At 67.0% G+C, this 230686-nt stretch carries 198 protein-coding genes, 2 tRNA genes and 15 pseudogenes (1 of these 215 only partly in view); 115 read left to right on the top strand and 100 right to left on the bottom strand.

The genetic code is table 11. The features are described 5' to 3' along the window. Positions 1-56: 56 nt before the first annotated feature. Positions 57-281 carry a hypothetical protein gene (locus AC3IF1_RS06230; protein WP_243973333.1) on the bottom strand — a complete coding sequence of 75 codons (225 nt, stop codon included), beginning with the start codon at positions 279-281 and terminating at the stop codon, positions 57-59. Between the two features lie 218 nt (positions 282-499). Continuing rightward, positions 500-1210: a Sir2 family NAD-dependent protein deacetylase gene (locus AC3IF1_RS06225; protein ID WP_243973331.1), complete on the bottom strand. Its 711-nt coding sequence runs from the start codon at positions 1208-1210 to the stop codon at positions 500-502. A 364-nt stretch (positions 1211-1574) separates the two neighbouring features. On the opposite strand from AC3IF1_RS06225, the gene hydA reads away from it, so the two are divergent. From hydA to AC3IF1_RS06200, 5 genes are all read left to right on the top strand, one after another. After that, positions 1575-3002: a dihydropyrimidinase gene (gene hydA / locus AC3IF1_RS06220; RefSeq protein ID WP_489216582.1), complete on the top strand. Its 1428-nt coding sequence runs from the start codon at positions 1575-1577 to the stop codon at positions 3000-3002. A 319-nt stretch (positions 3003-3321) separates the two neighbouring features. After that, a complete protein-coding gene (locus tag AC3IF1_RS06215; protein ID WP_489216580.1) occupies positions 3322-4317 on the top strand; it encodes an ABC transporter ATP-binding protein in 996 nt (331 codons plus the stop codon). A gap of 16 nt (positions 4318-4333) precedes the next feature. After that, positions 4334-5596 (top strand): ABC transporter substrate-binding protein, encoded by a 1263-nt coding sequence (locus AC3IF1_RS06210; protein WP_489216578.1) that lies wholly within the window; start codon positions 4334-4336, stop codon positions 5594-5596. A gap of 247 nt (positions 5597-5843) precedes the next feature. Continuing rightward, positions 5844-6776 (top strand): ABC transporter permease, encoded by a 933-nt coding sequence (locus AC3IF1_RS06205; RefSeq protein ID WP_489216576.1) that lies wholly within the window; start codon positions 5844-5846, stop codon positions 6774-6776. 1 nt (position 6777) lies between these two features. Continuing rightward, positions 6778-7671, top strand: a complete 894-nt coding sequence (locus AC3IF1_RS06200; RefSeq protein WP_489216574.1) for an ABC transporter permease — start codon at positions 6778-6780, stop codon at positions 7669-7671. Between the two features lie 19 nt (positions 7672-7690). On the opposite strand, the pseudogene AC3IF1_RS06195 reads toward AC3IF1_RS06200, so the two are convergent. Both AC3IF1_RS06195 and AC3IF1_RS06190 read right to left on the bottom strand, forming a co-directional pair. Further along, positions 7691-7828, bottom strand: a pseudogene (locus tag AC3IF1_RS06195) (type II toxin-antitoxin system RelE/ParE family toxin); the annotation flags it as partial. Next, positions 7818-8093 carry a type II toxin-antitoxin system ParD family antitoxin gene (locus AC3IF1_RS06190; RefSeq protein WP_489216572.1) on the bottom strand — a complete coding sequence of 92 codons (276 nt, stop codon included), beginning with the start codon at positions 8091-8093 and terminating at the stop codon, positions 7818-7820. The gene AC3IF1_RS06190 and the pseudogene AC3IF1_RS06195, both read right to left, overlap by 11 nt. Positions 8094-8173: 80 nt before the next feature. On the opposite strand from AC3IF1_RS06190, the gene AC3IF1_RS06185 reads away from it, so the two are divergent. Beyond that, entirely contained in the window at positions 8174-8617 is a 444-nt protein-coding gene (locus tag AC3IF1_RS06185) for a hypothetical protein (protein WP_489216570.1), read from the top strand. 162 nt (positions 8618-8779) lie between these two features. Further along, entirely contained in the window at positions 8780-9472 is a 693-nt protein-coding gene (locus AC3IF1_RS06180) for a 50S ribosomal protein L25/general stress protein Ctc (RefSeq protein ID WP_243973314.1), read from the top strand. Between the two features lie 59 nt (positions 9473-9531). Here AC3IF1_RS06180 and pdxH read toward each other — a convergent pair whose 3' ends face one another. Continuing rightward, positions 9532-10155 (bottom strand): pyridoxamine 5'-phosphate oxidase, encoded by a 624-nt coding sequence (gene pdxH, locus AC3IF1_RS06175; protein ID WP_489216568.1) that lies wholly within the window; start codon positions 10153-10155, stop codon positions 9532-9534. 160 nt (positions 10156-10315) lie between these two features. Here pdxH and AC3IF1_RS06170 point away from each other — a divergent pair, with 160 nt between their 5' ends. Beyond that, positions 10316-10738 (top strand): RT0821/Lpp0805 family surface protein, encoded by a 423-nt coding sequence (locus AC3IF1_RS06170; protein WP_489216566.1) that lies wholly within the window; start codon positions 10316-10318, stop codon positions 10736-10738. Positions 10739-10785: 47 nt separating this feature from the next. On the opposite strand, the gene AC3IF1_RS06165 is transcribed toward AC3IF1_RS06170, so the two are convergent. Continuing rightward, the gene (locus AC3IF1_RS06165) at positions 10786-11079 is read right to left on the bottom strand and encodes a hypothetical protein (RefSeq protein ID WP_489216564.1); all 294 of its coding nucleotides are present in this window, start codon (positions 11077-11079) and stop codon (positions 10786-10788) included. Positions 11080-11420: 341 nt separating this feature from the next. Between AC3IF1_RS06165 and AC3IF1_RS06160 the strand changes: the two genes are divergently transcribed. From AC3IF1_RS06160 to AC3IF1_RS06120, 9 genes are all read left to right on the top strand, one after another. Next, the gene (locus tag AC3IF1_RS06160; protein ID WP_489216562.1) at positions 11421-13037 is read left to right on the top strand and encodes a glucosamine inositolphosphorylceramide transferase family protein; all 1617 of its coding nucleotides are present in this window, start codon (positions 11421-11423) and stop codon (positions 13035-13037) included. Positions 13038-13159: 122 nt separating this feature from the next. Beyond that, positions 13160-15136: a monovalent cation:proton antiporter-2 (CPA2) family protein gene (locus AC3IF1_RS06155; protein ID WP_489216560.1), complete on the top strand. Its 1977-nt coding sequence runs from the start codon at positions 13160-13162 to the stop codon at positions 15134-15136. A gap of 8 nt (positions 15137-15144) precedes the next feature. Next, positions 15145-16569, top strand: a complete 1425-nt coding sequence (locus AC3IF1_RS06150; RefSeq protein ID WP_489216558.1) for an MATE family efflux transporter — start codon at positions 15145-15147, stop codon at positions 16567-16569. 121 nt (positions 16570-16690) lie between these two features. Beyond that, the gene (locus AC3IF1_RS06145) at positions 16691-17491 is read left to right on the top strand and encodes a DUF937 domain-containing protein (RefSeq protein WP_489216556.1); all 801 of its coding nucleotides are present in this window, start codon (positions 16691-16693) and stop codon (positions 17489-17491) included. Positions 17492-17567: 76 nt separating this feature from the next. Then, a complete protein-coding gene (locus AC3IF1_RS06140; RefSeq protein WP_489216554.1) occupies positions 17568-17885 on the top strand; it encodes a cupin domain-containing protein in 318 nt (105 codons plus the stop codon). Positions 17886-18054: 169 nt separating this feature from the next. Next, positions 18055-19359, top strand: coding sequence for a serine hydroxymethyltransferase (gene glyA / locus AC3IF1_RS06135; RefSeq protein ID WP_243973299.1), 1305 nt, complete (start codon positions 18055-18057; stop codon positions 19357-19359). A 105-nt stretch (positions 19360-19464) separates the two neighbouring features. Next, on the top strand, positions 19465-20004 hold the full coding sequence (gene nrdR / locus AC3IF1_RS06130) for a transcriptional regulator NrdR (RefSeq protein WP_489216551.1): 540 nt from the start codon (positions 19465-19467) through the stop codon (positions 20002-20004). Beyond that, positions 20001-21110, top strand: coding sequence for a bifunctional diaminohydroxyphosphoribosylaminopyrimidine deaminase/5-amino-6-(5-phosphoribosylamino)uracil reductase RibD (ribD, locus tag AC3IF1_RS06125; RefSeq protein ID WP_489216549.1), 1110 nt, complete (start codon positions 20001-20003; stop codon positions 21108-21110). Before nrdR ends, ribD begins: the two co-directional genes overlap by 4 nt. A gap of 3 nt (positions 21111-21113) precedes the next feature. Continuing rightward, a complete protein-coding gene (locus AC3IF1_RS06120; RefSeq protein ID WP_489216548.1) occupies positions 21114-21734 on the top strand; it encodes a riboflavin synthase in 621 nt (206 codons plus the stop codon). Between the two features lie 7 nt (positions 21735-21741). On the opposite strand, the gene AC3IF1_RS06115 is transcribed toward AC3IF1_RS06120, so the two are convergent. The 3 genes from AC3IF1_RS06115 to AC3IF1_RS06105 form a co-directional block, all read right to left on the bottom strand. Next, positions 21742-22170, bottom strand: a complete 429-nt coding sequence (locus AC3IF1_RS06115; protein WP_489216546.1) for a PaaI family thioesterase — start codon at positions 22168-22170, stop codon at positions 21742-21744. Positions 22171-22464: 294 nt separating this feature from the next. After that, positions 22465-22896, bottom strand: a complete 432-nt coding sequence (locus AC3IF1_RS06110) for a CBS domain-containing protein (RefSeq protein ID WP_243973284.1) — start codon at positions 22894-22896, stop codon at positions 22465-22467. Positions 22897-23000: 104 nt separating this feature from the next. Beyond that, the gene (locus tag AC3IF1_RS06105; protein ID WP_243973282.1) at positions 23001-23822 is read right to left on the bottom strand and encodes a rhomboid family intramembrane serine protease; all 822 of its coding nucleotides are present in this window, start codon (positions 23820-23822) and stop codon (positions 23001-23003) included. A gap of 356 nt (positions 23823-24178) precedes the next feature. On the opposite strand from AC3IF1_RS06105, the gene AC3IF1_RS06100 reads away from it, so the two are divergent. Both AC3IF1_RS06100 and AC3IF1_RS06095 read left to right on the top strand, forming a co-directional pair. Next, complete coding sequence (locus AC3IF1_RS06100; protein WP_489216543.1) at positions 24179-24778, top strand: PAS domain-containing protein; 600 nt, start codon at positions 24179-24181, stop codon at positions 24776-24778. A 120-nt stretch (positions 24779-24898) separates the two neighbouring features. Further along, positions 24899-25537 carry a PilZ domain-containing protein gene (locus AC3IF1_RS06095; RefSeq protein WP_243973277.1) on the top strand — a complete coding sequence of 213 codons (639 nt, stop codon included), beginning with the start codon at positions 24899-24901 and terminating at the stop codon, positions 25535-25537. 10 nt (positions 25538-25547) lie between these two features. Here AC3IF1_RS06095 and AC3IF1_RS06090 read toward each other — a convergent pair whose 3' ends face one another. Further along, positions 25548-26129, bottom strand: coding sequence for an SCO family protein (locus tag AC3IF1_RS06090; RefSeq protein WP_489216541.1), 582 nt, complete (start codon positions 26127-26129; stop codon positions 25548-25550). 95 nt (positions 26130-26224) lie between these two features. Beyond that, entirely contained in the window at positions 26225-26722 is a 498-nt protein-coding gene (locus AC3IF1_RS06085) for a PRC-barrel domain-containing protein (RefSeq protein ID WP_489216539.1), read from the bottom strand. Positions 26723-26899: 177 nt separating this feature from the next. Here AC3IF1_RS06085 and AC3IF1_RS06080 point away from each other — a divergent pair, with 177 nt between their 5' ends. Continuing rightward, positions 26900-27412: a tRNA (cytidine(34)-2'-O)-methyltransferase gene (locus tag AC3IF1_RS06080; RefSeq protein ID WP_489216537.1), complete on the top strand. Its 513-nt coding sequence runs from the start codon at positions 26900-26902 to the stop codon at positions 27410-27412. A gap of 100 nt (positions 27413-27512) precedes the next feature. Here the strand turns inward: AC3IF1_RS06080 and AC3IF1_RS06075 are convergent, their stop codons facing one another. Beyond that, the gene (locus AC3IF1_RS06075) at positions 27513-27788 is read right to left on the bottom strand and encodes a hypothetical protein (protein ID WP_489216535.1); all 276 of its coding nucleotides are present in this window, start codon (positions 27786-27788) and stop codon (positions 27513-27515) included. Between the two features lie 165 nt (positions 27789-27953). Between AC3IF1_RS06075 and AC3IF1_RS06070 the strand changes: the two genes are divergently transcribed. Both AC3IF1_RS06070 and AC3IF1_RS06065 read left to right on the top strand, forming a co-directional pair. After that, complete coding sequence (locus tag AC3IF1_RS06070) at positions 27954-28181, top strand: hypothetical protein (protein ID WP_243973268.1); 228 nt, start codon at positions 27954-27956, stop codon at positions 28179-28181. Between the two features lie 18 nt (positions 28182-28199). Next, positions 28200-28556 carry a hypothetical protein gene (locus tag AC3IF1_RS06065; protein WP_489216533.1) on the top strand — a complete coding sequence of 119 codons (357 nt, stop codon included), beginning with the start codon at positions 28200-28202 and terminating at the stop codon, positions 28554-28556. Here the strand turns inward: AC3IF1_RS06065 and AC3IF1_RS06060 are convergent. The 3 genes from AC3IF1_RS06060 to gpmI all read right to left on the bottom strand — a co-directional run bounded on the left by AC3IF1_RS06060 (position 28492) and on the right by gpmI (position 32986). Then, a complete protein-coding gene (locus AC3IF1_RS06060) occupies positions 28492-29685 on the bottom strand; it encodes a GNAT family N-acetyltransferase (protein ID WP_489216531.1) in 1194 nt (397 codons plus the stop codon). The genes AC3IF1_RS06065 and AC3IF1_RS06060 overlap by 65 nt on opposite strands. Positions 29686-29695: 10 nt before the next feature. Further along, complete coding sequence (locus tag AC3IF1_RS06055) at positions 29696-31111, bottom strand: lipopolysaccharide biosynthesis protein (protein WP_489216529.1); 1416 nt, start codon at positions 31109-31111, stop codon at positions 29696-29698. Positions 31112-31480: 369 nt separating this feature from the next. After that, positions 31481-32986: a 2,3-bisphosphoglycerate-independent phosphoglycerate mutase gene (gene gpmI, locus AC3IF1_RS06050; RefSeq protein WP_489220330.1), complete on the bottom strand. Its 1506-nt coding sequence runs from the start codon at positions 32984-32986 to the stop codon at positions 31481-31483. Between the two features lie 492 nt (positions 32987-33478). Here gpmI and AC3IF1_RS06045 point away from each other — a divergent pair, with 492 nt between their 5' ends. From AC3IF1_RS06045 to AC3IF1_RS06030, 4 genes are all read left to right on the top strand, one after another. Beyond that, positions 33479-33796, top strand: a complete 318-nt coding sequence (locus tag AC3IF1_RS06045; protein WP_489216527.1) for a hypothetical protein — start codon at positions 33479-33481, stop codon at positions 33794-33796. 158 nt (positions 33797-33954) lie between these two features. After that, positions 33955-34242: a hypothetical protein gene (locus AC3IF1_RS06040; protein ID WP_489216525.1), complete on the top strand. Its 288-nt coding sequence runs from the start codon at positions 33955-33957 to the stop codon at positions 34240-34242. Between the two features lie 376 nt (positions 34243-34618). After that, entirely contained in the window at positions 34619-36082 is a 1464-nt protein-coding gene (locus AC3IF1_RS06035; RefSeq protein WP_489216523.1) for a hypothetical protein, read from the top strand. 618 nt (positions 36083-36700) lie between these two features. After that, positions 36701-38272 (top strand): alkaline phosphatase D family protein, encoded by a 1572-nt coding sequence (locus AC3IF1_RS06030; RefSeq protein WP_489216521.1) that lies wholly within the window; start codon positions 36701-36703, stop codon positions 38270-38272. Between the two features lie 22 nt (positions 38273-38294). On the opposite strand, the gene AC3IF1_RS06025 is transcribed toward AC3IF1_RS06030, so the two are convergent. From AC3IF1_RS06025 to plsX, 9 genes are all read right to left on the bottom strand, one after another. Beyond that, the gene (locus AC3IF1_RS06025; RefSeq protein WP_243971903.1) at positions 38295-39866 is read right to left on the bottom strand and encodes a SpoVR family protein; all 1572 of its coding nucleotides are present in this window, start codon (positions 39864-39866) and stop codon (positions 38295-38297) included. Positions 39867-40127: 261 nt separating this feature from the next. After that, positions 40128-41429 (bottom strand): YeaH/YhbH family protein, encoded by a 1302-nt coding sequence (locus AC3IF1_RS06020; protein ID WP_243964694.1) that lies wholly within the window; start codon positions 41427-41429, stop codon positions 40128-40130. Positions 41430-41685: 256 nt separating this feature from the next. Continuing rightward, on the bottom strand, positions 41686-43638 hold the full coding sequence (locus tag AC3IF1_RS06015) for a PrkA family serine protein kinase (RefSeq protein WP_243964696.1): 1953 nt from the start codon (positions 43636-43638) through the stop codon (positions 41686-41688). A gap of 219 nt (positions 43639-43857) precedes the next feature. Beyond that, the gene (locus tag AC3IF1_RS06010) at positions 43858-44301 is read right to left on the bottom strand and encodes an Ig-like domain-containing protein (protein ID WP_243964697.1); all 444 of its coding nucleotides are present in this window, start codon (positions 44299-44301) and stop codon (positions 43858-43860) included. Between the two features lie 214 nt (positions 44302-44515). Beyond that, positions 44516-44935: a hypothetical protein gene (locus tag AC3IF1_RS06005; RefSeq protein ID WP_489216518.1), complete on the bottom strand. Its 420-nt coding sequence runs from the start codon at positions 44933-44935 to the stop codon at positions 44516-44518. Positions 44936-45014: 79 nt separating this feature from the next. Further along, complete coding sequence (locus tag AC3IF1_RS06000) at positions 45015-45488, bottom strand: MerR family transcriptional regulator (protein WP_489216516.1); 474 nt, start codon at positions 45486-45488, stop codon at positions 45015-45017. Positions 45489-45775: 287 nt separating this feature from the next. Next, entirely contained in the window at positions 45776-46102 is a 327-nt protein-coding gene (locus AC3IF1_RS05995) for an integration host factor subunit alpha (RefSeq protein WP_243964700.1), read from the bottom strand. Positions 46103-46256: 154 nt separating this feature from the next. Continuing rightward, complete coding sequence (locus AC3IF1_RS05990) at positions 46257-47249, bottom strand: beta-ketoacyl-ACP synthase III (protein ID WP_489216514.1); 993 nt, start codon at positions 47247-47249, stop codon at positions 46257-46259. Between the two features lie 171 nt (positions 47250-47420). Continuing rightward, a complete protein-coding gene (gene plsX, locus AC3IF1_RS05985; RefSeq protein WP_243964704.1) occupies positions 47421-48455 on the bottom strand; it encodes a phosphate acyltransferase PlsX in 1035 nt (344 codons plus the stop codon). Positions 48456-48866: 411 nt separating this feature from the next. Between plsX and AC3IF1_RS05980 the strand changes: the two genes are divergently transcribed. From AC3IF1_RS05980 to AC3IF1_RS05955, 6 genes are all read left to right on the top strand, one after another. Further along, entirely contained in the window at positions 48867-50087 is a 1221-nt protein-coding gene (locus AC3IF1_RS05980) for an ABC transporter permease (RefSeq protein WP_489216512.1), read from the top strand. Between the two features lie 11 nt (positions 50088-50098). Next, positions 50099-51031 carry an ABC transporter ATP-binding protein gene (locus AC3IF1_RS05975; RefSeq protein ID WP_489220329.1) on the top strand — a complete coding sequence of 311 codons (933 nt, stop codon included), beginning with the start codon at positions 50099-50101 and terminating at the stop codon, positions 51029-51031. A gap of 59 nt (positions 51032-51090) precedes the next feature. After that, entirely contained in the window at positions 51091-51771 is a 681-nt protein-coding gene (locus AC3IF1_RS05970; RefSeq protein WP_489220328.1) for an ABC transporter permease, read from the top strand. 284 nt (positions 51772-52055) lie between these two features. Then, positions 52056-52235, top strand: a complete 180-nt coding sequence (locus tag AC3IF1_RS05965) for a hypothetical protein (RefSeq protein WP_489216510.1) — start codon at positions 52056-52058, stop codon at positions 52233-52235. 384 nt (positions 52236-52619) lie between these two features. Continuing rightward, positions 52620-53090 (top strand): hypothetical protein, encoded by a 471-nt coding sequence (locus tag AC3IF1_RS05960; RefSeq protein WP_489216508.1) that lies wholly within the window; start codon positions 52620-52622, stop codon positions 53088-53090. Positions 53091-53161: 71 nt separating this feature from the next. Beyond that, positions 53162-53605 carry a hypothetical protein gene (locus AC3IF1_RS05955; RefSeq protein WP_489216506.1) on the top strand — a complete coding sequence of 148 codons (444 nt, stop codon included), beginning with the start codon at positions 53162-53164 and terminating at the stop codon, positions 53603-53605. A 43-nt stretch (positions 53606-53648) separates the two neighbouring features. On the opposite strand, the pseudogene AC3IF1_RS05950 reads toward AC3IF1_RS05955, so the two are convergent. From AC3IF1_RS05950 to catC, 4 genes and pseudogenes are all read right to left on the bottom strand, one after another. Beyond that, positions 53649-54854 (bottom strand): annotated as a pseudogene (locus AC3IF1_RS05950) (ABC transporter substrate-binding protein). A 131-nt stretch (positions 54855-54985) separates the two neighbouring features. Beyond that, the gene (gene pcaD, locus AC3IF1_RS05945; protein WP_489216504.1) at positions 54986-55783 is read right to left on the bottom strand and encodes a 3-oxoadipate enol-lactonase; all 798 of its coding nucleotides are present in this window, start codon (positions 55781-55783) and stop codon (positions 54986-54988) included. A 16-nt stretch (positions 55784-55799) separates the two neighbouring features. Then, a complete protein-coding gene (locus tag AC3IF1_RS05940) occupies positions 55800-56096 on the bottom strand; it encodes a YciI family protein (protein ID WP_243964712.1) in 297 nt (98 codons plus the stop codon). A 13-nt stretch (positions 56097-56109) separates the two neighbouring features. Further along, positions 56110-56394: a muconolactone Delta-isomerase gene (gene catC / locus AC3IF1_RS05935; RefSeq protein ID WP_243964714.1), complete on the bottom strand. Its 285-nt coding sequence runs from the start codon at positions 56392-56394 to the stop codon at positions 56110-56112. Positions 56395-56671: 277 nt separating this feature from the next. Between catC and AC3IF1_RS05930 the strand changes: the two genes are divergently transcribed. Beyond that, positions 56672-57727, top strand: coding sequence for an enoyl-CoA hydratase/isomerase family protein (locus AC3IF1_RS05930; protein WP_489216502.1), 1056 nt, complete (start codon positions 56672-56674; stop codon positions 57725-57727). Between the two features lie 41 nt (positions 57728-57768). On the opposite strand, the gene AC3IF1_RS05925 is transcribed toward AC3IF1_RS05930, so the two are convergent. The 4 genes and pseudogenes from AC3IF1_RS05925 to AC3IF1_RS05910 all read right to left on the bottom strand — a co-directional run. After that, on the bottom strand, positions 57769-58497 hold the full coding sequence (locus tag AC3IF1_RS05925; protein ID WP_489216500.1) for an SDR family oxidoreductase: 729 nt from the start codon (positions 58495-58497) through the stop codon (positions 57769-57771). A gap of 193 nt (positions 58498-58690) precedes the next feature. Continuing rightward, a complete protein-coding gene (locus AC3IF1_RS05920) occupies positions 58691-58996 on the bottom strand; it encodes a hypothetical protein (RefSeq protein WP_489216498.1) in 306 nt (101 codons plus the stop codon). Between the two features lie 1139 nt (positions 58997-60135). Further along, a complete protein-coding gene (locus AC3IF1_RS05915) occupies positions 60136-60342 on the bottom strand; it encodes a restriction endonuclease (protein ID WP_489220327.1) in 207 nt (68 codons plus the stop codon). Positions 60343-60376: 34 nt separating this feature from the next. Beyond that, a pseudogene (locus AC3IF1_RS05910) lies at positions 60377-60712 on the bottom strand (integrase core domain-containing protein); the annotation flags it as partial. A gap of 146 nt (positions 60713-60858) precedes the next feature. Here AC3IF1_RS05910 and AC3IF1_RS05905 point away from each other — a divergent pair. Then, the gene (locus AC3IF1_RS05905; RefSeq protein WP_489216496.1) at positions 60859-62136 is read left to right on the top strand and encodes an IS110 family RNA-guided transposase; all 1278 of its coding nucleotides are present in this window, start codon (positions 60859-60861) and stop codon (positions 62134-62136) included. 238 nt (positions 62137-62374) lie between these two features. Here the strand turns inward: AC3IF1_RS05905 and AC3IF1_RS05900 are convergent. Together AC3IF1_RS05900 and AC3IF1_RS05895 are read right to left on the bottom strand one after the other, a co-directional pair. Beyond that, positions 62375-63207, bottom strand: a pseudogene (locus tag AC3IF1_RS05900) (IS3 family transposase); the annotation flags it as partial. Positions 63208-63473: 266 nt separating this feature from the next. Continuing rightward, positions 63474-63881: a hypothetical protein gene (locus tag AC3IF1_RS05895; RefSeq protein WP_489216494.1), complete on the bottom strand. Its 408-nt coding sequence runs from the start codon at positions 63879-63881 to the stop codon at positions 63474-63476. Between the two features lie 313 nt (positions 63882-64194). On the opposite strand from AC3IF1_RS05895, the gene AC3IF1_RS05890 reads away from it, so the two are divergent. Together AC3IF1_RS05890 and AC3IF1_RS05885 are read left to right on the top strand one after the other, a co-directional pair. After that, on the top strand, positions 64195-64479 hold the full coding sequence (locus tag AC3IF1_RS05890; RefSeq protein WP_489216492.1) for a hypothetical protein: 285 nt from the start codon (positions 64195-64197) through the stop codon (positions 64477-64479). Further along, positions 64476-64679: a hypothetical protein gene (locus tag AC3IF1_RS05885; protein WP_489216490.1), complete on the top strand. Its 204-nt coding sequence runs from the start codon at positions 64476-64478 to the stop codon at positions 64677-64679. Before AC3IF1_RS05890 ends, AC3IF1_RS05885 begins: the two co-directional genes overlap by 4 nt. Before the next feature lie 17 nt (positions 64680-64696). On the opposite strand, the gene AC3IF1_RS05880 is transcribed toward AC3IF1_RS05885, so the two are convergent. The 5 genes from AC3IF1_RS05880 to AC3IF1_RS05860 all read right to left on the bottom strand — a co-directional run bounded on the left by AC3IF1_RS05880 (position 64697) and on the right by AC3IF1_RS05860 (position 69065). After that, entirely contained in the window at positions 64697-65392 is a 696-nt protein-coding gene (locus AC3IF1_RS05880; protein WP_489216488.1) for a hypothetical protein, read from the bottom strand. Positions 65393-65691: 299 nt separating this feature from the next. After that, positions 65692-66075 (bottom strand): recombinase family protein, encoded by a 384-nt coding sequence (locus AC3IF1_RS05875; protein WP_489216486.1) that lies wholly within the window; start codon positions 66073-66075, stop codon positions 65692-65694. 1553 nt (positions 66076-67628) lie between these two features. Then, positions 67629-67952: a hypothetical protein gene (locus AC3IF1_RS05870; protein WP_489216484.1), complete on the bottom strand. Its 324-nt coding sequence runs from the start codon at positions 67950-67952 to the stop codon at positions 67629-67631. 282 nt (positions 67953-68234) lie between these two features. Further along, complete coding sequence (locus AC3IF1_RS05865) at positions 68235-68783, bottom strand: hypothetical protein (protein ID WP_489216482.1); 549 nt, start codon at positions 68781-68783, stop codon at positions 68235-68237. 159 nt (positions 68784-68942) lie between these two features. Then, positions 68943-69065 (bottom strand): hypothetical protein, encoded by a 123-nt coding sequence (locus tag AC3IF1_RS05860; protein ID WP_489216481.1) that lies wholly within the window; start codon positions 69063-69065, stop codon positions 68943-68945. Positions 69066-70565: 1500 nt separating this feature from the next. Here AC3IF1_RS05860 and AC3IF1_RS05855 point away from each other — a divergent pair. Continuing rightward, entirely contained in the window at positions 70566-70973 is a 408-nt protein-coding gene (locus AC3IF1_RS05855; protein ID WP_489216479.1) for a hypothetical protein, read from the top strand. Further along, complete coding sequence (locus tag AC3IF1_RS05850) at positions 70948-71358, top strand: hypothetical protein (protein WP_489216477.1); 411 nt, start codon at positions 70948-70950, stop codon at positions 71356-71358. The genes AC3IF1_RS05855 and AC3IF1_RS05850 overlap by 26 nt, the downstream gene beginning before the upstream one ends. 319 nt (positions 71359-71677) lie before the next feature. Here the strand turns inward: AC3IF1_RS05850 and AC3IF1_RS05845 are convergent, their stop codons facing one another. The 5 genes from AC3IF1_RS05845 to AC3IF1_RS05825 all read right to left on the bottom strand — a co-directional run bounded on the left by AC3IF1_RS05845 (position 71678) and on the right by AC3IF1_RS05825 (position 77455). Further along, positions 71678-71929, bottom strand: coding sequence for a hypothetical protein (locus tag AC3IF1_RS05845; protein WP_489216475.1), 252 nt, complete (start codon positions 71927-71929; stop codon positions 71678-71680). 130 nt (positions 71930-72059) lie between these two features. After that, positions 72060-72935, bottom strand: a complete 876-nt coding sequence (locus tag AC3IF1_RS05840; RefSeq protein ID WP_489216473.1) for an ImmA/IrrE family metallo-endopeptidase — start codon at positions 72933-72935, stop codon at positions 72060-72062. A gap of 271 nt (positions 72936-73206) precedes the next feature. Continuing rightward, complete coding sequence (locus AC3IF1_RS05835; protein WP_489216471.1) at positions 73207-74661, bottom strand: dipeptidase; 1455 nt, start codon at positions 74659-74661, stop codon at positions 73207-73209. A 3-nt stretch (positions 74662-74664) separates the two neighbouring features. After that, on the bottom strand, positions 74665-75876 hold the full coding sequence (locus AC3IF1_RS05830; RefSeq protein ID WP_489216469.1) for an acyltransferase family protein: 1212 nt from the start codon (positions 75874-75876) through the stop codon (positions 74665-74667). 295 nt (positions 75877-76171) lie between these two features. Beyond that, positions 76172-77455, bottom strand: a complete 1284-nt coding sequence (locus AC3IF1_RS05825) for an MFS transporter (RefSeq protein ID WP_489216467.1) — start codon at positions 77453-77455, stop codon at positions 76172-76174. A gap of 197 nt (positions 77456-77652) precedes the next feature. On the opposite strand from AC3IF1_RS05825, the gene AC3IF1_RS05820 reads away from it, so the two are divergent. Continuing rightward, the gene (locus tag AC3IF1_RS05820) at positions 77653-78762 is read left to right on the top strand and encodes an enolase C-terminal domain-like protein (RefSeq protein ID WP_489216465.1); all 1110 of its coding nucleotides are present in this window, start codon (positions 77653-77655) and stop codon (positions 78760-78762) included. 17 nt (positions 78763-78779) lie between these two features. Here AC3IF1_RS05820 and AC3IF1_RS05815 read toward each other — a convergent pair whose 3' ends face one another. Beyond that, positions 78780-79496 (bottom strand): GntR family transcriptional regulator, encoded by a 717-nt coding sequence (locus AC3IF1_RS05815; protein ID WP_279598630.1) that lies wholly within the window; start codon positions 79494-79496, stop codon positions 78780-78782. Positions 79497-79631: 135 nt separating this feature from the next. Between AC3IF1_RS05815 and AC3IF1_RS05810 the strand changes: the two genes are divergently transcribed. The 7 genes from AC3IF1_RS05810 to AC3IF1_RS05780 all read left to right on the top strand — a co-directional run bounded on the left by AC3IF1_RS05810 (position 79632) and on the right by AC3IF1_RS05780 (position 86910). Beyond that, positions 79632-80597, top strand: coding sequence for a Bug family tripartite tricarboxylate transporter substrate binding protein (locus AC3IF1_RS05810; protein WP_243972781.1), 966 nt, complete (start codon positions 79632-79634; stop codon positions 80595-80597). A gap of 56 nt (positions 80598-80653) precedes the next feature. Beyond that, on the top strand, positions 80654-81796 hold the full coding sequence (locus AC3IF1_RS05805; RefSeq protein WP_243972782.1) for a mandelate racemase/muconate lactonizing enzyme family protein: 1143 nt from the start codon (positions 80654-80656) through the stop codon (positions 81794-81796). Between the two features lie 11 nt (positions 81797-81807). After that, a complete protein-coding gene (locus AC3IF1_RS05800; RefSeq protein ID WP_489216462.1) occupies positions 81808-82704 on the top strand; it encodes a fumarylacetoacetate hydrolase family protein in 897 nt (298 codons plus the stop codon). Then, positions 82701-83675 (top strand): NAD(P)-dependent oxidoreductase, encoded by a 975-nt coding sequence (locus AC3IF1_RS05795; RefSeq protein ID WP_243972784.1) that lies wholly within the window; start codon positions 82701-82703, stop codon positions 83673-83675. Before AC3IF1_RS05800 ends, AC3IF1_RS05795 begins: the two co-directional genes overlap by 4 nt. Positions 83676-83683: 8 nt before the next feature. After that, positions 83684-84823, top strand: coding sequence for a mandelate racemase/muconate lactonizing enzyme family protein (locus AC3IF1_RS05790; protein ID WP_489216460.1), 1140 nt, complete (start codon positions 83684-83686; stop codon positions 84821-84823). Positions 84824-84910: 87 nt separating this feature from the next. Beyond that, positions 84911-85387: a tripartite tricarboxylate transporter TctB family protein gene (locus AC3IF1_RS05785; protein ID WP_243972786.1), complete on the top strand. Its 477-nt coding sequence runs from the start codon at positions 84911-84913 to the stop codon at positions 85385-85387. Beyond that, positions 85384-86910, top strand: coding sequence for a tripartite tricarboxylate transporter permease (locus AC3IF1_RS05780; protein WP_243972787.1), 1527 nt, complete (start codon positions 85384-85386; stop codon positions 86908-86910). Before AC3IF1_RS05785 ends, AC3IF1_RS05780 begins: the two co-directional genes overlap by 4 nt. Before the next feature lie 442 nt (positions 86911-87352). Here the strand turns inward: AC3IF1_RS05780 and AC3IF1_RS05775 are convergent. After that, positions 87353-88600: pseudogene (locus tag AC3IF1_RS05775) on the bottom strand (IS3 family transposase). Between the two features lie 287 nt (positions 88601-88887). Between AC3IF1_RS05775 and AC3IF1_RS05770 the strand changes: the two are divergent. The 8 genes from AC3IF1_RS05770 (at position 88888) to AC3IF1_RS05735 (ending at position 99041) form a co-directional block, all read left to right on the top strand. After that, a complete protein-coding gene (locus tag AC3IF1_RS05770; protein ID WP_489216457.1) occupies positions 88888-89649 on the top strand; it encodes a FadR/GntR family transcriptional regulator in 762 nt (253 codons plus the stop codon). 107 nt (positions 89650-89756) lie between these two features. Beyond that, positions 89757-91334: an ABC transporter substrate-binding protein gene (locus AC3IF1_RS05765; protein ID WP_489216456.1), complete on the top strand. Its 1578-nt coding sequence runs from the start codon at positions 89757-89759 to the stop codon at positions 91332-91334. Between the two features lie 113 nt (positions 91335-91447). Continuing rightward, positions 91448-92437, top strand: a complete 990-nt coding sequence (locus AC3IF1_RS05760; protein WP_489220326.1) for an ABC transporter permease — start codon at positions 91448-91450, stop codon at positions 92435-92437. Next, the gene (locus AC3IF1_RS05755; protein WP_489216454.1) at positions 92434-93276 is read left to right on the top strand and encodes an ABC transporter permease; all 843 of its coding nucleotides are present in this window, start codon (positions 92434-92436) and stop codon (positions 93274-93276) included. Before AC3IF1_RS05760 ends, AC3IF1_RS05755 begins: the two co-directional genes overlap by 4 nt. Further along, positions 93276-94937 carry an ABC transporter ATP-binding protein gene (locus tag AC3IF1_RS05750; RefSeq protein ID WP_489216452.1) on the top strand — a complete coding sequence of 554 codons (1662 nt, stop codon included), beginning with the start codon at positions 93276-93278 and terminating at the stop codon, positions 94935-94937. The genes AC3IF1_RS05755 and AC3IF1_RS05750 overlap by 1 nt, the downstream gene beginning before the upstream one ends. A 97-nt stretch (positions 94938-95034) precedes the next feature. Next, positions 95035-96675 (top strand): GMC family oxidoreductase, encoded by a 1641-nt coding sequence (locus AC3IF1_RS05745; protein WP_489216450.1) that lies wholly within the window; start codon positions 95035-95037, stop codon positions 96673-96675. Between the two features lie 531 nt (positions 96676-97206). Next, positions 97207-98337 carry an FAD-dependent oxidoreductase gene (locus tag AC3IF1_RS05740; RefSeq protein ID WP_489216448.1) on the top strand — a complete coding sequence of 377 codons (1131 nt, stop codon included), beginning with the start codon at positions 97207-97209 and terminating at the stop codon, positions 98335-98337. Between the two features lie 413 nt (positions 98338-98750). Beyond that, on the top strand, positions 98751-99041 hold the full coding sequence (locus AC3IF1_RS05735; protein WP_313900850.1) for a MucR family transcriptional regulator: 291 nt from the start codon (positions 98751-98753) through the stop codon (positions 99039-99041). A gap of 64 nt (positions 99042-99105) precedes the next feature. Here AC3IF1_RS05735 and AC3IF1_RS05730 read toward each other — a convergent pair whose 3' ends face one another. Beyond that, positions 99106-99336, bottom strand: coding sequence for a hypothetical protein (locus AC3IF1_RS05730; protein ID WP_489216446.1), 231 nt, complete (start codon positions 99334-99336; stop codon positions 99106-99108). Positions 99337-99712: 376 nt separating this feature from the next. Here AC3IF1_RS05730 and AC3IF1_RS05725 point away from each other — a divergent pair, with 376 nt between their 5' ends. Further along, entirely contained in the window at positions 99713-102313 is a 2601-nt protein-coding gene (locus tag AC3IF1_RS05725; protein WP_489216444.1) for a TonB-dependent receptor, read from the top strand. Between the two features lie 387 nt (positions 102314-102700). On the opposite strand, the gene AC3IF1_RS05720 is transcribed toward AC3IF1_RS05725, so the two are convergent. The 3 genes and pseudogenes from AC3IF1_RS05720 to AC3IF1_RS05710 all read right to left on the bottom strand — a co-directional run bounded on the left by AC3IF1_RS05720 (position 102701) and on the right by AC3IF1_RS05710 (position 106781). Beyond that, positions 102701-103662 (bottom strand): IS630 family transposase gene (locus tag AC3IF1_RS05720; RefSeq protein WP_243969804.1). Its coding sequence is split into 2 segments (ribosomal slippage): positions 102701-103311 and positions 103311-103662, totalling 963 coding nucleotides; the frame shifts between segments, so codons are not numbered across the junction. A 64-nt stretch (positions 103663-103726) separates the two neighbouring features. Continuing rightward, positions 103727-104643 (bottom strand): annotated as a pseudogene (locus AC3IF1_RS05715) (IS630 family transposase). A 467-nt stretch (positions 104644-105110) separates the two neighbouring features. Further along, complete coding sequence (locus AC3IF1_RS05710) at positions 105111-106781, bottom strand: nuclease/transposase family protein (RefSeq protein WP_489216442.1); 1671 nt, start codon at positions 106779-106781, stop codon at positions 105111-105113. A gap of 435 nt (positions 106782-107216) precedes the next feature. Here AC3IF1_RS05710 and AC3IF1_RS05705 point away from each other — a divergent pair, with 435 nt between their 5' ends. After that, entirely contained in the window at positions 107217-108881 is a 1665-nt protein-coding gene (locus AC3IF1_RS05705) for a porin (protein ID WP_489216440.1), read from the top strand. A gap of 773 nt (positions 108882-109654) precedes the next feature. Here the strand turns inward: AC3IF1_RS05705 and AC3IF1_RS05700 are convergent. Beyond that, positions 109655-110592, bottom strand: a pseudogene (locus tag AC3IF1_RS05700) (IS630 family transposase). A gap of 482 nt (positions 110593-111074) precedes the next feature. Here AC3IF1_RS05700 and AC3IF1_RS05695 point away from each other — a divergent pair. After that, positions 111075-112373 (top strand): aspartate aminotransferase family protein, encoded by a 1299-nt coding sequence (locus AC3IF1_RS05695; protein ID WP_243970051.1) that lies wholly within the window; start codon positions 111075-111077, stop codon positions 112371-112373. Positions 112374-112391: 18 nt separating this feature from the next. Here the strand turns inward: AC3IF1_RS05695 and AC3IF1_RS05690 are convergent, their stop codons facing one another. From AC3IF1_RS05690 to AC3IF1_RS05665, 6 genes are all read right to left on the bottom strand, one after another. After that, entirely contained in the window at positions 112392-114584 is a 2193-nt protein-coding gene (locus AC3IF1_RS05690) for a N,N-dimethylformamidase beta subunit family domain-containing protein (RefSeq protein ID WP_489216438.1), read from the bottom strand. 25 nt (positions 114585-114609) lie between these two features. Further along, a complete protein-coding gene (locus AC3IF1_RS05685) occupies positions 114610-116187 on the bottom strand; it encodes an ABC transporter substrate-binding protein (RefSeq protein ID WP_243970060.1) in 1578 nt (525 codons plus the stop codon). A 289-nt stretch (positions 116188-116476) separates the two neighbouring features. Then, positions 116477-117106 carry a class I SAM-dependent DNA methyltransferase gene (locus tag AC3IF1_RS05680; protein ID WP_243969359.1) on the bottom strand — a complete coding sequence of 210 codons (630 nt, stop codon included), beginning with the start codon at positions 117104-117106 and terminating at the stop codon, positions 116477-116479. Then, positions 117103-118245 (bottom strand): acyl-CoA dehydrogenase family protein, encoded by a 1143-nt coding sequence (locus tag AC3IF1_RS05675; RefSeq protein ID WP_243969357.1) that lies wholly within the window; start codon positions 118243-118245, stop codon positions 117103-117105. The genes AC3IF1_RS05680 and AC3IF1_RS05675 overlap by 4 nt, the downstream gene beginning before the upstream one ends. Positions 118246-118259: 14 nt before the next feature. Beyond that, the gene (locus AC3IF1_RS05670) at positions 118260-118763 is read right to left on the bottom strand and encodes a DNA polymerase ligase N-terminal domain-containing protein (protein WP_489216435.1); all 504 of its coding nucleotides are present in this window, start codon (positions 118761-118763) and stop codon (positions 118260-118262) included. Next, on the bottom strand, positions 118756-119964 hold the full coding sequence (locus tag AC3IF1_RS05665; protein ID WP_243969354.1) for a glycosyltransferase family 2 protein: 1209 nt from the start codon (positions 119962-119964) through the stop codon (positions 118756-118758). The genes AC3IF1_RS05670 and AC3IF1_RS05665 overlap by 8 nt, the downstream gene beginning before the upstream one ends. Positions 119965-119987: 23 nt before the next feature. Here AC3IF1_RS05665 and AC3IF1_RS05660 point away from each other — a divergent pair, with 23 nt between their 5' ends. From AC3IF1_RS05660 to AC3IF1_RS05635, 6 genes and pseudogenes are all read left to right on the top strand, one after another. After that, a complete protein-coding gene (locus AC3IF1_RS05660; protein ID WP_243969352.1) occupies positions 119988-121292 on the top strand; it encodes an MFS transporter in 1305 nt (434 codons plus the stop codon). Between the two features lie 18 nt (positions 121293-121310). After that, positions 121311-122555 carry an MFS transporter gene (locus AC3IF1_RS05655; protein WP_243969350.1) on the top strand — a complete coding sequence of 415 codons (1245 nt, stop codon included), beginning with the start codon at positions 121311-121313 and terminating at the stop codon, positions 122553-122555. 105 nt (positions 122556-122660) lie between these two features. Beyond that, entirely contained in the window at positions 122661-122948 is a 288-nt protein-coding gene (locus AC3IF1_RS05650; protein ID WP_243969348.1) for a hypothetical protein, read from the top strand. Between the two features lie 40 nt (positions 122949-122988). Continuing rightward, positions 122989-123486, top strand: coding sequence for a DUF892 family protein (locus tag AC3IF1_RS05645; protein ID WP_243969346.1), 498 nt, complete (start codon positions 122989-122991; stop codon positions 123484-123486). A gap of 624 nt (positions 123487-124110) precedes the next feature. Then, a complete protein-coding gene (locus tag AC3IF1_RS05640) occupies positions 124111-126528 on the top strand; it encodes a bifunctional diguanylate cyclase/phosphodiesterase (protein ID WP_489216431.1) in 2418 nt (805 codons plus the stop codon). Between the two features lie 79 nt (positions 126529-126607). After that, positions 126608-127551, top strand: a pseudogene (locus tag AC3IF1_RS05635) (transposase family protein). Here AC3IF1_RS05635 and AC3IF1_RS05630 read toward each other — a convergent pair. After that, positions 127548-128228, bottom strand: coding sequence for an OmpW/AlkL family protein (locus tag AC3IF1_RS05630; protein WP_489216429.1), 681 nt, complete (start codon positions 128226-128228; stop codon positions 127548-127550). The pseudogene AC3IF1_RS05635 and the gene AC3IF1_RS05630 sit on opposite strands and share 4 nt — an antisense overlap. A gap of 149 nt (positions 128229-128377) precedes the next feature. Then, complete coding sequence (locus AC3IF1_RS05625) at positions 128378-129445, bottom strand: class I SAM-dependent methyltransferase (protein ID WP_243969339.1); 1068 nt, start codon at positions 129443-129445, stop codon at positions 128378-128380. A gap of 355 nt (positions 129446-129800) precedes the next feature. Here AC3IF1_RS05625 and AC3IF1_RS05620 point away from each other — a divergent pair, with 355 nt between their 5' ends. Both AC3IF1_RS05620 and AC3IF1_RS05615 read left to right on the top strand, forming a co-directional pair. Beyond that, entirely contained in the window at positions 129801-131804 is a 2004-nt protein-coding gene (locus tag AC3IF1_RS05620; RefSeq protein ID WP_489216427.1) for a putative bifunctional diguanylate cyclase/phosphodiesterase, read from the top strand. A gap of 1881 nt (positions 131805-133685) precedes the next feature. Next, positions 133686-135263, top strand: coding sequence for an ABC transporter substrate-binding protein (locus tag AC3IF1_RS05615; protein WP_489216425.1), 1578 nt, complete (start codon positions 133686-133688; stop codon positions 135261-135263). Positions 135264-135468: 205 nt separating this feature from the next. Here AC3IF1_RS05615 and AC3IF1_RS05610 read toward each other — a convergent pair. The 3 genes and pseudogenes from AC3IF1_RS05610 to AC3IF1_RS05600 form a co-directional block, all read right to left on the bottom strand. Then, positions 135469-136363: pseudogene (locus AC3IF1_RS05610) on the bottom strand (fructose bisphosphate aldolase). Positions 136364-136944: 581 nt separating this feature from the next. Further along, positions 136945-138510, bottom strand: a complete 1566-nt coding sequence (locus AC3IF1_RS05605) for a GMC family oxidoreductase (protein ID WP_489220325.1) — start codon at positions 138508-138510, stop codon at positions 136945-136947. An 8-nt stretch (positions 138511-138518) separates the two neighbouring features. Next, a complete protein-coding gene (locus AC3IF1_RS05600) occupies positions 138519-140081 on the bottom strand; it encodes an ABC transporter substrate-binding protein (RefSeq protein ID WP_489216423.1) in 1563 nt (520 codons plus the stop codon). A gap of 342 nt (positions 140082-140423) precedes the next feature. Here AC3IF1_RS05600 and AC3IF1_RS05595 point away from each other — a divergent pair, with 342 nt between their 5' ends. The 8 genes from AC3IF1_RS05595 (at position 140424) to AC3IF1_RS05560 (ending at position 150437) form a co-directional block, all read left to right on the top strand. Next, the gene (locus AC3IF1_RS05595; RefSeq protein WP_489216421.1) at positions 140424-142007 is read left to right on the top strand and encodes an ABC transporter substrate-binding protein; all 1584 of its coding nucleotides are present in this window, start codon (positions 140424-140426) and stop codon (positions 142005-142007) included. Beyond that, the gene (locus tag AC3IF1_RS05590) at positions 142004-142990 is read left to right on the top strand and encodes an ABC transporter permease (RefSeq protein WP_489216419.1); all 987 of its coding nucleotides are present in this window, start codon (positions 142004-142006) and stop codon (positions 142988-142990) included. Before AC3IF1_RS05595 ends, AC3IF1_RS05590 begins: the two co-directional genes overlap by 4 nt. Continuing rightward, the gene (locus tag AC3IF1_RS05585) at positions 142990-143826 is read left to right on the top strand and encodes an ABC transporter permease (protein WP_489216417.1); all 837 of its coding nucleotides are present in this window, start codon (positions 142990-142992) and stop codon (positions 143824-143826) included. Before AC3IF1_RS05590 ends, AC3IF1_RS05585 begins: the two co-directional genes overlap by 1 nt. Continuing rightward, a complete protein-coding gene (locus tag AC3IF1_RS05580; RefSeq protein WP_489216415.1) occupies positions 143823-145472 on the top strand; it encodes an ABC transporter ATP-binding protein in 1650 nt (549 codons plus the stop codon). Before AC3IF1_RS05585 ends, AC3IF1_RS05580 begins: the two co-directional genes overlap by 4 nt. Positions 145473-145570: 98 nt before the next feature. Beyond that, positions 145571-146470: a fatty acid desaturase gene (locus AC3IF1_RS05575; RefSeq protein WP_243969400.1), complete on the top strand. Its 900-nt coding sequence runs from the start codon at positions 145571-145573 to the stop codon at positions 146468-146470. Beyond that, complete coding sequence (locus tag AC3IF1_RS05570; protein ID WP_489216413.1) at positions 146467-147498, top strand: alpha/beta fold hydrolase; 1032 nt, start codon at positions 146467-146469, stop codon at positions 147496-147498. Before AC3IF1_RS05575 ends, AC3IF1_RS05570 begins: the two co-directional genes overlap by 4 nt. 357 nt (positions 147499-147855) lie before the next feature. Further along, positions 147856-148266, top strand: coding sequence for a hypothetical protein (locus AC3IF1_RS05565; RefSeq protein WP_489216411.1), 411 nt, complete (start codon positions 147856-147858; stop codon positions 148264-148266). Positions 148267-148922: 656 nt separating this feature from the next. Continuing rightward, positions 148923-150437 (top strand): hypothetical protein, encoded by a 1515-nt coding sequence (locus AC3IF1_RS05560; RefSeq protein WP_489216409.1) that lies wholly within the window; start codon positions 148923-148925, stop codon positions 150435-150437. Positions 150438-150696: 259 nt separating this feature from the next. Here the strand turns inward: AC3IF1_RS05560 and AC3IF1_RS05555 are convergent, their stop codons facing one another. After that, a complete protein-coding gene (locus AC3IF1_RS05555) occupies positions 150697-152031 on the bottom strand; it encodes an IS1182 family transposase (RefSeq protein ID WP_489216407.1) in 1335 nt (444 codons plus the stop codon). A gap of 221 nt (positions 152032-152252) precedes the next feature. On the opposite strand from AC3IF1_RS05555, the gene AC3IF1_RS05550 reads away from it, so the two are divergent. Beyond that, positions 152253-152858, top strand: a complete 606-nt coding sequence (locus tag AC3IF1_RS05550) for a hypothetical protein (protein ID WP_489216405.1) — start codon at positions 152253-152255, stop codon at positions 152856-152858. Positions 152859-153105: 247 nt separating this feature from the next. Then, the gene (locus AC3IF1_RS05545; protein WP_489216403.1) at positions 153106-153747 is read left to right on the top strand and encodes an MFS transporter; all 642 of its coding nucleotides are present in this window, start codon (positions 153106-153108) and stop codon (positions 153745-153747) included. Positions 153748-154061: 314 nt separating this feature from the next. Here the strand turns inward: AC3IF1_RS05545 and AC3IF1_RS05540 are convergent, their stop codons facing one another. Together AC3IF1_RS05540 and AC3IF1_RS05535 are read right to left on the bottom strand one after the other, a co-directional pair. Beyond that, entirely contained in the window at positions 154062-155132 is a 1071-nt protein-coding gene (locus AC3IF1_RS05540) for an IS630 family transposase (protein ID WP_489220324.1), read from the bottom strand. A gap of 140 nt (positions 155133-155272) precedes the next feature. Next, a complete protein-coding gene (locus AC3IF1_RS05535; protein ID WP_489216401.1) occupies positions 155273-156739 on the bottom strand; it encodes a site-specific integrase in 1467 nt (488 codons plus the stop codon). A 130-nt stretch (positions 156740-156869) separates the two neighbouring features. On the opposite strand from AC3IF1_RS05535, the gene AC3IF1_RS05530 reads away from it, so the two are divergent. Further along, positions 156870-156959 (top strand) — tRNA-Ser (locus tag AC3IF1_RS05530). Between the two features lie 44 nt (positions 156960-157003). Here the strand turns inward: AC3IF1_RS05530 and AC3IF1_RS05525 are convergent. The 3 genes and pseudogenes from AC3IF1_RS05525 to AC3IF1_RS05515 all read right to left on the bottom strand — a co-directional run. Continuing rightward, positions 157004-157480 (bottom strand): annotated as a pseudogene (locus AC3IF1_RS05525) (transposase family protein); the annotation flags it as partial. A 42-nt stretch (positions 157481-157522) separates the two neighbouring features. Further along, complete coding sequence (locus AC3IF1_RS05520) at positions 157523-160153, bottom strand: AMP-binding protein (RefSeq protein ID WP_489220323.1); 2631 nt, start codon at positions 160151-160153, stop codon at positions 157523-157525. 490 nt (positions 160154-160643) lie between these two features. Next, on the bottom strand, positions 160644-160871 hold the full coding sequence (locus tag AC3IF1_RS05515; RefSeq protein WP_489216399.1) for a hypothetical protein: 228 nt from the start codon (positions 160869-160871) through the stop codon (positions 160644-160646). A gap of 172 nt (positions 160872-161043) precedes the next feature. On the opposite strand from AC3IF1_RS05515, the gene AC3IF1_RS05510 reads away from it, so the two are divergent. Next, positions 161044-161922, top strand: a complete 879-nt coding sequence (locus AC3IF1_RS05510) for a 3'(2'),5'-bisphosphate nucleotidase CysQ family protein (protein WP_489216397.1) — start codon at positions 161044-161046, stop codon at positions 161920-161922. On the opposite strand, the gene AC3IF1_RS05505 is transcribed toward AC3IF1_RS05510, so the two are convergent. Continuing rightward, entirely contained in the window at positions 161903-162394 is a 492-nt protein-coding gene (locus AC3IF1_RS05505; RefSeq protein WP_243967451.1) for a YHS domain-containing (seleno)protein, read from the bottom strand. The two genes, AC3IF1_RS05510 and AC3IF1_RS05505, sit on opposite strands and share 20 nt — an antisense overlap. Before the next feature lie 158 nt (positions 162395-162552). Between AC3IF1_RS05505 and AC3IF1_RS05500 the strand changes: the two genes are divergently transcribed. The 9 genes and pseudogenes from AC3IF1_RS05500 to AC3IF1_RS05460 all read left to right on the top strand — a co-directional run bounded on the left by AC3IF1_RS05500 (position 162553) and on the right by AC3IF1_RS05460 (position 169047). Continuing rightward, on the top strand, positions 162553-163185 hold the full coding sequence (locus tag AC3IF1_RS05500; protein WP_243967452.1) for a DUF1134 domain-containing protein: 633 nt from the start codon (positions 162553-162555) through the stop codon (positions 163183-163185). A gap of 109 nt (positions 163186-163294) precedes the next feature. Continuing rightward, a complete protein-coding gene (locus tag AC3IF1_RS05495) occupies positions 163295-164038 on the top strand; it encodes a hypothetical protein (RefSeq protein ID WP_489216394.1) in 744 nt (247 codons plus the stop codon). Positions 164039-164184: 146 nt separating this feature from the next. Next, positions 164185-164487, top strand: a complete 303-nt coding sequence (locus AC3IF1_RS05490) for a 3',5'-cyclic-nucleotide phosphodiesterase (RefSeq protein WP_243967454.1) — start codon at positions 164185-164187, stop codon at positions 164485-164487. A 149-nt stretch (positions 164488-164636) separates the two neighbouring features. Then, complete coding sequence (gene lptM, locus AC3IF1_RS05485; RefSeq protein ID WP_489216392.1) at positions 164637-164987, top strand: LPS translocon maturation chaperone LptM; 351 nt, start codon at positions 164637-164639, stop codon at positions 164985-164987. A gap of 127 nt (positions 164988-165114) precedes the next feature. Then, positions 165115-166383, top strand: a complete 1269-nt coding sequence (gene lysA, locus AC3IF1_RS05480) for a diaminopimelate decarboxylase (RefSeq protein ID WP_489216390.1) — start codon at positions 165115-165117, stop codon at positions 166381-166383. Next, the gene (locus AC3IF1_RS05475; RefSeq protein WP_489216388.1) at positions 166380-167228 is read left to right on the top strand and encodes a glycosyltransferase family 2 protein; all 849 of its coding nucleotides are present in this window, start codon (positions 166380-166382) and stop codon (positions 167226-167228) included. The genes lysA and AC3IF1_RS05475 overlap by 4 nt, the downstream gene beginning before the upstream one ends. 12 nt (positions 167229-167240) lie before the next feature. Next, positions 167241-167332 (top strand) — tRNA-Ser (locus tag AC3IF1_RS05470). Positions 167333-167619: 287 nt separating this feature from the next. Next, entirely contained in the window at positions 167620-167802 is a 183-nt protein-coding gene (locus AC3IF1_RS05465; RefSeq protein ID WP_003600567.1) for a DUF3606 domain-containing protein, read from the top strand. Between the two features lie 103 nt (positions 167803-167905). Then, positions 167906-169047, top strand: a pseudogene (locus AC3IF1_RS05460) (IS3 family transposase). A gap of 318 nt (positions 169048-169365) precedes the next feature. Here the strand turns inward: AC3IF1_RS05460 and AC3IF1_RS05455 are convergent. The 3 genes from AC3IF1_RS05455 to AC3IF1_RS05445 all read right to left on the bottom strand — a co-directional run bounded on the left by AC3IF1_RS05455 (position 169366) and on the right by AC3IF1_RS05445 (position 172458). Continuing rightward, positions 169366-170274 (bottom strand): LysR family transcriptional regulator, encoded by a 909-nt coding sequence (locus tag AC3IF1_RS05455; protein WP_489216385.1) that lies wholly within the window; start codon positions 170272-170274, stop codon positions 169366-169368. A gap of 98 nt (positions 170275-170372) precedes the next feature. Then, complete coding sequence (locus AC3IF1_RS05450) at positions 170373-171296, bottom strand: EthD domain-containing protein (protein ID WP_489216383.1); 924 nt, start codon at positions 171294-171296, stop codon at positions 170373-170375. 37 nt (positions 171297-171333) lie between these two features. Next, positions 171334-172458, bottom strand: coding sequence for an alkene reductase (locus tag AC3IF1_RS05445; protein WP_489216381.1), 1125 nt, complete (start codon positions 172456-172458; stop codon positions 171334-171336). Between the two features lie 197 nt (positions 172459-172655). Here AC3IF1_RS05445 and AC3IF1_RS05440 point away from each other — a divergent pair, with 197 nt between their 5' ends. The 4 genes from AC3IF1_RS05440 (at position 172656) to AC3IF1_RS05425 (ending at position 176461) form a co-directional block, all read left to right on the top strand. Then, positions 172656-173357, top strand: a complete 702-nt coding sequence (locus tag AC3IF1_RS05440; RefSeq protein WP_489216379.1) for a diguanylate cyclase domain-containing protein — start codon at positions 172656-172658, stop codon at positions 173355-173357. Between the two features lie 27 nt (positions 173358-173384). Beyond that, entirely contained in the window at positions 173385-174542 is a 1158-nt protein-coding gene (locus AC3IF1_RS05435) for a Gfo/Idh/MocA family protein (protein WP_489216377.1), read from the top strand. Between the two features lie 154 nt (positions 174543-174696). Further along, entirely contained in the window at positions 174697-175944 is a 1248-nt protein-coding gene (locus AC3IF1_RS05430; RefSeq protein WP_489216375.1) for an MFS transporter, read from the top strand. 274 nt (positions 175945-176218) lie between these two features. Further along, complete coding sequence (locus tag AC3IF1_RS05425; RefSeq protein WP_489216373.1) at positions 176219-176461, top strand: DUF6522 family protein; 243 nt, start codon at positions 176219-176221, stop codon at positions 176459-176461. A gap of 195 nt (positions 176462-176656) precedes the next feature. On the opposite strand, the gene AC3IF1_RS05420 is transcribed toward AC3IF1_RS05425, so the two are convergent. The 5 genes from AC3IF1_RS05420 to AC3IF1_RS05400 all read right to left on the bottom strand — a co-directional run bounded on the left by AC3IF1_RS05420 (position 176657) and on the right by AC3IF1_RS05400 (position 179267). Continuing rightward, entirely contained in the window at positions 176657-176782 is a 126-nt protein-coding gene (locus AC3IF1_RS05420) for a hypothetical protein (protein ID WP_489216371.1), read from the bottom strand. 187 nt (positions 176783-176969) lie between these two features. Then, entirely contained in the window at positions 176970-177323 is a 354-nt protein-coding gene (locus tag AC3IF1_RS05415; protein ID WP_489216369.1) for a hypothetical protein, read from the bottom strand. Positions 177324-177543: 220 nt separating this feature from the next. Further along, a complete protein-coding gene (locus AC3IF1_RS05410; RefSeq protein WP_489216367.1) occupies positions 177544-178575 on the bottom strand; it encodes an HWE histidine kinase domain-containing protein in 1032 nt (343 codons plus the stop codon). A 189-nt stretch (positions 178576-178764) separates the two neighbouring features. Further along, the gene (locus tag AC3IF1_RS05405) at positions 178765-179007 is read right to left on the bottom strand and encodes a hypothetical protein (protein ID WP_489216365.1); all 243 of its coding nucleotides are present in this window, start codon (positions 179005-179007) and stop codon (positions 178765-178767) included. Positions 179008-179009: 2 nt separating this feature from the next. Continuing rightward, complete coding sequence (locus AC3IF1_RS05400) at positions 179010-179267, bottom strand: hypothetical protein (RefSeq protein ID WP_489216363.1); 258 nt, start codon at positions 179265-179267, stop codon at positions 179010-179012. A gap of 292 nt (positions 179268-179559) precedes the next feature. Here AC3IF1_RS05400 and AC3IF1_RS05395 point away from each other — a divergent pair, with 292 nt between their 5' ends. Both AC3IF1_RS05395 and AC3IF1_RS05390 read left to right on the top strand, forming a co-directional pair. Further along, the gene (locus tag AC3IF1_RS05395; RefSeq protein WP_489216361.1) at positions 179560-179889 is read left to right on the top strand and encodes a YciI family protein; all 330 of its coding nucleotides are present in this window, start codon (positions 179560-179562) and stop codon (positions 179887-179889) included. 86 nt (positions 179890-179975) lie between these two features. Further along, positions 179976-180719, top strand: a complete 744-nt coding sequence (locus tag AC3IF1_RS05390) for an SDR family NAD(P)-dependent oxidoreductase (RefSeq protein ID WP_489216359.1) — start codon at positions 179976-179978, stop codon at positions 180717-180719. A gap of 549 nt (positions 180720-181268) precedes the next feature. Here AC3IF1_RS05390 and AC3IF1_RS05385 read toward each other — a convergent pair. Beyond that, positions 181269-182276, bottom strand: a complete 1008-nt coding sequence (locus tag AC3IF1_RS05385) for a LysR family transcriptional regulator (RefSeq protein WP_489216357.1) — start codon at positions 182274-182276, stop codon at positions 181269-181271. Here AC3IF1_RS05385 and AC3IF1_RS05380 point away from each other — a divergent pair. From AC3IF1_RS05380 to AC3IF1_RS05340, 9 genes and pseudogenes are all read left to right on the top strand, one after another. Then, complete coding sequence (locus tag AC3IF1_RS05380; RefSeq protein WP_489216355.1) at positions 182267-183022, top strand: SDR family NAD(P)-dependent oxidoreductase; 756 nt, start codon at positions 182267-182269, stop codon at positions 183020-183022. The genes AC3IF1_RS05385 and AC3IF1_RS05380 overlap by 10 nt on opposite strands. Positions 183023-183262: 240 nt before the next feature. After that, positions 183263-183706, top strand: a complete 444-nt coding sequence (locus AC3IF1_RS05375; RefSeq protein ID WP_489216353.1) for a (2Fe-2S)-binding protein — start codon at positions 183263-183265, stop codon at positions 183704-183706. A gap of 13 nt (positions 183707-183719) precedes the next feature. Then, positions 183720-185990: a xanthine dehydrogenase family protein molybdopterin-binding subunit gene (locus AC3IF1_RS05370; protein WP_489216351.1), complete on the top strand. Its 2271-nt coding sequence runs from the start codon at positions 183720-183722 to the stop codon at positions 185988-185990. Between the two features lie 87 nt (positions 185991-186077). Continuing rightward, entirely contained in the window at positions 186078-187505 is a 1428-nt protein-coding gene (locus AC3IF1_RS05365; protein ID WP_489216349.1) for an amidase, read from the top strand. Positions 187506-187690: 185 nt separating this feature from the next. Beyond that, positions 187691-188329: an HD domain-containing protein gene (locus AC3IF1_RS05360; protein WP_489216348.1), complete on the top strand. Its 639-nt coding sequence runs from the start codon at positions 187691-187693 to the stop codon at positions 188327-188329. Positions 188330-188393: 64 nt separating this feature from the next. Continuing rightward, positions 188394-188899: pseudogene (locus AC3IF1_RS05355) on the top strand (DUF1993 domain-containing protein). A gap of 143 nt (positions 188900-189042) precedes the next feature. Next, complete coding sequence (locus AC3IF1_RS05350; protein ID WP_489216346.1) at positions 189043-189504, top strand: DUF4126 family protein; 462 nt, start codon at positions 189043-189045, stop codon at positions 189502-189504. Continuing rightward, positions 189504-190901 (top strand): FAD-containing oxidoreductase, encoded by a 1398-nt coding sequence (locus tag AC3IF1_RS05345; protein ID WP_489216344.1) that lies wholly within the window; start codon positions 189504-189506, stop codon positions 190899-190901. Before AC3IF1_RS05350 ends, AC3IF1_RS05345 begins: the two co-directional genes overlap by 1 nt. Then, positions 190898-192298: an FAD-dependent oxidoreductase gene (locus AC3IF1_RS05340; protein WP_489216342.1), complete on the top strand. Its 1401-nt coding sequence runs from the start codon at positions 190898-190900 to the stop codon at positions 192296-192298. The genes AC3IF1_RS05345 and AC3IF1_RS05340 overlap by 4 nt, the downstream gene beginning before the upstream one ends. Before the next feature lie 17 nt (positions 192299-192315). Here AC3IF1_RS05340 and AC3IF1_RS05335 read toward each other — a convergent pair whose 3' ends face one another. Further along, positions 192316-192975, bottom strand: coding sequence for a TetR/AcrR family transcriptional regulator (locus AC3IF1_RS05335; RefSeq protein ID WP_489216340.1), 660 nt, complete (start codon positions 192973-192975; stop codon positions 192316-192318). Positions 192976-193096: 121 nt separating this feature from the next. On the opposite strand from AC3IF1_RS05335, the gene AC3IF1_RS05330 reads away from it, so the two are divergent. Next, positions 193097-194278 (top strand): HlyD family secretion protein, encoded by a 1182-nt coding sequence (locus tag AC3IF1_RS05330; protein ID WP_489216338.1) that lies wholly within the window; start codon positions 193097-193099, stop codon positions 194276-194278. A gap of 26 nt (positions 194279-194304) precedes the next feature. Then, a complete protein-coding gene (locus tag AC3IF1_RS05325) occupies positions 194305-195891 on the top strand; it encodes a DHA2 family efflux MFS transporter permease subunit (RefSeq protein ID WP_489216336.1) in 1587 nt (528 codons plus the stop codon). A gap of 433 nt (positions 195892-196324) precedes the next feature. Here AC3IF1_RS05325 and AC3IF1_RS05320 read toward each other — a convergent pair whose 3' ends face one another. The 3 genes from AC3IF1_RS05320 to AC3IF1_RS05310 form a co-directional block, all read right to left on the bottom strand. Further along, positions 196325-196663, bottom strand: a complete 339-nt coding sequence (locus AC3IF1_RS05320) for a hypothetical protein (protein WP_489216334.1) — start codon at positions 196661-196663, stop codon at positions 196325-196327. Between the two features lie 358 nt (positions 196664-197021). After that, entirely contained in the window at positions 197022-197900 is an 879-nt protein-coding gene (locus AC3IF1_RS05315; protein ID WP_489216332.1) for a Gfo/Idh/MocA family protein, read from the bottom strand. 124 nt (positions 197901-198024) lie between these two features. Next, positions 198025-198267, bottom strand: a complete 243-nt coding sequence (locus tag AC3IF1_RS05310) for a hypothetical protein (protein ID WP_489216330.1) — start codon at positions 198265-198267, stop codon at positions 198025-198027. A 162-nt stretch (positions 198268-198429) separates the two neighbouring features. Between AC3IF1_RS05310 and AC3IF1_RS05305 the strand changes: the two are divergent. Next, positions 198430-199185, top strand: a pseudogene (locus tag AC3IF1_RS05305) (alkene reductase); the annotation flags it as partial. 1190 nt (positions 199186-200375) lie between these two features. On the opposite strand, the gene AC3IF1_RS05300 reads toward AC3IF1_RS05305, so the two are convergent. Continuing rightward, positions 200376-204665: a diguanylate cyclase domain-containing protein gene (locus AC3IF1_RS05300; protein WP_489216328.1), complete on the bottom strand. Its 4290-nt coding sequence runs from the start codon at positions 204663-204665 to the stop codon at positions 200376-200378. Between the two features lie 400 nt (positions 204666-205065). Continuing rightward, a complete protein-coding gene (locus tag AC3IF1_RS05295; protein ID WP_489216326.1) occupies positions 205066-205494 on the bottom strand; it encodes a Ros/MucR family transcriptional regulator in 429 nt (142 codons plus the stop codon). 622 nt (positions 205495-206116) lie between these two features. Here AC3IF1_RS05295 and AC3IF1_RS05290 point away from each other — a divergent pair. The 4 genes and pseudogenes from AC3IF1_RS05290 to AC3IF1_RS05275 form a co-directional block, all read left to right on the top strand. Further along, positions 206117-207076, top strand: coding sequence for an AraC-like ligand-binding domain-containing protein (locus AC3IF1_RS05290; RefSeq protein WP_489216324.1), 960 nt, complete (start codon positions 206117-206119; stop codon positions 207074-207076). Positions 207077-207881: 805 nt separating this feature from the next. Beyond that, complete coding sequence (locus AC3IF1_RS05285; RefSeq protein WP_489216322.1) at positions 207882-208409, top strand: PAS domain-containing protein; 528 nt, start codon at positions 207882-207884, stop codon at positions 208407-208409. Between the two features lie 416 nt (positions 208410-208825). Continuing rightward, entirely contained in the window at positions 208826-209785 is a 960-nt protein-coding gene (locus AC3IF1_RS05280; RefSeq protein WP_489216320.1) for a helix-turn-helix domain-containing protein, read from the top strand. 204 nt (positions 209786-209989) lie between these two features. Continuing rightward, positions 209990-210361: pseudogene (locus tag AC3IF1_RS05275) on the top strand (IS5 family transposase); the annotation flags it as partial. On the opposite strand, the pseudogene AC3IF1_RS05270 reads toward AC3IF1_RS05275, so the two are convergent. Both AC3IF1_RS05270 and AC3IF1_RS05265 read right to left on the bottom strand, forming a co-directional pair. Further along, a pseudogene (locus tag AC3IF1_RS05270) lies at positions 210362-210445 on the bottom strand (helix-turn-helix domain-containing protein); the annotation flags it as partial. A gap of 153 nt (positions 210446-210598) precedes the next feature. Beyond that, entirely contained in the window at positions 210599-210916 is a 318-nt protein-coding gene (locus AC3IF1_RS05265; RefSeq protein WP_489216318.1) for a Crp/Fnr family transcriptional regulator, read from the bottom strand. 415 nt (positions 210917-211331) lie between these two features. On the opposite strand from AC3IF1_RS05265, the gene AC3IF1_RS05260 reads away from it, so the two are divergent. Both AC3IF1_RS05260 and AC3IF1_RS05255 read left to right on the top strand, forming a co-directional pair. After that, entirely contained in the window at positions 211332-211826 is a 495-nt protein-coding gene (locus tag AC3IF1_RS05260) for a c-type cytochrome (RefSeq protein WP_489216316.1), read from the top strand. A gap of 389 nt (positions 211827-212215) precedes the next feature. Beyond that, entirely contained in the window at positions 212216-212734 is a 519-nt protein-coding gene (locus AC3IF1_RS05255) for a GNAT family N-acetyltransferase (protein ID WP_489216314.1), read from the top strand. Positions 212735-212949: 215 nt separating this feature from the next. Here AC3IF1_RS05255 and AC3IF1_RS05250 read toward each other — a convergent pair whose 3' ends face one another. Then, positions 212950-213846, bottom strand: a complete 897-nt coding sequence (locus AC3IF1_RS05250; RefSeq protein WP_489216312.1) for a LysR family transcriptional regulator — start codon at positions 213844-213846, stop codon at positions 212950-212952. Positions 213847-214112: 266 nt separating this feature from the next. On the opposite strand from AC3IF1_RS05250, the gene AC3IF1_RS05245 reads away from it, so the two are divergent. After that, entirely contained in the window at positions 214113-214847 is a 735-nt protein-coding gene (locus tag AC3IF1_RS05245; RefSeq protein WP_489216310.1) for an SDR family NAD(P)-dependent oxidoreductase, read from the top strand. 40 nt (positions 214848-214887) lie between these two features. Then, on the top strand, positions 214888-215487 hold the full coding sequence (locus AC3IF1_RS05240; RefSeq protein WP_489216308.1) for an NADPH-dependent F420 reductase: 600 nt from the start codon (positions 214888-214890) through the stop codon (positions 215485-215487). A 168-nt stretch (positions 215488-215655) separates the two neighbouring features. Here the strand turns inward: AC3IF1_RS05240 and AC3IF1_RS05235 are convergent, their stop codons facing one another. Further along, positions 215656-215922 (bottom strand): MarR family winged helix-turn-helix transcriptional regulator, encoded by a 267-nt coding sequence (locus AC3IF1_RS05235; RefSeq protein WP_489216306.1) that lies wholly within the window; start codon positions 215920-215922, stop codon positions 215656-215658. 429 nt (positions 215923-216351) lie between these two features. Between AC3IF1_RS05235 and AC3IF1_RS05230 the strand changes: the two genes are divergently transcribed. Beyond that, a complete protein-coding gene (locus tag AC3IF1_RS05230; protein WP_489216304.1) occupies positions 216352-216618 on the top strand; it encodes a hypothetical protein in 267 nt (88 codons plus the stop codon). Here the strand turns inward: AC3IF1_RS05230 and AC3IF1_RS05225 are convergent. Continuing rightward, on the bottom strand, positions 216600-218498 hold the full coding sequence (locus tag AC3IF1_RS05225; RefSeq protein WP_489216302.1) for a methyl-accepting chemotaxis protein: 1899 nt from the start codon (positions 218496-218498) through the stop codon (positions 216600-216602). The two genes, AC3IF1_RS05230 and AC3IF1_RS05225, sit on opposite strands and share 19 nt — an antisense overlap. A 259-nt stretch (positions 218499-218757) precedes the next feature. On the opposite strand from AC3IF1_RS05225, the gene AC3IF1_RS05220 reads away from it, so the two are divergent. Beyond that, entirely contained in the window at positions 218758-218892 is a 135-nt protein-coding gene (locus tag AC3IF1_RS05220) for a hypothetical protein (RefSeq protein ID WP_489216300.1), read from the top strand. 199 nt (positions 218893-219091) lie between these two features. On the opposite strand, the gene AC3IF1_RS05215 is transcribed toward AC3IF1_RS05220, so the two are convergent. The 11 genes from AC3IF1_RS05215 to AC3IF1_RS05165 all read right to left on the bottom strand — a co-directional run bounded on the left by AC3IF1_RS05215 (position 219092) and on the right by AC3IF1_RS05165 (position 230471). Continuing rightward, positions 219092-219610, bottom strand: coding sequence for a cupin domain-containing protein (locus AC3IF1_RS05215; protein WP_489216298.1), 519 nt, complete (start codon positions 219608-219610; stop codon positions 219092-219094). A 788-nt stretch (positions 219611-220398) separates the two neighbouring features. After that, positions 220399-220743, bottom strand: a complete 345-nt coding sequence (locus AC3IF1_RS05210; RefSeq protein WP_243971764.1) for a Rieske (2Fe-2S) protein — start codon at positions 220741-220743, stop codon at positions 220399-220401. Next, positions 220740-223187, bottom strand: a complete 2448-nt coding sequence (nirB, locus tag AC3IF1_RS05205; protein ID WP_489216295.1) for a nitrite reductase large subunit NirB — start codon at positions 223185-223187, stop codon at positions 220740-220742. The genes AC3IF1_RS05210 and nirB overlap by 4 nt, the downstream gene beginning before the upstream one ends. 39 nt (positions 223188-223226) lie before the next feature. Next, entirely contained in the window at positions 223227-223574 is a 348-nt protein-coding gene (locus AC3IF1_RS05200; RefSeq protein ID WP_243971768.1) for a molybdopterin oxidoreductase, read from the bottom strand. A gap of 736 nt (positions 223575-224310) precedes the next feature. Further along, a complete protein-coding gene (locus AC3IF1_RS05195; protein ID WP_489216293.1) occupies positions 224311-224946 on the bottom strand; it encodes a glutathione S-transferase family protein in 636 nt (211 codons plus the stop codon). 19 nt (positions 224947-224965) lie between these two features. After that, a complete protein-coding gene (gene actP / locus AC3IF1_RS05190; protein ID WP_489216291.1) occupies positions 224966-226609 on the bottom strand; it encodes a cation/acetate symporter ActP in 1644 nt (547 codons plus the stop codon). Then, positions 226606-226869, bottom strand: a complete 264-nt coding sequence (locus AC3IF1_RS05185) for a DUF485 domain-containing protein (RefSeq protein ID WP_489216289.1) — start codon at positions 226867-226869, stop codon at positions 226606-226608. Before AC3IF1_RS05185 ends, actP begins: the two co-directional genes overlap by 4 nt. 190 nt (positions 226870-227059) lie before the next feature. Continuing rightward, positions 227060-227629: a hypothetical protein gene (locus AC3IF1_RS05180; protein ID WP_489216287.1), complete on the bottom strand. Its 570-nt coding sequence runs from the start codon at positions 227627-227629 to the stop codon at positions 227060-227062. Between the two features lie 59 nt (positions 227630-227688). After that, a complete protein-coding gene (locus tag AC3IF1_RS05175) occupies positions 227689-228570 on the bottom strand; it encodes a PRC-barrel domain-containing protein (RefSeq protein WP_489216285.1) in 882 nt (293 codons plus the stop codon). Between the two features lie 39 nt (positions 228571-228609). After that, a complete protein-coding gene (locus tag AC3IF1_RS05170; protein ID WP_243971779.1) occupies positions 228610-229260 on the bottom strand; it encodes a BON domain-containing protein in 651 nt (216 codons plus the stop codon). Positions 229261-229541: 281 nt separating this feature from the next. Next, positions 229542-230471, bottom strand: a complete 930-nt coding sequence (locus AC3IF1_RS05165) for a LysR family transcriptional regulator (protein WP_489216282.1) — start codon at positions 230469-230471, stop codon at positions 229542-229544. Positions 230472-230631: 160 nt separating this feature from the next. Here AC3IF1_RS05165 and AC3IF1_RS05160 point away from each other — a divergent pair, with 160 nt between their 5' ends. Next, positions 230632-230686, top strand: the start of a protein-coding gene (locus tag AC3IF1_RS05160) for an OsmC family protein (RefSeq protein ID WP_243971783.1). The gene runs 503 nt beyond the window's last position; 55 of the gene's 558 nt are visible here — the first part of the coding sequence; its start codon is at positions 230632-230634; its stop codon lies off the right edge, out of view.

Genomic DNA, 230686 nt, shown 5'->3' with positions numbered 1-230686 from the left:
GGCGAAACTGGCCTTTCGGGGTAGAGAGCCCCGGCGCGCCCCGGAGCGGCGCAGCCTCAGGCCGCCTTGGCCGCCAGGGCGTGGCGGTGGCCGCTCAGGCCGGCGCAGAGATCGTCGATCTCCGTGAGGTTCAGGGCCTCGCCGGTCCGGCCGGCGATCGTGTCGATCAGGTGGTCCTGGCGCGGGTCGAAGGGATGTCCCTGCATCCGGTAGAATTGATAATAGCGCAGCGCCGCCAGGACGGTGTCGCGCTCGCGGTCGGTTACGGTGAAGTGCTGCATGGGTCGTCGCTTCCCCTGTGGCTTCAACGAACGCCCGGGAGGGCCGCGATGCCGAGCCCGAGCTTGGCCGTTGTAACCGGTGGGCAACGGGCCGAACAGTTCTTGACAGGTCGCGGCGACGTGATTCGCGTCATTTGAGATTTTGGTCCTCGCCGGGGAATCCCGCGACGAATCGAAAAGGCCAAGCGTCGCAAGCCCTTCCGGCCGCGCCGGACGCCTCACAATCCGAGATCGGCGAGATAGCGCGGCAGAGCCTCGCTCGCCGGCCCGTAGCGGGCCGCGTCGAACGCGTCGGCGTTGTCGGAGGGATCGAGGTTGATCTCGCAGGTCGGGATGCCGAGCGACCGCGCCTGCCGCACGTAGCCGGCCGCCGGGTAGACCGCCCCCGAGGTGCCGACCGCCACGAACAGGTCGGCGGCCGCCAGCGCCGCCTCGATCGCGTCGAGGTGCATCGGCATCTCGCCGAACCAGACCACGTCGGGCCGCATCCGGCCGGCGGTGCCGCAGGCCGGACAGGCCTCCGCCCGGCTCAGGTCCACCCGCCAGGGCGTGACCGCGCCGCAGCCGCAGCAGCGGGCCTTGAGCAGCTCGCCGTGCATGTGAATGACCCTCTGGGAGCCCGCCCGCTCGTGCAGGTCGTCGACGTTCTGCGTGCACAGGAACAGGGTCCCGCCCCGCTCGGTGAGACGCGCCTCGGCCCGCGCCAGGGCGACGTGCGCCGCGTTGGGCGCGGCCGCGATCACGCCGCGGCGGCGGTGATCGTAGAAGTCGAGCACCGTGTCGGGATCGGCCGCATAAGCCTCCGGGGTGGCGAGCTTCATGGGATCGAAGCGAGCCCAGATCCCGCCGCGGTCCCGGAACGTGCCGAGCCCGCTCTCGGCCGAGACGCCGGCCCCGGTCAGGACGAAGATCTTTTTTGGAGTGCTCATGCGGCGCTCTCCGCTGAAGGGCCGGATCTGTCCGCCGGCTGGCTGCGCGGTTTCTGTCGCGGCTCGGGCCAGGGCGCGATCCTGCCGGTCTCGTACCACCCGGGAGACACGAAATGTCTGATGGTGCGCTGCTGATCATCGATGTCCAGGACTCCTCGTAACCGGTCGCGGGCCCAGGGCGGAGCCCTGGGTGCCTTCAGAGGTTCCACCCCCGGAACCCCGCCGAAGGGCATGCCCTTCGGGAACCCGTGACCGCTCTGGACCCCACCGGACGGCTGTGCCCTCCTCGTGCCGACTAGAATCGGCGCGGACGATGCATCGGCCTGTCCCGACAGGCGCCCGGTGGCGCGGAGGAGTGAGCGGCATGCCCGAATTCGATCTCGCCATCCGCGGCGGCACGGTCGTCACGGCGAGCGACACGGTGCGGGCGGATGTCGGCGTGCGCGGCGGGCGGATCGTGGCGGTCGCCGAGGGCATCGCCGACGCCGCCCGGGTGATCGACGCCTCCGGCCTCCTGGTCCTGCCCGGCGGCATCGACAGCCATGTCCACATCGCCCAGGATCCGGGCCCCGGCATCGTCATGGCCGACGACTTCGCCAGCGCCACGCAGGCGGCGGCGGCCGGCGGCAACACCTGCGTAATGCCCTTCGCGGTCCAGCCCCGGGGCGGGTCGCTGCGCGGCGCGGTCGATGCGTATCGCGCCAAGGCCGAGGGGCAGTGCCACGTGGACGTGGCGATCCACATGATCATCTCGGATCCGAGCGAGGCGGTGCTCGGCCAGGAGCTGCCGGCTCTGGTGGCCGACGGCTACACCTCGTTCAAGGTGTTCATGACCTACGACGATCTGGTGCTGAACGACCGCCAGCTGCTCGACGTGTTCCACGTCGCCCGGCGCGAGGGCGCCCGGGTGATGGTCCATGCCGAGGGCTACGACGCGATCCGCTATCTCAGCGACCGGCTGGAGCGGGCCGGCGAGACCAGGCCCTACGGCCACGCCCTATCGCGCCCCGAGGTGGTCGAGCGCGAGGCGGCCCACCGGGCCATCAGCCATGCCGAGCTGATCGATCTGCCGATCGTGATCGTCCACGTCTCGGGTCGCGAGGCCACCGAGCAGATCGCCTGGGCGCAGGCGCGCGGCCTGAAGATCCGGGCCGAGACCTGCCCGCAATATCTCACCCTCACCGCCGAGCACATGAAGGGGCTCGGCCTCGACGATCCGATGGCGGGGGCGAAATACGTCTGCTCGCCGCCGCCCCGCGATGCGGAGAGCCAGGAGGCGGTGTGGTCGGGGATCCGGCGCGGGATCTTCGACGTGGTCTCCTCGGACCACTCGCCGTTCCGCTACGACGACCCGCAGGGCAAGCTGAACTCGCGTGGAAAGACCTCGTTCCGCTGGATCCCGAACGGCATCCCGGGCATCGAGACCCGGCTGCCGGTGTTCTTCTCCGAGGGCGTCTCGAAGGGGCGGATCAGCCTCAACCAGTTCGCGGCGCTGACCGCCACGAACCACGCCAAGATGTATGGGCTGTACCCGCGCAAGGGCTCCATCGCCCCGGGCTTCGACGCGGACCTGACCCTGTGGGATCCCAACAAGCGCGAGACGATCCGCCAGGAGATCCTCCACCACGGCTCCGACTACACGCCGTGGGAGGGGTTTGACGTCACCGGCTGGCCGGTGATGACCATCGCGGGCGGGCAGGTGATCGCCGAGGACGGCAGGGTGCTGTCCGAGCCCGGGCGCGGGCAGGTGCTCGACCGGGCGGTCGATCCGGCCGAGCGGCGGGGCGCATGAGGGCCCCTGGCCCGGCCCTTGCTCCGCGGAAACGGGCTTCAAAGATTGGCAGTCCGGATCTCCCACGCACCCTCCCTCCCCCCTCTGCGGGGGAGGGTGGCCCCTGCGTCAGCAGGGGTCGGGTGAGGGGAACCCGGCATCAGGAAAGGAGCAGAGCCGTGGTGAGCAGCGCGTCTTTGCCGGCATCGTCGCTCCCCTCTCCCGACCCCCTTCGGGGGCCACCCTCCCCCGCAGAGGGGGGAGGGAGACGCGCGGATCCGGCCGGTCGTATGGTCCAATAGAGACGTGTGAAGGCGGTCGGGAAGCGGGGGAGACGCGCATGAATGTCGAGCTGATCGGCCTGACCAAGCGCTACGGCGCGGCCATCGCGGTCGATGGCATCGACTTGAAGGTGCCGTCGGGCGCCTATTGCTGCCTGCTCGGCCCTTCCGGCTGCGGCAAGACCACGACCCTGCGGATGATCGGCGGCCACGAGCGCGCCAGCGCGGGCGACGTGGTGATCGGCCCGAAGGCGGTGGGCGACGCCGCACCGGCCGCGCGCGGCACCGCCATGATGTTCCAGAGCTACGCCCTGTTCCCGCATCTCGACGCGCGCGACAACGTCGCCTTCAGCCTCAAGATGCGTGGAATCGGCAAGGCCGAGCGCCGGGCCAAGGCGATGGCGATGCTCGACCTCGTCCAGATGAGCCACCTCGCCGGGCGCCTGCCGGCCCAGCTCTCCGGCGGCCAGCAGCAGCGCGTGGCTCTGGCCCGGGCGCTGGTCACCGGTCCGAAGGTGCTGCTGCTCGACGAACCGCTCTCGGCGCTGGACCCGTTCCTGCGGGTGCGGATGCGGGTCGAGCTGAAGCGGATCCAGACCGAGCTGGGGCTGACCTTCATCCACGTCACCCACAGCCAGGAGGAGGCGATGGCGCTCGCGGACCTCGTGGTGGTGATGAATGCCGGCCGGATCGAGCAGGCCGCCGACCCGCGCACGGTGTTCGAGCGGCCGGCCACCGCCTTCGTGGCCCGGTTCATCGGCGGCCACAACGTCATCCGCCTGCCCGACGGGATGATCGCCGTGCGGGCCGACCGGATGCGGCTGGGTGCAGAGGCCGGCCCGGAGGCGCGGCCGGCGCGGGTGGTGGCGGTCGAGTACCAGGGCACCAGCGTCCATGTCGGCCTCGACGCCGACGGGCTGGAGCGCGCGCCCGAGAGCCCGGCCGCGCTAACCGCGATCCTCAGCGACGCCGCCTTCGCCGCCCGCCCGCTCAGGCCGGGCGACACGGTTCCGGTCGGCTGGGACGTCGCGGCCGCCCACCGCCTCGACGCGTAAGGAGACGGAGACGACCATGGACCTGTTCCCGAAGCCGAGCCGGCGCACACTGCTCAAGGGCGCCGCGGTTCTGGCGACCACGCCCGTCACCGGCTTCCCGGCGGTGCACGCGGCCGAGCCGGTGACGCTGCGCTACCTCGGAACCGCGGTGAGCCAATCGGCCGACATCGCCCGGAAGGTGAAGGAGGATCTGGGCATCACCCTCGACTACATACCGGTGGTCACCGACGAGGTGACCAAGCGTGTCGTCACCCAGCCGAACGCCTTCGACCTCGTCGACACCGAGTATTTCAGCCTCAAGAAGATCATCCCGTCGGGCAACCTTCAGGGCATGGACGCCAAGCGGATCAAGCTCGCCGACAAGATCTCCTCGGTGTTCACCAAGGGCGAGGTCGCCGGCAAGACGATCGGCGACCAGGGCACGGCGCCCAAGAAGGTGTTCTACCTCGAAGGCCAGACCGGCAAGACCTTCGCGTCCGCGCCGACCGAGTGGCTGACCCTGATCCCGACCACCTACAACGCCGACACGCTGGGCATCCGGCCCGACCTGATCAAGCGGCCGGTGGAGAGCTGGAAGGATCTCCTCAACCCCGAGTTCAAGGGCAAGGCGTCGATCCTGAACATCCCGTCGATCGGCATCATGGACGCCGCCATGGTGGTGGAGGCCACCGGCGACTACACCTACGGCGACAAGGGCAACATGACCAGGCCCGAGATCGACCGCACCATCAAGGTGCTGATCGAGGCCAAGCGCGCCGGCCAGTTCCGGGCCTTCTGGCAGGACTTCAACGAATCCGTGAACCTGATGGCCTCGGGCGAGACGGTGATCCAGTCGATGTGGTCCCCCGCCGTCACCAAGGTGCGGGCGCAAGGCGTGGCCTGCATCTACCAGCCGCTCAAGGAAGGCTACCGCGCCTGGGCCCAGGGCTTCGGCATCCCCAAGACCCTGAGCGGGAAGAAGCTCGACGCGGCCTACGACTTCATCAACTGGTTCCTGTCCGGCTGGGCCGGGGCCTACCTCAACCGCCAGGGCTACTATTCCGCCGTGCTGGAGACCGCGCAGGCGAACATGCAGCCCTACGAATGGGCCTTCTGGATGGAGGGCAAGCCCGCCGAGAAGGACATCCTCGGCCCCGACGGCACCCTGATCGAGAAGGCCGGCGCCACCCGCGACGGCGGCTCCTTCGACCAGCGCATGGGCGCGGTCGCCTGCTGGAACGCCGTGATGGACGAGAACACCTACATGGTGCGCAAGTGGAACGAGTTCATCGCCGCGTGAGCGAGATGCGCGCACACGGTCCCGCACCGGATCTCGGGCAAGGCCGAGACCCGGCTCCCTCCCCCCTCGGCGGGGGAGGGTGGCCCCTGCGTCAGCAGGGGTCGGGAGAAGGGCAGCGCGACGGTTCAGGATTCCACTCCTGTCGCACTCCTTCCGGAAGCGGCGCTCCCCTCTCCCGACCCGCTGCGCGGGCCACCCTCCCCCGCAAAGGGGGGAGGGATGCCGCTGCGCCGTCGAGGGCGATCCGGTGAGCGACCTTGCCCTCCCCCGCACGAGCGAAACCGTTGCCGCGCCGGTCGCGGCCGCCCCCCGGCGCCGTCGGCCGAGCCTCGCCTATCTCCAGGCCGCGCCGCTGGCCCTGGTGTTCCTGGTCTTCCTGGTGGTCCCGCTGCTGCTCACCGGCATCGTGTCGTTCTGGGAGTACAACGAATACGCGATCACCCCGGCGCTGACCCTGCAGAACTACGCCGACCTGTTCGACGACTGCCTGTCGGCCGACCTCTGCACGACACTGCGCACCTATCTCTCGACCCTGAAATTCGTCGCCCTCACCCTGGCGATCACCCTGCCGCTCGGCTTTTCCATCGCCTATTTCCTGGCCTTCCATGTCCGCTCGGACACGGTGCGGATGGGCCTGTTCCTGCTCTGCACGATCCCGTTCTGGACCTCGAACGTGATCCGCATGATCTCGTGGATTCCGCTGCTCGGCCGCAACGGCCTGGTCAACGACACGCTCCGCAGCCTCGGATTGATCAAGGCGCCGATCGAGGGCCTGCTCTATTCCGACTTCTCGGTGGTGCTGGCCTTCGTGCACCTCGACACGGTCTTCATGATCGTGCCGATCTTCAACAGCCTCGCCCGGATCGATCGGTCGCTGATCGAGGCGGCGCGCGATTGCGGCGCCTCGGGGTCCCAGGCCCTCTGGAACGTGGTGCTGCCGCTGGCCAAGCCCGGCATCGCCATCGGGTCGATCTTCGTGGTCACCCTGGTGATGGGCGACTTCGTCACGGTCGGCGTGATGGGCGGCCAGCAGATCGCCAGCGTCGGCAAGGTGATCCAGGTGCAGATGGCCTACCTGCAATTCCCGGCCGCCGCCGCCAACGCGGTGGTGCTGCTCGCCGCCGTGCTGCTGATGATCCTCGGGCTCACCCGGATGATCGACCTGCGCAGGGAGCTGTAGGATGGACCGCCCCCGCGGCTTCGCCTTCTACGGGCTCGCCGGGATTTTCTTCCTCTACGTCCTGTTCCTGTACGGGCCGACGCTGACGATCCTGGCGCTCAGCTTCCAGGGCCCGTCCGGCGGCCTGACCTTCCCGATGAACGGGGTCTCGACGCACTGGTTCGCCAAGCTGTGGGAGGGGGTCGGCGTCGTCGACATCTGGGCGGCGCTCCGGCGCTCGCTGCTGCTCGGGCTGGTGGTGATGGCGCTCACCGTCGCCCTCGCGTTCTATGCGGGCCTCGCCTTCCGCAAGGGGTTTGCCGGCGCCGGCTTGGTCTTCGCCCTGGCGGTGTCGAGCCTGATCGTGCCCTCGATCGTTGTCTCGCTCGGGATCGGGCTGGAATTCCGGCTCCTCGACGATGCGGTCAAGGCGCTGGCGGAGGCCACCGGCTGGGGTGTCCTGCAGGACCACGGCACCGTCATGGGCCTCTTCACGTCGGCGCTGGGGGCGCATCTCACCTGGACGCTGCCGTTCGGGCTGCTGATCATGTTCGCGGTGTTCAACCGGTTCAGCCCGGCCTACGAGGAGGCCGCCCGCGACCTCGGCGCCACCGGGGCGCAGACGCTCCGGCACGTGGTGGTGCCGATCCTGGCGCCCGCCCTGGTCGGCGTCGCCCTGTTCGGCTTCACCCTGTCCTTCGACGAACTCGCCCGCACCAGCCAGGCGATCGGCGGCCGCAACACCCTGCCCCTGGAGCTGCAGGGCCTGACCACCACGGTGACGACGCCGGAGATCTACGCGCTCGGCACCACCACGACGGCGTTCTCCGCCCTGGTGATCGGCACCGCGCTCGGCCTGACCGTGTGGCTGCAACGGCGCCGGGCCCGGCGGGCGCTGGCGGGGCCACGGCCGTAGAGGTCTTGGGCTTGGATACGGCCAAGTTCCTGCAGAGCCGTTCGACCCGGTCGATAAAATCTCCAGCGCGCTCTGGGCCAGACCTGCTCTCGATGTAGGCGTAGATGTCCAAGAGATCCGTACGCGCCAGCGGATGAAAATGGACGCTACGCGCCACGCTTGGCAGCTTTCATCCGCCCGGCGTGGTGGGCGCGCAGCTCGGCGAACACCTCATCGGCGGGAATAGCCGGCCGAGGATCGTCCAGTGCCTCCTGCACCTTCTGTCGAAGGACGATATCCAACGCCGCCTCCTCGCGGTCGAGCGCTCGCAGACCGGCCCGCAGCACCTCACTGACGCTGGCATAACGGCCGGATCTCACGCGGGCGTCGACCCCCTCCTGCAATTCGCCGAGGGTCACCGTCACGGGCTTGCTTGCGCGCATCAATCAAGCTTCCCATGGCCCTTGCTGAACACGCGTATGACTTTATCATACTTTGACGGGCTGATCAGGAGCCTAAGTCGATGCGATCGTCATTGAAGGAGGCGCTCGAACGACGGGGGCAGGACCGCAACGAGGCCGGCGACCGCCGCCCTTCCGGTATCCCCGTTGATCTCGTTCTGTGGGCGCCAGGCGCGATCGAGCATCCGGTCAGCCTTGTGCGGGCGCTGGTGACCTTCGGCCTGGATTTGCGCGAGGCGCACGACGGGGTCGATCGATTGGCTGCCAGGGAGAGCGTTGCCGCCACCCTGATCCTGACGCCGGAGGGCGAATCGTTCTTTTCCCTGCAAAAGCTCGGCGTGACCGCGGCCGCCCCGGCGGGAGATGCGACCCCGCCGACCGGCGCGACCGCAATTCCCGGGGATGTGCTGAGCGCGATCGATGCGTGGCGCTTGTCCAGGCCGGAGCAACCGACACGGGACGAGGCGATCCGCATCATCTTCCGGCGGGGCCTCGCAACCGCGTAGCGCGGCCCCACCCAAACGTTGCCAACCCACCCCCATCGGTGTATGCGCACGGCGCGCCCTCCGACACCCTTGGAGGCAGGGGCGCACCGGGAAGGTCACAGCCGTCCGCGTCGGGCGGCTTTTTCGTTTTCCGGATCTCGTCATCATCTGAAGGATCACGCCATGAGCGCAGTCAAGACGCTTGAGGCCGTGGCACGCGACCGGGTCGGCAAGGGGGCCGCCCGGGCCGTTCGTCGCCAGGGTCAAGTTCCCGCCGTCGTGTACGGAGGCGGCCAGCCGCCGCAATCCATCGCCATCGACCTCGTGCGTGCCCGCACGCTGATCTATGCCGGCGGCTTCAAGACCACGCTGTTCGAGATCAAGGCCGGCGGCAAGACCGTCCGGGCGATCCCGCGCGACTTCCAGCTCGACCCGGTCTCCGGCGTCCCGCTGCACGTCGACTTCCTGCGCGTCGTCTCCGGCCAGACCGTCACCGTCGAGGTGCCGGTGCACTTCATCAACGAGGACGAAGCCCCCGGCATCAAGAAGCTCGGCGGCACCCTCAACATCGTCGCCCACACCCTGACCCTCGACGTCGCCCCGGACCAGATCCCGGACGCGATCGAGGTCGACCTCACCGGCCGCGAGATCGGCGACGTGATCCACGTCTCCGACCTCAAGATCCCGGCCGGCACCCACACGGGCGAGCCGACCGACCCGGTGGCCAACATCGTGCCGCCGACCGTGCTCGGCGCCGAGGTGGAGGCCGAGGAAGCCGCCATCGCCGAGGCGCAGTCGGCCGAGGCCGCCGAGGAGAAGGCCGAGGCCGAAGCCGAGGACGCCGAGGGCGAGAAGAAGGACGGCGAGGAGGCCTGAGCCGCCTCGCGCCCTGTCTGCACACCGAGAGCCCCGGCCCAGCCGGGGCTCTCTTCGTTTCAGGGATAGAGGCGCGCGCGGCTCCAGCCGTCACCGGTCCGGGTGAAGCGGACCCGGTCGTGGAGGCGGAAATCGCCGTTCTGCCAGAACTCGACGCTCACCGGTGCGATGCGGAAGCCGGTCCAGTGCGCGGGCCGGGGGATCGGCCCGTCGCCGTAGCGCTCGGAGAGTTCCGCCACCGCGCCCATCAGGGTGGCGCGGTCGGCGAGCGGGCGGGATTGCTGGCTGGCGATGGCGCCCAGCCGGCTCTCCCGGTGGCGGCTCGCGAAATAGGCGTCGGCCTCCTCCGGCGTCACCGGCGCGACCGCGCCCCGGGCGCGCACCTGCCGCCGCAGACTCTTCCAGTGCAGCACCAGGGCGGCCTTCGGGTTCTGCGCCAGTTCCTGGCCCTTGGCGGATTGCGTGTTGGTGTAGAACACGAAGCCCTGCGCATCGAAGGCCTTCAGGAGCACCACCCGCACGTCGGGCAGCCCGTCCGACCCGGCGGTGGCGAGCGCCATGGCGTTCGGATCCTCGGGCTCGGCGGCCTCAGCCTCCCTCATCCACGCGGCGAACAGCGCGACGGGATCGTCGCTCCGGGTGAAGTCCGCGCCGTGCGGGTCATCGGTCCTTAACTGATCCACGCCAAGACTCCTGCTGCCGCGTCCAGGGCCTGAGGGGGCTCCGACATCGGCGTGTTCGGTCGAGCGGAAAGCCCGTCGTGAGTCAGGTGTAATGCGGCGATGCGCGTGTAAAGAGCCGAGCGGGCGGTGGCGCCTCTGCGCGCCCGGAGCGGCCCTGTCGATGCTGCTGGCCGTGGGTGGCTGCAGCCAGCCGCTGCTCGTCTTCCACGGCGAGGGCGAGGCACAGGCCCGCGTCGCCGAAGAGCCCCTCGTGACGGGCAGCATCGAGAAACGGCCGCTGAGCTTCGGGAGCGACCTCGCCGAGGAGGATTGGCGGCGGGCCCGGGCGGCTCTGACGGTCGCCCTCGATCCGCAGGGCAACGGACGCCCGGTGAAATGGGACAATCCCGAGACCGGCCTGCACGGCACCGTCAATCCGACCGGCCTGCCCTACGTCGCCGAGGACCTCATCTGCCGCAACTTCCTCGCATCCGTGATCGGGCCGCAGCGCAGCCGCTTCGTCCGCGGCACCGGCTGCAAGCCCTCCGGCGGCGCCTGGGCGCTCAAGCGCGTCCGGACCGTGACGGGATCCGAACGCTCCTGACGACAGCCCGTGACCGGACCCTGATCGGGGTCCGGCGTTTCAGGGGATCAGTAGGGATACCCGTAATACGGCCGCATCCGCAGGCGCGGCTGGGCTGCCGGCGGGGCGACGTAGCGCGCGGCGGCTTCCGGATCGTAAGCCCGGATGTAAGGGTCGAGGGCCGGGTCGCGGTAATTGCCGTTGTTGACCCCGGCCGAGCGATCGTTGCCGCTGAGGGCCGCGTAGGGCGAGAGCCCGCTGCCGCTGTCACCGCCACCACCGCCGCCGAACGCGAAGGCCGCGCCAGGAATGGCGACGAGGAGCACCGCCGCCAGCGGTATCGTCAGCGTCTTGCGCGTCATGTCCTGTCTCCACACACCCTCTTCACGGGCAAACGGCTCTGCAGAACGTGGGGTTCCCCGGCGTGCCCCGTACCGGCCGCGCGCCACGGTCGCACGGTGGTACGACAGAGATCTACGATCTCGGATGAACGGGATCAATTTTTGATGACGCCTGCCGAAATCGCTCCGCATCGCCCGCTTATGCCGGTGGACAACGGGCCGGTCTTGCTTGATCGTGCCGCCGAGCAACAGCTTCCGAGCCCGCATCGACCGTATTGACGGTCGTCCGAGGGCGCTTTCAGGACCCTCGCCGTGAGCCTCGTGACGGAATCCGATAGGCCCGGCGCGAGGCTGTCCGACTGATGGAGCGGGCGATCGGCGGTGCGGACCGGCCTCCGGCGGGCGGCCGGGCACCGGCCCGACCGGACATTCATGCGGACGGGCGGGACACCGTCGTGCGGTCGGTCACCGTGCGGCTCGACCGCCGCTCCCTCCGCGGCTGGCATATCCGCCTCCTCGACCAGATCGGGCAGCGGCCCGACCGGCGTGTCCGGGTCTCCTGGATCACGGATGCCGGCGGCCTGCCCGCGAACGCGGAGTTGCTGTTCCGGCTGGAGGCGGCGATCCACGGGTTGCCCCGCCCGGGCCTGGCCACCGCGGCCGAGCCGGTCGCCCTCGCGCCCTACGAGACCGGCCCCAGCGACGACGGCGATGGCCCGGAGATCGTCCTCGACCTCTCGGGGGCGTCCGCGGCGCCGGCCCGCGCGCCGAATGCCGCGCCGGTCTGGCGGCTGGATTTCGACGGGGTACCAGGGGAAGCGGGCCTGCTCACCGCCCTGTTCGCCCGGCGGGCGCCGGTGGCGGCCCTGCGCGGACCGGACGCCGCGCCGGTGGCCGTGGGCCGCCTCGGCGCGGAATCCCACACCGTGATGCTCGCCGCCTTCGAGGATTACCTCGCGCGGACGATCACCCTGATCGCCGCCGCCCTCGACGGGGCCGGATCGCCGACGCTCCCCGACGGCGCCGAGGCGCCGCTGCAGCCGGGCAGGCCCTTCGACCTCGACGGCCTCGGCGCCGGCCGGCGCGCCGCCGGGGGGCTCGCCCGGCTGATCGCCCGCCGCCTCTACGCCCTGTGCTTCCACAGCACGCAGTGGCGGGTGGGCTGGCGCCGGGTGGTCGGCCCCGACCTGATCGACCTGCGCCGCCATCCGGAGGGGGGCTGGATCGATCTGCCCGACGACGGGCGCCGCTTCTACGCCGACCCCTTCGCCATCGCCCGGGACGGGGCCGTGACGCTGTTCGTCGAGGAGTTCGACTATCGGCGCGGCAAGGGCGTGATCTCGGCGGTACGCTTCGAGGCCGGCGGCCCGCGGGGCCGTCCGGAGCCGGTCCTCGAACTCGAGACCCACCTCTCCTATCCGTTCGTGTTCGAGGCGGACGGGCAGGTCTGGATGATCCCGGAATCCCACGCCTCGGGGACGATCGATCTGTACCGGGCCACGGATTTCCCGCGGGGCTGGGTCCACGAGGCCGTGCTGGTGGACGGCGTCGTGGCGAGCGACGCGACCCTGCTCCGCCACGGCGGCCGCTGGTGGCTGTTCGCCACCGTCCGGGCCGGCGGCGGCAGCTATTCCGATACCCTGCATCTCTGGCACGCCCCGCATTTCCGCGGACCCTGGACGCCGCACCGGTGCAACCCGGTGCTGATCGATGTCGGCTCGGCCCGCGCCGCCGGGCCGGTGGTGGCCCGGGACGGTGCCCTGATCCGGCCGGTGCAGGATTGCCGCGGCGGCTACGGGGCGGCGCTGGGCCTGGCCCGGATCCTGCGCCTCGACGAGGGCGGCTATGCCCAGCGGGTCGAGACGCGCCTCGGGCCCGGCGCCGCCTGGCCGGGCTCCCGCCTGCACATGCTGAGCGCGGCCGGGGGCTTCGAGTTCATCGACGGATCGCGCCGGGCCCGGCCGCGCCTGCTGGCGTAATCCCCCACCCGTCGCCCGCTTGTGCCGAACGGCACGCACCCACGGCTCGCATCCCGGCGCCGCCCGCGCTAAGCGGGGGCGGCACGTGCGCGCCCCTTGGAAGAACCGCCGGGAGGATCTTCATGGCGAGCCCCGTCGAACATGCGAGCTTCCTGCCGCCCGTCCTGACCTTCCTGTCGGCCGCGGTGATCGGCGTCCCGATCTTCCGGCTGATCGGCCAGAGCGCCGTGCTCGGCTATCTCGTGGCCGGCGTGCTGATCGGGCCCTCCGGCCTGTCGCTGATCGCCGAGCCCGACACCGCCGCCAGCGTCGCCGAGATCGGCGTGGTGCTCCTGCTGTTCATCGTCGGGCTGGAGCTGCACCTGTCGCAGCTCGTCTCGATGCGCCGCGACATCTTCGGCCTCGGGACGGCGCAGCTCGTGGTCTGCGCGCTGGTGCTGGGCGGGGCCGGCGTGCTGGCGGGCCTCAAGCCCGGCGCGGCCGCGGTGATCGGCCTCGCGCTGGCGCTCTCGGCCACCGCGGTGGCTCTGCAGCTCCTGGAGGAGCGGGGCGACCTCGGCAGCGCCTATGGCGGCCGGGCCTTCGCGGTCCTGCTGTTCCAGGATCTCTCGGTGGTGGGCATCCTGGCCCTGATGCCGCTCCTCGCCTCCGCGGGCGGGGGAACCGACGGATCCTGGCTGGGCGAGGCGGCCATCTCCACCGGGAAGGCGCTCGCGGCGATCCTGGCGGTGGTGCTGGTCGGCCGCTACGGCCTGAACCCGTTCTTCCGGCTGCTCGCGGCCAGCGGCGCCCGCGAGGTCATGACCGCGGCGGCGCTGCTGGTGGTGCTCGGCACCGCGCTGCTGATGGAGCAGGTCGGCCTGTCGATGGCCATGGGGGCGTTCCTCGCCGGCATCCTCCTCGCCGAGTCGAATTTCCGCCACCAGCTCGAGGCCGACATCGAGCCGTTCCGCGGGATGCTGCTCGGTCTGTTCTTCATGAGCGTCGGCATGTCGATCGACGGCACTCTCGTGCGCGAGGTCTGGCCGGTCCTGTTCGGTGCGACGCTGGGCGCCATCCTGGTCAAGGTCGCCCTGGTCGCCGGCCTGTTCCGGCTGTTCGGCTCGGACACGCTCGGGGCGCTCCGGGGCGCGGCCGTGCTGGCGCCGGCCGGCGAGTTCGCCTTCGTGCTGCTGCCGCAGGCCGAGGATCTCGGCCTCACCGGGGCCACGGCGACGCGCTTCGCGGTGGCGCTCGCCGCGCTGACCATGCTGATCGGGCCGATCGCCGCCAAGGGCCTCGACAAGCTGATCGAGCGGCGCAGCGCCCAGGGGCCGGTCGATCGGGAGGAGCCGTCCACGGAACTCACCGAGAGCGGCGACGCCCGGGTCCTGGTGATCGGCTTCGGGCGGTTCGGGCAGGTGCTGACGCAGGTGCTGATGGCCGAGGGCATCCCGGTCACCGTCATCGACAAGGACGTGGAGCAGCTCCGCGCGGCCTCCCGCTTCGGCTTCCGCATCTATTACGGCGACGGCACGCGCCTCGACGTGCTGCGCGCCGCCGGAATCGGCCGGGTCGAGCTGGTCTGCATCTGCGTCGACGACCGGGAGGGCGCCCTCAAGATCGTCGACATCGTGCACGAGGAATTTTCCAGCGTGCGCACCTTCGTGCGCGCCTACGACCGCCTGCACGCGGTCGAGCTGATGAACCGGGATGTGGACTACCAGGTCCGCGAGACCGCCGAATCCGCCCTCGCCTTCGGGCGTGCTGCGCTCGAGGGCCTCGGCCTGTCGCCGGAGGCGGCCTCCGCCCGGGCCGAGGACGTGCGCAAGCGCGACATCGCCCGCCTCGTCCTGCAGCAGGCCGGCGCCCTGCCGGACGGCGCCGGCTGGATGCGCGGGGCCGCGGCGGGACTGAAGCCCGAGCCGCTGACCGTCCCGGTCCGGCCGGCCCGGGCGCTCAGCATCGAGACCCGCGACCTCGTGGGCAGCGACCGGCGCGAGGCGGCCGAGCGCCTGCTGGAGAAGCCGGCGCTCGCCCCGCAGGACGCCGATGCCGCGGAGACGGAGGGCGATCCGGAGGCGGAACTCGAGGCGGAAGGCAGCGGCCGGGATGCGTGACGGCACCGATGTCTGACGGGCCGCCCCCGGCGGAGACGGGCCGCTTCGTCACCGGATCGATCCTCCGGCACGTCGTGGTGATGGCGGCCACCGGCTCGGTGGGGCTGGTGGCGATCTTCGCCGTCGACCTGCTGTCGTTGCTCTACGTCTCGCGGCTCGGCGACCCGAACCTGACCGCGGCGGTCGGCTTCGCCGGGATCGTGCAGTTCTTCGCCACCGCGGTGAATATCGGCCTGATGATCGCCGCCGGGGCCCTGGTCGGGAAGGCGGTGGGCGCGCACGACCCGGCGGCGGCGCGCCGCTACGCGACCTCGGCGCTGACGCTGGGCTGCCTCGGCGCCGCCGTCATCGCAATCCTGATCGCGCTCCTCGCCACGCCGCTGCTGACCCTGATCGGCGCCCGCGGGGAAGCCCTGCGCGTGGCTGAACTGTTCCTCGACATCACCCTGCCGTCGAACCTGCTGCTGGCCGCCGGGATGCTGTCCACGGGGCTGCTGCGCGCGGTCGGGGCGGCGCGTCAGGCGATGCTGGTCACGCTGGGCGGCGCCCTGGTGACGACGATCCTCGATCCGCTGCTGATCTTCGCGGCGGGCCTCGGCGTGGAGGGCGCGGCGATCACGGTCTGCGTGGCGCGGGCGACCTTCGTGGCGGTGGGCCTGCGTGGGATCGCCCGGCATGGGCTCCTCGGCCTCCCCCGCCCCGCCGACCTGCGGGCCGACGCCGCCGCCCTGTCGGGGGTCGCCGGACCGGCGATCCTCACCAACCTCGCGCCGTCGGCGGCGAGCGCCTTCCTGGCGCGCCTCTTTGCCGGCTACGGGACCGACGCCATCGCCGCGGCCTCGGTGATCGACCGCCTGACTCCGGTGGCCTTCTGCGGCCTGTTCGCCCTGTCGGGGGCGATCGGGCCGATCCTGGCGCAGAACTGGGGGGCGGGCCGGTTCGACCGGATGCGCGGCGTGCTCCGCGCCGCGGTCGGCGTGACGCTCGCCTACGTGGCCCTGGTCTGGCTGACCCTGGCGCTCGCCCGCGCACCGCTCGCCGCCCTATTCGGCCTGCACGGGGTCGCGGCCGAACTGTTCGGCTTCTTCTGCCTCGCCGGGGGCGCGATCTGGTTCTTCAACGGGCTCCTGTTCCTGGGCAACGCCGCGTTCAACAACCTCGGCTTCCCCCTGCGCTCGACGCTGCTGAACTGGGGGCGGGCGACGCTCGGCACCGTCCCGCCCGGGTTGCTCGGCGCGGCGCTCTACGGCCCCCGGGGCGTGGTGGCCGGCATGGGGCTCGGCTCGCTGGTCTTCGGGGTGCTCGGCCTCCTGCTCGCCCGCCGGACCGTCGACCGGCTGGAGGGCGCCGGCCCGCGGCTGGGCGCTCCGGGGGCGTCGCTGCGGGCCACGGCCCTGCCGGCCGGCTACGTCCATCCGGGGCCGGTGGGCTGAGGCTGCGGCCGGACCGCGCTGGAATGAACACAAGTTCTGCGGGTCAGAACTGGTATTTCCCCGCACAACGGGTCACGATGCTGCGCCCCGGCCGGTCCGGCTGCGGCAGGATCGAGGCGTCATGTTCAACCCGCTCGAGATGTTCCAGACCCAGGGCGAAGCCGGGTTCCAGGCTCTGGGCCAGCCATTCGGCCTGACGACCGAGCAGACGGCGCGCGCGTTCGAGGCGTTGATGCCGGCCCTGACCCTCGGGCTCCAGCGCAGCGTCGGCATGGACCCGAACAGCTTCGGGCGGATGTTCGGCCTCCCCGAGGCGGCCCGGCCCGCGGCCCCGCAGGGGCTCGATGCCCTCAGCCAGATGTTCGGCTCGGCCCAGTTGCTGCAGGGGGTGCTGCGGCAGGCCTCGGCCACGAGCGGCGTCGGCGCGCAGGTGCTGCGCCAGATGCTGCCGATGATGGCCGGCGCCGTGGTGGCCAGCATCGTCCACGTGATGCTGAACCAGCCGCAGGGCGAGCCGGCCCAGGCCCGGGCGAGCGCGCCGCCCCCGCCGGCGCCCTTCCCGTTCGGGCCGGCCTGGGCCGAGATGGCCAAGGCGTTCATGCCCCCGGCCCAGGCGCCGAAGGCCGCCCCGAAATCGGCCCCCAAGCCGTCAGGCGCGAAGGCGGCGGACGCGAAGGCGGGCGAGGCCGGCTCCGACATGCTGCAGCAGATGCTGCGCACCGGGGCCGAGGTTCAGGGCAACAACATCCGGGCGATGCAGGACCTGTTCGAGACGTTCTGGCCCTCCGCCGGCACGCCGCCCCAGGGGGCGCCGCAGGGCAACGCCGCCCCGGCCCGCGCCCCGTCGCCGCCCGATCCCACAGTCTCCGACGCGGCCGCCGCCAAGAACCGGCGCGGGCGCCCCCCCGGCGGGACGGCGTGACACGGGGTCGGGCACCGGACATCCGTTGACGCGGAGGATCCGCGACGCATCTCCCGTCGCAGAGGAGATGCGCGCGATGACCGACCACCTGACCGCCTGGACCGACCGTGACGAGAGCGTCGCCGGGAATGGCGTCGCCAAGCGCACGATCCCCGGCGCCGGCGCGAGCCTCGTGCGCGTGGTGGTGCCGGCGGGCACCGCGGCGCCGCGCCACAGCCACGATCACGAGCAGTTCGTGCAGGTCCTCTCGGGCTCGGGGATCCTGGAGACCGAGCAGGGCCGCGGGCCGTTCTCCGCCGGCAGCGTGTTCCACTTCCCGGCCGGGGCCTGGCACGCGGCCGTCTTCGAGGCCGAGACGGTGCTGATCGAGACCAATCTCTCCGGGCAGGGCTGAGACCGCGACCTGACCTGACGCTGATCTGCGGCAAATTATTCTTTGCGCACGGCCAAAATGCCTGTGCTTGGTTTCGGGGGCTCCCGCGTGTAGAAATCCCCGTTCGAACGCCCGCCCGTGCACGCCGACGAAAGGCCGGGCATCGCCCCTACTAGAACAGAGGCAGATCATGAGCGCCGGTACCGCCGCCGATAAGCACTTCTCCAACAGCTTCTTCGCCGCCCCCCTGACGGAGGCCGATCCCGAGATCGCCGAGGCGGTGGCCAAGGAGCTCGGCCGCCAGCAGCACGAGATCGAGCTGATCGCGTCGGAGAACATCGTCTCCCGCGCCGTGCTGGAGGCTCAGGGCTCGGTGCTGACCAACAAGTACGCCGAAGGCTATCCGGGCCGGCGCTACTACGGCGGCTGCCAGTTCGTGGACATCGCCGAGGATCTCGCCATCGAGCGCGCCAAGCGCCTGTTCGATTGCGGCTTCGCCAATGTGCAGCCGAATTCCGGCTCCCAGGCCAACCAGGGCGTGTTCCTGGCCCTGATGCAGCCCGGCGATACCTTCCTGGGCCTCGACCTCGCGGCCGGCGGCCACCTGACGCACGGCGCGCCGCCGAACGTCTCGGGCAAGTGGTTCAAGCCGGTCTCCTACACGGTGCGCCGGGACGACCAGCGGATCGACATGGAGCAGGTCGCCCAGCTCGCGCAGGAGCATAAGCCCAAGGTGATCATCGCTGGCGGCTCGGGGTACCCGCGCCACTGGGACTTCGCCAAGTTCCGCGAGATCGCCGACTCGGTCGGCGCGTACTTCATGGTCGACGCCGCCCACTTCGCCGGGCTGATCGCGGCCGGGGTGCACCCGTCGCCGTTCCCGCACGCCCACGTCGTCACCACCACGACCCACAAGACGCTCCGCGGACCGCGCGGCGGCATGATCCTCACGAACGACGAGGCGCTGGCCAAGAAGTTCAACTCGGCGATCTTCCCCGGCATCCAGGGCGGCCCGCTGATGCATGTCATCGCCGGCAAGGCCGTGGCCTTCGGCGAGGCGCTCAAGCCCGAGTTCAAGATCTACGCCCGCCAGGTGGTGGAGAACGCCAAGGCGCTCGCCGACACCCTGATGACGGGGGGCTACGACATCACTTCGGGCGGCACCGACAACCACCTGATGCTGGTCGATCTGCAGCGGAAGGGTCTGACCGGCAAGGCCGCCGAGGCGGCCCTGTCCCGGGCGGACATCACCTGCAACAAGAACGGCGTGCCGTTCGACACCCAGAAGCCGACCATCACCTCGGGCATCCGCCTGGGCACCCCGGCCGGCACCTCCCGCGGCTTCGGCGTCGCCGAGTTCAAGCAGATCGGCGGCTTCATCGTCGAGGTGCTGGACGGTCTCGTGGCCAAGGGCGAGGCCGGCGATCCGGAGGTCGAGGCCTCGGTGAAGAGCCGCGTCCACGCCCTCACCGATCGGTTCCCGATCTACGGCTGAGGAATCCGACGCGGGGCGGCCTTCCGGCCCGCGGACGTGTGGATTAGGAAACGGCCGCGGTCCTGACGGGTCCGCGGCCGTTTCCATGCGCCGAGTACGAAACCCATGCGGTGTCCCTATTGCGGCGGTTCCGAGACGCAGGTGAAGGACTCGCGGCCCTCCGAGGACGGCGCCGCGATCCGGCGCCGCCGGGTCTGCCCGGACTGCGCCGGCCGCTTCACCACCTTCGAGCGGGTGCAGCTGCGCGAGGTCGTGGTGCTCAAGCGTTCGGGCAAGCGCGTGCCCTTCGACCGGGACAAGCTCCAGCGCTCCATCGACGTGGCGCTCCGGAAGCGCGCGGTCGAGCCGGAGCGGATCGAGCGCTTGGTCAGCGGCATCACCCGGCAGCTCGAGAGCGCCGGCGAGCCGGAGGTGACCTCCGAGGCGATCGGCGAATTGGTGATGGCGGGGCTGAAAGGTCTCGACGACGTCGCCTACGTGCGCTTCGCCTCGGTCTACAAGAATTTCCGCGAGGCCAAGGATTTCGAGGCCCTGCTCGGCACCCTGGGCGACGGCACCCTGCCGCCGGAGGCCGCGCCGGACGCGGACCCTGAGATCGCGCCGGAGCCCCGGGCCCCGGGCCGCCGCCGCGCCGCCCGCCCATGAGCGACGATGCGACCTTCATGCGCCTCGCCCTGGCGCTGGGCCGGCGGGGTCTGGGCACCACGTGGCCGAACCCCTCGGTGGGCGCCGTCGTGGTCGAGCCGGGGACCGGCCGCATCCTCGGGACGGGGGCGACGGCGCCGGGCGGGCGCCCGCACGGGGAACCCCTGGCGCTCGCCGCCGCGGGGGACGCCGCCCGGGGCGCGACCCTCTACGTCACCCTGGAGCCCTGCTCGCATCACGGCCGCACGCCGCCCTGCACCGACGCGATCCTGGCCGCCGGGATCGCTCGGGTGGTCAGCGCCGTGGAGGATCCGGACCCGCGGGTGGCGGGGCGCGGCCATGCGCGCCTGCGCCAGGCCGGCGTGGCGGTCGAGACGGGTCTGCTGCGGGACGAAGCGGCGCGCGACCATATCGGCCATATCACCCGGGTGACGCGGGGCCGGCCGGCCGTACACCTCAAGCTCGCCCGCACCCGGGACGGTTTCTGCGCCGCCGCCGGCCCCGAGCGCCTGCGGATCACCGGCCCGGTGGCGGACGGGGCGGTGCATCTCTGGCGGGCCCATGCCGACGCGATCCTGATCGGCATCGGCACCGCCCGGGCCGACGATCCGTCGCTGACCGTGCGGCTTCCCGGGCTCGCCGGGCGCTCGCCCCTGCGGATCGTCCTCGACACGCATCTGCGGCTCTCGCCGGCGAGCGTCCTCGCCCGGACCGCCCGCGACACGCCGACCCTGGTGCTCGCCACCCGCTCAGCCCCCGCCCATGCCCGACGCGCCCTGGAGGCGCTGGGCGTCGCGGTCGCCACCGTCGCGGCGGACGCGGCCGGCGGGATCGACCTGCCGGCCGCGCTCGCGCATCTCGGCGCGCGCGGCCTGACCCGTCTGTGCAGCGAGGGTGGCCCCCGCCTTGCGGAGGCGCTGGCGCGCGCCGATCTGATCGAGGCCTGCACGCTGGTCACGGGACCGGCGGAGTTGGGCCCGGCCGGCGGCCTGCCGGCTCTGGGACCCGCCCTGACCGCTGCCCTGGCGGAGAGCGGGTTCCGCGAGATCGAGTCCCTGCGGCTCGGCCCCGACACGGCCGTGACCTACGAGCGCACCAGGAGTTGAGCGATGTTCACCGGTCTCGTCAGCGCCGTCGGCACGGTGGTCTCGGTCGCGGGTGAGGGCGACCTGCGCCGGGTCGCGATCCGCGCCCCCTACGATCCGGCCACGATCGCGCTGGGCGCCTCCATCGCCTGCGCGGGCCCGTGCCTCACGGCGGTATCGGTGGAGCCGGCCGAGGGCGGCTGCGTCTTCGCGGTGGACGCCGCCGCCGAGACGCTGATGCGGACCACGGTCGGCACCTGGGCCAGGGGCACGCGGATCAACCTCGAGCGCTCCCTGAGGATCGGCGACGAACTCGACGGCCACCTCGTCACCGGCCATGTCGACGGCCTCGCCGAGATCGTGGCGCGGGAGAGCGTCACCGCGGATGCCTGGGGCGCCAGCGAGCGCTTCACCCTGCGGGCGCCGGCGGCTCTGGCGAAGTTCATCGCCGAGAAGGGCTCGGTCTGCCTCGACGGCACCTCGCTCACCGTGAACGGCGTCACCGGCGACCGGTTCACGGTCCTGCTGATCCCGCACACCCTCCAGGTCACCACCTGGGGCGAGCGCCAGGAGGGCGACCGGCTCAACCTGGAGGTCGACCTGATCGCCCGCTACGCCGCCCGGCTCGCCGAGGCGCGGGCCTGAACTGGCCTCAGCGCGGCGGGATCGAGTAGGTCCCCGTGGCGTGACAGGCGAGATCGGCGCTGCCCGCGGCGGTGATCAGCACCTCGCCCACGGCGAGCCGGCGGCCGAGCTTGAGCAGGCGGCACTCCGCCAGGAGGTCGCCCGGGCCGGGCTTGCGCAGGAAGTTGAAGCTCAGGCTCGTGGTCACGGCGAGGGCCACCGGACCGGTATTGGCGAGGATCGCCGCGTAGAGGGCGTAATCGGCGAGCGCCATCATGGCCGGACCCGAGACCGTCCCGCCGGGGCGGAGGAAGCGCGCCTGCGCCTCCAGCCGCATCCGCGCCGTCAACGGACCCACCGCCTCGAGATGGTAGGCGCGGCCGCCCGCCTGCATCTGCGGGAATTCCCGGTCGAGGAACGCATTGGTCTCCGCGAGATTCAGGGTCGTGGCGGTCATGGAGCCTTGCAGCACGGGGGCGGCGGCGGTCGCCACAGGGTTGAAGGACGATCGCCTTTCCGCGCCCCATAGGGGCTAGCGGATTCAGAGATCGCGCGAAGGTTCGTTGCCGCTGCGAAGAGAAATCTCCTCGGCGCTGCGCCGCGCCTTCCCTCCGCCCCTGCGCGGGGGGAGGAAGACGCCCCTGGCACCGGTCGCCGCTCCCGTCCGGAAGCACCGTGTGAACCTCGTCCACCCCTCGGCAAAGGGAATCAGCGCCGCGTCTCTCCCCGCGGCTACCCGGCCGCGAACGCCCTACGCCATCGTGATGTAGTCGCGCAGCGCCTGGTGCTCGGCCTCGACGGTGGCGATCTTGCGCGCGACCACGTCGCCGATCGATACGAGGCCGATCAGATGCCCATCCTCGCAGATCGGCACGTGGCGGAAACGGCCGTCCGTCATCAGGCCCATCACCTCCTCGATCGTCGTGCTCTTTCCGCAGGTCGTGACGGCGCTGGTCATGTGGGCGGAGACGGGCGCGTCGAAGGCCGAGCCCCCGTGCCGGGCAAGCGCCCGCATGATGTCCCGCTCCGAGATGATGCCGGCCACCGACCCGTCGGCATGGGCCACAACCAGGGCCCCGATGCGCCGGTCGGCGAGGATCTGGATGACCTCCTCGAGGGTCCTGTCGGGGCTCACGGTGACGACGGAGCTGCCCTTCTCGGCGAGGATGCGTGCGACGGTCATGGCTCTCTCCCTTGCGATGCGTTCGGTGCGCTGTCGGCCGGGTAGACCCCGGCTCCTTCACATTATGGCGAGTGTGTGGCCGTTCCGATCGGTTGGCAAGGTGCTCAGGTGCGTGGCGCCTCCCGCGGGTCGAGCAGGGGGAACATCAGGAAGCCCACGATGAAGCCGCCGAGATGCGCGTCCCAGGCGACGGAGGCGCTCTCGCCCACCAGCGGAACGCTGACGAGGCCGAACAGCAGGTTGGTGACCAGCCAGATCGCCAGGAACGAGACCGCCGTCCGGTTGCGCAGGAGTTCGGGGATCGGCTCGACGGGGCGGCGCGGCGGCAATTGCCAGGGCGGACCGCCATAGCCGGAGACCGGCGGCTGGAACACGAAGCGGGCGGCGGCCGCCATCAGGGCCGAGATCCCCGCCGAGGCGCCGACCAGCGGCCCGGCACTCAGGGGATCAATCAGCAGGTGCAGCAGGCCGCCGGCCGCGGTTCCGGCAAGCGCGATCAGCCCGTACCGCCAGGCTCCGCAGCGGCGGGCCACCGGTGAACCGAAGGCGGCGAGCCACACGCTGTTGAAGATCACGTGCATCCACGAGCCGTGCAGCAGAGCGTAGGTGACCAGGCTCCAGGGCTGGAACGCGTGCTCGCCGACGATGTAGCGGGCGAACGCCTCGCGGGCCGCCTGCAGCCCGGGATCACCCGCATCGGCGGCCGCGCGAATCACCTCCGAGGCCTGACCGGGATCGAACCACAGCGTCCAGCGGGCCGGGACCAGGGCGAGGTCCAGGACGAGGCGGATGTCCCAGGTCTCCGGCAGCAGGAACTCGCGCACGGCCTGGATCGCCATGAGCACGCCGATCGAGAGCGTCACCACCCCCGGCATGTTGAATACGGGGACGCGGCTCTGCCGCGGGAATTCGGGGGAGGCATCCATCGCGGCACCATGTCGGGGCGCGGGGCGGGTGGGCAAGCCCCGGCGACGTATTGAATCCGGCGGATGCATCCTGCCGCGCCCGCCTTGGCTAGTTCCGGAGACTTGTAGAGACGTGCTCAGGTCTGATCGCCCGCGCGGGTGATCGGTTCCAGCGGGCGGCCGCCCCCGCGCCGGTCACCCGCGACGGCAGGGCGTCGCGATTGTCTCACCGGGTCCGAAGCGGTACGGCCGACGCACCCGGCCGGCACGGGGCGTGCGCCCGGACGCCGTGAGTGCCCGGAACGGTCGGCGACAGCCTCGCGGATGTGCCAGAACGATCCAGGGATGAACCAGAGGCGTTTAGAGTCGGGACACCGATGAAGCATCCCACCAGCCGCATGCTCCATGCTTACTGGGAGCGTCTGCGCGGAGATCGCGCCGCGCCGGAGCGCGCAGAGATCGAGCCGGGGGAGATCCGGCACCTTCTGGCCGACAGCCTGATCCTGGAACTCGACATGTCCGCCTGCTCGGCCACGGTCCGGCTCGCGGGGACGCGGGTCTGCGCCCTGTACGGCCGCGAGTTGAAGGGGCAATCCTTCACCCAGCTGTGGGGCGCGCAGGCGGCCGATCCCTGGCGGATCGTCGAGATCGTGGCCAGCGACACCCTCGGCGTCGTGGCCGGCCTGCGCGGCACCAACGGGGCCGGCGAGACGGCCGACCTCGAACTCCTGCTCCTGCCCCTGCGCCACCGCGGCCGCACGCAGGTCCGGGCGCTCGGCGCCCTCAGCCTCGATGGCGCGCCGCCCTGGATCGGCCTGCGCCCGCTGGTGGAGGCGGAAACCACCTCCCTGCGCATTCTGCCCAGCCGCCGGCCGGAGGCCGCGCCGCCGCCGCGCCCGGCCATCCGGTCGGGCGCCAGCTACCCGGGGCCCGTGCGCCGCGGCCATCTCCTCGTCCACGCCGGCGGCAGGGGGTGAGATCTCCGGTCGGTGCCGACGTCAATGGGAAGACTATAACGCTGAAAGGGAAAAAGGGTTTCGTAACAGTCCCGGTCTAGTCTGTAGCTTCGAAGATCGCGGCGGAGGACCAATCCCGGGATGATCGCGGTCGACCTCACCGCCGGAGCGGAACTGCGCGGAGTGCCTGATCCGGCGCGGGGCGCCTCGGACGAGCGCCGCCACCAGCGCGTGCGGATCGCCGTGCTCGGCCGCTACATGCTGGCGGACCGGCGCGAATATCCCTGCCGGACGGTGGACATGTCGCCGGGCGGCGTGCGCCTCGCCTGCGCGGTGCGGGGCGAGGTCGGCGAACGGGTCGTGCTCTATCTGGAATATATCGGCCGGATCGAGGGCGTGATCGCCCGCACCTGCGCGGACGGGTTCGCGGTCCAGCTCAACGCCACCCCGCGCAAGCGCGACAAGCTCGCCTCCCAGCTCACCTGGCTCGCCAACCGGGAGATGCTGGGCCTGCCGGAGGGGCGGTCCCACGAGCGCCTCGTGCCGACCCAGCCGGCGGTGGTCCTGCGCGTTGACGGCACCCAGGAGATCAAGGCCCGGCTCATCGACATCTCCATGTCGGGCGTCGCGATCGCCTGCCCGTTGTCGCTGCCCCTGGGGACCGCCGTGACCGTGGGCAGCACGCCGGGGCGGTTGGTGCGCTACTTCGAGGGCGGGTTCGGCGTGCAGTTCCTGCTGCCGCTCTCCCCCGACCGCTTCCATGCCGGGATGACGCTGTAGAGGCCGCCGCTCAGATCTTCTTGGCGAGCTGCGCCGCCGTGTCCTCGGCCGGGCGCGCGAGATCCAGGGCGCCGAGGAAGCGGTTCTGCGCATCCATCACGTACACGATGGCGGTGTGCTCCATCGTGTAGTCGCCCTCCTTGCCGGGGACCTTGCGGGCATAGGCGCGGTACGCCTTCTCGGTGGCGGCGACCTGCTCGGGGCTGCCGGTGAGCCCGGTGATGCGCGGATCGAAGCTCGACAGATAGGTCTTCAGGCTAGCCGGGTCGTCGCGCTCGGGGTCGACCGTGACGAAGGCCACCCGCATGTGCGCGGCCTTGGGACCCAGGGCGGCGAGCACATCCGAGACCTGCTGCAGGGTCGTTGGGCACACGTCCGGGCAATGGGTAAAGCCGAAGAACACCAGGTGCGTCGCCCCGGCGAAATCGCGCTCGGTGACGGTGCGGCCGTCCTGATCGACCAGGGTGAACGGACCGCCGACGCCGGGCACGCCCACCGGAGCCCGCTCAGGCATGAACGCGAACACCGCGGCCCCGGTGATGCCGACGAGGCCGAGGCAGAAGGCGAGGAGCGGGACGAGGGCGCGACGCATGGGACGGTTCCGACCTCCGGGCGGAGGCTGGCACAGCACAGAATCGCGCACGGAGGCAAGCCGGCCGGATGTCGCCGGCCCTCAGATCTGGCCCGTCAGGGCTTCGGCGCCGGCTCGCCCGCGGGGCTGGCGGGGGAGGCCCCCTTCGGCGGCTCCTTGCCGAGGTAGATGTATTCCGGCGCGGCCCGGAGCTGATCCTTGGTCGTGTCGATGCGCGCCTGCAGGCTCTTGCCGTCGGTGCGGTCGAGCTTCAGCACGGAGGGGTCGACGGCCACGTATTTCGAGCCGAGCCCCAGGAAGCCGCCGACCCCGATGATCCAGGACTTCACCGCGCCCTTCTGATCTAGGACGATGTCGGCGATCTGCCCGATCGTCTCGGCGGCGCCGTTCACCACGCTCGTGCCGATGAGCTTGCTGGCGACCATGTCGTCGGGGGTCTGGGCCACGAAGGTCGGGCGCAGGTTGTCGGCCATGGTGGCGGGCTGGCCGGGCACCGGCGCCGCGGCGCTGTCCGCGTTCGTTCCGGCATTCTGGGCCGAGGCGGTGGCGAGGCCGGCCAGCAGCAGGGCCGAGGCGAGGAGCGGGGTGCGCATCGGATCAGGTCTTTCGGGAAGGGCCGCGAACAAGGGTGGCGCCGCCTTAAGGTTCTGGCGGGGCTTAAGTTCCGCGGATCGGCGGCGCGTTCGGCGGATCGCCGGCCGCTTTGCCGGCTGAGCGTTGCCGCCGCGGGCCTTTGACGGTGCGGCGCCCAATCCCCACAAGGCGGACCCATGCTCCGCCTCGCCCTCTACCAGCCCGACATCCCCCAGAACACCGGCACGATGCTGCGCATGGCCGCTTGCCTCGGCCTCGCCGTGGAGATCGTGGAGCCCGCGGGCTTCGACGTCTCGGACCGGCACCTGCGCCGCTCCGGCCTCGACTATCTCGACCACGTGGCGATCACCCGGCACCGCGCCTTCGCGGCCTTCGAGGCGTGGCGGGCCGGGGCCGGCATCCGGCTCGTGCTCGCCACCACGGCGGGCGCCCTGCCCTACACGGATTTCGCCTTCCGCCCGGACGATTGCCTGATGGTCGGGCGCGAATCCGCCGGCGTGCCGGAGGCGGTGCATGCCGCCGCCGACGCCCGGGTGGTGGTGCCGATCCGGCCGGGCCTGCGCTCCCTCAACGTCGCGGTGGCGGCCGCGATGATCGCCGGGGAGGCCCTGCGGCAGACGGCGGAGCTATTGCGACCGGAGATCGAGGGCCCGCCCGGGCGCCCTTCAAGCGGTTCGTTTTCGGATTGATAAGGCAGTCTGGCCCGCACCGCCCGGGCGGAGCCCGCGCGCCGGTGCGGGCCGCGCTCGAGCCGCGGGCGCCCGAGCCGGAGGCGCGGCTCGACCGCCCCTACTCCGCCGGGGCGCCCTGCCCCCCCTTGATCGAGGAGGTCACGGCGTTCGGCACGCCGATCCCGGCGGCGGACGACGGGTCCTGGTTCGCCGCCGAGTGCGCCGCCGTGGTGCGGATGGCCGCCTCCTGAGCGGCCTCCTCCGCGAGCCGCCGCCGCTCCTCCGCGTAGCCCCCGGCGATGACGAGATCGACCAGCCGCCGGGTCAGCCGGAAGGCCAGCCAGAACAGGGCGAGGCAGACGGCCGTCGCGGCGGCGGCCTTGAGCGGGTCCACGGGACTCCTCCGGAGATCTCCCCTATGTCGGGGCCCTCCTTGAACCGCGGCCGATCGCGTTGCAATTGGACTTCGCGCCGAGATCGGCCCCAGACCATGTCGTGTCGCGCTCCCGTGCCGGACCCGGTGACCCGGCGCGGGAGCCCCCCTGATCAGGCGGATCCCTTGCGCGAGACCTTCCACATCGAAGTCCTCGGACCGGAACCCGACGAGGTCCAGACGCGGATCTCCGTGCGCGTCGGCACCCTCGCGGGCGCCCAGGAGCGGGCGCTGCGGCTGTTCGCCCGCGCCCGGGTGCCGCAGCGGTCGGGCGAGCCGGCCCAGGCGGTCCGGGTCATCGACGGCGCCGGCCGGGAGGTGTTCTATCGCTCGCGCTTCGACGAGGGGGATTGAGGCGTCCGGAGTCCCGCCATGCGCACGGCCCTGATCCTGCCGGCCCTCGTCCTCGCGGCCTGCGCGCTGTTCCTGCGCAGCTACACCCTGCCCCCGGCCCCCGACCGGCGGGGCGGCACGACGCTCCTGCTGTCCTGGCCGGATCGCCCGGTCTTCGGCAGCCCGCGCGCCGCCTGCCTCGCGGCCCCGGCGGACCAGCCGGTCCTGCCCTGCCTGATCGCCTCGGTCACCCGCGCCCGCGACGACGGGATCGCGCTGGCACAGCTGCCGTTCTGCGCGACCTGCTACGCCCTGTCGGGGCGGATCGCGGTCATCGGCCGGGACGAGGCGGCGACGCGGGCGCGGCTCGGAGAGATCGCCCGGTTCGGCTGGTGAGGCGGGCCCGGGCCACGGCCGCGCGAGCCCGCTCCAGCGCCCGGGCCAGCGGGAACAGGGGATCGTGCCCGGCCGCGACCAGGAGATGGGCGATCGGCCGGCGCTCCGTCCAGAAGGTGGAGCCGAGGGCGAAATCCGGCGGGGCGCAGGAATCGATCCGGTCGATGTCCCACGCGCCGGAAACCACCGCCGCGGTCAGGCGGTGGACGAGCTGGACACCGGGGGCTCCCTCCGTTTCCGTCTCGTCGTGGGCGATCTTCAGGACCCAGGCCTCGGAGCCGGTGACCGGCAGGATCAGGGAGGCGAGCGTCCGGCCCGCCCGGCGCAGGCGGGCGATCCGGACCCCGTCCGCGGCGCCGAGATCGGCCAGGGCGGCGCGCAGGAAGGCGACCTCCGCCGGCCGCTGACCCAGGCCGGTGCCGGCCCGATCCTTCCAGCCGGCCGCTTCGAGGGCGACGTGCTCGTCCAGGGCGCGGTCGAGGCCGGCCGGCGTGTCCACCATCTCCAGGGCCACGGCGCCCTCCGTCTCCAGGCGCGCCTGGGCACGGCGCAGCTTGCGCCGCCTCTGGCCGGAGAGGTGGCCGAGATAGGCCGCCCGCGCCTCCGGCGTGCGGGCGGTCAGGTCGAGCAGGCCGCGGGCATGCGGCCAATAGGCGGCACGGACCGCCCCGCGCGCCGCCAGAAGCTGCGCCAGGGGCCCGTCGGCGGGGGCGTTCGGCAGGAGAAGCCGGGGGGGCAGGCCCAGCGCCCGGGGCGCGGCGAGCAGACCCGCGAGCGCCGTCTCCGGATCGGCGCCGTCGAGGAGCGGCGCGCCGAACGGACAGTAGCCGTGGGTCCAGCCCATCAGCAGCGGAAGCGGCAGGCCCCAGCGTCGCCGCGACACCCGGAACGGCCAGGCGGCGCGGAACCGCGCGCCCGGCTCCTCGGGGGGCCGGTCGGCGACGATCAGGAGACGCACCCCCGCCCCGAAGGCCCCGCGGGCGGCGAGCGCGTAGCCCGCCTCGTAGAACGGGTTCCGGATGCGGGCGGCGGCGCCCAGCGCCCGCCAGGCCGGGATCCAGGCCGCCGCCGGATCCAGGGGCCGGATCGCCGCGACCAGGCCCTGCGGGAGTGCGGCGGTGTCCGGCACTGCGACGCCGTCAGGTCGCGAGCCGGTGGCGGATCGCGCCCGCGAAGCCCAGCACGTCGTAGCGCCACGCGGCGGCCCCGGCCCCGGCGGCGAGCAGGACCATGCGCAGCACCTGCCCCGGGGGCAGGAGGCCGCCCGGCATCAGGGCGATTCCGGCATTCACGGCGCCGCAGGCCAGGGCGAGCCCGGCGATGCCGGCCATGTCGGCCAGGGGCAGCGGCATCGTCGTGCCCTCCCGCCTCGCGCCGAACACCAGCACGAGGCAGGCCGCGCTCTGCCCCCCGGCGAAGGCGAGCGCCGCCCCGGGGGCGCCGAAGGTCGGGATCAGCAGGAGCGAGAGCGCCGCCACGGTGGCCAGGGTGGCGAAGGCGGCCGCCGCCTCGAGACCGCTGGTCCGGGTGAAGTAGATCACCTGTCCGAAATAATAGGCGCGGAACATCATCAGGATGCTGGCCAGGACCAGCACCGGGGCGAGCTGGCGGGCCTCGGCCCGGTAGTCGGGCCCGAGCAACACGGTGACCACGAGCTCGTCGAAGCAGAGGAAGAACACGGCGCCGAAGGCCGCGATCAGCGTCATCGCCCGGGCGGCGTCGCTCAGCACCCCCGAGGCCGCCTCCATGCCGCCGGTCCGCGCCTCGCGCTTGGCGATCGAGATCAGCGACAGGGCGATCGCCTCGCCGAACACGATGAAGCTCTGCCGCAGGAAGTCGGCCAGCGCCCCGTAGGCGCCGAGCCCCGCCGGCCCCACCGTCTTGGCGATGATCAGCCGGTCGAGGCTCTGGGCCAGGGCCGCGGTCCCGAAGGAGAGCACCAGGGGCCAGCCATAGGTGAACAGGCGCAGGGCCTCAGCCCGGCTGCCGCGGCCGGGCATCATCGGCGCGATGGTGGCGGCGGCCGGGAGCGAGGCGACCGCGTTGGCGGTCGCCACCGCGAAGGCGAGGTCGAGCGGATCGGCCGCGCGGTGCAGCGCCAGGCTGCCGAGGCCGAGGATCAGGACCGCCCGGCTCATCACCGAGGCCGCCACCGCCCCGACCCGCAGGCGCGTGCGCGCGATCTCGGTAGCGCCCTCGAACAGGGTGGTGCCGCAGGCCAGCGCCAGGATCGCGGCCGCCATCCGGCCCGGAACCAGGCCGAGCCCGGCCGCCAGCACGCTGCCGAGCCCGGCCAGCAGCAGCGTACCGGCCAGGATGCGCACCACGGTGCCGATCTGGGCGGGCTCGCGGGCCTCGTCGTAGAGGGCGAAGAACGCGAATTTCGGCCACTGGCAGGTCGCCCCGTAGAGCACCAGCGCCCAGGACAGGACGTACAGGTAGGTGCCGTAGCTCGCCGCCGGCGCGAGCCGGGTGAACACCGCCACCGAGGCCATGTTCAGGGCGGCGGCGAAGCCGCGCGAGCCGACATAGATCAGGCTGTGCCGGGCGATCATGATCGTGGCTCGGAGGCTCGTGTCCTCTCGCCCCGCTGGCCTATGATTTTCACAGGCCCGGATTGAAGCAGGGCGCGGACACCGCGCATCACCCTCCCCCCTCTGCGGGGGAGGGTGGCCCCCGAAGGGGATCGGGTCGGGACGAAGTCCCACAAGGGGGGAGCGACGGTGCAGAAGGAAGCGTAAGCCTTCATGAGGGCCACGCCCTTTTCTGAGCCCGCGCTCCCGAGCGGCCAGGGCGGGCGCGCGGATCCTTCACAGGCATGCGCCAACCCTGCCCCGCCCTGGCACGGTCCGGTCCCGCGACGGGACGTATGGCGAGAGCCTGATGCATGACGGCCCGACCGGTGCAGCCGCCATGCCGGGCCATCAGCCCGCCCGCCGGATCAGGGACGTGCCGGTCATCTCGGCCGGCTGGTCAAGGCCCATCAGGGCCAGCAGCGTCGGGGCCACGTCGGCCAGCCGGCCATCGGCCAGGGACACCCCGTCGACGCCCACGAGCGTCACGGGGACCGGGTTGAGGGTGTGGGCGGTGTGCGGCTCGCCGGTCTCGGGATCGCGCATCGTCTCGCAATTGCCGTGGTCGGCGGTGATGAGCAGCGCCCCGCCCTGGGCCGTCACCGCCTCCACCACCCGGCCGAGGCAGGCATCGACGGTCTCCACGGCCTTCACGGCGGCCGCGAGGCTGCCGGTATGGCCGACCATGTCGGGATTGGCGAAGTTCAGGATGATGAGGTCGTAGGCCCCCGAGCCGATCGCCGCCACGGCACGGTCGGTCAGCTCCGCGGCCGACATCTCCGGCTGGAGATCGTAGGTCGCGACCTTCGGCGACGGCACCAGGACCGCGTCCTGGCCCGGGAAGGGAGCCTCGAGCCCGCCGTTCATGAAGTAGGTGACGTGGGGGTACTTCTCCGTCTCGGCCATGCGCAGCTGGGTCCGCCCGGCCCGGGCGACCGTCTCGCCGAGACCGTTCGGCAGGTCGAGGGGCCCGAACAGGGTCTCGGCGAAGGCGTCGATCTCGAGGCTGTACTGGACGATGCCCAGGGCGGCGGCGAACCGGATCGTCCCCGCGCGGGGGAAGCCCGCGAAGGCCGGATCGAGGAGGGCCTCCAGGATCTGCCGGGTCCGGTCAGCCCGGAAGTTGAAGCTCAGGAGGCCGTCGCCGTCGCGCATGCCGGCGAAGTCGCCGATGACGGCGGGCCGCATGAACTCGTCCGAGACGTCCGCCGCGTAGGCCGCGGCAACCGCCTGCCCCGCCCGCGCGAACCGGGTCCCGCGCCCGGCGGTGAGGGCATCGTAGGCGATCTGGACCCGCTCCCAGCGCCGGTCGCGGTCCATCCCGAAATAGCGGCCGCACAGGGTGGCGATCCGCGCCCCCGGCGGCAGGGCGGTCTCCACCGCGGCGATGCAGGCGGCGGCGGAACGGGGCGGCATGTCGCGCCCGTCCGTGAAGCCGTGGAGCCGGACCGGCACGCCCGCCGCGACCAGCAGGCGGGCTAGCGCCACCGCGTGGTCCTGATGGGCGTGGACGCCGCCCGGGGACAGGAGGCCGACGAGGTGGCAGGTCCCGCCGGAGGCGCGCAGGCGCTCGATGAACCGGCCCAGGGCCGGGTTCGCGGCCAGCGACCCGTCCGCGACGGCGGTGTCGATGCGCGGCAGATCCTGCAGGACCACGCGGCCGGCGCCGATATTGAGATGGCCGACTTCGGAATTGCCCATCTGCCCCTCGGGCAGGCCGACATCGGCCCCGAAGGTCCGCAGCCGCGCCCGGGGGCGCTCCCGCATCAGCCCGTCGAAGACCGGCGTCCGGGCCTGGCCGACGGCGTTGTCGGCGATCTCCTCCCGGAGGCCCCATCCGTCGAGGATCACGAGCATCACGGGGCGCGGGGTGCTGTCGGGCACGGTCACGACTCTCCTGGGCTTTCGGCGCGCAGCCGGGTCCTGCGGGCCGCGCGAGGCCGGACCCATGCGCGTGTCGATAATCGGCTTGGCCGCGCGAGACCACAGCCGCGGAGGCGGATCCGGTCACGGCCATGCGAAAGCGTCCCGATTCTGACAGCGCCGACTACGCATCAACGGGACCGCGGCATCGACGGGACCGCGGCATCGACGGGACCGCGGCATCGACGGGACCGCGGCATCAACGGGACCGCGGCATCAACGGGACCGCGGGCGCCCCCCGACCCGCCGGATCCCGGCGACCGTCCGATTTTCCGGCTCGGATCGTCGATGGCGGCGACCCGATGACCTCGAAGCCCCCCCCTGGAGACTGACCAGGGATAACCGGAGCGAGAATACCTTGACTGATTGGCGCGGCTTCCAGGTCGTGCTAACTTGTCGAATGTGCTTGACAGGGATTCACCTGCCGTGTCCTCGCCCGAAATCGTGAGTTCCGAGACGAGCGCGGATCTGGCACTCGACATGGTCGGCCGGGCCTACCTGGCTCTGGCACTTCTCTACGAAACGGCTCATCCGGGGGAGTTCGACGACGTTCAGCGAAAGATCCGCGCGTTCGTCGAGGACAATTTCCGCATCGTCCAGGACATGAACCGGGGCGAAACTCTCACCGCCGGGACCGTCGAGGGCGCGTCTCACCTTGTGAACAGCATCCTGACCGAGGCCGAGAACAAGATCGCGGCAATGATTCGGCCATCCCGGCATATGCGCGGTCAGACCATTACTTGATTTCGCGCGCCGAGATCGGCAAGTGTTGCAGTCGAGCCATAATCCGGCGATAAATGATCCGCCGCCTCGATGCGCCGTGGCAGCAATAGCTCCAAACGTCGACAGTCTTAAAAGAGCGTGTTACCTGGCGGCTAGACAGCAATAAAACTACAAGCGTGATGATGGACAGCGACGATTGCGAGCGGGCCGTACGCAGTGCGGATATCGCGCTGGAGATCATGGTCCGGGCCTATCATGCTCTCGCAGTCGTCTACGAGTTGTCCAATCCCGGTGCCTACACGGCGCTTCACGGCACGATGATGCCCTATTTGCGGGACGGCTTCAGCCCCGGAGCGCCGCGGGATGCCGCCGATCCGCAGGCCGCCGAAATGGTGTCCCTGGCCCTGGAGCGCATCGGCTGCGCGCTGGACGACGTTCGCTCCGACGTGGCGGCGGTCCATCGGTAAGGGCGGATACGCCCGATACAGCATCGCATACGTCGCTCTGACGACTGGCCCATCCGGCGGCCGGCCGCATCCCGACGGCCGCGCGCGAGACGTCAAAGGGCAGCGGCGGCTTCGACGAAAAAACGCCTGACCCTGTGACTTCGCACGGGCACAACCGTAATGCCGTCACTGTGCCGCTCTAAGTTCCGAGCAGCGCCTGTACAAATTAGACCGAAATGCTGACAACGTCAGTAACATTGCAAAACAATTGGCCAAAAACGCAGCCTGATGCTTAATTTGAGCATGCTTGACTCAGGACCTGATTTTTCCGAAGACTCTACGCCGATCACAAATTTAAAGTATTTGCTTCAGCACAATCAAGCGCGAGGACCGAGAGGTGACGCAGGCTTTCGATACAGCGGATGACATGCGGAGTCTTATGCGGCGCGATCGGCTGACCTGCACATGGGTCACGCCGTCCGGCGATTTGGATCTCGATACGCTTGGCGATGTCTTGGCGTTCTTGCAAAATACCGTCACAAATCTGGCTGTCATTACAAAAGATAGCGATCTGGAAAATTTGAAGATCATCGGATTTCCGTCGTCAAAACTATTCGATACGTCGCCAAGCACGCAGCCTGGCCAAGTGCCAGGGAATGATTGTGGCCGAGCCCGCGAAGAGACCGGTGGAGGTCATTCAAGGTCAGCGCAGGCGCCGGACATCCTCATCGTCTCGGGCGAAGATCTTCGAACACAGGACATCATAGGAAAATTTTACGGATGTAAATTCATTTTATTTGATGGCGTTCGGAAAACCGCCGGGGGACGCGCCGCCTTCCAGAGGCTGGCCTCTGAAAAAAAATACTCTTTCGCCAATATGAGCTTGGAGACCGATTACGCGCTGTTTATGCATCGCGCATTGAAGCCGACATTGCCGGTCCATTTCTTTACAATCGTACTCAATGGCGAGCCATTCATCCGATATCACGAGCATATGTTTCAAAGACTTCCATTTGAATGGCATTGGCATATCGTCGAAGGCGTCGCTCAACTCACGCACGACACGGCGTGGAGTGTCGCGACGGGCGGCAACGTTCCGCAATCTTTCCATGCGAACGGGCGCAGCATTGACGGCACGAGTGCATACATCGATGACATAGCCGACCGATTTCCGAACAACGTGACTGTTTATCGGAAAAATCCGGGCCATTTTTGGGACGGAAAAATCGAAATGGTGCGAGCGCCCCTCGCCAACTTGAATGGAGGCTGCCTCCTGTGGCAGTTGGACTCCGACGAACTATGGAACCCCCGGCAAATCATCGCGATGCGATCGGCGTTTTTAGCGGATCCGTCGCGCACAGCCGCGTGGTTCTGGTGTAATTACTATGTCGGACCCCAATTGGGCATATCGACCCGGAACAACTATGCTCAAAACCCCAACCAAGAGTGGCTAAGGGTTTGGAACTATAAGCCCGGGATGATTTGGCATGCTCATGAGCCGCCCATCCTGTTGAAGGCATATGATAACGCGGGCGATGTTCAGTTTCGCGACATGGGCAGAGAAAATCCTTTCTCCCACGCCGAAACCGAATCGCTCGGGGCCGTGTTCGATCATCTTTCCTACGTCCTCGAGTCGCAGCTCGCGTTCAAGGAATCTTATTACGGGCTTAAAGGCGCCCTCAACCAATGGCGCAGACTTCAAGAGACCCAGCACTCAGCGGGCGATGAATCAGGGTCTTTACGAGATTTTCTTTCGTGGGTGACGGACGATACCCAATATAGCTCGGTAAGAGCGCTCGGGTGGAAACCGATTGCAGCTTATGATCAGTCCGCCAAATGCTGGACTTGGAATTTGCGATAACGGCTTATGGCCGACCGCGACAGGGGCGTTCACGCCGGAGGCTGAACACCGCGCATCGGCACGAGGGGTCCCGGCGCTTCGTTCCGGCAGCTGGCCGCACGGTCCGGGTCAAACGCCAATCGACCAACGAAAGCCGATCGATAAACGCCATCGGCTCGGCTCGCTCGCCCGGGGCGGCTTGCGCCCGCTCGCAACCTGGTGAACGGCTCAATCACGGTGAGAGGCGGCCTCGAGAAGCACCGTTCGCGCCGCGCGGCGCACGGCTGGGCCGGCGGAGCGCCGTCCTGCGAGGGGCTGCCTGAACACGATCCAGGCCTATCCTCGCGCGCGATCCGAACGCTCCCGGGCAACCCGGATCGCCACGACCGCCCAAGTCCCGGAGAGCCGTTCAACGTCCGGCCTGTCCAGGTGGAGGGGCACGTGAAATCTCGCTGCCTGCAGCGCCGGACGGGGGTCCGCAGACGCGCGTCCGGCCGCGCTGAAGCATCGTCCCGAAGGGTGGCCGCCGGCTTTCGGCAAAAGACGATGCGCGTGCGCGCCTTCGCGCCACGCGCTCCCGGCCCGTCATCCGGCTGTCGCGGCGCCCTGCCATGGCCGCCGCATGTTGGAGGGCCTCTCATGTCCGCAAGTCGCCGCCAGATCCTTCTCAGCGGAGGCGCCGGTCTTGTCGGTCTGGCCTCCGGCCTCGCGCGCCCCGGCCTGAGCCGCGCCGCCGACCGGCCGCTCTTGAGCCACGGGCTGCAATCGGGCGATGTCGGCACCGACTCGGCCGTGGTCTGGGCCCGGTCCGACCGGCCCGCCCGGGCGATCATCGAGTGGGCGACCACCGAGCGCTTCTCCGAGATCCGCGGCGGGGTCTTCGCCGACGCCCTGCCCGAGACCGACGGCACCGTGAAGGTGGCGCTCACCGGTCTGCCGGCGGGCCAGGACGTGTTCTACCGGGTCCGCCTCCAGGACGTCGCCGCGCCGACGATCGTCGGACCGGCTCAGGTCGGGCGGTTCCGCACCGCGCCGGCGGACCGGCGCTCGGTCTCGTTCTGCTGGTCGGGCGACACGGCGGGCCAGGGCTGGGGCATCGACGATGCCCGCGGCGGCATGACGATCTATTCCGCCATCCTGAAGAACCGGCCGGACTTCTTCATCCATTCCGGCGACACGATCTACGCCGACGGGCCGATCCAGCCCGAGGTGAAGCTGCCCGATGGCAGCCTCTGGCGCAACCGGGTGACCGAGGCGGTCGCCAAGCCCGCCGAGACGCTGGAAGAATTCCGCGGCCGGCACAAGTACAACCTCACCGACCGCAACGTGCTGGCGATGAACGCCGCCGTGCCGATCCTGGCGCAATGGGACGACCACGAGGTCACCAACAACTGGTGGCCGGGCGAGCCCCTGACCCGGGCCGAGCACCTGAAGAAGAAATACACCGACCCGAACGCGCTCGCCCTGCAGCTGCGCGCGTCGCGGGCGTTCCACGAATACATGCCGATGCGCTTCGAGCCTTCGGAGCCCGGCCGGGTCTATCGCAGGATCGGCTACGGCCCGCTGGTCGACGTGTTCATGCTCGACATGCGCTCCTACCGGGGCCCGAACGGTGAGAACCGCCAGACGGAATACGGCCCCGACGCCTACTTCCTGGGGCCGCAGCAGATCGCGTGGCTGAAGCGGGCGCTGCTCGATTCGCGCGCCACCTGGAAGGTGATCGCCGCCGACATGCCGCTGGGCCTCGTGGTGACCTACGACGTCGACCGCAATTTCGGTTCGGAGGCGGTGGCGCAGGGCGACGGACCGCCCCTCGGGCGCGAATTGGAGATCGCCGACCTGTTGCGCTTCATCAAGAGCGCCGGGATCCGCAACACCGTCTGGCTCACGGCCGACGTGCACTACACGGCGGCGCATTACTACGACCCCGGCAAGGCGCAGTTTCAGGATTTCGACCCGTTCTGGGAGTTCGTCTCCGGGCCGCTGCACGCCGGCACCTTCGGCCCAAACGCCCTCGACGACACGTTCGGCCCGCAGCTGCGCTTCGTGAAGGCGCCCGACAAGGGGCAGGTCAACCTGTCGCCGGCCGCGGGCTACCAGTTCTTCGGCCATGTGGCGGTCGACGGCGCCACCGAGCAGATGACCGTGACGCTGAAGGACGCGGCCGACACCGACCTCTGGCACGTCACCCTGGATCCCGCGAAGGCGTGACGGTGCCCCGCGCGGGGCGCGATCAGAAGAAGATCGGCCGCGCGCTGGCGGTGATCTCGCCGAGCACCGTGCCGGTGGCCGGCTCGACCTCCTTGAGCACCACGTCGTAGCCCCAGAGGTCGGCGAGGTGCTGGAGCACGCGCTTGGCGTCCTCCTTCTGCAGGGTGATCTTGTTGATCGCCTTGTGGTGCAGGATCAGGCGCCGGTCGCCCTCGAGATCCACGTCCACCACCTCAATGTCGGGATCGAGCCACGCGACGTCGTACTGGCGGGCGAAGGACCGGCGCATCTTGCGGTAGCCGCGCTCATCGTGGATCGCCTCCACCCGCAGTTCCGGCTCCTCCGGGTCGTCGACCACGTGGAACAGGCGCAGGTCGCGCATCAGCTTGGGCGACAGGAACTGCTGGATGAAGCTCTCGTCGCGGTAATTCTCCCAGCAATCGCGCAAAACCGCCATCGGATCGCCGGTGCCGGCGATCTCGGGGAACCAGTCCCGGTCCTCGTCGGTGGGCTGCTCCACGATGCGGGCGATGTCCTGCATCATCGCGAAGCCGATCGCGTAGGGGTTGTGGCCGCCATACGAGCGGTCGTCGTAGTTCGGCTGCCGGATGACGTTGGTGTGCGACTGGAGGAACTCCAGATAGGCGGCTTCGCCGATCTGACCCTGCGCCGAGAGCGCGTTCATGATCCGGTAATGGACGTAGGTGGCGCAGCCCTCGTTCATCACCTTGGTCTGGCGCTGCGGGTAGAAATACTGCGCGACGAGGCGGACGATCCGCAGGATCTCGCGCTGCCACGGGCGCAGCCGGGGGGCGACCTTCTCCAGGAAGTAGAGGATATTCTCCTGCGGCAGTTCGAGCAGGGCCTTGCGCCGCTCGGCGACCAGGTCCGGCCGCACCGCGCCGACCTTCTGCGGCAGGGTCCGCCACAGGTCGTTGTAGATCTGCTCGCCGTGCTCGATCCGCTCACGCTCCCGCCGCTGCTCCGAGGCGAGGTCCGGCCGCTTCTTGCGCGGATAGCGGTGGACGCCCTGGCTCATCAGCGCGTGGGCGGCATCGAGCATCTGCTCGACCGCCTGGTGGCCGTAGCGCTCCTCGCAGCGGGTGATGAAGCCCTTGGCGAAGTCGAGGTAATCCAAGATCCCTTCGGCATCCGTCCATTGCCGGAACAGGTAGTTGTTCTTGAAGAAGTGGTTGTGGCCGAAGGCCGCGTGGGCGATGACCAGCGTCTGCATGGTCGCCGTGTTCTCCTCCATCACGTAGGAGATGCACGGGTCGGAGTTGATGACGATCTCGTAGGCGAGCCCCATCAGGCCCCGGCGATAGCCGGCCTCGTGCTGGGCGAAGTGCTTGCCGAACGACCAGTGCTTGTAGAACAGCGGCATGCCGATCGACGCGTAGGCGTCGAGCATCTGCTCGGCCGTGATGATCTCGATCTGGTTCGGATACCAGGACAGGCCGAGCTGCGGCCCGGCCACCGCCTCGCAGGCGTCGTGGATCCGCCGGATGGTGTCGAAATCCCAGTCGTTGCCGGTGAACAGGGGTTTCTGGCCACCGGAGATGATCTGGGGCGTCCGTGCCTTGACGAGCGTCATGCGGCCTCCCGTGTCTTCGGACCGTGCCCCGCACCGGCGCGGGACGGGAGCTCCCTCCCCCCTCTGCGGGGGAGGGTGGCCCCTGCGTCAGCAGGGGTCGGGCCGGGACGAAGTCCCGCAAGAGGGGAGCGAGGGTGCAGAACGAAGCTCTGGCCTACACGAGAGCTGCGCCCCTTCCGGAAGCCGGGCTCCCCTCTCCCGACCCCCTTCGGGGGCCACCCTCCCCCGCAGAGGGGGGATGGAGACGCGGCGCGGGTCATCTCACGCCTCCGCCTCGGCCTTGGCGTCCTTGCGGCCGAACAGCTCGCGGAACACCGGGTAGATCTCCCGCCGGTGGTTGACCTTGCGCATGGCGATCGGGCCGCCGGCCTTGGCGATCGCCTCGTAGGTCCGCCACAGGGTGGTGCGGTGCTCCACGAACCCGGCGCGGGGGCCGTTCTCGTCGCCGACCTCCAGATAGGCGAAGTGCTGGCAGGCCGGCAGGATATGCGCCCGCAGGAGGTCCGTCGAGGTCGGCGCGTCGGAGGAGACGTTGTCGCCGTCCGAGGCCTGGGCGGCGTAGATGTTCCAGTCGTTGGGGTCGTAGCGCTCGGCGATGATGCGCTTCATCTCCACGAGCGCCGAGGAGACCAGCGTACCGCCGGTCTCGCGGGAGCCGAAGAAGGTTTCCTCGTCGACCTCGGTGGCCCGGTCGGTGTGGCGGATGAACACGATCTCCACGTGGCGATAGCGGCGCGTCAGGAAGATGTGCAGCAGGATGTAAAACCGCTTGGCGAGGTCCTTCATGTGCTCGGTCATCGAGCCGGACACGTCCATCAGGCAGAACATCACGGCCTGCGCGATCGGCCGCGGATACGGCTCGAACCGGCGGAAGCGCAGGTCGATCGGGTCGACATAGGGGATTCGCTTCGACCGCTCGCGCAGCTTCAGCAGCGCCTCCTCCACGTCCGGCCGCTCCGGATCGCCCTCCGGCAGGGCGTCGAGCCGCGCCACCAGGGCGGCGACCTCGTCGGGCTTCGGCCGCTTGAGGGCGATGCGCCGCGACATCGAGTTGCGCAGGGTACGGGTGAGCGCGAGGTTGGCGGGGGAGCCGGTCACCGTGTAGCCGGCCCGGCGCAGCCCCTCCGTGTCCACCACCGCGAGGCGGCGCTTGGCGAGGTCCGGAAGCTCCAGATCCTCCAGGAAGAGTTCCAGGAACTCCTCGCGGGTGAGCACGAACCGGAACGCGTCCTCGCTGTTCTCGCCGCCCTCCCCGCCCTCGCCGGAGCCGCGCCCACCGCCGCCGCCCGGCGGCCGCTCGATCGTGTCGCCCTCCACGTAGGTCTTGTTGCCCGGCAGGATGTGATCCTGCAGGCCGGTGCCCGGCTGGCGGGAGAAGCGGGGCTCGCGCACGCCGTCCGCGGGCACGGTGACGCGGCCGTCCTTGCCGAGATCCTTGATGTCCTTCTCGCGGGCGGATTCCCGCACCGCGCGCTGGGCGACATCCTTCACGCGCCGCAGGAAGCGCTGCCGGTTGGGGAGGCTCTTGCCCCCCGGGTTCAGGCGTCGGTCGACGATGTGCATCCGCTGCGAAAACCCTCGTCCCGCGTGGTCCGGCCGGTTCTAGCCTCCCGTTATACCATGCTGCCGTCCGAAAGAGTCTTCCCTCTTTCGCACAGTCTGGTCTAACGCGCCGCTCCCGCATGATGTGTTCGGAAAAGCGGTTTTCCCTTTTCCCACGTCATGCTTGCGAGCCTCGCCGGCCGGTCGTCCGAAACTATGGCGGCGGAGGGTCCGAAACTTGTCCGCCCGGGCTGGCCCCGGGCGGATTCTTCGTCCCTCAGCCGGCCTGCTTCACCCGCATGTACCATTCCACCAGGCGGCGGACCTGCCGCTCGGTGTAGCCGCGCGCCACCATGCGGTCGACGAACTCGCCGTGCTTCTTCTCGGTGTCGCCATCCTTCTTCGAGCCGAAGGAGATCACCGGCAGCAGCTCCTCCACCTGGGAGAACATCCGCCGTTCGATCACCTCGCGCAGCTTCTCGTAGCTGGTCCAGCTCGGGTTGCGGCCGCCATGCTGGGCCCGGGAGCGCAGGGCGAACTTCACGACCTCGTTGCGGAAGTCCTTCGGGTTGGCGATCCCGGCGGGCTTCTCGATCTTCGTCAGCTCCTGGTTCAGGAGCTCCCGGTTCATGAGCTGGCCGGTCTCCGCGTCCTTGAAGTCCTGGTCCTCGATCCAGGCGTCGGCATAGTCGATGTACCGGTCGAACAGGTTCTGCCCGTAATCGTGGTACGATTCGAGGTAGGCCTTCTGGATCTCGTGGCCGATGAACTCCGCGTAGCGCGGGGCCAGCTCGGTCTTGATGAATTCCAGGTACTTCTTCTCGGTCTCGGGCGGGAGCTGCTCGCGCTTGAGCGACTGCTCCAGCACGTACATCAGGTGCACCGGATCGGCCGAGACCTCGGTGGTGTCGTGGTTGAAGGTCGCCGCCAGCACCTTGAAGGCGAAGCGGGTGGAGATCCCGTCCATGCCCTCGTCGACGCCGGCGGTGTCCTTGTACTCCTGCATCGAGCGGGCGCGGGGATCGACCTCGCGGAGCGATTCGCCGTCATAGACCCGCATCTTCGAGAAGGCGTTGGAATTGGCGTGCTCCCGCAGGCGCGACAGCACCGAGAAGCGCGCCAGCATCTCCAGCGTGCCCGGGGCGCAGGCCGCATCGGACAGTTCCGAGCTGGAGATCAGCTTCTCGTAGATGTGCTGCTCCTCCGTGACCCGGAGGCAGTACGGGACCTTGATCACGTAGATCCGGTCGATGAAGGCCTCGTTGTTCTTGTTGGTCTTGAAGGTCTGCCACTCGGACTCGTTCGAGTGGGCCAGGATCACGCCGGTGAACGGGATCGCGCCGATATTCTCGGTGCCGACGTAATTGCCCTCCTGCGTCGCGGTGAGCAGGGGGTGCAGCATCTTGATCGGCGCCTTGAACATCTCGACGAATTCGAGGACGCCCTGGTTCGCCCGGTTCAGGCCGCCCGAATACGAGTAGGCGTCGGGATCGGCCTGGGACAGGGTCTCCAGGCGGCGGATATCGACCTTGCCGACCAGCGAGGAGATGTCCTGGTTGTTCTCGTCCCCCGGCTCGGTCTTGGCGATGGCGATCTGGCGCAGGCGCGAAGGCCGGACCTTGATCACCTTGAACCGGGAGATGTCGCCGTTGAACTCGTCGAGGCGCTTGAGTGCCCAGGGGCTCATCAGGCCGGTGAGCCGTCGCCGCGGGACGCCGTAGCGGCGCTGGATCTCCTCGCCCATGGTCTCGGGGTCGAACAGTCCCAGCGGGCTCTCGAAGACCGGCGAGACCTCGTCCCCGGCCTTGAGCACGTAGACCGGGTGGACCTCCATCAGCAGCTTCAGCCGCTCGGCGAGCGACGACTTGCCGCCGCCGACCGGTCCGAGCAGGTAGAGGATCTGCTTGCGCTCCTCCAGCCCCTGCGCGGCGTGGCGGAAGAACGAGACGATCCGCTCGATCGTCTCCTCCATCCCGTAGAACTCGCGGAAGGCCGGGTAGGTCCGGATCGTCCGGTTCATGAAGATCCGGCCGAGGCGCGAATCCTTGGAGGTGTCCACGAATTCGGGCTCGCCGATCGCCGCCAGGATGCGCTCGGCGGCCGAGGCATACATCAGCGGTTCGTCGCGACAGGCTTCGAGGTACTCGGAGAGCGTCATCTCCGTGTCGCGGCGGGCCTCGTACCCTCGGGCGAAGCTCTGGAAAAGGTCGTTCGTCGCATGCATCGGCATTCGATAACCCTCTCAGACCGTGACAGCTTCATCCTGTATCGGCTCGGATGCAACCGACAGGCCCGCTTTTGTCGCAGTGCGGCGAGCAAGGCGCCCGGCATGTCGATTGCTTGCAACACCTCCGGCACCTGAAGGCCGCGGAGCCGAGACTCTGTGCCGTCTCAGGACGCCTGTCGAGGGCCGCAAAACTGCGCAGGCGTCGCGGATCTGTGCCGCGACTCACAGATCGGTGCCCTCTTTCTTGGCATCGTCACCCGACTTGGCCCCGGCTGCGCCGACCGTGATTTTGACGGTCTGCGTCTGGACTTGCCCGTCGGCGCCCTTCACTTCGAAAGTCACCTCGTCGGATCCGGTGAAACCGGTGTTGGGCTGATAGAACAGCGCCTGGACGGCGGCCTCCTTGTTGGGGCAGCGATAGCTCGCCGGCGTTTTCAGCTTGCCGACCCTGGTGATCACCGAGCCGTTCTTCGGCGGCCCGGAGACCTTGAACTCGGGCATCGGTCCAGGAGAACAGTCCTTCTTGAGGTTGGGGGCGATCTCCAGCCGCACCGTCTTGCCGGGGGCGACGGTCTTGGATCGGCTCGCCGGGGACTGGGCCAGCGCCGGCCCGGCGAAGGCGAGGCTTCCGGCAAGCAGCGCGGCGAGCGGACGAAGGGCGATCATGACAGCGTCTCTCCGGTGCCGAAGCGGGCGCGATCTCCGGACCCATCTCCGGGCGCCCCGTCCATCGGTCAAGGACCATGTGGGGACGCCCGGGACGGGCGTCGAGGGCAGCCGGCACCTGCCGGGGCGCCTTTCCCGATCGCGCGGCGATCGCGACCGGCCCCAAGCCCTCAAGTCGTCGCGCCGAACCGCGTCCGGTTCGGCGGCGCGCGCTCTAATCCTGGAGCACCGCCGCCACGACGCCGGTGACGCGGGCGATCTGCGCGGCATCGAACTCCCCCGCCAGGGCGGCGGCGAGCCGCGCCTCGACCCGGGTGCGCTCCCCGGCCTCGGCGATGGGCGTCGGGGGGATGTCCTGCTCGGCGAGGCGGCAGACCCGGCGGATCGTCTCGGCGGCCGCGAGCAGCTTATCCCGGTCGCTGGGCCCCATCTCCCAGAGGGGGTTGCGCAGGCGGCTGATCACCCGCCGCGCGTCGCGATACTCCCGGTCGACCGTGGTGGCCGCCTCGATCTGACTGACCAGGAACATCAGTTCCAGCACTTCGGAGGCCGCCTCCGGACAGGTGCGGACGATCCGCATGATGCGGGCCATCAGTTCCTGGCTGGGCGACAGCTTGTATTTGGACGCGGGCATGCGGGCGACAACGCGAGTTCCTGCCGGAAAGTTCGCCACGCAGTTGCAAGAGCGCTGCCGCGCCGCCGGGCCGGGGGTCTTACGCCTCCGTGTCTGGCAGGACGCGCAGGTCGTCGAGCAGGGCGCGGCAGGCGCGCAGTTCCCGGAGCGCCTCCGCCAGCGCCGCGCGATCCGAGGCCGCGAGCGTGCCGTCAGAGGCCGCCGCCTCGGCCTCCTGGACCAGGGGCTCGGCCGCCACCGCCTCGCCGCGGCCGACGGCCTGGACGAAGCGGACGCCGTTCTCCTTGAGCACCCGCTGCGCCCCCGCGATCGTGTAGCGCTGCACATACAGGAGCTGGCGGATGCCGGCGACGAGCTCGATATCCTGGGGCCGGTAATAGCGCCGTCCGCCCGCCCGCTTCACGGGCCGGATCTGGCCGAATCGGGTCTCCCAGAAGCGCAGGACATGCTGGGGCACATCGAGTTCCTCCGCGACCTCGCTGATCGTGCGGAACGCGTGGGCGCTCTTCTCGCCGGTCTCGGCGGTCTGTTCGGCGGCGAGGGCTGGGGGCATGGCGGTCTGATGCGGCGCGGGCGTCGATCTTGCCGGTCCGCGGGGCCAGGCTCAAGCCTTCCCGGGGGGCGAAGAGAATATTGTTTGCCGCCCTGGCGCCGCCGGCACCGGTCCTCGCCGCAGTGCTGCCACGCGCCCTCCCTCCGCCTCTACGGGGGAAGGAGATGCAGGACGGTGTCCGGCCATTGCCGTCATCTGGAAGCGATGTGTGGACAGGGCAGTCCCGCACGCGGGGAGACAACCGCGTCACCGTTGTGGCGGCCCGTCATCGCGCCGCGGGGCCCGGCTCACTCGTCGTCGTCGTCGTGGCCGTTCGCGCCGTTGAGGCCGTTGATCTTGGCCTTCAGCACGTTCGAGGGCTTGAACACCATCACCTGACGCGGCTCGATCGCCACCTCGACGCCGGTCTTCGGATTGCGGCCGACGCGCTTGCCCTTGCTGCGCACCACGAATGAGCCGAACGAGGACAGCTTCACCGTCTCGCCGCTCGCCAGACAGGCGCAGATCTCCGACAGCACGGTCTCGACCAGGGCGGACGATTCGGTCCGTGACAGGCCCACCTGATGGTAGACGGCCTCGCTCAAGTCGGCGCGCGTCACCGTCTTGCCTGCCATACGTGTCCCCTCGCCCGCATCGCTCGCCCCATGGCGTCGGGCGCGGCGATCGATGCCGCGCCGAACAGTGAAGGCGTATCCCTATGATCCGGCACGCTAATCGGCGCTCCGCCCCCGGTCAACCGGGCGGGGACGCCGATTTGTTTCAGGCGTGTCACCAGCGGATCAGAGCCGCCCCCCAACTGAAGCCGCCGCCGATCGCTTCGATCATCACCAGATCGCCCGCGCGGATGCGGCCGTCCCGCCGGGCCACGTCGAGGGCGAGGGGGATCGAGGCGGCCGAGGTGTTGCCGTGACGGTCCACCGTCAGCACGATCTTCTCCCGGGCGATCCCGAGCTTGTCGGCCGAGGCCTCGATGATCCGGCGGTTGGCCTGGTGGGGCACGAACCAGTCGAGATCGGCCGCCGTGAAGCCAGCCTGGGCGAAGGCCTCGACGATCACGTCGGTGACCTGCCCGACGGCGAACCGGAACACGTCCCGGCCGGCCATCCGCAGGTGGCCGGTTGTGCCGGTCGAGCCCGGGCCGCCGTCGACGTAGAGTTTTTCGCGATGCCGCCCGTCCGAGCGCAGGCTGGCGCTGAGGACACCGCGGCCCCCCGCATCCGCCCGCGCCTCGAGCACCACCGCCCCGGCGCCGTCGCCGAACAGCACGCAGGTGGTGCGGTCCTCCCAGTCGAGGATCCGCGAGAAGGTCTCGGCGCCGATCACCAGCGCCCGGCGGGCCGCCCCGGTGGTCAGGAACTTGTCGGCGGTGGCGACCGCGAACACGAAGCCGGCGCAGACCGCTTGCAGATCGAAGGCCGCGCCCTGGTGGATGCCGAGCGCCGCCTGGATCTGGGTGGCGGTGGCCGGGAAGGTGTGATCCGGCGTCGAGGTCGCGCAGATCACCAGGTCGATGTCCTCCGCCGTCAAGCCGGCATCGGCGAGGGCAGAAGCGGCCGCCCGCGCCCCGAGGACCGACGTGGTCTCGCTCGCATCGGCGATGTGGCGCTGACGGATGCCCGTGCGCTGGACGATCCAGTCGTCCGATGTGTCGACCCGCTCGGACAGGGCCGCGTTGGTCACCACCTGCGCGGGCAGGCTCGATCCGGTCCCGACCACCACCGAACGCAGCGCCTGCGGAGACTCTATGCGGAGGGCTGACATCGCTTTCCTTCCCGGGCGGCGGGGACTTCGGACATCCCCGCTGACCGTCAACGCCTTGACCATGCTGTTCGAATCGCCACCCCCTCACGGACAGGGAGGAGCGCCGTCCCGTGTTCGCGTGAACGCCATAGAGCGGTGTGCGGGCCGGCACACCGTATCTTCTCCGGACGGTCAGGCCGGCGCCAGGGCCGCCGTCTGGTCGAGCATCTCGCGGATCGTGCGGATCATGTCGTGGCGGGCCATGTCGTGCGCCAGGTCGACCGCCGCGGCAAAGCCCTGCGCGTTCTCCGAGCCGTGGCTCTTGATGACGATGCCCTCCAGGCCGAGGAACACGCCGCCATTGGCGCGGCTCGGATTCATCTTGTCCCGGAGCGCCCGGAAGGCCTGCCGGGCGAACAGGGCGCCGATCTTGGCCGCGAGCGTCCGGGTCATGGCGGCCCGGAGATAGGTGCCGATCTGCTTGGCGGTGCCCTCGGCGGTCTTCAGGGCGATGTTTCCCGTGAAACCCTCGGTCACCACCACGTCGACGGTGCCGCGCCCGAGATCCGTGCCCTCGACGAAGCCGTGATAGGCGAGCCCCGGGTTCTCCATCTCGCGCAGCAGCCGGGCCGCCTCCTTAACCGCCTCGTTGCCCTTCATCTCTTCGGTACCGACGTTGAGCAGGCCGACGGTCGGCCGGTCGAGGTCGAACACGATGCGGGCCATGGCCGAGCCCATCACGGCCATCTCCACGAGGTGCTCGGCATCGGTGCCGATGGTGGCGCCGACATCGAGCACGACGCTCTCGCCGCGCACGGTCGGCCACAGGCAGGCGATGGCCGGCCGCTCGATGCCCGACATGGTCTTCAGGCAGATCTTGGACATCGCCATCAGGGCGCCGGTGTTGCCGGCCGACACGCAGGCCTGGGCCTGCCCGTCGCGCACCGCCTGGATCGCCTGCCACATGGACGACTTGCCCCGGCCCTGGCGGACCGCCTGGCTGGGCTTGTCGTCCATGGCCACCGCCACGGTCGTGTGGCGGATCTCCACGCAATCCTTGAGCCGGGGCTCCTTGGCGACCAGCGGGGCGATCACCGCCTCGTCGCCGAACAGCAGGAAGGTGGTGTCGGGATGGCGCTCGCGGGCGAGGGCGGCGCCCGGCACGACCGTGGAGGGCCCGTGGTCGCCGCCCATGGCGTCGAGCGAGATGCACACGCGTTGGGACATGTCGGTAGCGGGTCGCGGGTCTCGGCGGGGGATCCGGCGGGACGGGCCCCGCCGGGCGCGGCGGACCATAGCGATACCGGCCCGGCGGGCAAATGAAATCGGGCGCCGGGCGGTTCCGTTCTCCGCCCGGCGACGCCGCAGCGCCGGTTTCGAGCCGGGCTTTCCGACGGTCGATCGCATCCCCGGGTGTCCTCCGCCCTGCGGGGGAGGCCAGGAGGGCGCGTGGCGGCACTGGACAGCCGTGCCCATCGACGGGATGATGAACACACTTCTGAAGGGTGAAACCGCAAGCCCGGGCCGGAGCCAGTGACCGCCGCGCCCGCCGGCGGGGGCGGTTCGCAACGGCGCCGCCGGGCACTAAGTCCGTGCCACGCGCGGCCCCGCTCCTGCGGTCGCGCCCGGAACCTCGGCATGGGCGAATCCTCTGCGACCTTGAAGCGCCGCGGCCCGATCCGCCCCGGCCTCGACCCGCTGGGCGCGATCCTCGCCCTCCTGATCGGGCCGAGCCTCCTCGCGCTGCCCCTGATGATCGCGCGGCCGAACAGGATCGCCGCGGGCACGTCCCTCATGGCCTGGTCGGCCCTGCCTGCCGGCGCGGCGCTCGCCCTCCTGGTCGTTCTCGGACTCGCCGCGCCCCTGCTGGCCCTGCGGATCCCGCCGCCCCTGCGGCTGGCCGCGGCGGCTGCCGCGCTCCTGCTCCTGGGCCTCGCGGCCGGCTGGGCGGCCGACCACCTGACGCCGCCCGGCGATCGCTACAGCCGGGTCTCGCCGGATGCGGGCTGGTGGCTGGCCTTCGTGGCCGCCGGCCTCGCCACCGGCGACGGGCTGGCGCGCCTGCGGCCGGGCCCCGCGATGCGGGTCGCGGCGCTCGCGGCGATCCTCGTCCTGGGGGGCCTCGCCCTGCGCTCCGGGTTCTGGGACAACCTCTCGCTCCTGCGGGAATATGCCGGCCGCGCCGACACCTTCGGCCGGGAGGTCCGGACCCATCTCGGCCTCGCCCTGTCGTCGGTGGCCGCCGCCGCCGCCCTGGGGATCCCGGCGGCCCTCCTGGCGCGCCCGATCCCGGCCCTGCGCGGGGCGCTGCTCGGGGTCCTCAACGTCGTGCAGACCATCCCGTCCATGGCGCTGTTCGGGATGCTGATCGCGCCGCTTGCCTGGATCGGCCGGACCATCCCCGGGGCGGCGGGCCTCGGGATCGCGGGGATCGGCGCGGCGCCGGCCTTCCTGGCCCTGTTCGCCTACGCGCTCCTGCCGGTGGCGGCCGCGACCGTCGCGGGGCTCGACGCCGTGCCCGGGCCGGTGCGCGACGCCGCCCGGGGCGTCGGCATGACCGGGCGACAGCGCCTCGCGCAGGTGGAGCTGCCCCTGGCGCTGCCGGCGATCCTCACCGGGATCCGCATCGTCCTCGTCCAGAATATCGGGCTGGCGGTGATCGCCGGCCTCGTGGGCGGCGGCGGCCTCGGGGTGTTCGTCTTCCAGGGCATCAGCCAGACCGCGGGCGATCTCGTCCTGCTCGGGGCGCTGCCGACCGTCGCCCTGGCGAGCGCCGCCGCCGTGCTGCTCGACGCGGTCATCGAACTCAGCCGCGGGCCCGGGCCCGGGCCCGGGGCCGGGGCGGAGCGGACGCCATGAGGCCGGATCCGATGATCGCGCTCGCCGGGGTCGGCCGCGTCTACGGCGGGCGCGCGGTCGTGGCGGAGGTCAGCCTGCAGGTCGCGGCCGGCACGATCCTGGCGATGGTGGGCACGTCGGGGTCCGGCAAGACGACCCTGCTGCGGATGATCAACCGGCTGATCGAGCCGAGCACCGGCACGATCCGGATCGCCGGCCGGGACATCCGGGACGTCCCGCCGCATGTCCTGCGCCGCGGCATCGGCTACGCCATCCAGGGGCACGGCCTGTTCCCCCACCGGAGCGTGGCGGAGAATATCGGGGTCGTGCCGCGGCTCCTCGGCTGGGACCGCCGCCGGATCGACGCCCGGGTCGACGCGCTGCTGAGCCTGTTCGACCTCGATCCGGCCGCCTACCGGAACCGGCTGCCGGCGGCCCTCTCGGGCGGCGAGCAGCAGCGGATCGGGGTTGCCCGGGCGTTGGCCGCCGAGCCGCCGATCCTGCTGATGGACGAGCCGTTCGGCGCCCTCGATCCGATCATCCGGGGCCGGGCCCAGGCGGATCTGCTGGCGATCCAGAAGCGCTACGGCACCACCATCGTGCTGGTGACCCACGACATGGACGAGGCCCTGCGCCTCGCCGATCGGATCGCCGTGATGGACCGGGGCCGGCTCGTCCAGGAGGACGCCCCGGCGGCGCTGATCGGCGCGCCGGCGTCGGATTTCGTGCGCAGCCTCCTCGGCGTCGGCGACCGGGCCTTCCAGCTCATGGCCCTGCGCGTCGTCGACGACCTCGTCGAGCCCGGCCCGGCGCCGGGCGAGCCGATCCCGGCCGGGACCTCGGTGCGCGCGGCCCTGGCCGAGAGCCTCTGGTCGCGGCGCCCGGCCCTCCCGGTCAGCCGCGACGGCGTGCTCCTGGGCCGGGTGACGCGCGCCGCCCTCGAAGCGCAGGGCGGCAGCCCGTGAACCGGGCCTCCCAGGTAGCGAAATTCGCGCTCCTCGCCCTGCTGGGCGCGTTCCTGGTGATGCCGGAGCGCTTCGCGGGGCTGTTCCGCCCGTTCGCGCCCGGCGGCACGGCGCCGATCTACGCGCAGACCCCGCTCCTGACGCTCGCCGTCGACCACCTGCTGCTGGTCGCTGCCGCGACATTGGCGGCGAGCGTGCTGGCCGTGAGCTGCGCCGTCCTGGCGACCCGCCCGGCCGGGCGCGAGGTCCTGCCCTTCGCCCGCGCGGTGGCCAATCTCGGCCAGACCTTCCCGCCCGTGGCGGTGCTGGCGCTGGCGGTGCCGGTCTTCGGCTTCGGCACGGTCTCGACCCTGATCGCCCTCGTCCTGTACGGGCTGCTGCCGATCTTCGAGACCGCGCTCACCGGCCTCGCCGGGCTCGACCCGGCCCTGATGGAGGCCGCCCGGGGCATGGGGCTGACCGATCGCCAGCGGCTCGTGCAGGTGGAGCTGCCGCTCGCCCTGCCGATGATTCTCTCCGGGATCCGGCTGGCCGCCGTCATCGGCCTCGCCACGGCGACCATCGGCTCCACGGTGGCGGCCAGCACCCTGGGCGAGGTGATCGTCTCGGGCCTGCTCACCGGCAACACCGCCTACGTCCTGCAGGGCGGCCTCGTGGTCTCGGCGCTGGCGATCCTGACCGACGCGGCCTTCCGCGCCCTGGAACGGGCAGCGGCACGACGGGCTGGATTTCGTTCCTAGAAGCGACGAGAAATCCGGCGGGGCCGTACGCGCGGCCCTGGGGCGTGGAACCCCCTGTCTGATGGTTGCTGCCGACCAGAACGGCACGCGCATCCTTGACCCCGCGGTCGGGGAGCCTGCGGCGCATGTCCAGGCGTTCCGGCGCGAAAGGTCGTCGGGATCGTTCAGACACGGTTTTCCAACGCCCCGACTCGGGAGGGTCCAGGGCTCGTGTGCGGGGGCGCACCGCAGACCAAGGCCCGCCGGAAGGATGCGCCGTGGGCTCCAGCGATCCCGAGACGCGCATGCGCCAGCTCGCCCAGCTGCGCGCGGCCTACGACGCCTCCTGTTCGCGCCTGCCGGACGACGTCGGCAGCGCCGCACGCCATTCCAAGGCCCTTCTGGGGCGCATCCTCGTCGTGCCGCGCGGGGTGCAGGACGGCAAGGGCGCGCGGACCGGCGGATCCTCCAGCGAGCGGCCCTGACCGGAGGACGATCCTCCGACGCGGGACACTTCGGAAGTCTGCCACGTGATCGCAGCCCGGCCCGGGCGTAGAAGCGCAACGTTACCGAGCGTTCCACCACCTGACGCAAATCGATCCGCCACAGATCCCGACGACCGCGCATGTTTCCGCAGCACATATCAATTTGTGTTGAATATTTCTTACAACGGATTCAATAATCGACCGGCGATGCCGATTCGAACGGTGCGAAATCGGCAGCGATATCGCGAGCGAACAATCTCGAACGCGCCGAACTGGGAGATCGCCATGACGTTTGAACGGAGCCTCATCACATCATCGGCACGATGTGCGGCCGCGGCATTCGGTTTCCTGCTGCTCGTCCCGGTCACGGCAGGGGCCGAAGACATGGCGCGTCAGGGCGAATTCCGGATCACCTATACGGCGATCAACCCGGCCGTGCCGAAACCTGTGTCGATCGGCAACAACCGGTCGGCCTCGGCCATGATCCTCACGATGACCGCCGTCAACGAGGCGGGCAGTGGGCTCCTGCACAACATGGCCGGGCGCTGCTCTTCGAGCCCGCTGGTCGACAGCGGCGCGAAGACCTTCGAGAATCACGGCTACTGCGACTACGTCGATGCCGACGGGGACCACGTCTACGAGAAGTGGGACTATCCGGTGCAATCCATGGCGGCCGTGAGCGAGGGGACGGGCGCGTGGATCGGCGGTACCGGCAAGTTCGCGGGCCTGACCGGCACGATGACGATCCGCTCCCGGCGGCTGAACTCCCCCGTCGACGGCGCCACTCAGGTCGTCGGCGAGAAGCGCGGCAGCTACAGCCTCACCGACACGGTCGCGAGCGCCAAGCCGGATTGACCGGGTCGGGCTCCGGATCGGCGGGACAGGCGGCCCGACTTGGCGGTATGACACCGGTCATGACGGCCTCCATGACGCCCGCCGATCGCGACCGGTTCGAGAAGTGCCTGGCGCTCGCCGCGCAGGGCGCCACGGACGGCGAGCGCGCGGCGGCCCGGGCGGCGGCGGCGCGCATCGCCGCCGGTGCCGGCCTGACGCTGGCCGAGGCGACCCGTGCGGCGCCGCGTCCGCAGGCGGCCCGGCCCACCGGGTCGCCGCCGCCCCGGCGCCCCTATTCCTGGGCCCAGCCCCGGGAGCCGGTGAGGCCGATCACCGTCGCGGAGTTGCTGCAGCAGAAGGCGGAGACCGAGGCCTGGCGCCGGCGGGCCTCCACCGCCGCGGAGCGCCGACGGCGGCAGACCCGCGCGGAGCAGGACGCCTACACGGCGGAGCAGCGCGCCCGGCAGGCCGAGCGCGACCGGGACTGGGCGCACGCCCGCGGCGGCGTGGCCGGGGCGCCCACCGAAGAGCCCTAGACCCGCGGTCCCGACAGCGCGCGGCCTTGGTTCGCGTGCGGCGTCACTGTTTCACCAGCTTGCACGTGCTCTCCGACAGGGGCTGGAACGCCTGCGCGCCCGGGATGGTCTTCAGGATCGTGTAGAAGTCCCACGGTCCGTGCGAATCCGCGGGCGCCTTCACCTGCGCGAGGTACATGTCGTGGACCATGCGACCGTCCGGGCGCAGCGTAGCGTTGCGCGCGAAGAAGTCCTGGATCGGCAAATCGCGCATCTTGGCCATGACCCGCAGGCCGTCATCCGTCCCGGCGGCTTCGGCCGCCTTGAGGAAGTGGAGCACCGCCGAATAATCGCCGGCCTGCACCATGGTCGGCATCCGGCCGTCCATCCGCGCGGCGAAGCGCCGGGCGAAGGCCCGCGTCTGCTCGTCCATGTCCCAGTAGAAGCCCGTCGTCAGGATCATGCCCTGGGCGGCCTGGAGCCCGACGGAGTGGATGTCGGTCAGGAAGATGTTGAGCCCGCCCAGCGTCTGGCCGCCCTGCGGGATCCCGAACTCGCTCGCCTGCTTGATGGTGTTGATCGTGTCGGCCCCGGCATTGGCCATGCCGATGATCTTGGCGCCCGACCCCTGCGCCTGCAGGAGATAGGAGGAGAAATCGGCGGTGGGGAACGGATGCTTGACCGAGCCGAGCACCCGGCCGCCCTTCGCCGTCACCACCCGGGTGACCTGGGCCTCCAGATCGTGCCCGAAGGTGTAGTCGGCGGTGATGAAGAACCACGTGTTCTTGGGATCGTCCGCCAGGGCCGTGGCGGTGCCGGCGGCGAGGGCATAGGTATCCCAGGTCCAGTGGGCGCCGGTCGGCGAGCAGGCGGCGTTGGTCAGCGCCATGGAGCCGGCGCCGGAATTGATGTCGATCTTGCCCTTGGCGCGCGCGACCTCCCGCACGGCGAGCCCCGCCACCGAGGAGTTGGTGTCGAAGATCGCGTCGACCCCCTCGGTGTCGAACTACCGCCGCGCGATCGCGGAGGCGATATCGGCCTTGTTCTGGTGGTCGGCGAAGATCAGCTCGACATTGCGGCCGTTGATCGGACGGCCGAAATCCTCCACGGCGAGTTGCGCCGCCGTCACCGATCCCCGGCCGGCGAGGTCCGAATAGCCGCCCGACATGTCGGTCAGGACGCCGATCTTGATGCCGCCGTCGGCATATTGCGCGGCGGCCGACGTGACCGCGAGGGCGACCGCGCCGAACGCCGCCGCAACCACGGCCATGCCCCTCCCGCGACGCGCGCTCCGGTGCCGAGCCGGCCTCCGCCGTGACCGCGCCCAGGTCCCATCAGCCATAGAGATCCCCCCGTGTGTTGATCGTCTTGTCGGATCGCGATGCCGCGCGCCGCCGGCGGCTACGGCGCGCCCCCGGCCCCAGCGCCGAAGAACGCGATCAGCGCTCCGTTGAAGCGCTGCACATCTTCGAGGTTCGTCAGATGCGCGCCGCTCAGTTCGAGATACTGCGCACCGACGATGTGGTCCGCCAGGAAGCGGCCCTCCGCCGGGGGCGTCGAGGCGTCGTGCGTTCCGGCGATCACCAGCGTCGGCACGCAAATCTGCGGGAGCTGCGCGCGGAAATCGGCATCGCGCACCGCCAGGCAGGCGGCCGCGTAGCCCTCCGCCGCCGTGGACGCGAGCGTCCTGCGCAGGGCCGCCGCCAGTTCGGGCCGGGCGGCCGCGTAATCCGGCGTGAGCCAGCGCGACACCACGGTCTCGGCGATGCTGCCGACGCCGTCCGCCCGGACCTTCTCGACGCGCCCGGTCCAGGTCTCCGGGGGGCCGATATAGGCGGCCGTGTTGCACAGGGCGAGGCGCCGCAACCGCTCCGGATGGTTCAGGGCGATCCACTGCCCGGTCAGGCCGCCCATCGACACACCGGCGAAATCGGCGCTGCCGATGCCGAGGTGATCCAGGAGGCCGAGGGCGTCCCGGCCGAGCTCGGCGATCGTGTAGGGTCCCGGCGGGACATCCGAGGCGCCGTGGCCGCGCGTGTCGTAGCGGATCAGGTGGAACCGGTCCGCGAAGGGTTCGACCTGCGGTGCCCACATGTCCAGCGCCGCGCCCAGCGAGTTGGACAGCAGGAGCGCGGGTTTGGCGGGGTCGCCATCGGTCCGGTAGTGCAACCGGACGCCGCCGAGGTCAGCGAAAGCCATCTGCGTGCCCTCCCCTTCAGAGATAGCTTCGGCCGTCGAGATAGGCCTTGCGCCAGCGCCGGATCTCGACGCGCGCGAACAGGCCGACCGCGTGGAAGGGATCCGCCTGGATCAGCGCCTCGGCCTCGGCGCGGGTCTCGACATCGACGACGTACAGGCCGCCGCCCGCGTCGCTGCCGTCGTCGTTCAGCTTCGCGCCGCAGGCGAGGAGACGGTCCTTGATCCGGTCGAGATAGGCGAGATGCGCGGCGCGATGCGCCTTGCGGACCTCCAGGCTGCCGGCCTTGTCGAAGGTCTCGATGATGTAGGGCATGATCCGCGACCTCTCAGTTGGCGGCGATGGCGGAGGGATGCTGCGCCAGCGGCGTGACCTGGATCGACATGTACGGGTAGAGCGGCAGCGCCGTCAGGGTCTCGTGGAGCGCGTCGTTGCCGGCGACGTCGAAGACGCTGTAATTGGCGTACTGGCCGGCGACGCGCCACAGGTGCCGCCACGTCCCCGCCTGCTGCAGTTTCTGGGCGTAGGCCTTTTCGTCGGCCTTCAGGCGATCGGCCTCCGCCTTCGGCAGGGTGTCGGGAATGTTGACCTGCATATGGACCAAATAGAGCATGTCGTCCGTCCTTCGCCGACCGGATGTCAGCCCGCATCGGCCCTGAGAGGCGACCCGGTCACCGGTGAGGAGCAGAGACGGGGCCGGGCCGCAACGGTCGCGGTGGGCGGCCCGGAACCATCGTGCCGATTCTGTAGCCCCTGATACCCCGCGGCCCGCACCGGGGCCGCGTCGGCGGAGGGGGCGGGGCCAAGGCGCCGATCGTTGCGGCGCCCCGGATGCAGGCCTATTCAAACGCCGGTGGGGCGAAGTTCATACCGGGCGGATGCGGCCGACGATGACGGGACATTCGACAGACGAAGTGGCCTTCGAGGCGCGCGGGCCGCTCGGACTCGTCACGCTCGACCGGCCGAAGGCCCTGAACGCCCTGACGCTCGGCATGATCCAGGCGATGCAGGCGCAGCTCCGGGACTGGGCGGCGGATGAGCGCGTGACCCGCGTGGTTCTGCGCGGCAGCGGCGGACGCGCCTTCTGCGCGGGCGGTGACGTCCGGCGCATCTACGAGGCCGCCCGCGCGGGCGAGATGGAGGCGATGTTCGCGATCTGGCGCGGCGAGTACGAACTCGTCGCGGCGCTCGCCCGCTATCCCAAGCCCGTCGTCGCCCTGATCGACGGCATCGTCATGGGCGGCGGCGTCGGAATCTCGGTGCACGGGCCGTACCGGGTGGCGTCCGACGCGTATGCCTTCGCCATGCCGGAGGTCGGCATCGGCTTCATTCCGGATGTCGGCACCACCTATCTGCTGCCGCGGCTGGCGGGTCACAGCGGCACCTACCTGGCCCTGACCGGATCTAAGATCGGCCCGGGCGACGCCCTGGCCCTCGGGCTGGCGACCCATGCCGCGCCCGCCGCCGCGTTCCCCGCGCTCCTCGACGCCCTGGCGGCCGGCGGCCCGGTCGAGCCGATCCTGGCCGCGCACGCCGCCCCCCCGCCGCCGCCGGGGCCGGTCGTCCGGGAGGCGGCCCTGATCGAGGCCTGCTTCTCCGCCGGAAGCGTCGAGGCCGTCCTAGCCCGGCTCGACGCGACAGAAGGGTCGGATTTCGCCGCCGAGACTGCGCGCATCCTCCGCAGCCGCTCGCCGACCAGCCTCTGCCTCGCCCACGAACAGATGCGGCGCGGACCCGGCCTGACCCTCCTCGACGCCATCCGGACCGAGTACCGGCTGGTGACGCACGTCATGCGGGGCCACGATTTCTTCGAGGGCGTGCGCGCGGTGCTCGTCGACAAGGACAACCGGCCGGCCTGGCAGCCCGCCACGCTCGACGCCGTCGACCCGGCCGCCATCCGGGCCGCCTTCGAACCGCGGGACGTGCCGGAGCCGAGCTTCACCTGAGGCGTCTGGCCAGCCGGGTTCGGCCCGTCCCGTGACGGGGCTCAGATCGTCCAGCCGCCGTCGGCGACGACGGCCTGGCCGGTGGTGTAGGTCGCCCCCGCCAGATAGACGGCGAGGTCGGCGATCTCCTCCGGCGTGCCGAGCCGCCCGATCGGCTGGCGGGCGACGAAGGCGGCGCGGGTCTGCGCGTAATCGCCCTGCGCCCGGATGCGCGCCTGCAGCGACGGGCTCTCCACCGTGCCCGGACAGATCGCGTTGCAGCGGATGTTGTGGGCGACGTAATCGGCCGCGACCGACTTGGTCAGCCCGATCACCGCCGCCTTGGTGAGGCCGTAGGCGCAGCGGTTCGGCACGCCCTTCACCGAGGAGGCGACCGAGGCCATGTTGACGATGGCCCCGTCGCGGCGTTCCACCATGCCGGGCAGCACCGCCCGGATGGTGCGGACCATCGCCTTGACGTTGAGGTCGAGGGCGAAGTCGAGCTCGGCCTCCTGCATCTCGAGGACGGTCCCGCCCTGGACCACGCCGGCGCAGTTGAACAGCACGTCGACCCGGCCGATGCGCTCCACCAGGGCGGCGATCGCGCCCGCGTCGAGCACGTCGAGGATCGCGGTGCTGAGCGTGTCCGCCCGGAGGTCGGCGAGGGCGGCCGCGTCGATGTCGGTGGCGTGGACCCGTGCCCCGGCGCGCGCGAAGGCGAGGGCGCTCGCCCGGCCGATTCCCTGCCCCGCCGCCGTGATCAGGACCGTCTTTCCCGAGAGATCTGCCATTCCCCGCCCCCAGAAGGTTGTCGTCGGTGCGGAGCCGGTCGCCGCGATCGCCCTGGACGACGTCCTCGATCGGCGAGAATTCTTCGCTCGGCCACCGGCCCTCCCGGAAGGGTGGCACGGATGCCGTGCCGCCGCCACGCGGCCGCCGCCGCGATCGTCCCGACGGGTTTTTGATCCGATCGCGCGGAGCGCATCACGCACCGGCTCGATGCCGGGACCGGGGCTTTCGGGGGTGCCGGCGGCGAATCCGCGCCGGGGGCGCGGCCTGCGGCGGCGCGACGGCGGGCGGGGGCGCGGCGCGCCCATCATGGGCCGCGATGACGCGCCGGGCCTCCTCGACGCTCATGTCGCAGGCGCTCGTCATCCCCTGCAGGGCCCCGAGGGCCCGATTGTACTCGGGCAGATTGGTGCATCCGGGCACGCCCCAGGCCAGGGCCGTGACCGGCGCCCCGCCGACCACCGCCAGAACCAGGCCGGCAAGACATCTGCTGTACGCCACGTTCCGTCCTCCCCAGGGCGGAGACCGGGGTTGGACGGTCTCACGGCGGGGCAACGCGGCTGCCCCCGGGCCGGGTTCGCCCGATGGATCCGGGATGCGGCGATTTCAGGCACCGCTCCGGCGAAGGAAGTGCTTCCGGTCGACGGCGATGTTCGCAGTATCGGCTGGACCACGGCTTGAGGCAGCGCCGGCCGAGTCGGCATCCGGCGCGTTGCGGCCATCGTTGAGGGTGTCGTGGGCGGGACGGGTCCGCTCTCAGGCCGGGACGCGGCGCAGGAACTCCAGGCGCTGCGCCCCCACAGCCGGATCTCGCCGACATCGACCAGGCCGCCCGATGGGGCGCACAGCAGCAGAATTTCGGGCCGCGGATCGATCACCCGCCGGCGCTGGCCCGGCTCCTCCAAGGCGGAGACGCACCGCAGGATCGACGGCGAGGACGGCACCGCAGACGGCAAACCAACCGGGAATCACAGACGCCCCTATCCACGCTGAAGCGATCGCGCCGGGTTCCGGTTCTCGCCGCTTGCTCTGTCTTCGCAACCCCGTTATGACCCGCCTCGGTCATCCGACGCGACCGTTGCCGATCTCTATGGCGACGCTCTATCGGTATGACCAAAGCGACGGTTTTGAGGACGGTGCCGCACGCACTTCGTCATCGAGATCGAGGCTGGAGAGGTGGCAGAGCGGTTGAATGCACCGCACTCGAAATGCGGTACGCTTTTGCAACTTCAATGACTTAGATGGTTCCTTAGGGACGATAGGGACTGTCGTTAGGGACAAGCATCTAGCCCAATTAGGGCTGCGCTCGGCCACGCTGACCCCCGCATAAACCTTCACCGAATAGCCCGTCCGGCAGACCCATTTGGTCGAGGTCTGTTCCGTCGTGGGTGACGACGCCCCCATCGAACACGATCACGCCGTTAATGCTGCCTGCGGTTAGCCAAAGGAAATCGCGATTGACTATGCTCTCGCACGGCTCGCCACTCTAAATTCAGCGAGCGGCCGCCTCAGGCGGCTAATAAGGACCGGCCACCACGCATCGAAAAACTCCTCATCGAGCTTCTTCATCGTGAGTCGCTCCTCGATCCGGCAGCCGACCTCGTGGCGGATCATCAGGCGCGAAAGCTACGGGCCATCGATTAAGACGATGCGCTTGCACAGCTTTTCGCCGTTTCGCGCGCCGAGGACATGAGCGACGAGGTCGTCACGAACAGCCCCTTCGTCGCTTCGAAGCGGTCGAGGTTCCCGAAGAAGTCACGAATGGCCGAGGCGCCCACCGTGTTGTCGACGGAGTAGCGCTTGGCCTGGACGTAGGTGCAGTCGAGCCCGAGTGGATCCTGGTCGATTGGCCTGCCCCCATCTGGTGGCCCGGGTTCGAAGTTAGTGCATCGTCGGTCGTGTGACGATGGCCGGGCGAGCGGACGGCACTGAGCCGCTCGGTTCGGTTGGCCAAATGACGACCTCCGGCGCAGGCGGGCAGTAGCCGAGTGACGAGTGCGGCCGGATGCTGTTGTAGTGCGTCCGCCACTGCTCGATTACGACGCTGGCTTCCTTGAGGGTGTAGAACACCTCGCCGTTGAGGAGTTCATCCCGCAGCTTCGCGTTGAAGCTCTCGCAGTACCCGTTCTCCCACGGACTGCCAGGCTCGATGTAGGCGGTCTCTGAGCCGACCGCTGCGATCCAATCTCGGACAGATCGAGCGATGAACTCAGGCCCATAGCACATCGGGAAGATGGCTCGACGGCTCTGGGGCGGCGCGCGAAGCCATGCTGAGCGCAGCGCGTCGCCCTGGGCGGTCATGGCCGATCAACGGGTCACTAGAGTGACGGTGTTCGAAGCCTCATTCCGGAGACGGATCGACCATGACCAGACCACAGCTTACGCCGCCGGCCGGCGTTCTCGTAGCCATCGACGTCGCCAAGGCCCGCAATGAGGTCCTCATCGAGGTGCCCGGGTCCGGCCGTCGACGCCGGTTAAGCGTGCTCAACACCCGTGCCGAGCACGACCGCCTGATCGCGCTCCTGGCCGATCTCGGTCAGCCGGTAACCTGCGGGTTCGAGGCGACCGGCAACTATCATCGCCCGATCGCCTGGCGCCTGCTCCAGGCTGGCTTTGCCGTGCGACTGATCTCGTCCGTGGGGCTCGCCCGAACCCGCGAGGCCCTGCACAATGGTTGGGACAAGAACGACCCGAAGGACGCCCAGGTCATGCTGCACATGATCCGCATCGGCGCCTCGCAGGTGTACCACGACCCGCTCGCCGCCGGCATCAACGACGTGCAGGAACTGTCCAAGACGCACGACGCCGTCTCGCGGGCCAAGACCGAGGTACTGCATCGGATCCTAACCCACTACCTGCCGCTGTACTTCCCGGAGGTCGACCGCTTCCGCCACAATAGCCGGTCGGACCGGTTCTTCGCCTTCCTCGATCGCTTCCCCACGCCTGCCAGCATCACCGCGCTGAGCAAGGAGGCCTTCATCGCCGCAGCCTGGGATGTCGTCGGGCGCAAGGTCGCCAAGGCGCAACTGCTCGGCGACATCTACGAGACGGCCCGCAGCTCGATCGGCCTGCCGGTGCCGCCTGACGCTCCGGCGGTGAGCATGTTCCGGCTCGTCATCGGCGAGGTGCGTGGCCTCATACGGCAACGCGACGCGATCGAGGCCGCGGCCGACACCCTCCTGTCGGAGAGCGCCGACTACAAGCTGCTGCGCCGCATCCCCGGCATCGGCCCGATCAACGCCCTGACCATCCTGGCCGAGGCCGGCGACCTGCGCCGCTTCAGCCATCACCGCCAGTTCCTGAAGTTCTGTGGCCTCGATCTGGCCACCCAGCAATCCGGCACCTTCCGCGGCCAGACCAAACTGTCGAAGTACGGCAACGCCCGGCTCCGGCGTACGCTTTGGTTGGCTGGGCAGGTGGCCATCCGGCAGCGGGAGAACGGCTTCCGCGACAAGTTCGAGCGCTACATCGCCCGCGACCGGCACGATGCCGACCTGCGGCGCAAGGCGCTGACCGCGATCACCGCCAAGATGGCGCGCGTGGTGCACGCCGTCATCAAGACCGGTGCCGACTACCGGCCCTTCGTCGAGGGGCCGGTACCAGGTGGGAGAACCCCTCTCAGCAGAGCCGTGAGGGCGTGAGAACCACGACCCTGTAGACAATGCTCGGGTCTCCTGCGTGGATCGACATCTCGTGTTGAGGACGGTGAGGACCACGGTGCCGCGTGCATCGGCTGGATCCTGTGTTCGCTATGGCCGAGAGTTCTTCCGGATCGGCAGGAGCCGCCTGGATCCGCGTTGACGACAAACACACCGCGGGCGCATGTTCGCGGACGGAGACCTGTTGCCTGGCCAGCCGTCTTTCCTCGCTACGTAGGACGTTGTCCGAGCGGATATGGCCAGGCACGCCGCGCAGGCTGAAGAGATCCGAGAGGACATCGATCACATCGTGCGCCTTCAGCTTACGTGATACGCAGATCGCCAGGCACTCACGGGTGAACTCATCGAGGACATTCAGCATCCGGTACTTGCGACCGTTATGCGTCCGGTGCTCGACGAAGTCGTACGACCAGACATGGTCGGGTCGCTCTGGCCGCAGTCGCACGCACGAGCCGTCGTTGAGCCAGAGGCGGGCCCGCTTCGGCTGTCGCGCTGGAACCTTGAGCCCCTCCCGCCGCCAGATCCGTTCGACCCGCTTCACGTTGACCGTCCAGCCATCGCGCCTGAGCAGCGCGGTGATCCGACGGTAGCCGTAGCGCCCGTACTGGAGAGCCAGCGCGACGATGGCGGTGGTCAGTGCGGCCTCGTCCTCGACCACCACGGCGCACTTGCGCTGTGTCGAGCGGTGCTGACCGAGAACGCGGCAAGCGAACCGTTCCGATACGCCATGCTCGGCCACGACGTAGTCGAAGCAAGCCCGGCGGCGAGCCGGGCTCAGAAGTTTCCCGAAGCCGCCTCCTTCAGGATCAGCTTTTCCAGGGTCAGGTCGGAGATCGCCCGGCGGAGGCGCTGGTTCTCAGTCTCTAGAGACTTCAGCCGCTTGACCTGATCCCCCTTCAAGCCGCCGTACTCGGATCGCCAACGATAGTACGTGACCTCCGTCACCTCGATGGACCGAATTGCTTCAGAGACCTTGCGGCCTTGCGAGACCAAGACATCGACCTGGCGCAGCTTGGCGACGATCTCTTCAGCCGTATGCTTCTTCCGACGCATCAAAACATCCTCCACATGGCTCGAAGCCATACCTCAGGGAGGACCACTTTTCAGGGGGCAGGCCAGCCCGGCGTCGTGATCGACGCGCTCGCGACACCACCGCTCGCCCTCATCCAGCAGCCGCTGCATAGGGCCAGGATTGAGCCGAACCCTGTGTCCATCACCGATTACATCGTCAATTACCACCGGGTCCCCAGGTCGCCACTTCGCCCGCGCTGCTGCTTCAACATCACTTCGAAGGCGGGCAAGGAATGACGGGCGCACCATCACTTGACCCCCTGTTGCAGGCCGCGCCGTGCGACGATCGCTCGGAACCCATGGCGAGTGTGTAACTCGTTGTAATATCCAGATATTTCACGGTCTACGCAGGGTCGCATACCGTGCGTCGAACTGAGCACATGGATCATGTGATCCTGTATGTTCCGGCCCATGACGCACGCATCGAACCGCGCGAGGCGTAGCCCGTGGATGTCGCCGACATCATCGAGGAAGCAGATTTCAGGAACCCCACCGAGGTAGACGACACCGCGCAGTGTGGCTGCCCAGATGCCCTTCAAATAGCTTGGCGACCACCAGCCGTATGACCACACGTCACCCCACCGATCGTCGGTCCGACACCGGTAGTCGTAGGCGTGGGTCAAACTGCGGCGTACGTCCCGGACCTCGTCCAGCATCTCGGCCGGTGATCCGCATGGCCGCGTCGAAGCTTCGACCCGACACAGGCAATGGTCCGTCAAACACCCGTCGACCCACTGCCCGATCCCTTCCGCCACGCGCCTCGCGCGATACCGGCGACACCTATCGCATCCGGGCGAGCGGCACCACGACCAGTGGCCCGCCGCTGTTCGCGATCCGCATATGCTGAGCATACGCCGAAGCGGCTCACTCGTTTATTCCGATCTTAGAAGCCGTGTAGTTGTTCTGCTCATTGATAAATCCCGATGCATCAACTGTCGTATTTAGCTTGATGCGATCGGGAGAAGTGAAATGAAGGTTCGCGATATACTATCGGTGGTCGACATCGACCAGATCGAGGCAGAAGATTTGATAGACATCCTGCGGCGTATGGCGCGCGAACCCGACGTCGACGAAATGACGCCCGACCTCCTGCACGCCATGTATGGCGATGAGGCCGGCGATCTCGCGATCGAGCAGCAGCGTGCCGATCTCCGCGCTACCCTCGCGAAGGCCCGCAAACTCGACGCTGATGCCGATCGTGCCCGCGCTGAAGCTGATGCTCAGCGCGTCGGCAGCCGACTGGAGGCGAGATGAGCGACGACGAACTGGCAGACACCCTGCGGCGGCCCCTGAAGGCTCTGATGACCGAAGCCCATGCCAAGGGGCCGGGCAAGGTCATGACTGAAGCGGATCGTGATGCCGTCCTATGGGTGACCGATCGCGAGGAAGGCCTCCCGGTTGATTGGTCCGATCGCCCAACGTGGCGGGAGGACCCTCGCCTTTGGGTTCAGTAAGCGCTGGATGATCGATGCTAGGCTGCCGGAAGCGGGCTCTCTGCCAGATGGTCCGCCTCGCCGGAGAAGTCCTGTAGGAGGGCTGCCAACTCTGCAAAGCTCAGGAACACGTCCTTTCCCTCGTGGTGACATCCCAATCCGTCGCTCGTGATCCAGATCGGCGCCGCGGGCATCGCGCCCGGATCCGCAGATTGCGCCATGTCGCTCCCGAAATGCTTGATCCGGTTGCTGAACAGGCCGACCCGCTCCCTGACCGAACCGTCACCTTTTGCGTAAAGCCGGGGTAGGGCAGGGTAGATCTTCGCCGCCCCGTCCACGCAGGCCATCGCCACGCCGACCCGCAGGATGCAGTTCCCGAAACGCGCCACCGCGAGGTCGTAGTTCATCAGCGCCGTACCGTCCGGCAGATGCAACAGGTATTGGCGGATGTACCGGCAAGCGGCGCGATAATCGAAGATTGCGGGTCCGACATTGCGGATGAAAGTGGCAATTAGGACCACAGCCGCCCAACCAGGGCTTTCACCGGCACGCTGAATGATCTTGGCCCACATGAATGACAGGTGGTAGTGCGGCATGAACTGCACGTCGGGCGCGGTGCATTCCGTCAGATCAGCGAGGTTCGTCCCGAAGTAAGGATCGAGTACCGATATCGCTGAAGTATGGCCATCAGGGGCCGGAAATAAGAAAATGAAATCGTCCTCGGTGAGGTCCACGGCTATCCTCCGAGAACATCAATGATGCAAACAGAAGGCGATCCATGCTTTCTGGCTGCATTTGCATTGTCAGCAAATTTTGGCCATTTCCCACTCTTTGCAAACGCTCAGCGCGCTGGCACCAACCGCTGAAGCTGGTTGCCCTGGCCGATCGGCCGGTATCTCGCGTCCGTCGTGACGTTGCGCGATCGCAAGTAGTGCCCCAGCGTATGGTGCTGAGCGTCGTACAGTCTGACCTCGTCGCCTTCGTCCTTTAGGTGGGGGGACGATGCGCCCGCGGTTGTTGCAGATCGTCGTATTCACGACGCCGCTCCCGTGCCGGACAACGCTCGGTGAACGCTGCTCTTTCCGATGTCGAGGCGCTTCGCGATCGCGGCCATACTCAGGCCGCCAGCAGCGAGCGCCTTAGTCTCATTGCTGTGCTTCCTGGCGGTCGGCTGCCGACCCCGGTACTTCCCCTCGGCCTTGGCCTTGGCGATGCCTTCGCGCTGACGCTCCAGCATCATCTCGCGCTCCCATTGCGCGATGCAGGCGAGCAGGTTAAGCATCAATTTGCCGGTTAGATTGACGGTGTCGAAGCCGAGATTGAGCACGCGAAGTTCGAACTGCTTCGCTGCAAGGCGTGCCCGGACCCGGCAGAAGTACGGTACGCTGAGAGCGAGGCGTGGAAGGTGAGTTACCACGAGGGTAGCCCCTGCGCGGCCGAACTTGATTGAAGCCTTAAGCGTTGGGCGCGGCCCGATAAACTCGTCTGCTTCACGAATAGCTTCTCGACCCCGGCTGCGGTGAGAGCGTGCTTCTAAACCTTAAGCGCCGCCTCTTGTTCCAAGGTTGAGGCTCTCGCGAGGCCAATAAGCATGCGCTTCCTGCTGCCAGATGGATCTCTCGGACTGTGTCATCGTCCTTTCAAAGCTCAAATACAAAGCTCGTGACAGGGTAAAGCTGGGCTGGTGGTCGAGCGTTAGGCGCCGCCATAGAAGCGGGATTCAGTGGCTCTCATATGGGCCATCCACCCAACATCTCATGCGGTTAGGCGTCTCGCCCGAGCAAAGGACAGATTCCGCGCCACTGTACGCTATATTACGAGCAAGACCGGTGGTTCGCACCTCCGGCCGCGCTAGAAATTCAACAAAGGGATAATTTCACCTCGCTTATGCAAAGGAAAATATATCACTTTCGGGAATTTCTACGTCATTTTAACTTTCCTATCCCAAATATACTCGCATTTTTGCTGAAATCTAACGAATTCTGATTTGTCATAGAAGTATATTTTAAGGTATGGGGCGCCTGGGTGGATCTTCTGAGAGGCTCTGAATGGATCAGTCCACCTGACGACTACCATTAGATCGAACTTCGCACCGGGTACAATCGAATCTATTAGCCTACGGATTATTAGAAACGCCTTCCCCCGTCTGTCTTCGGAGGAAAGCGAGCGCCAGTTTTCACAGACCTCCTGCCAGCCCAAAAACCCATCGGCCCGGTAAGCCTTCGATTGCGAGTGGGGGACCGGACATAAATTTGCGTAGAAACGGAAGATTTGATTTTTGCTGTATTTAAACATTGCCTCGGCGCCCCTTGCATCTGCTTGCTTTCTTGCAAGTCACTGAAAATTAGTCGGAAAAAAATAACCTTACAAATGAAAAAATTGGCCCGCAGCTACGATCGTGCAGGGGTTCAATACAACCTAAAAATATGCAACAAGCTACAACTGTCGATTTCGTCGACGAAAAACGAAGATTAAGTAGTTTTAATTGTCGTTTGAGTTTTAATGATCGGGATATGACATGATCGAACGTTAATCTTGAATCATGATCTCAAATTATACATGGTGACAAGATTTTTTTATCGAGGAGGCCCTGCGAACGTGCGCGCATTTTCACTTAATGTGGTGCTTTGATCGGTGCTAGTGATTCGGCTTTCAGAAGGGTGGGCAGCCCTCAATCACGCGTGCCTACTTGAGGTTGATCGAGCATGATGCCGCGTCGCTTGTAGCGGACGGATCATTTTGCAAGTCGGGAGAGGTGCGACCTAGATTGAAGCCCGTTGAGTCAGACGCGTTATCAGTTGGCGTTCTATGCCGCTCGTTAGTAGCAAAAAATTATTATACCGCAGAGTTACGTTTAAAAAATTACGCACTTGATGCTTTTGTGCTTTATATCTTAGGGATAATTTCTAGTAATAATTGTATATAATTTTGTGATTTGCTCAATTTTATATTTCAGCTTGAGACCGTGCGTCACCTAACAATTGCGGTCCGCCTCTCTGGATTGAAGATAATCTTGGGATCGCCCGCGTGCGGCGACGGACTGGCCTTAAGACGAAGCGGATTCCGCGCATCGGACGGACGGAGCGCTTCGCGGATATGTTCTGCCCGAAGGTGGCTGTAGTCGTGGCTGATCATTTCGACGGAGGTGCCGCAGCTGATCGCCAGGATGTCCGAAGTAACCCCCCGCCGCAGCCGCTCGGTCAGGTAGGTGTGGCGACAGGTGTAGAGGGCCTCTCCGGAGGCAGTCTTCTGAAACCTGAGCCGTCGAAGGGTCGATTTGAAGCTCGTGCCCATGTCTCGAACAATTCCACCACGGCGAGGGCCAGAGGGGCGTGCGCCCCGTGAATGCGAAGCCGAACTCATTGAGGAGTGCGCGCAGGTCCGTGAGCACATCGAGCGCCTCAGGGTCGCAGTTCACGATCCTCGGGCCCGTCTTGCCATCACCGCAAGGGTCGATCACCACGATGTCCTCGCCATGCTCGTTGCGGGCCTGTTGGATGCGGTCCCAGGTCAGTTCGAGGATTTCAGCGCCGGGCCGCATACCCGAGCACAGCAGCAGCCGCACGTGCAGCGCCATCAAGCGCCGATCATAGTTCTTGCGCCGCCCCCCTCCCCCAACTTCTCAAAGCGCGCGCGCTCGGCTTTCTCAACGCGATCGAACTCCGCCAGGCGGTTGGCGATCTGCTCGTGCGAAAGCGCATTGCGCCGGTCCTCAGCGGCCCGGTGCTTCTTGGTCTCGCGCGGACGCGGCAGATGACGGAGTTCGTGGACAACTGCGTCGCTGACGAGCGGTTTGGGCCGGTCGCTCGCCCACGTCAGAGCCTTCACGAAATACTGCTTCTCGCGTCGCAGGGTCGTGGCAGACGGCGGTTGAAGGCGGCGTCCGATCGACACCGTCTGATCCTCGCGCCGATAGGGCGCCACGGCAGCTCCCTCCCCGTACTGCTCCAGACGCCAACGTTCCCAAGCGTAGAATTGCTGCCGACTGAGATCCGCCAACGGCACCTGCCGCCAGAACGGGAGGAAGTTACGGCGCACGACCGAGATCTCCGGCCCGAGCCTCTGCTCTCCGTCGTCGAAGCAACGAACGAGGTCCTCCAGGTAGCGCTCAAGAATGTCACTCACGCTCGGTCCGCTCAAGGAGATGGGCTATCCGGCCTCCTTGCGGGCCTCCAGCACCTTGTGACGGCGATTCGCGACCATCTCTGCCATCGCTAGGTCAGTCGTCTTGGTCAATTCACGGACGCGATCTTCGGGGCCAAAGCGGTAGTCGGCGTAGATGAATTACGACCGCGGGTGCCGGTAGAGCGTGATGCCGTGTCCGAGGTCGACACGCCCATAGCTGTCGTAATTGTCGCGCCGCTGATCGCGCAGATGCGCACGGGTGGAGGTGCGGGGGGGAGGCATGGAAATCGTGTGCTTCGCGGTGGGTGTGCCAAAGGTGTGCCAAGCGGCGGACGTGCGATTCGGCGACCGCAAAGTCGAGCGTTCCGGGCGGCGAAGCGTCAGCAGACGCCGTTTCCCTTGCGAAGCAAAACCTTGGTAACGACTGTCGCGCCCCGATGCATTATTCACGAGCGCTTGAGCTTGCCAGTAAAACTGTGCCGTGTACACTCCGAAGGCAAAGATCACACGTTCGAATCGTGTCGGGTGCGCCCATCTTCTTCATATTAATCAGTGACTTGGGCGCTTCGCTCATTTGGTGATCCGGCTCTGTTGAGAGGCGGTGTGCCAGCGGTGTACCAAAGCTGTGGCTGATTGGCCGCGTCCCGAGAGGCGCGACGGCTTTAGAAATTTGACACCGTCAGATCGATTCGTCATCGCGCGATGGCTGGCACGTGCGGATGTGAGATTGATTTGACGCACTGACCCGGTCAGGTTCTAGCCGGGAGATCCGCATGGCTAGGTTGTGGGCTGGTTTCATCACGTCGCTCCTCCTGACCATAGCCCCGTTGGCCACCCGCGCGGGTGGCCTTACCCTCTCAGGCACTGCCCGTTAAGTCGTCCTCGCCAGCCGACCCGACCTCGACACCTCCATCGGTGTCGCCCGCTATCACCGTTGGCAGTTCCCGAGCGTGCGTGTTGTGCGCGCGGCCAACGGTTGGTTCGCAGTCGTCGCCGGACCGGAGAACGCCGTCGATCCGCGTGCCCTGCGCCAGCGCCTCACGCGTGCGGGCGGCTTACCGAGCGACTTCATCTTCTCGCGCGGCGATAGCTACGTCGAGCAGGTATGGGTGCCCCCGCCCCTGCGGAAGGGCCGATCGCCAAATACGATGGCAAGCGTGACGGCGTTCTGCGCGTCTCTGGCAGGGGCGTTCCTAGAGAGCAACGGCGTGGCCTATGCGACAGAGAGCGACACCGCCGCCCTGCCTCCGGCGGATCTAGCTGAGCATGCCAAAGGCTCAGCGTATTCGTGGCTTGTCGGTAGGCCACAAACCCTGTCCCAGGACCAGATGGTTCCGGGACAGGCGAAAACGGCCGCCCCGTCTTAAAGAAAACACGGGCCAGAATCACCGGGGATTTTAGGACAGCACCATAGCCACATCGGCGGCACCACGGCTGGTCCCCCAGCATCGATCAGGCCACTCCACGGTGAGGCTCGGGCAGCCGCCGGGGCCTGGGATGCGACAGCCGGTCCGGGACCTCTCTTACCGACCACCGAGAGTTCCCCGAGCGTGACGGATTGCTGTGCCTGAGCGGCGGTGATGGCGAGCGGGCTTGCGGCGAGGAACAGGGCGAGGAAGCGCCGGGGTACGGGGGAGCCTGAAACGAAGGATATGATTGGGGATCTCGTTTGAACGCAGGTGGACTGGCCGCGTGACGCGGAACAGCCCAGGGCGGGGGCAGCACTCAGACGGTCTCGGGTGGAGCACGGGCCTGGCGAGCGGTTCGCGAAGGCCGGGGCACATGAGCCCGCGGCGGCATCGGCCACTCGTTGCCGATCCCGCGCTCGCGGCCCGATTCATCGCCGAACTCGTACCTACCGCGCAGCTTGCCACGGTCACAGACATTCTGTTCGAACACAGTCCCGGCCGTGGCGATCCACGCTTCACTGCCGACCGCACCGCGTTCGATGTAGTCATCCGTGGCACCACCGTGACCGGCGCCCGGGTTCTCATATGCATTGAGAAAATACAGCAAAGCCGGCCACGACGCGGCTCCACCACCCCACCCGCGCTATGCCGAGATCGCGCGCACAAACACAGGTCTGTTCGTGGATCCGGACGACCCCGCACTGACCGGCCCAGCCTGCTAGCAGCTCTACCGCCAGCACTGCCTCGCAAGTGCGATGCTTGCCACCGGCCTCGCCGATAAGGTTACGCTCGTGTTCATCGCCCCCGCGCACAATCAACTCGCAAACACAACGGCCGCAACTTACCGCGGTCAACTCGCGGACTTAGCCGCAACCCCGATCCCGTTCGCGCCCACGACGCTGGAGCATGCCTTCGCCGCGTTAGCTGCGGCTGGTCTCCCGGAGCACGCCCGAGCGCTTCATCGCCGCTACGCCGACTGGTGGCTCCTCGACGGCGAACTCGAACTCACCGCTGCGGCGGGAGCCGCCGCATACGCACCCGCTGCTGAGGCATTGACAGCACCCGCGCACATGCAGACCGTTGACACCACCAGCGCGACCAAGCCGGTCAACCGTTCACGATCGCAGCGCACGCGGCCCGTGACCCGGACCCGCACTGCTGCGTGATGGCAGAATAAACAAGCTACGATCCGAGCCGGCGGCAATCACATGCTGCCGGTTCGACCCCGTTCTGACGCAAACTCACACCGCCGCGGACGCGTGAGCCACACCGGCTCACCCACGCAGGCACCTCTGGTTCTACCCTCTTCGTGCACCGTGCAAGTGCTTGAAAATTGAGAGGTTCGAGTGGCCCGGTTCTGCACACAAGCGGCGTTATCCAAGACCGGCGAGCTGTAGCTCAGCCCCACCGTGACAACCGCCTCATTTCGCGACGACACCATCGCCGCCGCCGGCAGCCGCCTGATCCGCAATCAGGTGACGACAGCTAGGCCAATCCAAGCTTCCCATGCGCCTCGGCGGGCGTCATCTGCCGTATGGATTCTTCGGAAAAGCCAAGCTCACGAAGCGCCGCTCGCTGGCGGTTCGTGATCATCAGCGACACCGCAGGAGACGTTACAGACGCGGTGCCCATAGCGTTCAGCTCGGCGTCCTCGACGCGCCCGACCGGGTCGAGGAACGCTTCCTCTTCCCCAGCCAGATTGAGGACCAACCGAAGATAGTCGTCAGTTCTCGCCATTCACGACCCTCATTGCTCCTATGCCGACCTGAGGAGTGCGCCGGATCAGCCTCGGGACGGCGGTACCGCCCGCTCTGACGAAGCAGCAGGCTATAACCGTCGGGGCTGTTCCATCAGGGCTGTGTCTTGCCTACCGTCGCCCCGAGTGGAAACGGTGCTGCCAGCCCTCATCCAGCCTGCGTTCCCCCGCGCTCTCCTCCGGGACAGCTTCCAGACGCAGGAGGATCATCGCAAAGTTGTTCTGCTGAAGGTAAACCTGCTCGTAGAGGGACGGCGCGCGGAGGTCGCGCTTCACGTCAATCCAAAGATCGGAACTACACGCGGCGATGTCGCTCGCGATGTTCGGCTGGTGTGGACCACTGTAATAGAGCGAGCCTGTCGGGACCGGGGTGCCGACCGCGGAGATGATGGCCGGAAAGGAGAGGCTGCGGTGGCACCGCTGCACCCGGCCATTGCCCGCCACGACGATGGCGATCCTCTTGGGTTGGTATTGCACGTAGGCCCGAGCCGCCGCCTCCTTGCCGACCGTGAAGTCGCGCGCGAGCATGAGAACGTGTTGTAGATTGGGCCCGCGAAAGGCCGCCATGGCTCCCCGCAGCAGGTGCGAGGGCATCAACATGAGAGTGGCGGAGCGATTGGCCTCGACCTCCCTGCGCTGCCGCTGATCACCCTTTTTCGCTGTGACGTGGAGAAGGTCAGAGCTCTTGCACATGAACCGGCCGGATTGATCCGGGACCTGGTGCGCCATCAGGAAGTGGGCGAGGTCATGCGCGATGGTGAAGCGGCGACGCGGTTCGCCCCCGCGCTTTACGAGGATAGTGCCTTCGGACCGCTTCGCGTCGGTAACGAGGCCACCCTCGAACTCGTCGGTGTCGAGATCCTCTATTCCAAGAATGCCAAGGCGCGCGCACAGGTCTTGGATCGGCACGGGCACCGGAAGGTTCGGCTCAGCTTGTAGGATGCCTTTGACGAGCGCTTCCGGCGAGGCCGCGTCTACGAGGCCCATCCTGCTGATCGGCATCCGCGAAGCCCCATCCCGTCCCTACAGGCCACCACCCACCCGCGATCCCAGGACGGCACTACAGGGAGTTCGTGCAGGCGGTAAGCCGAAGGACCGGTTTTGCGCCTGTCGGCTATCCGGCATGGCGTAAACTGGCCGAAAGCGGCTAGTCCGCTTCCGAGTAGACCCGCCGCAAAAGCGGACAGCCTCCTAACGCCCCAACCCAGCCGCTTCTGCTCCTCCCAGCGCTTCCCGAATGCAGCCGTACAGCTGCTCTTCAAGCCGCGAGGCAGGCTTTCGCCACGCGCAGGTAGTTGCCCCCGAGAATGGCGGCTGTCTCAACGGGCGAGAAACGAGTGAGGAGGATGGCGGCCAGATCCGGCAGGCTCGTGTAGTCTGGCAGCGCGCTCGGGCCGACCAGTCCCATCATGTCCGAGCCGATCCCGACATGGGCCGGACCAACCACGTCCGCCATGCGGGCGATGCCCTCGGCCAGCGCATCAAGATCACGAAACAGGCTCGCCGGTGGCCAGATGCCGATGACGCCGCCCGTCCCCGCGACGACCCGGGCATGCTCCGGCGTGATGCGGCGCGTGCGGGGCGCGGGCTTGGTCGTGAGCGACGTGTGCGACAGGACGAGCGGCTTGCGCGCCACCTCGGCCGCCTGACGCACGAGAGCCTCGGTGCCGTGCGCCACGTCCACGATGATGCCGAGTGCTTCGCAACGCCGGATCACCTCAGCCCCGAAGGCGGTCAGGCCCCCGTGTACCGGCGGCTCGGTCTGTATGTCGCCGAGGGCGTTCACCCGGTAGTGGGTCAGTTGCAGATGGCGCAGGACGGCTCTTCGGTAGGTCACCTCCAGGCCGCCGAGGTCGCCTTCGAGGAAATCGGCACCCTCGGCTGCGACCAGCACCATCGGGGTCTCGGAGCGCGCAGCGTCGAGGTCAGCCGCGGTGCGGACGATCCTCAGCCCCTGCTCGCGCACAAGCGCGTGCAACCGGATGAAGCTGCGCTCGGCATAGGCCGCGAGTTCCCCGGGCTCGGGATCGCGAAACGCCTTGATCCGCCCCTCCGGTGTGATCCGGTGCGTCGGGCTGTCGGAGACGATGGCGAGGCATACCGTGGCGAGCCCGCCGTGACGCATCGGTTCAGCCAGTGGCGCGAAAGGCGCATGTCCCGCATCCTGGCGCACACACAGGATGCGGCCGGCATGGCTGTGGCAATCGATTGTCAGCCGAGCCGCGAGAAATTCTGCCGCAGCGGCTCGCTGAGCAACAGTCACCTCCGTCGAGGGGGCCTGCGCGATGGCCGCGCCGGGAAGACAGAGGAGCGAGGCTGCTGCCACGAAACCGCGGCGCGACAGGCCGAATAGCGATCCGTGCGTCGGGCGGTGGACGACCGTCGTCGTATCGAGCCTGTACCGCCATCCGCAGGGATCTTCGTGGAGGCGGCGAAACACACCGCGCAGGATCACCTCTCGACCGTCCACGGGGACCGGTTCAACGGCCAGGACCTCGATGCAGGTCGCGGGATCGCTCGGCAGACAGCCGCGGCAACAAGCTGGCTCGAAAGTCAACAGACAGTAGGCTGCAGCTGGCGTCTCCGCTGCGGTGACGGTCCAGCCGGTAATCGTAACCAGGACTCCATCGTACCGATCCGCCGATCCGTCGAAGATTGCTGTCCAGGACAGGGGCACATCGCGTCCGCGCGGCGGGATGTCGAGCCTCGGCATCGCTCAGAGGATCCGGGCGAGCAGGGGAAGGCGGTGCAGGAACGACGCGCTGGCCCAACTCGCGACGAGCGCGCCAGCGAAGACGAGCGCAACCTTTACCGCCGCATCGACTCTGACAGGGAGGAGGCCATACTGCGTCCAGGTCACGAAGGGGTAATGCAGCAGGTAGATGGCGAAGCTGTTCGCTGCGAGGCTGTCCCAGGCCGGCGAGCTTCCGCCTCCGAAGCGCACGAAGAGAGCTGGAAGCGCGAAGCACGCGGCGGCGCAGAAGGCCGACTGCATGGTGCCCACGACGGCGAGTGACGCTGCCGGGGGCAGGTATACTTCTCCACGCGCAATCGCCGACGCCGCCGCGATGAAGACCGTCCCCGTCACCGCGGCGAGCAGGACCCAGGCTGCCCACCGAGAAGCCATAGCCCGGGCGAATTGCACGACGGCTTGCATACCAGCGTGACCAAACGCGACGCCTGCGGTGAAATAGGCAGCGTAGAGGCCAATGCGGCTGCCCTGTATGGCCAGAGGACCGATGGCGAACCAGCGCGTCGGCCCGATTGCGACGAGGAAGGGCAGGAAGAGGAGCAGGGAGCCGGCGAGCAGCAGGATGAAGTTCCCGACTGGGTACTGAGCGAGGCGACCCATCGACCGAGACGCGGTATTGCGTGGTGCCAGGGTGAAGACGAGGGCAGCGGCTGCGTCGAAGACCAGCAGGGTCCCGATGAACCAAGGTGGCCCGCTCGGCCATGGCCCGCGCGTGACGGTGGTGCTCCAGAACGATCCGAAGTCAGGTGTACCGCCGGCCTGAAGAAAGGCGGGATAGTAGGCAAGAGGGGACAGGATCAGCACGCCGACGGCGAAGGGCAGGCCGAGGCGGCGCATCCGTGCGCTGAGAAACGCGCGGGCCCCGCGGCGCTTCAAGCCGTCCCAAACGAACAGCCCTGAGAGTAGGAAGAGCAACGGCATGAAGAAGCCGTCGTTTAGGCGCACGAGAAGATCAAAACCGATCCAGCGCCGTGGATCCACGACGGGTGCCGTGGATAGCGCGTAGTTAACTCGATTGATGTGGCCGAAAGTGCAGTACGCAAGCGTGGCGTGGTGAAGGACCACGAGGCCGACAACAAAGCCTCGCATGTGATCGAGGGCGACCAACCGTTCGCTTCGCCCGGTGGCGATGGCGGGATGGGGGGCATCCAGGGCCCTGGCGGGGGTGGTACTCATCGTGCAGCCGACGGACGCGCCATCTATTTGTACGACACGTTAAAGCGAAGCTCGATGCAAAATCCTGTGTGCCGGATCGTGGCGGACGCCGTCGCCGATCTTGGCTAGGGGCATCGCTTCTTGGATCGGGGACGATTGAGTTGGGGAAGTCGGCTTTCCCACGATTGCCGCTTGGAAGCGGACAGGCAGGAAACCACCCATCTGAGACGTTCAGGCGAGCGATGCGTGGCGGCAGATGCAGGCCGAAAGCCGCAGGTCCGCTTCGGAGAAGGTTCGCTACAAAAGCGGACGCCATTCACGGCTCGACCGCCACGGGTGTCGTCGGTTTCACGTGCGGCTCGGATCGGTTCGGCGTCGCCGAGAGTGTCGGGCGTCCGAGCAGGATGACGGCGACCGAGGCCGTCGCGGTCACGCCGGCGAGCGGCAGCAGCGCCAGGGGCCAGCTTCCAGTCGCATCCTTGATCGCCCCCGTCGCCCAGCTCGTGAAGAAGCTCGCTCCGGTGCCAACTGCGTTGATCTGAGCGATCCCCGCGACCGCCGCGCGCGTGGACAGCCACTCGGTCGTGAGTGCCCAGAAGGGGCCGCGCGACGCCGAGACGCCGAACAGGGCGAGGCACAGCAACAGCACGGTCGGGGCCAATCCGTGCAGGACGAGGCAGAGGCATAAGCCCAGCGTCGTTAGTGCGGTCGGGACGGCCGTGTGCCAGACGCGCTCGTCGCGCTGGTCAGAACTCCGGCCGCCCGCGTACATCGCTAGCGCGGCGACCGCGAACGGGATCGCGTTCACGAGGCCGACCTCCGTCGTCGAGAGTCCGAACGACTTCAGGAATTGCGGTTGCCACAACGATAGGCCGGCGTTGGCGGTGGCTTGGCCCGCGTAGATCAACGACAGCACCAGGACGGTGCGGTCGCCCATCACCGCCCAGACGGTGGTCTTCTCGATGCTGGTCCGTGCGGCCGCGTCGGCAGCGAGGCGGCTCGCGAGCCAGTCCTTGTGCTCCGGCTCGAGCCAGCCTGCCTGCGCCGGCGTGTCAGTCAGCCAGACGAGGCCGACGAGGCCGATCACCACGGCGGGCATCGCCTCGACGATGAACAGCCACTGCCAGCCCGAGAGGCCGAGCCAGCCGTCAAACCCGAGCAGCGCCGCCGAGATGGGCGAGCCGACGATGCCGGCCACGGGGCTTGCGACCATGAACAGGCCGATGACCCGTGCCCGCTCCCGGGCCGGGAACCACTGCATGAGGTACAGGATCACGCCGGGCACGAACCCGGCTTCTGCCGCGCCCAGTAGAAAGCGCAGCACGCAAAACGAGACCGGGCCCGACGTCAGCGCCATCGCCCCGGAGACCAGCCCCCACGTAATCATGATCCGCGCGAGCCACAGCCGCGCCCCGACCCGGACCATCGCGAGATTGCTCGGCACCTCGAACAACAGGTATGCGATGAAGAACATACCGCCGCCGAAGCCGAAGGCGCTCGCCGTCAGCCCGACCTCCCGGTTCATCTGCAGGGCGGCAAAGCCTGCGTTGACCCGGTCGATGTAGTTGGCGAGATAGCTCAGCGCCAGAAATGGCAGCAACCGCAGGCTGATCCTACGCAGAGCTTCACGGCCGATTGGGTCAGCCGTCGTCGACGGGTTGCTCACGGTTTCCTCCCAGTCTTTGGGCCGGCCAGCGTCTCGACGCGCTGGTCGCGGCGGCGTTAGAAAGGCGATGGCCCGAACGCGCCGGAGAGCGAAAGCCGCATCTGCGGTGGTCCCGGGCCGGAGGCGACGCCATGCGCATACGAGATGTCACGGTCACTCTGTTCGGCTGGGACGATATCCCGCCGACGCGCTACTCCGGGCGCACGGCGCGTGCGGTGGGCAGCAGCCAGCTCGGGCTCGTCACGATCCACACCGATGAGGGCGTCGAGGGGCATGCCTTCCTCGGCTCAGCTTACGGACCGGCCGATCTCGACGCACCGCTTCTCGTGCGAGTGCTCAAGCCGGTGCTCATGGGGCGCGATCCCCTCGATCGCGAGCGCCTGAACCAGGAGCTGTGGGCGCGCGTGCGCGCCGCCTCCGTCCGGACGATCGGAGCGCTCGACGTCGCCCTGTGGGACCTCGCCGGCAAGGTCGCCGGACTGCCGATCCACCGGCTCATTGGCACCTATCGCGACCGGATACCCGCCTACGCCAGCTCGCAGATCCTCGACTCGGCCGCCGCCTACGTCGAGCAGGCGCACGCGTACCGCGAGGCCGGCTGGAGCGCCTACAAGATCCACCCGCCCCAGGTCTGGCGCGACGACATCACGATCTGCGAGGCGGTGCGGGCCGGGATGGGTGACGGGTTCACGCTGATGCTCGACGCCTGCTGGGGGTATACCTACGAGCAGGCGCTGCGGGTCGGCCGCGCGATCGAGGCGGCGGGCTACTACTGGTACGAGGATCCGCTCGCGGATTCCGACCTCTACGGTTACGTCAAGCTCAAGGCCAAGCTCGATGTGCCAATCATGGCGACCGAATATCCGCAGGCCGGCTTCGAGTCCTACGCGCCCTGGATCTTGCAGCGCGCCACCGATTTCCTGCGCGGCGACGTGGCGGTGAAGGGCGGCATCACCACGCTCGTCAAGGCGGCCCATCTCGCGGAAGCCTTCGGGATGAACTTCGAGGTCCACCACGGCGGCAACTCGCTCAACAACGTCGCCAACCTCCACGTCATCATGGCGATCCGCAACACCGAGTTCTTCGAGGTGCTGCTGCCGGATGCGGCGCAGAAGTACGGGCTTGCCGCGGACATCGCGGTCGATCCCGCCGGCATGGTGCACGCGCCTACGGCGGCCGGGCTCGGCGCGGAGATCGACCGCGATCTCATCCGGGCTAAAACCACGGCCAACCTGACGTGAGGGCTCGTCCATCCCGGTCATGATGCCGCGTGCGCCTGTGGCCGGTGGCATACGGCCGGGTTTTCGATGAGCCCAGCGGCGTCCGCGAGCCCGACGATGTAGCGGCCTGCCTCGCGGATATCCTGTCGTATCGCCGTGGCCGCCGCGTCAGCATCGCCGGCGCGCAGGGCCGACAGCGCGGCGGTATGCAGATCGCTGCCCTTCTCCAGCAGCACGTAGTCCGGGATGACGTATGTCAGGACCGGACCGCACCTCAGCCAGATGTTCTCGATCAACCCTTCCAGGATCGGCATGCGCGCGAGCGCGTAGAGCTCGAAGTGGAAGCGCCGGTGCAGATCAAGGTACACATTGAGGTTCTGGGCCCGGATCAGAGCCTTCATCTCGGCGAGCAGTTCGTCGAGGACGCCCAGGTCGCCCGATGCGCAGCGCTCGGCCGCGCGGGCCGCGGCTCGACCCTCAAGGTCACAGCGGATCGTCAGCAATTCGTCGAAGCGCACCACGTCCATCCGCGGAACCACGGCGCCCCCGCCCTGGCCGGAACTGCCGCGCTCGAGCACGTGCTCCGCGATCAGTCGGTTGACCGCATCGCGGACCGGCGTGAGGCTGATGCCGAGTTCAGCCGCGACCTCGCGCAGGAGGATCCGCTCTCCCGGCCCGAACCGGCCGCCGAGCATGGCTATTCGCAGCTCCGCGTAGGCCTGATCCCAGAGGGGCAGTCGCTCGACCTGTCTCAACCCCGTTGCCCCCCTGCCCCTTGAACAACCCGCCCATCGCGGATCGGGACCGATCCGCGAGAACCGGTTCGACCCCGCTTGACATCCTAGCCGCCTTCGATCGTTATAACAAACAACGAAGACGGGAGAAACGCCATGCTGACCCGCCGTAGCCTCGTCGGAGGCCTTGCCCTGGGGGGGCTTGGCGCACGGATCGCACTGGCTCAGTCTGGCTTCCCGGCGCGGGAGATCACGTTCGTCGTACCCTGGAACGCGGGCGGCTCGAACGACATCCTGGCGCGTGGGCTGCAGCCGCTGCTCAAGGAGCGCGGCATCACGATCATCATCGAGAACCAGCCCGGCGCCACCGGCGCGATCGGGATGCGACGCGTGGCGACGGCGAACCCCGACGGCTACACGCTCGGCATGGGGACGAGCTCGACGCTGGCCTACATGGCCGAGGGCAAGACGCCCCTCAAAAGTGGTCAGTTCACGCACATCGCCCGGGTCTCGATCGACCCGCTGATGCTCCTCGTCCCCGGGTCGAGCCCTTACCAGACGCTCGACGATTTTCTCGCTCATATGAAGAAGAACCCGGGCAGCGTGTCGATCGGCACGCCGGGCAACTACAACCTCAATCACATCTTCGCCTCGATGACCGCCCGGGCGGCGGGCGTCAATTATATCAACGCTCCGTATACGGGCGGGGCAAAGGTCATCACCGACCTCGCCGGTGGGCAGATCCAGGCCGCGGTGCTCAAGCCCGCCGAGTCGCTCGGTCAGTTGCAGCAGGGCCTGGTGCGAGCCCTCGGCGTGTTCGCCAAGGAGCGCCTCCCGCAGTTCCCCGACGTTCCGACCTTCGAGGAGCGCGGCTACGACGTGTTCCCGTTCGGCCCGGTCGTGCAGATGGCCTACGTGGTCGCCCCTGCCAAGCTCCCGCCGGAGGTGCGCACCAAGCTGACAGACGGCTTCAGCGCCGCGATCGGGGACCAGCGCTTCACGGATTTCGCCGCGCGCAACGCCTTCCTGATCGCGCCGCTGACCGGCGATGCGCTGACCGCCGAGGTCGATCGGGTCGAGCAGTCGATCAGGATCGTGGCCGAGAAGGTCTTCAAATCCTGAGCCGCCGCGCTTCTCCGAGCGCTCGAACGATCTGAACAGAGACCGGGACGGATAGCGTGACCAAGATCAAGACCATCACCTGCCATGTCGTAACCACGCCGATCAAGCGGCCGTTCACCTCCTCCCGCGGCTGGCTGTACAAGACCCGCGGCACCTGCCTCGTGGAGATCGAGACGGCGGACGGTATCGTCGGCTGGGGCGAGTGCTACGGGCCGTCCGCGGTCGCCAAGGCGTTCATCGACACGCAGCTCGCGCCCCGCGTGATCGGTCAGGACCCGTTCGACGTCGAGGTCGTCTGGGAGGACCTCTACAACCGGATCAAGGATTACGGGCCGAAGGGCATGTCGATCGCCGCGATCAGCGGCATCGACATCGCGTTGTGGGACATCATCGGCAAGAGCGTCGGCAAGCCGGTGCACAAGCTCATCGGCGGCGCCTTCCGCACCAGCGTCGACGCCTACGCGACCGGCCTGTACTTCACCGACATGGACCGCCTCGTCGATGAGGCGGTCGAGGAGGCGCGCGGCTACGTCGAGGCCGGCTTCAAGGCCGTGAAGATGAAGATCGGCCTCGGCTCGATCGAGCGCGACATCGCCCGCGTGGCGGCGGTGCGCGAGGCGATCGGCCCGGACATCCGCCTCATGGTCGACGCCAACCACTCGCTCACGGTGCCGACCGCCATCCGCATGGGGCGGCGGCTCGAGGAACTCGGCATCGAGTGGTTCGAGGAGCCGATCTCGCCGGAGGATCTCGACGGCTACATCGAGGTCACCCGCGCCCTCGACATCGCGGTGGCCGGCGGCGAGAACGAATTCACCCGCTGGGGCTTCCGCGACGCCATCGCGCGCAAGGCGATGGACATCGTCCAGCCGGACGTGTGCGCGGCCGGCGGCATCACCGAGTGCAAGAAGATCGCCGCGATGGCGACCGCCCACGGCGTCGAGTGCGTTCCCCACGCCTGGGGTTCGGTGGTCGGCCTGGCCGCGACCATCCACTTCCTCGCCTCGATCCCCGATCAGCCCCCCTGCCTGTTCCCGGTCGCGCCGATGCTCGAGTTCGAGCAGGAGGAGAACCCCTTCCGGGATCACCTCGCCCTCGAGCCGATCCGTCAGGTCGGCGGCAAGGTCGCGGTCCCCACCGCGCCGGGCCTCGGCGTCGAGGTCGACCGCGCCGTGATCGACCGCTACCGCGCCGCCTGAGGCACGCCGCGATGCGTTTCGTCACCTTCACGAGCGGCGGTGCGGAGCGGGCGGGTATCCTGCTGGGCGACGCCAGCGGGCCGGACGACACGGTCGTCGATCTCGCCCACCCCGCCCTGCAGCCGGCGCTTGCCGGCTGCCCGCCGCAGGTCCTCGACCTGATCCGCTCTGGCCTCGTGGACGCCGCCGTGCGCCTGCGCGATCACGCCATTCCCGAAGCGGCGCGCCTCCCGCTGCGGTCGGTGCGCCTGCGCGCGCCGCTGCCCAAGCCCGGCCGGATCTTCGGGATCGCCCACAACTACGTGGACGCGCTGGCCGAGCGCGGCGCGCCCCATCCGACCGAGCCGTTCCTCTTCATGAAGGAGCCGTGGACGGTGATCGGGCCGGGCGAGCCTGTGGTGCTGCCGCCGGGTATCGGCGGCAGCACCTACGAGGCCGAGATCGCCGCGGTGATCGGCAGTTGCGCCGACCACGTCGCCGCGCAGGACGCGCCGGCCCATGTCTGCGCCTACGGCGTGTTCAACGACGTCAGCGCCAGCGAATTGATCCGCCGCGAGGGCTTCGGCCCGGGCAAGAACATCGCGACCTTCGGCCCGTTCGGTCCTTATCTCGCGACCAGCGACGAGGTCCCCGATCCGCAGGCGCTGCGGATCGGCCTGTCGATCGACGGGGTGAGCCTGCAGGACTCCACCACGGCCCGGATGCTGTTCTCTGTGGCCGACCTCGTCGCTCACCTGTCGGGGCAGACGGTGCTGGAGCCGGGCGACGTGATCGCCACCGGCACGCCGGCGGGGATCGCGGCCCTGCGCCAACCGCCGGCCTGGATCCGGCCCGGCTCGACGATGACCGCGTGGGTCGAGGGTCTGGGCAGCCTGATCAGCCCGGTCATCGCAGGGGAAGTCCGATGAGCGAACGCCCCGTGGTCCTGCTGACCAACCCGATCCATCCGGAGGCGGAGGCGATGCTGGCGGCCCACGCCCGTCCTGTCACCGCGCCCGACCCAAGCCCCGCGACCCTGCGGGCGCTCGTCGCTGACGCCGAAGGGCTCATCGTGCGGGTCAAGCTGCCCAACGACATCCTTGATCACGCCCCACGGCTGCGCGGCATCGTCCGTCACGGCGTCGGCCTCGACATGATCCCCGTCGCGGCGGCGACCGTGCGCGGCATCCCGGTCGCCAACCTGCCCGGCAGCAACACGCAGGCCGTGGCCGAGTACGTGTTCGCGGCGCTGTTCCACCTGCGCCGCCAGGTCTGGTGCCTCGACGGCGGCCTGCGCGCAGAGGGATGGGGCGCCGTGCGGCCGATCGCCGACGGCCTCGCTGAGATCGGTGGCAGCACCCTCGGAGTGCTCGGCCTCGGCGAGATCGGCGGCCGCGTCGCGCGGATCGCCCATCACGGCTTCGGCATGCGCGTGCTCGGGGCCTCCCGCAGAGGCGCGACGCTCGGCGGCTTCGTCCAGGCGGTCGACCTGGAGACGCTGTTCGCGCAGAGCGACGCGGTGGTGGTCGCCTGCCCGCTCACCGAGGCGACCTGCGGCCTCGTCGATGCGGCGCTGATCGGCCGGATGCGGTCGGGCGCCGTGCTCATCAACGTCGCCCGCGGCCCGGTGGTCGACGCGGCCGCGCTCGCCACCGCCCTGCACGCGGGCGCGCTCGCCGGTGCGGCGCTGGACGTGTTCGACGTGCAGCCGCTGCCCCCCGACCACCTGCTCCTGGCCTGTCCGAACCTGCTGCTCACCCCGCACGTGGCCGGCATCACGCAGACCAGTTCACGCGCGATGAGCGTCGGCGCCGTCGAGGAGATGCTGCGCATCCTGCGCGGCGAGCGACCGCGCAACCTCGTGAACCCCGAAATCCTGCCCGAGACCCTGTCCGTCTGAGAGAACCCATGCGCATCACCCGCATCCAGTCCGTCCCGATATCATTCCGGGTCCCCGAAGGTCAGAACGTCCGGCTCGGCATCGGCCGCGCAGTCAAGCGCGACGCCGTGCTCGTGAAGGTCGAGACCGACGAAGGCCTCGTCGGTTGGGGCGAGGCCCATCACGGGCGCTGCCCGGGCGCCATCGCCAAGCTCATCGACACGACCCTGTCCGAACTCGTCCTCGGCATGGATCCCCTCGACGTCAACGGCGTCTGGGCACGGGTCTACCGGATGCAACTCGCCAGCCACGGCATGGGCGCGGCCGCCGCGATGGCGTTGTCGGGCCTCGACATCGCCCTGTGGGACATCCGCGGCAAGGCGGCCGGATGGCCGATCTACCGGCTGCTCGGGGGTGGCCGCCGCGCGGTTCCGGCCTATGCCGGCGGCATCTCCCTCGGATGGCAGGAGCCGGCCTCCCTGGCCGATGAGGCGCGCGCCCACGTCTCCGCCGGCTACCGGGCGTTGAAGCTGCGCGTCGGCGACAGCCCCCGGCGCGACATCGCCCGGGTCGAGGCGGTGCGCGAGGCTTTGGGCGCCGATGTCGAGGTCCTGGTCGACGCCAACACCGGCTACACGGTCGACGACGTCCGCCGGGTGATGCCGGCGTTCGAGGCGGCGGGGGTCGCGTGGCTGGAGGAGCCGTTCCCACCCCACGACGCCTACAGCTACGGCGAGGCGGCGCGGCTCGGCACCGTCCCGCTCGCGGCCGGCGAGAACCACTTCACCCGCTACGAGTTCGTGCAGGCGCTGCAGGCCGGTTATCTCGGTTTCGTCCAGCCCGACCTGTCGAAGACCGGCGGCATCACCGAGACGATGCGGATCGCCGCGCTGGCCTCCGCGTGGAAGATCTCGGTCAATCCGCACACCTCGGCCACCGGCATCAACATGGTGGCGACGCTCCACCTCCTCGCGGCCGTCGACAACCCCGGCTACTTCGAGGGGGACGTGGCCCGGCACAACCCCTTCCGCGACGACGTGGTCGGTCTGCCCTATCGGCTCGACGCCGAGGGCAGAGTGTGCCCGCCGGACAGCCCGGGCCTCGGCGTCGAGGTCGACGAGCGCTTCCTCGCCGCCAATCCGCTGATCGACGGCCCCTGCTACGTCTGATCGTCCCTGAGGGACCGAGCGGCCCCGTTACGCCCGGGGCCGTCGCACGAGTCAAAAACAGAAAAGCCAAAACGACCGGAGGGACGCGTGCTTCACTCGATCCAGCGGCACAGGGAGCGCTACGCCGGCGTCCTGACCGCGCTGATCGGCCTCGGCGCCATCGTGGAATCAGCGACGTACGGCCTCGGCACGCTGGCGGCGATCGGGCCGGGTGCCTTCCCGCTGGCCATGGGCGTCATCCTCGTGGCCTGCGGCCTCGGGATCGGGCTGTCGGAGGCGACGACCGCCGACACGCACGACCACGACCGCGTCGACCTCAGCCGACCCGAATGGCGCGGCTGGGCCTGCATCATCGGCGGGATGCTCGCCTTCCTCCTGCTCGCCCGGACCGCCGGCCTGTTCCCGGCGACGTTCGCCTGCGTCTTCATCGCGGCGATGGGCGACCGCACCACGACGGTGCGCGGCGCCTGCCTCCTCGCGACCCTGATCGCGGCGCTCGGCTGCGCCCTGTTCTACTACGGCCTGCACATCCAGCTGCCGCCGCTCGCCTGGGGACAGTCATGATCGGCACGGCGCTCACCGACCTCGCCCAGGGCTTCGGGGTCGCCCTCCAGCCGACCAATTTCCTGGCCTGCTTCGTCGGGGTCCTGCTCGGCAACATCGTCGGCGTGCTGCCCGGGATGGGCGTGATGGCGGCGATCTCGATCCTGCTGCCGCTCACCTTCGCCATGCCGCCGGTGGCCGCGATCCTGATGCTGTCGGGCATCTTCTACGGGGCGCAGTACGGGGGCGCGATCTGCTCGATCCTGCTCAACCTGCCCTGCCATCCGCCGCACGCGGTGACCTGTCTCGACGGCTATCCCCTGACCAAGCAGGGCAAGGGCGGCACGGCGCTGGGAATCACGATGCTGGGCGGCTTCTGCGGCGCCTCGTTCGGCATCGTGATGATGATCTTCTTCGCGCCCCTCCTCGTGCGGGCGGCGCTGAAGTTCGGGCCCGCCGACGTGTGCTCGCTGATGTTGCTCGGGCTGCTCGCCGGCTCGACGCTGGCCCGCGGCTCGGCGCTGAAGGGCATCGCCATGACGACGCTCGGCCTCCTGCTCGGCATCTTCGGCACCGACGTCACGTCGGGCTACGAGCGTTTCACCTTTGGCCTGCCCGAGCTCGCCGACGGGATCGAGATCGTCGCCCTCGCGCTCGGCCTGTTCGGGATCGCGGAGTTCCTCAAGAGCGTGAACAAGGTCGAGCCGCTGCGCGGAGGCGCGAGCGTGCGCCTGCGCGACATGCGGCCGAGCGGAGCGGACCTGAAGCGCTCCGCCCTGCCGATCCTGCGCGGCACGCTGATCGGCAGCCTGTGCTCGCTCATCCCGGGCACCGGCCCGACCATCGCCTCGTTCGTCGCCTACGCGGCCGAGAAGAAGATTTCGCGTACTCCTGAGCGCTTCGGGCGGGGCGCGATCGAGGGCGTGGCAGCGCCCGAGACCGCGACGCACTCCTCGGTCCAGGGCGACTTCATCCCGACTATGAGCCTCGGCATCCCGGGCGACGCGGTGATGGCGCTGCTGCTCGCCGCCCTGACCATCCAGGGCATCACGCCGGGGCCGCTCCTGATCTCGCAGCACCCGGACATCTTCTGGGGGCTGATCGCGAGCTTCTGGGTCGGAAATATTCTCCTGATGGGGCTCAACGTCCCCCTGATCGGCATCTGGGTGAAGCTGCTGACGATCCCCTACCGCTACCTCTATCCGAGCGCGCTGTTCTTTGTGTGCATCGGTGTCTACTCGACCAGCAGCAGCCTGTTCCAAGTTGGCGAGACGCTGGTGATCGGGATCTTCGGTTATCTCCTGCTGATCCTCGGCTTCCACCCGGCCCCGATCCTCCTCGGCTTCGTGCTCGGTCCGCGCTTCGAGGAGAACTTCAGGCGCGCCATGCTGCTGTCGCAGGGCGACCTGACGGTGTTCGTCGAGCGCCCGATCAGCGCCGCCTTCCTCGCCGTCTGCGCCATCCTGATCCTCGGACAGCTCTTTCTGCGCTGGCGACGCCGGGGAGCGTTGGTGCCCGATGGCCCCGTCGTGATGGAAGGCTGAGCCTTATAAAGTTGACTGGGGGAGCGGTATCGCCCTGAACCTCGACATGGTCCGCGTATGTTCGCACGCGCTTCGCGCGCCGCATCGGCCGATTGCGGGCCGCGCGTGATGCGGGCGCAATGGGTGGGTTACAGGTGGCTGCCCGAGGTCGTGAACGATCGGAGAGCTCGGCCCGCGCACACCAGCCCATCCCGGTGGGTGCCATTCGTTCGCGGCAAGGCCTGGTTTGATCCGGCCGTCTTCGGCTCGCTTTGCTTCAAAAACAGATCGGCCGCTCAAGATGAGGATGGTCCCAGCGGGGGCAAGCGGCTTTGCCGGCTTGTCTCAGCGTCCGCTTCGGGGCGAATGCGCTCGTCGGCTGAATGACCGGGATGGGCGCATTTCGGTCATAGCAGCTCGCAGAGCTTCGAAGCTTGGTGGTCGGCAGATGGAGTTGCCCCCATCAAACCGGACACGGGGCTGGTTGCATCTGAGCACGGATGAACTCGCGCGGCGAGCGCATGGCGAGCCCACGATGGGGATGGTGTTCGTTGTAGTCGGTGATCCAGGCGCCGATCCGCGCCAGGACGGTGTTGGCGTCGGGCCGGGGCTGTACGCGAGCATAGTCGCGCTTGAGCGTCTTCACGAACGCCTCGCTCACCGCGTTGCTCTCGGGCGAGCGCACCGGCGGAAAGCAAGGCACGCGGTTCAGGGCTGCCGCGAAGGACAGCGTCTCGGCGGCCGTGTAGGCGGAGCCGTTGTCCGCCAGCCACGGCACGGGATGGTTCGCGCGCAGGCTGCCGAAGCGAGCTTCCAGGCTGCCGAAGCGCGCCTCCACGCAGGTCGGCCTGAGATCGCGCACCATCTGGCCGGTGACCCCACCCGTCGAGGCCACCCAGGCGATCACCTCGCGATCATGGGTGTCGATGGCGAAGGCTACTCGCACCACCTCGACGTTCCAGCAGCCGATCTCCAGCCCATCCGAGTACCAGCGCTGGTTCGAGGCTGCGGCAATCACACGGCCCTCGTGGGCGCGCACGGGTCGCCCGCCCGTGTGGCGCTGGAGGAGCAGGCTGTCCCGCTTCATCAGGCGGAACACCCTCTTGTGGTTCAGGGCGGGCTCGCCAGTGGCGCGCCGCGTCCGGTTCAGGATCGCCGTCACGCGCCGATAGCCTTAGGTCGGCCGCACGTCCGTGATGGCGCGGATGGCGATCAGGACGGCCTCGTCGTCGGCACGACGGTAGGGACCGCGCGACCGCGACCCGCCCCGCATCTGCTCGACGAGGTTGGAGCGGGCTACGCTGAGCACGTCGGCCACGATCTTCTCCGGGAAGAGCATGCGGGCGGCGACAGCAGCGGCCACGCGGCTTTTTACCCGAGCGACGGCCAGCGCCTCCTTGAGCACCTCGACCTCCAGCGTCTTGCGTCCCAGCAGCCGCTCCAGATCGCGCACGCGGGCTTCCAACTCGCGCATCCGGCTAGCAGCGACCACCTCGTTGTTAGCCTGCACCGCCACCTGTCCGCCCTCGGCCATGCGACGCCTCCACCCGAAGAGAAGGCTCGGTGAGAGGCCGTGGATCCGCGCCACCGCTGAGATGGTCATGCCAGGTTGCATCATCTCTTCGACAAAGCGCACCTTCTCGTGGGCGGCGTAGCGCCTGCGGCGCTCCCGCCCGGTGATGATCTCAATCCGCTGCGTGTCGTTCGGCATAGGCGCACGCCTCGGCTTCCGCCTAGACCCTCACGGCTGCGCCCGGTGTCTGGTCGAATTGGGGGCCACTCCAGCAGAGTGCGTGAAGTCGCCGGCCAACAAGTGTTGCTTGCTCAGGATCACGCCTCGGCTGCAGCCAAAGTGTTCGGGTGTAGGAGATCCACCTCACCTCGCCGGCGCGCAGCAGACTTTCAAATACTTGGTCTGCTGGGAGCACCAAGTTGACGCTATCGAGCAGCGCGCATATTGGTCCAGCCAGTAGGCCAACATGTGGAACGGGTTTATCAATGAGCGCTTTCGAGCCTGTCAGCGCCACGCGACTATACCGCATGATCGCCGACCAAATCGCAGCTCGCATCGAGCGCGGCGACTTCCCTCCCGGCACTCGTCTGCCGTCCGAACGTGACCTCGCCGTGCAGATGTCCGTCAGTCGGACGTCAGTCCGCGAAGCTCTGATCGCCTTGGAAATCGCCGGCTACGTCGAGGTCATGATGGGCAGCGGCGTCTACGTGTGTGACTTCGCCCAAGCGGTGAAGCAACGCGCGCCGAAGCCGGTTCTGAAGAATGCCGGCCCAGACATTCGCGCATCGGGTAAGCACCCAGTTCACGCCGACGTGGGCGCGTTCGAACTGCTGGCGGTCAATACGATCGTCGAGCCGGAAGCCGCAGCGATGGCGGCCATCTATGCCACGGCGGAGCAGCGGAAAGCGATCGTCGTGGCGGAGCGTGCCGTCATACGGTCAGAGACGCCACGCCTGCACAATCGCCTGTTCCATCTCGCGATCGGCGAGGCGACGGGCAACGTGGCAATGGCGCTGACCGTGCACAATTTGTGGGACATCCACGACGAGAGCGTGATGTTCAACAAGCTCGAACAGCATATCGTCGATCATCGCGGCGCTTGGGAGTTGGCCGAGAACGAACACGCGGCCATCGTCAAAGCCATCCTTGCCGGAGATCCGGTCGAGGCCAAGCGAGCGATGAGGAGACATTGCGACGGCTCGCGGCGACGACTCGGGAAGGACTTCAGATCTAACAGCTTGCTGTAAATTTGCGCGGTGTGCGCCGCAATAACGAGCAGCTTAGATTGGTCCAACCAGTTGACCACCGGGCCAGTCAGGTTAGGTTGCCGGCTCGGCGAACGAGGTGGCAACACATGACGGTCAGAGCTTTCAGGCAATCCCTTCGGCTGACCGGCGCGGCGATGCTGCTCGTCGGCGCCCTCACGCCGGCCGCCGCTCAGACGCGTGGCGGAACGCTGAACCTGATCGTTCAGCCCGAGCCGCCGATCCTCGTCCTCGGGCTGAACCAGCAGTCGCCGACGCAGTACGTCGGCAGCAAAATCTACGAGGGACTGCTCACCTACGGCGCCGACCTCAAGCCCATGCCGGGGCTCGCCAAAGCATGGGACGTTTCGACGGACGGACTCACCTATCGCTTCACCCTGCAGGACGGCGTGACGTGGCACGACGGTAAAGCATTCACCGCCGCCGACGTGGTGTTCAGCGCCGACAAGTTCCTGCGGCAGGTGCATCCGCGCGTTCGGCCCATCCTCAACCGGTATCTCGCCTCGGTCACCGCGATCGACGATCACACGGTCGAGTTCAAACTCAAGGAGCCGTTCGCGCCCTTCCTCCAACTGTTCGGCACCGACAACATGCTGGTCGTGCCGCGCCACATCTACGAGAGCACCGACTTCGCGACCAATCCCGCGAACCAGCGCCCGATCGGCACCGGGCCGTTCATATTCCAGTCGTGGACGCGGGGCTCGGACATCGTGCTGACCCGCAACCCGAATTATTGGCAGAAGGGGCTGCCCTACCTCGACAAGATCGTCTTCCGGGTGATCCCGGACTCCGCTTCGCGGGCGGTGGCGTTCGAGCGCGGCGACGTGCAGGTCCTGCGCGGCGGCGACGTCGACAACGTCGACATCAAGCGGCTGGAGTCGATCCCCGGCGTGGAGCATACCACCAAGGGCACCGAGATGTACTCGACTATCACCTCGATGCTGATGAACGAGCGCAAGCCGCCCTTCGACAACGTTAAGGTCCGGCAGGCGGTGATGCACGCGATCAACCGCGATTTCATCGTGCGTAATGTCTTCTTCGGCATCGGCAAGGTGGCGACCGGGCCAATTTCATCGACGACGCTGTTCTATGATCCGAACGTTCCGGCCTACAAGTACGATCCGAAGCAGGCCGCAGCGCTCCTGAAGGAGGCCGGCGTCGACGTCTCCAAGTACCCGATCAAGATCCTGAATTATCCCTACGGCTCGGCCTGGGACCGGTTGGCCGAATACGTCAGTCAATCTCTTCAGCGGGTCGGGTTCAACGTTCAGATCGAGGGTACGGATGCTGGCGGCTGGGCGCAGCGGGTCGCCAACTTCGACTTCGACACCACCTTCCACTTCACCGATCAGTTCGGCGACCCGGCGATCGGCGTCTCCCGGCTCTTCCTGTCGAGCAATATCGTCAAGGGCTCGCCCTTCGTGAACAACGAGGGCTACCAGAGCCCAGAGACCGACGCGCTGTTCAACAAAGCCTCATCGTCGCTCGTCCCGGCTGAGCGGCAGAAGCTGTATTCTGAGGTCCAGAACATCCTCGTCCGCGATGTGGCCAACGGCTACCTGTTCGAGAATCAGAACGTCACCCTGTACAAGGGCGAGGTTCACAGTCTGATCACCTCGGGCGTGGGCACCAATTCGAACTTCGCGACTGTGTCGCTCGGCAAATGAGCGCCGGATCACCGATCACCGGGGCTGCGCCCGCTCAGGCGCCGAAGGCCGCCCCCACCCCGGACCATGCACCGGCCCAGTCCGTTCTTCTGCAGCGGGTGCCGTCGATGGCACTGGCGCGCTTCATCCTGGCCAAGCTCCTCAAAGGCGTGCTGGTCGTCCTGTGCGTCGTCGTGGTCAACTTCTTCCTGATCCGGCTCGCACCCGGCGATCCGGCCTCGATCATGGCCGGCGAGTCCGGGTCGAGCGATCCGAACTACGTCGCGCAGCTGCGCACGCAGTTCGGCTTGGACCGGCCGCTGCCTGTGCAGATGGCGACCTACGTGCTCGGCGTCGCGCGCTTCGATTGGGGCTTCTCCTACCGCATGAAGCTGCCGGTGCTGCAACTCGTCCTCGACCGGCTGCCCGCCACCCTGCTGCTGATGGGATCAGCCTTCGTCTTCTCGGTGCTGCTTGGCATCTTCCTCGGCGTGGTCGCCTCCCGCACGCGCTACACGGGCAGGCGGCGCTGGCTCGACAGCCTGATTGTCGGCGGCGCCCTCCTGCTTTACGCGACGCCCTTGTTCTGGCTGTCGCTCCTGATGATCGTGCTGTTCTCGGTCGAGCTCGGATGGCTGCCGGCCTTCGGCATGGAGACCGTCGGCGCCGGCCTGACCGGCTGGTCGCGGATCCTTGACATCTCAAACCACCTCGTCCTGCCGACCGTGTCGCTCGGCTCATTCTACATGGCGATGTACGTGCGACTGACGCGTGCCTCCATGCTGGAGGTTATGGGCATGGACTTCGTCAGGACCGCCCGCGCCAAAGGCGTCGCTGCGCCTGCTGTGATCCGCCGACACGTCCTGCGCAACGCACTGCTGCCGGTGGTAACCTTCTCCGGCATCCAGCTCGGCCAGATGGCCGGCGGCGCGGTGCTAACCGAGACGGTGTTCGGCTGGCCCGGCATCGGGCGGTTGATGTTCGATGCGCTGATGCAGCGCGACTACCAGCTTCTGCTCGGCGTCTTCCTGCTCACATCGGCGATGGTGGTGGTCTTCAACATGTTGACCGATGTGATCTACCGCCTTGTCGATCCGCGGATCGCGTTCGAGGGCGGGCGGTGAGCGGGTTCGCGCGCAGGTTCCTGCGCAACACTGGCGCGGTGGCTGGCCTCATGATCCTCGCGGCGATCCTCTTCGTCGCGCTCGCGGCCTCGCTGCTCTTTCCCGACTCGCCCTGGATAATGGTGGCCGATCCCCTGATCCCGCCTTTTCAGGACGGACAGTACCTGTTCGGCACCGACATGCTCGGGCGCGATATCGGCGCGGGCCTCGCCTACGGCGCGCGCGTGTCGCTGATGATCGGCGCGGTCTCCACCGCCGTTGCGGTTCTAGCTGGGATCGCGATCGGCGCGGCAGCAGGCTATCACGGCGGCTGGGTCGACGACCTGCTGATGCGGGTCACGGAATTCTTCCAGACGATCCCGCAGCTTGCGATGGCCGTCGTGCTGGTCGCAATCCTCACGCCGTCGATCGGATCGATCGTCGCCGCGATCGCGATCGTATCCTGGCCGCCGGTGGCGCGTCTCGTCCGCGGTGAGTTCCTGACCTTGCGCGAGCGCGAGTTCGTTCAGGCCGCCGTCGTCATCGGGCAGCGCCCCGGTCGAATCATGCTCACGCAGATCCTGCCCAACGCCATGTCGCCAATCATCATCACCGCCTCACTGATGGTGGCGACGGCAATCCTCACGGAATCTGCGCTGTCGTTCCTCGGCCTCGGCGACCGCAACATGATGAGCTGGGGCTTCATGATCGGCGCCTCCCGCACCATGCTGCGCGAGGCGCCGTGGATGAGCCTGATGCCGGGCGTGGCGATCCTGCTCACCGTGCTCGCGATCAACTTGATCGGCGAGGGCCTCAACGACGCTCTCAACCCGCAGCTCCGCCGCCGGGGCGAGGACTGATGCGCACCATGTCCTCCCACCCGAGTTCCGCGGCTGCCGTGCCGCTGCTGCAAGTCCGCAGCCTCACTGTCCCGCTGCCGGGCGGCGAGCGGCCCTACGCGGTCCGCGACGTGTCTTTCGACATCGCGCGCGGTGAGATCCTGTGCATCGTCGGCGAGTCCGGCTCCGGCAAGTCGATCTGCGCCGGCGCGATCATGGGCCTGCTGCCGCACCATCTGCAGCCCGAGCGCGGCGAGATCCTGTTCGAGGGGACCGACCTGCTGCGCCTCTCGGAGGCCGAGATGCTGGCCCGGCGTGGGCGGCAGATCGGCATGGTTTTCCAGGAGCCGATGTCGGCCCTGAACCCGACCATGCGGATCGGCGACCAGATCGCCGAAGTGATGGCGGCGCACGGGACCCATCCCGGCCCGGCGCGCCGGCAACGCGTGCTCGACCTCCTCGAGCTCGTCGGCCTGCCGGACCCGGCCTCAATCCAACACGTCTATCCCTTCCGCTTATCCGGCGGCCAGCGGCAGCGTGTAGTGATCGCCATGGCGTTGGCGCTCGAGCCGGCGCTCCTGATCGCCGACGAGCCCACCACCGCCCTCGACGTGACTACGCAGGCGCAGATCCTGGCGCTGATCAAGCGGATCCAGACATCGATGGGCATGGGCGTGATGTTCATCACCCACGATTTCGGCGTGGTGGCCGACATCGCCGATCGCATCGCGGTCATGGAGAAGGGCGTGCTGGTCGAGCAGGGCCTGGCCACCGATGTCCTCGACGCCCCGCGCCATCCCTACACGCGGAGCCTGATCGCCTCAGTCCCGACCGGCCGCTCTGCCCAGCGCGGCGTGGTTGGTGAAGACGCTCCGCTCCTGGCGGTGCGCAACCTGACCAAGACCTACACGACCTCGGGCAGTCCTTTCCGTCCGAAGCGCGTCGTCCACGCCGTGCGCGACGTGAGCTTCGAGGTGCGCCGCGGCGAGGCCCTCGGCATCGTCGGCGAGTCGGGCTCGGGCAAATCCACGATCGGCAAATGCCTGCTCAAGCTTCAGAGCATCGACAGCGGAGAGATCATCTTCGACGGGCGGGATATCGCGCCGCTGTCGCAGGGAGCCTTCCGGCCGCAGCGCCATCGGCTGCAAATGATCTTCCAGGACCCGTTCGCCTCCCTCAACCCGCGCCAAACTGTCGGCCGGATCCTCACCGACGGGCCGGTTGCACGCGGCGAATCACGGGCTAAGGCAATGGCACGCGCGCGCACGCTGCTGGACCTCGTAGGGCTGCCAGGCTCGGCGCTGGACCGCTACCCGCACGAGTTCTCCGGCGGCCAGCGGCAGCGCGTCGGCATCGCGCGGGCGTTGGCACTGCAGCCCGATCTAATCGTCGCCGACGAGTCGGTCTCGGCGCTCGACGTCTCCGTCCAAGCCCAGGTGCTCGCTCTGCTCCATGATCTGCAGAGGCGCCTCGGCGTCGCCATGGTGTTTATCACCCACGACCTGCGCGTCGCAGCCGAGGTGTGCCAGTGGATCGCGGTGATGCACCGGGGCTGCCTCGTCGAGTACGGCCCCTCGGCCGAGGTGCTCAGCGCTCCGCGAGAAGACTACACGCGTCGGCTGATCGAGGCGATGCCGGGCCGGGCCTGGGACGCACGGCGCCAGCCGGCGAGCGCCGCCTGACCGCAGATCCTCCCCAGACCTTCCGAACCCCCGATCGCTCTCGGCGGCGCTCACGCGCACCGGACCTTCGCGGTAATGCCCGATCCGGACCGAACCGATGACCAACGCCGCACCGCCCTCGGACGCCGAGACCTTCGACTACGTCATTGTCGGCGCGGGCGCCGCCGGCGCCGTTCTCGCCAACCGCCTCAGCACCGATGCCGGTGTCACCGTCTGCCTGTTGGAGGCCGGCGCGCCTGACACCTCACCGTGGCTGCGCATCCCGGCTGGCTTCATCAAGGTGGTCTATGACCCGGCCTGGACCTGGCAGTTTTCCGCGGAGCCGACAGAGCTGACGGCCGGCCGCCGCATCGCTCTTCCACAGGGACGCACGCTCGGCGGCACCACCTCGATCAACGGAATGATCTACAACCGCGGGCAGGCCGCGGATTACGACGAGTGGGCCGCCCAGGGCTGCCCGGGCTGGAGTTACCGCGAGGTGCTGCCCTACTTCCGGCGCAGCCAGCGCTGGCTCGGGCCCGCAGACGACGACTACCACGGACGCACGGGCGAACTGCCAGTGTCGCACCTCGCCTGGCACCACCCGATCTGCGAGGCGTTCATCGCCGGCGCCGTCGAGGCCGGGCTTCCTCGGAACCGGGACTACAATGGAACCGACCAGGCCGGTGTCGGCTACTTTCAGCGCACTATCGGTGGCCGCTGGCGCAGCAGCACGGCGCGCGCCTTCCTACGCCCGATCCGCGCACGCGCTAATCTCGCGGTCCGCACGCGGGCTCAGACCACGCAGATACTGTTTGACGGGCCGCGTGCGACAGGGGTGCGTTACATGCAGGGCGACCCGCAGCACACCCGGACGGTGCTGGCGCGACGGGAGGTCGTGCTGTGCTGCGGCACTTTGAACACGCCGCGCGTGCTGGAACTCTCCGGCATCGGCGATCCTACCCGGATCGCCGCCCTTGGGATCGAGCCGCGGCATGCCCTCCTCGGCGTCGGAGAGAACCTAGCCGACCACTTCTCGGTGCGCGTGGTGGCCCGCGTCGCGAATGCGCGGACCATCAACGAGCTGTCGCGCGGTGTCGGACTTGCTGGCCAGATCGCGCGATGGATCCTGGGTCGTCCCAGCCTTCTGTCGGTTAGCCCGTCGCTGGTGCACTGGTTTGCGCGCTCCTCGCCCGAGGTCGTCCGCCCCGACCTGCAAGGTGTATTCACGCCGGCGAGCTACCGCGAGGGCGCGATCGGCGTCCTCGACGACTACCCAGGCATGACCGCCGGCGTCTGGGCGCATCGGCCGAGGAGCCGCGGCAGCGTCCACCTGCATTCCGCCGATCCGCGCGAGCCTCCCCTAATTCAGGCCAATTACCTGAGCCACCACGAAGACCGACAAACCCTCATTCGGGGCATTCGCATGGCGCGCAACCTGCTCCGAATGCCGGCTCTCGCCCGATATTTCCATTCGGAAAGCCTCCCAGGGCTTGATGTCGACGACGATGACGCGCTGCTGAGCTTTGCAAGCCGCTATGGTGTGTCAGCTCAGCACCTCGTCGGAACGGCGCGGATGGGCTCGCCCGATGATGCTGGGGCCGTTGTGGGGCCGGATCTTAAGGTTCACGGCCTGTCCGGGCTGCGCATCGCTGACGCGTCTGTGATGCCTGCCACACCGTCAGGCAATACGTGTGCGGCGACCATGATGATCGGCGAGAAGGCCGCAGATCTGCTGTTTGCAACAGCCACGCCTTAGGGCGTCCAGCGAATATACACAAACTAAATCACAGTCATGTTACGTGTGTTCGGAAGCGACGCTAATGAGACCTATAACCTGACTTGTGCCGATGTAGGCATCGGAGGTGCTGGCAAACGCCTCAAAACGACCGAGATGAGGGCCAGGCGGAGCATCCGGTCTTGAACACGATGACGATCTGTCGTGCTGTATTCTCGCCGATAGTCGCCGGTCCGCTTCGGAGCAGATCCGCCGAAAAAGCGGACGGCCTCCTACCGACCCAACCCGGTCGCCCGAACAGCTCTCAGCGCTTCCCGAAAGCGGTCGCTCGTCCTCGTCGCAGTATCGAAAAGTTGCCGAGCCGGTTGGTCGGAGGTAGTCTCGGCAGTGTCGCGAAAAACGACCGCCCAGCGTAGGGCCGTCGAATGCACGTCATCCACGCTCCTCGCATGGATCGGCCAGCGTCTCCGAAGCAATCGCCCGATGATCTCGGGCAACCGTGGTGACTGGCCGTTGAAGGCGCCGGTCGCACGCGGTCGCGGGAGCGCACCCATGCGACAGTCGATCACGATCCTCGGCGCGGGCCCCGGTGGCCTCGTGCTAGCCCGTATCCTCCATCTCCATGGGATCACGGCAACGGTCTACGAGGGGGAGCCATCAGTCGATGAGCGGGCCCAGGGCGGCCTGCTCGACATCCACGAACCCACCGGGCAGATCGCCCTGAGGGCCGCGGGGCTCCACGACGGCTTCCTCCGCCTAGTGCGCCCCGGTGAAAACGCCAAACGCATCGTGGATCGAAGCGGCCATATCCTGTTCGACCGACCCGGTGACCCAGCGGACCATCGGCCCGAAATTGATCGCGGTGACCTGCGGCGGCTGCTCATCGCCTCGCTCCCCGCCGGGACGATCAGGTGGGACCACCGAGCGGCTACGGTCACCGCCTGCGGCGACGGACGGCACACGGTCGCCTTCACGAACGGCGCGACGGTCACCGCCGACTTGCTCGTAGGCGCGGACGGGGCTTGGTCGAAGGTCCGCCCCATGCTCGCCCACGCCACACCCACCTATGCCGGCGTGTCGTTCATCGAGACGACAGTTCGCGACGGCGACAGGCGCATTGCGGCCAGTGCGGAGGCGATTGGCGGCGGTACGCTGATGGCCGTGGCACCGGGCCAAGGCATCCTGGCCCACAGGTATGCGGACGGGCGGCTGCACACCTACACAGCGTTGAAGAGGCCGGCATCCTGGTTCGACGCCATCGACGTCCGCGACACCAAAGCTACCTTGGCCCGCGTCGCGGCCGAGTTTGCTGGCTGGGCCCCGCAGTTGACCGCCCTCATCACGACCAGTGACGACGATCCCGTCCTCCGTCCCATCCACGCCCTGCCGGTCGGCCACCGCTGGGATCGGGTGCCCGGTGTGACCCTCGTCGGCGATGCGGCGCACCTGATGTCGCCGTTCGCGGGCGAGGGAGCGAACCTCGCCCTCTACGACGGCGCCGAACTCGCGAGGGCGATCATCGCGTCGCCCGACCACATCGGCCTCGCGCTCACCGCATACGAGCAAAGCATGTTTCTTCGAAGCGCCGAGATCGCCGCTGTCTCCGCCCGGAACCTTGCCCGGTTCTTTGGCCTGGAGGCTCCCCACAGCGTCGCCGCGATGTTCGCACCTAAGCCATCGTGAGCGACTGGCATCGCGGCTGAGTGCGAGGACGGCGTCCGCTTCGGATCATTCCAGTCCAGACGCGGACCATCTCCCTTCCACCCCAAGCGGTCATTCAGCTTCCGACCCCGACCGGCCATTCGGGCACATCCAGAAGCATCCTGAAAGCGGACATCGAAGGTGCAGCCATGATTGGTGAAGTTGACGCGTATAATGCGGCGCCTGTCTCGCAACGTTTCTGGCACAATGAGATGATCGACAGAGTCGGATCGTCTCGTATCATAGTCGGGACATAAACATCTCTCGTAAGGTGGCATTGTGTCAGCACCCTGAAAACCTTTTATCCTTTTACAAAATCGTGATTTGCACATTTTATTTCTGAAGAGCATCTGAGCGAACGTCCCAAGATATCCTTCGCAGGCGCTGCAAATCCGATGCCCTCCGCAACGCTGACACCAGCGCAAATCCAACGATCGATTAGTCTGGATACCCTGATGAGCTTTGAGGATGGGAAATCCTATGCGTCGCTCAAGCGGCATCTGACGAGGCTGGGGCTGACACCGCAAGCATACCGAGAGAAATGGGGCTTGCCGCGCGACTACCCGATGGTCGCGCAATCCTACTCAGACCGGTGCTCCAGTACGGCGAGGCGCCACAAGCTCGGCCTTAAACCGAAAGAACCGTCGCCGACATGCGTATCGGGTGCGACCGCGGACCGGCGGTAGAAATTCCTTGCAGTGCGCGGCCGGTGCCTGTCACGGATCGGCGCAAGATGAATGCGGGCACAGATCACTCATCGGCCGCGATCTCGAACGTCGCCTTGCCGTCCTCGCACTGAGTGAGCGAGATATCCACGTGCCGGCCGTCCTCCAGGCGCAGGATCACGGTGGGTTCAAGCCACATCGCCCGCAGCGCGTCGCGCTTCGCCTGTGACGCAGTAGTCGCGATCGATCCGGAATTGGCTCCCGTCCAGAACTGATACGCGACTGCGACCGGCTTGCGACCAACCGCGATGATCATGCCGCTCCCCGCAAGGCCGCCGGGTGATCTGAAGGACGTGGGGTTCCGAAGATAACCAGCCTGCACGGCCATGACGGACCTCGATGTCGGTCCGGCACACGTATCGTCGATGCCAGGGGAGGCGAAATCACATCGTCGTCAAGCAGTCGCCTTGCCGGATCTCCCCGACCAATTTTTCCTCTAGTACCCGTCCAGTCTCCGGACTGTTTTCCATTTGATGTTACATTAAAGTCACGAACGAAGGATTGATGAGACTTTATCCAGCGTAAAGACGCCCAACACGAGCCCGTGATTTGTCCTAATCTGGCCGTTGCGCATCAGTCTGGCTGCGCACCCGAAAAAGCGGGGCGCGACGTAAAATTGGCTGGGGGAACACATGCGCGCCTTACGAGGCAGCCTGATCGCGTCCGTGGCAATGCTGCCCGGGCTGGCACAGGCACAAGAAGCAGTAACGCTGGGCGAGATCAGCGTCGTCTCGACCTCGCCGGTCGGTGCCGGCGGCGGCAATTCGAGCGGCGCTCAAAACCTCAACACGCTCGGCCAGATCGTGCCGACCGCGCCCGCCGGTCCGGTCCGCCTGCGCGGCTCTGAGCAGCCGTTGAACAAGATCCCCAGCACGGTCGAGACCGTCACGGCGCGCCAAATTGACGTCGATCGCGGCACCGACAACATCATCGCCACCTTCGCCCGATCGACCCCGGGAGTGAACCTCAACGACTCGCAGGGCAACGGCAACCGCGTCGACCTGAACTACCGCGGCTTCACCGCCTCCTCCGTACAGGGCGTACCGCAGGGGCTGGCCGTCTACCAGAACGGCATCCGCATCAACGAGGCCTTCGGCGACGTCGTCAACTTCGACCTGATCCCGCCGCAAGCCGTTCAGCGGATCGACGTGGTCACCGGCAACCCAGTCTTCGGCCTCAACGCCATCGGCGGTGCGGTCAACATCCAGATGAAGAACGGCTTCACCTGGCAGGGCACCGAGATCACCGCATTCGGCGGCTCTGATGGGCGGGTGGCCGGCAATCTCCAGTACGGTAAGATCGTCGACAATTGGAGCTTCTACTTCACCGGCGATGGGCTGAACGACCGGGGCTGGCGCTACGAGAACCCGAGCACGATCGGCCGGCTCTACGCCGATCTCGGCTATCGCTCGCAGGACTCGGAGTTCCACCTGATCGGGTTGGCCGCACGCAGTTTCTACGGCGCGGCCGCCGCGACCCCGGTCGATTTCACCCATATCGATCCGCGGGCGATCTTCACTTACCCGCAGACCCAGACGACGCAGGTCGGCACGATCCAGCTCACCGGCCGGGTCGATATCTCGCCGACCTGGGATCTAGCCGGAAACGCCTATTACCGGCGCTTCGGCGAGAACTACGTCGATGGCAACCAGGGCAACTTCGAGAACTGCAGCAAGCGCGGCGACTTCAAGGGTTTTCTCTGCTATCAGGACGATGCATTCAACGTAAACGCGCCTCCGACCAGCCAGGTGGCGGCGCGCCGGGCCTACGCTGATCAGTTCACGATCATCGGCCTGAACGGCCAGCCGATCCCGTTCAACAAGAATGCCCCCTACGGAACGATCGACACGACCCTGACCCAGTCCGAGGCTTATGGCGGCTCGCTGCAGGCGGCCAACCGCGACCGGATCTTCGGCCTGCCTAACACCTTCGTGGTTGGCGGCAGCGTCGACGCCTCGAACTTCTCGTTCAAGTCGTCGAGCACGCTGGGTGTGATCAACCCAAACCTCTCCGTTTCGATCGACCCCAATAGCCCGTATTACGGCAATATCCCTGGCCTTGGCACGCCAGATATACGGACCCTCGGCGCCCTCGGCATCGCGCCGAGCAACGTCAGCGGGTCGACGCTGTATCTCGGCCTCTACGCCACCGACACGCTCGACCTGACCGACCGGCTCTCGCTCACCGCCGGCTTCCGCCTCAACTACGCTCGCATTCAGACCCGCGACCAGACCGGCTTCTCGCCGGACGTGACGGGCACGAACGAGTACTTCAAGGTCAACCCACTGGCAGGCCTGACCTACCAGTTCGATCCGGCATTCAATCTCTATGGCAGCTACTCGGAGTCGAACCGGGCGCCGACGCCGCTGGAGCTGTCCTGCTCCAGCCCGACCCAGCCCTGCCTCCTGCCGAACTCGCTGGTGGCCGATCCGCCGCTCAAGCAGGTCACCGGGCGGACCTACGAGGCCGGCTTCCGCGGCGTGATCCCGAGCTTCCTGTCGGGCGGCAATCTGACTTACAAGGCCGGCGTGTTCCGCACCGACCTACAGAACGACCTCTATCAGGTCGCGGTCGCCGGCAACGCGGCGCGCGCCTACTACATCAACGTGCCGGCGACTCAGCGGCAGGGCATCGAGGTCAGCGCCGAGTACGTCATCACCCCCGACCTGCTCGTCTACGCCAACTACGCCCTGATCGACGCGACCTTCCAGTTCAATCAGACGCTCTCGTCACCCAACAACCCGCTCGCTGGTACCGGCGCGGCTGGCGGCGCGACCGGTGGTGATGTGGTCCCGAACGGCGGCATCAACGTGCGGCGGGGCGACAAGATCCCGCTCATCCCGGATCACCAGATCAAGGCCGGGTTCGAATACAACATCACCCCGAACTGGCGGTTCGGCCTGAACGTGGCTGCGTTCTCGTCGTCATACTATCGCGGCGATGAGTCGAACCTGAACCGGAAGCTACCAGCCTACTACGTGATGAACCTGACGACGAAGTATCAGGTCACCAAGAACCTGGAGATCTTCGGGTTGATTACCAACCTGACAAACCAACGCTACGCCACCTTCGGCACTTTTGCCGAGACGGGTGCGGTGGCCGGCAACCTGTCGATCAACGATCCGCGGACCACGACTTTGGCTCAACCACTCTCGGTCTACGCGGGCCTGACCTACCGCTTCGGCGCAGATCCAGTGCCGATGTCGCCGGAACCGATTATCAGAAAATATTGAGACTAGACTATCCCGAATTGCTTGTAGGGCCGCACTCGTCGCGGCCCTACACGTTGCCTTGTCAATTTGTTCAGTTGATAACCGATATTAAAAGATTGACGCTGTATTTACTATTAGGCAAGCACGGCGGTAATTTCTGCTTTCGCCAGGTTTCTCTCCAAAGCAGACAGGCAGAAATCCACCCATCCGAGACACTGGCGCAGGCGTTGCGCGGTGTCCGGGTTTGGCCGAAAGCCGCTGGTCCGCTTCGGATACGATCCGCCGCAGAAGCGGACAGGCTTCCACCGACGCAAATCAGGTGTTCAGGACCACGGACCTAGAGCGGCATCCGATCATGTTGGATCATAGGCGTCGTAGCCTGCGGCGGCGAGTTAGAGCTGTTCCCGCCTATGTAGCGACGGCCAAGTCATTTTCGTAACCGGCAGCTGTGAGGCAGTTGCGGCACTCGTCTGAGGTAAAGCCGGTGAAGGCTTCGCGGATGGTTGCCCAGAGGTCGGGCACGGTGCGGGCGGCAGCAGTCCTGAGCATCTGCTTCAGCTTGGCGAAGATCTGCTCGATGGGATTGAAGTCGGGACTGTAGGGCGGAAGGTAGAGGACCCGGGCACCCACCGCCTCGATCGCCTCGCGCACGCCAGCGACCTTGTGGGCCTGCAGGTTGTCGAGGATCACGGTGTCGCCGGCTTGCAGCACCGGGACGAGGTTGTCGGCGACGTAACTGCGGAAGCGCTGGCCGTTCGTGGCGCCATCCATGAGGCTGAGCGCGCACAGGCCGGTGGTGCGCAGCGCCGCGGTGACGGTCGTGGTCTTGTAATGCCCCTGCGGCACGAGCAGCCGGCAGCGCTCGCCGCGGGGGGCGCGTCCGTAGCGGCGTGCCATGTTGGTGGCGGCCGCGGTCTCGTCGAGGAAGACCAGCGTGTCGGGGTCGAGATCGGGCATGGCATCGAACCAGGCTTGGCGCTCGGCTTTCACATCCGCGCGCTCCTGCTCAGCCGCGTAGACAGCCCCTTTTTACGGCTGATGCCGTGGCGGGCGAAGAAGCGCGACAGCCCGCTCGTGCTGGTCGTCACGCCCCGCGCGGCCAGGACATCGCGCAACTCGCGCAGGAAGATCTCGGGCCGGGCCTCGTAGGTGGACAGGATCAGATCGGCCTGCGCTTCGATGCCCGAGAGGCGGTCGCCGCTGTGCGTGGGGTTGGGCGCGACGTGACCTTCCTGCGCGAACCGGGCCGACCATCGGCTTGCACTCGACACGCTCACATCAAACCGGGCCGCCGCTCGATGGAAAGACGCGCCCTCGGTCACGGCCGCTACAACGCGCTCGCGCAGATCGACTGATAAAGGTGATGGCATTGCCGCCTCCTTAACCGGTCAACGCGGCAACCCCGGCTCCGTCGCAACGCCTCCGGGAACAGCTCTAGCGGCGGCATTCCGCTGACGTGAAGCGTCGGAAGGCCCGTTGGATGGTGTCCCAGAGGTCGCTGATCGTGCGAGCGGCCTCGGAACGAAGAATGGCCTTGAGCTTGGCGAAGGCGAGTTCGATTGGGTTGAAGTCGGGGGAATAGGCCGGCAGGTAGAGCAGCCTCGCTCCCGCCCCCGCGATGCGCTCGCGGATACCGCTGACCTTGTGGGCAGGCAGATTGTCGAGCACGACCGTGTCACCGGGCCTGAGGGCGGGAACGAGGGTTTGTTCGACGTAGTCGCGGAAGCGTGCGCCCGTCATCGGCCCATCGAAGAGGGCGGTGGCCATCAGGCCGCTGGTGCGTAGGCCGGCGGTGACGGTGATGGTCTTCCAATGTCCGAACGGGACCGCGACCCGGCAGCGTTCACCGCGCAGAGCCAGTCCGTAACGGCGCGCCATCTGGGTGTTGGTGGCGGTCTCGTCGAGGAACACCAGGCTGTCCGGGTCTAGATCGAGTTGGCGCTCGAACCAGGACAGGCGCGCTGCCTTCACGTCCTCCCGTTCCTGCTCGGCGGCGTGGCCAGTGTTTTTTTGCGCGTAATGCCGTGGCGTTTGAAGAAGCGGGACAGGCTGCTGACACCGTCCTGCAGACCTCGTTCGGCCAGACGGTCGCGCAACTCATCCAGGAACAGCTCGGGCTGCGCTTCGTAGGTCCGTCGGATCAGGTCGGGCTGCGCCTCGATTGTACGCGAGTGTTAATCGCCGCCCATCGGCTTGGCCTGCGTCCGGCCCTCCTGCACAAAGGCCTCGTGCCAGCGCACGGCGCTAGCCGGGCTGACCTCGAAGCGTCGTGCCGCCTCCCGGCGCGACGCGCCCGCCTCGATCGCAGCCACCACACGCTCGCGCATATCTACAGATAGGGCAGACGCCATCGGCTCTCCTCCTCGGAAAGCCGCCCATCGAATCACAACCCTGTCCCGGCGAAAACCCCAGACGATTTAACCCGGTCGGTGACTGCTCTAGGTCCTCCGGAATGGCCCGCCATTGGCCCCGTTCCGATGCCGCCAGAATTGGGTCGAGAGCGTGGTTTGCGAGTCCTGCGGTGGTGTCTTGGTCTTCGTCAGCACGCCTCGACCAGGGGCTCCAACTCAAGCCATTACGCTTCGCTTAGCATCATCCCTACTTCTTGGAGAGAGAGAAACGCCCACCCCACCAGTCCGTTGAGGCGACAACAGGCCCTAAGTTTGACGCCTTGACGCCTCCGAGGACCTTTGGCAATAGGTGGGAACGCGAGTTTCGCCGCTTCGTAGCGAAAACTTCTACATCACAAAATTTCCTAGAATAACGATATTTTGGCCATAAGAATGCAACTAGAGTAGAAGCGGCTGACCAGTATATATTAATCTTTTTTGTCGATCGCAAATCTTTTTGATCCACGAGTGAGCCTGGGTGGCTCTAGAAGCTCCTGGGATGCAGCAACGTCCTGGTCGAAACTTTCTGCACAGTTCGCGCAGACTTGAGGCATTACATCCGGACGGGTTTTACGCGAAGTCGAGCCGCATTTCGGGCAAGGAACCGGTGATGCAATTTCACGCTTGGTAAAGGCGACACCCCGCTTCAAAGCTTGAAGTTTGAGTAGCCGAACAAATTCTGATGGCGCCGCCACGTTCCGAAAATAGTGCGCACGATTTGGAAAAAACGATTTATCGGTTTCGAGTTGTTTCCGAGCAGCAATTTCTCCCGGCTTGAGATCATTTACAATAACGCCGTTCGCCTGATCAATTATATCAATGATGATATTTTGATAAAAATGATTTCGCCGAGCGACCGCTTTTTTCTGCTGGTTATCTAGCCAAATAGAGAGTCGCATAAATTCTTTGCGCCAATTATGTAAATCGGCCCCAATTGCTTCAGGGCGCTGCTCGAGAAAAAAAGGTCCCTGACTAAACTCTCGCAATTGCACGACCATTTTCTCCGGCAAAAGTTGGTACTCGCGAATCATCTCTTGAAACGGCTGCTCATGTGCAAGCGGGCTAACGCGTTGAAGTAGATCCAGGCCAATAAGGACACTCGCGCGGACACGTGCGCGCAGATCATCTATCAAAGCGAAAGATTGGAGTAGATCTTGCGAAATTACAATGAAGCGAGGCGGTTCATTGTAAGTCTTGGTTGTTGCCACGCGAAGCCCCTCAGGCACGCGCCTCCAGCCGATATCAATACCAAGGATTTTCTGTGATATGGCTGGGGACGGTAAGCATGGCTTTTGCCGCGTGCATACGAAACTTACCCCCCATCTCCACCGCACGCCTTCTCGACGGCGTGTAATTATGAGTTCCTTCACACGACAATCTGCAGGGATTGCGCGGTGCATAACCATTGGCCATGTAACAGTCCGACGCTCGCCATCCCGAACGGTGACCGTCGCTGAAAGAGTCGTACGTTGGAGTCTACGACGTTCGCCACGGCTTTCTGCGGACCAAGCACCCGGCGATGGAGGTCGGACCGTAACTTGGCTCAAACTTCCGTCGAACAGGGCTTCGATATCGGCACCACCCTGCAGCGTATTTGTGATACGCCCATTGTCCCAGTCGGTTCTCCGACGCATTGTATTGCCGCCCCGAATGGCGGCGCTGCGCGCGCGCTCGAACGATCGGACAATCGCGTTATAGTTGCCCCACCACAAGCCGCTATGTTGTCGAGCTACTTTCACATCCTCTCGTCGAAGGCCCTCTAAAGCACGAAGCTCGACTGCCATACGGCGGGTGGCGTCCTGCTGCGCAATGGCAAGCAACTTCTTTGCAGCCGCTACTTCGGAGGGAGTGGCGTTGTTCGATATGAGGTTGTCATACTTGATCTTTTGAGACAAAAAATTTGGGCAACATGAAATGCAATCGAGATAACGCAGAACATATTTTTCATTAATAGCAACAAGATTGTTCCAGAAAATCACCATAAGTCGCATCTCTAATTCACAGTCTTCTGACCATTCGAGAGGTTCCAGTAGACCATATTTACGTATCACAACTTCAGTAGTCGTGATCTTGAATTCTTTATCACCCTCAGACCGCATATTATATCCTAGGTAGAAATTTGCAAACTTGATGCAGAAACGCCGATCACATTATAAGCGGCAGCAAAAGAGCTTCGAGGCGCAGCTACACATTTGCAAGCAAATTTATTTGCTCAAAATCCATCTAAGCCTGCTCGCTTTAAAAGCAACCTTGCTGAAGGAGGAAGCATCGCCGTCCGGTCAGAGTCCTGTAGCCGGCTGAAGCCTTTACGAATTGTGGCGAAGCGGCAACATCAAGCTGGAACTGCCAAGGCGGGCTTAGATTCGCGTTGCTCGTCAGTTCGTGTTCGCCCATGTTGCACCGGCACGGGGGCATCGCCAAGCGAGAGCCCGCAGGAGCCTGCCAGTTAAGACGCAGGCCAAATCGAACGTTGTGACGTGATCCGGATCAACCGGGCGAAGTCGCATTTGGGTCTCGAAGCTTTGGAGATTTCTATGAAGCTCTTGAAGAGCTCTTTGCTCGGCTCTGCCACTGCATTCGCTGCAATTGGAGCTGCACACGCTGCCGACCTGCCCGTCAAGAAGGCCCTGCCAGTCGAGTACGTCCGCGTCTGTAATGCTTACGGCGCCGGCTTCTTTTATATTCCTGGCACTGACACCTGTCTGCGCATCTCAGGCCGTGCCCGGTTCGAGGGCGGCTACGAAACCACCTATTCGCGGCAGCAGGGCGGTAACCTTGGCGACACCGCCGGTTACGCAGGCCGGATGCGCATCAACCTTGATGCGCGCACCCAGACCGCCTACGGCACCCTGCGCGCCTTCGTGCGCCTCGACGCTGGCTCGCGCACTGGTGGATCGTACGGCGGTGGAACCTCCGGCACCCAACAGCGCATCGGTAACGCCTACGCAGCGCTGGGTCAGGACGAGTTTGGTCGCGCACAGCAATTCATGAACGTCGACAAAGCGTTTATTCAGTTCGCCGGCCTGACCGCCGGTCGCGCCTCGTCGTTCTTCGACTTCTACGCCCACGACTTCGAGTTCGCCGGCGCCACCACGGGCTCGGACGTCTTCTCGACCAACCTGCTTGCCTACACGGCCACTCTCGGTAACGGTTTCTCGGCGACGATATCGATCGAGGACCCGACCCAACGCAGAAGCAACGTGTTCTCGCCGCTCTCGACGACCGTCACGGCCGCGAACGGTTCGGTGACGAACTTCGGCGTCACCAATGTTCCCACACCGATCTTCGTTCGTAACGCCGCAGGTGCGCTGCTCGCCTCGTCGACGGCCTTCCAGTCCGTGGATGTCATCCAGCGCAACGAGATGCCCGACTTCGTCGGTGTCGCGCGCATCGACCAGGCCTGGGGCTCGGCTCAGCTGTCGGCGGCTTCGCACCAGATCGACATCGGCAACATCAACAACACTCCAATCGCCGGCGCCGTTACTGCCCCAGCTCACACCAACAGCCCGTATGGCTGGGCGGTCCAGGGCGGCTTGAAGATCAACGCACCGTTCATCGCCCCAGGTGATGCTCTGTACCTCCAGGGCGCCTATGCCGAGGGGGCACAGATGTACACGGGCTACTGTTCCTATACCGGTTGCTACGCGCAGACGGCCGGGACGTTGCAGGGCTCGAAGTTCCAGCAGTACTTCAACGATGCAACTGTCAACCCCGTGACGGGGCAGCTGCAACTGTCCAGCAGCTTCACGGTAACCGCGTCTTATCTCCACTATTGGAGCCCGGAGTGGCGCTCGGCGTTCTTTGGATCTTACGGTGAGATGGACTACGCTGCATCGGCGCGATACGGTCAGGGCCTGATATACAATGCGCTTAACCCAACCGGCACGCAGTCCTTCGGTCAGAACGCGATCGGCAACCCCGGCTCGCGGTTCTACAACCTGAGCCAGGCGCTTCGTGACACGTACCAAATCGTCGCGGGTGCGAACCTTATCTGGTCCCCGGTTAAGGATCTTGATATCGGTCTGGAGGGCTTCTACACGCAGATCGGTGTTAAGAACGGTCGCGTTATCGACATCGACAAGGACCCGACGGCTTACACCGCGGCGCGTGTTGCCTCCATCAATGCCGGTGGCCCAGTACGCACGGCGACGCAACAATCCGTTCAGCAGATCCGCTTCCGCGTCCAGCGCGATTTCTAGTTCGCGCTTAGAATGACGGCACCGGGGCTTTCTATCCGGTGCCGAGTTTTGCACCTGTGCAATATAAAACTGGAAGCCCGGCCATCGTGCCGGGCTTTTTTATTATTTCCTTCAATCGATATATTTTGGTCTAAGCATTTTTGATTTGCCCGCTCAGATCGTGGTTGCATGGCATGCTGCAGCAGCGAAACTGATAGGTGGTTTATTTAGTCTGCAATCAGCCTACGCTGGCACGAGGTCAGCCAATCGAGCTGATGTCGTTCGACCAGGCCGGCAGCCTGCGCAGCTGCTCAGGCGGTGTCGCGGAGGGCTTCAAGTACCGTCGGGTTTGTGATTTGGAGCTGAGCCTCTTCGCTGGCCCAGGCGACGCCCACGAGGGCGTGGACGAGCGGGAGGTTGTGGGCCTCCATCGGCCGGGGTGCTCCCGGCGGACCGTGGCGTACTACCGCACGGCGGCGTCGGCCTACGCGTGGTCGACGGCCTGGGGGACCTCGTCGAGGTACACGGTGTAGCCCTCAGCGTTGTTCAGACGGTCAAGGCTGAGGCCGAACGGATTGCTGAAGTATCCTGCGCTTCGTTGTGAACATACCGAAACTCAAGGCTCGTCACGGCACATCGGCCGCCCTGTCGTTTGAGCTTGCGTCGTACGTCGTCGATGCTCACCGACGGCGGGGGGCCACGGACGCGGGCTCGGATCCGGGTGCGCTGCATCAGCGCTCGTATCACGCCATCCGCGATGAGTTGCCTCGTGGTGGAATTAGAGCTGTTGCCGTTTAGGTTGGGTCATAAGCGTCGTATCCGGCGGCGGCGATGTAGTTGCGGCATTTAGCTGGGCTGAAGGCTGCGAAGGCCCGGGCGATGGCCGCCTAAAGGTCGGGGACGGTTCGGGCAGCGGCAGTGCGCAGTAGAGCCTTGTCCTTTGAGAAGGCCTGCTCGACCGGGTTGAAGTCGGGCGAGTAGGCCGAGAGGTAGAGGAGCCGCGCGCCGGTCGCCGCGATGGCTTCGCGCACGCCGACGACTTTGTGGGATTGCAGGTTGTTGAGGATGACGGTGTCACCCGGCTTCAGCACCGGGACCAGGGTGTCGGTGACGGAGGCGCTGAAGCGCGCGCCGTTGGTGGCGCCGTCGAACAGGGTGGTGGCGACCAAGCCGCTGGTGCGCAGGGCGGCGGTGATGATGGTGGTCTTGTCATGGCCCTGGGGCGCGAGGAGCCGGCAGCGCTCGCCGCGTGGAGCCCGACCGTAGGTGCGGGCCATGTTCGTGGCGGTCGCCGTCTCGTCGATGAAGACGACGGCATCGGGGTCGAGGTCGAGTTGGCTCTCGAACCACGCCTCGCGTGCGGCTCTCACGTCCTGCTCGGCCGTATAGACAGCCTCTTTTACGGGTGATCCGATGCCGGGCAAAGAACCGCCACAGCCCGCTGACGCTTATGCGGACACCTTGCTTGGCCAGGATATCACGCACCTCGTGCAGGAAGGTCTGCGGCCGCTCCCGATCGATCTGAAGGATCCGCTCGGCGTGCGCTTCGATGGCCGGTGCGGGTCGCTGACCGCACGAGGGCCGGGGTGCGATCGCGCCCTCCGCCTGGAAGCGTTCAAGCCAGCGGATCGCGCTGGAAGGGCCGACCCCGAAGCGCTTGGCCGCCTGTCGGCGCGAAGCTCCCGACGCGATCGCCGCGATCACACAGATCCACCGATAGCGCTGACGGCATCCCGACCTCCTCGGAAAGTCTAACATCGAATCGGATCCGCAGACTGCCCGCTACTCCCAACGATTCAACCCAACCGGACACGGCTCTAGCCACTCGGGGATAAGACATCCCAGAGCAAAAGTTGCCTCGTCAGCCTCTCGCGATGTCCGCTTCTCGGCAACCGGCGCAACCGTTCGAACGGCGGGAATGGGCGCCAAGCCGAACGGCCGGTTTCGGGAAGCGAGCCGATGTCGGTTGACGGCGCGAAGCCGGGGGGCGGGCAGATCACGGGTCCGCGGCCACGCAGTTGGTTCAGGAGTGCCGGACACTTGCTCCCTACGCGGACGGCTCCACGCCGATCCGCATTCGGGCGCATGACCATTCAGCCGAGGTAGGCAAGCCCTCGCCTTGGCACGAACCCTGCGCACGTGTTCTCACGATGTCGGCCTCCTGATGCGACAGTGCAGCCAGGCAGCGACGTCGATAGCCCCGGAGAGTGCAGGTTGAACACGCCGACCAACGCTGAGGAGCAGTCGCTCGTCCAGATCGCGCGACGCGTCCTGCCGGGGGGCAACTTCGGCAACATGGCCGGAGAGATCGTCGTGCGCTCAGGCCGTGGCGGACGCGTGTGGGACGTCAGCGGGAACGAGTACATTGACTACCTGCTCGGGTCGGGGCCGATGCTCGTCGGACACGCCCACCCAGCCGTGAACGCCGCCGTGTTGGAACAAGTCGAACGCGGCTCGACCTTCTTCGTCAACAACGAACCCGGCATCCGGCTCGCGGCCGAGATCGTCGAAGCGCTGCCCTGCGCCGAGCAGGTCCGCTTTGTCTCCACCGGGACCGAAGCCGACGCCTACGCCATGCGGCTCGCCCGCGCCCATCGGCGACGGCCCAAGATCCTTAAGTTCGAGGGCGGCTACCACGGCATGAGCGACTGGGCCCTGATGAGCCTGTGGTCCGCACGTGAGAACAACACTGGGCGCGCCGTCGCCGACACAGCCGGCATTCCGCCCGGCCTGCTCGACGAGATGTTGGTGTGTCCATTTAACGACCTCGCAGCGGCGCGCGAGATGATCCACGCCCACCACGACGCGATCGCTGGCGTGATCGTGGAGCCGATGCAGCGTCTGATCCCGCCCGCGCCCGGCTTCCTACAGGGCCTGCGCGACCTCACTACCGAGTACGGAATCGTGCTGATTTTTGATGAGGTCGTGACCGGCTTCCGCCTCTCCTACGGCGGAGGCCAGACCTACTACGGCGTCACGCCCGACCTGTGCACGCTGGGCAAGGTGATCGGCGGCGGCTACCCGCTTGCGGCGATCGCTGGCCGAGCCGAGATCATGGCGCACTTCGACCGCGAGCGGGTCGAGCCGGAAGGCTTCACGCCGCAGATCGGTACGCTCAGCGGCAACCCCATCGCTGCCGCGGCGGGGCTGGCCGCCCTGGCGCTCCTGAAGCAGCCGGGAGCGTACGAGCACCTGTTCGCGACAGGGCGTGCCATCTGGGCCAGCGTTGAGGCGGCGCTGCGTGAGGCGGGGCACGCCATCACGATGGTGGGCGAGCCGCCGATGTTCGACGCGCTGTTCACGACGTCGCGGGTGACGGATCATCGAGGCATGGCAGGGGCAGATGCCGTGCGCGCACGGCAGCTCAACGGCCTGTTGCGGGCGGGTGGAATCCTGAAGGGCGACGGTAAGATGTACGTCTCACTCGCCCACGACGAACGGGATGTGGCCGACACGCGCGCGGCCTACCGCGCGGCCGCAGCGCGTCTGGACGAGGCCGACGCCGTCCCGTGAAATTTCTTGTTGCGCCCCTCAAGGCTCGTCGCGCGAGAAGCGCCGGACCACGTTCTCCAGCAGCCGCGAGATTTGGCCCTGGAACGCACCCGCGTGCCAGAGGCTACCGCAGAACGTGATTGAACCAACCGACAGCACCGCCCCCCCGGACGGGGTCTCGAAGTAGACGATCTCGCCCCGCTTGAGCTCCTCAGGCTCCTCGCCCGAGATGGTCGAAACGTGCGTGAGCATCTCCTCCGGCACGGTCACGAACGAGCTCGGCGGGTCCTCCGACACCGCGAGGATCACCGCGTCCTCCGGGGTGCCGAGGTCGTGGTCGGCCCGGTCGAGCTCGAACCCCGCCGCCCCGCCGCCGGACAGGCCGTACCCGCCGATCGTCTCACCCTCGACCCCCTCGAAAATCCAGGCGTGCGCGGCCTCGTACGAGGCCGGCAGCCGGCGGTAGTGGGTGCCCTCGAACAATCCCTGGCCCGAGAAGCCGACGCCGACCAGCGACTGCGGCGGCCGACGGTTGCGCCGCCATAAGCCGCCCAGCGCGCCGTCGAAGGCGTTGTGGTACTCGCCGGGCTCGGCCTCCCAGGCCCGGATCCCACCCTCAGCGCGCCGGATCTCGATCACGCCTGGCATGTCGGGATGGCGGGCGATGCGCCAGTAGAAGCCGTTGCCCCCGAGGTACACGAGGCGGCCGCCGCTGCCCGTGTAGGCCGCCAGCGCGTCGAGCGTGCCCGGGGTGTGATATTCCGGGTGCGAACCTGTCAGGACCGTCCGATAGGGCCGGATAAGGTCGGGGCCCTCGTCGTCGAGGTCCTCGTCGGTGACGATGTCGAACGGGAAGTCCTTGGCGGTGAGCCATGCGAGGAGGTGCGTGTCGGCGGGGTAATGCCGCAGGCCGGAGCCCTTTGGGTCATCGAAGGTCAGGTAGTCCGGCCGCATCGTCAGGATCGGCCGAAGGCGGGACGAGAAGGCGATGCCGCTGCCGTCGGCGTGGCGGTTGTAGGTCGAGCGGCCGTAGACCGGGAAGTCGTCCGGGTTGTAGGGTGAGGCTCCCCAGGCGGCGGCCAGCGCGCGGAGCCTGTCGTCGAAGTTGCCGCGCGCATGGTTGGCATAGGCCTGGTAGGTGAAGGTTGAGGCCAGGAACGCGATCGGCGCCCGCGGGCCGTCCCGGCGCGGCAGGACGTAGAACGGCAGGCGGTCCTCCCCACCAGCACAGGTCAGCCGCAGGGCGTAGGCGCCGCTCGGCAGGTCGGGAATCGTCAGCTCGAAGTCGGGCTCCCACCGACAATCATCAAGGTCGTCGTCGTGGAAGTGGATGGCAGCGTAGTCGTTGGGCGCGTGGCGGAAGCAGGTCTCGCGCCCGCTCCAGAACGCCCCGACCACGCCGCGGGTGGGTAGGTTAATGGCGCGGCCGTGACGCTCCTGGGGCCCGGTGTCGATGAGCCCGGTCCCGCCGATGTCCTGCGCAAAGTCCCAGAGAGCGAGTGGCGTGACGTCTTCGGGGAGGCGGCCAGGGTCGAGCCAGTCGGCCACATGACCATCTAAAATCGCCGGTGCCTCGATCTTGCCGGTGAAGTGCCGCGCCGGCTCCGCTGCCCGCTCAGCCGCGAACAGCACAGGCCCCCCGGCGGGAAGCGCGAGCCCGGCATCGTCGGCGCGCCGGATGATTGGTTCGCCGCCATCGAGCGCCCGCTGCCCGAGGGTGAGCGCGCCGGTCCGCGGGTCGGCGGCGAGCCAGATCCGGTACCAGCGCCGCCGCTGGATCGGGACATCCGCGGCGAGATCGACGCGGCCGCCCGCCCACCGCATCGAAGCGGTCGCGCCCGCTCGGCCGAACGAGAGGACGACTGCATGATCGTCGTCCTCCTCGGAGAGGACGGCGCGCGTGTCACCCTGCCGAGCCACCCAGACGACGGCGGTCCACGTACAGGGCGCGGACGCATCCCGGTCCGGTCCGGCCGGCACCAGCCCGTATGACCCGGACCGGATCGGCTGTCGGCGTCCGGGCACGGTCCGGTCAAAGAAGGTGGACAGATCCTCGATGTGAAGGCCCGGACCGTCCGGGTTCGGGTCGCCAGAGACGATCCGCTCCAGCTGCGCTCGGTATGAACCCCCGTCACGCAGGCTGACGTGGACCAAGAGCGTGTCGCCGGGCCGCCCGGAGAAGCGGGACAGGTAGCCCGTAACGGGTAGTTCAGCCGGCGCCACGTCGCTCATTCCGTCACCCTTCGGTCCCGCCGCGTCACGCCTTGCGGACGTTGTAAAACAGCGGGAAACCCTTCATCAGCCCGGTCACGGTGCCGCGCCGCGCGGTCGGCTGGAAGAAAATCCCGAGCGGCAGGTAGGGCACCTCCTCAAAGGCCTGCTCCTGCAGCCGACGGCAGATCGCTAGTTGCGCGGTTTGGTCGGTGGTCGTGAGGTACTCGTCCCGCATTGCCTCCAACGCCGTGCTGGTCGGCCAGCCGTATATGCCTTTGGTGCCGATGCCGCGGATGAACTTGTTGTCGGCCGGGGTGATCGTGCTGACCGCGGTCGTGAAGGTGCACATGGCGCTCCACCCGCCTGCCTCGACGGGCTGCGTTGAACCCCAGCGCTGCGCCATGGTGCCCCAATCCAACGCCTGGTAGTCGACGTTGAGGCCGATGCGCCGGAACATGTCGGCCGTCACTTCGCTCATCGCGTTGATGCTGGCAAAGTCGGTCGGCGCCATGAATACCACGCGCTCACCCCGGTAGCCCGACGCCTGCACGGCGGCTTTGGCCTTGGCGAGGTCCGGCGTCCTGGATAGGCGCTCCATCCCCGCGTCGTTGGTCATCGGCCCCGGGGTCATGTAGCCGATGCCGTCCCGCCACATCTTCGGGTCGTCGCCCGCAACCGCCGTCATCACGTCCGCTTGGCTGAGCCCCATCAGCAGGGCCCGGCGTAAGGCGGGGTTGTTGAACGGCGGCTGGAGGTGGTTGACGCGCATCAGGCCGAGGAAACCCGCCTCGTCCTGCACCTCGGTGCGCAGGTCGCGGTCGCGGGCGAGCGACGCGACGAGGTCGGGGATTGGCTGCTCCCACCAGTCGATCTCGCCGGTCTGCAGCGCGGCGGCGGCGGTAGCGGCGTCCGGGATCGTGCGCCACTCCACGCGATCAAGGTGAGCGACCTTCGGACCCGCGAGGAAGCTTGGGGTCCCATCCTCGCGCGGAACATACGCAGCGAACCGCTCGTAGACGTTCCGCGCGCCTGGCACTCGCTCGGCGGCGAGAAACTTGAATGGTCCGCTGCCGATCACCTCGGGGACTGGCTTGAACGGGTCCAGCTTCGCCAAGCGCTCTGGCATGATGCAGGGCATGTTGGTGTTGGCCTTGCCGAGCACGTCGGGCAGGGTTGGGAAGGGCCGCTTGAGGCGGATCTGCACCTCATCGTCGGTTGGCGCCGTCATCTCGTCGATAGCGGCTATCAGGTCGAAGCCGTAGAGATCGCGTGAGCCCCAACGCTTGAGACTCGCGACGACGTCGCGCCCGCGCACTGGCTCTCCATCGTGAAAACGCAGTCCGTCGCGCAGGGTCAGCCGCCAGAGCAGTCCGTCCTGCTCGACGACGTGGCCGGCGACCATCTGCGGACGTGCCACGTAGGCGTCGTCGACCCCGTACAGGGTGTCGAAGACCATGAAGCCGTGGTTGCGCGTGACGAAGGCGGTGGTGACGATCGGGTCAAGGAGGGCGAGGTCGGCCTGCGGGACGAAGCGGAGCACGCGGTCCTTTCCAGCAGCCCGGACGACTGCGGGCATCGCGAGGCCCGCGCCGGCGAGTTGGAGGAACCTACGCCGCCGCATCCCCATGATCATGATCTGCCTCGTTCGCGCTTACGCGAGCGCTCAACAAGAAGCATGCCGATCAGCCGCCAAGCCCGCAAAACACGAACGGCGCTGCCAGACCTGATCTCGACGCTACCCTGGGCATCGGCTTCGCGTCGCCGAATGGATGTCTCCAACTGGCCGAAAACTGCCAGTCCGCTTCGGGAAATGCATGTTGGAGAAGCTGACATGCATTTCCCGAAGAGGTGTTGCAGTCACGTGGTTGAAACATGTCAGATTGCACTGAACAGGATCGAGCACCAGCTACCTACTTCACCTTCCTTCCAGGAGGTGGGGCAGGATCATATGTTCTCATACAGCGATGAAGGACGTCGAGCCTGTACTTTTCTGCCCGCTCGCGGTGGGTGACCGGCAGGAAATTGGCCACTCCTTCGATGAAGCTATCCGCCGCTTCGTCGCCGGTCAGTGGGTAGTGCGTATCACCGGTCCAATGCACCAACACGACGTCCCCGCCATTGACGAGGCTGCCGCGCACACGCTCGACCAAGCGCGCCACGTCATCCAGGTCGAGGTAGTATACGACCTCCGAGAGCAGGATCAGGTCGAACGAGCCTGCCGGCCATTGGCCGGGGACCTGCCCGAGTTCGAAGTGGACGTGGTCGAGGTCGCGGCAGCGTTCCCGCGCTTGTGCGAGCGCCAGCTCGGTGAGATCGAGACTGATGAGCGCGTCGCACCGACTAGCGAGCTGCCGCGTAAGTACGCCGATGGAGCAGCCGATCTCTAGGACGCTAACGTAGCTGTCCCGCGGAAGGGCGGCGAGCGTCGCGGCGTACTTCCCACGCTCATAGTCGCTCGTTTGAAACTGCCAGGGGTCTGGGTCGGCGGCGTAGCGTTCGTCGAAATAGCTGGGTGGCAACGTGCCGGCGTATCGGGTCAAAGGATGCCTCCCAGCGTGAACAGGTCACTGGCCGTTCCGTCGGCCGTCAGGATCTCGGCCGCCGCCGTGGTGAGGGCCCGGTCCGGCGCGGGTTGCCGCAGGTAGGTGGCGAGGTCGCGTGAGAGCCGCTCAAGGGGATGTTCGCGCAGGAAGCCCTGCAGGCCGACCGAGCGTTGAGCGAGCTGCAGAACGTCGAGACCGGCTTTCTCCACCGCGAGCCGGGCCAGGTTGACGAAGGCGACGATGCGCTCGGGCGCAAGTTCGTCCTCGGCGACGGTCAAAGCGGCACGCTCGACCCATTGCCGGGCGCCCTCGACCGCGATGGCGCCCTCGCCGAGGCGCGCGAGCTGGTGTGGGTCGCCGCCGCGGCCCGTCGCGGAGAGGTGCCCTCGCCAAGCGTCGAACACCGCCTCGATGCCGCCGAGCTGCACCGCAGCGAACCGCCACGCGCCGCCCGAGAAGGTCGGCTGGCGGTGGTAGTCGTCCCACCCGCCCAGGATCTTGTCATCGCTCACGGCGATGTCCTCGAAATCGACGGTGCCGGTCGCGGACGCACGCATGCCGTGGGCATGCCATCCCGAGAGATCGGCGCGACTGCCGGCCTTCAGCGGCACAACCAGCATCAACGGCGAGGCGCCGGGCTCGCGCTTGACTGTTACTAGGGCGCGGGTGACGAAGCCGGCGCCTGACGCGAAGGTCTTCACGCCGCGAAGCCGGCAATCTTCCCCCAGTCGTAGGCAATTGCCGGGCAAGTCCGTGTTCCAGACCCCAAACAGGTGGCCGTCAAGGGCGTCGGCGAAGAGCCGCGCGCGCTGGCATTCATCGCCGTACCGGGCGACGAGCTGGAGCGCATTGACGTGTCCCTCGTAGAGCCGCCCCAGCGCAAGGCTGCCGTAACCGACGAGGCGCAGCACCGCCGCGAGCTGGCACGTGCCCAGTTCCTCGCCCAGGCCGACGCCACCGTCGTCGGAAGGTATCGGCGCGGCGAGCAGGCCCAGGCGGGCGAGGTCAGCGATGTCCTCGACCGGGAAGCCTTCGTCTTGGTCCTGTTCACCTGCGCGCCCGGTCGCGGTGACAGCCACCTGCCTGGCGGCCGCGACGGGGTCGTAGGCCAGGTTTGCTGGGGTGATCTGGTCCATGCGCCTTCCTCCCATTAGGCCGCAGTCGCGGCGATGTCCTTGACCGTGCGGCCGGTCAGGACCGAGCGCGGCTGCTCCTCCAAGATATCCGGATCGCTCCGCTCGCGTGCGGCGGCGCCGTGCGATTTCACCAGCAGCCAGGAAACATGCCCCTCGCAGAGCCGAGATTTCATGCGCTCAAGACACCAGCGGCCGATTAGCTTTTCCCCCTGCAGAATTAAGGCAGCCGACCCCGTTGCGAGGGCTGCGGCGCAGTCGCCGTCCGGCTCCCCGGTCGCACGGTCCCAGAGCAGCATGAGGACGGCCCCGTGGTGACCCATTGCGATCACACCCTCAAAATCACCATCGTCCAGGGCAAGATCCTCGACCGCGACGGTGAGGCGGTGTTCGCCCGCGACGAGGCTCGGGCCGCGCGTAATCGCCCAACCCTTCACAGCAACGCCGATCTCCAGCCGGAAATCATGATGCAACCGGCGTGCAGCGTGGTTCTGGACGCAGTAGACCAGGGGCTTAAGCATGGCCCGCCCGCTCCGCCGAAGATTGGGCGGCGCCCTCCACCGCTACAGACTTCGACATGTGCAAGCGGCTGAAGACTTGGCGCCCGGAGCGGAGCAGGTTCAGGACGGCGCGGGCGCGCCGAATCTGTCGGGGGAGTTCGGCAGGCCGCAGCGGGCGATATATGAGCATGGGGCTTGCCGCTTCCGTCGCAGCGAGAACGGCGCCCAGCGTGGCGAGGTCAGCAATCGTCGCCGCCACATCTCCCCGGATGCCGAGCCATGGGGCCCAGAGCGCCGTGCGACCGAGGCGTCCCGAGGCCCGTAACTGACCCATCCGGCGACGCCAGGCGAACCGGAACAAAGCCCGCGGCAGCGGCTCCAGGCGCGGATCGCACGGGCTCTCGGGCACCTCGCAGCGCAGCTTCATCGTGTCGGCAGCCCCGCCGGGCGCGCGCCCATCGAGCCGTCCGGAAGTCACCACGAGGATTTCTGGGTCGTGACGGACCCGCGCATCGCTCGACAGCAGGGAGGAGACGAAGGCCTTGTCCTCGCCGACCGCGAGCGGCGGCATGCCGCCGACATGCCGATAGGTGGCTAAGCGGACGGCGAGGGTCGCGCCCGAGGTCGTCCAGTGCCGCGGCCAGGGATCGTGCGCGACCAGATTGATCCGTGCTTCGAGCTCCGTGAGCAGCGCCTCGTAGGCGCCCTCCAGCGCACCGCGCGCGTGCAAGGATGCGGGTAGGCGCGCGGCATCCGCCTCGTCGAGGGCAATCCGGCCGGCCACGGCATCGACACCCTCCGTGATGGCGGCGAGGTTGCGGGCGACCCAATCGTCCGGGACCCGACTATCCGCGTCGGTCGTGAGGATGACGCCGTCCGGCGTACCGCTCTCCTCCAACCACGCGGCAGCGGCCTCCATGGCCTCCCGCCGTGCCCATCCCGCATTCGCCTCGGCATACGCTCGCTCGATTATTCGAACCGGGCGACTCACCGACGTGCGCAGGGCTGCGACCACATGGGCGGTGCCATCCGTGCAGTTGTTCAGGAACAGCAGGACGCCAAGCCCGCTTCCCCCAAGATCTTTCTGACCGTCGAGAGCGCGCAGGCAATGTCCGATGCGTTCGGCTTCATTGAAGACTGGAACGGCGACCACCGCTCTGAGGGCCTGGTTCGGCATTCCTTGATCGACAAGTGAAACCACAACTTCTTGCTCGGTCAGCACGAATATCTCCGGCGAGCCGGGTTATGCGCCGGCACCACGCAAACCTGCCGCGCGGCACTCCTGTTCTGGGGCCGAGCCAGTTTTTATCCGGCGACGTTGCCGCACCTGACACGGATCACATGCAGCCAGCTTTTAACCTCGGTGCTCTAAATTTCGCCCTAGCCGGCGCACGCGAAGGTTTTGGGCCCTTCCTCGGCGTGTACCTGCAGAAGCAGGGCTTCGACCCCGCCGCCACTGGCTTCGCCATGGGTCTCGCCGGCTTCGCGGGTCTGCTCGCAACGACGCCGGTCGGGGCGCTGATCGACCGAATCACGTACAAGCGGGCGGCCCTTGCAGCCGCCGTCCTCGCCATCGCCCTGGGCGCCGTCGCCCTGATCGCCACCGACAGCCTATGGCTGATCGGCCTGTCGCAGTTGGTCATCGGTGTCGCCGACACCAGCATCGCGCCCCTCGTCGCGGCGATCACGCTAGGCATTGTCGGACAGAAAGCTTACGGCCACCGGGTCTCGCGCAACGAAGCGTACAACCACGCCGGCAACGCCGCGAACGCCGCATTGTCGGGCGTGCTCGGCTACACCCTTGGGCTCGGCTACGTCTCCATCGCCATTGTGGTGATGGCGGTCGCCTCGTGTGGGGTGCTGCTGACGGTAGACCAGAGCAGCATCGACCATGGCACGGCGCGCGGCGGTGAGCAGGACGAGCGATCGACGCTGCGCGTGCTTTTCGAGACGAAGCCGCTCCTGATCCTGGCGGCCACCGTGTTCGCATATCAAACCGCCAACGGCGCCATGTTGCCGTTCCTGGCGCAGGCACGCACCGCGGCGGGCGCCGATCCGAGCCTGACCACCGGCGTGATGACCGTCGTCTCGCAGGTCACGATGGTTGGGGCTGCGCTGCTCGCCGCGCGCGTCGCGAAGGGGCGTGGGCACGCCGGCGTACTCACCATCGCCCTGGGGCTTGTCGTGGTTCGCGGCATCTTCGCGGCGTTCGCCACTTCCTGGCTGCTGGTCATCCCGGTGCAGGTGCTGGAAGGCTTGGCGATGGGCCTGGGCGGCGTTGCTATTCCGGCTCTCGTGGCCGAGATGATGGAGGGCTCCGGTCACGCCACAGCCGGCCTTGGCGGCGTCATGACCGCCTACGGTGCGGGCGCGACCGTGAGCCCGTTGCTCGCCGGCCTCGTCGCGCAGTACTTCGGCTTCGCGGCCTCATTCTTTTCCCTGGCAGCCGTCGCGGGCATCGGCTTGGCCGTGTGGACGGTAGGCCGCCGCCTCCTGGGCACGAGCGCTCCCCCGGGGCACACTGGCGAGGCGTCTGCCGAGCCGGTGTGACGGCTCGGAGCATGCATCATGGTTGTTCGAACGGGAGCGAAGGCTTGGGCTAGCGTCCTGACGAGCTCCTTCCCTGCCTTCGTGCTGCTTCAGGGCTCGCTCTACGCCGCCTATGGGACGGAATCGCCGTTCCTTCCGAGCTTCCTCGGCGAGCGCGGCCTGATACCGGGGGAGATCGGTGCCGTGCTCGCGGCGGGCACGTTGATGCGCCTCGCCGCGGCACCCGTCGCGGGTCACCTCGCCGACCGTTACGACGCGACCCGGGCCGTACTCGGTGTTGCCGCGGCCGCGGCTGGGCTAATCTCCTTCGTTTACCTCACAGGATATGGCTTCTGGCCGTTGCTGGCGGTCAGCGTGCTGCACGCGAGCGCTATCGCGGCTCTAGCGCCGCTCGCTGACGCGCTCGCGCTCACCGCCGCCGAGCGGGAGGGCACGTTCTCCTACGGCTGGGTCCGGGGTGCCGGCTCGGCGGCCTTCGTGTTCGGAACCCTAGTGTCCGGCCTGCTCGTCGCCAAAGCCGGCTTGGCGAGCATCATCGTGTCGAGCGGCATCCTGTTCCTCGCTATGGCGGTCGCAACGAGCCGCGTTCCAGCTGCCCATCCACAAGAGGAGCGGCCGAGCCTCGGCCTCGGTGGCATCCGTGAGCTTCTCGCCTCAGCGTCGTTCCGCCGGATGCTCCTCGTGGCGGCCCTGGTCATCGGCAGCCATGCCCTGAACGACGGCTTCGCGGTGATCCGCTGGCGCGAGGCGGGCATCGGACCCGGCACGATCAGCCTGCTCTGGTCGGAGGCGGTCGCATCCGAGGTGCTCGTGTTCGTATTCGCCGGTCCCTGGCTGCTGGCGCGCCTAGGCGTTGCGCGAGCCACGCTGATGGCTGCTGGGCTTGGCGTGCTACGGTGGTCGGCCATGGCGACCACGGCTGCGGTCCCTGTGCTGGCGTTCGTTCAGCCGCTGCACGGGCTGACCTTCGCGCTGCTGCACCTCGCCAACATGCGCCTGATCGCCTCGGTCGTCCCAGAGCGCCTCGCAGCAACCGCGCAGACGCTCTACGGCACGCTGGGCCTCGGCTTGGCCTCGGCCGTTCTGACTGCGACGGCCGGCTTCCTCTACGGCGCGTTCGGAGCCGGCGCGTTCTGGGCCATGGCGGCGCTATGCGCTCTGGCGCTGCCGCTCGCCTCCGGCCTGACCCAACGCGATGGTTCAGAACTCTCGCTAGACGTTGCGTCGCGCTTTCCCCCTGGTCGTGGAGGTTACAGAGATTGAAGCGGAAGAGATATGAGTTCTCTACGCGAACAGTTGTCACACGGGGGTACCCGGAACAACGATCAGTGAATCCCCTTCCCTCAGGCTTGAGAGTCTGGAGTACGAATGTCCAAATCCCTAAAAATCGCAGCCGCCGCCACGTTGCTCACGCTATCAGCAAGCCTTGCTGTTGCAGCGCCTTGCAATGTTGGCACGACGACAAATGCGGCTACTGGCAAAGACACCAGCTCGAATGTCGATGGCGGCACGACTGCCAAGGTGACCCCCGGCGCCAAGAGCGAGTCTCCCGGCACGATTGGCGCGATGAACAACGTCGGCGCGGCGACGAAAGATGACGGTTCGAAAAAGGCCCCTGAGGGTCAGCCCGTAAAGCCCGGCGCCGACAATTGTTGAGCCTGCACCAACCCTTTTTCGTTCAGACAAGGATGAAGGTATGAGCAACGTAAAGCGGGCGATGGACACCTACCTGAATGGGCTGCGCAACCAGCACGCGGTTGAGACCCAAGCGATCGGTACAATCCAGAACGAGCTGCCTCGAATGGAGGCGTACCCAGATCTGCACCTGAAGATGAAGGCTGACCATGAACGGTCGGTCACGCAGGCTGCGCGGCTCGACGATCTGCTTGAAAAGCACGGATCGAAGAAGTCGTTGCTCAAGGAGGCGGTTACGGGCGCGATCGCCACGGTGGCGGGGTTCACTCATGCCGGCGCAGGCGACGAGGTATTGAAGAACGTCCTCGCGGCTATCGGCTTCAAGGCCTACGAGATCAGTTCTTACAAGGTGTTACTCACACTTGCCGAGGCGGCTGGCGCCGGCGATGACAAGTCGACGCTCGAACAGTCAATGAAGGAGGAGCAGGAGATGGGCGATTGGCTCGGGAGCAATTTGCCCAGCATCGTTCATGCCTATCTTGAGCGGAAATCCGCGTAGCTCGGTTACACGCACACCCGCCAGCCCGTGATCAGATCGAGCGGCGGGACCGAGCAGGGCGCAAGAGAAATGGCTCGGATGAACGTAGAGCCGAACAGCCGGTTTTGCAGGACTTAACGATCTGGTGCTGCGTAGTCTGGCCGAAAGCGGCCTGTCTGGTTTTAGTAGTCCGATGTTCTAAGGCAGACATCGAAGCGGCCAGGCACTGATGCAGTCATCTGTCGTTGATGGTGCGTGCCCCGCTGCTCAATCGCGTCCGCTCCCGGTTGAGCGCGTGGCAGTGGGTCCATCCTGATCATCTGTTCAGGTTTGGGGGCTCTCCACAATCCCGGTGGCCGTCGGTAGCATGACCGTCATCGTCAGAGGGGTGGTCGGTTCAGTTCTGCGTGCCCGGAAAAATCCTACCTACCCGTTCGTCGCCGCCAGCCGGTCTCTCTCCGCAGCTGCTGGCGGATTCGTCGGCCACCGCCTTCAGGTGGCTCAAGACCCTCTGAAACTCCGAGGCGCCTTTAACCGGCGCTCAACTACAGCTTGATTTCAATTAGATTGCTGACCAAACGGTAGGCATTCCCGCGCTACGACGCGATTAGACGAACACGCGTCGTCGTTGCGACCGAGCTGGCCATGACCCGCGTCCTCTCCTGCGTCGCTCATCAGCACGACCTGCGCCTCGTCGCACTCTCCGCAATCATTTGCGCGCTCGGATGCTTCGCAACCGTTAATCTGATGACACGTGTCGATGCCCGGGGGCGCCCGCCATTGCGCGCCCTGCTGGCGGCTGCGACCCTGTTCGGCGGCAGCGTCTGGTCGCTGCACTTCGTCGCCATGCTAGCGTTCCGGCCCGGGGCGCAGGTCGCCTACGACGTCAACCTCACCGCCGCATCGATCGTCGTGGCTATCGCAGGCTCGCTCGCCGCTCTTTGTCTGTGGCGGCGATTGTCCGCCGCCCCGCTCGGTGTCGCCCTGGCTGGCACCGTACTTGGTCTGGCGATCACCGGTATGCACTATCTCGGCGTCGGCGCGATGACCGCCTCCAGCCTCGTGCTGTTCGACCCCGCCTACGTCGCCGCTTCGATCCTGGTCAGCATCCCGCTCTCCATCCTGGCTCTGTCACGGGCTGGCGCACTGACGAATTTCGGCCGCCGCACCGAGGTCACCGGTTGGCTCGCGCTTGCGATCTGCGGCCTGCACTTCACCGGCATGACCGCCGTCACGGTCGCGCCGATGGCGCCGCGAGCGGGTGAGAGCTACGTGCTCGGCTCGACCCCGCTCGCCCTGACGGTCGCTGCCGTCAGCCTCGCCGTGCTGATCGCCGGCGTGGTCGCCCTGGCCCTACAGCAGCACCTGTCGCAGCGTGCTCTGCGCGAACTCGACCGCATGCGCCTGCTCAGCAACCTCGCGCACGAGGTGCTGTTCATCCATCGCGACGGGGTCATGCTGGAGATCAATCAAGCCGGCACACGCTTGTTCGCGGCACCGGCCGAGCAGATCATCGGCAAACCACTTCTAAACCTGTTCGCGGAGAGCGATGCTCCAGGGCTGCTCCGGCGCTCGCGCTGCCGGCCCGAAGAGTTGCGACCGGAGGAGTTCGAGGCTCGCACTGCTGCCGGCACCCATGTCCCGGTCGAGTTATCCTGCCGCACCATCGAGTTCGGCGGCAAGCCGGCCACCGCCGTCGCCCTGCGCGACCTCAGCGACCGCAAGCGCGACGAAGCGCGTATCCGTCACCTCGCCTTACACGACGCTCTGACCGATCTGCCCAACCGCTATCTGCTGGGGCAGCGCCTCGGCCCGGCGATCGAGGCCGCCGCCCTGGACGGGACCGGCGTCGCTGTCATCTACCTCGACCTCGATCGGTTCAAGGCGGTCAACGACCTGCACGGCCACGCCGCCGGCGACGCGCTCCTCGTCCATGTGGCCAAGCGCATACTGACCGAGCTGCGCCCGACCGACACGTTGGCCCGGGTCGGCGGCGACGAGTTCGTGGTGGTGCTGACCGGCACGCGCGCGCCCGAGCGGGTGGCGGATATCGCCAGTCGCCTCGTCGAGGGTCTGCGTCGCCCCTTCCTGATCGATGACCGTCGCGTCGAGATCGGCGCCTCCGCCGGCGTCGCCCTCTACCCCGGGGACGGCAGCACGGCCGAGACGCTGATGCGCGCGGCCGATACCGCCCTGTACCGCGTCAAGGACGAGGCCCGGGGTGCGGTGCGCTTCTTTGAGGCGGCGATGGATGCCCAGCTGCAGGCACGTCAGCTGCTCGAACACGAGCTCGGCGGGGCGATCGATCGCGACGAGCTGCGGCTGTTCTACCAGCCGATCGTCAACGCTCGTACAGGCGAGATCGAGACCTTCGAGGCCCTGATCCGCTGGCAGCATCCGGAGCGCGGCTTCGTCTCACCGGCCGAGTTTATCCCGGTGGCGGAGCAGACGGAGCTGATCGGGCGGATCGGCGCGTGGGTGATCGACACCGCCTGCGCGGCGGCGGCGGCTTGGCCGCAGCCATGGCGAGTGTCGGTCAACGTCTCGCCGACCCAGTTCCGGCAAACCGACGTCCCGGCGCTGGTCGCGGCGGCCCTGGCACAGCATGGCCTCCAACCCGCACGGTTGGTGATCGAGATCACTGAGAGCGTGTTCATCCAGGATGCATCCGCGGCGGTCGCGGTCCTAGGGCGACTGCGCGGCCTGGGCGTCCGCCTAGCACTCGACGATTTCGGCACCGGGTACTCGTCGCTGAGTTACCTGCAGCAGTTCCGGTTCGACAAGATCAAGGTCGATCAGTCGTTCGTGCGCCGGCTTGGCCAACACGCAGACACGTTGGCAATCGTCCGGGCGATCGTAAACCTTGGGCACAACCTCGGCCTGCAAGTCACGGTCGAGGGGGTCGAGACCGTCGAGCAGCTTGCGATCCTACGCGAGTTGCACTGCGAGCAGATGCAGGGCTACCTGTTCGCGCGACCGATGGCGACGCTGGGCGTATCGGAACTGGATCGGGCTCGATTAAGGGCTTTGTTCGCCGAGCCGTCGATGCGGGCCATGGCCTGAGCTGACCAGACCTCTAACGCCCGGTGTTTGATCCCGTAATGCGGTGGTACGGTTGACTACCATGCAGCGAGGGCTGTGCATTGGATGGATTCTTCATGGAAGCGCCACCACGGCGGAGGCAGTCCGTCGTGCCATCGAACTACGTTAGGAGAGCGAAAGAGCGCTGGTGAAGCGCTACGTAGTGAGCCCAACGCCGGTTCAGAAATGGCGCAAGCGGGCGAGCACAGCGGATGGGCGGATGAGCCCCAAGGAACCGCGCCCCACCGTGCTCACAGTTGAGGCGGCGATCATCGTCGTCTCTCGACGTCACACTTCTCCCGCTCGACGACTGCCTCTACGGTCTGCAGCCGACGATCCCGCTCCTGACCCGATCGTCGAGGCTTCGCTTTCTGGAGCGGCACGGCGTCAGCCGACCGCCCGAGATTGACGGCCTTAAACCAAGGAACAGCGCCTCGGAGATAGTTCTTTCGGTTATGTGCAGATCGACGTCGCCGAGGTGTGCACACCTAGGGTCCGCTCAGGCTAATGGTGACCAATGACCGAACCAGCAAGTTTGCCTTCCCGCGAACCTTTCAAAGCGCAAGCAAGATGGAAGCCGTCAAGTTCCTGCGCGACTTCATCGAAGCTGCCGCCTACCACATCCATACTGTGCTCACAGATAAGGGTGTTCAGATCACGTCACGCCCGCAGGACATTTACGATAGCCACAACATCTTCGACCGTGTCTGCGTCGAGCATGGCATCGAACACCGTCTGATCAACGTTAACCATCCTTTAACCAATGGGCAAGTCGAGCGAATGAAACAAACGATCAAGGACGCCTCGGTCAAGCGCTACCATTACGATAGACATCCTTAGCATCGAACGCATCTGCATCTGCTCCTGGATGCTTGGTACCATGCTCGTAGTCTCAAGACCCCGCGCGGCTTGACACACAACGAGTTCATCCTGAACATCTGGGCGAAAAAGCCCAATCGCTTCGCAATCAACCCGTCACACCGCAACATGGGAACATACACCTAAAAACGGTAAGTCAAGCCCGAGTGTAGCACGACCGGATCCAGGCTCACGTTAGAACGGACAGGTACACCAAAGAGGTAGCCCTTGGTGTTGGTCGCGAGGAACCCCTTCTTGACGTCGAAGAAGACACCCCAGTGCGAGTCCAGCATGAGATCGAAGCCCGCCTGGATCACGGGTCCGACTGCATCGTCGGTTCGATAGCGACGCAGAAGACGATCCTCGTCGCCGAACACGATCAGGGCGGCGAGACCTGCTCCCACGTAGGGCTGGAATGCGCCGAGGCCGAAGAAGTGGTAGTGCACCGTTGCCGCGGCCGGACCACCCTCGGTTTTTCCGACAGGGCCAAGGCCGGCCAAGGTGCCGGCGGCTTCGACTTTCGAGATTGGTGGAACACCGCCGCTAACCGATACGGCAATTGCGGGGGCTACGAAATATCCCGCTTCGATCGCAAAGGTCGCGCGATCGTCGATCCTTACCGTGCCTCCCGCGACAGGTGTGCCGGCCAGATTAATGCGTGCTTTGGGATCGTTGAAGATTCCGCCGACCCCGACATGGACATAGAAGGACGGTAGCCAGCTCATTGGTACGACTTGTGGCGGCGGCGAGGCGAGATCCGCCGCCGCCGCAGCCGTAGCGACTGCTGTGAACACCAGGCTAGCTGCGAGCGCCCCGTTTTGCATCACACCCTCTCACCGTAGGTGAGAAACCTGCCACACTCAATCTTTCGATGCGTTTAATTCCGTGCTTCGCTTTTCGGGGGCAACATGTACCCCCGCGGAGCCGACGGGGATCGAGATCGGAGCATTCACAGTGCCGGACGCAAGAGGCCTTAGACTCGTTCAACTTCGAGGTAGCCGATGACGCCCGTGCCGTCCTCCGAGTAGGTCATCCGGCGAACAGTGGTAGGTGGAATCTCCTCGGCGAATTTTTCGATCTCGTCGCGAGTCCGGTACAGGAGGTACCAATCCATAAACACCTCCATATAGGCTTCCTCGGGGACGCCCCACAGGAAATTGGGTATCAAGAGCCGCCCGCCGGGGTCGAGGTGTTCGAAAAGGGCGCGTGTCAGGCGTGCAGCGACCCGTGCGTCGAGATAGTCGTACAGGCCCGCCGCATAGATCAGATCGAACCGGCCCAAATCGGTCTTTCCGGCAAGAATGGCCCGAACTGTGCTCGGGTTGGTCTCGATCACTTCAGAGATCGAGGTGCGATAGCCATCGACGGCGGCGAGGCTTGTAGCATCTTGGTCGACCGCCAGCAGACGCCCGATCCGGCCCTCTTTCAAGGCCACGCTGAGTTCTGCCTCACGCAGATGGCCACTGGCTACGGCAAGGATCCGCGGTCGATCTCGCCGTAGCGCGGCATCATCGATTTTCCCAGCCAGGATTGACCGCCGGAGTCGCACAGCTTCGCAGGCCGTCACGTCGACCGTCGAGGTCATGACCGTGCGCCCGGCGTCCGACGCCGCCTCTTGTGCAGGCCGCGCAGCGGGATGGCGATAGACAAAGTCCAGAAGCCCGGCGTCACCGGGATATCCGCGTGGCCTGGTAAAAGAATGGTGGGTGAACGGACATTCGTGGATGAGACCGGCGAGGGTATGGGTGCGAGCCGCCGGAAGTACTGCGTTTTGCCACGTCTTATCGCTAAACGTTTCCTTGAGCAGACCGAGTAGATCAATAACGGCCTGCGTCAGCCGGCTGTAGTTATCTGGAGTCGCGAGAGCGAGAAGTCCCGTCAGCGCCGCACGGACGTCATCGCCAACGACCGCATAAAGAGTTTCCGGCAGTTCAACCGGGATCCGGGTGGCTCCCTCCTGTGTGAGCTCCCAACCTTGAAGCGAGACAAAGCCTTGCAGGCCCTCGCGTTCACGCGAAAGCAGAAGTCCCTTACTGGCCATCTGGAACCACCCCGATCCGACGCCGAGACCGCTCGGCGCCGGATTAAGCTTAACCAATGGTTAAGCTTTGTCCATGGGCATGACGCACAGGACTCGAGATAATCGACCTCCTGATCGCTGCAGACCAATGCGTTTCGATGACTCGCCTCACACGAGGAAGTGGCCTGCGGGGCGGGACCGTAGAGCGACGTACGCCACCGCGCGCCTAGGCAATGCGATGGTTAACCACGTTCGTCAAATTTGAACCATAGGGGCTGGCTGCACTCGCCAAACGATGAACGCTCCCGAGCCGCCGAGGCATTAAGAATTTTGGGACGCAACCCTGGTAGAGCATTTGCGGAAGGCCGGGGCCGCTATGAGCATCGCAACGCTCGATCAACTCGACGACGAACTGAGGAAGTGCTGGTTTCAACGCCGCTCGCCTCAGCTGCATCGGTCATTTCGAATTGCGCATGAGCAAGCAGTGCGCATAGCCATGAGCCAATCCTGTCAATGGGTCGGGCTGCTTTACATCGCGTTCGGCGCGATCGACGCCGTCCTCATCCGTGACATGCTCCCCTATACGCTGACGCTTCGCTTCGCTATCGGTGGGCTATATGTCGCCGCGATCGTAATGCAGGTCCGAAACAAGGTCGATACACAAATTCTGGAATACCAGTCCGCGCTGGGCATCTACGTTGGCTTCGCCGCTTGGCTGTATTTAGCTACACAAAGTTCTGACACAACCGCGACGCTGTACTATGCTGGGTATGGCTTGATATTCATGTTGGTCTCTAACTTATTCTTTGATCTGAGCTTTAAGCTCGCCCTAATCTCGTCCGGGTTGATCGCATTTACATTTCTGGCATGGGCATTTGAATTTGCTAATAATTGGGCTTACATATTTTGCTTCGGATCACTGTACGCGTTCAGCTTATTGTTGACGCTATTCCTGAATTTCAAATACAATCGCGAGAGATTTCGTGTCTATTTAAACTCTTGTCGAGCCGAAATCGGTCATCGGGAGGCGCTTCACCGTGGAGAAGAACTTTACCGCCTATCGACGACGGACGCGCTGACGGGCTTAGCCAATCGACGCGCGATCGACGGCATCCTGCAAAATCTTTGGAATAAAAGTGTCGAACTTGGCGAACCGTTCGGCGTGATTTTGATCGACGTTGACTTCTTTAAGCTCTACAATGATCGTTACGGGCATCAACAGGGAGACCGCTGTCTTGCCACGCTCGGCAAGGCGATGGGCGAGGTCGCCGAGCGTCAGAAATGTTCGCTCGGCCGCTTTGGCGGAGAAGAATTTGTTGCGCTGCTATCGGTTAGCTCAGCCAAACAAGTTCACGCCGTCGCGGAGGAAATTCGTCACGCGGTAGAGACACTCTGCATCCCCCATACGGCACGTCGCGACCATAGATCATCAGTCACGGTCAGCATCGGCGCAGCGTATTCCACGGACATCGCGGGCGAAAAACCCGAGCGCACGGTGACTGCGGCGGACTTAGCGCTCTACGCCGCAAAGGACGAGGGCCGCGACCGCGTGCGGATTTTCGACAAACGAATGCTCGACGACGGCGCTGACAACGAACTCAGCGCCGAGAACCTCCGATCGGCTTTGGCGGATGGGCGCATCTCTGCAGTCTTTCAGCCCATCGTTGACATATCGGTGGGCCACGTATGGGCGGCCGAAGCGCTGATGCGGCTCAAAGATGCTGAAGGGCACTCGATCTCACCGGAAGCGTTCATTCCTGTCGCTGAACGTACGGGGGTCATCCTCGAGATGGGGGAGTGGATTCTACGGGAAGCCTGTCGCTTCCTCGCCGCCGAACCGAACCTGCCTGTCGTCAGCGTAAATATCTCCGCGCGGCAAATCGACGATCCCAATTTCGTGAGCACTGTTAGAGCGATCGTTCAAACAACGGGCATCGAACCATCACGTTTGGCCCTGGAGATTACCGAGAGCGGGCAGATCAGCGGCAACCCTGAAGTTGCTAAGCTGATGGAGCAGCTTTCCGCGTCGGGCATCCGGGTATGGCTGGACGACTTCGGCACGGGGTTTGCCGGCTTGACATGCCTCAGTGAACTCCGATTCGATATGGTGAAAATCGATCGTTTTTTTGTGCAAAGTTGCGATACACCCCGTGGCGAAAAGCTCCTGAAAAATATCATCGATCTCGTCAGCACCTGCGCGCAGAAAACTATTGTTGAAGGTGTCGAAGAGGCTCGACAAATCGAACTTGTCTCCTCGTTTGGTGTCGATCTATTTCAAGGCTACTATCTCGGGCGTCCAATGCCAGGTCATGAACTTAGTCACAAACTGCTAGACAATACAGCTGCGCGAACACCGGCAATTACATCGGCCAACGCGTAAAAGTCAGATTTCTCATATAGATTGCCCATTGCGAAAAGCGCTTCGTCGTTCTTCTGGAAACAGCTCGACGCACTGCATCGAGTGTAGATCGATTTCAGAATTTCTAATATTAGTCTCATACTGTCAGAAGTAATGTGGGACATATGATTGACACTGCTCTGCTAAGGTTCAGCCCACGATGTTATTGCGAACGGCACGCCGAGGCGGGCCAATCGTTGTCGGAGGCAGTACCGCGACTAGACGTATGTGTAGCCAGCGCAATGCTACCGGAAGCAGTCTAAAGAGTGGCGACGCCACCCCCGTACAATTTTCACCTCTATAGATACCACGTATGAACTTACATAATCAGGAACATATTAAAAGAAGCGAGCTTAAGCTTGGCTTTGCGATGACGCCTGCGAGCAGCTCAATGCGTGCCCTGTTGATTGCCAGCGCTGCCTTGTTTCCCAAGATGCTATTGGCTGACCAGCTGGAAGGGCCAGCTCGAAAGATGATCGAGAGTTTAGTTAGTAAGGCGATAACTCACAACATATTGACCCCATTGGCTATAGCCTGTCTTGTCGAATAAGAGCCGACACTCACTTCTACATCTCCCACTAGTTCGACAACCGGTGCGCGTTGGCTATCAGGAAGTATTCTACGAATTCGGCTTGTAACGAGGCTTTTATAGACACGGCGGCTCTCATGGGTTCACCAACCGATGGCTGGAGCTTGAGCCATACCACCACCGACGCAAACAGTCGCAAATCGATCGGGGCGGCATTCAGTTGCACTACAGTGTTGTTCACCCTCGTCCCTTTCACCTCAAACGCAATTGATTCGGCGCGGCACGGCACGGCACGGCACGGCAGAAATTATTCTCCTTGCCTCTATGTTCAGGGGGATGGCTATGCGGAGATGGGATGAGGAAATTCGGTTCGCGCTGTACGAGCGCCCAGCGATAACGTCGCTTTTAACGCTTGCTTTGTTCATCGCGGTTATTGCATCGACGGTGGCTGCATATGAGGGATCGCTTCAAAACCTCGACGTTCTCGCAGTCATCGTCCTTCCGGTCGCTGCGGTTTGGTACAGTTATGCGCGTCCATGGAACTACACAGGAGAGAAGCCGCGGGCGCGCATTGTCGTCGCCCTCGTTTCGATCGTCACAATAGGCCTGCTCGCTGCCAATCGCGTTCAGAGGGACCGAGATGCATCCGAGGCCTACAGGGTTGAGCACGAGACGGCCTGTCAGGCACAGATCGGCACTTCAAGAGCCGATACCGTTCCTCAGAAGTACACATTCGATACATGTGCGAGCTTACTGACACACGAGGAGGCGATCGCGATCTGTCGATCTCGGGTCTTCAAGCGTGGTCCCTTGCCGGATGGCTGGCACGGATGTTCTGAGTACGAGGCAGAGATTCTAGCACTCCCACGGTAGCCGTAACTGTCTCTTGTTGAGCTACCCAAGTGTTTGGCATTCTGGTCTGCCATGGAAGCATCACCTGGATGGGGCACCAGCAGGCGTATGCCAGCCTGCAGTTTCCGCGCGAGCTTCGCACTTGGCATGGCCCTGATTAGCTACGGTTATGGCGTGGACGATCTCTACGCGACCAGCGTGTGAGGCTGCGGTGCACCTTGTTCCGTAGCGTGCCCTTACGCGAATGGCATGGCAGCTGTCGCGCCAAATGTCCGCTATGCGGAAGCAGCAGATTCTCCTTGAATGACCGGGAAGGGCGCGAAGCGGCCGGAAGGTACTGGTCTAGAGCGGCCTTTGGACGAATGAGGCGGGCAACAGACGCTGCCTCTCACAGGGGGATCCGATAGATCACCTCAGCCGCCGTCAATCCCCTGGCATGCCATCTGCACAATAGACGCCACCCATAGGATTGGAGGGGCTCAATGAGGCGACGCGATGTCCTTGCTGGTGCCACGGCCTCCCTCATCACCGCGCCGAGCCTCGTGCGTGCACAGGCTGCTACAACGCTCAAGTTCATCCCCTACGCTGACCTTGCCCTGCTCGATCCGCTAGTCAGCGCCTTCGTGACCCGCAACCACGTGATGATGGTCTTCGACACCCTCTACGCCCTCGACGCCGCCGGTGTGCCCCGGCCGCAGATGGTTGGGGCTGAGAGCATTGAGGACGGCGGCCGGCGCGTGCGCCTTACCCTGCGCGACGGCCTGAAATTCCACGACGGTAGCCCTGTGCTCGGACGGGATGTAGTCGCCAGTCTCAAGCGATGGGCGAGCACCGACTCCTTCGGCCAAGCGCTGATGGCGGCAACCGACGAACTCTCGGCGTCGTCCGACACGACGGTCGAGTTTCGCCTAAAGCGCGCGTTCCCGCTCCTGCCGAACGCTTTGGCCAAGCCGACGAACCTCATGGCGGCCATCATGCCGGAGCGGCTGGCCGCGATCCCGCCCACCACCCGCCTGACTGAGATGGTCGGGTCAGGCCCATTCCGGTTCGTCGCCAACGAGCGCGTGCCGGGCGCGCGCAACGTGTACCGCCGCTTCGAGGGCTACGTGCCGCGGACTGACGGAGTGCCGAGCTTCTGCGCCGGCCCCCGCATCGCCCATTTCGAGCGCGTCGAGTGGTTGACGAACCCGGACCCAGGCACGCAGGTCGCTGCTCTCCAAGCCGGCGAGGTAGACTGGGTCGAGCAGCCGCTGATGGATCTCGTCCCCAGCCTGCGCACGAATAAGGCGATCAAGCTGCAGGTCGTGGAGGACAAGGGTCTGATCGGCGTCTTGCGCTTCAACTTCCTCCACCCACCCTTCGATAACCCGGCAATCCGGCGCGCCGTACTGCGAGCTGTCAATCAGACTGAGTTCATGCAGGCGGTCGCGGGCGACAACGCCGCCGTGGACATCCGCGTCGGCGTGTTCGGCCCCGCCGGCCTGCCGATGGCCAACGACGCTGGAATGGAGGCCCTAGGTGGGAAGCACGACCTCGGCACGCTCAAGCGTGACATCGCGTCGGCCGGCTACAAGGGAGAAAAGGTCGTATTCCTGACGGCGACGGACGTCCCGCGCATCAACGCGATCTGCAGCGTGGGCGTCGAGATGATGCGTCAACTCGGCCTGAACGTCGACGAGGTCTCCACCGACTGGGGCAGTGTCGTGCAGCGTTCCACGAGTCAGCAGCCGATCGACAAGGGCGGCTGGAGCGTGTTCGGCTCGTTCTGGGGCGGCTACGACATGATGAACCCAGCCGGCCACCTGCTCCTGCGCGGCACCGGGCTAAGGGCGTGGAACGGCTGGCCCACGGACGAGCGGCTCGAGAACCAGCGCCAATCCTGGATCGACGCGGCGGACCAGGCCGGGCGGCTCGATATCGCGCGCCGGATCCAGGTCCAGGCGTTCGAGGACGTCCCATTCCTGCCATTGGGATCTTACCTCCAGCCGACTGCCTATCGTGCTGACCTCGAGGGGATGCAGGTTGGTCTGCCGCTGTTCACTAACATCCGGCGGTCTTAAATCCGGATCTTGCGCCGCGAACCTGCGCATGTCCCGGGCTGGCAATGAGCGGAATGGCCGTTTATGGGCGAGGATTGGGCAATGCGGACATGTACGGACATGCAGCCGCAGCGCTTACTGTGATCGGATTGAGATGGAGGGTTTGATCTGCGTTAAAGCTCAACTTCGCTGCAGCGCCAATTGTATGATACCGGTCACTCCGAAATTAACATTTATCGGCAGAGGCCTCGTAGATCTCGTCGATAGCCGCGGCGAGCGCCGCGTCGAACGCGTCGTCGCTTATGCCAGCCGTGAGCCCCTCCGTGAGAGCGCGTGAGAAGCTCGCGATCACGCCGTGGTTGCTGGCCAGCTTGGCGCAGGCTTCCTGACGCGAGTAGCCGCCCGACAGCGCCACCACCCGGACTACCCGCGGATGACGGGTCAACGGCGCGTAGAGGTCCGTTACGTCGGGCAGGGTGAGCGTCAGCATGACCTGCCGGTCTCCGGGAAGACCGCTGAGATGCCGTGCTAGCTTGGCGAGAAGGAGCGCCTCGGCGCCGCGCTTGTCGGGGCACTTGATGGACACTTCCGGCTCGATGATCGGCATAAGACCATGCGAGGCAATCCGATCTGCGATCGCAAACTGCTGCTCCACGACCGCAGCGATGCGACGTTCGGACGAAGAACTGATGACCGAGCGCATCTTCGTGCCGTAGACGCCAAGCCGGCTGGCGCGGTCGAGAAGCGTATCGAGATCCGGCATCGGCTTCATCAGGCTCACGCCGTTGTCCTCAGGAGCGAGCCCCCTTGTCGACCTTGAGGAACGGCACGATCCCGCGTTCTTGCCAAAGGAAGGCCGGAACGGGCTTGCCGGCGGCACTGCCGTCCATCGTGCCCTCGAACAGAATCGCAACCAGCACCTTGGCGCCCGTGAAGGCGGGCGAGATCATGATGCGCACGCGCATCGCATGCATAAGGGCAAACATCTCGGCGTCGCTGACGTAGGCGTCGTCAGGGATGCCGTAGAGGCGCAGCGCACCGGGCGTCGACCCGCCGCTCTGATCGAGCGCGGCGATAAAGCCGTCCGCTGCGACGCGATCTGCCATCTTGTCTAGGAACATGGCCTCACCCCACGATGGAACGTGCTGCCACCTTTCCGCATGCGACTGTCTTGATCGCCAGCCTTGACCAAGCTCGTCAAGCTCTGCAGTCGGGATACTGAGCTCGGCCCGCAATGAAGTCTTCTCGTCGCAGCTACCGCGGGTGACTTCTTTGAGCCGCCGCTGCGCCGCGATTGAACGAACGTGGACCTCTCACAGCCGCTGAGAAATGGCTCGCAGGACGTCCCCGATTCAAGCGAACCGCGGGCGATGATGCCCATCAATGCCGCTTATTGCTCCACAAACCGACCTTGATCGCGTCACGCGATCAGATCCTGAAGTGTCAGATTACGTTCCACGGTGTCCACCGTTCCGGCCAAATGACAGCTGGATCTAGGCGAAAAGAGATCGGCTGCTTTCGGTGTTCCATTTAGAAGAAGCAGCTTTTGTTCGGCGTTCGAGAGGCCCACAATGCGGTCATGGCGATGCGATGATCCCCATGCGTCGCCATGGCCGCAGCGGATCGTAAGCCTTTAAGGCTCTTCCCAGATAGCGATGCATTGCAGTGAACAGCAAGGTGCGGCACGTAGAAGATCTATAGATTATTGCTTAGCCATGTTCCGTGCGAGATGTTCACCGATCATCACGCAGGTGAAATGCAAGTTGGCCCGGCAATCACTGGGCATGATGGACGCATCGCAGACGCGCAGTCCGCCAATTGCGCGAACCTTGAGATCCGGGTCGACGACGCCGGATGCGTCCTGCCATCCGCTCATGCGGCAGGTGCCGGCCGCATGCTGGATATCGCCGGCTTCGGCGAGCATCAGGGCATTGAGTTCGGAATCCGGGAGGCGCGCGGCCTCGCCGATTGTGAGCGGGCTTTCTCCGAACCAGATCGCCGTGGCGAGGTCGGCCAGAGCCGGCTGTTCCATCAGGCGCGCGAGGCGTCGCACCGCATCGCGCATGCGCAGGCAATCGCGCGGATCGTCCAGCATGTTCTCCTCGATGACCGGATTGATCTGGGGATCGGGCGAGGTAAGGTACAGCGAACCGCGCGAGAACGCATCGTACAGCCCGACGCCGACGGCCCCTTGCGGGGCCGGCACCGGACCGGTCAGGCCCCGGTGATTGTAGGCGACGAGGATCATGTCGCGCTCGCCGCCGCCAGCGAGACCGCTGGAATACGTCACACAGCAATTGGTGTGCCGCGCATCCGGACCGAACGCCCGGTGGTCGGGCCGCAGGTCCATCGTCGCCCGCAGGATCGGGTGATCCATGAAATGGCCGCCGACCGCCTCGTGTGCCTGAAGGACGGGAATGCCGAGGGCGTGGAGTTGCGCGGCCGGACCGATCCCGGATCGCATCAGGATGGCCGGGCTATGGATGGCGCCAGCGCACAGGACGATTTCTTGGCCGTGAATCTCGGTCCAGGGCCCTGTCCCGAAGCGGACACGGAGACCGACAGCGCGACGTCCTTCGAACAGGACGCGATCGACGAGGGCGCAGCCGCGGATCTCGAGATTGGGCCGCCCGCGTGCCGGCTCGAGATAGGCGTCGTTGGTGGTCACACGGTGCCCGTCGCGACTGTTGATCGGATTGCACGAGACGCCTTCGCCCTCCGGAGCGTTGAGATTCGCCTTCCAGGGATAGCCAACAGCGAGCGCTGCGTCCCGCAGCCCGAGATCCACCGCGCCCCAGGCCTCCTGCGGCGCACGGTAGACCGGGAGCGGACCGCCACGGCGGATGCCGGCTTCCGTGCCGAACTCGGCGTCGTCTTCGATCTGGTCGAAGAGCGGCAGCACTTCGCTGGCAGACCAGCCAGTGCAGCCCTGTTCCGCCCAGGCATCGAAGGCCGCCGGGACGCCGCGGATTGCAATTTGTGCGTTCACCGTCGAGCTCCCGCCGAGCGCACGCCCGCGCCAATAGAAGCGGGGCTCCTGCGCGCGGGTTCGCCGGCTCACCAGCCCGGGCCACTGCCAGTCCGCCTGGTGGTCCGGGTCGTACATGAACGGCACGATGTTGGCCGAGCGCAAGGCCGGCGGGGCCTCGCCGGTGCGCCAGTCGCGCCCCGCCTCCAGCAGGAGCACGCGTCGCTTCGGATCTTCCGAGAGGCGTGCGGCGAGCGCGGCCCCCGCGGAACCGGCGCCGACGACGACCACATCGTGCAGGGCTGCGCTCATTTCTTCTCAACGTTCCAGAACAGCGGGATGGCGGACGGGATCAGGCCGGTGAGCGTGGTCCGGTAGGCTGCGGGCTGCGCGAATTGGCCGAAGGGCACGACCAGGCCTTCGCCGTAGATGACCGACTGTATCTCGCCCGCGATGTCACGCCGCTTGTCCGGATCGGGCTCGCGGGAGAACCGGTCGAACAGCCCGACCATGCGCCGGTCGCACATGAACCCGGAACTCGCTGCATCCTTGCAATTGAAGTTGATCGCCGAGTTCGTCAGCGGGAAGCTGAGGTCTAGGCCGAGGGCGTGAATGCCGAAGACGTTCCACCCGGCCTTCTTGGTGCGACGCACGAGCAGGGCCGCCCAATCCATGACCTGGAGATCCACGGTGAAGCCGGCCTGTTTCAGCCGGTCGGCCAGAATCGTCGAGGAGACGCGCGCCGCCTCGAGATCGTTGGCCGCCATCACGATCACAGGCTCGCCCTTGTAGGCGGTCGCCTTCAGGGCGGCTCGGGCCGCCGCCACCGACGGATCGTGCAGGAGCTCGGTCCCGGCATGCGTCTCGTAGGGGGAGCCGCAAATGAAGAAGGCGTCGCAGGTCTGCGAGAAGCGTCGATCCAGGCCGAACCCGTCCAGGACCTCGCGCTGATCCACGAGGCTCAGCAGCACGCGCCGAATCGCCGGGTCGTCGAAGGGCTTGGCCGCCGTGTTGATGCGGTAATGCCCCGTGAACCTGTGCGGGCCGGTGAAGTTCATCACCGCCAGGCTCTTGTTGCGCTTGATCTGTTCGATCAGATCGAACGGCGCGTACTGCATAAGATCAATCTCGCCCACGCCGAGGGCGCCGACGGCCGTCGCCCCATCCGGAATGACGCGAATGTCGAGGGCGTCGACTTTCACTACTTTGCCGCCGGCCAGGAAGTCCGCCGGCTCTGTACGCGGCCGATACTCGACGTTCTTGCGCAACAGCATGTGGTCGCCGGTGATGTGCGTGGCGCGGTCGTAGACGAAGGGACCTGATCCCATGACCTCCGAGAGCTGCGTCGTGGCCGGCGTCGCGGCGAGCCGGGCGGGCATGATGAAGGGCGTCGGGCTCGACGTGGTGCCAAGCGTGTCGAGCACGAGGCCGTAGGGCTCCCGCAGCGTTAGCACGAAAGTCCTGTCGTCTGCGGATTCGAGCGCCGCCGCCACATCCATGAGCCGACCGCCGAGCGCGCTGCGGGCTGCCCACCGCTTGAGCGAGGCGACGCAGTCGGCGGCCCGGACGGGGGTGCCGTCATGGAAGCGCAGGCCGTCGCGCAAGGTGAAGCGCCAGGTCAGGCGATCGTCCGACACCGACCACGTGTCGACCATCTGCGGTTTGAACACACTTTTCGCGTCCGGTGCGAATAGCGTGTCGTAGACCATGAAGCCGAAGGTCCGGGTGATGTAGGCCGTGGTAAAATAGGGATCGAGGGTGACGATCTCGGCTTCGAGTACTGCCCGCACCGTCGTCTCCGCACCGGCTGGTGCCGGCGCCAGGAGCGCCCCCGCGGCTGCAATCAGCCCGGGAAGCCAGAACCGTCTCATGCGTATTCAACCTGTGTCCGAGCCGGCGGGGGCCGTTCCCGATCGCGTTGCACTCGGGACCGCTCAAAGCCCTTGATGCAACGCGCTCGCCGCCGAACCGGTATCCAGTTCGGTGGCGAGCGCTCCAAGCAAGCCGGATACCAGTATGCGTCATCCATCCGATCCGGTGAGCGCACCGTGCTACCAGCGACGGCACGACGTCTTCACTCGCGCCTGGTGCGTTGCCGCATCTCCACCATCACAAGTGGCCTGTTCGATGCATTCGGCTGGAACGGTCCCAGTTCGCCGTGGGAATTGCCGGATCGCCCCGGGGGCGCTCCGAGCCGCTTGAAAAGGTCTCGAATGAATCGACGCGATTTTGCCAAGCTCGTGCTCGCCGCAGGTGCGGTGGGTCCGATCCCCTTCGGCATCACGCGCGCCGCAGGCCAGACCCGCGGCGGCGTCCTCAACACCGTGATCCAGCCCGAACCGCCGATCCTGGTCTCGGCGCTCAATCAGCAGGCCCCGACGCTCACGGTGTGCGGCAAGATTTACGAGAGCCTGCTCACCTATGATTTCGATCTGACGCCGAAGCCTGGCATGGCCCAGAACTGGGAGCGCAGCCCAGATGGCCTGACCTACACATTCAAGCTGTTTCCCGGGATCACCTTCCACGACGGGTCGCCGATGACCTCGGAGGACGTGGTGTTCTCGGTCACGAAGGCGCTGATGGAGGCCCATGCGAGGGCGCGCGGCACGTTCTCGCGCCTTGCTTCCGCCGAAGCGCCGGACCCGCTCACCGTGGTGTTCAGGCTGAAGGAGCCGTTCGCGCCGTTCCTGCACGCTTTCGACGCCACCACTGCACCGATCATCTCCAAGGCGCTCTACGAGAACACCGATCTGCGCCAGAACCCGAACAACGCCCGGGCGATCGGCACCGGCCCGTTCAAGCTCAAGGAATGGGTTAAGGGATCCCACATCCACCTCGTGCGCCACGAGGGCTATTACCGCAAAGGTGAACCCTATCTCGACGATATCTACTACCGCGTCATTCCGGACGCAGCCTCCCGGGCCGTCGCTCTGGAGAGCGGCACGATCCAACTGACCCAGTGGAACGACGTCGAGGCCTTCGACGTGCCGCGCCTCAAGGCGCTCCCGAACCTCGACATGACCACGAAGGGCTACGAATTCTATGCCCCCCATCTCTGGCTGGAGATGAACACGCGTATCGCGCCGATGAACGACCGGCGCTTCCGGCAGGCGGTGCTCTACGCCATCGACCGGGAGGCCCTGCGCAAGCGCGTCTTCTTCGGCCTCGGCAAGGTCGCCACCGGCCCGGTCTCCTCGAAGACGCGGTTCTACGAGCCGGACGTGAAGACCTACGAGTACGCCCCCGCGAAGGCGACGGCGCTCCTCGACGAGATGGGGCTGAAGCCCGGCGCGGGCGGCAAGCGGGTGAGCCTGAAATACCTGGTGCCGCCCTACGGCGAGCTATGGCAGCGGGTGGCCGAGTACGTGCGCCAGTCCCTCGGCAAGGTCGGGATCGACATCGTGCTGGAAGGCATCGACGTCGGCGGCTGGGCGGCGCGATGCGGCAACTGGGAGTTCGAGATCTCCGCGCCCTGGACCTACCAGTACGGGGATCCCGCTCTCGGCGTCTCGCGCTCCTACATCTCCACAAACATCCGCAAGGGCATCCTGTTCTCGAACACCTCCGGATACAGCAACCCGGAAGTCGACCGGCTGTTCGAGGAGGCTGCCGTGGCGCGGGACGACGCCACCCGGCAGACACTCTACAGCCGGGTCCAGAAGATCCTGGTCGAGGACGCGGCGGTTGCATGGCTCACCGAGCTCGACTTCCCTACCTTCACTGACAAGCGCATCAAGGATCTCGTTGTCACGGGCAGCGGCGTGAACGACACCTTCGCCCGGGCCTATCGCGCATGAGGACGATGGCCGCCCTGGCCGCCTGGATCGCGCGGACGCTGGCGGTGATCCTGGTCATTGCCAGCGCGAACTTCGCCCTCGTCCACGCGGCGCCCGGCGATCCGGCCCAGGTCATCGCCGGCCAGTCTGGCGCCTCGGACGAGACGCTCCTCCGACAGCTCCGGGCGGAATACGGTCTCGACAAGCCCTACCCCGTGCAGCTCGCGACCTATCTGGGCCGAGTTCTGCGGCTCGATCTCGGCTATTCTTACCGGCAGCAGCGCCCGGTGCTCGGCCTCGTGCTGGAGCGCCTGCCCGCGACCCTGCTGCTCACCGGCACGGCCTTCGCCCTGGCGCTCGGATCCGGGATTCTGCTCGGCACCCTCTCGGGGGTGCGGGCGGGCCGGTGGTCCGACACCCTGATCGGCCTCGTGACGCTGGTGCTCTACGCCATGCCGGTCTTCTGGCTCGGCCTGATGCTGGTGCTCGTCTTCTCGGTCCAGCTCGAATGGCTGCCGGCCTTTGGCTATCGCAGCGTCGGCACGACGTTCTCGCCGCTGGGGCAGGTCGGCGACGTGCTGGCGCACCTGATCCTGCCCGTCCTTTCGCTCGCCGCAGTCTATCTGGCGGTCTACGCCCGCCTGATGCGGACCTCGATTGTCGAGGTCGCCGCCCAGGACTTCGTGAAGACCGCCCGGGCCAAGGGCCTCACCCGCGGCCGCGTGATCCGCGACCACATGATCCGCAACGCGATCCTGCCGGTGGTGACGGTGGCCGGCATGCAGGCCGGCGCGCTGGTCGGCGGCTCGGTGGTGGTCGAGACGGTGTTCGCCTGGCCGGGCCTCGGTCGGCTGGTGTTCGAGGCCCTTAGCCAGCGCGACTACCCGGTCCTTCTCGGGATATTCCTCGTGATGTCCGTGCTCGTGATTCTCATTAACATGCTGACTGACCTGCTCTCGCGGCTCATCGATCCGCGGATCGCCGACTCCGCGAAGGCCGCGTGATGGGGGTCGTCTGGGCGTACCTGCGCAATCCCGCCGGAATGATCGGCCTCGTGCTCCTCGTTGCGGTGGTCGCGGTGGCGATCTTCGCGCCGCTCCTTGTCCCTGTCGATCCCTGGGAGATGGTCGGCGCCCCATTCGAGCCACCGCTGAGCCCAGCCCTGCCCCTAGGCTCCGACACGATGGGTCGGGACATCGCTGCCGGCCTCGCCCACGGCGCCCGGGTCTCGCTGGCGATTGGCCTCGCTTCGACGCTCACGGCTCTTCTGATCGGCGTGGTGATCGGTGCGACGGCCGGATGGTTCGGCGGCCTCGTTGACGGCGTACTGATGCGGATCGCCGAGCTGTTCCAGACGATCCCTGGCTTCATCCTGGCGGTGCTGCTGGTCGCGACCCTGGGGCCGTCGCTCACCCACGAGATCCTGGCGATCGCGGCGATCAGCTGGCCGCCGCTGGCGCGCCTGACCCGCGGCGAGTTCCTGCGGCTGAAGAACCGGGACTTTGTGCGGGCCGCCGCCTGCCAGGGCGAGCGTCCCGCCGCCCTGGTCCTGCGCCACATCCTGCCGAACGCCCTGGCGCCGATCATCGTCACCGGCGCGCTCACGGTCGCCACCGCGATCCTGATCGAGAGCGCGCTGAGCTTCCTCGGTCTGGGCGATCCGAACCTGATGTCCTGGGGCTACATGGTCGGCGCCGCCCGTACGGTCATCCGGCAGGCCTGGTGGACAAGCGTCTTCCCCGGCGCTGCGATCCTGGTAACGGTGCTCGCCATCAACCTCGTCGGCGAGGCGCTCAACGACGCGCTCAACCCGCGGCTTGCCCGGCGGAGCGGCGCATGAGCCAGCCGGTCCTCACGATCACGGACCTCTCCATCAGCCTGCCGCGGGGCGCCGACCGGACCCAGGCGGTGAGCGACGTCTCGATCACGGTAGGTGCCAACGAGATCGTCTGCCTCGTGGGCGAGTCGGGGTCGGGCAAGTCGATGATCGCCCATGCGATCTTGGGTTTGCTACCGCCGGGGGTGACGGTGGCCGGCGGCGGCGTCACACTGCGCGGGCGCGACATCGCCATCGCGTCTGAGGCGGAGATGCGCGCCATCCGCGGACGCGACGCCGCGATGATCTTTCAAGAGCCGCTCAGCGCGCTGAACCCGCTGAAGCGTATCGGCGAGCAGATCGCCGAGGCCATACGGGCCCATGCGCCGGAAATGCCGCGCGCCGCGGTCGGAGCGCGGGTCGGCGCGCTGATCCAGGATGTCGGCCTGCCGGACCCGGCGCGAATTCGAGCCAGCTTTCCGTTCGCGCTGTCGGGCGGCCAGCGCCAGCGGGTGATGATCGCCATCGCCATGGCCAACAATCCGGCGCTGCTTGTGGCCGACGAGCCGACCACCGCCCTCGACGTGACCACGCAGGCTCAAATCCTCATGCTGATCCGCAACCTCCAGAGCGAGCGGCAGATGGGCGTCCTGCTGATCACGCACGATTTCGGCGTGGTCGCCGAGATGGCCGACCGCGTCGTGGTGATGCGCGACGGCCGGGTCGTCGAGCAGGGCAGCGCCGAAGCGGTCCTGACCGCGCCCCACGACCGCTACACCCGAGCGCTGATCGCCGCGGTGCCGCACGGCAGCGGCCGCCCGCCCCGCAGGACGACGGCGGCGTCGCCACCGCTGCTCAAGATTGAGGCGCTCTCCAAGACTTTCATTACGCGACAGGGATGGTTCCGTCCGGCCCGGCGCGTGGTCGCCGCGGACGCGATCTCCCTCACGCTGTCGGCCGGCGAGACGGTGGCAGTGGTGGGCGAATCGGGGTCGGGCAAGTCGACCCTGGGGCAGATGATCCTGCGTCTGGTCGAGCCGGACTCGGGCCGGGTCCGCTTCGAGGGCCATGATCTCCTGGCCCTGCGGGGCGAGGCGCTCCGGGTCGCACGCCGCCGGATCCAGATCGTGTTCCAGGACCCGTTCGCGTCGCTGAACCCGCGCCAGAGGGTCGGCGAGGCGATCGCCCGCGGTCCGATGGCCTACGGCGTACCGAAGGCCGAGGCCGTCGCCGAGGCGCGGGCGCTGCTCGACCGGGTCGGCATGAAAGCCGGCGCGGCCGACCGCTTCCCGCACGAGTTCTCCGGCGGCCAGCGCCAGCGCATCTGCATCGCCCGGGCGCTGGCGCTCAAGCCGCGCGTCCTCGTGGCCGACGAGGCGGTCTCGGCGCTCGACGTCTCCGTGCAGGCCCGCGTGCTTGACCTGCTGGCGGAACTCCGCGCCGAGTACAATCTCGCGATGCTGTTTATTACCCACGATCTGCGCATCGCCGCCCGGATCGCCGACCGGGTCGCGGTGATGCAGCAGGGCCGGATCGTCGAGACGGGTCCAGCCACTGCGATCTTCGCCGCGCCCGAGCACCCCTACACCCGCGGCCTCGTGGCCGCGATGCCGGGCCGCAGCCTGTTCGGCGGGCTCGACGCGTCGGCGCCCGAGGCGCTGACCGCCTGAGCGTGTCCGCCGGTTCAGCAACAAGGGCCGGCAGCACCGGCACGGATGATGCAGCAGCCGTGTGTCTTTCGAGGCGCCTGCAACTCTCGGGGAGATCCATGGCTTCGGCGAGCGGACGGATTCTAACGGGCGCGGAGGTGAAGGCGCTGTCGCAGCGCTCAGACCTGCGCGGTGCGATGCGCCTCGGCGCGCATGTCCTGATGTTGGCCGGCTTCGGCTGGCTGGTCTGGCGCTCCGGACCGTGGACGCTGCTGCCCGCCATGATGCTGCTAGGCATCGTGCAATCGGCGCTGTTCGCGCCGATCCACGAGACCATCCACCTGACCGCGTTCCGCTCGCGCCGGGCCAACGCCGTCGCCGGCTGGCTGGTCGCTTGCCCGTCGCTCCTGAACTGGCACTTCTACACGGCCTTCCACCTCGCCCACCACCGCCACACGCAGGATCCCGAGCACGATCCCGAACTCGCGTTGCTGCCACCTTCAACCCTCGACGCCTATGTCTGGCGCGTGATGGCACTGCCCTACTGGCGCACCCGCCTCCAAGTGGCTGCAGCCGGCCTGCGCGGCGACCTCTCGGCTTACCCGTTCATCACGGAGCGCGCCGCGCCGCGTATCATCCGGTCGCTCAGAGTGATGTGCGCTGTCCTGCTCGGCGTCTCGGTTCTCGGTATGGTGCTGATCGGCTGGTGGGCGCCCCTGGTGTTCTGGATCGGGCCTCAGCTCCTCGGGCAGCCGTTCCTGCGGCTCTACCTGCTCACCGAGCATACGCTCTGCACGATGGACGACAACGGTCTGACCAACACCCGCACGACCTTGACCAACAGCCTGATGCGTCTGCTCATGTGGAACATGCCGTTCCACACCGAGCACCACCTCTACCCGTCGATCCCGTTCCATCGCCTGCCGGACGCCCACGCGGCGATGCGTGAGCGGCTCGTCGTGCTCCAGCGCGGCTACGCGAAATGGCATGTCGGCTTCGTCCGGACGCTGCGCCCGTGACCGGATGGCCGACAGGCACCGGTACCTTCGCGCTCGGTGACCTGCCGCTTCAGTCGGGCGCCGTGCTGCCGGGTGCGCATCTGCGCTGGAAGACGCACGGGACCCTCTCGTCCGAGCGCGACAACGTCGTGCTCTATCCGACGAGCTACGCGGCCCAGCACCCCGACCTCGAATGGCTGATCGGCCCGGACGGCGTGCTCGATCCGGGTCGCTGGTTCATCGTCATCCCGGACATGTTCGGCAACGGCCTGTCGTCGAGCCCGTCGAACACGCCGGACTGGCCCGGCCTCGTCACCGCCTGGGACAACGTCCACGCTCAGCGCCGCCTGCTCGCAGAGACCTGGGGCATCGAACACCTGCACGCGGTCTACGGCTGGTCCATGGGAGCGCAGCAGGCCTATCACTGGGCGGCTTTGTTTCCCGAGCAGATCGCCCGGGCGGTGATCAACTGCGGCAGCGCTCGGACCGCCACGCACAACCGCGTGTTCCTGAAGGGTTTGATGGCGGTGCTGGAGGCCGCGCCGGAGCATCGCGGCGCCGGCCGCTTCTCGGCCGAGCCCGCCGCCGCGCTCCGGGCCTTCGGACGCATCTACGCGGGCTGGGCGCTCAGCCAGGACTTCTACCGGGCCGACCTGCACCGCACCGCCCTCGGCGCCCCGGACCTCGACACCTTCCTGTGCACCGACTGGGAGGAGCGCTTCGCTCGCCGCCCGGCGGCCGACCTGTACGCGCAGCTCCGCACCTGGGAGGCGGGCGACATCAGCCGCGCCCCGCGCTTCGGCGGCGACCTCGCACGGGCGCTGGGTGCGATCACGGCCCGCCTGCTGCTGATGCCGGGCGAGACCGATCTCTACTTCCGCATCGCCGACAACGCCGCCGAGCTACCGCACCTGCGCGAGGCCGTCCTGCGGCCGATCCCGAGCGTCTGGGGCCATCGCGCCGGCAATCCCGCGGCCAACGCGGCCGACGCCGCCTTTCTCCGCGACACCGTGCGGGCCTTCCTCGAGGCTGACGCGATAAACCCCTGATCGGTGCGGCTGGCGCCCAAGATCCGCACCAAATCCCGAGCATCAATTGCAAACGGGTTCGGCGCCCGGGCGAAGCAGAGAAGTCACATCATCGCGTCAACCCCGTATCGCAGGCGAGACGGCGCTCGGCCTTGCCCCATGTCCGCTTCGGAGATGCTGCCGATGGCAGTCGGATGACCGAGATGGGCGCAAAGCTGAATGTCCGCTTCCAGACTTAAATTCCGCGTCGATTCCGCATCGACTGAGAACAACTCAGCCCTTTAAGGCAACGTGAAAATAAATTTCGACGGGAGATGCGGGGATGTGGTGTTTTGCGCCTCGTCAACGCCGCCACCCGCGACCAACAAGAGTCTCAACGTGTCGTCCCAGTCAAATATCTACGGTACCGTGTTCTTCGTCCGCCGTGACCGCTGCATCGTCAGTCACCTGCCCGTTCCGGTCCACCCGTCTATCGACGCCCTTGAAGGCGCGATGCGCGTCGACTTCGATGACGAGGCCGCGGCGGGCGGATCCAGCGTGCGATTGCAATTCACCGAAACCCTCGACAATGCGCTCGCCGACACATGCGGAGGTCCTGATCTTGATGGGGTGATCGCGGCGTCCGCGCTCGGTCTCCTGCGACTGTACGGCCGTGAGAGCCTGACCGTCGTCGACAAGGGCACTCAGTACAAATACGTGCCGGTTAAAGACGGTGAGGAGACCTTGAGAAGCTTGCAGGTCTTCGGGCGTTCAGTGGCTCGCCAGCTGATATCTAGGCGGCTGTACTAACCATCTGCCCGTCCTCGTACCCGGACGGATGGCAGGCGCACAGCAGGCCGCGCTGCAGGTCTGGAGTAGTGCGCCTCGTGCCTCTTCATCGGCCAGCCACAGGATTGCAGTCGGCCACAAATGAGTCCGCTGCCTGTTTTAGGGCCCGCTTCCGGCGGCCAGGTTTTATTCTTGTTCTCTGACGAGAAGGCGATTTCAGGAAAGGTCTGACGAGGGGGGCCCTAGTTCCGACCCGATGGAATGCCGGCAATGCCTACGTGCGGGCTGGCGCGGATGAGCGCCGGACAGCGCTCAGGCATCGAGCGGCTCGCGAGCCGACGACGAGCGCCTCGGAGCGAGGAAGGCGGGATGCGACGTCGACCTGCAGTCACGAGACGCAATGCGTCCTCATCTCCTCGATGTGTCGTGTTTCGACTCGGCGCCATGCCAACTCATCAGCCATCATGACTGAGGGCAAGCCCGGTGCCTAAGGCACCCGGCTCACCCCTGTGACGCGGCGCGCTCCTGAGCGCTCGCGCATGGCGCGTGCGCTTCCCGCCCACCACGTCCGCAAAGAAAATGACGCCTTCAAGGAAATAGGCTAGGCTAATTGCGTCCAGTATACACTTATAGACAGGCACCGGACACAATTAACTGATACACATTCCTGATGGGCCATGAAAATCAAAGTTCTTACCGGCGTGCCCGGCGGAGGTAAATCACGAGCTGTGCGCGATGACATCCTTTCAACGCCTGGCTTCTATCTTCTCGCTCTGCCACGCACTGACCTCATCGACGAATTTGCTCTAGACCTAAAGAGGAGCGTTGAGGAGCGCGGCATCCCCCTGATCGTCGATGCCATTCACTCCAAGCAGATTGTAGAGCGACGCACCGTTCAGCGCCGCGTCCTCGATGCACTGGCCTGTAAGGAGATCGAGAACCACCGGGTAATCCTCATCACTCACGAAACCCTGCTCGCTCTGGATCCCACTCACCTCAGCGGTGTTCACGTCCGCATCGACGAGAACCCGGACTGTTCGGTCCTGTCGGGTGAGTTTCATGGTAAAACGAGTTCCCACTTGCTTGAGCACCATTTTGCTCTGGAGCCATTCAAAGATGGCTCGGCCCGCAGTTTGCTCCGCCGGCGCGCTGGCGTCGAACCGGTCAGTCCAGCAGCCTACAAGGGCGCACCGGCGGATATCGCCGTCCTGCTCAAGGCGGGCAGCAACCGGAATCGCTCCGTCATCATGAACGTGAGGTCCTGGGATGCGGCGCGGATCACGGGACGGCGCGTGCGGTGGTGGTCGATCTGGACACCGATGATGCTGGAGAGCGCTGCCTCGGTTCAGATCGCCTCTTCGGGTTTCCGCAATAGTTTGCTCGCCCACGCTTGCCAGAGGCTGGGCGGCGACGACCTAACAATCGAGCATGTTGACATCGCGGCCGGCGCATCGCGGGCCAAACCGACGATCCGGGTGCATTATTTCACCTTGCATCGCGGCTCGACGACTTGGTGGGCTTCAGATGAAGGAATCCTTAACCTAGTTCGTATTTCGGAATACCTTTCCGCGATCGGGTTTGCGGGCTACTGGTCTTGCAATCACGAGGTACGACTGTTGCTTATCCACCGCTTCCGTGGCGACGTCTGCGCGCCGCGGCAGGCTGGAACCAACGCTCTGCGCCACCATACCGCTTGCGCATACATCTACAGCAACAAGGCGCAAGCGGCGGACGGCGCGATCTTAGAGTTCCTCGGACTGGATGAAAACACCATCACGCAGGTCCGGGAGAACGAGGATATCGCGCAGTTCGTCATGCGAGGGGCAATCCGCGATCCATCCTACGACGGCATTTACGACATCTACCTGTACGACCGACATCAGGCCGAAGCGGTGCGAGATTATCTCGTTGAGAATAGTGTGAGCGAACTGGTCGAACTCGTCCCGGTCAACGAAGTTGGGATTATGTACGCGGGGCGCATTTCGCCACCCCGAAGAGACGAGGGGGGCTGGCAGACCTCAGCGTTGACCCCGGAGGAACGCCGGAAACGTGACCTCGAGGCAGATCGTCTGCGAAAGCGGAGGATACGCGCGGCAGACCGCGAGCAACTCCTCTCAGCGGGGCCTCCTCCCAGGCGCGGTCGACCGCCGAAGAACCGCGCGGCCTGCTTGGGTGCTGCCGCCTTGCCTTGAGTTCCCACGGCATCCAGGTGAGACTTCGTATTTGACGCCTCGGGAATAGGATTGGGGATATGGCTGCCGGCAAGCACATGACGAGAGGCTTGAGGTACTGAAGACCAGCGAAGCGCAACGCTTGCATTAGGAGTAGCTACGCGATTGCGTGCACAACGAGCGCTCGAGTGTGCGTTTGTACACCTAGGAGCCCGTCCGAGTAACGGGTTTGCGGATCGAGATCGGGGTTGAGATCAGGGCGAGCCAGCCCGCGTCATGCTCAGCGCCCGGCTTTGGCCAGCTTGAGGAGGTTGTGGGCGGTGCAGATCATCGCCCATTCGCCGCGGACCTGATCGAGCCCGCGGAGCAGGAACTGTCGGAAGCCCCGGGCCTGCTTGATCTGCCCGAACACCGGCTCGACAACCTGCTTCCTGAGGCGGTAGCGGTACCGGCGGTCAGCCCGCTTCAGCCGCGCGGCCATCGCACGCATCAGAGGCGTCTTCGTCAGCTTTCGACGACCGGTCGCATCCGCCTCGCCGTGACGCGCCCGCCCCGGAGCGAGATAGGCGGTGATCCGCCGCTGCTTCAGCGCGGCCAGGTTCGCCCTGTTGGCTAAGCCTGCATCGCCCGAGACCTCGCACGGCTTGCGCCCAAGATGAGCGCGGACGTCATCGATGAGCGGCACAAGGGCGCGGGCGTCGGCGGCGTTCGTCACGAGGCGGTGCGCCACGATGATCTGATGCGCGCCATCGACGGCGATCTGCCCGTTGTAGCCCTGCACGAACCCGTCGCGGGTCGGCAGGATCCGGCTGTCTGGGTCGGTGAAGTTGCGCTGCGCCCGGTCCAGCGGACCGCCGTCCTCACCGCGCAGGGGCCGACCCTGCCAGCGCATGCCCGAGGATGCACCCGGCCCGCTCTCGTCCTCGGGGTCGGGCGGATCGACCGCTTCCGCTTCCAGCGCGGCCTTGGCGGCGCGGATCGTCTCCAGCCGTCGCTGCTTGTCGGCCATCCAGTCCGGCGTCTCGTCGCCCCGTCGGTTCGCGCCCTGCACCGTATCCTCGGCCGCGTCTGCCTCGCACGCTTGCTCCAGCCAGGCGTCGACTTCGGCGGACAGCGCCGGCTCTGCCGTCTTCATGCGTCCGTAGCTCATCGCCTTGTGCCGGGAGGCGTTGGCCTTCACCTTGGTCCCGTCCACCGCCACGTGGGCGAACTGGACCAAACCAGCCGCGCGGCACAGGCGCAGCACCTGCACGAACAGGTCCGACAGGGCCACGAGGTGGCGCTTGCGGAAGTCGGCGATGGTGCGGAAGTCCGGCCGGTTCAGGCCGGTCACCGCCATGACGTCGACCCGTTCCTCGCAGGCCCGGGCGAGCTGACGCGACGAGTACAGGCCCCGACTGTAGCCGTAGAGCAGCAGCGCCACCATCATCCCCGGATGGTAGGGCGGGTAGCCGCGCTCCTCGCTGTAGGTGTCGAGGATAGCCGAGAGGTCGAGCGCTTCCCGCACCGTGTCGCGGACGAAGTGCGCCATGTGCCCGGGCGGCACGAACTCGTGCAGCGAGGGCGGCAGCAACCAGCCCTGATCCACATCCCAGGAGCGAAACACCTTGGCCATGAGCCGAGTGAAGCACCCTCTGACCTCGCCGTCGAGAGGATTACTCGGACGGGCTCCTAGGAGGCTGCAGGGCGGGGGCAGCCGGATCGAGCAAGGCGACGGGGTGGACACGAGAATATTGCAGCCTCTCTTAAACCGCCGCTAACGTCACCAGGCCGGCGATCACCACCCATCCCCGCGCCGGCCACATTGTTTAACATATTCACAAGGCAGTAAAAACGATGACCAACACAACCGTTCACGTTCTTGTCTCGACCTGTCCCTACGAGCGCATCGCAGCATTTGGGTACAATCTTCGCAGATTCGCTGAGATGCGTCCGAACTCGGAGTTCTCGTGGTCTGAGGTTGACGACAAAGGAGACGACGAGGCTGAAGTCGACGATGATATGGATCTCGAGGAGCATGAGGACGATCTCGGGGGTTTTGGGGAGGACCCGAACTGGGTTCTGTTCGCCGTGCAGTTCCAAAACCAAGCCGACGCGGATGACTATCACGCCTGGGTGCAAGAGGGGTCACCGACACACCCCCACCGTCCAGCATGCATCTTTGATGTCCCGCCGGCTCATGGTGCGGGCGATCGTATCTGGACGCTGCAAATCGGTAGCGACGATCCGCGCGAACCGGACGCAATCTCGCACTACGCGACCGAGGAGGACGCTTTGAACGCACGGCGCGAGTTCCTCGTCGAATGGCTGGCAGAGCGCTTCGAGGATGTCGACGACCCACGTAACGCTGCAGAACTGAACGACGACGAACTGCTCGCCGAATGGGAAGACTTTGAAGGCGAGCGGTGCATCGAGATCCGCAGTCCTCACCGCCCGTCTTAGTCTGACTGCTCCTTATCGTGGGGCTCTCGCACCGCTCGCGGGAGCTCCGAGTTTATCCGACGGCCCCCTCGACCGCCCGCAGCCCGCGCCTCCGCGCCTACGCGATACCGATTTCGTGCGCCATTGCCGTGGTGTTTGCCTCGTTCATACGCAGTACCTCCTCCGGTTGTGGGCACCACTCTGGCTTCTAGGCGATAGGTCAGCCAACTCCACACCTTCAACGCGCATTCGGGTCAGCCTGCACAAAATGAACCCGGTCAACTTGGCGTTCGAATTCGCCGCGGGCTTGATCTTCGTCGGCAGTGTCGGCGCGAGCGCGTGCCTGCCGGTCTGGCAGCCGCAGAACTTCAAGTCTCACGGACTCACGATCATGGAGATCGGGCTCCTCAACTCAGTGCCGTTCGGGGTCGCGGCCGGGCTGATGGTGCTCTGGGCCCGATGCTCGGACCGCACGGGCGAGGGGGCTTGGCACGTCGCCGGGCCGCAGGCGCTTACCGCGCTGTGCCTCGCGGCCGCTTTGGCCGCGCAGGGGTTCGGACCGACGGTCGCGATCCTGTTCCTCGCGATCCTGGGGACCTACGCCGTCAAGGGCCCGTTCTGGGCAATGGTCACGGAATGGCTGCCGCCGGGCGCGTCCGCAGCCGGAATCGCGCAGATCAACGCCATCGGCAACCTCGGCGCCTTCATCGGGACGTACCTGATGGGCGTGATCAAGGACGCGAGCGGCAGCTACGCGCTGGGCCTATTTCCGCTCGCGCTGGTCACGGCCACGGGCGCCGCGCTGGCATTGGGACTGGGCCACACACGTCCTGTTGATCCCCGTCCTACCGGGCGAGCGGCGTGGAACGCAACGCACACCCCGCGGGCGGAAACTCGCGAGGCGGTATGACGTGCAAGTCCCAGCTTGGATCACCGCCCGCTCTGCGCCCTGAGGCCGACAGCCCGTCATCGATGTCCGGAATCACTTCCCCAAGGGACCGAGCGGCGATGCCCTGAAGAGACGCGTCTCGGTGGCGCCGTATCCAGCGTTTCCGGGGCCGCGCTCGGATGGAGGAGGGCGCGACTGGTGGGGAGGTGGACGGCGGCCTGACGAGGCCGTCGTATTTCGAGCGCGGCGCTCCGTGCTCCAAACCCAGCCCATCCCGTCCGCGAGATCGCGGGTAGCGCGCCCGAGGAGACATGCCATGTGCCTAGTGCACTGACTCAGACGGATGGTTCACGGGATCGGCTAACAGCGGCGAGGATGTCGGTGGCTGGCTTGGTCCAGATGAAAGGTCTGGCGCGGCGGTTGTGCTCGGCGATGTAGCGTTTGATGGCCGCCTGCAGGTCGACGACCCCGGTGAAGGAACCGCGTCGCAACCGACGACGGGTCAGCGCGGAGAAGAATCCCTCGACCGCGTTGAGCCATGAGGCCGAGGTTGGGGTGAAATGGAACGTCCAGCGCGGGTGGCGGGCGAGCCAGGCGCGCACCTTCGGATGTTTGTGGGTAGCGATGTTGTCGAGGATCGCGTGGATCGCGTTGCCGGACGGGACGGTGGCTTCGACGGCATTGAGGAACGGGATGAACTCACTGTTCCGGTGGCGCTGCATGCAGCGGCCGAGCACGATGCCCGCCAGAACGTCGAGAGCCGCAAACAGCGTCGTGGTGCCGTGACGGGTATAGTCGTGGGTCTGGGCGGCGGGATGGCCGGGGGCGAACGGACGGTCGGGGCGGGTCCGCTCCAGGGCCTGGATCTGGCTCTTCTCGTCGATGGACAGCACCACCGCGTGGGCGGGTGGGGTCATGTAGAGGCCGACGACATCCTCGACCTTGGCGGCGAAGGCGGGGTCGCGCGAGCGCTTGAACGTGCTCAGCCGGTGCGGGTGGAGGCGGTGCGCGTCCCAGATCGGCTGCACGGCGCGCAACGAGATCCCGACCGCACGGGCCACGGCACTGCCGGTCCAATGGGTGACCTCGCCCGGCGGCTCCGAGCAGGTCAGCGCCAGCACCTCGGCTACCGTCTCGGTCGAATGGGGCGGCGTGCCGGGCGGACGCGTCTTGTCGCGCAGCAGACCTTCGACACCCGCCTCGGCGTAGCGCCGCTGCCAACGCCACACCGCCGGGCGACTGACGCCCGCCCGCCGAGCCATGTCCTGGACGCTCAAGCGCTCGACCGAGAGCAGGACGATGCGGGCGCGCTGGATATGCTTGAGCGGACGGAAGCGGTCGCTGACAATCGTAGCCAGGCGGGCCGCGTCGGCCGCATCGAGGCGCACACAGACCGTCTGAGCCATTGCCCGGACGCGCACGCCTCACCGTCCGCGTGAATCCTCCGTCCGCGTCACTGCACTAGACAGATCCATGTCAGGCTTCAGCCCTCTCCTAGATTGCCGCCGTAAGATCACTTGATCTCGCACCTTCATCGGTCGGGCTTTTAGAACCTAATGATGTCAATCCAGGGTTTGATCTCGTATGCTCTGTAGCCGCCATACTCGTTGTGGGCATCACGCCTATCATGGGTTTGCCCCATGATATAGCGACGTATGTCCTCATCCTTGCACGAGTTTAGCCTCTGACGTGCGCGATGCCTCCCGCTGTAAAGACGCTTGCCCTCGTCAGACTTGAGGCCAATTCTTTTGAGCTTATTGTTGATCGTAAGGTTGAGTTTTGTCTCGCTGGTCGTAAACAGTTTGCCGATGATCCGGTCTGGCAAAAGAAATGTTCCATCCAGCCACTCTGCTGCGAGCAAGCATTCAGGGATCGGAAGCCGCCTCTTACCGTAGTGTTGATCCTTGTCGGTCTCGATGAAGACGCAGCGAACGCGGTGAGAACGTACAAGATTGGCGTCAGCATCGTACTCGTCTTCTTCCACCCACTGCTCTCGGACAATCGAGCATAGGCCAACCGGCCGAACGCTCATGGCACAGTGCATTGCAACCATTGTGAATTCTTCGCGGCTAAAGACCTCCATATTTGCCTTGATGAGCTTGATGTCTTCCTCAGTGAATGGAGTCGCCTTGCGAGCGGGAGTGTAGCCGCTATCGTAGCGTGCCCAATCAGGATCAGCCCACGGATTTCCGTAGAACATCGTGTTCTCGACGTCTCGACGATCCTCATTGATAGCCGCTATCAGGAGCTTCACCATCTTTTTTGTGCGCTCCAGGCCGTGAAGCGGGCGGCCTTCTTCGGCTCGCCCGGCAATTTCTTCTTTGATGAAGGTGGCTACGTCCTTGCGCGACGCGTCCTTTAAAAGTTTTCCATCAGAATGCTCCTTCCAGCGCTTCAAAACATAGTTTACGAGTGCTACATCTCCTTTGTCGGACCGCGGGCGCTTGCCATCTTCGCCGCGTGTGCCGAACCGGCGGTCGAGATAATGCTCAATGACTTCTTGATCTGGATCTTTGAAGCTAACGGCGTCGAGTTTCCGTCTAGCTGCGGCAGCTTCCTTAATGGCCGGGTGCACTAGCCCCGTCGAGGTATAATTTAGGATCGGACGTTTGGCGTTCGGGCGGCTTTCAACTCGACCGTCCGGATAGATCGTCGTGATGGTTGCGGCGGATGCAACGATCTGAGTGCCGTCAGGTTTGCGATCGTTGGTGTCCGGTGGAGCTTCGTACTCGTAGGCGAGATCGGCCATATGCTCGTCAGAGTTGCGGGCGTGGTGGTAGGCCAGCAAGTCGAGATGAGCGCTGATGTGCGGCATGGCCCTCCGTCGAGCCTCTAACTCATCGTGGGTATCGAGGCTGATCTGCTTGTCTGCTGGCCAGCTATCGACGCCGTACAGATCCGTAGCGCTTTCGCGCAGCGCATCGGGGTACTGGAACCGTACGGCCCACTTTCGTCCCGGCTTCCGCGTCACATAATCCCGGTCACCCCGAGCCTTCCGATTGGTACTCGACACCGGTCTGCTCACGCTCTATAGGAACCCGGCAACCGCCGCTCCGGACTTCGGTAGGGACGCGCTTTAGGGACACCTTTAGGTACGGTCAAGGCGTTTAGCCAAGTAACTGAGTCTAAAGGAGTTCTGCCGCGGAGAGGTGGCAGAGCGGTTGAATGCACCGCACTCGAAATGCGGCATGCCTGCAAGGGCATCGGGGGTTCGAATCCCCCCCTCTCCGCCAATCATGCTGAAGTTCTGATCGACGAAGCCCTCTCTCTACGCTCCCGTCTCCGCCTGCACCGCGTCGGTCAGGCGATCCACCGCGCCGCGATCGTCGGCCTTGGCCGGGGTGATATGTGGCGCCGCCACGTGGCCGAGCGTTTCCACCGCCGGGTGAACCTTCGAGCCCCGCTTGCTCCTGTCCCCGTCCTAGCTCGCCGCCCTCGTCCGAGGAGCGCAGCGTCCGCCTGTTCAACACCGCCGGCTCCCCGGGCCCCGCAGCGCCCCGGCCGGGTCTGTAAAGCACGCCGCGGCCCGCCCGAGCGCTGCGCCGGTTGATACATCGCCGCCCGCAGCAGCAGGGCGTGCGGCATGAACCGCCAGGGGGCGCCCGGCTTCACGATGAACCGCAGACCGTTGAACACCTCGCGCCGCGCATCGTCGCGCTCGCGCGAACGCTCCGGCAGGAGCGCCCGATGCGGCGCGCCCAGCCCCCATTCCTCACCGGACACGCGCGGGATAGGTGGGACGCTCCAGGCCCATCCCACCCAAACGCAAACAACACCCATCAGTTCGCAGCACGCGCTAGAGATCGGCGGAACTAAACCCCAGTGACTTATAATAAGCGTCAGCTTTCGAGCGAATGCTCAACTGCCTGCTGTCGAGGAATTGTCCGTGCGGCGTGCTGAAACCCGCAAAGAACAGTTGATAGACCGGCTTGTCGGTGGAGGGCTTGCCCCAGGCCCCCGTCATCAGAACGCATTCGTAGGTCCGCTCGTCGACGAGTTCGAGATTGAGCGTATTGATGTGCGTAAAAGGCTTGCCGAGGCGGCGCAATTGCGTGGTGATGTAGAAGACGCTTGCCGGCACGCCGATGATCAAGAAGCGGTCATACGCACCCAACACCGCGTCGACGAGATCCTTGTCCATTAGCCAGCAGCAGAAATGCGGCAGGTCGATCAGGGTCCGCCGCCCGGGGAAGGTCGGACGCCTGGGCGGCGGATCGCGCAGCAGGCGCTCCTCGATCCGCGAGACCAGGCTCGGCGGGGCGTAGACGACGTTATCGTGACGGTGGTTGACCCGGTCGATGACGTCCCACTGCCGGGTCAGATCCGTGAAAATCGGCAGCGTGGCGATCTTCAGGACATCGGCACCGAGATAACCGGCCAGGCGGTCCAGACTCGTGTCGTGATCGTCGCTCAAATCCTGACCGAACTGTACCGAGATCGGCAGCAGATGGTGCTTCAGGGTATAGCGCTGCCAGCGATACGCCAGCATCTCCGTTCCGGCCTCCCGGATATTCATCCGGTTGAGCAACGGGTAGACCTGCTCCTTGGCGAAGGCAATCTCGGCCACGTCGTCGACGAGGAGCAAGCTCGCCCCTTTCACAATCGCCAAGACCTCATCGACCATGTCCAGGGATTCGCCCGTGCCATCCGTCCGGAAATAATCGCAGACGATCAGATCGTTGAGCAGGACCTCGCTCGGCGGAACACAGACGTGCTCCAACGACACGGGGCAGCCCAGCAAGGCGGACCAATGTTCAAGCGTCTCCGGGCTGATGCCCTCGACGATCCCGCGGTCGCACAGCGCGACGATCCTGATCCCGTCCTCGGCGCTGTCGGCTTCTGCCGCGGCGTCGCTCGCGAGGATCTCGTTGATGGAGCGACGCGTATCGATGGCGCGGCCGTGATGCGACGCGATGATGGAGATCAGGACGCGGCCGAGGGAGTCCAGGCAATCCGCGACGGGCTCGTCCCGTGGCACGTGCGGGAACAGGGCGTCGAAGTCATCGGCCAGCGAGGTGCGTCTGCTCGACCGCACGTGCGTGACGTGCGCCTTCCACCGTTCGAGCGTCGCGCGCCGGTTGGCCTTTCCGGAGGAGGTTTTGACGATGAACCGACTCGGAACGAAGTGGATCTGAACGACCTCGATGCCGGTCAGATCGGACAGCCTCCTCTGCAGCGCGCCGGCATCGGTCCGCGCGAAGAACGTTTCGTCTTCGATGAAGGCGATCGGCAGCTCGGTCCCAAGCTCGTCCGAGCGCTCGGCGCAGACGACGGCGCGGCCCCGGGATTCGGGCACCAGCGTCTCCACGGCCCGGTCGAGGTCGTTCAGCATGTATTTGCGGCCCGCGATGTTGAGCACGTCACCGGTGCGGCCGGTGACGATCAACGCCCCCCCGTGCAGGAAGCCGGCGTCCCCCGTCGGGTAGAATCCCCGCGCGTCGGCGATCTCGGCACCGCCCAGGTAGCGGCGCATGGCGGTCGGGCTCGTCACGAAGATCTGCCCGTCGCGGATCTCCAGCTCCACTCCGGGGATCGGGGCGCCGCACGAGACGAGGCGGCGCCCGTCATGCTCGACGATCGAGAGGGCGTCCGACTGCGCGACGGCGAAGACGTTCTCGGCCATCGCATAACAGGACGCGAACGTGCTCGGATCGAGGGCGTGCGCAGCCAGGAAGCGCTCGGCGGTCTCCGCGTAGACCGGTTCGGAGCAGGAGACCCAGCGCCGCATCGAACCCAGATCGCCGGCCGGCTGTCGCGCCATGATCTCGAAGCCGAAATTGGGCATGTAGCAATACGTGCCGCGGTGGGCCGCGATGGCGTCGAACAGCAGCTTCGGCCGGCGGACCCAGGTGATCGGGTCGATCATCACCACGGGCACCCCCAGGACCAGGGGCATCAGAAAGCAGGCGACGAACCCCATATCGTGATAGAGCGGCAACCAGGACACGCAGACATCGTCCGAGCGAAGCCGCATGATCGCGTTGTAGGCCCCGACATGGGCCTCGACTTGGCTGCGGGTGAACGCCAGCGCCTTGCGATGTCCCGTGGTGCCGGATGAGAGCTGCAGGATCGCCCGCGCCCGGAACGCGAAACGCTGCCCGACGCCGCTCCCCTCGGGGAGGTGATCGATCCCGAATGGGACGGCGAGATCCGGCAGCAGGTCGGCGATCTCGGGCGCGCAGACCACGTGGTCGAGCGTCGCGAGCGTGACCGAATTCGCCACCGACGCGCGCCAGGCCGCCCGGTCCTGCTTCTCGGTCGGGTACTGCAGGATCAGCGGCTCGAACCCCGCCGACACGAGGCCAAGCCAAGCCACGATCAGCGCGGGCTCGGAGCGGAATACGAGGCCGATCCGCTGTCCGGCCAAGTCCTGCCGGAAGCGCAGCGCCGCGGCTTCGGCCAGCCGCCTCAGCTCGGCGGCCGGCATCGTGCGGCTGCCGTCCTCTGACACGAAGGTGAAGTCGCAGAGCTTCAGGTCGAACGCCGGGCCCGGATCTGCCGTGTCGCCCCGCGATGCGGATCGGTCCCGAGCGCCCAGAAGACTGGCAACCCACCGCTTAAGCCGCATGATCATCTCGTCTGAACCAAGGCTTCCGACGCCGGCGGAGTTCGGCCCGGGCGCGGGGCGCACCTTCTGTCGCATCGTCGATCGACGGGCGCGGAGCAACGATATGCGGCTGAGAGGACGCGGTCTGCACCCAACGGGCTACCTCGACGCATGCGCTGGGACCGGCGGCGGCGCGCACCGACGGAGATCGGGACCCACCGCGGCACGCTCTAGACGGACCCATCACGAACGTACGGTTGCCGGTGGCGTGGAGTTGCGTCGGCGCCCGCGTGCCACGGGCTCGATCAAGAAGCACATCCGCCGCGCAGCGGCCTGTTACATGGCTTTCGGCAGCCGATCCACACATCCTTCACGCGGATCGCCCGCCCGACGGGCGCTCGGCGAGATCCTCCGGCACATCGCCCGACGGCCCGAGGATCGTCACGCCCTCCGGCCGGCCGGTCTCATCGTCGGCCAGGATCCTGAGCGCCGCCGCCCCCGGCACCCGCCTGCGGAGGGTCTCGGCCTCCTTCAGCGCGCCGAAACCGGTCGGCGCCGGCTCTGGTCGCGCCAGTCGGAACCGCTCGAATGCCTGCACGCGGGATGCACCGACGTCGAACCTAAACCCCCGCAGGGCGGCAGGCCACGCGCTATCGCCGCTCCGGAGGACGGGGCCCGCGCGCCAAAGTGAAACCGCGACACGACCTCGCCCCGGAAACGGTCGACATCGCGCCGCCCCTCGGGCATTCAGAGTGGTCTTGGGAGGAACCATGACCGGCGCAGCGACGATCCCGGGACCGGAGCGCGAGCGGATCGCCGCGGCGCTCGCCGAGATCGCCTGTGCGGCCGGCGAGATCCTGCGCGGCTATCACCGGGCCCCCTGCCCCCACGCCCTAAAGCCCGACGGATCGCCGTCGAGCGCCGCCGACATCGAGGCCGAGGATCTGATCGTCGCCGCCCTGGCCGGACGGTTCCCCGGAATCGCGGTGATCGCCGAGGAGCGCCACCGGGACGGCGCGGCGCGGCCGGGCGAGATCTTCTTCCTCGTCGATCCCCTGGACGGCACCCGCGACTTCCTGGCCGGGACGCCGGACTACTCGGTCAACATCGCCCTGGTGGCGGGCGAGCGCCCGGTGGCGGCGGCCCTGGCGGCGCCGGGGCTCGGCCGGGTCTGGTGGGCGGGTCCGGCGACCGTCGAGGCCCCGGTGATCGCGGGACGGCCGGGCGCCGGGCGGCCGGTGCGGACGCGGCCGGTGCCCGAGGCCGGCCTGCTGGCCCTCGGCAGCCGTCGGCACGGCGACGCCGCCACCGCCACCTGCCTCGCCGCCCTGCCGGTGCTGGAGACGCGCCAGGTCGGTTCCGCCGTCAAGTTCGGCCTGATCGCCGCCGGCGAGGCGGACATCTACGTGCGCTGCGGCCCGACCATGGAATGGGACACGGCGGCCGGCGACCATATCGTGGCGGCCGCCGGGGGGTGCGTGGTGGTGCCGGGGGGCGGCCCGATCCGCTACGGGCGGCACGGGTCGGATTACCGCAACGGGCCCTTCGCGGCGATGGGTGATCCGACCCTGGCCCGGCGCCTCGCCCTGCCGACGTCCTGCGGGACCCGCGGACCGGACCGGCCGCCATTCACCGCGGCGGCGTCGTAGGCGGCACGTCCAGCAGGCCCTGCAGGCCGGGCCATGCCGCCTCCGCCTGCCCGGCAAGGCCGGGATCGGCCAGGAACCGGGCGCGGCGCACGGCATCCCGGAACAGGTAGAGCCGGCCGCCGAGCACCGCGAAGATCAGCGGATCGGCATCCACCAGCCGGCCCTCCAGGATCCCGGCGGCGTCGTAGCCCCCGAGCCGCGGGGCGTAGGCGGCCGGATCGTCCCGGAAGGCCGCGCGGTTGGCCCCGTTGGCGAAACGCCAGACCCGCCCGCCCCAGGACACTTCGAACCGGCCCGTGCCGGCGGTTGGTCCGCCCTCCAGAAAGTAGCTGACAGGATCGAAGCCGTTGAGCGTCAGCAGGGCGAACCCGGCCCCCGCCGGCTCGGCCCGCGCCGGCGGCGCCATGGCCAGGGTCAGGGCCGCGCAGAGGACGAGCGCGCGGGGTGCGGGATCGGGACGCGTTAACCACATCTTGCGGATTCCCTCGGAAGCTGGTCCGACTCGGGCGCCCGCGGGACGCGGGCCCGGACGGAGCAGGGCTCCCGGGCCGCGGCCGATGCCGGCGCGGCGGACGGGAACGGACAGATCCATCGCACGAACCGTTAATCGAACCGGGCGAGGAGACAACGATGACGGCACGAGACGATCGCGGAACCGACCGCCGCCGCCTGCTGCGCGCGGGCCTCGCCCTGGCGCTCGGCACCCCGCTGGGCGCTTCCCTGGCCGGCCTCGGCGGCGCGGGCGCCGCCCTAGCGCGCGGGGCGGACCCGGATACCCCCGAGACCTTCCGCCCCGGCGAGATCGTGGAATCGGGCCACCGGTTCTTCGGCTCGGTCTCCCGCGGCCTCGCCCTGACCGTCGAGGAGGCGGGCCGGCGCTGGGGCGAGCCGAACGGCTACATCCTCGGCCAGGAGGGCGGCGCCGCGGTGGTGGCCGGCCTCCGCTACGGCGAGGGCACCCTCTTCACCCGCAATGCCGGCCAGCGGCGCATCTACTGGCAGGGGCCGTCGGTGGGCTTCGACGTCGGCGGCGACGGGGCGCGCACCATGATGCTCGTCTACAACCTGCCGAACGTGCGCGACCTGTACCGGCGCTTCGCCGGCGTCGACGGCTCGGCCTACCTGGTCGGCGGCTTCGGCATGACCGCGGTGGTCAACGACCGGATCATCGTGGTGCCGATCCGCAGCGGCGTCGGCGCCCGGCTCGGCATCAATGTCGGCTATCTGAAATTCACCCGGGAGCCGACCTGGAACCCGTTCTGATGGATCGGCGGAATCGGATTTCACCCTTCCGATCAACCTGGGCTAGAGTGGACACGGGTCGGGTCGTCCGGCCGGATACGCGGGCTGTTCCCTCGTGATCGAAACGGCGATGATCTTCGCGCTGGGCTTCCTGGCGGCGAGCCTGTGCGGCCTCCTGCTGCTGCCGGCCCTCAACGCCCGCGCCGCCCGGCTGGCCCGGCGGCGGGCCGAGGCGCGCCTGCCCCTGTCGCCGGCCGAGATCGCCGCCGAGCGCGACTTCCTGCGCGCGCAATTCGCCGTGCAGCAGCGCCGCCTGGAGCGCCGGGCCGAGACCGCGGAGGCCAAGCGCCAGGCCGAGATGGCGGCGCTCGGGGCGGGGACCATGCGGGTCGCCGCCCTCGCCCGCGACGTCGCGGCGCGGGACGCCGACATCGCCCAGGCCCAGTCCAAGACCCGGGAGCTCGAGACCGAACTCGCGCTGGCCCGCGAGGACGGTACGGCGAGCCTCGCCACGCTCCAGGCCCTCGAAGAGGCCCATGCCGACCTGCTCGACAGTCTCCTGGGGCTGCGCCGGGGTGAGACCACGGCGGCCGGCCCGGATGCCGCGGCCGTGACGGCGGAGCGCGACGATCTGCGCGCGAGCCTCCGGGCGGCCGAGGAGGCGCTGGCCCTGACGGTGGCGGATCGGCAAGGGGATCGGCAGGGGGATCGACACGCGGACCGCCAATCGGACCGCCAATCAGACCGCCAAGCCGGCATCGAGCGGGAGAACGCCGATCTGCGCCGGCGAATCGCGGATGTGGCCGACGCCCTGACGAATCCGGGCCGGATGCCCCGGGCCGCCTACCCGGTCGCGCAGGCCGAACGCGTCTGACCCGGATTCGGGCCCGCCGGACGGTCCTGCCGGGCGCGTCGGACGCGAAAACCTGGGACCCTCGCCTTGTTTCGACCACGCGGAGGCCCCATCGCAGCGCGGACTCGCTCAACATCATCCCTGTCCGAAAGATGGTACGGATACCCATGCGCCTGAAGCCCATCGTCCTCGCCGTCGTGGCGACCGCTGCCCTGGCACTGCCGGCAGCGGCGCAGCAATCGAAGCGCGGCAACGAGACCCTGAAGAAGTACTGCACCGGTGACTACCTGACCTATTGCGGCAACCTGGCCCCCGACGATCCGGCCACCGATGCCTGCTTCCAGAAGAACTGGAAGAAGCTCAGCGAGAACTGCCGCCGTGCGATCGACGCCTACGAGGCCGAGCAGGGTCAGGACGCGCCCGCCAAGGGCCGGCAGGGCGCGCAGGGCGGGAAGGAACGCCGCGGCTGAGGCCGAAGGGCCAACGCGGTTCCGGCCCGGCCCTGATGCGGGCCCGCCTGTTGCGGGCCTGCGCTCGCGCCGGCGCGCGGCAACCGCTAAGGTCGCGCTTCCGCCGGCCCCTCCGCGTGCCGGTGCCGAGCCCGCCGGACCCTCGCGCGATGTTGTCGAACCCCGCCCTCAAGCTCCTCGCCGCGGCCGGCCTCGTCGCCCTGGCGGTCTCCGCCTGCGGGCGGCGGGGCGCCCTCGAACCGCCCCAGACCGCGGCCCCCGCCGCCGCCGCCGCGCCGGCGGCTTCGGATGCGGTGAACGGCCGCCGGACCCTGCCGGTCTCCGTGGGCCTCGGCGGGGGCGCGCCGGAGCCGGATGCGGCCTCGGTGCGCGCCGGGGACGAGCTGTCCGAGGCGGCGGTGCCGCCGGGGGGCACCGACGCGCCGGTGCAGACCAGCCGCGGCGCCCGGCGCGGCTATCGTATCCCGAAGGAACCTTTCATTCTGGATCCGCTGCTGTAGAGGGCGGGGGCCGGAGGGCCGCGCCGTCGCGGCGCTCTCTTGGCGATCCGGTCGCCGGAGCGCTCCGCGGCCGGATGTTTCACGGGAAACAGCCCGCTTCTCCGCGCGCAGACGAGACACGGCCGAGATGCACCATTTCCACTATCGCGACGGCCGCCTGCAGGCCGAGGACGTCGACCTGACGGGCCTCGCCGCAGAGGTCGGCACGCCGTTCTACTGCTACAGCACCGCCACCCTGGAGCGGCATTACCGCGTGTTCGCCGAGGCCTTCGCGGGCGACGACGCGCTGGTCTGCTTCGCCATGAAGGCGAATTCCAACCAAGCCGTGCTGCGCACCCTCGCGGCCCGGGGCGCCGGGATGGACATCGTCTCGGGGGGCGAGCTGCACCGGGCGCTGGCGGCGGGGGTCGATCCCGGCAAGATCGTCTTCTCGGGCGTGGGCAAGACCCGCGCCGAGATGGCGGCGGCGCTGAAGGCCGGCATCTTCTGCTTCAATGTCGAGAGCGAGCCGGAACTCGCGGCCCTGTCGGAGACCGCCACGGAACTCGGCCTCACGGCGCCGGTCTCGATCCGCGTGAACCCGGACGTGGATGCCGGCACCCACGCCAAGATCTCCACCGGCAAGTCCGAGAACAAGTTCGGCATCCCGATCACCCGGGCGCCTGCGGTCTACGCCGCGGCCGCATCCCTGCCGGGCCTCGCGGTCCACGGGGTCGACATGCATATCGGCAGCCAGATCACCGACCTGGCGCCCTTCGCCGGTGCGGCGCGCCTGCTCGCCGACCTCGCCCGGCAGCTCCTGGCGGCGGGCCATCCCCTGCGCCACATCGATTTCGGCGGCGGCCTCGGGATTCCCTACCACGACGACAACGCCCCGCCCCCGGACCCGGCCGCCCTGGCGGCGACCCTGCGGCCGCATTTCGCGCCGCTCGGCCTGCGCCCGGTCTTCGAGATCGGCCGGATGATCGCCGGCAATGCCGGGATCCTGGTGACCCGGGTGCTGTACGTGAAGCGGACGGAGGGGCGCACCTTCGTGATCGTCGATGCGGCGATGAACGACCTGATCCGCCCGACCCTGTACGAGGCCCATCACGGCCTGCGGCCCGTGGCCGAGCCGGACCCGGAGGCGCCGCGCATGGTCGCCGACGTGGTCGGCCCGGTCTGCGAGAGCGGCGACTACCTCGCGCTCCAGCGGGAGATGCCGGCGGTGCGGGCGGGCGATCTGATCGCGGTGATGAGCGCGGGCGCCTACGGGGCGGTCCAGTCCTGCACCTACAACACCCGGGCGCTGGTGCCGGAGGTGCTGGTGCGGGGGGACCGCGCCGCCGTCGTGCGCCCGCGCGTCGAGGTCGAGGCGCTGATCGCCCTCGATCGGGTGCCGGACTGGCTGGCGTGAGCGGCGCATCCGCGTCGGCGTCGGCGGCCGCCGCCGCCGGCCCCCTGCCCCTGTCGATCTTCGTCATCGCCCACAACGAGGCGGACCGGATCGGCGCGACGCTCCGGGCGGTGCGCGCCCTGACCGACGACCTCGTGGTGGTCGATTCGGGTTCCACCGACGGCACGCAGGCTTTGGCCGCCTCGCTCGGCGCGCGGGTGATCCACAATCCCTGGCCGGGCTACGGGCCGCAGAAGCGCTTCGCCGAGGAGCAGTGCCGGCACGTCTGGCTGCTGAACCTCGACGCCGACGAGGTGGTGCCGGAGCCCCTCGCCCGGGAGATCCGCGGCCTGTTCGCGGCGGGCGAGCCGCGCCGGGCTGCGTGGCGGATCGGCATCGCCGAGATCTTCCCCGGCGAGACGCGCCCGCACCCGCTGGCCTACACGCTGACCCCGGTGCGGCTCTACCGGAAGGATCGGGGCCGCTACGCCGCCTCCCCGGTCCACGACCGGGTGGCGCTGGAGCCGGGGGTGGCGGCGGGACGGCTCCGGGGGGTGATCCACCATTTCTCGGTGCGCTCGCTCGGCGACCAACTCGACAAGCTCAACCGCTACTCGGATCAGCAGGCGGACGACCTGGAGGCCCGGGGGGTGGTGATCCCGAGCTGGCGCGTCTTCGTCGAACTGCCGGGCAATTTCCTGAAGGCCTATCTGGGCCGGCGCCACGTGGTGCGCGGCACCTACGGCTTCCTGACGGCGATGAACTACGCGATCGCGCGGCACCTGCGCATCGCCAAGCACTACGAGCGCCGCCGCCTGGCCACGGTCCGCCGGGATCGGGTTGACCCGCCCGGCCCGACCTTCTAGAGCCAAGGCGCCGGAGACGTGGCCGAGCGGCTGAAGGCACTCGTTTGCTAAATGAGCATACCCAGAAATGGGTATCGAGGGTTCGAATCCCTCCGTCTCCGCCACTTACGTGGCTTAAGTTGCTGTTTTAACTTAGAAAACAGACCCAGCGGCAACTGCCGCCCCACCTTTTGACCCACATTTTGAAACGGCTTGTACCGGCTCGTATCGGACGCAGCCGGACGATGCGGCCTCACGCGCGCGAGGGCCGACACCAAACCTTGATAGGGGAGGACGAGCTTTGTTGCAGACTGCGTGGTCGCGCTTCCCCGCATCCCTTCGCGCTCGTCCCCCATCAAGGTCGTCGCGAGGTTCTCCCTAGACCGCAATCATCATCCCAACAGGATCACTCATGGCCGGCCTTAAGGACAAGCGTGGCTTCATCGATAAGGACCGACTCGATCTGTCGGAACGCAAGGCTGTCGAGTTCTGGATGAAGCGCTGGGGCGTCACGCAGGACCAACTTACGGCCGCGCATCGGAAGGTCGGTCGAATGACCAAGGACATCGCCGCCGAGTTGGGCAAGAAGCGTTAGGGGCACGCTCGCCACGACGGGGCAGCTTGTGAAGAGATGACCTGACCGGCCGGCTTTGGACCGGGCTGATTGAGAGGATCAGCCTGGTGCGGAGATGTTGGGGATGAAGCGAGGACAGAGGCCGAGCGCGGAACAGGTCGTGCTGATGCTGCGCCAGATCGAGGTGCAGACGGCACAAGGGAAAAGCATCGGCGTTGCCTGTAAGGAAGCGGATGTCTCCGAGCAGAGCTACTACCGCTGGCGTAAGGAGTACGGCGGTCTGAAGGTTGATCAGGCCAGGAAGATGAAAGATCTGGAGCGCGAAAACGCTCGGCTTCGTCGGCTTGTGGCGGATCTATCTTTGGTGGGTCAGGTTCTGGCGGACGTCGCCTCGGGAAACTTGTAGCCCCCGAGCGACGCAGGCAGACGGTCGACGTCATTCGGGAGAAGTATGGTCTCTCGGAACGTCACGCCTGCGGGATCGTCGGCCAGCACCGGGGCGCGCAGCGCTACGTGCCCACAGTGCCGGCCGACGAGGATGCGCTGACCCGAGCCATCGTTGCCCTGGCGTCCGAGTACGGGCGCTATGGCTACCGTCGTGTCACCGCGCTGCTGCAGGCAGGCGGCTGGCAGGTGGGCAAGAACCGGGTTCAGCGCATCTGGCGTCGCGAGGGGCTCAAGGTCCCCAGCCGACATAAACCCCGCAGCCGCCTCTGGCTGAACGACGGCTCGTGCGTGCGCCTGCGGCCACTCCACTGCAACCACGTCTGGAGCTTCGACTTCGTGCAGGCCCAGACCCACGACGGCCGGAGCCTGCGCATCCTGACGCTGATCGATGAGCACAGCCGGGCGTGCCTCGCCTTGAAGGTGGCGCGGCGCATCAACAGCCTCGGCGTAATCGAGACCCTGGCAGAGGCGATGTGCCTCCACGGCATCCCGGAGAACATCCGCTGCGACAATGGTCCCGAGATGATCGCGAAGGCGTTGCGCAAATGGGTTGCCAAAACTGGTCCGCAAATCCAGTACATCGCGCCAGGATCACCGTGGGAGAACGGGTATTGTGAGAGCTTTAATGGCAATCTGCACGTCGAGTGACTGCGCCAGGAGATATTCTACTCGCTGAAGGAGGCACAGATCGTAATCGGCCTCTGGCAGAACACCTACAACCGCGTCCGGCCCCATTCGTCGCTAGGCTATCGGCCACCCGCGCCCCTCAGCTTCCCGGATCTGGCCTTCCAGCTACCCATGGGCGTGACCATGCAGTAGCCTCGCAACTGGCCCGGTCTAAAATACCGGTCAGGTCACCATTGGCAAACAAGCGGCTTTTTCTTTGTCAAAAACGCATCTGACCCCGATATGACCCCGCCCCGGAAGCGTGTGGAAAACCCTGGCCCATGAGGGGTCGTGACCACGTTCAGGCAGCACTGCGGGTGCTTCGTCGGCAGGATTCTGGAGAGTAGTCTGGTAGCGAAAGTCCGATTATCGCGGTCATCTGAACGTCGGAGGCCAGTATATTCCTTTCGCCGGGATACGCGCCGCTCGGCGTTCAACCTCCGCGAACCGCAGTCTCGATCCTCGTCTCCGTTACAGGTCCCAGGGCGGACGCGGCTGCCAGGATGCGGTTAGGAGTTCGACGAACGCGGTTACCTTCGGCGGCAGCAGTCGACGGGCTGGGTAGACGACCGCCAGGGCTTCGCCTTCCGAAGCCTGACCCGCGAGGATCGGCACCAATCTGCCGTCGCGGAGTTCGTCCGAGATGAGGAAGGTGGCCAACTGGCCGATACCGAAGCCCGCGACGACCGTATCGCGTAGCCCTTCGGCGTTGTTTGACGTCAGCGAGCCCCCGGCGGCGACCATCCGTTGTTTCCCATTCTCGCGAAACCGCCATTCGACAGGGCGGCCGCCGTGGCAGAACGTCAGGCAATCGTGGTCCGCCAGATCGCCCACCGTCACGGGCGTCCCACGCTGCGCCAGGTAGTCCGGTGCGGCACAGGTCACGAGTGCGTGGGGCGCGACCTTCCGGCTGACCAGATTGCTGTCGACCATGCCGCCGACGCGGACCGCAACGTCGATCCCCTCGCCGACGAGGTCGACGTAGCGGTCGTTGAAGCTGACGTTCACGCTTACCGCAGGCCAAAGCCGCATGTAGCGCTGAAGGATGGGGAGCACCTGCAGGCGTCCGAGCGACACCGGGACGTCGATCCTCAGGCGGCCGGTCGGTGACACGCCCCGCGCCGATACGACCGCTTCCGCGGCTTCCAGGGACACCAGGATTTCTGCACACCCCGCGTGGAACGTCGCGCCCTCGTCGGTGAGCGTCACGCTGCGCGTCGTCCGATGCAGCAGGCGTACGCCGAGGCGGGCCTCCAGACGCGTGATCCGCTTGCCGATTGTCGAGCGCGACAGGCCCAGCCGCTCGGCGGCTACCGTGAAGCTCCGGGCGTCCGCCGCATGCACGAACGCGACGATGTCCTCGATCCGTTCAGGAGACATGACGGGCGCCCCGTCCCGCGCGTTCCGCATGGGTGCGTGGGGTCCGCCCGTCCCCGGTATCCTGCCGGGACGCCGCAAGGGCGCCCCGGTTCGGACGATCAGCGATCCTGGAGCGTACCGGTGTGCAGCAGGTGACGGACATCGGCGGCGACCTGGTTGCGGGCGCCGAGCCTCTCGATCAGCTGGGCCGGACGGCTGCCCCGCAATCCTGCGAGCGTCAGTTGCTTGTCTCGGACATAGGTGTAGACGCCGCTGACCGCAAACGGCGTGGCATACGCCACGCCCCGACCCAAGCCTTCGCAGGCCCGGACGAAGGCGTCGGACGCGTAGAACGTGCTCCGCTCCAGCGGCGACGCGAATGCGAGGTCGAGGATCGCGATCAGGCGACGTTCGGCCGGGACCTCGTGGCCGACGTTGGGCGCCGGGGGAGCCGGCTTGGCGTTGTCGTAGGGGTCCGGCAGGTGGAGGCGGACCCGCAGCACCGCCTCCTCGGCGGCGAGCGCCCGGGCGAGACGGCCGACGCGTTCGCCGAATGCCGCCGCATCGTCGTGGGCGGCACCGAGGTGGAGGTGGATGCGGTCGAGCCCGTCGTCGGCGTTCGGGGAAGGTTCGGCGACCCGGTCGACCAGCGTGGTCGAACCTTTCGGTAGCGCGTAGGCGACGGTGGCCGCGAACATGTTCTGCTCGTCGGCGAACAGGATCGGGCAAGCCTCGTTGAAGGCGGCCTGGTCCTCCGCGGAATGGAAGCCGATCTCGACGCCACCGTCGAGGTCGTAATCCGGGAACGGGCGGATGCCCTCCATGGCAGGCCAGAGGCGGGCGTCCTGCTCGCGGGCGAGATGGGTCTGCACGTACCAGCCGAGGCCCGGAATGCGTGAGCAAAGGGGGCCGTGCACGTCCCGCCAGTAGGTGGCGAACAGCTCATGCGGCACCATCGGATGGCGCAGCACCGTAGTGTATGAGTTGATCGCGATGACGTTATCGCGGTTGGCGTAATCGACGGATGTCGTGAGCTTTGGCAAGGTCGTATCCTTCGGGCGAAGTGGGGAAGCGAGTGGGTCAGGCGGCGGTGTAAATCGGGTAGTCGACGTACCCGGCGGCGCCACCACCGTAGAAGGTCGCCTTGTCCGGGACCGCCAGGGGGAAGCCTTCCCGCAGCCGGGCGACAAGGTCCGGATTGGCGATGAACGCTTGCCCGAATGCGGCGAGGTCGATGGTCCCCTCGGCGATCAGCGCATTCGCGCGTTCCAACGTCATCCCGCCAGCGAGGATGATCGCGCCGGTTGGGAAGGCAGCGCGCAGCTTTTCCCAGAAAGGGGGCTGGGCCGGGATGGCATCGACCGACATCTCGCCGGTATCAAAGCCCGATTGGTCCATGACGTGGACGTAGGCGATGCCGCGCCCGGCAAGCTCAGACGCCAGCGCGAGGTAGGTCTCCTCCGTCCCATCGTAGGCGGGCATGTCGAACAGCCGGCCGTAGGGCGAGATCCTGAGGCCGATTTTGGCTGAGCCGATCCGAGCCGCGATGGCGTCGACAACCTCCAAGGTGAAGGCTATGCGGCCGGTGACCGTCGATCCCGAATAGCGGTCGGTACGGTCGTTCACGTGTGGGTTGAGAAACTGCTCGTGCAGGTAACCGTTGGCACCGTGGATCTCGACGCCGTTGAACCCGGCCCCGATGGCATTCGATGCCGCGGTCGCGAAATCGTCCACCACGCGGCGGACCTCGTCCGTCGACAGGACGCGGGGACGGGAGGTCTCGACAAAAGTCGGCTTGCCGGCCTCGTCGTAGGCATACGCTTTGGCGCCCGCCGCCGGTTTGGCCGACGCGCTGACCGGGAGGCCATGGTCCCTTTGGAGGGACGTGTGCGACACGCGTCCCACGTGCCAAAGCTGCGCGAACATGCGGCCGCCGGCGCCGCGCACCGAATCCGTGACGATTCTCCAGCCTGCGATTTGCTCGGGCGAGAAGATGCCGGGGTTGAACAGGTAGCCCCGCCCTTCCGCAGTGATGGTCGTACCCTCAGAGACGATCAGTCCGGCCGTCGCCCGCTGCGCGTAGTAAAGCGCGGTCATTGCGTCCGCCGCATCGTTTGAGGCCCTGGACCGTGTCAGCGGCGCCATCACGATCCGATTGGGCAGTTCCAAACCGGCCAGGGAAAACGGGGAGAACAGGGGCGACACGAAATTCCTTCCGAACAGGGCGACCGGTCCATTCCTCCGCCAGGCACCTCATCCTGAGATATGGGCGCGGAACGCTCCCGGAAGGCACCTCGGTTCCGATCTGTAGGGACACAGCGTCCCCAATCGGCCGCCACGTCGAGGATGCCGGTCATGCCAAGCGGACGTCCCACTGTCTGGTTCTCATCGCGGAGCATCCGATGCGGAGGTTGGGGGCTCATGCAGGAGGCGACGAGGTTCTCCGCTGGGTCGCCTCTGCCGGGACGGCAGCAAATGGTCGAGGCAACTGGTTCGAGCGGCTTGGGGGCGACGAGTTCGGCCTCTTGCTGCAGGCCAGCACGGTCGCGGCGGCCATATTCCGGTTGGAGACGATACACCGGCGCCTCAGTGACGGCCTCCGAGGGTCGGGCCATCCTGTCGGCATCACCATGGGAGCCGTCGACGCACGGCCCGGGACCACCCTGGATCGGGCGACGGGGATCCGCGAAGCCGACCGCTTCATGTACACCGCCAAACGCACGCGAAGGGGCGGGTTTAGCATCGAGATATTCGGAGGAAGCGCCGTCCCCTCGTTCTCGACGAGAGGTGCGGGGAAGGCGCCCGTCGCTGCCGCGTCAGGCATCCCCTCCAGGCTGGTGAGCTTGCCGCCAGGTCTTGAGGCGCAGCGTGCGACGCCGTTCCAAAACCATCTCCCGACACGGCATGCTCACCCGCAACCGCCTCTCGCGGGACGGTCGCCCCAGGCGCAGGACACGCATAGGCGGTCCGCTGCATGGTTTTGCAACGATTGCTGCACCGCACAGTTGATGCCCAGACCCCATGCGCCAGCCGCATATCGTCAGGGCCGAACGTTCCGATCCGTCTTGCCACCGGTCGTTCGACAGCCCGACCTTCGGCGTTGACCAACCCAGATATTCATAAGAGATCCCATGAGCATCGCCTCCGCCCTCGGTCTGACGTCGGGCAAGAAGATCCGCTATGCCTTCGTTGCCCTCGGTGACATCGCTCAGGAAGCCATGTTGCCCGGCGTCGAGCACACCGGAAACTCCGAGGTCGTGGCCTTCGTCACCGGCGACCCCGAGAAGGCACGTGGCGTCGGCAAGCAGTACGGCGTCACCGACACCTACACCTACGAGCAGTTCGGCGAGCTCCTCGCCTCGGGCAAGATCGACGCGATCTACCTCGCGACCCCAAATTGGCGCCATGCCGAGTTCGCGATCCCCGCCCTGAGGGCCGGCATCCACGTGCTGGTCGAGAAGCCGCTGGAGATCTCCACCGCCAAGTGCCGCGAGATCCTGGATGTCGCGAAATCCTCTTCCGCCAAGCTGATGGTGGCCTACCGGCTTCACTTCGAGCCGGCGACGCTCGCGACCATCGACCTGATCCGCGCGGGAAAGCTCGGCGAACTCCTGACGTTCTCGGCGACCTTCACCCAGATGGTTTCGCCCGAAAACCACCGGGCGACGAGCGGCGTGGAGGCCGGGCCAGTCTTCGACATGGGCCCCTATCCGGTCAATGCGGCCCGTTACGTCTTCGGCGACGAGCCGACCGAGGTGGTCTCCGCCATCGGCGTGCGCCACCCCGAGGCGGGCCTGGGGGACTTCGACGACACCGTCGCGGTGACGTTGCGTTTCCCCGGCAATCGCCTCGCCCAGTTCGTGCTGTCCTACTACGGCAACACCCTCGACACCTACGCGGTGGTGGGCACGAAGGGCAGTGTCGAGGTCAACCCGGGCTTCATGTACGGCAAGCCCCTGGAGCACACCGTCACGCTCGGCGAGGCCAAGAGCCACGAGAGTTTCAAGAACACCGACCATTTCGGCGGTGAACTCCACTACTTCTCCGACTGCATCCTTAACGACAAGGACCCAGAGCCCGATGGGGAGGAAGGCTATGCCGACGTGCGCGTGCTTGAGGGCATCGTCCAGGCGCTCAAGAACAATGGGTCGGTCAAGCTGGAGCCGTTCGAGCGCACGAAGCGAATCGATACGTCGGCCCAGCGAGAAACACTGAAGGCCCGCAAGTCGCCGGACCTCGTCAACACCTCGAATCCCGGCAAGGGCAAGGACAAGGTCCCCGTGAACTGACGCACTCCGAAGTCGGACGCGGCATGGATGTTGGCGGAACGGGTAGGCGGACGGGAATGAACGGGAAACGTACAGCTATGGTGACCGACGGGGCCTCGATCCGTCCCGCCGCGACACCCGATGACGACCGTGCATGCCTGGGCGGCTCCGGCACATGACCCTCGTCGACCTGCCCGAAAGCGCTCGCCAGGACCTCGACGAGGCGATTGCTCCGGCGACACCTGTCCCCACCGTACATCCGACCCTCGTCCTCGTGGCGTTGGCGATGGGTGGCTTCGCCATCGGCACGACCGAGTTCGCGGCGATGAGCCTGTTGCCGGCCTTCGCGCCCGATCTGGGCATCGACGCGCCGACGGCCGGTCACGTGATCAGCGCCTACGCGCTCGGTGTCGTCGTCGGTGCCCCCGTCATCGCGGTCCTGGCCGCCCGGATCGCGCGGCGCACGCTGCTCATCGGCCTGATGACGCTGTTTGCCCTGGGCAACGTCCTCTCCGCCCTGGCGCCGAGCTATCACTGGATGCTGGCATTCCGATTCATCGCCGGCCTGCCGCATGGCGCCTATTTCGGGGTGGCGGCCCTGGTCGCCGCGTCTTTGGTGCCGCGCGCCAAGCGTTCCCAGGCGGTCTCGCGCGTGATCGCCGGGCTTACCATCGCGACCGTTGTCGGCGTACCGCTGGCCAACGGGATCGGGCAACTCGTGGGCTGGCGTTGGAGCTTCGGCCTCGTGGCCGCCCTGGCCGTCGCCACCATCGCCCTGGTCCGCCTCCATGCGCCGCTGGGGGCGCCGGCACCTGGGGCGAGCGCGCTGCGGGAACTCGGCGCGCTGCGGAGCGGGCAGGTCTGGCTGACGCTCGCCACCGGCGCCATTGGGTTCGGCGGCCTGTTCTCGGTCTACACCTACCTCGCCTCGACGATGCTGGAGGTCACCCACGCCTCCCCCGCCGCAATCCCGGCGATCCTGGCCTTGTTCGGTCTCGGCCTGACATTCGGCAATCTTGCCTGCGCCTGGGCGGCCGACCGAGCGCTGATGCCCGCGGCCGGGGCGACCCTGGTCTGGAGTGCCGTCGCCCTCGCACTGTATCCGTTCGCCACCGGCAGTTTGTGGACGTTAGGTCCCGTTGTGTTCCTTATCGGTTGCGGCGGTGGCCTCGCCACCATCCTGCAAACCCGCCTCATGGACGTGGCGGAGGATGCGCAGACCCTGGCCGCCGCCCTCAACCACTCAGCATTCAACCTTGCCAACGCGCTCGGGCCCTGGCTTGCCGGCCTCGCCCTCGCTGCAGGGTTCGGCCTCCCCGCCACGGGGTGGGTCGGCGTGGCCCTTGCGCTCGGTGGCCTCGCGCTATGGGCGACCTCGATGCTGTTCGACCACCGGTACGTTCGCCATCGACAGGTGCGGTGATCGGAATTGAACGGGCCCGGGTTGATCTCTGTGTGGCTCGGATCTGACGTCTACGCCCATTCCGAAAGTCCGTGATGGGTGGTTTCCCGACCGTCCGGTTTTCGAGAGCACACTAGAACAAGCGGACGTTTGCTCCGGTCGCCAGGATCGGCCGTTTCGTACCCTTTCTGGCCGCTTCCCGCCGGTTTGCGCACTGATCGCCGCAGGCAGCACCCAAGTATGCTAACGTTGCTCTCAGCTCCGCATCTGCCGCCAAGCTGATCAGGGCTACCTCATGCGATTAGAGCGCAACGAGCGCGGCGACTGGATGCTCGATCCCGAGCAGCTCCACTCCCGACTCATGATCAATCCAGGCCTCATGCGGCAGAAGATGAGGCTCGGCCTTGTCACCAGCCGGATCGAAAAGGGCGTCGATGCGGATGTCGGTAGGTCGCGCGTGACGATAAGTGTCGCCACCTCGACCTGGGAAGGGATTTTCGACGAGACGGGATCCTTGATGAGCGAGAAAGTCGTATGAGCTGATCAGGAATAACTTCGTCCAACACCTGAAACGATTTTTCTGGAAAGTTCCGCTGGCTGACTCAGTATATTTGGCAGAAACTTGAGTTTAGCCGGCTGCTTCCCTGTAGGCTCTAGCTGCGCCCCGGATTGTGGAAACACGAGGCGCACATGTCGGCTCTGTCGCTAGGTCACGCACGGAGTTCGACGGCGCTCATGCGTCGGCCAGAGTGACGGGGTGGCCGAGAAAGGCGAGCCGGCCGCCCACCTCCACTATAACCCTCGCTATTACGCCGCCAACGTGTTCGACATGGATGATTAAGGTCTGGAACTCGTCCATAGGGGCTGCCAGCGGGCTTCGTCCCGAAAGTCATGTCCCCGCGACGTGTGGGCCGAACCTGGTCGGTACCGAGACGAGATCAACGATGAAGTCCCGGGTCAACAGGTTGGATGGTCTTTTGATGTAGCAGGAGCGTTCGGTCGACGAATCTTCCACTCCCCGTGCGACCGAACACCGATACGTAAGCCTACGGCAGAGCGCCGATCATCCCCTTAGCCTGGGTCATCGTGTTTTCGCAGGCGCGCTTTTCCCCCCGCTGGTCTTCGGCGCCAGCCCGGATGATGAGGGTCCTGGCGACAGCGACGTGGTCGGCGGTCGAGACCATGTCGGGATCGCTTGGGGCGTCGAGGCGAGCCGTGGTGACGCCATGGGTCGAACCGGTCCGGAGTGTATGCCCGGCTTGGAGGCCGGCGACTTGCACGGCCCCGGCGCTGTCGAGGCGACGCTCGATGGTGCCGATCTGCTCGGCGCAGGAGGATGCCATCGCGGGAAGCGGGGCGATGGCGAGGGTGAGGGCCGCGAGGGTGGGGATAACGCGCATCGGGGTAGCCTTCGGCTTAACGGCAGCATCGCGGTTCCGCCCGTCGAGCGTTTGACCCGATGCCGTCCCTCACCCGTCGATGCGAGGGTAGCGCCTTCTCAAGGGTACGCCTCTCGTTTTGCTGCGTCGCAACATGAAACGCGGGGCAGGTCCGCGTTCCTTGTATCCGCCATCATATCAGAGGGATGCCGTGCCGTTCGCCTGCGATGCCGTTCGAGAGTCACCCATGGTCGGGTGAGTCGAGCGGCATCCCCACGGTGACCCGAAGGCCGTCCGGATCGTAGTCGATGGCCACCTCGGCATGGACCTGGGTAGCGAGGACGCGCTTGAGCAACCGCGATCCGAAGCCTTCCCGGGTCGGCAGCACGACCGGCGGCCCGTCGTGCTCTTTCCAGACCCAGGTCAGCCGGGGCCCGGACTTCGTCTCTTCCAGGGTCCACGTCACCGCGATCCGCCCGCCGAACTCGGCGAGGGCGCCGTGCTTGGCGGCGTTGGTGGTGAGTTCGTGTACCGCCATGCCGACCGGCACCGCGAGCCACGACGGAAGGACGACATCCGGTCCCTGCAGGCGGATGCGGGTCTCGCCACCATCCTCGTAGGGCGCCAGTTCGGCTCGAAGGAGATCCTGGAACGGCACGGACTGGAACCGGTCCTCGGTGAGAAGGGCGTGCGTCTTTGCGAGGGACGCGATCCTCCCGCCGAACGCGTGCTGGAATTCCGGCATGGTAACGCTGCTGCGAGCGGTCGAGCTCATGATGGCCTGGACGGTGGCCAGCGTGTTCTTCACCCGGTGGTGAAGCTCGCGCACCAGGAACTGCTGATGTTCGAGCGCGGCCTTGCGCTCGGTCACCTCGCGCTGGGCGGAAACCCAATGGAGGATCCTGCCCCCGTCATCGACGACGGGCGTGATCAGCCATTCGACGGCATAGGTCGTCCCATCCTTGCGATAATTCAGGGCCTCCCCCTGGAAACGCTCTCCGGCCCGGAGCGCCGTCCGCATAGCGTCCAACACGCGCCGGTCGGTCAGCGGCCCCTGCAGGAAACGCGGCGAACGACCGATCACCTCGTTCACGGCATAACCGGTCATGCGTGCGAAGGCGGGGTTGGCATACTCGATGATCGGCCCGGGCTCGGCGAGGTCGACCGATGTGACGAGGATCGCCTCGCCGGTAGCCTCGACGGCGGCCCTAAGGAAGGCCGCATCGATGTCCGGGCTCGCGGCGGCGAGGACGGGGTGTGGAGCGCCGTGCATGGCAGTCTCCGAAGGCTCGACGGTCGGATTGCAGATCGGGGATGAGGCGTGAACCCGCGGCGAGCAGGCGGGACGAGGGCATGCCGCCGAGGGCAAGTCCAGCCGGACGGGCCGAATACGTCGGCATTTCGATTCTGAGGCGGGATAACTGCGGGATGCGAAGCACCCGTCACGGGCGTCGGGACGCGCTTAGCCCAGAATTTGGGATTTCGCCCCATCCCAACAAGCGACCAGGATCAGGGTTGAGAACCCGAGGGTGCGGCCGAACCGGTCCATGGCCTTCCTCGCCTGACGTGCTTCCCCGTCCCTTTCGTTAGGCATCGGCCAGATGCGCTTGTCATGCATCCCGGCCGAGCCGGTCCTTACCGCATCCGACATGCCTTCGGCTTGACCGTGGCAGAGGGCCTGCGAACCATTGTCCTGGCTGCCCATGCTCATCCTACCATCTGTCGATCTGTGATCGGACCCAGGCGGGGCCGCCCCTCGAACACCGGCATGTGCTGCTGGTAGTCATCGAGGATCTCCCTTTCGAGCGCCTGACGCTGAACGTCCTCAAGGTCGGCGAGGATATCCTCGCCCCATGCGTCGCGTACCGAGAGCAACCTGACCACGCCCCCCTTCGTCTCGAACTCCACTATGGCCTCCGCCTGGGCGTACTGGTCATGCGGGTCGATGCAGGCATGCAGAGGCATCGGCGTGCTCTAATATAAATACAAGGTAGAGGAAGTCGCGCTTGGCGACTCCCAAGCGCGATCCGGGAAAAGCCCGATGCGCGGGAGTGAGGCGGGGGCGCGTTGGCCCGCGCATCGGCGTGACGACGGATAGATCGCCAGGATAAGTAGGCTAGCAGGGTTCGGGACGGGAGACCGAACGATTTACGGAGATCCGCTAGGCATAAAAGCGGGCCTCGACGACTGTACTTCCCACTCCAGAAGGATCATCGATTTCAATCGGCAACGCCAGGGTCAACCAGGATAGCCAGCGATGATCGATGAGAACTGGCCTCATTATTTCGCGGCTTATCACAGTCCTGGTCCGGAATGGGTTGACGGTACGCCGTACGACCGGCAGCTCGGCTTCGAAGATCATGTCGCATATATCGCTGATTGTCGGAGCAAGGGCTGGATCGTCCCCGACAATCCTTTCCGGGAGGCATCCGACGATGTTTCGAGGATCTTCGTATTCGGAAACGTGACGATCTTCAGGGCCACAGACCTTGAGGAGGCGATGAGGCTCGGGGCGGACGATCCCACCGTTCGGTCCGGGATGCTGAACGTCGAGGTCGCGCCCTGGGCTGTCCCGTCCCACGGATGAACGTGCACGGGAAGCGACCTGCTTGACCAAAAATCTCGCGTTCCCCGTGATCCGGGGGCCCACGATCAACCGACATGGAGATCGACATGCGTAAGTTAGAAGGACGGGTGGCCATCGTCACAGGGGCGTCGAAGGGCATCGGGGCGGGGATCGCGCTGCGCCTGGCGGCGGAAGGGGCGAGCGTCGTCGTCAACTACGCCCGGAGCGTCGAGGCGGCGGAAAGGCTCGTCATGACGATCAGGGACGCCGGCGGGAAGGCAAAGGCGATCCAGGCGGACGTTTCCAGCCCCAGAGAGATCACCAAGCTGTTCGACGAGGCCGTCTCGGCGTTCGGACAAGTCGACATCCTGGTCAACAATGCCGGCATCTACGAGTTCGGCGACCTCGCCGGCATCACGCCGGAATCGATAGACCGGCAGTTCGGCCTCAACGTGAAGGGGCTGATCCTCGCGACGCAGGCGGCGGCGAGGGTGTTCCCCCCCACGGGCGGCGTGGTGGTCAACATCTCGTCCGGCGCCGGCGTCACCCCCATCGCCCAGGCGCAGGTCTACAGCGCCACGAAGGGCGCGGTCGACAGCCTGACCCGCTCGCTCGCGCTCGAACTCGGGGCGCGCAAGATCTGCGTGGTCGGCGTCGCGCCCGGCCTCGTCGCAACGGAAGGCACCAGCGGGATGGGCGAGGAGGGCGCGGCCCCGTTCGTCGCCCGTACGCCGCTCGGCCGCATCGGTCAGCCCGCAGACATCGCCGCCACGGTCGCCTTCGCGGTCTCCGACGATGGCGGCTGGATCACCGGCGAGACCATCCAGGTCGGTGGCGGGCTGCGGCTATAGCCTGACGGCTCCGGCATGAGCGACTTCCATCCATCCACGAGCCGGGACTGACAATCACGGACCACAAGACCGAACAAGGTGTGATCGCATGCGACACGAATTGATCGTTCCGGCCATCCTAGGGTTCGCGCTTGCCGGCCCGGCCCTTGGCCAGTCGGATCCCTATCGGCAGGCACCGAGCGCCCTGTTCCACGGCAACTATTGCGGCCCCGGGAACAACGCCCCTGCACCGCCCATCGATGCCCTCGATGCCGCCTGTGCCCGCCATGACGCTTGCAGCCCGAACAGTGGGCCCGCCACGAAAGCCTGCAACCTTCGCCTGCAACGAGATGCCGAGGCGATCTCGCGGGATCCCCGGCAGCCGAACGACCTCAGGACCCTCGCCGGGTTCGTGTCGATGGGGGCTTCGATGATGATGTCGACCGGTGTGCCCCATGCGGGGATACCGGTCGGTCGGACCTCGAACCGAAAACTTCACGCTGCGGATCACCGCCCGGAATTCGGAGCCGTCCGACGGTCGAGCGACAGGGTTTCCGACGCCCGCGCGCATCAGGGACCTTTCAGCTCTGTCAGGAGAAAGTCCGCGAAGGCCCGAGCCGAGGGCTTCATGGCATGACCGCTCGCGAAGACAGCATGAAGTTCCACCGTATCCATATCCCAGTCCTTCAGGACTCGAACGAGGGCGCCGCTCTCAAGCTCCCGACGGCACGCGCCCAGCACCGACGAGATGATCCCGAGCCCTGCCACGGCGGCCGCGATGGCCCCCTCGTGCACTGACGCCTTCAGCCGGCTGTCGACGCCGATGGAGAGCTCTTGTCGCCCCTTGCGGAACGACCAGGTCGAAGGATGCCCGGGACCGAGGACGAACGCGTGGTCGGTGAGGTCGTCGGGCTTGGCCGGCACGCCCTTCAGGGCAAGGTAGGCCGGCGCCGCCGCGAGGACGCGGGGCCAGACGGCGACGAGCCTCGCCGTCGCGGTCGAGTCGCTCAGGCTTCCGAACCGCAGCGCGAGGTCGACGCCTTCGTTCACCAGGTGCTGGCGCTGGTCGTCCATCATGGGGTCGACGCGCAAGTCGGGGGGGCACTCCATGAAGCGGGCCAGCCGCGGGATAATCTCGCGGATGCCAAGGCTCGACGAGAGGCCGATCCGTAGCGTCCCACGAAGCTCGGCCGACCCCCGCGCCTCGTGATCGGCCTCCTCAAGGGCCATCAGGATCGGCTCGACCCGCGTCAGGTACTGCTCGCCGGCATCCGTCAGGGTCACGGCACGCGTGGTCCGCGTGAATAGCGCTGCGCCGACCTCGCTTTCCAGGGCCGCGATGATGCGCGAGGCCGAGGGCTGCGACAGTCCGAGGTCGCGTCCCGCGCCCGAGAAGCTTCCGGAGCGGGCCACGCGCACGAAAAGCTTGAGGGCAACGAGACGATCATTCATGTCTGGGATGAATATAACAAAGTTGAAAGCAATGGCTAGTGGCACGGTTTGGAATGAATGATCGTCGTTGACAGTTAAACACGCCGACCACCGGCAAAATTCGTAGGAATACTCAGATGCTCGCATTGGCCGACAAGACAGCGCTCGTCACCGGAGCCTCCAAGGGCATCGGGGCCGCCATCGCAAAGGCTCTCGCCAAGGCCGGTGCCACCGTGATCGTCAATTATGCGACCAGCCAGGCCGGTGCGGAGAAGACCGTCGCCGAGATCCGCGCAGCCGGTGGGCGCGCCCATGCCATCCAAGGGGATTTCTCGAAGCCCGACCAGATCAACCGCGTCTTCGTCGAGATCGAGAGCAAGTTCCGGACGTTGGACATCCTCGTCAACAACGCAGGGGTCTACAAGATCGGTCCCTTGGAGGATGTGACGCCAGCCGAATTCCACCGGCAATTCGACCTGAACGTTCTGGGACTGCTGCTGTCGACCCAGGCGGCCGTCCCCCTGTTCGGACCCGGAGGCGGCTCGATCATCAACATCGGCTCCACGGTCGGCAAGATGGCTCCGGCCAACAGCGCCATCTACGCCGCGACCAAAGGTGCCGTCGATTCGGTCACGGTCTCGTTGTCGAAGGAGCTCGGCGCCCGCAAGATCCGGGTGAACAGCCTCAATCCGGGTCTCGTGGAAACCGAGGGCACCGTCACCGGGGGGTTCCTCGGGGAGAGCGATTTCCAGACCTTCGTCGTGGCCACCACTCCGCTGGGTCGCATCGGCCAGCCCGACGACATCGCCAACGTTGCCGTCTTCCTGGCGTCCGACGCAGCTGCGTGGGTGACCGGCCAGCAGATCGTCCTGGCCGGCGGGCAGACGATGTGATGGGTCCGGTCGGCCCTCGACCCTGAGTGGACGCCCGACGCCGAACCCCGACCGGACGCGACGGGAGATCGTCCCGCCGGGACGGGACGTTCATCCGTCCCGAACACCCTCCGGTCTCGGTCGCGACATCCAGGCTAGGTCGGTCCCGCCCCGGTCCCGCACACTCGGGGCCCGATCCTGGAACCTTCCACGACGAGCGCTTCGACCGTCTCAACCATGGGCCCCGGGAGTACCATCGCGATGATCCTCACCATCAACGGTTCGCGCCACGAGGCCGACGTCGAGGGCGACACGCCGCTCCTCTTCGTCCTGCGCGACACGCTGGGCCTCACCGGCACCAAGTACGGCTGCGGCATCGGCCAGTGCGGGGCCTGCACCGTGCTCCTCGACGGTCAGGCGACGCTTTCATGCCAGATCCCGGCCGACAGCGCGAAGGACGCCAGGATCGTCACCATCGAGGCCATCGAGGGGGATGCCATCGGTCGCAAGGTCGTTGCCGCCTGGGTCGCGGGGCAGGTGCCGCAATGCGGCTACTGCCAGTCGGGGCAGGTCATGGCCGCCACCGCGCTGCTCCAACAGACCCCTAAGCCCTCGGACGACGACATCGCCAACGCGATGACGAACCTGTGCCGGTGCGGGACCTACAACGCCATTGCCGCCGCCGTGCGGCAGGCCGCGGCTTGAGGAGGCGAACGCCATGAACGATCTCACTCCAATCCGTGCCGCGATGCGGCCCTCGCTCCATGTGGAACCGACGGTTCGCAACCTTTCGCGCCGCGGGTTCCTCGGTGCCGCCACGGGCGCCCTCGTGCTCAGCGTCGGTCTCCCCGTCGGTTCGGCCCGAGCCCAGTCCGACGGCGCCGGGGCCATCGCGCCTAAACCCGGCACGCGGGTCTCGGCCTTCCTGGAGGTCCGACCCGACGATAGCGTCAGGCTCCTCAGCCCCTTCGTCGAGGGCGGCCAGGGCATCAATACCGGGCTTGCCCAGACCATCGGCGAGGAGCTCGACCTCGATCCGTCGCGCTTCGCCGTCGAATGCGCGCCGCCCGGACCCGACTACGCCGTGGTCAATGGCCTCCGCATGACCGGCGGCAGCTTCTCGACCCGGTCGAGTTACGACGCCATGCGTCGGCTCGGCGCCACGGGGCGCGAGATGCTGCTGCGGGCCGCGGCCGCCAGGTTCGACGTCAAGCAGGACACGCTCACGACCAACGACGGTCGCGTCCTGCATGAAGCGTCGGGCCGCACCATCGGCTACGGCGCCCTGGCAGGTGCCGCCCTCATCCTGCAGCCGCGCGAGGACGTGCCGCTCAAGGACCCGAAGGCTTTCCGCTACATCGGCAAGCCGGTCGCCCGCCTCGACGTGCGCGACAAATCCACGGGCCGGGCGACCTACGCCATCGACCTCAAGGTCGACGGCATGCTCCATGCGGCCGTGGTCCACGCGGTCCATCTCGGCACGGAGCCCAAGGCCATCGCCAACGAGGCGGCGGTCAAGGCGATGCCGGGCGTTCACGCCGTCCACCGCCTGCCGGGCGCCGTGGCGGTCACCGCCGACAGCTGGTGGCGAGCGCGCAAGGCGGTCGAGGCCCTGAACGTGACCTGGACCGAGCCGGCACCCGCCGGCATCGCCACGGTCTCCGATGACTTCTCGTCGGCCGGGATGCGGGCCGCACTGAAGGCCGCCGACGCTGAGGGCCTCGTGGCCGAGGCGTCGGGCGATGCCGCGGGCGTGTTCGCCAAGGCCACGAAGGGCTCCGGGGTCACGGTGATCGAGGCCGAGTACGACGCGCCCTACCTCGCCCATGCCCAATTGGAGCCACCGTCCTCCATCGCGCGCTTCAACGCCGACGGCACCCTCGACCTGTGGGTGCAGAACCAGATGCCGGAAGTGTTCCAATCGGTGGCGGCCAAGGTCTCGGGCCTCCAGCCGGAGCGGGTTCGCATCCATTCGCCGATGCTCGGTGGCTTCTTCGGCCGCCATTTCTATTACGGCTCGTCGAATCCGTTCCCGCAGGCGATTCAACTCGCCAAGGCCACGGGTCGGCCTGTGCGGGTGCTGTGGTCGCGCGAGGAGGAGTTCGGCATGGACGCCGTTCGCCCACTCGGCTTCGTACGGTTCCGCGCCGCCATCGGTCCCGACGGGATGCCGTTGGCCATCGAGACGCGTGCCGTGGGCGAGGGCCCGATTGGACGCTGGTTCGGCTCGATCTTCAAGGCGCCCGTGGATGCCTCGGTGGTCGAGGGCCTCGACAAGAAACCCTACGCGATCCCGAACCGACGGATCGACTACGTGAAGGTCGCCCAGCCGGTGACCATCGCGTTCTGGCGCTCGGTCGGCCACTCGATGAACGACTTCTTCTCGGAGAGCTTCTTCGACGAGATCGCCCAGGCCGGCGGCAAGGACCCTTTCAACCTTCGCATGGCGCTGCTGAAGGACAGCCCGCGCCACACGACCCTCCTCAAGGCCGTGGCCGACCTCGCCGGCGGTTGGAAGCGTGGGCCGTTCCAGGCCGCGGACGGCACCAGGCGCGCACGTGGCGTGTCCATGGCCTCGCCCTTCGGCTCCGAGACCGCGACCATCGCCGAGGTCTCGCTCAAGGACGGCGAGGCGAAGGTCCACGACCTCTGGATCGCCATCGATCCGGGCAGCATCGTCAACCCGGCGATCATCAGGCGCCAGGTCGAGGGTGCCGCAGCCCTGGGGCTGTCCGCCACGCTGCTGGAACAGGTGGTCTACGAGGGGGGCAAGCGCCAAGCCCGCAACTACGACACCTATCCGATCCTCGACCGGGAGAGGATGCCACGCGTGCACGTCGCCATCGTCGAGAGCGGTGCCCCCATGGGCGGCATCGGCGAGCCTGGCCTGCCCGGCGTTCCGCCCGCGGTGGTCAACGCCGTCGCCGCCCTCACCGGACAGCGAGTGCGAAGCCTGCCGCTCGCCAAGGAAAAGCTTTCGGGCGTGTAGCACGCGGGCTCGTCGGGCCTCCGGGGGGACATCCGGATCCGCCGACCGATACCGAAAGACCGTCCTGTCATCGAGCGAGGTTGAGTCATGGTCGAAACCCGGAACCACGACGAGGGTGTCCCGCTCCACTATGAGGATGCGACCCGTCTTGCCTCGCTCATTCGGACCAAAGCCATCTCGTCACGCATGGTGGTCCAATCGCATCTCGACCGCATCGAAGCGGTCAACGGCCCCATCAACGCCGTCGTCACCCTGATGGCGGATGACGCGCTCAGGAGCGCCGATGCCGCCGACGAAGCCGTCGCGCGGGGCGGACGCCTGGGGCCTCTGCACGGCGTCCCCTTCTCGATCAAGGATGCCATCGATACGGCGGGCACGCCGACGCAGCGCGGTTCGAGATTGTTCGCGGGCAACGTTCCCGAAAAGGATGCGACGGTCGTCGCGCGCTTCAAGGCGGCCGGGGCCATCCCGCTCATCAAGACCAACCTGCCCGAGTTCTCGGCCTGGACCGAGAGCGACAACCTAGTGACGGGCCGCACCAACAACCCCTGGGACCTGACGCGCACCCCCGGCGGTTCCTCCGGCGGAGAGGCTGCGGCCATCGCGGCCGGGATGTCGCCAATCGGCATCGGAAGCGACGTGATGATCTCGGTGCGAGGACCGGCCGCATTCACGGGCATCGCCGCCCTGAAGGCGACGCACGGCCACATCCCCTACACCGGCCACTACCCCAGCATCCTCTCGCATTGGTGGCACGTCGGGCCGATGGCCCGGAGCGTCGGCGACGTCGCCCTCGGCTACTCCATCCTGAAGGGACCTGATGGGGCTGATGGCTACGCCATCCATGCGCCGGATGCCGGGCCGGGGAACGTCGGTGTTGCCGGTCAGCCGCTCCGGGTCGGGTGGGTCTCGGAGGCAGCCTTCGGCCCGGTCAATCCCGAGATCACCGCAGCCCTTTCCGGCGCTGCGTCCCAGCTCGCCGATCTCGGCTGCATCGTGGAGGAGGTGACCCTGCCGTTCCTCGGCGATCCCTTCGGTACGCTCGCCACGCTGGTCTACGGCGAGATCGTCCCCTCGATCAAAGCCCTGGCGGAGGGCCGTGAGGACCAGTTGCACGCCGTGGGTGCCGGGATCGTCGGGATGTCGGACCCCTCGTTCATCGATTTCGCCGCCGCTCATGCCAGGGCCGAAACGCTTCGATCGGCGTTCGCAGGATTCTTCAGCATCCACGACGTCCTGCTGTGCCCGGTCAATCCGATGACCGCGACGCCGCACGGGGCCCAGACACTCGTCGTCAACGGTCGGCAGGTTTCGTGGACCCACGTCATGAGCGCGACCTGTCCGTTCAATCTCAGTGGGCTACCGGCGCTCTCGGTACCGTATGCCCTCAGCTCCGAGCATCTGCCGATCAACATCCAGCTCGTCGCCGGATGGCTCGACGAGGACACCATCCTGCGTCTCGGCGCCGTCCTCGAACGCAAAGGCGGTCTCGGACACCGGCATCCGATCCCATAGACCGGGCAAGCGGATCCATTCGCAGGTTGCGATCCGATAGCAAGAGAGCGTCGCCTGACGCAGCAACGTCCTCGACTGCATGGGACGAAGAATGATCGACCGATAATCGTCCCAGCGTACCTCATGCCGTCCAGGCAGGTGCTGAACGCCCCGATCCACATCGTACAGTGCAAGGAGAGCCGGCCATGACGATCTCGATCAGAGGCATCCACCTTCCGGACGGCAAGCTCGGTCGCGCCGTGACGGAATTCATCCGTGACACCGAGAGCGACCTGCTGTTCAACCATTCGAGCCGCGTCTACTATTTCGGCGCCCTCGCGGGTCTCGACCGCGATCTGAAGTTCGACGCCGAATTGCTCTACACCGGCGCGATGTTTCACGACATCGGCTTGATCCCGGCCTACAGCAGCGCGACGGAACGCTTCGAGGTCGACGGCGCGAATGCCGCCCGGGACTTCCTCAAGGGCCATGGCATCGATCAGACCGACATCGACACGGTGTGGACCTCGATAGCGCTTCACACCACGCCGGGCATTCCCAAGCACATGCACCCCGTCGTCGCCCTCGTCACCGCGGGCGTCGAGATGGATGTCCTGGGCCTGACCTACGCCGAGTACGCGGAGGAGGAACGCGAAGCCGTCGTTCGCGCGTACCCGCGCGCAGGCAGCTTCAAGGAAGACATCATCCAGGCGTTCTACGACGGCATCAAGCACAAGCCGGACTCGACCTTCGGCAACGTGAAGGCCGATGTCATCGCCGACAAGGAGCCGCACTTTCATCGCGGCAACTTCTGCGACGTGATCCGCGCGTCCCGCTGGCGCTGACGTTTCCCGGCCGCGCCCGGCTGCTTGAGCCGGCATCCCACGCCGTCAACCGGAGGCCGACACGATGCCCATTTCGATGTACCAAGCCTCGGTCCCCGTCCTCACGCGAGGACTTGGAGTGCTGTCGGATCTGCTGAGGAAAGGCGAGGCGCATGCCCGCGAGGCCGGCCTCGATCCAGCGTCCATCGTTGCGGCCCGCCTTGCCCCGGACATGCTGAACCTGGCCGGGCAGGTGCAACGGGCGAGCGACACGGCGAAATACACGGCTGCACGTCTCACCGAGGAGGCGGGACCATCCTTCGCGGATGATGAGGCGACCTTCGCCGAGCTTCACGAGCGTTGCGCGCGGACGGTGGCGTACCTGGAATCGGTCCGCCCCGGGACCCTGGAGGGTAGCGAGACGCGGATGATCACGTTCGGGGGCGAGGCGCACAAGACGACGCTCCCGGGAGATGCCTACCTCCTCAGCTTCGCGCTGCCGAACTTCTTCTTCCACGTCACGACCGCCTACGCCACGTTGGCGTCCCCCTCGGCAAGGCCGACTATCTCGGGACGCGTGAGAGCCGCTGAGGCTTTCGCCGCGACCGTCCCGGGAGCCTTCCGCAGGAGCAATGAACCGGGGCGGCCGATCCGCGGCTCCCCCGGCAAAGCGATTTCCTCTGTCGCGCACAGGAAGCGACGGACGTCCGGAACCCTGAAGGGAAACCCAGGTCATGACGATGTACCTTCTCGCCCTGCTCGTCGGCATCATCGCCGGTCTCCGGGCGTTCGTGGCACCGGCCGTCGTGAGTTGGGCCGCGGCCTCCGGGTGGCTCAACCTGGACGGATCGTGGCTCGCCTTCCTCAGCTATCGCTACACCCCGTACGTGTTCACGCTGCTGGCCCTGGGCGAGTTCGTCACTGACCAGTTGCCAAGCACGCCGAGCCGCACGGTGCCGATGCAACTCGCGCCCCGGCTCCTGAGCGGCGCCCTTTGCGGCGCGGCCATCGGGATACCGTCGGGACAGCTTGTCGGAGGGCTCGTGGCCGGCATCGTCGGCGCCGGGATCGGCACCTACGGGGGCGCCGCGGCACGCGGACGCCTCGCCGCGACCTTCGGTAAGGATCGGCCGGCCGCATTCATCGAGGACGCCGTAGCCATCCTCGCCGGAGCGTTCATCCTCGGATCCCTATGATGGGCCGCCGGTTCGACGCCATCGTCATCGGTGCCGGCCAGGCCGGGCCGCCGCTGGCCGGCCGCCTCACGGCGGCGGGCCAGCGCGTCGCGGTGATCGAGCGCAACCTCTTCGGCGGCACCTGCGTCAACACCGGCTGCATGCCGACCAAGACCCTGGTGGCGAGTGCCTATGCCGCCCACCTCGCCCGCCGAGCCGCCGAGTACGGGGTGGTCCTGGAAGGGTCGGTCGGCATCGACGCTAAGGTCGTCGCCGCGCGACAGCAGGGCGTGTCCGCCAAGGCGCGGGCCAACGTCGAGACCTGGTTGCGCGGCATGGAGGGCTGCACCGTCCTGACCGGTCATGCCAGATTTGTGTCGAGTTACGCCGTGGCCGTGGGCGACGAGGTCCTGGAGGCGGAACATATCTTCATCAATGTCGGCGGCCGCGCCCGCGTGCCGGAGATGCCGGGGATCGACACGGTCCCGTTCCTTACGAACACCACGCTGCTGCAGCTCGACACGATTCCCGAGCACCTCGTCGTCATCGGCGGCAGCTACATCGGATTGGAATTCGCGCAGGCCTACCGGCGCTTCGGCAGTGCGGTCACCGTCGTGGAAATGGGCCCGCGGCTGATCGGGCGCGAGGATGCGGACATCTCGGAAGCGGTCGCGGGCATCCTGAGAGACGAGGGCATCGCCCTTCGGCTGAACGCGGAATGCGTCCGGTTCGCACTCCATGCCGACGGCATCGCGGTCGGGGTCAACTGCCGGCAGGGCGAGCCCGAGATCGTCGGGTCCCACGCACTGCTGGCGGTGGGGCGCCGGCCGAACACCGACGACCTCGACCTGGAGGCAGCCGGCATCGCCATCGATGCGCGCGGCTTCATCACCGTGGACGACACCCTGCAGACCAGCGTGCCCGGAATTTACGCGCTCGGCGATTGCAACGGGCGCGGCGCCTTCACCCATACCGCCTACAACGATTTCGAGATCTTGGCCGCCAATCTCCTCGACGGGGCGGACCGCCGGGTCAGCGACCGCATCCCCGGCTATGCCCTCTACATCGACCCGCCCCTGGGACGCGTCGGCATGAGCGAGGCGGAAGCGCGGTCGAGCGGCCGCCCCGTCCTCATGGGGACCCGCCCGATGACCCGGGTCGGGCGGGCCGTCGAGAAAGGCGAGACCAAGGGCTTCATGAAGGTGCTGGTGGATGCCGGGAGCCGAGCCATTTTCGGCGCGGCGATCCTGGGGACCGGCGGCGACGAGGCCGTACACGGCATCCTCGACATGATGAACGCCGGGGCCACCGCGGACACCCTTCGGTGGGCGGTGCCGATCCACCCGACCGTGTCCGAACTGATCCCGACCGTCCTGAACGATCTGAAGGTGCTTGGCCACCGAGAGAATCCCGCATGAACGCGCTCGAACGCTACGACATCCTGATCCTGGGCGGCGGCAAGGCCGGCAAGACGCTGGCGATGGATCAGGCCAAGGCCGGCAAACGCGTCGCCGTCGTCGAGGCCGGCATGATCGGCGGCTCGTGCATCAATATCGCCTGCATCCCGACCAAGGCGCTCGTCCGCAGCGCGCAGGTCGCGCACCTGACCAAGCAAGCAGGCGCGTTCGGGGTCGTCACGCCCGGGGAACCAGCCATCGACATGCGTCGCGTGGCCTCGCGCACCGCCGAGGTCGTGGCCGGGATGGTCGCGGTCAACGCGAAGGCCTTCGCCGCGAGCGGGTTCGAGCTCGTGCTCGGCTGGGGTCGGTTCGTCGAGCCGCGGGTGATCGAGGCTGTCGGCGAGTGGGGCGCCCGCCGGCTTACGGGGGATCGCATCTACCTCGATCTCGGCACCCGCGCCGCCATCCCGCCCGTACCGGGTCTGCGCGAGGTCGAACCGCTCACGCACGTCGAGGCGCTGACGCTCGACGTCCTACCCAACCACCTGCTGGTGATCGGCGGGGGCTACGTCGGCATGGAGATGGCCCAGTCGTTCCGCCACCTCGGCGCCGAGGTCACCATCATCGAGCACGGACCGCGCCTCGCCGCCCGGGAGGATGCGGACGTCGCCGGCGCGATCCAGGACCTGTTCCGGGCCGACGGCATCAAGCTCGCGCTGAACGCCAGGATAGCGGAGGTCTACGGTCATTCCGGCGACGGCGTGACCGTCCGGCTTGAGGACGGACAGGGGTTTGACGGATCGCACGTGCTGGTCGCGGCCGGGCGCGAGCCGATGACGAAGGACATCGGTCTCGACATTGCCGGCGTCACCCTCGACGCGCACGGGTTCATCACGGACGACGAGCGCCTGGCCACCGCCGCACCCGGCATCTGGGCCCTCGGCGAGGTCGCCGGCAGCCCGATGTTCACCCACGTCTCGCTCGACGATTATCGCGTGGCCAAGAGCGGCATCGAAGGTGGGGGCCGCACGACGAGGGATCGCTTGGTGCCCTACGCCGTGTTCATCGAGCCCGAGTTCGCACGGGTGGGCCTCAGCGAACGCGAGGCCGAACAGGCGGGCGTCCCATACCGCGTGGCGCGGATCGCGATGGACGCCGTGCCGCGCGCCCGCACGCTCTCCGAGCGGACGGGCTTCATGAAGGCCCTCGTCGGCGACGATGACCGCATCCTCGGCTTCGCGATGCTGGGTGCCCAGGCCGGAGAGGTCATGTCCACGGTGCAGATGGCGATGCTCGGGAACCTCGCTTTCACGGTCTTGCGCGACGCAATCCTGGCCCATCCGACGCTGGCCGAGGGACTGAACATGCTTTTCGCCAACCTTGGCGTGCGGACGCCTTCGGCGCAGGCGGCATGATGGCCATGGCCGTACGATCAGGGGCATCGCTTCGTGGCCGCGCCGGACAGGAACAGTCGCGCGCATCGGTGGGCCCGTTCGACGATTTCGGCCTCCGTCGGCAAGGCGCGCTGCCCCATCATCGCCGCCCTCTGGGGTTCCATCGTCATCATCCCCCGCAGCATCCCCGCAGCCATGTCGGGATCTTCAAGCCGGAGGGTCCCGCGTTCGCATTGCAGCCGGAGATAGGCCGTCAGCACCCGCTGCGTCGCCAGGATCGCCTCCTGGAAAAAGTTCGCCGCCAGATCCGGAAACCGGCCGCTCTCGGCGATGACGAGTTTCTGGATCGCCACCGTCTCCTGTGAGAGGGTGAGCCGTCCATATTCCTCCATGATGCGCGCGAGTGCGTCGTCGACCGGCACTGAGCCGACAGCCACCAGATCGACCGCCAGCATGAACTTGGCGATGCGGTCGGTGATCGATGTCTGGAACAGGTCGGCCTTGGTCGGGACGAGCCGGTAGAGCGTCTTCTTCGAGATGCCAGCGGCCTGCGCCACGTCGTCCATGCTGGTGCCGGCGAAGCCGCTCACCATGAAGGCCTGCCGCGCCGCGTTGGAAATCAATCCGCGGGTCTCCTCGTCGGACCGGGTCGGGGGCCGTCCCCTTGGACGACGGGCAAGCTGTTCGGTGGCGTCCATCAGTAATTCTCGGTGGGTGGATTGATATCACGGAGATAGGGACCATTTTGGAAACTAGCAAGTTTCCGAAATGCCACGCTGGGGTTCAGCGGCGGCATCCGCCTCATCAGGAGCAGCGGCCATGTCGAAGCACCCGGACGCCTTCATCGTCGACCGGCAGGTCCCTGCCGCCGTGGCACTCCCCAGCCGGGACTTGGCTGTCGCGACGACAGAGCTTCCGGTCCCCGCGAAGGCGCGAAGCGGTCTTCGTCGGTTCCTGATGGTCGGCGCGAGCCTCGCGGCGCTCGCGGGCGGCTCGTACTATGGCTGGGACTACTGGACGGTCGGTCGCTTCAACGTCTCGACCGACGACGCCTACGTCCAGGCTGACAGCGTCACCATCGCGCCGAAGGTGTCGGGCTACCTCGGTGCGGTCCTCGTCGGCGACAACGAGGCGGTGCAAGCCGATCAGGTCCTGACCAGGATCGACGACCGGGATTACCGCGTCTCCCTCGACACCGCGAAGGCCGACGTCCTCGCGGCGCTGGCGACCATCGAGAGCAAGAAGGCCGCCATCGAGACCCAGCTCGCGATGATCGAGTCGGCCAAGGCGGTCGTCACCGTCAGTCAGGCGAGCCAGGTTTTCGCCGAGCAGGAGAACAAGCGCTACGCCGACCTCGCCGCGACCGGGTATGGCTCCGTCCAGAACGCCCAGCAGGCCGCCTCTCGCATCGCCGCCTCCCGTGCGTCCGTCCAGCGGGACGTCGCGGCGCTCTCATCCGCCACCAAGCAGGTCGGTCAACTCAAGGCGGAGCTCGCACAGGCCGAGGCCGCACTCGCCCGTACGCGGGCCCTGGAGCACCAAGCCGAGCTCAACCTCTCCTACACGGCGATCCGCGCGCCCATGGACGGCGTCGTCGGAAACCGCACGCTGCGTGTCGGCCAGTACGTCAATGCCGGGACCCAGCTGATGTCCGTGGTCCCGACGGCGGCGGTCTACGTGGTGGCGAACTACAAGGAGACCCAACTGACCGACGTCCGCCGGGGCCAGCGCGTCACGGTCGAGGTCGACATGTTCCCCGGCCGCACCTTCACCGGCAGGGTCGACAGCCTCGCGCCCGCCAGCGGCCAGACCTTCGCGCTCCTGCCGCCGGACAACGCCACGGGCAACTTCACCAAGGTGGTCCAGCGCATCCCGGTGCGGATCACCCTCGATTCGGCCAGCATCGGCTCCGGCGACCTCCGCCCGGGCATGTCGGTCGAGCCGGTGATCGAGACCAAGGCGGCTGCACAAACGTCGACGACCCTCGTGCAGGCCGAGTGACGCAGAACCCCGAGGAGGGTCGTCCCATGCCCAGCGTCACGCAGCCTGCACTGCCCGGAGCTTTCATCCGCGCCACCACCCGCGAATGGATCGCGGTCTCGGCCAGCATGATCGGCGCCTTCATGGCGATCCTGAACATCCAGATCACGAACGCCTCCCTGCTCGACATCGAGGGCGGCATCGGCACCGGAATCGACAACGGCGCCTGGATCTCGACCTCGTACCTCATCGGCGAGATCATCGTGATCCCGCTGACCGACTACCTCAGCCGGGTGTTCTCCTTCCGGCGCTACATCCTCGTGAACAGCATCCTATTCCCGCTGTTCTCCATCGCCTGCGCGTTCACCCACGATCTCGGCTCCATGATCGCCATGCGGGGCCTGCAGGGCTTCGCCGGCGGCGTCCTGATCCCGATGGCGTTCACCATGGTGCTGACGCGGCTGCCCAAGGCGCAGCAGCCCATCGGTCTCGCCCTCTTCGCACTCGCCGTGACCTTCGCCCCGGCAATCGGCCCGACCATCGGGGGCTACCTCACCGAGAACTACGGCTGGCAGACGATCTTCTACGTCAACGCCGTCCCGAGCGCCGTCATGGTGGTGGCGCTGGCCCTGACCCTCGACCCGTCGCCGATGCGGCTCGACCTACTCAAGGAAGGCGACTGGGCCGGGGTCGTCACGATGGCCATCGGGCTCTCCGCCTTCCAGACCGTGCTGGAGGAAGGCAACAAGGACGACTGGTTCGCCTCGCCCTTTATCCTCAGGCTGGCGGTCGTCGCCGCCGTGTTCCTGACCGCCTTCATCGTCATCGAATTGACGGTCGCGAAACCCCTCATCAACATCCGCCTCCTGAAGCAACGCAACTTCGGCATCGGGGTGCTCGCGAACACGCTCGTCGGCTTCGCCCTATTCGGCACGGTCTACATCCTGCCCCAGTATTTGGGACAGGTGCAGCGCTACAACGCCGAGCAGACCGGCAACGTTCTGGCCTGGACCGGGCTGCCGCAGCTCCTGATCATCCCGCTCGTGCCGCTGATGATGAAGCGTTGGGACGCGCGGTACATCGCGTTCGTCGGCGTCGCGATCTTCGCCGCGAGCTGCTTCATGAACATCACGCTCTCGCTCGACAATTCGGGGGACCAGTTCTTCATCCCCAACGTCGTCCGAGCCATCGGCCAGGCCCTGGTCCTGACCCCGATCAGCGCCATCACCACGGGCGCCATCGCGCCAAGCGAGGCCGGTGCCGCCTCCGGGCTGTCGAACATGATGCGCAACCTCGGCGGGGCCGTCGGCACGGCGGCCCTGTCGACGATCCTAGCCAAGCGCGAACAGTTCCACTCCAACATCATCGGGCAGTCGATCACCCTGACGCGTGACGAGGTCCGTGCCCGGCTCGACCAGATGACCGACTACTTCATGGCGCACGGCGTCGCGGATCGCGCGATGGCCACGGCCAAGGCCGTCGGCCAACTCGGGGCGGTGGTGAAACGCCAGGCCCTGGTCATGGGCTTCAGCGACACCTTCGCGGTGATCGGGGTCGTCTTGTCGGTTGCGGCGGTCTCAGTCCTGCTGGCCCGCCGGTCCGGCAAGGCGGCCGGCTTGGGCGGCGGGCATTGAACACCGCCCGTCCCTCGCCAAGGTCGTGATCGACGCCGGAACATGATGACGTTCGAGCGCCCCCCGAATCGCATCGCCTGCTGGAGGCATGTCGAGGCTGCCGTCCTGCACCGGCAATTCGAGATCGTGGCCGCGGTGGCCTGCGTCGCGACCGACGCTGGTGGTTGGGTGACCGGCGAGACTGTCAAGGCTAGGGCAAGAGTTGGTGGCGTGTTCGTAGAGCGAGCGAGCCCTGGTGCGGGCTCGCCTTCTAGACCGGTGAACTCGGCTTGGACCCGGCATCGCCAACATCAAGGCGCACCTCGACGACCAGATCGCAACGGGCGCCTAGGTGAAGGTCGCATGGTCCCATCGCGACGCCGGGGATGTACGCCGCATCCCCGGCTCCAAGACACAGGTGAATGGAGTCGAGACTTTAATCGGTGGATCGACCCTACCTTTTCGATTCACCCGCATCCTTCGCGCTGACCGAGCCCGTCGTCGATGGCTCGCTGGCGAAGCGGAGCATGCCCTCAGTGTCGATGACGAGCGTGTCGCCAGTCTCCACTGAACGTCCGTACCCCGAACCCCGTACGCGAAGCTCGCATCCCCCCTTGCATTCGACCTCGGTCGAAGCTCCCGCCGCCAGCTTCTGGTCGGCCTGGGTCTCGCCCTGGTCGACCGTGAAGATGTGCTCGGCCTTGTCTTGGTTGGTGACCGTGATCGCGAACGCCGGCGACGCCGCCAGCATGGTGCCGGCCAGGATGATTGCGGGTATCAAATCGCGTTTCATGTCTTTGTCTCCGTCCGTTGGCGTTATGCCGTCGTGCCGGGGATGTAGGGCCGGGCCGCGGTCACCCGCCCGGATGACATGGCCAAAAGCCAATCGCTTTTGCGGAGTAGCTATCCGTATTTGAGGACTTCCAATTAGATGTTGGCGACAGTGGGGGATGCAGGTTCGGGGAAAGCTCCGACCGAGCGACGGTCGATGACCACCTGCACCAATCGTCCGGGCCAGGGTTGTGTTAGGAATTAGACGTCCTTGTCGGGGCTCAAGGGGAAATCCCGCCGAGAACAGGTCAGCCTGAAAGACGCTATTTCCGATGGCACGCCCGGTCACCCCACGATATTTCTTCGACCGTCTCGACGGGTTATCCCGAAGGGGGACCTGGGCCGTGCTGACGCTCACCGGCCTGGGTTTCATAATGTTCGACGAGGTCGCCGGCGTCCCCGGTGACGTCGATGTGCACGCCCGAGCCGCCGCGCTTGCCGCCCTCGACATGGACCGACACCACTGCGCCGTCGGCAAGCAGGCCCGAGAGCACGAGTTGGTCCGGGTTGGTGGTCGGGATGCGCTCGCCGGTCTCGGCGATCCGCACCTCGGGGAACGGGTTGACCAGCAGGGCCGAGACGCTCTGAGGCCAGCCCACAGCCTGGGACAGCATGTCGAGGAAGTGCCCGGCGTAGGTGGCGACGACGCTGGAGAAGTTCTCCGGCGGCACCGTCCAGGCCATTGCCCTCGGCCGGACCTCGTGGAAGTCCGGCGTGCTCCCGTGCATCCGCACCGAACGGAGGCGGCCGACGAAGCCGTCCGCGATGAGGTCGCGCAGGTACCGGTTGTGCGGGGCGAGCCGCGGCTGCAGGCCGACGAAGTGGCGAACGCCCCGGTCCCGCGCCAGACGCAACAGGTCCTGCGCGGTTGCGGTGTCCACCGTCAGGGGCCACTCGCAGTACACGTCTTTGCCGGCGGCGATGACGGCCCGCACGGTGTCCGCGTGCTGGGGCGCGGTGTTGAGCACCAGCACGAGGTCGAGGCCAGGCAGGGCGGCGAGTTCCTCGACCGTATCCGCCACGGTCGCGATGCCGAACCGGTTCGCAGCGGCCTCCGCAGCTTTCCGACGCCTCGCCTGGACGGCAACCACTGCGTAGTCCGGGAGCAGGTCGAGGACCTGCAGGTGGCCGTGGTTGGCCCAGGTGCCGGCGCCGATCAGCCCGACCTTGATCGGGCGTCCGTCTGGATGGGGGTTCATGTCGGTCTGCCTCGGTTCGTCGCCGCGGCGTCGATCTAGGCGTGGTCGGGCAACCTCGGAATTGGGCCAACCGTCCGGGCATTCCGGACGGGGGCGTCCGCAAAGCCGGGGCCGCTAAGGTCTCCTATGTCTCGGCGAGCCACGCCACAGTCCGTAGGGCGCGCTCCCAGGTGACTTCGCGGGATGGGTAGGACGAGAGGGAGTAGGCGGCCACGGGCGTCCAGAGGCCGCCATCCTCCACGTCCCTGCGGAACTCCTCGAACCCCCAGGTCCCGTCCGGCCGCCGGAACAGGTCGACGCAGCGGTCGTGCGTGTCGTTCTCCACACTTGTCAGGACGGTCCACGACCGGTCGATGCGTCTGGTCATGCCTGCTCCGGCACCTTTCGCGGCCCCTGAACCGAACGGGGCGATGGCTGACGAGCATCAACGCGCGACGATTGCGGACTGGACGTCCCGAGTGTCCGGACACGGACCCCGATACCGTCTCGCGGCGTCGCCGGCCATCTTGCCGAGGCTGTGGAGGACGTCATGCCAACCCTGTTCGACCCCATCCGGCTCGGCGCCATCGAGGCACCGAATCGCATCCTGATGGCGCCCCTGACCCGGGCCAGGAACACCCGCGATCATGTCGCCACGCCGATGATGGTCGAATACTACCGCCGCCGCGCCAGCGCGGGCCTCATCGTCGCCGAGGCGACGGGCGTCAGCCTGCAGGGGCTGGGCTGGCCCTACGCTCCGGGCATCTGGAGCACCGAGCAGGTCGAGGCATGGAAGCCCATCGTGAGGGCCGTGCACGAGGCCGGCGGCCGCATCGTCTCGCAGTTCTGGCATATGGGCCGGGCGGTCCACCCGAGCATGCCCGGACGAGAGCAACCGGTCTCGGCCTCCGCCACCACGCAGCCGGGCGAGGACCACACCTACGACGGCAAGAAGCCGTTCGCTCAGGCCCGTCCGCTGCGCATCGACGAGATCCCGGCGCTGCTCGACGATTACCGCCGCGCCACACGCAACGCCCTGGCCGCCGGCTTTGACGGCGTCCAGATCCACGCCGCGAACGGCTACCTGCCGGACCAGTTCCTGCGCGACGGCACCAACCTGCGCGAGGACGCCTACGGCGGCTCCATCGAGAACCGGATGCGGCTGCTCGGCGAGGTGACCCGCGCGGTGGCGGAGGTGGCGGGACCGGACCGGCTGTCCGTGCGGCTCTCGCCCAACGGTGACCGGCGCGGCGTCAACGACAGCGACCCGGCATCGCTGTTCACGGCCGTAGCCGCCATGCTCGACGGCCTCCGTGGCGCCGCCCCCGCGCAGCCGCCCGACCTCGGCGGTCAGCGCCGCCACCCGTGCCTCCAGGGCGTCGACCGTCATGCCGGCCTCGTCGAGCACCTCCCTGAAGTGCGCCCGATCGATCTCGAAGTTCGCGCGTTCGACGTCGCGGACCCGGCTCTCGTCGGCCCGGACCTCCTCCAGCAACGCCCTGCCGAAGTCGCCGATGCGCTTCTCCAGGGCCTCCGGCAACTGCATCGTCTCGATGACCGGATGGTGATTATGCATATGCCAAATCTCGCGAATTTGGCTCAATCTCGCACCACGCAGGGGCAGCCCAACCCATCCGATGCCATCTCGTTCGATCCGATCCAGCACCTGCAGCGTTCCCCATCCGTTGATCCCGATGGCTCGTTCGGGGGTTTGGGCGCCTTCGACGGAGGAGCGCCAACACGGCCACGGATGCGACCCGTAGTCGATGGCGCCCAAACCCCCGAACACGGTGCCGCCAGCCTGCTACGCGATCTGCTTACGGCGGCGAGGCGTCAGGGCCTGGGCCTCTCTGACGGGCGAGCCATCCAGCGGGGGGAGTTTCACCTTCGCAATCGCGTGCTCTGCGGCCAGCATTTCCGGGCCTTCGCTGTACCGGCCGAGCGTCAGGCCCGAGCGCTTGTGCCCGACGATGGCTGCGAGGAGGTCGCCATCGACAGCGGCACGCTCCGCCTTGGTAATGAACCAGCGTCGAAGGCTATGGAGGTTGACGAGCGAACGCCGCTTCCCCTCCATTTGCTCGTCGACTTTGAGGTCGCGCCGATACTTCGTGAAGCGTTTCGAGAAATACGCACGTCGTTCGCTGACCGACCCCTTAGCCACCGGCGCTGGCCATTCCGGAAAGAAGTCGTCCGCGGGCTTTTCAAGGCGATGGATCACGAGGAGATCCCAGCCTTCATGGCCCGCTTGCGGACGGCCGGCTCAATGAGCGCCTTCGCGCTTGAGCGGATCATCCTGACGGCGCCGAGCGTCGGTGTCGGTACGCGGAGCGTTGCGGGTTGTGCGCCAGGGGCTGCGAAGAGCGGACCTGCCCCTTTGCGCCCCCTGCTGACCCAACAGGCAGTTCATCCCGTCCCGAATAGCGGACGGGCCGGAACGCACCCTCAGCGGTCCTTCGCACGGCAGTGCGGAGAGGTGTCAGCAACGGGGATGAGCCCTCACGCTGAACGTGCCGGGACCTTCCGACCGACGCAAGCGTCGGGGTCCCAGGTCTTCAGCAGCCACGGCACGCGCGCGCCGGCCATCGGCTTGGCATAGAGGTAGCCCTGCACGTGGTCGCAGCCCATCGCCGCAAGGTGCCGCGCCTGCTCCACGGTCTCCACGCCTTCCGCCGTGACTTTCATCCCGAGGTTCCGGCCGAGGCCGATCACGGCCGCGACGATCGCCGCGTTGTCCGGGTCCCGTTCCAGATCGCGCACGAAGCTCTGGTCCACCTTGATGTGGTCCACGGGGAACTGCTTCAGGTGCGTCAGCGAGGCGAAACCGGTCCCGAAATCATCGAGCGCGATGCTCACGCCGCCGGCGTGCAGACGCGCCAGCGTCGCGGGCACGGTTTCCGCTCCCGCACCGAGGAACACCGTTTCGGTGACCTCGAGCTCGAACTGCGTCGCGGGCACCCCGAAGCGGCTCAGGACAGCGAGGATCACGCCGGCCAAGTCGGGCTTCTGGAACTCGGCCGAGGCGAAGTTCACCGCCACGCGCCCGAAGTCGAGGCCGCGCTCGTTCCAGGCGCGCATGTCGGACGCCGCCGTTTCGAGAATCCGATCGCCGATCGCGGTGGACAGCTCCGGGTCATCGAAGGCCGAACCGAAATAGCCCGGCGTCAGCAGCCCCCTCTCGGGGTGCCGCCAGCGTGCCAGTGCCTCGAAGCCGACGATCCGGCCCGTCGTGACGCAGACCTTCGGCTGGTAATACGGCACGATCTGCCCCGCCGCGAGGGCGGCGCGCATCTCCGCGGCGATTCTCAGCCGGCGCAGGGCGTCCACGCGCATCGCGGCCGAGAACACCACGACGCAGTCCCGGCCGCGCGCCTTGGCCTGGGACAGCGCGATGTCGGCGTCCTTGAGAAGCTCGCGCAGGTCGGTGTGGTGATCCGGGCAGGCTGCCACGCCGATGCTGGCCTTGCAGGTCAGCGTCTGGTCCCGGATCTGCAACGGCCGGCGCAGTCGCTCGATCAGCGCTTCCGCATGCTGCACGGCGTTGGGCAGGCGCAGCGGATCGACGAGAATCAGGGCGAACTCGTCGCCCGTGAGCCTTGCGAGCGTATCGCAGGGCCGCAGACCCTCCCGCAGACGATCGGCGACCTCGCAGATCACGGCATCGCCGACGTCGTGGCCGAGGGTGTCGTTCACGTCCCTGAGATGGTCGAGATCGATCAGAAGCAGGCTCACGCCGGTGCCGTCCCGCTCCGCCGCCGCCAGCGCCGCCTCCGCGCGCCCACGGAACAGCTGCCGGTTCGGCAGACCCGTGAGCGCGTCGAGGTTGGCCGTCTGCCACAACTTCTCCTGCGCAAGCTTGCGCTCCGTGATGTCGAAGGTGATCCCCACGATCCGATCCGCATCGACCCGCTCGACCGACGAGCACAGCCATTGCATGCGGCCGGCGGGTGAGAGGTAGCGGAACTCGCGCTCCTCGCGCGCGCCGCAGGTTCGGATGAAGTCCGCCATCTGTGCGCGATCGTCCGGGTGTACGCGATCGAGGAACTCCGACCGCGATTCCGCCGCCAGGCCGAGGACGTGGGGGGCATTCTCGGTTTGGGTGACCCGACCCGTCTTGAGGTTGTGCTCCCACGCCACCATCCGGCCGGCGCGCAGGGCGAGACGCAGGCGCTCCTCGCTGGTGCGCAGCGCGGCGGTCGCCCGCCGCTGCTCGGTCACGTCGCGCACCGCACCGACCATGCGGACGGGCCGCCCCCGCGCATCGCGGACGACGAAGGCCTGGTCGATCACCTCCTTGTAGCCCCCGGCACCGCTGCGGTAGCGGTACTCGGCCTGCCACCGATCGTCCGTGCCGTCGACGGCCTCGGCGAAGCTGGCGATCACGCGCGCGCGGTCCTCGGGATGGATCCGAGCCGCCCAGCGCGACCAAGACGGCTTGCTCTCCTCATCCGTGTAGGTGCGCACCTCGCCGGTCGCCTTGATCCAGGCGACGTCATCCGAAGCCACGTCCCAGTCCCAGATTCCGTCCTGCGTGGCGCGCACCGCCAGGCGATACCGCTCCTCCTGAATCCGGATGGTCTCAGCGGCCTCGTGACGCTCGTGGATGTCGGTGATCGTGCCAACCCACTCCCGGACCCGACCCGTCTCATCCTTCAGCGGGACGGTCCGGCCCAGAACCCAGCGGTACCGGTCCTGCGCGTGGCGGACCCGGTAGGTGGCACTGCCCGCCTGCCCGGTCGCCATGGTCGCCTGCCAGATTGCGGTGATCGTCTCCCGGTCCTCCGGGTGCACAACCTTCAGCCAGCCATCACCGAGATAGGCGTCCGTGGCCTGTCCCGTATATGACGCCCAGCCGCGGACCTCGATGATGCTGCCGGCGGCGTCCGCGCGCCAGACCATGGTGCCGGTGGCTTCGATCAGGGCCTGATAGCGCCGCACCGTCGTTCGCAGGTCGGCATCCAGCGCGACCTGGGCGGTGATGTCGCGGGACACGGCCAGAATGCGCTCGGGGCCGTGTCGGCCGCCCGCGAGCGGGCTGAGATTGACCGCCCACCATTTCGGCTGCCCCGAGGGCGTCAGGCAGAAACCGCGGAAGCTGGCGCTGCGCCCGGCCCTTGCGTGCGCGAGCGCGGCCTGAGCCGCTTCGTGATCCGCCCCGTGCCAGAACGCGAGCCAGGATCGTCCGAGGCGCGGCTGGATGTCGTCGATCTCCATCAACGCCTGCCCGCCGGCGCTCATGAACAGGAGATCGCCCCCCGGATCGACGAGCATCACGCAATCCGTGCTGCTCTGGAGCAGGCCGCTGAAGAGCGCGTCGAACAACCCGTGCTCGGTGCGATCCGGGGGCGCGAGGCCGGTCGTCGGATCGCGTGTCTGCTCGTCCGCGGTCCAGGCGGGCCCAACCGCCTCGGACCCGTAGAGGTGATAGCCGCCCCGACCGGCGGCCTTGGCGCGGTAGAGCGCCTGGTCCGCACAGGAAAACAGGCGGTCGGGGTCGAGCCCATCGTCCGGCGCGCGCGCGATTCCCATGCTGAGGCCGATGCGCACCGGATAGCCGCCGAGATCGACCGGCGCCGCGACCGCCGCCAGCAGCCGCTCGGCCAGCGCGACCACTTCCGCGACGCAGCCTGTCCCGGTCCGGATGATGACGAATTCGTCGCCCCCCAGGCGCGCCACCGTATCCGCGGGGCGCAGGACGCGTTTCAGCCGCTGTGCCACCGCGCACAGCAGACTGTCGCCGGCCTGATGGCCGAGGGTGTCGTTGACCGGCTTGAACCGATCCAGGTCGAGGCAGAACAGCGCGAAGCCGCCGCCGCCGCGCTGGGTCCGGGCGATCTCCCGCGCGAGCCGCTCGCGGAAGAGGAGCCGGTTCGGAAGGCCCGTGAGCGGATCGTGACGCGCCATATGCGCCATCTGCCGCTCGGCCTCCTTGCGCCGGGAGATGTCTCGGATGACGGCGACGTAGCCGTCCGACGCCCCCGTCGCCGGGTCGGTGGTGAGGTTGAACGAGACCTCGACCCAGACCCACGCGCCGACCTTCCGGCGGTAGCGTTGCTGGCTGACCGCTTGTTTGAGCGTGCCGCGCCCCACCTCTTTCAACAGGCGGGCGAAGGCACGCGCGTCCTGCGGATGGACGGACTCGATCGGCCGCGTGCCGAGGAGTTCCTCCGGCTCGAAGCCGAGCAGCCGTTTCGCGGCGGGCGACACGTAGCGGCGCGTCCCGTCGAGGTCGCAGCGGACGATCAGATCGGTGGCGTTGTCCGCCAGCAACCGGTACAGGGCCGCGCTGTCCCGCGCCTCGCGCTCCGCCTTGCTCATCCGCAGCAAGGTGACGGCGATCTGCGCCAGGCTCCGAAGCTGGTCCTGTTGCTCGGCCGAGAACGGGCGCGGGACCCGGTCGATGATGCACAAGGCGCCGAGGTGGATGCCGGGGGCGAGCACGAGGGGCGCGCCCGCATAGAAGCGGATATGCGGCTCGCCCGTGACCAGCGGATTATCCGCAAACCGCCCGTCACGCGTGGCGTCCTCGACCACCATCACCGCGTCGGACAGGATGGTGTAGGTGCACAGGGAAACCCCACGCGCGGTGCCGGGCGTGTCGAAGCCGCATCGACCCTTGAACCGTTGCTCGGTCTCGCCCACGAGGCTGACGAGGGCGATCGGAACGCCGAACAGCGCCTGCGCGGTCCGGCAGAGCGCGTCGAATTGCGGCTCGGCGGGAGAGCCGAACACGTCGAGTTCGCGCAGGGCTTCCAGACGTCTGACCTCATTCGGATGAACCGGATGCATATCTGATCCACTCGGGTCCGCTTGCACCCCCCGGGTGCCTCGCCTCGCTCGACCCGACGAACAGTCTGTGGGGCTTATGTTAAAAGCCGGTTCATTCGACGCCGACCGACAAGGAAATCACGGCCGAAAACCGATGGACGTGTAGGACTTTTCCGTACATTGCGCATAAAATCGGACTGACTACCGATGATTTTTTGAACGAATATTGCACCTGAGATCCACTGAGCCGCGTGGATCGGGGCAACTTATCCGATCTCACCTTGCACCTTGCCGATCGATACGCGTACCGATCTTCGCACGGCGATTTGGCTCACCGGGGCGGGAGCGCCGGCGGGGATCATCGAAAACGAGCTCAAGGCTTCCCCATCGGTCATCGGCAGCCGCGGGTACCCGTGTTGCATCAATCGGCGCGCGTTCTCGGCTGACCGAGGCCGATTTCCCTGGCAATCTGGGCGCGCTTCTCGGCGTAGCTCGCGGCGACCATCGGGTAGTCGGCAGGCAATCCGTAACGCTCGCGATAGCTCTTCGGGTCGAGCCCGTGGCTAGTCAAGTGCCGCTTCAGCGTCCTGTAAGCTTTTCCGTCAATGAAACTGATCAACACATCCGGCGTGACCGACTTGCGGATCTGCGTCAGCGTCGCCTTCTTCTCGAACGCGATCGACGTGTTCTGTGCATTTCCGTTCACGAGCCCGTTCAAAGCCGCGTGGATATGGCCGATGAGGTTCGGAAGCTCAGACGCGGGAACGGAATTGTTCGCGACATAGGCTGAGATTATATGGCCGGCCAACCCCATCGGAAGGAGGGGGCGCCGTTCGTTGATGTCCATCATACGCTCCGTACCCTTGATCATCTGAGAAGTGACAGTCCGAGCGAAGTTCGTCAGAAACTCTGTATTCTGCTTTGGGCAGTGCAGAGCGCGGCCCTGGAGGCTGCCGCGGCGATGACCGCCGCTCCCCGACTTGCTCCGGCCCTCGGGAAGCCGAAACACAGATCTCCCGCATTCACTGGTCAGGGCCATGGCTTGAACCGGGTTGATCTGTTCCGTCGCCAAATACTGCGTCCTATTGGAAGGACCGATGCCCAACGATGAGCGTCCTCGTTCTTACTGAGAACGTCATCGTGCTGACGCGATCCCCGCTTCCGCCTCTCACAGCCACGCGGATCGTGATCGCACTCGGCCGCGATGCCGTCTGCGCAACCCATTTCGCCGCCCGCACAGTGCAACTCCGTGCCGGAGCGGCTGAAATGGGCGTGCCCTGCCCCTCCTCGCGGCCGGATGACGAGACCTTCGCGTGCCGTGAGGAAGTATCGACACCTGAAAATTTTTTTAATCTTGATCTGGCGGAGCCGGATGCTTTCAGCCTACTGGGGGGCCATATGAACCTGACGGTGCGATGTCGGATCGGCCGAGTCAGCGCTCATCGTCGGCTATTCGAACGGCTGAGGGCCAGGTGAAGACCGTTTTCTCGACAGAGCACGTCCACCCGCGTGATCGGTTCGATTTCTGGCACGACGTTGCGCGAAAGGATGTCGTCGATCACGCCGCCACGCCGAAATGCCGGGCCACCTTTCGCGCTGAGCTGCGCTCAGGCGCGGTCGGGGCCATCGGCCTTGTCTCGTTCCAGAACTCGGACATGTCGGTCACCCACGCGCGCGATCACATCGCGCATGCGAACACCGATGAGGTGCTCGTCTGCCGGCAATTCGGTGGGCGGGTCGCTCTCGAGCAGGACGGCCGCCAAGTCGTGCTGGAGCCGGGGGATATCACGCTGATCGACCCGAGCTTGCCCTATCAGGGACGGTTTTTCGAAGCGTCGGACGTGCTCGTGTTGAAGGTCCCTCGGCAGCTCGTGGAGGCCCGCCTCGGGCAGATCCGGGAGATGACCGCGCGGGCGATCAGGCCCTGCACGGCCGAGAACGGTCTGCTCTCGGCCAGCCTTGCGATGCTGCCGTTCCACACACCGGACGCGGGCTCGACCGCCGAGGCACTCTTGGAGCCGCACCTGCTTGATCTGATCACCCTCTCCGTCGGTCGGACGATGGGGCAGGACAGGGCGCGCACATCGTCGTCCCGCTCACTCGTCCGCGTGCGGCTGCGGGCCGTGATCGAAGCGCGCTTGGCTGACCGAACGCTCGACGCCGGCACGGTCGCGAGCGCAGCCGGAGTCAGCGTACGATACGCCAACGAGGTTCTGGGCGACGAGAGCACGTCGATCGTGCAGCTCATCCAGGCGCGGCGCCTCGCTCGCTGTCGGCAGGCGCTGGAAGACCCCCTTCAGAGAGGCCGGACGGTGAGCGAGATCGCCTATGGCTGGGGGTTTTCCGACATGACCCATTTCGGCCGCCGGTTCAAAGCCGGATACGGCGTCTTGCCCAGCGCGTATCGTCGCCGCGCCGGGCCGAGCCACTGAACGTCGGCCACGGGCTTCGCAACGCGCCCCGCTTCGTCGGCGGGACTGTTCGCGGCCTGCAGGCAACGCTCGGTGTTTCATGCCGCGGGGATGGCCGCGAGGCGAACGGGGACGCGCGGCGTCTCGTCCCGCGGACGATCCCCGGCCGGCTGCGGCGGACATCGCAGCTCGGCGCATCAGCCCGAAAGGCGCCCACGGCTTTGGGGAACAGATGATGCGTCCTCGGCGGCGGCAAATGCGATCGAGCGCATGACGGCCCGCCGTCGCGTCGGTCGCGGCCCTGCCTGCCGGGGACGTCCCCCCAAGACGCTGGCGATCTGATCCCCCTTCTCGATGAACGTGCACTGACCGGCGTCGAGGCGCGCCCGGGCGCAGGGCTCCGGGGTGGCTTGGCGCGTGAGCGATCATCGGTCCGAACGACAGCCTTCGATCACGGCGTCATTCCGATACCGCGCATACGCTCACCCAATAGAATCGAGGATGCCGAGCATATACCCGGTGGCGCCGCTGAACTTAATTTGAGTGTCAAATTTCGGTTCCACCCGCAAGATCCATGTGTTGACTTTAAATACAAAGAGATTTGGCTGCGATTATCTCAAGCTGAATATTTAAATCGATAAGTATATTTCGGCAGGTCGAAAATTTATTACGTTGCTCGACGACGGATGACCGCCGGGCAGACTCTCCGGATACCGCTGCGGTTGTCGAGAAAGCTGCTGCGCCGCCGGCGAAGAAGGTCGAGACGAGGGTGCGTCAGGATAGATCTCCACCGGGCGACAGCGGGCCCGCCGCGCGCGCGACGGCCGTGGATGGCGCACGGCAGCGCTGCAACCCGGCGATCGCGCCGGCGCCGGAGACCCTGTTCGCGGCGTTCGTTCGGCAGGCACAGGTGTTCGTCGGCATCGCCGACACGAAGCTCACACCCGTCTTCCTGAACGCGGCCGGGCGCAGGATGGTCGGGCTTCAACCCGACGACGACATCTCGGCCATTCCGATCCCGGACTTCTTCCACCCCGCCGACCAAGCCGTCATCCGCGACGTCGCGCTTCCGACGCTGTTGCGGGATGGCCGCTGGGAGGGCGAATTGCGCTTCCGGGATTTCGGGGGCGGCGCCGGGACGGCGGTCCGGGGGCGCGCCTTCACGCTCTACGATGAGGATGGAGGGCTCATCGGCGCCGCGACGATCAGTACGGACATTTCGGCGCGCAGCCGCGCCGAAGCCCGGCTGCGCGCGAGCGAGACCCGACTTCAGGCCGCCATCGACCTCGTGGACCTCTCGACCTATTCCTGGGATCCCCGGGTACGGGCGCGCTCGATTGGGACGCGCGCCTGAAGGCGCTGTGGGGCTCCCCCCGACGCGCCCGTCGACGAACAGGTCTGGCTGTCCGCCATTCACCCCGACGACCGCCCGCGCGTCGAGGCGGCGGTGGCGGACCTGTTCTGGCTCTCGGATGCGCAGAGGGCGGCGATCGAGCTGCTCGGGCGGTGGACGACCGCTCGTGCGCCAGGCCAGCTCTTCAACTTTTAGTGATCGACGCTCTGCGGGCGGCAATCAAGGGCCGGAAAATCAACTTTAGAGATTAATATAGCATCTGGCGCTGGGCTAAATGTGTTTCAGTAGTATTATCTGAGGTTGTTTGCCGAGCCTGTTGCAGCTTGACATTCAAAAAACTACGATCATTCAAAACGATGGCGATCTTCTGGCGATTTACTGATTTCACGTAATCGTGAAATGTAGAAGACTCATGTATGAAAACTTTATTTTCCACCGAGTACCTTCATCCTCGCGATAGCCTCCGGGTTTGGCGAGAGACCGTGATCGAGCATCTCATCCCCATTGAGATCCAGCGCCTCGACGACGGGCCGTTCGCTGCCAAAATGGAGGTCGCCGGTGTCGGTCCTCTCCGGATGTCGCGCCTCACACAGGGCGCCTTGCGGACCGAGACCACACCCAGAACCACGCGGCATCACGACGGGGCTGAAATAATAGCCGTGTGCTTCAATGTCGCCGGTGCATCGACGAGCCTCCAAGACGGACGGGAAGCCGTGCAACGGCCGGGCGACATCGTCGTGCTCGATCATCGTCCGGCCGTGATTACGACGAGTGCGGGCAGCCAATCCGTGATCCTGGATCTGCCGCGCCAGCGCCTGGAGCACATACTCGGGCCCTCGCGGCTCTACACGTCGCTGACGATGGGGGCGGATCTCGCCTCGACAGCCCTGACATCGAACTTTTTCCACGAGCTGATCCGGGTGCATCGTCAACTTACGCCCGACGCGGCCGAACGCATGGCGTCGATCGGCGCCGACCTGATCGTGGCCAGCATCGCCGCGCGACTGGCACAGGAGGTGCCCCGGTCGCTCCACGGCACCGTCGTGGTCCAGCGCGCCAAGGCCTATGTCGAAGCTCACTTGAACGATCCGACCCTCGACCCGCCCCAGCTCGCCGCAGCGGTCGGCGTATCGCTGCGGCGGCTCCAGGAGCTGTTCCACGCGCGCGGCCAGCACATCTCCGACTGGATCTGGCGCCGCCGGCTGGAGACGGCGGCCAAGCGCCTGTGCGACCCGGGCTACGCCCATCTGCCGATCGGCACCCTGGCCTACGGGACCGGCTTCGCCAGCCAGGCCCACTTCTCCAAGCGCTTCAAGGACCGCTTCGGCATGACCCCGCGCGCGTACCGGGATGCGGCCCTGGTGAGCGCCCCGTAGGCGACCCTGATGGGCGCGCCGGCGCACAGGCGACCCGGCGCGTGGTCCGGACCTGACGCTTGGGACCGACGGCTATGGTTCGGACGCACCCGCTCAGACGGTCAAGCTGCGTGCGTTCAGGCCCTCGGGTGTGAACCGAACCGAGCCATTGCATGATTTGTCGGTTTGTGAGTCCAGGCGGCCGTTTGCGGCCTGGAGGTGACGATGGCGAACCTATTCTGGCTCTCGGATGAGCCGTGGGCGGTGATCGAGCCGTTCATGCCCAGGGACCAGCCCGGACCCGAGCGGAACGACGACCGGCAGATCATCTCGGGGATCCTGCACGTTCTCACGTCGGGCTGCCGCTGGCGCGACGGCCCGGCCGCGTATGGCCCGCGCACCACGGTCTACAACCGCTTCAATCGTTGGTCGCGGCGCGGCTTCTGGAAGGCGATGCTGACCACGCTGGCCAAGGCCGGGTGGGCTGGCGATGCGGCCGCTCTCGACAGCAGCTACGTCCGGGCTCAGGCCGCCGCCCATGCGCTGGAGGGCGCCCGGATCCAGGAGGGTCACGGAGCGCCCGCGCGTGGTGATCAGCCCGTCACGGCGGAGCGTGGTGAACGTCCGGCTCACGGTCTCGCTCGAGAGGCCGAGATAATCCCCGATGTCGGTGCGCGACATCGGCAGCTCGATCGATCGCGTGGTCGAAACTCTGCCCACGAAGTCGATCAGAAAATACGCACGCTTCTCAGAGGCGCCGGCGCGACCGATCACAGACAGATCCGCCGCCCGCTCGGCCATGCGTAGGAGCCACGACCAGAGCGCGTTCGCGATCTACGCGTCCGATGCCGCAAGCGCGTCCAGCCGGGAGCGGGAACAGCGTACGGCCCGCGTGTCGCTGACCGCCTCGGCGGACGAGGCGTGCCGTCGGGCGCGCTCCATCCCGAAGAACTCCCCGGAGAGATGGAACCCGCGCACGACCCGATTGCCATCACGGCTGACGTTGATCGTGCGGACCATGCCGGCCACCACGCAGTAGACGAAATCTCCGCCATCGCCTTCGGCGTAGAGGGTCGCGCCAGGGGAGAAATGGTCGACCCGCCCGAGAGACGCGATGCGAGCGAGGGTGAGATCGCCGGTGCCCCGCGCCAACGCGGGCGGCCAAGTGTCGTGAGGGCCGGGAGCGGGCAATACGTGACCATACTGCAGCATGACGCTCCCCTGCGGTGGCATTCATAGATCGGATATTGTCCCATCTCGCACAATGCGGAGAACACCTAGCCTGCCTGCTCCTTCGGATTGTGCGTAGGCCCACACGGTCGATGACCTCCTCCCGCTCGGAGCCGGCGGCCAAGCTCTCGACCTCGCGCACGCCCCGGGACCGGCCTTCGGTCGAGCAAGCGTCGAAGGCCTCGACGATCCGACAGGGCCGGCGACCGGGGTCGACGACGGCGGCCACCCCCGCGTCACGGATGCGGGCGCCGTCTGTTGCAAACGCGCCATCGACTTCGTCCGGTTCGCGCTGAAGATGCCAGGACAGATGCTTCGGTGAGGACAGAGGGGGGCGATGCTGTCGCGGTATTGCCGTTTCCTTGTCTTGCCTGGCGCCTGCGCCCTGCTCGTGCTGGCCGTCCTCGTCACGGCCTGCTCCGAGGACGGCCAGGAACGGCGTCGCGCGTTGGGCGATAAGCCGAGCTTCGGCGACTTCATGAAGGTGGCGGATGCGGGACGAGGGGCCCGCTTGTTCGGCCAATGCGGCGCCTGCCATACAGTCAGGACGGGTGGCGGCGACCGGGACGGCCCCGGGCTCTACAACGTGGTCGGCAAGCCTGTCGCCAGCAACAGCAAGCGGTTCGGCTATACCGGGGCGCTCCGGTCGATGGGCGGGGTTTGGACACCGGAGCGGTTGGACGTCTGGCTTGCCGACCCCGCGAGCGTCGCACCGGGCACGAGCATGAGGTTTCGCGGCCTTCCAGACCCGCTCGATCGGGCGGATGTCATCGCCTACCTGGAAACGCACCGTGCTGATGGCGACGGCGTCGGACATCCCGCGCGACAATGACTATCGCCCTCCAGACTTCAACCGTTCCCACTCCGCCGTCGCGGCAATCAAAGGGGCACCTTGGATGGTCCAACCCGCGAGCTCCCTGTCCCTGGCGCGGCGAGTTCTCGTTTTGCAGCTGTTGTCTAAAATCGGACTTCGGATCGATTGAGCCGCGATGTCGAGAAAGGACCAATCTCAGGTCTTCCACAGAACTGTCTCGGATGTCCGCATGGCGACGATCGGGATCCGGAGGCGGACTGACGGTGATCGGCCAGCGCCGGTGTCGTCGGCGGGCGCCTCTGAACGGCTGAATTGGGTGGAGAGCAATCGGGCAGCGTTCAGGAATCCCTGCGACGACAGGGGACGCCGCCGCGACGCCTTCTGCGTGAAGAAGCAGGCGTAATACGGTGGCGCACCTCCACGTCGGCGATCGCGTGGACACATCGCCTGTCGGGCTGCAAGATGCCAATGCGCAGACGGGAGACCAAGCCCTGATCATTCGCCCTATCGCACCCGGCGACCTGCCAGCCCTTCGCAATCTTTTTCTACGATCTCGCCGGGCTACGTTCCTCTGGGAGCCGTCCTCTTCCCTGGCGTCCGATGATTTCGATAGGCAGACAGAGGGAGAATTTTTGATGGTCGCGCTCGACGGTGAGCGCCCTGTGGGCTTCGTTTCCGTTTGGGAGCCCGACGACTTCATCCATCACCTGCACGTGGATCCCCAGTTCCTGCGCCGTGGCATCGGCCGGACGCTGCTGCGAGCGTTGCCGGGGTGGCCGACGACGCGCTTCCGGCTCAAGTGCTTGACCCTCAACACCGCGGCACTCGCCTTTTATCGTGCAACCGGCTTTGCGCAGGTTGGCGCAGGCCGCGCGGACGACCAAGATTACTTGGTGCTTGAGTTCGGTGGCGAGGCCGCTGCTTGAATCCCTGTGCTCGATCTCGTGACGTCTGCTGTTCGGCGCAAAGGATCGATGTTGCAGCGTCTGTGATGGGTGAAAAGCGGTCCGGTCGCTTTCGAGCGGCATGATAGGCGAGTGGATGTTGTCGCCGCGTCGGCTCACGCCCCTTCATCGGTCGCAGGGAAGTTCGGCTTGCAGGCGCTCGACCATCCCTGGTGACACCGGCAACCTGACGCGCGTCAATCGTCCGATATGGACTGCCCCGCGAGGAGAGGCGCGTACGTGGCGAGCTTGCGGAACACGAATTCCGTGAAGAGCCGCACGCGCTTGGTTTTGCGAGCCTCCCCCTGCGTGAGCAGCCAGAGCGTTCCGTACAGGTGCATGGCGCGGCCGGGTACTCTGGCGAGAAGGGGATCGGCATCGCCGACGAAGCACGGCAGCGTCGTCAACCCGAGCCCCTGCCGGACCGCCGAGACCTGCGCCTCGGTGCCTGAGACCCTGAACGGAACCCCGGCGGTCCGGATCTCGCCCTCGTCGGCCCAGTCCGGTACCCCGTGTGCGCTGATGACGATCCATCGGATGGGATCGGGCGCGCCCGCACGCCACGCGGCGAGGCGGTCCCGGGACACGTAAACGCCGCCGAAAACCTCCGGCCCCTTCAGGCCGTGAAGGTTGAGCGGCAGGGTCTTGCGGTCGTAGACCACGCGGATCGCGACGTCGGCTTCCCGATTGGTCAGGTTCGCCAACTCCCCCGACGACGAGATGTCCATCTCAATGTCCGGATGCAGGCGCGCGAACTCGGCGAAGTCCGGCATGAGCAGGTGGGTGGCGAGGGGCGGCGCCAGCGTCACCCGCAGGCGCCCGCGGACGCCCTGGTCGCGCCCGAACACCCGTGCCTCGAGCTGGTGGGTGGTCGCTTCCATCCGCTCCGCGAGTTCGAGAACCTCCTCGCCCGCACCCGTGATGCGGTAGCCCGCCGGCAGCTTCTCGAACAGCTGCACGCCCAGGCGTTCCTCAAGCTGGGCGACGCGGCGCAGCACGGTCGCGTGGTTCACGCCGAGGTGCGCGGCGGCGCCCCGCACCGAGCCTCCGCGCACCACGGCAAGGAAGTAGCGAACATCATCCCAGTCGAACATGGTGCAATCCAGCACCACGGGCTGCCTGTTCGCAAGGCCCGCATCCGGCCCGTCGGATAAGGGCACAGCAGCTCACAAAATCCAGGATCGAAGACAGGAGGCCTTCTGTGGCGGCGGACATCAACCCCCGCGATCAGCGCCAGCCTGCACACCGGATCGATTTCGCACCACCGCTGTGCGCACTTCCGCACTCACCGTCTGACGGGGGCGGACGCATGTTCGGGGCATCGGGGGCTTCCCGAGACAGCCAAGGACGGAGCCTGAACGTGGGAAAGCTTGAGGGCAAGGTCGCCGTGATCACGGGTGGCGCGACCGGCATCGGCCGGGCCGCGGCGAAGCGCTTCATCGAGGACGGCGCCTTCGTCTTCATCTTCGGACGCCGCCAGGACGCGCTCGATGCCGCCGTGGCCGAGCTCGGGCCCGATGCCCGCGCGGTGAGGGGCTCGATCTCCGACGAGGCCGACCTCGACCGCCTCTACGCCGCGGTGAGGGCCGAGCACGGGACCCTCGACATCGTCTTCGCCAATGCCGGTGTGGGCAGCATGCTCAAGCTCGGCGCGATCACCGCCCAGCACATCGACGAGACCTTCGAAACCAACGTGAAGGGCACGATCCTCACGGTCCAGAAGGCGCTGCCGCTGATGGGCCCGGGCGGTTCGATCATCCTGACCGGGTCGAGCGCCGGCACCACGGGCGCCCCGGCGATGAGCACCTACAGCGCAAGCAAGGCGGCGGTGCGCAACCTCGCGCGGTCCTGGGCAGAGGACCTGAAGGGCACCGGCATCCGGGTCAACGTGCTGTCGCCCGGGGCGACGGCGACCGAACTCGCCAAGGCGGCGCTCGGTGAGGAGGGCCAGACGGTCTTCGCGTCGATGACCCCGCTCCAGCGCATGGCCGACCCGGCGGAGATCGGGGCGGCGGCCGCCTTCCTCGCATCGGCGGACAGCAGCTTCATGACCGCCAGCGAGGTCGCCGTCGACGGCGGCTTGGCGCAGCTCTGACGCACGCCCCCACTGGCTCCACAAACCGAAGGAGAAAGACATGCGCTACGCGATCATCGGCTTCGGCAAGATCGGCCAGGCCCTGGCCAAGGCCTTCGCCCGCAAGGGCATCGAGGTCTCCGTCGCGACCACGCGCGACCCGGACAGCTTCGCGTCCGAAGCCGCCGCCATCGGGTCCGGGATCGTCCCCGTGACGCTGGCGGAGGCCGTCAAGGCGGACGTCATCGTCCTGGCCGTCCGCTTCGAGGCACACCCGGACGTCGCGAAGGCGCTCTCCAGCTGGCAGGGAAAGACCATCATCGATGTCACCAACACCCGCGTCCCCCCTGAGCAGCTGGGAGGGCAGCCTTCTTCCAGCGTCGTCGCGCAGGCCTTCACCGGAGGCCGACTGGTCAAGGGGTTCAACCATCTGGGCGCCGGGGTGCTCGGACAGGACCCGGGCGTGCACGGCGGCAGAAGGGTCGTATTCCTGGCGAGTGACGACGAGGACGCCGCCACGGAGGTCGCCGAACTCGCGGAGACGCTCGGCTTCGCGCCGGTCAAGCTTGGCCCCCTCGCCGAGGGCGGGCTCCTGGTTCAGGCGCGCGGCCCGAGTTGGGGGCGGCTGATCTTCAAGGACCTCGTTCGCTTCGAAGGTTGAATTTGAACCTGTCTTCGGGTGGCGTCCCACCGGACGGCTGGCATGGGTTCTTTCGCGATCATCCGCGCCCGGACGGCGAAGCGTCGAAGCGGACCGAGACGCGCCCTCCCGAGCGGTCCGTGTGTTCGCGCATCATGCCGGCGGAAGCTCCTCCGAGGTAAATCGACATCATCGGAGAAGGCGCGTCGTCAGGTTGGCGAGGAGCCGGAGCTCGGCATCGTCGAGCGCGAGGCTGCGTCTCACCTTGCCGGCGGTCTCACGCACGAGCCGGTCCGTGATGGCGCGCCCCCCGGGCGTAAGGGCGATCAAAACCTGCCGCCCGTCGGTTGGGTCAGGTTCGGCCGTGACGTGGCCTTCCGTCTGCAGGCTCTCGACGAACACCGAGACGTTCGCGCGGGACACCTTGAGCGCCGTCACGATCTCGCGCTGCGGCACCGGCCGGTCCGTTAACCTGCGGTCGGAGGGAAGCTCGGTCGAGACGCACCTGCATCGGGCGCTCGACCCATCGCACCCGACGCCCGTCGTCACCGGGCCGAAACGGATGTCGTGCCCGTCCGAGGTGAAAGCGCCGGCGCGTTCACCGGACGGACAGGCGGCGTTCGAGGCGGTCGGGCAGCGCGGTCCTGGTCCGGCCGGTCGGGCAGCGCGGTCCCGGTCCGGCCGGACGGCTATGCCGGCCTGGTCGGCCCTCTCGCGTCGGCGGCCGAGCATATCCGCGTCTACCGCGGGCGGTGGTTCGCGACGGCCTTGCCGGGGCGTGCCGTCGCCGAAGCCTATCCCTACTCGATCGGGAGCGAGCGCCCCCGCATACCGGCCTTTCCCGGCGCCACCGCTTGCCACAGGCATGTCTTCGACAAGCGTGTCGTGACCGTCCTCGGCGCGCCGGTCCTTCACCCTGATGCGTTCCTTGACGACCAGCGCAAGATCCAGGGCCGGATTGGGACGCAGCGGACCGTCGTCGTCACCCCCTCCGCGTACGGGACGAACAACCCGATGACGCTCGCCGGCATGGCCGAGCTCAACGCGAATCGGCTCGTCCGGACGGCGGGATGCGCGGTCCGCGAAGCCGACGCTCTGGAGCGCCGCAGCGGGGCCCACCCGAGCCCGACGCCTCACGCTGCGCGGACCTGACCGAGGAAGATTGCCACCTGCTGCGAGAGTGCGTTCGCCTCAGCGGCCAACTGCGACGAGGACGTCAACACCTCCTGCGCAGCGTCTCCCGACTGCTTGAGCGATTGCGCCACAGCAGAAATATTCACGGTGACTTCATTCGTTCCGCCCGAAGCTTCCGCAATATTCCGGACAATATTATTTGTCGCGGCACTCTGCTGATTGACCGATGCTGTGATGTCCAACGTCATGTCGTTCATGCATCCGATTGTGCCGGCGATCGACTGGATCGCACCGACGGCCTTCGTGGTCGACGCCTGGATCGCATCGATCTGCGCCGAGATATCGGCGGTCGCGTCGGCGGTTTGGGTCGCCAATTCTTTGACTTCCGCGGCCACGACGGCGAAGCCGCGGCCGGATTCACCCGCTCGCGCCGCCTCGATGGTTGCGTTGAGCGCGAGAAGATTGGTCTGTCCGGCGATGCTGGAAATCAGCCCGACCACCGCGCTGATCCGGCTGGCGCTCTGCAGCAGATCCTGCACGATCGCAGCGGTTGCGTTCGCTTCGTCGACAGCCGCGCGCGACAGGGCTTGCGCATCCCGCACTTGCCGGCCGATCTCGTCCACGGACGAACCCAGCTCCTCCGCCGCGCCAGCGACGACGGTGACATTGGCGGACGCCTGCTCGGCTGCGGCCGCGACCGCAGTCGAGCGCGTTGTCGAGTGGGTGACGATCGCATTCATATTGCCGGCCCCGGCTTCGAGCGCGCGGGCCGACGCGGCGACGGTCTCGACGATGCGTCCGACACTCGCCTCGAACTCTCGGCTCAACGCCTCGAGCGCATCCTTGCGTCGCCGTTCCGCCCCGGCGCGGGTGCGTGCGTTCTCGATTTCCAGCTCACGGTTGCGCTTGAGCCCCGTTTTAAAGACTTCGACGGCCGCCGCCATACCGCCGATCTCGTCGGCTCGGCCGACGCCGGGAATGGCTTCGTCGACATTGCCACCCGCGATGCGCGACATACTGTCGGTCATCTGCCTGATAGGCCGCAAGACGTGGCGGTAGACCAGAACCGAGATCCCGATACTGATTGCCAGCGAGCCGACGATGATCGCAATCGCGAAGGAAAGGCGCTGCGTCGCGTCGGACAGTTTCGCCTGGATCGCGTTGTCGGCCTCAGCAAAGGCGGCGTCACGCAGGGCGATGACCTTGATCCATGTCGGGACGGTTTTCTCGCGGTAGGCCCCTCCGGCCAGGGGATATTGCCCGGTGATGGAACTCTCGAACACCGTTTGGTTGAGGGCCCCGAACTCATCGATGTAGGTTGCCTTAACGGCCAGGACCGAGTCTTTAAGCCTTTGCGGCGTCGATGACTGCTCAAGGAGTGGAGCAAGCCTGTTCCATACCTCCGTGACCTGGCCCCGGAGCTTGAGGATCGTCCGACGCTCGGCGTCGGACGCCGGTTTGCCGCTCGCGATGAAATTCAGCAGCAGGCCGGCCTCGCGACCTCCGGCATCCCGCAGGTCCAGGACGAGGCTCGCGAAGTCTGCGTACCGGAAAGCGTTGCCGTCGATGGCGGCGAGTTGCCGGGTCTGGTCGAGCATCGCCGCTATCACGATCCGGTTGATCTCGGCACTCTGATCGATCGCGCGCTTGATGGCGTCGCCGCGCCCCGCCGGCGGCACCTGGAGGATCTGATCGTCGCCAGTGGCGCGTGTCTCCCTCCATAGATTCACGATCTTCGTCGTCTGCTCAGCGAGGGGGGCCACGGCAGCGTCTGACATCGCCAACACGCTGGCCGCGGCCTGGGCGGCAGCCATCGCCGCATCGGTGGCCTTGCGCATCGTCACCAGCGTATTGTCTTGCGGCTGATCCCCAACCGGCCGCGTGCTGATGAGCAGCATGCGATGCCCTGGCCGGGCACGGCGTGACCGCCAGCACGGGCGGACTGTCGCGGTTCTTTACCCGACGCGGCATCACCCACAGAGAAGGGCTCTCTACGCGGCTGAGCAGGACAACATTGACTGTGATCGCGCCTGTTTTCGCGCATGATCCTGTGAATTCCAAAGGGATCATCCCTTTGGCGGGGTCTCGGGGCAGAGCCCCGAGGATCGGGCAGCGCTTGCGCCCTGCACCCGCGACAGGTCCCGGACCTTCACCACGTTGAAGCACCTGCTGCAGACCACGGCGGACTGCCACGCCGCCAACCGCCGAGCCTTCCCCCGCTTCACGCCCGATGCGTGCCGCGACTGCCTGACCGCGGCCCGATCCGAGAACGACATCGCCGTTGCTGCATGATCGCGTGCAGATCCGGTCATGACACGGCAGAGCTGTCTTTATGGAAAATTCTGACCGCGTTTTGTTTCAAGGAACTGGAAAAGAGCGCTCGCAAAACTGCCATAGATTGGAATTTAGCAGGGCGCCACGCCGGTCGTTACCGAACGCAGCGCCCTTCCAACTCTCTTCCCTGGGGGCGTATTAACTCTTTACCGGGCGCCTAGACTTCGCGCCAACCAGGCTTGGTTTCATCCGTGAGATGATAACGGATCGGACCCAGACCACTGATCGCAATGATCGCGGGTTCCTTGATGCCAGCCTTTACGCCGTCGTAGTGCGGCGACTTCGCGACGCGGTGGACGTAAGAGCCTGCCGGAACCGGCACTGTCGCTTCTGGAACGAAATCCGCTCCGCTCGCGACATACCAGGTTCCGGACAGAACGACACAGAGTCGATCGGTTTCATACCAATGCGGCGCACTCATGTACCCGGGGTGCCACCGTATGAGAACGAAATACTGTCCAGGATCCCCGATCTTCCCGAACATCGGCGCCTGCTCCGCCATTCCCGGCGGGAAGTTATAAAGCGGCTGCCAGGGAATTTGGTCCGGTAGCTTAACAATGGTCTGGGCCGGATCGACACCGGCGGCAGGAGCGGAACGCGTCCCGAAGGCGGTGGCAGCCGCCGCAAGCAGGGGCGCGAGGAGCAGATCGCGCCGGTTAGCACCAGGGTCTGACATGGAGGTTCTCCGACTCAGGGATCAGGAAACTAAGGCCCCTCGATCTGACCATGGAGGCGGATCGAGCCGGAACCAAGCCTATGGCACCACGGCCGTTGATTGTGTAGATCCACCGGCTAAACATCCACGGTGCTATGGGTGCCGTCGAGTCAATGTCGTCAGATTTGAAAGACACATATCGTGATTTGACGTTTTGACAATACAATCGCACAACGGAATTCCGACGCATTGTTGCAATCATCACTATGGAAGCTTTTAGATCGACGGCTCCATCGTGACCTGCGCTTCGGTGTGCATGGGGAGGCCGAGCGGGGCGATCCGAACGTGAAGGGGTCACTGCAAGACAACGACGTCTGCGTGCGCTCGGTTCATGGTTCCGGGATGACGCGGTGCTGGCCGATTCTGAACCGGTCCGAGCCGGTGATCCAGGCCTGACAGATGGTCGGGAACGGTGTTTTCCGGCGTGATGCCCGGAGGTACGTAGCGAAGTCGCGGGTCATGACGAAAGCCAAGACGTGCGCCCTGAGGCTTTCCAACGCGTCGGAGTGGAAGACCCTTACGGTCGCGTCCTCGATCGTCCGGCTCCTGCACTCAGCCTGGCCATGGCTCGGCGTCGTGCGGGCCCCGCCGTGAAGACCGCTTGCCGCGGGCCATCCTGCTCCTGACGCATCAGGAGCAGGATGCACCCTCACAGACCGGGACGGCACACCGAGTGCGCGATGCGGCTCGCCGTCTGCGAGATCCCGGCGGAGACGCCCCGAGCGTTCGGCAAGGGTACGCCGCCGAACTCACTCCGCCGCCGCCTGGGCTTGGACGGGCTCCGGCCGCAACCAGATCTGGCCGTCGATGACCCGGGCCTGATAGGTGACGAGGCCGAGATGCTCGTGGCTCGTGCCGCAACCGGATGTCAGGTCGAAGGTCCGGTCGTGCAGCGGGCACATCAGCGTGGTCCCGCCGAGGAGTCCATCGGCCAGGGGTCCCTGCCGATGTGGGCAGAGTGCCTGCGTCGCGTAGACGTCCCCTTCGGCGGTGTGGAACACGGCGATCTCGACGTCGCCGACGCGGAAGGTGCGCCCCTCCCCGGTGGGGATTTGCTCGACCGCGCCGAGCAGCACTTCGCCGGCCGCCATCATGCCTCCTCCTTCGCCGGGATCACCGAGGTGAACTGGTTGGCGGTCTTCGGGGCGACCGCTTCGAGCCAGGGATCGACGCAGGCGGCGATCGACGCCTCCATGGCCGCGTCGAGATCGGCGCAGATCCCCTCGCTGTCCTCCACCACCACGGCGCGGACCCGCTCCAGGCCGACCCGCTCCATGAACGTGTAGGTCCGTTCCTTCCACTTCGCGTTCTCGCGGTAGAACTGCATGAAGCGGCTGCCGATCAGCATCGCCTCGGTCTCGTCCCGGGCGGTGGTGAGCAGGTCGCCCTTGCGGATATGGGCGCCGGCCGCACCGCCGACGTAGATCTCCCACTTGCCGTCGCCGATCGCGACGAAGCCGACATCCTTCACGTAGGCTTCGGAGCAGTTGCGCGGGCAGCCGGCGGTGGCGAGCTTGAGCTTGGCCGGGCTGTCGATGCCGCGGTAGCGCCGCTCGATGCGCTGGGCGAAGCCCATGGAATCGCCGAGTCCGAACCGGCAGAAATCGGTGCCGATGCAGCTCTTGCAGGTCCGGTAGCTCTTGCCCCAGGCATAGCCGGCCTTGAAGCCGAGATCGCTCCAGATCTTGGGCAAGTCGTCCTTCTTCAGGCCGACCAGATCGACGCGCTGCCCGCCGGTCAGCTTCACCAACGGAACGTTGTACTTCTGCGCCACCTGGCCGATGCGGACCAACTCGTCGGGGGTGCAGACGCCGCCGGGCATCTCCGGGATCACCGAGAAGGTGCCGTCCTTCTGGATGTTGGCGTGGACGCGGTCGTTGATGAAGCGCGCGTCGCGCTCGTCGTCGTACTCGCCCTTCCAGACGGTGATCAGCAGCGAGGCAAGCGCCGGCTTCGCGCCGGCATCGACCTCGCCGTTCCCGAGCTCGCGGAACACCGAAGAGACCGACTTGAGGCCGCGGGCGACCACCTCCCGCATCAGTTCCGGCTTCCGCAGGGGAATCGTCGGCACGTAGTAGTGGACCGACGGGTCCTCCTCGACCTCGCCGCCCAGGAGCCACGAGACGAGCTCGGTCACCTCGCCCTTGCAGGCGCCGCAGCCCATGCCGGCGCGGGTCTGGGTCATCACCGCTTTGGAGGTGTTGGCGCCGCCCGCGACGCAGGCCGCGATACCGGCCTTGGTCACGCCGTTGCAGTTGCAGACCTGGGTCTCCGCCGGCATCTCGTCATAGGTGACCTTGGCGGAGGGCGTGCCGAGATCGAACATCAGCGACAGGCGCTCGTCCGGCAGCGGCGCGTCCTGCGCGAAGGCCTGCATCAGGAACGGCGCCTTGGAGATGTCGCCCATCAGGATGCCGCCGACCAGCCGGCCGTCGCGCACGATCAGCTTCTTGTAGGTACCGCGCTTCGGCTCGGTGAACTGCACGACCTCGTCGTTGTCGTCCGCCGGCTCGGTGATGCCCATCGAGGCCAGCTCGACCCCCATCACCTTCAGCTTCGTGGCCAGCTTCGAGCCGTGATAGGCCGCGTCGATGTCGGTCCGGGTGACGTGCTCGGCGAACACCTTCGCCTGCTCGTAGAGGGGGGCAACCAGGCCGTAGAGCCGGCCGCGGTGTTGCGCGCATTCCCCGACCACGTAGATGTCGCGGTCGTCCACCGACTGCATATGATCGTTGACCACGATCGCGCGCTCGACCGTGAGGCCCGAGAGCTGGCCGATCTCGGAGTTCGGCCGGATGCCGGCGGCGACGATGACGAGGTCGCAGGCAAGCTCCGAGCCGTCCTTGAACCGCAGGCCCTCGACTTTGTCGGCGCCCAGCACCTCGGTGGTGAGCTTGCCGGTATGGACCCGGATGTTCATGCCCTCGATGGTCTTCTTCAGAAGTCCGCCGGCGGTCACATCGAGCTGCATCTCCATGAGGTGGCCCGCGAGGTGGACCACATGCGACTCGCAACCCTGCACCGTCATGCTGCGCGCCGCCTCGAGACCGAGCAGACCGCCGCCGATGGTCACCGCGACCTTGCTCCGCCGGGCGTAGTCGACGATCCGCGCGCAGTCCTCGACGGTGCGATAGCCGAACACCCCCGGCTTGAGGCTTCCGTCCTCCATCCGTACGCCCTGCATGGGCGGGATGAAGGCGCGGCTGCCGGTGGCGATCATCAGCTTGTCGTAGCGTTCCCGCACGCCGGTCTGCGCGACGACGACCTTGGCGGCGCGATCGATCCGCTCGACGCGGTGGCCGGCATGGAGCGTGATGCCGTTCTCGGCATACCAGCTCAGCGGGTTCATGGTGATCCCGTCGGTGTCCTGGGTCCCGTTGAGGATCTCGGAGAGCAGGATGCGGTTGTAGTTGCCGTAGGGCTCGTCGCCGAACATGACGATGTCGAACATCTCGGCGCCGCCCCGAGCCAGCACCTCCTCCACGGCACGGGCGCCGGCCATGCCGTTTCCGACGACCACGAGTCTCTGCTTGCTCATGAAGGCTCTCCTGCTCGGTGCTGCCTGCGGTCGGACCGTTCAGATCTCCAGGAGGCCGACATCGACCACGACCTGGCCGGTGGCGCCCTCGGGGGCGGAGATGTGGATCTCGACCCGCGTGTCCGGCTGCAGGTCCTCGACGATGGTCAGCGGCACGTTCATGCCGGCCTTGGCGCCGATCGGCAGGTAGCGGGCGGCCTTGCCGGCGATGACGAGCGACAGGCAGACCAGTTCAGGCCCCGCATTGCCGGCGCGCAGGTAGACGAACTGGGCCCGCTTAGTGCTCGGAACCGTATAGATCAGCGTCGAGGCCAGGAGGGCCGACCGGTCGAGGCCGGCACCGGTGTATCCGAACACGCCCTGGAGGAATTTCGGGATGGATTCCATGATGCTGATCCTTGGCTGAAGCTTCGGGGCCACGGCCCCGTATCGTCCGTGCGACGGAGGGTCCGTCAGGCTGATGGGCGGAGGCGGCGTGCGGCCGGGCGATGGCAGCCGTCAGCGCGGCGTGCGCCAGGAAGCGGTGCATCCGCGGACGTTTCCCCGATGCGGCCCGGGATCGGCGTCCGCCGGGTCGGCGCGGAGGCGCCCGAGGGGGTGGGTTCTTCGATACCGGCCATGCGACACCCGCCACATCCGCACTTCGGCACCGCCCGAGGCTCGTCGGTCCAGGTCGTGCGGGATCCCCGCGCCTGAACCATCCCCGGACCGGGACATAAACGAGACGACCTCAAACCGTCGGCAACAAACCGGAACCCGGCTGTTCAAAACACCTGTTCGGCGCCGTTCTAAAGTGGAACGCTATCCGATAATACTTGAGCGTCGAGCAATAATTTTAGGCTCAGTGCTCATCAGGCATCATATCTGCACATGGCGAGAGCATGAGCGACAGAGAGGCGCCGATACCCTTCGCAGCGCCGCGCTCGCGTTTGGTGAGCGTGTCCCCGGATCGATCGAAGTCGAGCGGATCGTGTTGCGCGACCGCGCCGACGGCCCGCGCTTCGGCGGCCCCGGATCGGATCGTGACGGGGCCGTCGCCGGGATCGATCGCCGCGACGCGTGGACCGGTTTGTCCCAACCTCCGCCAGGATGCCGAGCGCCGCCCGGGCAGAGGCAGGGCGGACTACACCACCTTCTCGGTGATCTGCTGAGGCGTCGGCCGCGTCTCCTGGAAGGAGGGCCGGCGTTCCATGCGATCGCTATAGGCGGCGAGACCCGGGTATTGCGCGCGCCACGGATAGTCCGGCCAGCGGACATCGAGATAGCCGACGACCGTTCCGGCCGCGATGTCCCCGACCCCGAAGCCGTCGCCGACCGCATAGTCACGGTCCCCGATCAGGCGGGCGATCTCGCGCACGCCGCCATCGACCTTGCGGCGCTGCCGGGCGATCCATTCCGGGCTCTGCCGCTCCTGCGCGCGCATCTGCTCGAAGAACATGAGCACGAACGCGTCACAGGTGCCGTCGCACAGCACCTCGAACTTGCGGGCGAGGAGCCGGCCGTCGACATCCGCCGGAACGAGCGGCGGCGTCGGGTACTTCGCCTCGATCCATTCCATGATGTAGTGCGATTCGTAGACGGCGCTGCCGTCCTCGAGGATGAGAACCGGCAGCTTCTCGAGGGGATTGTACTGCGGCGTCACCGACGTGCCGTGCCAGGGCACTTCGGTCTGCAGCTCGAAGGGGATGCCCTTCTCGGCGAGTGCGATCCGCACCTTGCGGGCATAGGGGCTCGGCGTCGCGCTGATCAGCTTCATCATGCCGGGATCCTGGGTTGGTTCATTCCGCGAGCGCCGGTGCGGTCGGTGCGGCCCGGCCGACGAAGGCCCCCCGCTGGTGATCGATCCGGGCCTGCGGACTCCTGTCGGTGATGGACACGAGGTAGCAGACGAGAAACGCGAGCGGCATCGTCACGATCGTCGGCGGATCGATCGGGAAGATCGGTGTCGCATAGCCGAGAACGCCGACCCAGACGGCCCGGCCCAGGATGGTGAACAGGAGGGCACTGGCGAGCCCGACGCACCCGCCCGTCACGGCCCCGCGCGTCGTGAGCCCGGGCCAGTACAGAACGAGGATCAGAAGCGGCAGCGTCGACGAGCAGGCGATGGAGAACGCTAAGCTCACCATGTAGGCGACGTTCTGGTTCTGGAACGCGATCCCGAGCCCGATCGCCACGATCCCCAGGACCACGGTCGCGTAGCGCGAGACCCGCACCTCCGCCGCATCGCCCGCTCCGGCCCGCCGGAACACGCTGGCATAGAGATCGTGCGACACCGCCGTCGCCCCGGCGAGCGTCAGGCCCGCCACGACGGCGAGGATCGTCGCGAAGGCGACGGCCGAGATGAACCCGAGCATCAGGTCGCCGCCGACCGCGTGCGAGAGATGGATCGCCGCCATATTCCCACCACCGGTCAGGCCGCCGGCGGCGTTCACATAGGCGGGGTTCTTGGCGACCAGGGCGAGGGCTCCGAATCCGATGATGAACACCAGGGCGAAGAAGTAGTTCATCCAGACCGAGGCCCAGAAGACGGAGACCCGGGCGGCGCGCGCATCGGGCACCGTGAAGAAGCGCATCAGGATGTGGGGGAGGCCGGCGGTCCCGAACATCAGCGCGAGGGCGAGGGAAATCGCCGAGACGGGATCGCGGGACAGGAATTGAGGCGTCAGGATCGCCTCACCGCGGGGGTGACGGGAGACCGCCTGCCGCAGCAGCGCGCCGTAATCGAAGCCGAAATGGGCCATCACGAGCAGAGCGACCGCCGTTCCGCCGATCAGGAACAGCACCGCTTTCGTGATCTGCACCCAGGTCGTGGCGACCATGCCGCCGAACAGGACGTAGCAGATCATCAGGAGCCCGACGATGAACTGCGCGTAGACGTAGTCGAGGCCGAGCAGAAGGCGGATGAGCTGGCCGCCGCCGACCATCTGGGCGATCAGGTAGAACGCGATCACCACGAGGGAGGCCGAGGCCGCGAAGATGCGGACCGGCTTCTCCTGAAGGCGCGTGCAGGCGACGTCGGTGAAGGTGAACCGGCCGAGCGCGCGCAACCGCTCCGCCATCAGGAAGACGACGATCGGCAGCCCCGTCGTGTAGCCGACCGCATAGATCAGGCCGTCGAACCCGTTGCCGTAGACGAGCCCGGCGAGCCCGAGGAAGGCGCCGGCCGAGATGAAGTCGCCGGCGATCGCGAGACCGTTCTGGAATCCCGTGATGCGTCCTCCGGCCGTGTAGAAGTCCGAGGCCGATCGGGTCCGCTGTGCCGCCCGGTAGGTGATGTACAGCGTGCCCATCACGACGGTCGTGAACAGCGCGATGGCGGTCAGGTTGAGGCCAGTCCCGGCACCGCCCGTCTGCGCGAGCGCCGGCGTCGGGATGAGGGCGGCCAGGCCGAACAGCCCGCGGCGTCCTGCCCAAGCCCTCACCGGATGCGCTCGCGGTTCGCGATCAGCACGTAGATGCCTGTCAGCGCGACGCCCAACGCGATGACGAAGAGACCATACGCGAAGGCGACGGTGACCGTGCCCCCATCGACGAGGGGCCGCGCCAGGACGGACGGCGCGAACGCGCCGAGCCCGACGAACCCGAAATAGAAGACCATCAGGATCGCGGTGAGGCCCAGGCCGAGCCGGGGACGCCCGATCCTGCCGCCCGCCTCGGAAGGCGGGGAAATCTGCACAGCCATGACGGTCTCCGGATGCGTCCCGGTCGAATCCGCAACTCGGATGCCAACCTGGACACCGCTCCGAGAAAGACCTTCGTGGCGATCAGCGGGTGCCGGAGATCCGCGCCCGAGACCCGTTGGCGCCGAACCCTGCGCCGGCCATCGCTTGAGCCCGTCGCGCCGGGCCGATCCAGCCGCGGCCAAGCGGTGGTCAGCCGCGGATCTGGGCCCGCGCCATGTCCCGGTCCCAGGTGGTCCGGGCCGCCGCGCGGGCGGCGCGGGCGGCGTTCGCGGTGGCCGTGGCGGCCTTGACGAGGGACGCCCGGGCAGCCGTTGCCGCTCGCCGCATCGCCGCCATGTCCGAGCGGACCGAGGCCCCGGCGGCCGCCTCGGAGGTCTGCACCGCCAGCCGGGTCGCCGCCACGGATGTCCGCGCGGCATCCGCGGCCTTCCGCATCGAGGCGTTCGCCGCCCTGCCCGCCGCCCTGTTGGCCGCGGCGATCTTGGTCTCGGCGCGATCGGCCGCCTCGGCGGCGTCGGTGGCGAGCTTGCCGATCATGTCGGCCGATCGCTTCGGGGCATCGGTCACCGCCGCCTTCGAGGCCTGCATCGCCAGCCGGGCCGCCTCACGGGCCGCGTCGGCGGCTTGGCTCGCCTCGCGCCCCGCCTCCCGCATCGTCGCGCTCGTGTTGCCCGGAGGCGTCATCGGCGTCTGCGCCCGGGCCGCCGGGATCGTCGCGAGGACGAGGAACGTCGTCGTCAGGATCGTGATCGTTCGCATGGGACAGTCCAATCGTGTCGTCGGGCGGGGTGGGCGGCGGTCTTCGGTCGATGCGCGGTTCAGTCCGTCCGCCGGATCTTCGCGGCCGCACTCCAGTAGGCGTCCGCCTTCGCGGTCTGCCGGGCGAACGGCTCCGCCGTCGTGAAGCGGCCCTCGATCATCCGCGGGGCCTGGTCCATGCCGTCCTTGCTGGTGTCGAGGACGAGGATGTTCAGGTTCGGCGAGACCTTGAACTGATCCCAGGGGACCGCGACGTGGCGCTCGCCCAGGCCGAAGATGCCGCCGCGGGCGACGACAAGGTAGGCGATCTTGCCGCCCTCGGGGCCCATGACGATGTCGTCGACGCTGCCGAGGGCCACGTTGCCGGGGTTGCGCACCTCGCTGCCGAGCAGGTCGTCCGAGCGGAAGGCGCGCGTCCGGGACGCGACCGGCTGGGCGAGGGCGAGTTCCTGCTTGCGGAACCCCAGGGCGTTGGCGATCCGGAGGTCACGGCCCTGCAGGTCCGTCTTATAGGCGTCGTAGCTCGCCCGGATCTGGACCAGCACGTCCTCGCACGGCTGCTGCTTGCCATGGCGCGCCAGGATGTCGGCGCCCGCGAGCAGGATCCGGACCTCGTATCCGGGGCGGGCATTCGCGTACCGCATCATCGCGGAGGCGGCGCCCATCGCCATGCCGGCGTCGGACCCCAGGCTGCCCGCCCAGTAGCCGCCGAGCGGATAGCCGTAGCCGTAGCCCGATCCGCCGAGCCAGTACCCGTCCTTCTCCATCTGGGCGTCGAAGGCCTTGAGATGATCGAGGCAGGCCTGAGCCGGCAGGGCCTCCGCGTCCGGGGCGGTCGCGGCCGCCGGATCGGCGCCCCGCTCGCCGGCGGCGCGCAACGGTGTCGTCAGGATCAGGGCCGCGCAGGCCCCGAGCGTCAGGGGGCGGATGAGATCGCGCATGGGGGTGCCTCGGCTCGAAGGGACGGACGCGGACGCGCGTCAGAGGATGGCGAGGTCGTTCTCGACGATGGCGACGCCCGGGCAGCCCCAGGCCGTGACGGCCGCGAGCCGGCGCTCGCCCTCGGTATGGACGCTGCCCGTCAGCCGGACCCGGTCGCCCTCCACATCGACTCCGACGCGCTTGGGATCGAAGAACCAGGAGCGCCCCAGGGCGCTGTGGATCCCTTCGGCGATGTGATTGGCGTTCGCGCGCGGCTTGATCGTGATCCCGTTCGAGAGGCCGACGACGCCGAGCAGCGACCGGACGTCGAGAGCCGCGGCGTCCTTCTGGAAGTTCCAGTCCACGGCCCCGTTCAGGGTGACCCAGCCGTCCTGGACCTGCGCCGTGATCGTGTCCGGAAGGATCGCGGCATCCCAGTCCAGGCGGTTGACGACGGCGGCCGCGATGTCCGCGTCGGTGCGGCGATGATCGAAGGGGAGGTCCACCCCGATCTCCCCGGCGATGGCCTTGACCCCGTTCACGCGGCGGGCGGCGGCCTCGGCGGCGTGCTTCTGCGCGAAGCTCGTGACCGCGCCGGTCAGCGTGACGATGCCGTCCTTCGCGCTCGCCCCGAGGGCCGTCTCGGTCACGCTCGGATCCCAGGCCAGCTCGGCCAGCACGTCGTGCGTCAGTTTCTCGTCGGGGCTCATGATGGCTCGCCTTCGTCGGTGCGATCCCGGCGGCGGATGGGCCGACGGATCCTGTCGAGGGCAAGCTAGCGTATCGAACAAATACATACGCCAATCAAATTTGATATTTCACTATGCACGATCGGATGATGAAATATTTCAACATCATCGGAAAGCTTTGATTCAGATCAAAGGGCAGTGACCGCCATCGGTCGATACATGGCGATTGATGTCCGTCCCGGCGCATCCGGCAACCTCGGCGCCCTGTCGGGATCGGACCGCGGATGGCCGCCAGGGCCGCATCATTGGTTGACGGCGCGTACGTCATCGGCGTCCGCCATCAGGGGCTGGAGCTTGTGGCCGAGCGCGCGGATGCTGTCGGTGATGTGGCTCAGCACCACCCGGATCCGCGGCGTGTCGCGGTTGTCCTTGTGGACGAGCAGCAGGATGTCGGCGCTCGGGGGTTCGGTCGGGACATTCAGCCGGATCAGCCGGGGCTCCTCGTCGCCGCGGAACCGCGCCAGGCAGGCCAGCCCGCCGCCATTGGCGGATGCCAGAACGGCGGCCTCGTGGCTGCTCGTCTGCAGCACCACCTGGGCGCGGGGGGCCATCTCGGTCAGCCAGGCCGACTGCGTCATCTCCTGGCTGTCCTCCAACTGCGTGATCAGGTGGTGGTCGGGGCACCCGTCGTCGAAGTCCGGCCCGCCGTGCGCCGCGAGATAGTCCGGCGCCGCGTAGAGACCGAAGGCGATGCCGCCGATGCGCCGCACGACGAGATCGTGCTGTTCCGGCTGGCGCATGCGGACGGAGATGTCCGCCTCGCGCATCGCCAGGCTCAGTTCCCGCGGGTTGGGGATGAGCTCGATCATGATATCGGGATGCAGCGCATGGAGCCCGGCGAAGCTCGGCGCCAGCAGGTGCGCCGCCATCGTCTCGGCGCAGGTCACCCGCACCAGCCCGCGCAGGCGGGTATCGCGCCCGGTGACGTCCCTTTCCAGGGCCAGGGTCTCCGCCTCCAGACGCTCCGCCCGCTCGCGCACCTCCTCGCCGGCGAGCGTGGGCACGTAGCCCTCGGGGGTGCGGTTGAGCAGGCGGACCGCCAGGGTCGCCTCCAGGGTGTTGAGGCGCCGCCCGACCGTCGACTGCGAGACATGCAGCACCTTGGCGGCCGCCGACAGGCTGCCGTGCCGCGCCAGGGCCAGGAAAAATCTCAGGTCATCCCAGTCTAGCATCCGCCGCGCCCCGCCATTTTTGAGCTTCCCTTCATCAAATTTGGTTGCCGACTCTCGCGAGTATAAGTCTAAACTACCGTTCGAGAGTTGCCTATCGATCAAATATTTCCGGCGGACGGAACGATCGCCATGGACAAGCAATCAGGGGACGGCATTCAATATGGCTAAGCTGCCTCTTGCACCCGAGAACCGGGCGCCGTCCCCCGTCGACAAAC

The sequence above is a fragment of the Methylobacterium sp. E-012 genome, assembly GCF_057836545.1.
Note: the sequence above shows the minus strand (reverse complement) of the source record. Positions and strands in the feature narration are given on the sequence as shown.

Bases quoted from the DNA above. Each gene is read 5' to 3' on its own strand.
- AC3IF1_RS05710 (WP_489216442.1), bottom strand. From the start codon at position 106,781: ATGCGGTCTGAGGGTGATAAAGAATTCAAGATCACGACTACTGAAGTT.
- AC3IF1_RS05175 (WP_489216285.1), bottom strand. From the start codon at position 228,570: ATGCGCGATCTCATCCGCCCCCTGACGCTCGGGGCCTGCGCGGCCCTG.
- AC3IF1_RS06115 (WP_489216546.1), bottom strand. From the start codon at position 22,170: ATGACCGCCACGACCCTGAATCTCGCGGAGACCAATGCGTTCCTCGAC.
- AC3IF1_RS05790 (WP_489216460.1), top strand. From the start codon at position 83,684: ATGCGCATCACCCGCATCCAGTCCGTCCCGATATCATTCCGGGTCCCC.
- AC3IF1_RS05600 (WP_489216423.1), bottom strand. From the start codon at position 140,081: ATGAGACGGTTCTGGCTTCCCGGGCTGATTGCAGCCGCGGGGGCGCTC.
- AC3IF1_RS05580 (WP_489216415.1), top strand. From the start codon at position 143,823: ATGAGCCAGCCGGTCCTCACGATCACGGACCTCTCCATCAGCCTGCCG.
- AC3IF1_RS05845 (WP_489216475.1), bottom strand. From the start codon at position 71,929: ATGGCGAGAACTGACGACTATCTTCGGTTGGTCCTCAATCTGGCTGGG.
- AC3IF1_RS05940 (WP_243964712.1), bottom strand. From the start codon at position 56,096: ATGCCCTACATCATCGAGACCTTCGACAAGGCCGGCAGCCTGGAGGTC.
- AC3IF1_RS05655 (WP_243969350.1), top strand. From the start codon at position 121,311: ATGGTTGTTCGAACGGGAGCGAAGGCTTGGGCTAGCGTCCTGACGAGC.
- AC3IF1_RS05850 (WP_489216477.1), top strand. From the start codon at position 70,948: ATGCTTGCCACCGGCCTCGCCGATAAGGTTACGCTCGTGTTCATCGCC.
- AC3IF1_RS06055 (WP_489216529.1), bottom strand. From the start codon at position 31,111: ATGATCGCCCGGCACAGCCTGATCTATGTCGGCTCGCGCGGCTTCGCC.
- AC3IF1_RS05725 (WP_489216444.1), top strand. From the start codon at position 99,713: ATGCGCGCCTTACGAGGCAGCCTGATCGCGTCCGTGGCAATGCTGCCC.
- AC3IF1_RS05295 (WP_489216326.1), bottom strand. From the start codon at position 205,494: ATGATGGACATCAACGAACGGCGCCCCCTCCTTCCGATGGGGTTGGCC.
- AC3IF1_RS06110 (WP_243973284.1), bottom strand. From the start codon at position 22,896: ATGACCGTCGCACGCATCCTCGCCGAGAAGGGCAGCTCCGTCGTCACC.
- gpmI (WP_489220330.1), bottom strand. From the start codon at position 32,986: ATGCTCGTGATCCTCGACGGATGGGGCCTCCGGGAGGAGATCGCCGAC.
- AC3IF1_RS05625 (WP_243969339.1), bottom strand. From the start codon at position 129,445: ATGGCCAGTAAGGGACTTCTGCTTTCGCGTGAACGCGAGGGCCTGCAA.
- AC3IF1_RS06145 (WP_489216556.1), top strand. From the start codon at position 16,691: ATGTTCAACCCGCTCGAGATGTTCCAGACCCAGGGCGAAGCCGGGTTC.
- AC3IF1_RS05885 (WP_489216490.1), top strand. From the start codon at position 64,476: ATGAGCGACGACGAACTGGCAGACACCCTGCGGCGGCCCCTGAAGGCT.
- AC3IF1_RS05240 (WP_489216308.1), top strand. From the start codon at position 214,888: ATGCGCTACGCGATCATCGGCTTCGGCAAGATCGGCCAGGCCCTGGCC.
- AC3IF1_RS05360 (WP_489216348.1), top strand. From the start codon at position 187,691: ATGACGATCTCGATCAGAGGCATCCACCTTCCGGACGGCAAGCTCGGT.
- AC3IF1_RS06200 (WP_489216574.1), top strand. From the start codon at position 6,778: ATGGACCGCCCCCGCGGCTTCGCCTTCTACGGGCTCGCCGGGATTTTC.
- catC (WP_243964714.1), bottom strand. From the start codon at position 56,394: ATGCTCTATTTGGTCCATATGCAGGTCAACATTCCCGACACCCTGCCG.
- AC3IF1_RS05545 (WP_489216403.1), top strand. From the start codon at position 153,106: ATGAACCCGGTCAACTTGGCGTTCGAATTCGCCGCGGGCTTGATCTTC.
- AC3IF1_RS06120 (WP_489216548.1), top strand. From the start codon at position 21,114: ATGTTCACCGGTCTCGTCAGCGCCGTCGGCACGGTGGTCTCGGTCGCG.
- AC3IF1_RS05895 (WP_489216494.1), bottom strand. From the start codon at position 63,881: ATGCTGGACGAGGTCCGGGACGTACGCCGCAGTTTGACCCACGCCTAC.
- AC3IF1_RS05410 (WP_489216367.1), bottom strand. From the start codon at position 178,575: ATGCACGGCGCTCCACACCCCGTCCTCGCCGCCGCGAGCCCGGACATC.
- AC3IF1_RS06095 (WP_243973277.1), top strand. From the start codon at position 24,899: ATGATCGCGGTCGACCTCACCGCCGGAGCGGAACTGCGCGGAGTGCCT.
- nrdR (WP_489216551.1), top strand. From the start codon at position 19,465: ATGCGGTGTCCCTATTGCGGCGGTTCCGAGACGCAGGTGAAGGACTCG.
- AC3IF1_RS05335 (WP_489216340.1), bottom strand. From the start codon at position 192,975: ATGGACGCCACCGAACAGCTTGCCCGTCGTCCAAGGGGACGGCCCCCG.
- AC3IF1_RS05820 (WP_489216465.1), top strand. From the start codon at position 77,653: ATGCGCATACGAGATGTCACGGTCACTCTGTTCGGCTGGGACGATATC.
- AC3IF1_RS05425 (WP_489216373.1), top strand. From the start codon at position 176,219: ATGCGATTAGAGCGCAACGAGCGCGGCGACTGGATGCTCGATCCCGAG.
- glyA (WP_243973299.1), top strand. From the start codon at position 18,055: ATGAGCGCCGGTACCGCCGCCGATAAGCACTTCTCCAACAGCTTCTTC.
- AC3IF1_RS05260 (WP_489216316.1), top strand. From the start codon at position 211,332: ATGCTGTCGCGGTATTGCCGTTTCCTTGTCTTGCCTGGCGCCTGCGCC.
- AC3IF1_RS06230 (WP_243973333.1), bottom strand. From the start codon at position 281: ATGCAGCACTTCACCGTAACCGACCGCGAGCGCGACACCGTCCTGGCG.
- AC3IF1_RS05890 (WP_489216492.1), top strand. From the start codon at position 64,195: ATGAAGGTTCGCGATATACTATCGGTGGTCGACATCGACCAGATCGAG.
- AC3IF1_RS05620 (WP_489216427.1), top strand. From the start codon at position 129,801: ATGAGCATCGCAACGCTCGATCAACTCGACGACGAACTGAGGAAGTGC.
- plsX (WP_243964704.1), bottom strand. From the start codon at position 48,455: ATGTCCCAACGCGTGTGCATCTCGCTCGACGCCATGGGCGGCGACCAC.
- AC3IF1_RS05510 (WP_489216397.1), top strand. From the start codon at position 161,044: ATGACCGGCGCAGCGACGATCCCGGGACCGGAGCGCGAGCGGATCGCC.
- AC3IF1_RS05990 (WP_489216514.1), bottom strand. From the start codon at position 47,249: ATGTCAGCCCTCCGCATAGAGTCTCCGCAGGCGCTGCGTTCGGTGGTG.
- AC3IF1_RS06165 (WP_489216564.1), bottom strand. From the start codon at position 11,079: ATGACGCGCAAGACGCTGACGATACCGCTGGCGGCGGTGCTCCTCGTC.
- AC3IF1_RS05705 (WP_489216440.1), top strand. From the start codon at position 107,217: ATGAAGCTCTTGAAGAGCTCTTTGCTCGGCTCTGCCACTGCATTCGCT.
- AC3IF1_RS05225 (WP_489216302.1), bottom strand. From the start codon at position 218,498: ATGCTGCTCATCAGCACGCGGCCGGTTGGGGATCAGCCGCAAGACAAT.
- AC3IF1_RS06155 (WP_489216560.1), top strand. From the start codon at position 13,160: ATGGCGAGCCCCGTCGAACATGCGAGCTTCCTGCCGCCCGTCCTGACC.
- AC3IF1_RS05735 (WP_313900850.1), top strand. From the start codon at position 98,751: ATGCCCTCCGCAACGCTGACACCAGCGCAAATCCAACGATCGATTAGT.
- AC3IF1_RS06170 (WP_489216566.1), top strand. From the start codon at position 10,316: ATGCTGCTGGCCGTGGGTGGCTGCAGCCAGCCGCTGCTCGTCTTCCAC.
- AC3IF1_RS05800 (WP_489216462.1), top strand. From the start codon at position 81,808: ATGCGTTTCGTCACCTTCACGAGCGGCGGTGCGGAGCGGGCGGGTATC.
- AC3IF1_RS05400 (WP_489216363.1), bottom strand. From the start codon at position 179,267: ATGCCTCTGCATGCCTGCATCGACCCGCATGACCAGTACGCCCAGGCG.
- AC3IF1_RS05630 (WP_489216429.1), bottom strand. From the start codon at position 128,228: ATGCAAAACGGGGCGCTCGCAGCTAGCCTGGTGTTCACAGCAGTCGCT.
- AC3IF1_RS05440 (WP_489216379.1), top strand. From the start codon at position 172,656: ATGCGGAGGTTGGGGGCTCATGCAGGAGGCGACGAGGTTCTCCGCTGG.
- AC3IF1_RS06085 (WP_489216539.1), bottom strand. From the start codon at position 26,722: ATGCGCACCCCGCTCCTCGCCTCGGCCCTGCTGCTGGCCGGCCTCGCC.
- AC3IF1_RS05405 (WP_489216365.1), bottom strand. From the start codon at position 179,007: ATGGGCAGCCAGGACAATGGTTCGCAGGCCCTCTGCCACGGTCAAGCC.
- AC3IF1_RS06105 (WP_243973282.1), bottom strand. From the start codon at position 23,822: ATGGATGCCTCCCCCGAATTCCCGCGGCAGAGCCGCGTCCCCGTATTC.
- AC3IF1_RS05740 (WP_489216448.1), top strand. From the start codon at position 97,207: ATGCGACAGTCGATCACGATCCTCGGCGCGGGCCCCGGTGGCCTCGTG.
- AC3IF1_RS06065 (WP_489216533.1), top strand. From the start codon at position 28,200: ATGCGCACGGCCCTGATCCTGCCGGCCCTCGTCCTCGCGGCCTGCGCG.
- AC3IF1_RS05340 (WP_489216342.1), top strand. From the start codon at position 190,898: ATGAACGCGCTCGAACGCTACGACATCCTGATCCTGGGCGGCGGCAAG.
- AC3IF1_RS05330 (WP_489216338.1), top strand. From the start codon at position 193,097: ATGTCGAAGCACCCGGACGCCTTCATCGTCGACCGGCAGGTCCCTGCC.
- AC3IF1_RS05810 (WP_243972781.1), top strand. From the start codon at position 79,632: ATGCTGACCCGCCGTAGCCTCGTCGGAGGCCTTGCCCTGGGGGGGCTT.
- AC3IF1_RS05795 (WP_243972784.1), top strand. From the start codon at position 82,701: ATGAGCGAACGCCCCGTGGTCCTGCTGACCAACCCGATCCATCCGGAG.
- AC3IF1_RS05555 (WP_489216407.1), bottom strand. From the start codon at position 152,031: ATGGCCAAGGTGTTTCGCTCCTGGGATGTGGATCAGGGCTGGTTGCTG.
- AC3IF1_RS05170 (WP_243971779.1), bottom strand. From the start codon at position 229,260: ATGAGCCCCGACGAGAAACTGACGCACGACGTGCTGGCCGAGCTGGCC.
- AC3IF1_RS05395 (WP_489216361.1), top strand. From the start codon at position 179,560: ATGATCGATGAGAACTGGCCTCATTATTTCGCGGCTTATCACAGTCCT.
- AC3IF1_RS06030 (WP_489216521.1), top strand. From the start codon at position 36,701: ATGTCCGCAAGTCGCCGCCAGATCCTTCTCAGCGGAGGCGCCGGTCTT.
- AC3IF1_RS05250 (WP_489216312.1), bottom strand. From the start codon at position 213,846: ATGTTCGACTGGGATGATGTTCGCTACTTCCTTGCCGTGGTGCGCGGA.
- AC3IF1_RS05420 (WP_489216371.1), bottom strand. From the start codon at position 176,782: ATGGACGAGTTCCAGACCTTAATCATCCATGTCGAACACGTTGGCGGC.
- AC3IF1_RS05595 (WP_489216421.1), top strand. From the start codon at position 140,424: ATGAATCGACGCGATTTTGCCAAGCTCGTGCTCGCCGCAGGTGCGGTG.
- AC3IF1_RS05345 (WP_489216344.1), top strand. From the start codon at position 189,504: ATGGGCCGCCGGTTCGACGCCATCGTCATCGGTGCCGGCCAGGCCGGG.
- AC3IF1_RS06190 (WP_489216572.1), bottom strand. From the start codon at position 8,093: ATGCGCGCAAGCAAGCCCGTGACGGTGACCCTCGGCGAATTGCAGGAG.
- AC3IF1_RS05200 (WP_243971768.1), bottom strand. From the start codon at position 223,574: ATGGAATCCATCCCGAAATTCCTCCAGGGCGTGTTCGGATACACCGGT.
- AC3IF1_RS05855 (WP_489216479.1), top strand. From the start codon at position 70,566: ATGAGCCCGCGGCGGCATCGGCCACTCGTTGCCGATCCCGCGCTCGCG.
- AC3IF1_RS05390 (WP_489216359.1), top strand. From the start codon at position 179,976: ATGCGTAAGTTAGAAGGACGGGTGGCCATCGTCACAGGGGCGTCGAAG.
- ribD (WP_489216549.1), top strand. From the start codon at position 20,001: ATGAGCGACGATGCGACCTTCATGCGCCTCGCCCTGGCGCTGGGCCGG.
- AC3IF1_RS05730 (WP_489216446.1), bottom strand. From the start codon at position 99,336: ATGATCATCGCGGTTGGTCGCAAGCCGGTCGCAGTCGCGTATCAGTTC.
- AC3IF1_RS06210 (WP_489216578.1), top strand. From the start codon at position 4,334: ATGGACCTGTTCCCGAAGCCGAGCCGGCGCACACTGCTCAAGGGCGCC.
- AC3IF1_RS06005 (WP_489216518.1), bottom strand. From the start codon at position 44,935: ATGCCCGCGTCCAAATACAAGCTGTCGCCCAGCCAGGAACTGATGGCC.
- AC3IF1_RS06025 (WP_243971903.1), bottom strand. From the start codon at position 39,866: ATGACGCTCGTCAAGGCACGGACGCCCCAGATCATCTCCGGTGGCCAG.
- AC3IF1_RS06150 (WP_489216558.1), top strand. From the start codon at position 15,145: ATGTCTGACGGGCCGCCCCCGGCGGAGACGGGCCGCTTCGTCACCGGA.
- AC3IF1_RS05320 (WP_489216334.1), bottom strand. From the start codon at position 196,663: ATGAAACGCGATTTGATACCCGCAATCATCCTGGCCGGCACCATGCTG.
- AC3IF1_RS05310 (WP_489216330.1), bottom strand. From the start codon at position 198,267: ATGACCAGACGCATCGACCGGTCGTGGACCGTCCTGACAAGTGTGGAG.
- AC3IF1_RS06140 (WP_489216554.1), top strand. From the start codon at position 17,568: ATGACCGACCACCTGACCGCCTGGACCGACCGTGACGAGAGCGTCGCC.
- AC3IF1_RS06215 (WP_489216580.1), top strand. From the start codon at position 3,322: ATGAATGTCGAGCTGATCGGCCTGACCAAGCGCTACGGCGCGGCCATC.
- AC3IF1_RS05675 (WP_243969357.1), bottom strand. From the start codon at position 118,245: ATGGACCAGATCACCCCAGCAAACCTGGCCTACGACCCCGTCGCGGCC.
- AC3IF1_RS06000 (WP_489216516.1), bottom strand. From the start codon at position 45,488: ATGCCCCCAGCCCTCGCCGCCGAACAGACCGCCGAGACCGGCGAGAAG.
- AC3IF1_RS05970 (WP_489220328.1), top strand. From the start codon at position 51,091: ATGCCGGAGCGCTTCGCGGGGCTGTTCCGCCCGTTCGCGCCCGGCGGC.
- AC3IF1_RS05385 (WP_489216357.1), bottom strand. From the start codon at position 182,276: ATGCGAGCATCTGAGTATTCCTACGAATTTTGCCGGTGGTCGGCGTGT.
- AC3IF1_RS06020 (WP_243964694.1), bottom strand. From the start codon at position 41,429: ATGCACATCGTCGACCGACGCCTGAACCCGGGGGGCAAGAGCCTCCCC.
- AC3IF1_RS05615 (WP_489216425.1), top strand. From the start codon at position 133,686: ATGAGGCGACGCGATGTCCTTGCTGGTGCCACGGCCTCCCTCATCACC.
- AC3IF1_RS05210 (WP_243971764.1), bottom strand. From the start codon at position 220,743: ATGATGGCGGCCGGCGAAGTGCTGCTCGGCGCGGTCGAGCAAATCCCC.
- AC3IF1_RS05435 (WP_489216377.1), top strand. From the start codon at position 173,385: ATGAGCATCGCCTCCGCCCTCGGTCTGACGTCGGGCAAGAAGATCCGC.
- AC3IF1_RS05690 (WP_489216438.1), bottom strand. From the start codon at position 114,584: ATGAGCGACGTGGCGCCGGCTGAACTACCCGTTACGGGCTACCTGTCC.
- AC3IF1_RS05925 (WP_489216500.1), bottom strand. From the start codon at position 58,497: ATGGCAGATCTCTCGGGAAAGACGGTCCTGATCACGGCGGCGGGGCAG.
- AC3IF1_RS05830 (WP_489216469.1), bottom strand. From the start codon at position 75,876: ATGAGTACCACCCCCGCCAGGGCCCTGGATGCCCCCCATCCCGCCATC.
- AC3IF1_RS05645 (WP_243969346.1), top strand. From the start codon at position 122,989: ATGAGCAACGTAAAGCGGGCGATGGACACCTACCTGAATGGGCTGCGC.
- AC3IF1_RS05540 (WP_489220324.1), bottom strand. From the start codon at position 155,132: ATGGCTCAGACGGTCTGTGTGCGCCTCGATGCGGCCGACGCGGCCCGC.
- AC3IF1_RS05280 (WP_489216320.1), top strand. From the start codon at position 208,826: ATGAAAACTTTATTTTCCACCGAGTACCTTCATCCTCGCGATAGCCTC.
- AC3IF1_RS05500 (WP_243967452.1), top strand. From the start codon at position 162,553: ATGACGGCACGAGACGATCGCGGAACCGACCGCCGCCGCCTGCTGCGC.
- AC3IF1_RS05930 (WP_489216502.1), top strand. From the start codon at position 56,672: ATGACGGGACATTCGACAGACGAAGTGGCCTTCGAGGCGCGCGGGCCG.
- AC3IF1_RS05835 (WP_489216471.1), bottom strand. From the start codon at position 74,661: ATGCCGAGGCTCGACATCCCGCCGCGCGGACGCGATGTGCCCCTGTCC.
- AC3IF1_RS05520 (WP_489220323.1), bottom strand. From the start codon at position 160,153: ATGCCGGCCGCCGAGCTGAGGCGGCTGGCCGAAGCCGCGGCGCTGCGC.
- lptM (WP_489216392.1), top strand. From the start codon at position 164,637: ATGTTGTCGAACCCCGCCCTCAAGCTCCTCGCCGCGGCCGGCCTCGTC.
- AC3IF1_RS05765 (WP_489216456.1), top strand. From the start codon at position 89,757: ATGACGGTCAGAGCTTTCAGGCAATCCCTTCGGCTGACCGGCGCGGCG.
- AC3IF1_RS05350 (WP_489216346.1), top strand. From the start codon at position 189,043: ATGACGATGTACCTTCTCGCCCTGCTCGTCGGCATCATCGCCGGTCTC.
- AC3IF1_RS05455 (WP_489216385.1), bottom strand. From the start codon at position 170,274: ATGTCTCCTGAACGGATCGAGGACATCGTCGCGTTCGTGCATGCGGCG.
- AC3IF1_RS05370 (WP_489216351.1), top strand. From the start codon at position 183,720: ATGAACGATCTCACTCCAATCCGTGCCGCGATGCGGCCCTCGCTCCAT.
- AC3IF1_RS06100 (WP_489216543.1), top strand. From the start codon at position 24,179: ATGAAGCATCCCACCAGCCGCATGCTCCATGCTTACTGGGAGCGTCTG.
- AC3IF1_RS05860 (WP_489216481.1), bottom strand. From the start codon at position 69,065: ATGCCTCCCCCCCGCACCTCCACCCGTGCGCATCTGCGCGATCAGCGG.
- AC3IF1_RS05325 (WP_489216336.1), top strand. From the start codon at position 194,305: ATGCCCAGCGTCACGCAGCCTGCACTGCCCGGAGCTTTCATCCGCGCC.
- AC3IF1_RS06180 (WP_243973314.1), top strand. From the start codon at position 8,780: ATGAGCGCAGTCAAGACGCTTGAGGCCGTGGCACGCGACCGGGTCGGC.
- AC3IF1_RS05975 (WP_489220329.1), top strand. From the start codon at position 50,099: ATGATCGCGCTCGCCGGGGTCGGCCGCGTCTACGGCGGGCGCGCGGTC.
- AC3IF1_RS05685 (WP_243970060.1), bottom strand. From the start codon at position 116,187: ATGCGGCGGCGTAGGTTCCTCCAACTCGCCGGCGCGGGCCTCGCGATG.
- AC3IF1_RS05375 (WP_489216353.1), top strand. From the start codon at position 183,263: ATGATCCTCACCATCAACGGTTCGCGCCACGAGGCCGACGTCGAGGGC.
- AC3IF1_RS05430 (WP_489216375.1), top strand. From the start codon at position 174,697: ATGACCCTCGTCGACCTGCCCGAAAGCGCTCGCCAGGACCTCGACGAG.
- AC3IF1_RS05995 (WP_243964700.1), bottom strand. From the start codon at position 46,102: ATGGCAGGCAAGACGGTGACGCGCGCCGACTTGAGCGAGGCCGTCTAC.
- AC3IF1_RS06010 (WP_243964697.1), bottom strand. From the start codon at position 44,301: ATGATCGCCCTTCGTCCGCTCGCCGCGCTGCTTGCCGGAAGCCTCGCC.
- AC3IF1_RS05905 (WP_489216496.1), top strand. From the start codon at position 60,859: ATGACCAGACCACAGCTTACGCCGCCGGCCGGCGTTCTCGTAGCCATC.
- AC3IF1_RS05670 (WP_489216435.1), bottom strand. From the start codon at position 118,763: ATGCTTAAGCCCCTGGTCTACTGCGTCCAGAACCACGCTGCACGCCGG.
- AC3IF1_RS06090 (WP_489216541.1), bottom strand. From the start codon at position 26,129: ATGCGTCGCGCCCTCGTCCCGCTCCTCGCCTTCTGCCTCGGCCTCGTC.
- AC3IF1_RS05560 (WP_489216409.1), top strand. From the start codon at position 148,923: ATGAAAATCAAAGTTCTTACCGGCGTGCCCGGCGGAGGTAAATCACGA.
- AC3IF1_RS05750 (WP_489216452.1), top strand. From the start codon at position 93,276: ATGCGCACCATGTCCTCCCACCCGAGTTCCGCGGCTGCCGTGCCGCTG.
- AC3IF1_RS05380 (WP_489216355.1), top strand. From the start codon at position 182,267: ATGCTCGCATTGGCCGACAAGACAGCGCTCGTCACCGGAGCCTCCAAG.
- AC3IF1_RS05180 (WP_489216287.1), bottom strand. From the start codon at position 227,629: ATGCGAACGATCACGATCCTGACGACGACGTTCCTCGTCCTCGCGACG.
- AC3IF1_RS06080 (WP_489216537.1), top strand. From the start codon at position 26,900: ATGCTCCGCCTCGCCCTCTACCAGCCCGACATCCCCCAGAACACCGGC.
- AC3IF1_RS05770 (WP_489216457.1), top strand. From the start codon at position 88,888: ATGAGCGCTTTCGAGCCTGTCAGCGCCACGCGACTATACCGCATGATC.
- AC3IF1_RS05365 (WP_489216349.1), top strand. From the start codon at position 186,078: ATGGTCGAAACCCGGAACCACGACGAGGGTGTCCCGCTCCACTATGAG.
- AC3IF1_RS05660 (WP_243969352.1), top strand. From the start codon at position 119,988: ATGCGCCGGCACCACGCAAACCTGCCGCGCGGCACTCCTGTTCTGGGG.
- AC3IF1_RS06225 (WP_243973331.1), bottom strand. From the start codon at position 1,210: ATGAGCACTCCAAAAAAGATCTTCGTCCTGACCGGGGCCGGCGTCTCG.
- AC3IF1_RS05300 (WP_489216328.1), bottom strand. From the start codon at position 204,665: ATGCATCCGGTTCATCCGAATGAGGTCAGACGTCTGGAAGCCCTGCGC.
- AC3IF1_RS05650 (WP_243969348.1), top strand. From the start codon at position 122,661: ATGTCCAAATCCCTAAAAATCGCAGCCGCCGCCACGTTGCTCACGCTA.
- AC3IF1_RS05585 (WP_489216417.1), top strand. From the start codon at position 142,990: ATGGGGGTCGTCTGGGCGTACCTGCGCAATCCCGCCGGAATGATCGGC.
- hydA (WP_489216582.1), top strand. From the start codon at position 1,575: ATGCCCGAATTCGATCTCGCCATCCGCGGCGGCACGGTCGTCACGGCG.
- AC3IF1_RS06160 (WP_489216562.1), top strand. From the start codon at position 11,421: ATGGAGCGGGCGATCGGCGGTGCGGACCGGCCTCCGGCGGGCGGCCGG.
- AC3IF1_RS05415 (WP_489216369.1), bottom strand. From the start codon at position 177,323: ATGCGCGTTATCCCCACCCTCGCGGCCCTCACCCTCGCCATCGCCCCG.
- AC3IF1_RS05590 (WP_489216419.1), top strand. From the start codon at position 142,004: ATGAGGACGATGGCCGCCCTGGCCGCCTGGATCGCGCGGACGCTGGCG.
- lysA (WP_489216390.1), top strand. From the start codon at position 165,115: ATGCACCATTTCCACTATCGCGACGGCCGCCTGCAGGCCGAGGACGTC.
- AC3IF1_RS05840 (WP_489216473.1), bottom strand. From the start codon at position 72,935: ATGGGCCTCGTAGACGCGGCCTCGCCGGAAGCGCTCGTCAAAGGCATC.
- AC3IF1_RS06015 (WP_243964696.1), bottom strand. From the start codon at position 43,638: ATGCCGATGCATGCGACGAACGACCTTTTCCAGAGCTTCGCCCGAGGG.
- AC3IF1_RS05465 (WP_003600567.1), top strand. From the start codon at position 167,620: ATGGCCGGCCTTAAGGACAAGCGTGGCTTCATCGATAAGGACCGACTC.
- AC3IF1_RS05965 (WP_489216510.1), top strand. From the start codon at position 52,056: ATGCGCCAGCTCGCCCAGCTGCGCGCGGCCTACGACGCCTCCTGTTCG.
- AC3IF1_RS05550 (WP_489216405.1), top strand. From the start codon at position 152,253: ATGACCAACACAACCGTTCACGTTCTTGTCTCGACCTGTCCCTACGAG.
- AC3IF1_RS05505 (WP_243967451.1), bottom strand. From the start codon at position 162,394: ATGTGGTTAACGCGTCCCGATCCCGCACCCCGCGCGCTCGTCCTCTGC.
- AC3IF1_RS05195 (WP_489216293.1), bottom strand. From the start codon at position 224,946: ATGATGAAGCTGATCAGCGCGACGCCGAGCCCCTATGCCCGCAAGGTG.
- AC3IF1_RS05870 (WP_489216484.1), bottom strand. From the start codon at position 67,952: ATGGGCACGAGCTTCAAATCGACCCTTCGACGGCTCAGGTTTCAGAAG.
- AC3IF1_RS06040 (WP_489216525.1), top strand. From the start codon at position 33,955: ATGATGGACAGCGACGATTGCGAGCGGGCCGTACGCAGTGCGGATATC.
- AC3IF1_RS05640 (WP_489216431.1), top strand. From the start codon at position 124,111: ATGACCCGCGTCCTCTCCTGCGTCGCTCATCAGCACGACCTGCGCCTC.
- nirB (WP_489216295.1), bottom strand. From the start codon at position 223,187: ATGAGCAAGCAGAGACTCGTGGTCGTCGGAAACGGCATGGCCGGCGCC.
- pcaD (WP_489216504.1), bottom strand. From the start codon at position 55,783: ATGGCTTTCGCTGACCTCGGCGGCGTCCGGTTGCACTACCGGACCGAT.
- AC3IF1_RS05490 (WP_243967454.1), top strand. From the start codon at position 164,185: ATGCGCCTGAAGCCCATCGTCCTCGCCGTCGTGGCGACCGCTGCCCTG.
- AC3IF1_RS05575 (WP_243969400.1), top strand. From the start codon at position 145,571: ATGGCTTCGGCGAGCGGACGGATTCTAACGGGCGCGGAGGTGAAGGCG.
- AC3IF1_RS05165 (WP_489216282.1), bottom strand. From the start codon at position 230,471: ATGCTAGACTGGGATGACCTGAGATTTTTCCTGGCCCTGGCGCGGCAC.
- AC3IF1_RS06185 (WP_489216570.1), top strand. From the start codon at position 8,174: ATGCGATCGTCATTGAAGGAGGCGCTCGAACGACGGGGGCAGGACCGC.
- AC3IF1_RS05960 (WP_489216508.1), top strand. From the start codon at position 52,620: ATGGCGCGTCAGGGCGAATTCCGGATCACCTATACGGCGATCAACCCG.
- AC3IF1_RS05955 (WP_489216506.1), top strand. From the start codon at position 53,162: ATGACGCCCGCCGATCGCGACCGGTTCGAGAAGTGCCTGGCGCTCGCC.
- AC3IF1_RS05185 (WP_489216289.1), bottom strand. From the start codon at position 226,869: ATGGCTGTGCAGATTTCCCCGCCTTCCGAGGCGGGCGGCAGGATCGGG.
- AC3IF1_RS05745 (WP_489216450.1), top strand. From the start codon at position 95,035: ATGACCAACGCCGCACCGCCCTCGGACGCCGAGACCTTCGACTACGTC.
- AC3IF1_RS05215 (WP_489216298.1), bottom strand. From the start codon at position 219,610: ATGTCAGACCCTGGTGCTAACCGGCGCGATCTGCTCCTCGCGCCCCTG.
- AC3IF1_RS05780 (WP_243972787.1), top strand. From the start codon at position 85,384: ATGATCGGCACGGCGCTCACCGACCTCGCCCAGGGCTTCGGGGTCGCC.
- AC3IF1_RS05980 (WP_489216512.1), top strand. From the start codon at position 48,867: ATGGGCGAATCCTCTGCGACCTTGAAGCGCCGCGGCCCGATCCGCCCC.
- AC3IF1_RS05495 (WP_489216394.1), top strand. From the start codon at position 163,295: ATGATCTTCGCGCTGGGCTTCCTGGCGGCGAGCCTGTGCGGCCTCCTG.
- AC3IF1_RS05315 (WP_489216332.1), bottom strand. From the start codon at position 197,900: ATGAACCCCCATCCAGACGGACGCCCGATCAAGGTCGGGCTGATCGGC.